The 228,140-nt window shown below is 68.5% G+C and carries 214 protein-coding genes, 10 tRNA genes and 1 pseudogene; 140 read left to right on the top strand and 85 right to left on the bottom strand.

Annotation, left to right across the window (positions count from 1 at the left end):
* A partial coding sequence (locus EV648_RS00005; protein ID WP_132283774.1) for an IS1634 family transposase occupies positions 1 to 1,529 on the bottom strand: 1,529 nt, incomplete at its 3' end.
* Positions 1,530 to 1,669: 140 nt separating this feature from the next.
* Positions 1,670 to 3,292, bottom strand: a complete 1,623-nt coding sequence (locus EV648_RS00010) for a carboxylesterase/lipase family protein (protein WP_370452684.1) — start codon at positions 3,290 to 3,292, stop codon at positions 1,670 to 1,672.
* Between EV648_RS00010 and EV648_RS00015 the strand changes: the two genes are divergently transcribed.
* Positions 3,219 to 4,727, top strand: coding sequence for a GMC family oxidoreductase (locus EV648_RS00015; RefSeq protein ID WP_132283778.1), 1,509 nt, complete (start codon positions 3,219 to 3,221; stop codon positions 4,725 to 4,727). The genes EV648_RS00010 and EV648_RS00015 overlap by 74 nt on opposite strands.
* 113 nt (positions 4,728 to 4,840) lie before the next feature.
* Here the strand turns inward: EV648_RS00015 and EV648_RS00020 are convergent, their stop codons facing one another.
* The 4 genes from EV648_RS00020 to EV648_RS00035 form a co-directional block, all read right to left on the bottom strand.
* Positions 4,841 to 5,206: a carboxylesterase family protein gene (locus EV648_RS00020; protein WP_132283780.1), complete on the bottom strand. Its 366-nt coding sequence runs from the start codon at positions 5,204 to 5,206 to the stop codon at positions 4,841 to 4,843.
* 141 nt (positions 5,207 to 5,347) lie between these two features.
* Entirely contained in the window at positions 5,348 to 6,106 is a 759-nt protein-coding gene (locus tag EV648_RS00025) for an IclR family transcriptional regulator (protein WP_132283782.1), read from the bottom strand.
* A gap of 24 nt (positions 6,107 to 6,130) precedes the next feature.
* Complete coding sequence (locus tag EV648_RS00030; RefSeq protein WP_132283784.1) at positions 6,131 to 6,355, bottom strand: hypothetical protein; 225 nt, start codon at positions 6,353 to 6,355, stop codon at positions 6,131 to 6,133.
* Positions 6,356 to 7,252, bottom strand: a complete 897-nt coding sequence (locus tag EV648_RS00035; RefSeq protein WP_132283786.1) for a GNAT family N-acetyltransferase — start codon at positions 7,250 to 7,252, stop codon at positions 6,356 to 6,358.
* Positions 7,253 to 7,374: 122 nt separating this feature from the next.
* On the opposite strand from EV648_RS00035, the gene EV648_RS44990 reads away from it, so the two are divergent.
* From EV648_RS44990 to EV648_RS00090, 12 genes are all read left to right on the top strand, one after another.
* Positions 7,375 to 7,551 (top strand): GNAT family N-acetyltransferase, encoded by a 177-nt coding sequence (locus tag EV648_RS44990; protein ID WP_370452685.1) that lies wholly within the window; start codon positions 7,375 to 7,377, stop codon positions 7,549 to 7,551.
* Positions 7,552 to 7,611: 60 nt separating this feature from the next.
* The gene (hutH, locus tag EV648_RS00040; RefSeq protein ID WP_132284972.1) at positions 7,612 to 9,156 is read left to right on the top strand and encodes a histidine ammonia-lyase; all 1,545 of its coding nucleotides are present in this window, start codon (positions 7,612 to 7,614) and stop codon (positions 9,154 to 9,156) included.
* A 43-nt stretch (positions 9,157 to 9,199) separates the two neighbouring features.
* The gene (gene hutU / locus EV648_RS00045; RefSeq protein WP_132283788.1) at positions 9,200 to 10,855 is read left to right on the top strand and encodes a urocanate hydratase; all 1,656 of its coding nucleotides are present in this window, start codon (positions 9,200 to 9,202) and stop codon (positions 10,853 to 10,855) included.
* A 138-nt stretch (positions 10,856 to 10,993) separates the two neighbouring features.
* Positions 10,994 to 11,995, top strand: a complete 1,002-nt coding sequence (locus EV648_RS00050; protein WP_132283790.1) for an ABC transporter ATP-binding protein — start codon at positions 10,994 to 10,996, stop codon at positions 11,993 to 11,995.
* Positions 11,992 to 12,645, top strand: coding sequence for an ABC transporter permease (locus tag EV648_RS00055; protein ID WP_132197495.1), 654 nt, complete (start codon positions 11,992 to 11,994; stop codon positions 12,643 to 12,645). The genes EV648_RS00050 and EV648_RS00055 overlap by 4 nt, the downstream gene beginning before the upstream one ends.
* 1 nt (position 12,646) lies before the next feature.
* Positions 12,647 to 13,297: an ABC transporter permease gene (locus EV648_RS00060; RefSeq protein ID WP_132283792.1), complete on the top strand. Its 651-nt coding sequence runs from the start codon at positions 12,647 to 12,649 to the stop codon at positions 13,295 to 13,297.
* Positions 13,298 to 13,370: 73 nt separating this feature from the next.
* Positions 13,371 to 14,303 carry an ABC transporter substrate-binding protein gene (locus tag EV648_RS00065; RefSeq protein WP_132283794.1) on the top strand — a complete coding sequence of 311 codons (933 nt, stop codon included), beginning with the start codon at positions 13,371 to 13,373 and terminating at the stop codon, positions 14,301 to 14,303.
* Positions 14,304 to 14,305: 2 nt separating this feature from the next.
* Positions 14,306 to 15,565, top strand: a complete 1,260-nt coding sequence (locus tag EV648_RS00070) for an allantoate amidohydrolase (RefSeq protein WP_241994777.1) — start codon at positions 14,306 to 14,308, stop codon at positions 15,563 to 15,565.
* Positions 15,562 to 16,884, top strand: coding sequence for a formimidoylglutamate deiminase (locus EV648_RS00075; protein ID WP_132283796.1), 1,323 nt, complete (start codon positions 15,562 to 15,564; stop codon positions 16,882 to 16,884). Before EV648_RS00070 ends, EV648_RS00075 begins: the two co-directional genes overlap by 4 nt.
* Positions 16,881 to 18,044 (top strand): imidazolonepropionase, encoded by a 1,164-nt coding sequence (gene hutI, locus EV648_RS00080; protein WP_132283798.1) that lies wholly within the window; start codon positions 16,881 to 16,883, stop codon positions 18,042 to 18,044. Before EV648_RS00075 ends, hutI begins: the two co-directional genes overlap by 4 nt.
* Positions 18,045 to 18,363: 319 nt before the next feature.
* Positions 18,364 to 19,416: a sialidase family protein gene (locus EV648_RS00085; protein WP_132283800.1), complete on the top strand. Its 1,053-nt coding sequence runs from the start codon at positions 18,364 to 18,366 to the stop codon at positions 19,414 to 19,416.
* A gap of 4 nt (positions 19,417 to 19,420) precedes the next feature.
* The gene (locus tag EV648_RS00090; protein WP_241994778.1) at positions 19,421 to 19,987 is read left to right on the top strand and encodes a phosphoribosyltransferase family protein; all 567 of its coding nucleotides are present in this window, start codon (positions 19,421 to 19,423) and stop codon (positions 19,985 to 19,987) included.
* A gap of 152 nt (positions 19,988 to 20,139) precedes the next feature.
* Here the strand turns inward: EV648_RS00090 and EV648_RS00095 are convergent, their stop codons facing one another.
* Entirely contained in the window at positions 20,140 to 20,610 is a 471-nt protein-coding gene (locus tag EV648_RS00095) for a GNAT family N-acetyltransferase (protein ID WP_132283801.1), read from the bottom strand.
* A 243-nt stretch (positions 20,611 to 20,853) separates the two neighbouring features.
* Here EV648_RS00095 and dnaK point away from each other — a divergent pair, with 243 nt between their 5' ends.
* From dnaK to clpB, 7 genes are all read left to right on the top strand, one after another.
* Complete coding sequence (gene dnaK / locus EV648_RS00100; protein WP_132284978.1) at positions 20,854 to 22,728, top strand: molecular chaperone DnaK; 1,875 nt, start codon at positions 20,854 to 20,856, stop codon at positions 22,726 to 22,728.
* Positions 22,725 to 23,411, top strand: coding sequence for a nucleotide exchange factor GrpE (gene grpE / locus EV648_RS00105; protein ID WP_132283803.1), 687 nt, complete (start codon positions 22,725 to 22,727; stop codon positions 23,409 to 23,411). The genes dnaK and grpE overlap by 4 nt, the downstream gene beginning before the upstream one ends.
* Before the next feature lie 29 nt (positions 23,412 to 23,440).
* Positions 23,441 to 24,613 carry a molecular chaperone DnaJ gene (gene dnaJ, locus EV648_RS00110; protein ID WP_132283805.1) on the top strand — a complete coding sequence of 391 codons (1,173 nt, stop codon included), beginning with the start codon at positions 23,441 to 23,443 and terminating at the stop codon, positions 24,611 to 24,613.
* Positions 24,613 to 25,071: a heat shock protein transcriptional repressor HspR gene (locus tag EV648_RS00115; RefSeq protein WP_132283807.1), complete on the top strand. Its 459-nt coding sequence runs from the start codon at positions 24,613 to 24,615 to the stop codon at positions 25,069 to 25,071. The genes dnaJ and EV648_RS00115 overlap by 1 nt, the downstream gene beginning before the upstream one ends.
* 505 nt (positions 25,072 to 25,576) lie before the next feature.
* Positions 25,577 to 25,717: a hypothetical protein gene (locus tag EV648_RS42330; RefSeq protein ID WP_158293854.1), complete on the top strand. Its 141-nt coding sequence runs from the start codon at positions 25,577 to 25,579 to the stop codon at positions 25,715 to 25,717.
* Positions 25,718 to 25,768: 51 nt separating this feature from the next.
* A complete protein-coding gene (locus EV648_RS00120; protein ID WP_132283809.1) occupies positions 25,769 to 26,305 on the top strand; it encodes a GNAT family N-acetyltransferase in 537 nt (178 codons plus the stop codon).
* Positions 26,306 to 26,539: 234 nt separating this feature from the next.
* Complete coding sequence (gene clpB, locus EV648_RS00125) at positions 26,540 to 29,122, top strand: ATP-dependent chaperone ClpB (protein ID WP_132283811.1); 2,583 nt, start codon at positions 26,540 to 26,542, stop codon at positions 29,120 to 29,122.
* 129 nt (positions 29,123 to 29,251) lie between these two features.
* Here the strand turns inward: clpB and EV648_RS00130 are convergent, their stop codons facing one another.
* Positions 29,252 to 29,710, bottom strand: coding sequence for a GNAT family N-acetyltransferase (locus EV648_RS00130; protein WP_132283813.1), 459 nt, complete (start codon positions 29,708 to 29,710; stop codon positions 29,252 to 29,254).
* Positions 29,711 to 30,346: 636 nt separating this feature from the next.
* On the opposite strand from EV648_RS00130, the gene EV648_RS00135 reads away from it, so the two are divergent.
* Both EV648_RS00135 and EV648_RS00140 read left to right on the top strand, forming a co-directional pair.
* Positions 30,347 to 30,619: a hypothetical protein gene (locus EV648_RS00135; RefSeq protein ID WP_132283815.1), complete on the top strand. Its 273-nt coding sequence runs from the start codon at positions 30,347 to 30,349 to the stop codon at positions 30,617 to 30,619.
* Positions 30,619 to 30,972: an ArsC/Spx/MgsR family protein gene (locus EV648_RS00140; protein WP_132283817.1), complete on the top strand. Its 354-nt coding sequence runs from the start codon at positions 30,619 to 30,621 to the stop codon at positions 30,970 to 30,972. Before EV648_RS00135 ends, EV648_RS00140 begins: the two co-directional genes overlap by 1 nt.
* On the opposite strand, the gene EV648_RS00145 is transcribed toward EV648_RS00140, so the two are convergent.
* Positions 30,969 to 31,583, bottom strand: a complete 615-nt coding sequence (locus tag EV648_RS00145) for a TetR/AcrR family transcriptional regulator (RefSeq protein ID WP_132283819.1) — start codon at positions 31,581 to 31,583, stop codon at positions 30,969 to 30,971. The two genes, EV648_RS00140 and EV648_RS00145, sit on opposite strands and share 4 nt — an antisense overlap.
* A 127-nt stretch (positions 31,584 to 31,710) precedes the next feature.
* On the opposite strand from EV648_RS00145, the gene EV648_RS00150 reads away from it, so the two are divergent.
* Positions 31,711 to 32,631, top strand: coding sequence for a TIGR03620 family F420-dependent LLM class oxidoreductase (locus tag EV648_RS00150; protein WP_132283821.1), 921 nt, complete (start codon positions 31,711 to 31,713; stop codon positions 32,629 to 32,631).
* A 93-nt stretch (positions 32,632 to 32,724) separates the two neighbouring features.
* Positions 32,725 to 33,486: an SDR family NAD(P)-dependent oxidoreductase gene (locus tag EV648_RS00155; RefSeq protein ID WP_132283823.1), complete on the top strand. Its 762-nt coding sequence runs from the start codon at positions 32,725 to 32,727 to the stop codon at positions 33,484 to 33,486.
* Between the two features lie 49 nt (positions 33,487 to 33,535).
* Here EV648_RS00155 and EV648_RS00160 read toward each other — a convergent pair whose 3' ends face one another.
* On the bottom strand, positions 33,536 to 34,687 hold the full coding sequence (locus EV648_RS00160) for a pyridoxal phosphate-dependent aminotransferase (protein WP_132191994.1): 1,152 nt from the start codon (positions 34,685 to 34,687) through the stop codon (positions 33,536 to 33,538).
* A 220-nt stretch (positions 34,688 to 34,907) separates the two neighbouring features.
* Between EV648_RS00160 and EV648_RS00165 the strand changes: the two genes are divergently transcribed.
* Positions 34,908 to 36,215, top strand: coding sequence for an NTP transferase domain-containing protein (locus EV648_RS00165; RefSeq protein ID WP_158293855.1), 1,308 nt, complete (start codon positions 34,908 to 34,910; stop codon positions 36,213 to 36,215).
* An 84-nt stretch (positions 36,216 to 36,299) separates the two neighbouring features.
* Here the strand turns inward: EV648_RS00165 and EV648_RS00170 are convergent, their stop codons facing one another.
* Positions 36,300 to 36,752, bottom strand: coding sequence for a MarR family winged helix-turn-helix transcriptional regulator (locus EV648_RS00170; protein WP_241994779.1), 453 nt, complete (start codon positions 36,750 to 36,752; stop codon positions 36,300 to 36,302).
* Between the two features lie 103 nt (positions 36,753 to 36,855).
* Between EV648_RS00170 and EV648_RS00175 the strand changes: the two genes are divergently transcribed.
* On the top strand, positions 36,856 to 38,514 hold the full coding sequence (locus EV648_RS00175) for an MFS transporter (protein ID WP_199234373.1): 1,659 nt from the start codon (positions 36,856 to 36,858) through the stop codon (positions 38,512 to 38,514).
* Here EV648_RS00175 and EV648_RS00180 read toward each other — a convergent pair.
* Complete coding sequence (locus EV648_RS00180; RefSeq protein ID WP_132283827.1) at positions 38,457 to 40,451, bottom strand: glycosyl hydrolase family 28-related protein; 1,995 nt, start codon at positions 40,449 to 40,451, stop codon at positions 38,457 to 38,459. The genes EV648_RS00175 and EV648_RS00180 overlap by 58 nt on opposite strands.
* A gap of 135 nt (positions 40,452 to 40,586) precedes the next feature.
* Complete coding sequence (locus EV648_RS00185) at positions 40,587 to 41,291, bottom strand: FadR/GntR family transcriptional regulator (RefSeq protein ID WP_132283829.1); 705 nt, start codon at positions 41,289 to 41,291, stop codon at positions 40,587 to 40,589.
* A gap of 246 nt (positions 41,292 to 41,537) precedes the next feature.
* Here EV648_RS00185 and EV648_RS00190 point away from each other — a divergent pair, with 246 nt between their 5' ends.
* From EV648_RS00190 to EV648_RS00200, 3 genes are read left to right on the top strand one after another with little or no spacing between them, the layout of a single operon-like run.
* Positions 41,538 to 42,839, top strand: a complete 1,302-nt coding sequence (locus EV648_RS00190; RefSeq protein WP_199234374.1) for a sugar ABC transporter substrate-binding protein — start codon at positions 41,538 to 41,540, stop codon at positions 42,837 to 42,839.
* A 3-nt stretch (positions 42,840 to 42,842) separates the two neighbouring features.
* Positions 42,843 to 43,811: a carbohydrate ABC transporter permease gene (locus EV648_RS00195; protein WP_132283831.1), complete on the top strand. Its 969-nt coding sequence runs from the start codon at positions 42,843 to 42,845 to the stop codon at positions 43,809 to 43,811.
* Positions 43,808 to 44,644, top strand: a complete 837-nt coding sequence (locus EV648_RS00200; RefSeq protein ID WP_132283833.1) for a carbohydrate ABC transporter permease — start codon at positions 43,808 to 43,810, stop codon at positions 44,642 to 44,644. Before EV648_RS00195 ends, EV648_RS00200 begins: the two co-directional genes overlap by 4 nt.
* On the opposite strand, the gene EV648_RS00205 is transcribed toward EV648_RS00200, so the two are convergent.
* Complete coding sequence (locus EV648_RS00205) at positions 44,602 to 45,282, bottom strand: pyrimidine 5'-nucleotidase (RefSeq protein WP_132283835.1); 681 nt, start codon at positions 45,280 to 45,282, stop codon at positions 44,602 to 44,604. The genes EV648_RS00200 and EV648_RS00205 overlap by 43 nt on opposite strands.
* Positions 45,283 to 45,333: 51 nt before the next feature.
* Here EV648_RS00205 and EV648_RS00210 point away from each other — a divergent pair, with 51 nt between their 5' ends.
* Complete coding sequence (locus tag EV648_RS00210) at positions 45,334 to 46,101, top strand: SDR family oxidoreductase (protein ID WP_132283837.1); 768 nt, start codon at positions 45,334 to 45,336, stop codon at positions 46,099 to 46,101.
* 180 nt (positions 46,102 to 46,281) lie between these two features.
* Here the strand turns inward: EV648_RS00210 and EV648_RS00220 are convergent, their stop codons facing one another.
* Positions 46,282 to 46,875, bottom strand: coding sequence for a dienelactone hydrolase family protein (locus EV648_RS00220; protein ID WP_132283839.1), 594 nt, complete (start codon positions 46,873 to 46,875; stop codon positions 46,282 to 46,284).
* Positions 46,876 to 47,045: 170 nt separating this feature from the next.
* Between EV648_RS00220 and EV648_RS00225 the strand changes: the two genes are divergently transcribed.
* Positions 47,046 to 47,786 (top strand): hypothetical protein, encoded by a 741-nt coding sequence (locus EV648_RS00225; protein WP_132283842.1) that lies wholly within the window; start codon positions 47,046 to 47,048, stop codon positions 47,784 to 47,786.
* 141 nt (positions 47,787 to 47,927) lie between these two features.
* Here the strand turns inward: EV648_RS00225 and EV648_RS00230 are convergent, their stop codons facing one another.
* On the bottom strand, positions 47,928 to 48,794 hold the full coding sequence (locus EV648_RS00230) for an SDR family oxidoreductase (RefSeq protein ID WP_132283844.1): 867 nt from the start codon (positions 48,792 to 48,794) through the stop codon (positions 47,928 to 47,930).
* Between the two features lie 131 nt (positions 48,795 to 48,925).
* On the opposite strand from EV648_RS00230, the gene EV648_RS00235 reads away from it, so the two are divergent.
* Positions 48,926 to 49,297: a helix-turn-helix domain-containing protein gene (locus EV648_RS00235; RefSeq protein ID WP_132283846.1), complete on the top strand. Its 372-nt coding sequence runs from the start codon at positions 48,926 to 48,928 to the stop codon at positions 49,295 to 49,297.
* Between the two features lie 53 nt (positions 49,298 to 49,350).
* Here EV648_RS00235 and EV648_RS00240 read toward each other — a convergent pair whose 3' ends face one another.
* Positions 49,351 to 50,262 carry a LysR family transcriptional regulator gene (locus tag EV648_RS00240; RefSeq protein WP_132283848.1) on the bottom strand — a complete coding sequence of 304 codons (912 nt, stop codon included), beginning with the start codon at positions 50,260 to 50,262 and terminating at the stop codon, positions 49,351 to 49,353.
* A gap of 251 nt (positions 50,263 to 50,513) precedes the next feature.
* On the opposite strand from EV648_RS00240, the gene EV648_RS00245 reads away from it, so the two are divergent.
* Complete coding sequence (locus tag EV648_RS00245; protein ID WP_158293856.1) at positions 50,514 to 51,395, top strand: LysR family transcriptional regulator; 882 nt, start codon at positions 50,514 to 50,516, stop codon at positions 51,393 to 51,395.
* Between the two features lie 3 nt (positions 51,396 to 51,398).
* Here the strand turns inward: EV648_RS00245 and EV648_RS00250 are convergent, their stop codons facing one another.
* The 3 genes from EV648_RS00250 to EV648_RS00260 are packed head-to-tail and all read right to left on the bottom strand — an operon-like array spanning position 51,399 to position 53,874.
* Positions 51,399 to 52,223: an aldo/keto reductase gene (locus EV648_RS00250; RefSeq protein ID WP_132283852.1), complete on the bottom strand. Its 825-nt coding sequence runs from the start codon at positions 52,221 to 52,223 to the stop codon at positions 51,399 to 51,401.
* Positions 52,224 to 52,282: 59 nt separating this feature from the next.
* Positions 52,283 to 53,371 carry a winged helix DNA-binding domain-containing protein gene (locus EV648_RS00255; RefSeq protein ID WP_132283854.1) on the bottom strand — a complete coding sequence of 363 codons (1,089 nt, stop codon included), beginning with the start codon at positions 53,369 to 53,371 and terminating at the stop codon, positions 52,283 to 52,285.
* A gap of 5 nt (positions 53,372 to 53,376) precedes the next feature.
* Positions 53,377 to 53,874, bottom strand: coding sequence for an RDD family protein (locus EV648_RS00260; protein WP_132283856.1), 498 nt, complete (start codon positions 53,872 to 53,874; stop codon positions 53,377 to 53,379).
* Between the two features lie 587 nt (positions 53,875 to 54,461).
* Here EV648_RS00260 and EV648_RS00265 point away from each other — a divergent pair.
* The 12 genes from EV648_RS00265 to EV648_RS00320 all read left to right on the top strand — a co-directional run bounded on the left by EV648_RS00265 (position 54,462) and on the right by EV648_RS00320 (position 68,130).
* On the top strand, positions 54,462 to 55,427 hold the full coding sequence (locus tag EV648_RS00265) for an ABC transporter ATP-binding protein (protein ID WP_241994780.1): 966 nt from the start codon (positions 54,462 to 54,464) through the stop codon (positions 55,425 to 55,427).
* On the top strand, positions 55,424 to 56,257 hold the full coding sequence (locus tag EV648_RS00270; RefSeq protein ID WP_132283858.1) for an ABC transporter permease subunit: 834 nt from the start codon (positions 55,424 to 55,426) through the stop codon (positions 56,255 to 56,257). Before EV648_RS00265 ends, EV648_RS00270 begins: the two co-directional genes overlap by 4 nt.
* A 45-nt stretch (positions 56,258 to 56,302) precedes the next feature.
* Positions 56,303 to 58,363, top strand: coding sequence for a hypothetical protein (locus tag EV648_RS00275; protein WP_132283860.1), 2,061 nt, complete (start codon positions 56,303 to 56,305; stop codon positions 58,361 to 58,363).
* A complete protein-coding gene (locus EV648_RS44995; protein ID WP_132283862.1) occupies positions 58,363 to 58,548 on the top strand; it encodes a thiazolylpeptide-type bacteriocin in 186 nt (61 codons plus the stop codon). The genes EV648_RS00275 and EV648_RS44995 overlap by 1 nt, the downstream gene beginning before the upstream one ends.
* A 164-nt stretch (positions 58,549 to 58,712) precedes the next feature.
* Entirely contained in the window at positions 58,713 to 58,841 is a 129-nt protein-coding gene (locus tag EV648_RS45000; protein WP_370452686.1) for a hypothetical protein, read from the top strand.
* A 79-nt stretch (positions 58,842 to 58,920) separates the two neighbouring features.
* The gene (locus tag EV648_RS00290; protein ID WP_132283866.1) at positions 58,921 to 59,106 is read left to right on the top strand and encodes a hypothetical protein; all 186 of its coding nucleotides are present in this window, start codon (positions 58,921 to 58,923) and stop codon (positions 59,104 to 59,106) included.
* A 147-nt stretch (positions 59,107 to 59,253) separates the two neighbouring features.
* On the top strand, positions 59,254 to 61,182 hold the full coding sequence (locus tag EV648_RS00295) for a TOMM precursor leader peptide-binding protein (protein ID WP_158293857.1): 1,929 nt from the start codon (positions 59,254 to 59,256) through the stop codon (positions 61,180 to 61,182).
* A 46-nt stretch (positions 61,183 to 61,228) separates the two neighbouring features.
* Entirely contained in the window at positions 61,229 to 62,857 is a 1,629-nt protein-coding gene (locus EV648_RS00300) for a SagB family peptide dehydrogenase (RefSeq protein ID WP_132283870.1), read from the top strand.
* Entirely contained in the window at positions 62,854 to 65,619 is a 2,766-nt protein-coding gene (locus EV648_RS00305) for a lantibiotic dehydratase (protein WP_132283872.1), read from the top strand. Before EV648_RS00300 ends, EV648_RS00305 begins: the two co-directional genes overlap by 4 nt.
* Positions 65,616 to 66,641, top strand: a complete 1,026-nt coding sequence (locus EV648_RS00310; RefSeq protein ID WP_132283874.1) for a thiopeptide-type bacteriocin biosynthesis protein — start codon at positions 65,616 to 65,618, stop codon at positions 66,639 to 66,641. Before EV648_RS00305 ends, EV648_RS00310 begins: the two co-directional genes overlap by 4 nt.
* Positions 66,638 to 67,873, top strand: coding sequence for a M50 family metallopeptidase (locus EV648_RS00315; RefSeq protein ID WP_132283876.1), 1,236 nt, complete (start codon positions 66,638 to 66,640; stop codon positions 67,871 to 67,873). Before EV648_RS00310 ends, EV648_RS00315 begins: the two co-directional genes overlap by 4 nt.
* Positions 67,873 to 68,130 (top strand): hypothetical protein, encoded by a 258-nt coding sequence (locus tag EV648_RS00320; RefSeq protein ID WP_132283878.1) that lies wholly within the window; start codon positions 67,873 to 67,875, stop codon positions 68,128 to 68,130. The genes EV648_RS00315 and EV648_RS00320 overlap by 1 nt, the downstream gene beginning before the upstream one ends.
* Before the next feature lie 12 nt (positions 68,131 to 68,142).
* Here the strand turns inward: EV648_RS00320 and EV648_RS00325 are convergent, their stop codons facing one another.
* The 3 genes from EV648_RS00325 to tdh form a co-directional block, all read right to left on the bottom strand.
* On the bottom strand, positions 68,143 to 68,622 hold the full coding sequence (locus tag EV648_RS00325; protein WP_132283880.1) for a hypothetical protein: 480 nt from the start codon (positions 68,620 to 68,622) through the stop codon (positions 68,143 to 68,145).
* Positions 68,623 to 68,792: 170 nt separating this feature from the next.
* A complete protein-coding gene (locus tag EV648_RS00330; protein ID WP_241994855.1) occupies positions 68,793 to 69,989 on the bottom strand; it encodes a glycine C-acetyltransferase in 1,197 nt (398 codons plus the stop codon).
* Between the two features lie 11 nt (positions 69,990 to 70,000).
* A complete protein-coding gene (gene tdh / locus EV648_RS00335; protein ID WP_132283884.1) occupies positions 70,001 to 71,062 on the bottom strand; it encodes an L-threonine 3-dehydrogenase in 1,062 nt (353 codons plus the stop codon).
* 269 nt (positions 71,063 to 71,331) lie between these two features.
* Between tdh and pyrE the strand changes: the two genes are divergently transcribed.
* Both pyrE and EV648_RS00345 read left to right on the top strand, forming a co-directional pair.
* Positions 71,332 to 71,880, top strand: coding sequence for an orotate phosphoribosyltransferase (gene pyrE, locus EV648_RS00340; RefSeq protein WP_132283886.1), 549 nt, complete (start codon positions 71,332 to 71,334; stop codon positions 71,878 to 71,880).
* Positions 71,877 to 72,572, top strand: a complete 696-nt coding sequence (locus EV648_RS00345) for a hypothetical protein (protein ID WP_132283888.1) — start codon at positions 71,877 to 71,879, stop codon at positions 72,570 to 72,572. The genes pyrE and EV648_RS00345 overlap by 4 nt, the downstream gene beginning before the upstream one ends.
* A gap of 56 nt (positions 72,573 to 72,628) precedes the next feature.
* On the opposite strand, the gene EV648_RS00350 is transcribed toward EV648_RS00345, so the two are convergent.
* Together EV648_RS00350 and EV648_RS00355 are read right to left on the bottom strand one after the other, a co-directional pair.
* Positions 72,629 to 73,453, bottom strand: a complete 825-nt coding sequence (locus tag EV648_RS00350) for an IclR family transcriptional regulator C-terminal domain-containing protein (RefSeq protein WP_132283890.1) — start codon at positions 73,451 to 73,453, stop codon at positions 72,629 to 72,631.
* Positions 73,454 to 73,516: 63 nt separating this feature from the next.
* Entirely contained in the window at positions 73,517 to 75,034 is a 1,518-nt protein-coding gene (locus tag EV648_RS00355) for an amidohydrolase family protein (RefSeq protein WP_199234375.1), read from the bottom strand.
* A gap of 201 nt (positions 75,035 to 75,235) precedes the next feature.
* Here EV648_RS00355 and EV648_RS00360 point away from each other — a divergent pair, with 201 nt between their 5' ends.
* The 8 genes from EV648_RS00360 to EV648_RS00395 all read left to right on the top strand — a co-directional run bounded on the left by EV648_RS00360 (position 75,236) and on the right by EV648_RS00395 (position 84,189).
* Positions 75,236 to 76,456, top strand: a complete 1,221-nt coding sequence (locus EV648_RS00360; protein ID WP_241994782.1) for a CaiB/BaiF CoA-transferase family protein — start codon at positions 75,236 to 75,238, stop codon at positions 76,454 to 76,456.
* Positions 76,453 to 77,274, top strand: a complete 822-nt coding sequence (locus EV648_RS00365; protein ID WP_132283894.1) for a citryl-CoA lyase — start codon at positions 76,453 to 76,455, stop codon at positions 77,272 to 77,274. The genes EV648_RS00360 and EV648_RS00365 overlap by 4 nt, the downstream gene beginning before the upstream one ends.
* A gap of 26 nt (positions 77,275 to 77,300) precedes the next feature.
* On the top strand, positions 77,301 to 78,164 hold the full coding sequence (locus EV648_RS00370) for an extradiol ring-cleavage dioxygenase (protein WP_132283896.1): 864 nt from the start codon (positions 77,301 to 77,303) through the stop codon (positions 78,162 to 78,164).
* On the top strand, positions 78,161 to 78,520 hold the full coding sequence (locus EV648_RS00375) for a hypothetical protein (protein ID WP_132283898.1): 360 nt from the start codon (positions 78,161 to 78,163) through the stop codon (positions 78,518 to 78,520). Before EV648_RS00370 ends, EV648_RS00375 begins: the two co-directional genes overlap by 4 nt.
* An 11-nt stretch (positions 78,521 to 78,531) precedes the next feature.
* Positions 78,532 to 79,503 carry a zinc-binding alcohol dehydrogenase family protein gene (locus EV648_RS00380; protein ID WP_132283900.1) on the top strand — a complete coding sequence of 324 codons (972 nt, stop codon included), beginning with the start codon at positions 78,532 to 78,534 and terminating at the stop codon, positions 79,501 to 79,503.
* 55 nt (positions 79,504 to 79,558) lie between these two features.
* Positions 79,559 to 80,377 carry a LemA family protein gene (locus tag EV648_RS00385; protein ID WP_132191963.1) on the top strand — a complete coding sequence of 273 codons (819 nt, stop codon included), beginning with the start codon at positions 79,559 to 79,561 and terminating at the stop codon, positions 80,375 to 80,377.
* Between the two features lie 267 nt (positions 80,378 to 80,644).
* Positions 80,645 to 83,629, top strand: a complete 2,985-nt coding sequence (locus EV648_RS00390) for a BTAD domain-containing putative transcriptional regulator (RefSeq protein WP_132283902.1) — start codon at positions 80,645 to 80,647, stop codon at positions 83,627 to 83,629.
* A 155-nt stretch (positions 83,630 to 83,784) separates the two neighbouring features.
* Positions 83,785 to 84,189, top strand: coding sequence for a hypothetical protein (locus EV648_RS00395; protein WP_132283904.1), 405 nt, complete (start codon positions 83,785 to 83,787; stop codon positions 84,187 to 84,189).
* Here EV648_RS00395 and EV648_RS00400 read toward each other — a convergent pair.
* Complete coding sequence (locus EV648_RS00400) at positions 84,160 to 84,831, bottom strand: DedA family protein (protein ID WP_241994783.1); 672 nt, start codon at positions 84,829 to 84,831, stop codon at positions 84,160 to 84,162. The two genes, EV648_RS00395 and EV648_RS00400, sit on opposite strands and share 30 nt — an antisense overlap.
* A 24-nt stretch (positions 84,832 to 84,855) precedes the next feature.
* On the opposite strand from EV648_RS00400, the gene EV648_RS00405 reads away from it, so the two are divergent.
* Positions 84,856 to 85,524 (top strand): RNA methyltransferase, encoded by a 669-nt coding sequence (locus tag EV648_RS00405; RefSeq protein WP_132283906.1) that lies wholly within the window; start codon positions 84,856 to 84,858, stop codon positions 85,522 to 85,524.
* Positions 85,525 to 85,749: 225 nt separating this feature from the next.
* Here the strand turns inward: EV648_RS00405 and EV648_RS00410 are convergent, their stop codons facing one another.
* Genes EV648_RS00410 through EV648_RS00435 form a run of 6 tightly spaced genes read right to left on the bottom strand, consistent with a single transcriptional unit; the run spans position 85,750 to position 92,270 of the window.
* Complete coding sequence (locus EV648_RS00410; protein ID WP_132283908.1) at positions 85,750 to 87,489, bottom strand: FAD-dependent monooxygenase; 1,740 nt, start codon at positions 87,487 to 87,489, stop codon at positions 85,750 to 85,752.
* Positions 87,489 to 88,361: an intradiol ring-cleavage dioxygenase gene (locus EV648_RS00415; protein WP_241994784.1), complete on the bottom strand. Its 873-nt coding sequence runs from the start codon at positions 88,359 to 88,361 to the stop codon at positions 87,489 to 87,491. The genes EV648_RS00410 and EV648_RS00415 overlap by 1 nt, the downstream gene beginning before the upstream one ends.
* A gap of 11 nt (positions 88,362 to 88,372) precedes the next feature.
* Positions 88,373 to 89,587: a thiolase family protein gene (locus EV648_RS00420; protein WP_132283912.1), complete on the bottom strand. Its 1,215-nt coding sequence runs from the start codon at positions 89,585 to 89,587 to the stop codon at positions 88,373 to 88,375.
* Positions 89,584 to 90,681: a maleylacetate reductase gene (locus EV648_RS00425; RefSeq protein WP_132283914.1), complete on the bottom strand. Its 1,098-nt coding sequence runs from the start codon at positions 90,679 to 90,681 to the stop codon at positions 89,584 to 89,586. The genes EV648_RS00420 and EV648_RS00425 overlap by 4 nt, the downstream gene beginning before the upstream one ends.
* Entirely contained in the window at positions 90,674 to 91,426 is a 753-nt protein-coding gene (locus EV648_RS00430) for a CoA-transferase subunit beta (protein ID WP_132283916.1), read from the bottom strand. Before EV648_RS00430 ends, EV648_RS00425 begins: the two co-directional genes overlap by 8 nt.
* Entirely contained in the window at positions 91,419 to 92,270 is an 852-nt protein-coding gene (locus tag EV648_RS00435; protein WP_132283918.1) for a CoA transferase subunit A, read from the bottom strand. The genes EV648_RS00430 and EV648_RS00435 overlap by 8 nt, the downstream gene beginning before the upstream one ends.
* A gap of 60 nt (positions 92,271 to 92,330) precedes the next feature.
* Here EV648_RS00435 and EV648_RS00440 point away from each other — a divergent pair, with 60 nt between their 5' ends.
* Both EV648_RS00440 and EV648_RS00445 read left to right on the top strand, forming a co-directional pair.
* Positions 92,331 to 93,113, top strand: a complete 783-nt coding sequence (locus EV648_RS00440) for an IclR family transcriptional regulator C-terminal domain-containing protein (RefSeq protein ID WP_132283920.1) — start codon at positions 92,331 to 92,333, stop codon at positions 93,111 to 93,113.
* 203 nt (positions 93,114 to 93,316) lie between these two features.
* Entirely contained in the window at positions 93,317 to 93,958 is a 642-nt protein-coding gene (locus tag EV648_RS00445) for a hypothetical protein (protein ID WP_132283922.1), read from the top strand.
* A gap of 87 nt (positions 93,959 to 94,045) precedes the next feature.
* Here EV648_RS00445 and EV648_RS00450 read toward each other — a convergent pair whose 3' ends face one another.
* On the bottom strand, positions 94,046 to 95,098 hold the full coding sequence (locus EV648_RS00450; RefSeq protein ID WP_241994785.1) for an SIS domain-containing protein: 1,053 nt from the start codon (positions 95,096 to 95,098) through the stop codon (positions 94,046 to 94,048).
* 114 nt (positions 95,099 to 95,212) lie between these two features.
* Between EV648_RS00450 and EV648_RS00455 the strand changes: the two genes are divergently transcribed.
* Positions 95,213 to 95,932: a GntR family transcriptional regulator gene (locus tag EV648_RS00455; RefSeq protein WP_132215972.1), complete on the top strand. Its 720-nt coding sequence runs from the start codon at positions 95,213 to 95,215 to the stop codon at positions 95,930 to 95,932.
* Between the two features lie 230 nt (positions 95,933 to 96,162).
* Positions 96,163 to 97,188: a class II fructose-bisphosphate aldolase gene (gene fbaA, locus EV648_RS00460; protein ID WP_132283924.1), complete on the top strand. Its 1,026-nt coding sequence runs from the start codon at positions 96,163 to 96,165 to the stop codon at positions 97,186 to 97,188.
* 99 nt (positions 97,189 to 97,287) lie between these two features.
* On the opposite strand, the gene EV648_RS00465 is transcribed toward fbaA, so the two are convergent.
* Positions 97,288 to 98,235: a helix-turn-helix domain-containing protein gene (locus EV648_RS00465; protein WP_132283926.1), complete on the bottom strand. Its 948-nt coding sequence runs from the start codon at positions 98,233 to 98,235 to the stop codon at positions 97,288 to 97,290.
* A 19-nt stretch (positions 98,236 to 98,254) separates the two neighbouring features.
* On the opposite strand from EV648_RS00465, the gene EV648_RS00470 reads away from it, so the two are divergent.
* Positions 98,255 to 99,364 (top strand): trans-acting enoyl reductase family protein, encoded by a 1,110-nt coding sequence (locus EV648_RS00470; protein ID WP_241994786.1) that lies wholly within the window; start codon positions 98,255 to 98,257, stop codon positions 99,362 to 99,364.
* 23 nt (positions 99,365 to 99,387) lie between these two features.
* Here EV648_RS00470 and EV648_RS00475 read toward each other — a convergent pair whose 3' ends face one another.
* Together EV648_RS00475 and EV648_RS00480 are read right to left on the bottom strand one after the other, a co-directional pair.
* The gene (locus tag EV648_RS00475) at positions 99,388 to 100,410 is read right to left on the bottom strand and encodes a type IV toxin-antitoxin system AbiEi family antitoxin domain-containing protein (RefSeq protein WP_241994787.1); all 1,023 of its coding nucleotides are present in this window, start codon (positions 100,408 to 100,410) and stop codon (positions 99,388 to 99,390) included.
* Positions 100,411 to 100,489: 79 nt separating this feature from the next.
* A complete protein-coding gene (locus tag EV648_RS00480; RefSeq protein ID WP_132191947.1) occupies positions 100,490 to 100,939 on the bottom strand; it encodes an HNH endonuclease in 450 nt (149 codons plus the stop codon).
* A 145-nt stretch (positions 100,940 to 101,084) separates the two neighbouring features.
* On the opposite strand from EV648_RS00480, the gene EV648_RS00485 reads away from it, so the two are divergent.
* From EV648_RS00485 to EV648_RS00510, 6 genes are all read left to right on the top strand, one after another.
* Positions 101,085 to 101,492: a DUF3151 domain-containing protein gene (locus tag EV648_RS00485; protein WP_132191946.1), complete on the top strand. Its 408-nt coding sequence runs from the start codon at positions 101,085 to 101,087 to the stop codon at positions 101,490 to 101,492.
* Positions 101,493 to 101,535: 43 nt separating this feature from the next.
* Positions 101,536 to 102,279: a 2-phosphosulfolactate phosphatase gene (locus tag EV648_RS00490; RefSeq protein ID WP_132283928.1), complete on the top strand. Its 744-nt coding sequence runs from the start codon at positions 101,536 to 101,538 to the stop codon at positions 102,277 to 102,279.
* Positions 102,280 to 102,451: 172 nt separating this feature from the next.
* On the top strand, positions 102,452 to 103,798 hold the full coding sequence (locus EV648_RS00495; protein ID WP_132283930.1) for an MFS transporter: 1,347 nt from the start codon (positions 102,452 to 102,454) through the stop codon (positions 103,796 to 103,798).
* A 567-nt stretch (positions 103,799 to 104,365) separates the two neighbouring features.
* Positions 104,366 to 104,800: a MarR family winged helix-turn-helix transcriptional regulator gene (locus EV648_RS00500; RefSeq protein WP_132283932.1), complete on the top strand. Its 435-nt coding sequence runs from the start codon at positions 104,366 to 104,368 to the stop codon at positions 104,798 to 104,800.
* Between the two features lie 152 nt (positions 104,801 to 104,952).
* A complete protein-coding gene (locus EV648_RS00505) occupies positions 104,953 to 105,591 on the top strand; it encodes a DUF433 domain-containing protein (RefSeq protein ID WP_199234376.1) in 639 nt (212 codons plus the stop codon).
* Positions 105,569 to 105,964 carry a hypothetical protein gene (locus tag EV648_RS00510; protein ID WP_132283934.1) on the top strand — a complete coding sequence of 132 codons (396 nt, stop codon included), beginning with the start codon at positions 105,569 to 105,571 and terminating at the stop codon, positions 105,962 to 105,964. Before EV648_RS00505 ends, EV648_RS00510 begins: the two co-directional genes overlap by 23 nt.
* Positions 105,965 to 105,989: 25 nt before the next feature.
* Here EV648_RS00510 and EV648_RS00515 read toward each other — a convergent pair whose 3' ends face one another.
* A complete protein-coding gene (locus EV648_RS00515; protein ID WP_132283936.1) occupies positions 105,990 to 106,811 on the bottom strand; it encodes a helix-turn-helix domain-containing protein in 822 nt (273 codons plus the stop codon).
* Between the two features lie 86 nt (positions 106,812 to 106,897).
* On the opposite strand from EV648_RS00515, the gene EV648_RS00520 reads away from it, so the two are divergent.
* Entirely contained in the window at positions 106,898 to 107,383 is a 486-nt protein-coding gene (locus EV648_RS00520; protein ID WP_132283938.1) for a VOC family protein, read from the top strand.
* Positions 107,384 to 107,794: 411 nt separating this feature from the next.
* Complete coding sequence (locus tag EV648_RS00525) at positions 107,795 to 109,087, top strand: adenylosuccinate synthase (protein WP_132283940.1); 1,293 nt, start codon at positions 107,795 to 107,797, stop codon at positions 109,085 to 109,087.
* Between the two features lie 49 nt (positions 109,088 to 109,136).
* Here EV648_RS00525 and EV648_RS00530 read toward each other — a convergent pair whose 3' ends face one another.
* The gene (locus EV648_RS00530) at positions 109,137 to 111,218 is read right to left on the bottom strand and encodes a serine/threonine-protein kinase (RefSeq protein WP_199234377.1); all 2,082 of its coding nucleotides are present in this window, start codon (positions 111,216 to 111,218) and stop codon (positions 109,137 to 109,139) included.
* Between the two features lie 136 nt (positions 111,219 to 111,354).
* Between EV648_RS00530 and EV648_RS00535 the strand changes: the two genes are divergently transcribed.
* Complete coding sequence (locus tag EV648_RS00535; RefSeq protein ID WP_132283942.1) at positions 111,355 to 111,687, top strand: DUF1330 domain-containing protein; 333 nt, start codon at positions 111,355 to 111,357, stop codon at positions 111,685 to 111,687.
* A 54-nt stretch (positions 111,688 to 111,741) separates the two neighbouring features.
* On the opposite strand, the gene EV648_RS00540 is transcribed toward EV648_RS00535, so the two are convergent.
* Positions 111,742 to 112,218 carry a hypothetical protein gene (locus EV648_RS00540; RefSeq protein WP_132283944.1) on the bottom strand — a complete coding sequence of 159 codons (477 nt, stop codon included), beginning with the start codon at positions 112,216 to 112,218 and terminating at the stop codon, positions 111,742 to 111,744.
* Positions 112,219 to 112,408: 190 nt separating this feature from the next.
* Positions 112,409 to 113,506: an SAM-dependent methyltransferase gene (locus EV648_RS00545; protein WP_132283946.1), complete on the bottom strand. Its 1,098-nt coding sequence runs from the start codon at positions 113,504 to 113,506 to the stop codon at positions 112,409 to 112,411.
* A gap of 134 nt (positions 113,507 to 113,640) precedes the next feature.
* Here EV648_RS00545 and EV648_RS00550 point away from each other — a divergent pair, with 134 nt between their 5' ends.
* A complete protein-coding gene (locus tag EV648_RS00550) occupies positions 113,641 to 114,228 on the top strand; it encodes a DUF4232 domain-containing protein (protein ID WP_132283948.1) in 588 nt (195 codons plus the stop codon).
* Positions 114,229 to 114,231: 3 nt separating this feature from the next.
* Here the strand turns inward: EV648_RS00550 and EV648_RS00555 are convergent, their stop codons facing one another.
* A complete protein-coding gene (locus tag EV648_RS00555) occupies positions 114,232 to 114,933 on the bottom strand; it encodes an SDR family oxidoreductase (RefSeq protein WP_132283950.1) in 702 nt (233 codons plus the stop codon).
* A gap of 104 nt (positions 114,934 to 115,037) precedes the next feature.
* Between EV648_RS00555 and EV648_RS00560 the strand changes: the two genes are divergently transcribed.
* Together EV648_RS00560 and EV648_RS00565 are read left to right on the top strand one after the other, a co-directional pair.
* Positions 115,038 to 115,628 carry a TetR/AcrR family transcriptional regulator gene (locus EV648_RS00560; RefSeq protein ID WP_132283952.1) on the top strand — a complete coding sequence of 197 codons (591 nt, stop codon included), beginning with the start codon at positions 115,038 to 115,040 and terminating at the stop codon, positions 115,626 to 115,628.
* Between the two features lie 696 nt (positions 115,629 to 116,324).
* On the top strand, positions 116,325 to 117,551 hold the full coding sequence (locus tag EV648_RS00565; RefSeq protein WP_132283954.1) for an alginate lyase family protein: 1,227 nt from the start codon (positions 116,325 to 116,327) through the stop codon (positions 117,549 to 117,551).
* 178 nt (positions 117,552 to 117,729) lie between these two features.
* Here the strand turns inward: EV648_RS00565 and EV648_RS00570 are convergent, their stop codons facing one another.
* Positions 117,730 to 118,566 (bottom strand): siderophore-interacting protein, encoded by an 837-nt coding sequence (locus EV648_RS00570; RefSeq protein ID WP_132283956.1) that lies wholly within the window; start codon positions 118,564 to 118,566, stop codon positions 117,730 to 117,732.
* Positions 118,567 to 118,694: 128 nt separating this feature from the next.
* Here EV648_RS00570 and EV648_RS00575 point away from each other — a divergent pair, with 128 nt between their 5' ends.
* The 4 genes from EV648_RS00575 to EV648_RS00590 all read left to right on the top strand — a co-directional run bounded on the left by EV648_RS00575 (position 118,695) and on the right by EV648_RS00590 (position 122,357).
* Positions 118,695 to 119,780, top strand: a complete 1,086-nt coding sequence (locus tag EV648_RS00575) for an iron ABC transporter permease (RefSeq protein ID WP_132283958.1) — start codon at positions 118,695 to 118,697, stop codon at positions 119,778 to 119,780.
* The gene (locus tag EV648_RS00580; protein WP_132283960.1) at positions 119,780 to 120,826 is read left to right on the top strand and encodes an iron chelate uptake ABC transporter family permease subunit; all 1,047 of its coding nucleotides are present in this window, start codon (positions 119,780 to 119,782) and stop codon (positions 120,824 to 120,826) included. The genes EV648_RS00575 and EV648_RS00580 overlap by 1 nt, the downstream gene beginning before the upstream one ends.
* Position 120,827: 1 nt before the next feature.
* Positions 120,828 to 121,736, top strand: a complete 909-nt coding sequence (locus EV648_RS00585; protein ID WP_132283962.1) for an ABC transporter ATP-binding protein — start codon at positions 120,828 to 120,830, stop codon at positions 121,734 to 121,736.
* Between the two features lie 99 nt (positions 121,737 to 121,835).
* Entirely contained in the window at positions 121,836 to 122,357 is a 522-nt protein-coding gene (locus EV648_RS00590) for a putative immunity protein (RefSeq protein WP_241994788.1), read from the top strand.
* On the opposite strand, the gene EV648_RS00595 is transcribed toward EV648_RS00590, so the two are convergent.
* The 6 genes from EV648_RS00595 to EV648_RS00620 all read right to left on the bottom strand — a co-directional run bounded on the left by EV648_RS00595 (position 122,354) and on the right by EV648_RS00620 (position 128,614).
* The gene (locus tag EV648_RS00595; RefSeq protein ID WP_132283966.1) at positions 122,354 to 122,971 is read right to left on the bottom strand and encodes a hypothetical protein; all 618 of its coding nucleotides are present in this window, start codon (positions 122,969 to 122,971) and stop codon (positions 122,354 to 122,356) included. The two genes, EV648_RS00590 and EV648_RS00595, sit on opposite strands and share 4 nt — an antisense overlap.
* Positions 122,972 to 123,097: 126 nt before the next feature.
* Positions 123,098 to 123,469, bottom strand: coding sequence for an FKBP-type peptidyl-prolyl cis-trans isomerase (locus EV648_RS00600; protein WP_132283968.1), 372 nt, complete (start codon positions 123,467 to 123,469; stop codon positions 123,098 to 123,100).
* Between the two features lie 46 nt (positions 123,470 to 123,515).
* Positions 123,516 to 124,382 carry an alpha/beta fold hydrolase gene (locus tag EV648_RS00605; RefSeq protein WP_132283970.1) on the bottom strand — a complete coding sequence of 289 codons (867 nt, stop codon included), beginning with the start codon at positions 124,380 to 124,382 and terminating at the stop codon, positions 123,516 to 123,518.
* A 139-nt stretch (positions 124,383 to 124,521) separates the two neighbouring features.
* Positions 124,522 to 125,574: an EcsC family protein gene (locus EV648_RS00610; protein ID WP_132283972.1), complete on the bottom strand. Its 1,053-nt coding sequence runs from the start codon at positions 125,572 to 125,574 to the stop codon at positions 124,522 to 124,524.
* A 182-nt stretch (positions 125,575 to 125,756) separates the two neighbouring features.
* Positions 125,757 to 126,131 (bottom strand): hypothetical protein, encoded by a 375-nt coding sequence (locus tag EV648_RS00615; protein ID WP_132283974.1) that lies wholly within the window; start codon positions 126,129 to 126,131, stop codon positions 125,757 to 125,759.
* Positions 126,128 to 128,614: an AAA family ATPase gene (locus EV648_RS00620; RefSeq protein WP_132283976.1), complete on the bottom strand. Its 2,487-nt coding sequence runs from the start codon at positions 128,612 to 128,614 to the stop codon at positions 126,128 to 126,130. The genes EV648_RS00615 and EV648_RS00620 overlap by 4 nt, the downstream gene beginning before the upstream one ends.
* A gap of 199 nt (positions 128,615 to 128,813) precedes the next feature.
* Between EV648_RS00620 and EV648_RS00625 the strand changes: the two genes are divergently transcribed.
* From EV648_RS00625 to EV648_RS00640, 4 genes are read left to right on the top strand one after another with little or no spacing between them, the layout of a single operon-like run.
* Positions 128,814 to 130,862, top strand: coding sequence for a hypothetical protein (locus tag EV648_RS00625; protein ID WP_132283978.1), 2,049 nt, complete (start codon positions 128,814 to 128,816; stop codon positions 130,860 to 130,862).
* A gap of 17 nt (positions 130,863 to 130,879) precedes the next feature.
* On the top strand, positions 130,880 to 132,478 hold the full coding sequence (locus tag EV648_RS00630; protein WP_199234378.1) for a class I SAM-dependent DNA methyltransferase: 1,599 nt from the start codon (positions 130,880 to 130,882) through the stop codon (positions 132,476 to 132,478).
* Positions 132,471 to 133,667: a restriction endonuclease subunit S gene (locus EV648_RS00635; RefSeq protein ID WP_158293858.1), complete on the top strand. Its 1,197-nt coding sequence runs from the start codon at positions 132,471 to 132,473 to the stop codon at positions 133,665 to 133,667. The genes EV648_RS00630 and EV648_RS00635 overlap by 8 nt, the downstream gene beginning before the upstream one ends.
* An 8-nt stretch (positions 133,668 to 133,675) precedes the next feature.
* A complete protein-coding gene (locus EV648_RS00640) occupies positions 133,676 to 136,849 on the top strand; it encodes a type I restriction endonuclease subunit R (protein WP_199234379.1) in 3,174 nt (1,057 codons plus the stop codon).
* Between the two features lie 877 nt (positions 136,850 to 137,726).
* On the opposite strand, the gene EV648_RS00645 is transcribed toward EV648_RS00640, so the two are convergent.
* The 3 genes from EV648_RS00645 to EV648_RS00655 are packed head-to-tail and all read right to left on the bottom strand — an operon-like array spanning position 137,727 to position 140,970.
* Entirely contained in the window at positions 137,727 to 139,136 is a 1,410-nt protein-coding gene (locus EV648_RS00645) for an ABC transporter substrate-binding protein (RefSeq protein ID WP_132283984.1), read from the bottom strand.
* Positions 139,137 to 139,165: 29 nt separating this feature from the next.
* On the bottom strand, positions 139,166 to 140,014 hold the full coding sequence (locus EV648_RS00650) for a carbohydrate ABC transporter permease (protein WP_132191925.1): 849 nt from the start codon (positions 140,012 to 140,014) through the stop codon (positions 139,166 to 139,168).
* The gene (locus EV648_RS00655; RefSeq protein WP_241994789.1) at positions 140,011 to 140,970 is read right to left on the bottom strand and encodes a carbohydrate ABC transporter permease; all 960 of its coding nucleotides are present in this window, start codon (positions 140,968 to 140,970) and stop codon (positions 140,011 to 140,013) included. The genes EV648_RS00650 and EV648_RS00655 overlap by 4 nt, the downstream gene beginning before the upstream one ends.
* A 121-nt stretch (positions 140,971 to 141,091) precedes the next feature.
* Here EV648_RS00655 and purD point away from each other — a divergent pair, with 121 nt between their 5' ends.
* From purD to EV648_RS00685, 6 genes are all read left to right on the top strand, one after another.
* Complete coding sequence (gene purD, locus EV648_RS00660) at positions 141,092 to 142,375, top strand: phosphoribosylamine--glycine ligase (RefSeq protein WP_132283986.1); 1,284 nt, start codon at positions 141,092 to 141,094, stop codon at positions 142,373 to 142,375.
* Positions 142,376 to 142,768: 393 nt separating this feature from the next.
* Positions 142,769 to 143,272 carry a SigE family RNA polymerase sigma factor gene (locus EV648_RS00665; RefSeq protein ID WP_132283988.1) on the top strand — a complete coding sequence of 168 codons (504 nt, stop codon included), beginning with the start codon at positions 142,769 to 142,771 and terminating at the stop codon, positions 143,270 to 143,272.
* Positions 143,265 to 143,870 carry a hypothetical protein gene (locus tag EV648_RS00670; RefSeq protein WP_132283990.1) on the top strand — a complete coding sequence of 202 codons (606 nt, stop codon included), beginning with the start codon at positions 143,265 to 143,267 and terminating at the stop codon, positions 143,868 to 143,870. The genes EV648_RS00665 and EV648_RS00670 overlap by 8 nt, the downstream gene beginning before the upstream one ends.
* A 181-nt stretch (positions 143,871 to 144,051) precedes the next feature.
* Positions 144,052 to 145,497, top strand: coding sequence for an adenylosuccinate lyase (purB, locus tag EV648_RS00675; protein ID WP_132283992.1), 1,446 nt, complete (start codon positions 144,052 to 144,054; stop codon positions 145,495 to 145,497).
* A 3-nt stretch (positions 145,498 to 145,500) separates the two neighbouring features.
* On the top strand, positions 145,501 to 145,857 hold the full coding sequence (locus EV648_RS00680) for a hypothetical protein (RefSeq protein ID WP_132283994.1): 357 nt from the start codon (positions 145,501 to 145,503) through the stop codon (positions 145,855 to 145,857).
* A 1-nt stretch (position 145,858) separates the two neighbouring features.
* Positions 145,859 to 146,263, top strand: coding sequence for a hypothetical protein (locus EV648_RS00685; protein ID WP_132283996.1), 405 nt, complete (start codon positions 145,859 to 145,861; stop codon positions 146,261 to 146,263).
* On the opposite strand, the gene EV648_RS00690 is transcribed toward EV648_RS00685, so the two are convergent.
* A complete protein-coding gene (locus EV648_RS00690) occupies positions 146,247 to 147,731 on the bottom strand; it encodes a SulP family inorganic anion transporter (protein WP_132285004.1) in 1,485 nt (494 codons plus the stop codon). The two genes, EV648_RS00685 and EV648_RS00690, sit on opposite strands and share 17 nt — an antisense overlap.
* A gap of 274 nt (positions 147,732 to 148,005) precedes the next feature.
* On the opposite strand from EV648_RS00690, the gene EV648_RS00695 reads away from it, so the two are divergent.
* The 3 genes from EV648_RS00695 (at position 148,006) to EV648_RS00705 (ending at position 152,689) form a co-directional block, all read left to right on the top strand.
* Positions 148,006 to 149,238 carry a bifunctional glycosyltransferase family 2/GtrA family protein gene (locus EV648_RS00695; protein ID WP_132283998.1) on the top strand — a complete coding sequence of 411 codons (1,233 nt, stop codon included), beginning with the start codon at positions 148,006 to 148,008 and terminating at the stop codon, positions 149,236 to 149,238.
* A complete protein-coding gene (locus tag EV648_RS00700) occupies positions 149,238 to 151,319 on the top strand; it encodes a glycosyltransferase family 39 protein (protein WP_132284000.1) in 2,082 nt (693 codons plus the stop codon). Before EV648_RS00695 ends, EV648_RS00700 begins: the two co-directional genes overlap by 1 nt.
* 950 nt (positions 151,320 to 152,269) lie before the next feature.
* Entirely contained in the window at positions 152,270 to 152,689 is a 420-nt protein-coding gene (locus EV648_RS00705) for a hypothetical protein (RefSeq protein ID WP_132284002.1), read from the top strand.
* 346 nt (positions 152,690 to 153,035) lie between these two features.
* Here the strand turns inward: EV648_RS00705 and EV648_RS43715 are convergent, their stop codons facing one another.
* From EV648_RS43715 to EV648_RS00720, 3 genes are all read right to left on the bottom strand, one after another.
* Positions 153,036 to 154,826, bottom strand: coding sequence for an HNH endonuclease signature motif containing protein (locus EV648_RS43715; RefSeq protein WP_241994791.1), 1,791 nt, complete (start codon positions 154,824 to 154,826; stop codon positions 153,036 to 153,038).
* Between the two features lie 191 nt (positions 154,827 to 155,017).
* Positions 155,018 to 155,389 carry a hypothetical protein gene (locus EV648_RS00715; RefSeq protein ID WP_132284004.1) on the bottom strand — a complete coding sequence of 124 codons (372 nt, stop codon included), beginning with the start codon at positions 155,387 to 155,389 and terminating at the stop codon, positions 155,018 to 155,020.
* 296 nt (positions 155,390 to 155,685) lie between these two features.
* Entirely contained in the window at positions 155,686 to 156,306 is a 621-nt protein-coding gene (locus EV648_RS00720; RefSeq protein WP_132284006.1) for a TetR/AcrR family transcriptional regulator, read from the bottom strand.
* Between the two features lie 48 nt (positions 156,307 to 156,354).
* Between EV648_RS00720 and EV648_RS00725 the strand changes: the two genes are divergently transcribed.
* Positions 156,355 to 157,500 carry an FAD-dependent monooxygenase gene (locus EV648_RS00725; protein ID WP_132284008.1) on the top strand — a complete coding sequence of 382 codons (1,146 nt, stop codon included), beginning with the start codon at positions 156,355 to 156,357 and terminating at the stop codon, positions 157,498 to 157,500.
* The gene (locus EV648_RS00730) at positions 157,497 to 158,372 is read left to right on the top strand and encodes a phosphoribosylaminoimidazolesuccinocarboxamide synthase (RefSeq protein WP_132284010.1); all 876 of its coding nucleotides are present in this window, start codon (positions 157,497 to 157,499) and stop codon (positions 158,370 to 158,372) included. Before EV648_RS00725 ends, EV648_RS00730 begins: the two co-directional genes overlap by 4 nt.
* 26 nt (positions 158,373 to 158,398) lie before the next feature.
* Here EV648_RS00730 and EV648_RS00735 read toward each other — a convergent pair whose 3' ends face one another.
* Together EV648_RS00735 and EV648_RS00740 are read right to left on the bottom strand one after the other, a co-directional pair.
* Positions 158,399 to 158,887, bottom strand: coding sequence for a hypothetical protein (locus tag EV648_RS00735; protein ID WP_132284012.1), 489 nt, complete (start codon positions 158,885 to 158,887; stop codon positions 158,399 to 158,401).
* Positions 158,888 to 159,060: 173 nt separating this feature from the next.
* Complete coding sequence (locus EV648_RS00740; protein ID WP_132284014.1) at positions 159,061 to 159,612, bottom strand: PadR family transcriptional regulator; 552 nt, start codon at positions 159,610 to 159,612, stop codon at positions 159,061 to 159,063.
* A gap of 111 nt (positions 159,613 to 159,723) precedes the next feature.
* Between EV648_RS00740 and purS the strand changes: the two genes are divergently transcribed.
* The 9 genes from purS to EV648_RS00785 all read left to right on the top strand — a co-directional run bounded on the left by purS (position 159,724) and on the right by EV648_RS00785 (position 167,965).
* Positions 159,724 to 159,975: a phosphoribosylformylglycinamidine synthase subunit PurS gene (purS, locus tag EV648_RS00745; protein ID WP_132191907.1), complete on the top strand. Its 252-nt coding sequence runs from the start codon at positions 159,724 to 159,726 to the stop codon at positions 159,973 to 159,975.
* Positions 159,972 to 160,643: a phosphoribosylformylglycinamidine synthase subunit PurQ gene (gene purQ, locus EV648_RS00750; protein ID WP_132284015.1), complete on the top strand. Its 672-nt coding sequence runs from the start codon at positions 159,972 to 159,974 to the stop codon at positions 160,641 to 160,643. Before purS ends, purQ begins: the two co-directional genes overlap by 4 nt.
* A gap of 14 nt (positions 160,644 to 160,657) precedes the next feature.
* Positions 160,658 to 162,727, top strand: coding sequence for a hypothetical protein (locus EV648_RS00755; protein WP_241994792.1), 2,070 nt, complete (start codon positions 160,658 to 160,660; stop codon positions 162,725 to 162,727).
* Position 162,728: 1 nt separating this feature from the next.
* A complete protein-coding gene (purL, locus tag EV648_RS00760) occupies positions 162,729 to 164,990 on the top strand; it encodes a phosphoribosylformylglycinamidine synthase subunit PurL (protein ID WP_132284018.1) in 2,262 nt (753 codons plus the stop codon).
* A 1-nt stretch (position 164,991) separates the two neighbouring features.
* Positions 164,992 to 165,687: a tyrosine-protein phosphatase gene (locus EV648_RS00765; RefSeq protein ID WP_132284020.1), complete on the top strand. Its 696-nt coding sequence runs from the start codon at positions 164,992 to 164,994 to the stop codon at positions 165,685 to 165,687.
* A gap of 68 nt (positions 165,688 to 165,755) precedes the next feature.
* Entirely contained in the window at positions 165,756 to 166,265 is a 510-nt protein-coding gene (locus EV648_RS00770) for a DUF1707 domain-containing protein (protein WP_132284022.1), read from the top strand.
* A gap of 119 nt (positions 166,266 to 166,384) precedes the next feature.
* Entirely contained in the window at positions 166,385 to 166,717 is a 333-nt protein-coding gene (locus EV648_RS00775) for a YnfA family protein (protein WP_132284024.1), read from the top strand.
* A 14-nt stretch (positions 166,718 to 166,731) separates the two neighbouring features.
* On the top strand, positions 166,732 to 167,301 hold the full coding sequence (locus EV648_RS00780) for a GNAT family N-acetyltransferase (RefSeq protein ID WP_241994793.1): 570 nt from the start codon (positions 166,732 to 166,734) through the stop codon (positions 167,299 to 167,301).
* Positions 167,302 to 167,314: 13 nt separating this feature from the next.
* Positions 167,315 to 167,965, top strand: a complete 651-nt coding sequence (locus EV648_RS00785) for a hypothetical protein (protein ID WP_132284026.1) — start codon at positions 167,315 to 167,317, stop codon at positions 167,963 to 167,965.
* Between the two features lie 3 nt (positions 167,966 to 167,968).
* Here the strand turns inward: EV648_RS00785 and ptsP are convergent, their stop codons facing one another.
* The 5 genes and pseudogenes from ptsP to EV648_RS00805 form a co-directional block, all read right to left on the bottom strand.
* Positions 167,969 to 169,933 (bottom strand): phosphoenolpyruvate--protein phosphotransferase, encoded by a 1,965-nt coding sequence (gene ptsP / locus EV648_RS00790; RefSeq protein WP_370452691.1) that lies wholly within the window; start codon positions 169,931 to 169,933, stop codon positions 167,969 to 167,971.
* A 45-nt stretch (positions 169,934 to 169,978) separates the two neighbouring features.
* A pseudogene (dhaM, locus tag EV648_RS45005) lies at positions 169,979 to 170,389 on the bottom strand (dihydroxyacetone kinase phosphoryl donor subunit DhaM); the annotation flags it as partial.
* Positions 170,390 to 170,437: 48 nt separating this feature from the next.
* Positions 170,438 to 171,070 carry a dihydroxyacetone kinase subunit DhaL gene (gene dhaL / locus EV648_RS00795; RefSeq protein ID WP_132285010.1) on the bottom strand — a complete coding sequence of 211 codons (633 nt, stop codon included), beginning with the start codon at positions 171,068 to 171,070 and terminating at the stop codon, positions 170,438 to 170,440.
* Positions 171,071 to 171,072: 2 nt separating this feature from the next.
* The gene (gene dhaK, locus EV648_RS00800; protein WP_132284030.1) at positions 171,073 to 172,077 is read right to left on the bottom strand and encodes a dihydroxyacetone kinase subunit DhaK; all 1,005 of its coding nucleotides are present in this window, start codon (positions 172,075 to 172,077) and stop codon (positions 171,073 to 171,075) included.
* 104 nt (positions 172,078 to 172,181) lie between these two features.
* Positions 172,182 to 172,742, bottom strand: a complete 561-nt coding sequence (locus tag EV648_RS00805) for an RNA polymerase sigma factor (RefSeq protein WP_132284032.1) — start codon at positions 172,740 to 172,742, stop codon at positions 172,182 to 172,184.
* Positions 172,743 to 172,804: 62 nt separating this feature from the next.
* Between EV648_RS00805 and EV648_RS00810 the strand changes: the two genes are divergently transcribed.
* Entirely contained in the window at positions 172,805 to 174,451 is a 1,647-nt protein-coding gene (locus tag EV648_RS00810) for a serine/threonine-protein kinase (protein ID WP_241994794.1), read from the top strand.
* Positions 174,452 to 174,722: 271 nt separating this feature from the next.
* On the opposite strand, the gene EV648_RS00815 is transcribed toward EV648_RS00810, so the two are convergent.
* The 3 genes from EV648_RS00815 to EV648_RS00825 all read right to left on the bottom strand — a co-directional run bounded on the left by EV648_RS00815 (position 174,723) and on the right by EV648_RS00825 (position 176,813).
* On the bottom strand, positions 174,723 to 175,430 hold the full coding sequence (locus EV648_RS00815) for a hypothetical protein (RefSeq protein ID WP_132284034.1): 708 nt from the start codon (positions 175,428 to 175,430) through the stop codon (positions 174,723 to 174,725).
* A 79-nt stretch (positions 175,431 to 175,509) separates the two neighbouring features.
* A complete protein-coding gene (locus EV648_RS00820; RefSeq protein ID WP_132284036.1) occupies positions 175,510 to 176,205 on the bottom strand; it encodes a hypothetical protein in 696 nt (231 codons plus the stop codon).
* Complete coding sequence (locus EV648_RS00825) at positions 176,202 to 176,813, bottom strand: transcriptional regulator (protein ID WP_132284038.1); 612 nt, start codon at positions 176,811 to 176,813, stop codon at positions 176,202 to 176,204. Before EV648_RS00825 ends, EV648_RS00820 begins: the two co-directional genes overlap by 4 nt.
* A 214-nt stretch (positions 176,814 to 177,027) precedes the next feature.
* Here EV648_RS00825 and EV648_RS00830 point away from each other — a divergent pair, with 214 nt between their 5' ends.
* The 8 genes from EV648_RS00830 to EV648_RS00865 all read left to right on the top strand — a co-directional run bounded on the left by EV648_RS00830 (position 177,028) and on the right by EV648_RS00865 (position 187,572).
* Positions 177,028 to 178,323, top strand: a complete 1,296-nt coding sequence (locus tag EV648_RS00830; RefSeq protein ID WP_132284040.1) for an ABC transporter substrate-binding protein — start codon at positions 177,028 to 177,030, stop codon at positions 178,321 to 178,323.
* Positions 178,320 to 179,258 carry a carbohydrate ABC transporter permease gene (locus EV648_RS00835; protein ID WP_132284042.1) on the top strand — a complete coding sequence of 313 codons (939 nt, stop codon included), beginning with the start codon at positions 178,320 to 178,322 and terminating at the stop codon, positions 179,256 to 179,258. Before EV648_RS00830 ends, EV648_RS00835 begins: the two co-directional genes overlap by 4 nt.
* Complete coding sequence (locus tag EV648_RS00840) at positions 179,255 to 180,082, top strand: carbohydrate ABC transporter permease (protein ID WP_132284044.1); 828 nt, start codon at positions 179,255 to 179,257, stop codon at positions 180,080 to 180,082. The genes EV648_RS00835 and EV648_RS00840 overlap by 4 nt, the downstream gene beginning before the upstream one ends.
* Before the next feature lie 4 nt (positions 180,083 to 180,086).
* On the top strand, positions 180,087 to 183,995 hold the full coding sequence (locus EV648_RS00845; RefSeq protein ID WP_132284045.1) for a hypothetical protein: 3,909 nt from the start codon (positions 180,087 to 180,089) through the stop codon (positions 183,993 to 183,995).
* 16 nt (positions 183,996 to 184,011) lie between these two features.
* A complete protein-coding gene (locus EV648_RS00850) occupies positions 184,012 to 185,625 on the top strand; it encodes an alkaline phosphatase (RefSeq protein ID WP_132284047.1) in 1,614 nt (537 codons plus the stop codon).
* Positions 185,622 to 186,485 (top strand): discoidin domain-containing protein, encoded by an 864-nt coding sequence (locus tag EV648_RS00855; protein WP_132284049.1) that lies wholly within the window; start codon positions 185,622 to 185,624, stop codon positions 186,483 to 186,485. The genes EV648_RS00850 and EV648_RS00855 overlap by 4 nt, the downstream gene beginning before the upstream one ends.
* 54 nt (positions 186,486 to 186,539) lie before the next feature.
* A complete protein-coding gene (locus EV648_RS00860) occupies positions 186,540 to 187,085 on the top strand; it encodes a GNAT family N-acetyltransferase (RefSeq protein WP_132284051.1) in 546 nt (181 codons plus the stop codon).
* A 250-nt stretch (positions 187,086 to 187,335) separates the two neighbouring features.
* The gene (locus EV648_RS00865) at positions 187,336 to 187,572 is read left to right on the top strand and encodes a hypothetical protein (RefSeq protein WP_132284053.1); all 237 of its coding nucleotides are present in this window, start codon (positions 187,336 to 187,338) and stop codon (positions 187,570 to 187,572) included.
* Positions 187,573 to 187,581: 9 nt separating this feature from the next.
* Here EV648_RS00865 and EV648_RS00870 read toward each other — a convergent pair whose 3' ends face one another.
* From EV648_RS00870 to EV648_RS00885, 4 genes are all read right to left on the bottom strand, one after another.
* A complete protein-coding gene (locus tag EV648_RS00870; RefSeq protein WP_132284055.1) occupies positions 187,582 to 187,902 on the bottom strand; it encodes an NIPSNAP family protein in 321 nt (106 codons plus the stop codon).
* A gap of 35 nt (positions 187,903 to 187,937) precedes the next feature.
* Entirely contained in the window at positions 187,938 to 188,615 is a 678-nt protein-coding gene (locus EV648_RS00875; RefSeq protein ID WP_132284057.1) for a hypothetical protein, read from the bottom strand.
* A gap of 64 nt (positions 188,616 to 188,679) precedes the next feature.
* The gene (locus EV648_RS00880) at positions 188,680 to 189,384 is read right to left on the bottom strand and encodes a phosphatase PAP2 family protein (protein ID WP_132284059.1); all 705 of its coding nucleotides are present in this window, start codon (positions 189,382 to 189,384) and stop codon (positions 188,680 to 188,682) included.
* Positions 189,321 to 189,956 carry a phosphatase PAP2 family protein gene (locus EV648_RS00885; RefSeq protein ID WP_158293860.1) on the bottom strand — a complete coding sequence of 212 codons (636 nt, stop codon included), beginning with the start codon at positions 189,954 to 189,956 and terminating at the stop codon, positions 189,321 to 189,323. Before EV648_RS00885 ends, EV648_RS00880 begins: the two co-directional genes overlap by 64 nt.
* A 197-nt stretch (positions 189,957 to 190,153) precedes the next feature.
* On the opposite strand from EV648_RS00885, the gene EV648_RS43720 reads away from it, so the two are divergent.
* The 19 genes from EV648_RS43720 (at position 190,154) to EV648_RS43730 (ending at position 208,091) form a co-directional block, all read left to right on the top strand.
* Positions 190,154 to 190,768, top strand: coding sequence for an excalibur calcium-binding domain-containing protein (locus EV648_RS43720; protein ID WP_132284063.1), 615 nt, complete (start codon positions 190,154 to 190,156; stop codon positions 190,766 to 190,768).
* Positions 190,769 to 190,942: 174 nt separating this feature from the next.
* Positions 190,943 to 191,176, top strand: a complete 234-nt coding sequence (locus EV648_RS00895; protein ID WP_132284065.1) for a hypothetical protein — start codon at positions 190,943 to 190,945, stop codon at positions 191,174 to 191,176.
* Positions 191,177 to 191,348: 172 nt separating this feature from the next.
* Positions 191,349 to 192,773, top strand: coding sequence for an FGGY-family carbohydrate kinase (locus tag EV648_RS00900; RefSeq protein WP_241994795.1), 1,425 nt, complete (start codon positions 191,349 to 191,351; stop codon positions 192,771 to 192,773).
* Positions 192,770 to 193,387: a histidine phosphatase family protein gene (locus EV648_RS00905; RefSeq protein ID WP_132284067.1), complete on the top strand. Its 618-nt coding sequence runs from the start codon at positions 192,770 to 192,772 to the stop codon at positions 193,385 to 193,387. Before EV648_RS00900 ends, EV648_RS00905 begins: the two co-directional genes overlap by 4 nt.
* A complete protein-coding gene (locus EV648_RS00910) occupies positions 193,384 to 194,223 on the top strand; it encodes a DeoR/GlpR family DNA-binding transcription regulator (protein WP_132284069.1) in 840 nt (279 codons plus the stop codon). The genes EV648_RS00905 and EV648_RS00910 overlap by 4 nt, the downstream gene beginning before the upstream one ends.
* Positions 194,224 to 194,245: 22 nt before the next feature.
* Positions 194,246 to 195,718 (top strand): FGGY-family carbohydrate kinase, encoded by a 1,473-nt coding sequence (locus EV648_RS00915; RefSeq protein WP_132284071.1) that lies wholly within the window; start codon positions 194,246 to 194,248, stop codon positions 195,716 to 195,718.
* Positions 195,715 to 196,737, top strand: coding sequence for a 2-hydroxyacid dehydrogenase (locus tag EV648_RS00920; RefSeq protein ID WP_132284073.1), 1,023 nt, complete (start codon positions 195,715 to 195,717; stop codon positions 196,735 to 196,737). The genes EV648_RS00915 and EV648_RS00920 overlap by 4 nt, the downstream gene beginning before the upstream one ends.
* A 19-nt stretch (positions 196,738 to 196,756) precedes the next feature.
* Entirely contained in the window at positions 196,757 to 197,452 is a 696-nt protein-coding gene (locus EV648_RS00925) for an MgtC/SapB family protein (protein ID WP_132284075.1), read from the top strand.
* A gap of 23 nt (positions 197,453 to 197,475) precedes the next feature.
* A complete protein-coding gene (locus EV648_RS00930; RefSeq protein ID WP_132284077.1) occupies positions 197,476 to 197,904 on the top strand; it encodes a MarR family winged helix-turn-helix transcriptional regulator in 429 nt (142 codons plus the stop codon).
* Positions 197,901 to 199,310 carry an MFS transporter gene (locus tag EV648_RS00935; protein WP_132284079.1) on the top strand — a complete coding sequence of 470 codons (1,410 nt, stop codon included), beginning with the start codon at positions 197,901 to 197,903 and terminating at the stop codon, positions 199,308 to 199,310. The genes EV648_RS00930 and EV648_RS00935 overlap by 4 nt, the downstream gene beginning before the upstream one ends.
* Before the next feature lie 74 nt (positions 199,311 to 199,384).
* On the top strand, positions 199,385 to 200,203 hold the full coding sequence (locus EV648_RS00940) for an inositol monophosphatase family protein (RefSeq protein WP_199234380.1): 819 nt from the start codon (positions 199,385 to 199,387) through the stop codon (positions 200,201 to 200,203).
* The gene (locus EV648_RS00945) at positions 200,200 to 201,150 is read left to right on the top strand and encodes a carbohydrate ABC transporter permease (protein ID WP_241994796.1); all 951 of its coding nucleotides are present in this window, start codon (positions 200,200 to 200,202) and stop codon (positions 201,148 to 201,150) included. Before EV648_RS00940 ends, EV648_RS00945 begins: the two co-directional genes overlap by 4 nt.
* Entirely contained in the window at positions 201,147 to 201,962 is an 816-nt protein-coding gene (locus tag EV648_RS00950; protein ID WP_132284081.1) for a carbohydrate ABC transporter permease, read from the top strand. Before EV648_RS00945 ends, EV648_RS00950 begins: the two co-directional genes overlap by 4 nt.
* On the top strand, positions 201,959 to 203,281 hold the full coding sequence (locus tag EV648_RS00955) for an ABC transporter substrate-binding protein (RefSeq protein WP_132284083.1): 1,323 nt from the start codon (positions 201,959 to 201,961) through the stop codon (positions 203,279 to 203,281). The genes EV648_RS00950 and EV648_RS00955 overlap by 4 nt, the downstream gene beginning before the upstream one ends.
* Complete coding sequence (locus EV648_RS00960; RefSeq protein ID WP_132284085.1) at positions 203,278 to 203,952, top strand: glycerophosphodiester phosphodiesterase family protein; 675 nt, start codon at positions 203,278 to 203,280, stop codon at positions 203,950 to 203,952. The genes EV648_RS00955 and EV648_RS00960 overlap by 4 nt, the downstream gene beginning before the upstream one ends.
* Positions 203,953 to 204,074: 122 nt before the next feature.
* A complete protein-coding gene (locus tag EV648_RS00965) occupies positions 204,075 to 205,271 on the top strand; it encodes a Gfo/Idh/MocA family protein (protein ID WP_132284087.1) in 1,197 nt (398 codons plus the stop codon).
* A 147-nt stretch (positions 205,272 to 205,418) separates the two neighbouring features.
* The gene (locus EV648_RS00970) at positions 205,419 to 207,071 is read left to right on the top strand and encodes a phosphodiester glycosidase family protein (RefSeq protein ID WP_132284089.1); all 1,653 of its coding nucleotides are present in this window, start codon (positions 205,419 to 205,421) and stop codon (positions 207,069 to 207,071) included.
* Between the two features lie 161 nt (positions 207,072 to 207,232).
* Positions 207,233 to 207,568 carry a type IV toxin-antitoxin system AbiEi family antitoxin domain-containing protein gene (locus EV648_RS43725; RefSeq protein ID WP_241994797.1) on the top strand — a complete coding sequence of 112 codons (336 nt, stop codon included), beginning with the start codon at positions 207,233 to 207,235 and terminating at the stop codon, positions 207,566 to 207,568.
* The gene (locus EV648_RS43730) at positions 207,537 to 208,091 is read left to right on the top strand and encodes an endonuclease domain-containing protein (RefSeq protein ID WP_241994798.1); all 555 of its coding nucleotides are present in this window, start codon (positions 207,537 to 207,539) and stop codon (positions 208,089 to 208,091) included. Before EV648_RS43725 ends, EV648_RS43730 begins: the two co-directional genes overlap by 32 nt.
* Positions 208,092 to 208,222: 131 nt before the next feature.
* On the opposite strand, the gene EV648_RS00980 is transcribed toward EV648_RS43730, so the two are convergent.
* Positions 208,223 to 208,903, bottom strand: a complete 681-nt coding sequence (locus tag EV648_RS00980) for a GntR family transcriptional regulator (protein WP_132284091.1) — start codon at positions 208,901 to 208,903, stop codon at positions 208,223 to 208,225.
* Positions 208,904 to 209,027: 124 nt separating this feature from the next.
* On the opposite strand from EV648_RS00980, the gene EV648_RS00985 reads away from it, so the two are divergent.
* From EV648_RS00985 to EV648_RS01020, 8 genes are read left to right on the top strand one after another with little or no spacing between them, the layout of a single operon-like run.
* The gene (locus EV648_RS00985) at positions 209,028 to 211,763 is read left to right on the top strand and encodes a UxaA family hydrolase (RefSeq protein ID WP_241994799.1); all 2,736 of its coding nucleotides are present in this window, start codon (positions 209,028 to 209,030) and stop codon (positions 211,761 to 211,763) included.
* 45 nt (positions 211,764 to 211,808) lie between these two features.
* Positions 211,809 to 212,699 carry a fumarylacetoacetate hydrolase family protein gene (locus EV648_RS00990; RefSeq protein ID WP_132284094.1) on the top strand — a complete coding sequence of 297 codons (891 nt, stop codon included), beginning with the start codon at positions 211,809 to 211,811 and terminating at the stop codon, positions 212,697 to 212,699.
* On the top strand, positions 212,696 to 214,150 hold the full coding sequence (locus EV648_RS00995) for an aldehyde dehydrogenase (NADP(+)) (protein WP_132284096.1): 1,455 nt from the start codon (positions 212,696 to 212,698) through the stop codon (positions 214,148 to 214,150). Before EV648_RS00990 ends, EV648_RS00995 begins: the two co-directional genes overlap by 4 nt.
* The gene (locus EV648_RS01000; RefSeq protein WP_241994800.1) at positions 214,147 to 216,021 is read left to right on the top strand and encodes an IlvD/Edd family dehydratase; all 1,875 of its coding nucleotides are present in this window, start codon (positions 214,147 to 214,149) and stop codon (positions 216,019 to 216,021) included. The genes EV648_RS00995 and EV648_RS01000 overlap by 4 nt, the downstream gene beginning before the upstream one ends.
* Positions 216,021 to 217,364, top strand: a complete 1,344-nt coding sequence (locus tag EV648_RS01005; protein WP_132284098.1) for a lactate racemase domain-containing protein — start codon at positions 216,021 to 216,023, stop codon at positions 217,362 to 217,364. Before EV648_RS01000 ends, EV648_RS01005 begins: the two co-directional genes overlap by 1 nt.
* On the top strand, positions 217,361 to 218,236 hold the full coding sequence (locus tag EV648_RS01010; RefSeq protein ID WP_132284100.1) for a hypothetical protein: 876 nt from the start codon (positions 217,361 to 217,363) through the stop codon (positions 218,234 to 218,236). The genes EV648_RS01005 and EV648_RS01010 overlap by 4 nt, the downstream gene beginning before the upstream one ends.
* A complete protein-coding gene (locus EV648_RS01015) occupies positions 218,233 to 219,621 on the top strand; it encodes an FAD-binding oxidoreductase (RefSeq protein WP_132284102.1) in 1,389 nt (462 codons plus the stop codon). Before EV648_RS01010 ends, EV648_RS01015 begins: the two co-directional genes overlap by 4 nt.
* 3 nt (positions 219,622 to 219,624) lie before the next feature.
* Positions 219,625 to 221,019, top strand: a complete 1,395-nt coding sequence (locus EV648_RS01020; RefSeq protein WP_132284104.1) for an alpha-L-fucosidase — start codon at positions 219,625 to 219,627, stop codon at positions 221,017 to 221,019.
* A 380-nt stretch (positions 221,020 to 221,399) separates the two neighbouring features.
* On the opposite strand, the gene EV648_RS01030 is transcribed toward EV648_RS01020, so the two are convergent.
* The 12 genes from EV648_RS01030 to EV648_RS42355 all read right to left on the bottom strand — a co-directional run bounded on the left by EV648_RS01030 (position 221,400) and on the right by EV648_RS42355 (position 225,090).
* Positions 221,400 to 221,470 (bottom strand) — tRNA-Cys (locus tag EV648_RS01030).
* A gap of 5 nt (positions 221,471 to 221,475) precedes the next feature.
* A tRNA-Tyr gene (locus EV648_RS42340) sits at positions 221,476 to 221,558 on the bottom strand.
* 13 nt (positions 221,559 to 221,571) lie between these two features.
* Positions 221,572 to 221,643: transfer RNA gene (locus tag EV648_RS01035), tRNA-Glu, on the bottom strand.
* A 4-nt stretch (positions 221,644 to 221,647) separates the two neighbouring features.
* Positions 221,648 to 221,737: transfer RNA gene (locus EV648_RS01040), tRNA-Ser, on the bottom strand.
* A 258-nt stretch (positions 221,738 to 221,995) separates the two neighbouring features.
* Positions 221,996 to 223,189 carry an RtcB family protein gene (locus tag EV648_RS01045; RefSeq protein ID WP_132284106.1) on the bottom strand — a complete coding sequence of 398 codons (1,194 nt, stop codon included), beginning with the start codon at positions 223,187 to 223,189 and terminating at the stop codon, positions 221,996 to 221,998.
* 392 nt (positions 223,190 to 223,581) lie between these two features.
* On the bottom strand, positions 223,582 to 224,028 hold the full coding sequence (locus EV648_RS01050) for an HNH endonuclease (protein ID WP_132191862.1): 447 nt from the start codon (positions 224,026 to 224,028) through the stop codon (positions 223,582 to 223,584).
* A gap of 105 nt (positions 224,029 to 224,133) precedes the next feature.
* Positions 224,134 to 224,207, bottom strand: a tRNA-Leu gene (locus EV648_RS01055).
* 101 nt (positions 224,208 to 224,308) lie between these two features.
* Positions 224,309 to 224,382, bottom strand: a tRNA-His gene (locus EV648_RS42345).
* 2 nt (positions 224,383 to 224,384) lie between these two features.
* Positions 224,385 to 224,458 (bottom strand) — tRNA-Arg (locus EV648_RS01060).
* Positions 224,459 to 224,633: 175 nt separating this feature from the next.
* A tRNA-Pro gene (locus EV648_RS01065) sits at positions 224,634 to 224,709 on the bottom strand.
* Between the two features lie 92 nt (positions 224,710 to 224,801).
* Positions 224,802 to 224,870: transfer RNA gene (locus EV648_RS42350), tRNA-Trp, on the bottom strand.
* A gap of 76 nt (positions 224,871 to 224,946) precedes the next feature.
* Entirely contained in the window at positions 224,947 to 225,090 is a 144-nt protein-coding gene (locus EV648_RS42355) for a hypothetical protein (protein ID WP_158293861.1), read from the bottom strand.
* Between the two features lie 168 nt (positions 225,091 to 225,258).
* Between EV648_RS42355 and EV648_RS01070 the strand changes: the two genes are divergently transcribed.
* Both EV648_RS01070 and EV648_RS01075 read left to right on the top strand, forming a co-directional pair.
* A complete protein-coding gene (locus tag EV648_RS01070) occupies positions 225,259 to 225,606 on the top strand; it encodes an SDR family oxidoreductase (protein WP_132284108.1) in 348 nt (115 codons plus the stop codon).
* 395 nt (positions 225,607 to 226,001) lie between these two features.
* Positions 226,002 to 226,077 (top strand) — tRNA-Thr (locus EV648_RS01075).
* Positions 226,078 to 226,199: 122 nt separating this feature from the next.
* On the opposite strand, the gene EV648_RS01080 is transcribed toward EV648_RS01075, so the two are convergent.
* Positions 226,200 to 226,535, bottom strand: a complete 336-nt coding sequence (locus EV648_RS01080) for a hypothetical protein (RefSeq protein ID WP_132284110.1) — start codon at positions 226,533 to 226,535, stop codon at positions 226,200 to 226,202.
* Between the two features lie 101 nt (positions 226,536 to 226,636).
* Here EV648_RS01080 and EV648_RS01085 point away from each other — a divergent pair, with 101 nt between their 5' ends.
* Positions 226,637 to 227,692 carry a hypothetical protein gene (locus tag EV648_RS01085; RefSeq protein ID WP_132284112.1) on the top strand — a complete coding sequence of 352 codons (1,056 nt, stop codon included), beginning with the start codon at positions 226,637 to 226,639 and terminating at the stop codon, positions 227,690 to 227,692.
* Positions 227,693 to 227,721: 29 nt separating this feature from the next.
* Here the strand turns inward: EV648_RS01085 and EV648_RS42360 are convergent, their stop codons facing one another.
* Positions 227,722 to 227,865, bottom strand: a complete 144-nt coding sequence (locus EV648_RS42360; RefSeq protein WP_158293862.1) for a hypothetical protein — start codon at positions 227,863 to 227,865, stop codon at positions 227,722 to 227,724.
* A gap of 72 nt (positions 227,866 to 227,937) precedes the next feature.
* Positions 227,938 to 228,105 carry a hypothetical protein gene (locus EV648_RS42365; protein WP_158293863.1) on the bottom strand — a complete coding sequence of 56 codons (168 nt, stop codon included), beginning with the start codon at positions 228,103 to 228,105 and terminating at the stop codon, positions 227,938 to 227,940.
* Positions 228,106 to 228,140: the final 35 nt, after the last annotated feature.

The following is a 228,140-nucleotide window of genomic DNA, read 5'->3' on the forward strand; positions in this document are numbered from 1 at the left end:
GGCTTGAGGGTGCGCAGGAACCGTCGCAGCGATAGGCCGGTTCGGTTCTGCACGGTGCGGGACACTGCCAGCGCGGTGAACACGATGGTCAGGTGCGCCTCGATCGCGTCGCGGGTGCGGGCGAACATCGGCCGGGCGCGGAGGTCGGTCTTGGACATCCGGAAAGACTGCTCGACGTGCCACAGGTCGTGGTAGCTGGCGATGACCTCGGGCGCGGGCATGATGCTGGCTTCGATGTTGGTGACGTAGCCCTTCAATCCGACCAGCCGGCGCGCCCGCGCGAGTGATGCCTGGTCGAGTTCTTGGGCGCCGTTGCGGGTCTTGACGAACCGAGGTGTCCTCGCGGTCTTCTCGCCCGCGACGACGGCACGGGCCTTGTTCTCCTGCAGGGTCAGGGTCATGTTGTCGCGCACCGCCCGTTTCGTGGAGTACGCCCACACCGCTCGCCATGATCGAGGATGGGGCTGGCGATCCCAGACCGGCTCGGCCTTGACCTTGGGGTCACTCGCGTTGCTCGTCACCCCGCGCTGGTCCTTCGGGGTGATGGTGTCGATCACCTGCCCGTCGACGAAGGCGTCACCGTGCCAACGGAAGTGGGACTCCAGGTCCTTGGGTGCCTTCGTGACCCGGGAGCCGACGATGAACCGCAGGCCCGCCTCGTCGAGCTCCTTGAGGTTGCCCGCTGACAACATCCCGGCGTCGGCCACGACGACCATGTCGGTCAGGCCGTGGCGTTCCTGGAAGGCCTTGATGATCGGGACGATCGTGAGCGTCTCTGCCTTGTTGCCCTCGAAGCAGCCGATCTCGAGTGGAAACCCGTGGCGGTCGACCAGCAGCCCAACAACCACTTGCGGGTCGACTCGGCGTTCTTTGGAGTAGCCGACCTTGCGCAGGTCGTCTTCCTTGTCTGCCTCGAAGTAGAGCGTGGTGACGTCGTAGAGCACCAACGACACATCGCCGTTGGCCAGGGCGTGGTTGAAGCAAGCGGTCGCGACCTGGTCGCGGTAGGCGCCTGCGCGGCAGCGCCGCAGGGTCCGTTTGCGAGTCGACAGGCTCGCCGATACACGGCCCATCTCGGCCAGGACACGGTCGATGTCGAGCAGACTGGTCGGCTCCACGATCCGCGCGATCACCAGATCGCGGAAGACCTCATCAGCCACGACGTCGAAGCCAAGGCTGGCATACACCCCAGCCAGAGCGTCGTACAACAGCCCGCAGGAGGTCCTGAGCACACGCGAACGCGGCACCACCTGCCGCGACGCCGGCCCACTCGCAGCGCTCGCGAACAGTCCCGCCGCCGGCGGCGGGACCATCACAGCCTTCAAGCGCGCCGGCGCGATCCCGAGATCCAGCATCCCCTGACGATCATCAGCCAGCAGCCGGTGAGCCTCTTCCAGGAGCAGGCCCAACTCGACCTCATCACGGGCCGAGCCGACGTGCCGCACGATCCGACGCCGACCACCGACCGACTCCGCGATCTGAACCGCCGTGGCCCCCGAGGCCGTACGAACCCGCCGAACCCAGGCCATCCGGCGATCCTACCGACCCGAATTAGTGCCTTGACGGCACACTAACCAAGCCCATCGCCGCAGGTCAGCGCGATCTGGTCCCCCAAAGACCTGTCCAGGTGACCCAAGTCAGGCCACACAACGCCGGCGCGAGGACCTCGTCAGCGCCAGAATCCGATCTGGTGGTCGGTGATGAAGTCGGTCCGGGTGATCCCGGCCGGGTTCAGCGACTGCACCTGACGATCCAGCGGCATCGCCCGCGGCCAGTACTTCGCGCCGCGCACGTTCGGGTCACCGCTCCGGGCGAAGGAACTCCACCGCGCGATCACCTCGTCCGCGAGTTTCTGCTGCTCCGCCTTGAGCGGCTCCAGGATCGCCAGGTCGAAGAAGTACGCCAGATCGCTCATGTGGTGTGAGCCGAAGGGCCAGGCCGGCTCACGCAGCCCGGCGTACCAAGGAGCCTTGCCGGCGAACTCGAAGGTGTAGGTCGGCATCCGCGAGGAGAGCAGGCGGTTCGACTTCGCGGCGGGGAGTGCCCATTGGGAGTCGGTCAGCACTGTGGACAACGCCAACCCGGCCGGGTGGATGTCCGAGTAGTGCTCGAGCACCTTGTCCGCATCAGCACCGAACGCTTTCCGGACTTCGGCCTCATACTCGGCGTCAGTGATCGGGACGCCTGTTGCCGCTTCCTGGGCACCGTAGCGCCCGTGCTCCTCGTCATGGTTGATGCCGTGCAACACCGGTACCCGGTTCACCTTGCCGCGCGCCAACGCCACCGCGGGGTGGAGCGGTAGAACCGGACCGCCCAGCACCGGACCGAACTCAGCCGACCCGGAGGCTGCCAGCAGGCGATCAGCCGGCACGGCCCGGAGGCACGCGGCAGTCGTGCACCCGAGGGACCCGGCTAGCTCCCGGGTGTACTGCTCAGCGACAGCTCGGGGTCGAGGCGCCGCGTAGTTGGTAGCGGAGTACTCCTGCGCGCACGGTCCGCTCTGGATGATTGCCCGCTGGAAGAGTCCGGTCGCGGTCGGTGAGGCCAGGTGGTCGCAGACACTGTAGGCGCCGGCCGATTCACCCATGATCGTGACGTTGCGCGGGTTGCCGCCGAAGGCTGCCGCATTCCGCTGGACCCAACGCATCGCCGCCTGCTGATCCTCCAGACCGAAGTTCCCGGAGCCGCTGCCGAGCAGAGGACTGGCCAGGAACCCGAAGGCGCCCAGCCGGTACTGCACCTGAACAACCACCACGTCGCCCTGCGCGGAGAACCGCTCAGGTTTGTAGATGCTCGTGGCGCCGTTCGTGAAGCTGCCACCGTGGATCCACAGCACCACATGCCGGTTCTTCCCCGGCCTGTTGGGCGTGGTCACATCCAGATAGAGACAGTCTTCGCTGGTGCTCGCCACCCCGATCGGATGGTCCACCTGCGCACAGGTGTCGGCGTACGACCTGACTCTTATCAAGTTAGTGCGCACGGCTTGGTCAGGGGATCTGTGGGAGGGCGTCGCGTAGGTCGGTCTCCGGGTTGCGTTGCGTCCCAGGCTCGGGTCCTCGCTGACGTAGACGTGCCGTCCGGCGGCGATGTCCGTGAAGGAGCGCGACGACGTGCGGATGCTGAGGCTGTTCGGGCGTACCGACGTTGCCGCAGACAACAAGGAAGTCCGGGCTCGTGGCTGCCGGAGGATCGTGCGATCGTGAGGTGAGGGAGGTCGGATGAGCGTCGATGTGATCGTGGTGGGCGGTGGCACAGCAGGGTGCGTGCTGGCGGCCCGGCTGAGCGAGGACACGGGATGCTCGGTGTTGCTGATCGAGTCCGGCCCGGACTATCCGAACCTGGACGACCTTCCGGCCGATGTTGCCGACGCCTCCGAGCCGACGGTGGATCACGACTGGGGCTACTACGCCGAGGCTGACCTTCTGGATCGGCGCGTCCCGCTGCCGCGAGCGCGGCTGATCGGTGGCTGTTCAGCCACCAACGGCTGCTTCGCGATGCGCGGTGCACCGGCCGTCTACGACCGCTGGCAGGCTCTGGGCAATCCTGGGTGGAGCTTCGCTGAGGTGTTGCCGTTCTTCCAGCGGTTGGAATCCGACCTGGATTTCACCGACCAGTGGCATGGGATCGACGGTCCGATCCCGATCCGCCGCCATCCGGTCGACGAGCTCAACCCGATCCAGCGAGCGTTCATCGATGCGGCCGTTCAGGCCGGGCACAGTTACGTCGCGGACCACAACCGACCAGGCGCACTCGGCGTCGGACCGATGCCACGCAACGTCCGAGACGGCCTCCGGATGAGCACCGCCGTCACTTACCTCGCCGCCGCCCGGCACCGGCCGAACCTCACCATCTGCTCCGACACGACGATCGGACGGGTAGAGATCGCACACGGCCGCGTGGTCGGGGTTCGTTCCACAACGGGCGAACTGCTCGAAGCGGACCGGGTCGTGCTGGCCGCTGGCGCCTACGGCAGTCCGGCGATCCTCGCTCGTTCGGGCGTTGGCTCCGCAGCACGCTTGTCCCGTCTTGACATCGACGTGGTGGCGGATCTGCCGGCCGTCGGCGAGCATCTGGTCGACCATCCGATCGTTGCCGTCGACCTACCCACGAGACAGGCTGCTGGACCGCGGTTCCAGGCGATCGCCACCCTCTCCTCGACGTCGACCGGAACGCCGGATCTGCACCTGTTCGCAGCCGGACCGTTCCCCGTCGAACGTGAGGTCAGCGAGTCCGGCGCGATCTTCGGCATCGTCGCCGGGCTCATGGCGCCGCAATCGGAGGGATCGGTACGGCTCCGATCCACCGACCCCAACGATCCGCCGCTCATCGACGTCGCACACCTTCGCCACCCCGACGACCTCGCTCGTATGGTCGACGCCACCGTCGAGGCCCGCCGGATCGCCCGCAGCGAGCCGCTCGCCACGCTCATCACCGGCGCCGAGATCGCACCAGGGCCGGCCGTCGCGGACGACGACCGCACCGCGATCGCCGACTCCATCCGCACCCGCGTCGCCTCCTACCATCACCCGGTCGGCACCTGCCGGATGGGCACCGAGCCCGACCGAGACGCGGTCGTGGACGCCCAAGGCCGGGTCTACGGCGTGGACCGGCTCTGGGTTGCCGATGCCTCGGTGATGCCGACGATCCCAGCCGCCGGCACCAACCTGCCGACCATCATGGTGGCCGAGCGCATAGCCGCCTGGCTGAGCAAGCCCGACTCGATTTGATCAGGTACGAGGCCGCACCCTCGAGCGCTTAGTGCGCACAGCCAACCGCCCCAACCGGCAAACCTGCAGGTCACGGCCCTACGCCCACGCGGGCGCCGTCTCCGTGATAAGAGTCAGGGCCGGTTCTTCCCCGGCCTCTTGGGCGTGGTCACATCCAGATAAGGACAGTCTTCGCTGGTGCTGGCCACCCCGATCGGATGGTCCACCTGCGCACAGGTGTCGGCGTACGAGGTCGCTTCGCGGATGCCGGACCACTTGGCGGCCGGGCGCGGTGACCGCCAGCGCCACTCACCGGTCGGCGGCGCGGCGTACGGGATGCCGCGGAACGTCCGGGTGTCCTCGCCGACGAGGCCGCGCACGGCACCTCGATCGGTCTGTACGACGCTGTCGGCCGTCGCGGAGGTGGTGGTGTAGCAGGCAAGAGCAGCGGTGGTCCCGACCGCGAGCACTGTTGCGAGGACCTTGGTACGAACTGACATCGAACGAGCCTTTCCCCAGGAAGTGGCGAGTGAGCCTCAATCCTGGAAGTCCGAACCCACTCGGACACTGGCGTCACCTCCACGCAGGAGGTAGGCCCAGCACCACCTAGTGCACCTACCTAATGCAGCTAGTGCACGGCGCTAACCGCGGAGGCGGCGGGTCAGGGCTTCGGCTGCCTGGCGGGTGCGGCGGGCCAGGAAGGAGCGTTCGTTCGGGGGGATGGCGTCGGTGCGGAAGGTGACGCTGATGGCGGCGACCGGGTGGCCGGCGTGGTCGACGGCGGCGCTGGCCACCGAGGAGAAGCCGGGGGTGATGTACGAGTCCTCGACGGCGTATCCCTGGCGCTTCTCGTCCGCGAGGATCCGTCGCAGTTGGGTGAGCGTCTGCGGCCCTTGATCGGTACGGCGGACGAAGCTCTCGGCGTCCGGGAAGAGAGCTCGGACCTGAGCCGGCGGGAGCTCGGCGAGCAGGGCGCGGCCGGAAGCCGTAAGGGTCGCGGGCAGGCGGACTCCGACATCCGTGACCAGGGTGACCGGTCGGGGCGGCTGTTCCTTCAGCAGATAGACGAGCTCGCGGCCGTGCAGGACGCCGAGGTGCGCGGTCTGGCCGATCTCAGCGACCAGTTGCACTAGCAGTGGCCTGGCCAGTCGTTCGAGCGGGTCATGGCGCAGGTACGCCGATCCGATCTCGAAGGCGGCGACGCCGAGCCCGTACCTCTTCTCCTCCGGCAGGTGCACCACGAACCCCTCGCTGATCATTGCCTTCAGCAAGTGGTACGTCGACGAGCGTGGCAGGCCGACCGCGGAGGCGATGCGCTCCATCGGTACCGGTCCGGGCTGGGTGGCCAGGAAGGTCAATACCCGTAGGGTTCGGGTCGAGGCGGGAACGTTGCCGCTCACAACAGTGAGACTAGCTGCCCTGTCTCAGGTTCCGGACGATTGACTGGCCGAATCCTTCCCCGACCCGCCGCTCCGGCCGGTCCTGCCGCGGCTGCGGCGGAGCCAGACCCGGGCGCCTTCGCCGGCAAGGGCGATCCCGAACAGCGTCAGCGCGACCGCCCAGTCGAAGTCGTCGTCGCCGGACAGCAGCAGGCCGACCCCGGCCGCGAGGATCGCGAAGACTGTCAGCGAAATGACCAGCCGAGTCACTCAGATCACCTTCTCCGCGGTCCAGGCGGCGGCGGTCGGCTGGTACCCGAGCCACCGGTTCACGGCCAGCATCGGCGCGTTGCCCGCGTCGTTCCCGGTGAAGGCCGTGGTGAACCCCGCGTCGCGGCTCCTCGCCAGCGCGGCCGACTTCACCACCTTCGCCAGTCCCCGGCCGCGGTACGACGGGATCGTGCCGGTGAGGTTCGACCAGATCACCCGGCGGTCGGGGTCGGCAGTGGTGGTCACGAAGGACACCACCTGCTCCCCGTCCACTACGGCGATGCTCAGGTCGCGCCGCAGGTCGGGGTGATTCCAGTCCGTCGCCACCCAGTCCTCGTACTCCGGCGCGTTCGACAAGCCGCTGGGATCGCCGTCGGCCACGGCGGCGGTGGCACTCCACAGACTCCGCGGGTCCACCTCGGTGTAGTCGACCAGGCGGAGCCCCTCCGGTACCGGCACGGGTTCCGGTACGCCGGCCAGGTCGGCCGCGGCCTGGCTCATCCGTCGGCCGATGGTGAATCCGTGACGGGTCGCGAAGGCCTTGGAAGCGTCGTCGTCCCGGACCACGATCAGGAGTTTCCGCGCGCCCGCCTCCTCGGCAGTCCGGAAGACCGCATCGGCAACCGCGCTGCCGATGCCGCGACCGCGCTGAGCGGGCGGCACCTGGACAGTGATCCGGACCCGGGGTGCCTCGTCGTCGGGCGACGGCAGGTAGACGTTGCCGTAGCCGACCACCTCCTCGCCGTCGACCGCGATCAGCACGACCCGGCTGGTGCTGGTCCGTAGCTCTGCCTCGATGCCCTTGGCCGTCTTCACCAGTTGTGGCATCGCGGCTGCCCAGACCGCGGCGATACCAGCCGCATCGGCCGGCGTCGCCGACCGGATCTCGATCCCCATCCCCTGACTCTATGTGGCGCCGGGGTCGATCCGAAGGGACCAGAAAAGGACGCGAACTGTAACGCTCTTCGGCGCTACCGTCGCCGCTATGGCGATCACGGTGAGGGCGCTGGGCACGCCTGGTGGCTGTCGATCTCGCGGGTGACTACGCGGGGCTGGTGAGGATCTGGAATGGTCCGCGTCCGCTGCCTCGGCTGGGGTTGATCGGCGTGCTGCCGGCCCACCGCCGCCGGGGTCTGGCGCGGGCTCTCGTGCAACCGCTCCCACCTGCGGGTTCGGCCAGGGTGTCTCGGATCTGAGACGAAAAGCGGGCGGCGGTGCTATCGGTTGTCGGTCCTGGGGGGTGCAATGGGCGGGTGATCGACAAAGCAGAGGTTGTGGTCGGGGTCGGGGCGTTGACCGCCGACGAGGTCGTCGCGGTGGCCCGGTACGGCGCCGCGGTGCGGATCGACGAGCAGGCGCTCGAAGAGATCGCGAAGTCCCGGGCGGCCGTCGAGGCGCTGGCGCACGCGGAGACGCCGCACTACGGGGTGTCCACCGGGTTCGGCGCGCTGGCGACGCGGCACATCGCGCCGGAGCTCCGGGCGCAGCTGCAGCGCAGCCTGGTCAGGTCGCACGCGGCCGGCTCCGGACCCGAGGTGGAGACGGAGGTCGTCAGGGCGCTCGCCCTGCTGCGGCTGTCCACCCTGGCGACCGGGCGGACCGGGGTGAAGGTCGAGACGGCCCAGGCGTACGCCGGGTTGCTGAACGCGCGGCTGACCCCGATCGTCCACGAGTACGGCAGCCTCGGTTGCTCGGGTGACCTGGCGCCGCTGTCTCACGTCGCGCTCGCGGTGATGGGTGAGGGCAAGGTCCGCGATGCCGAGGGTAACCTTCTCGATGCGGCCGACGCGCTCGCCCGGCACGGCCTGCAGCCGGTGGTCCTGGCCGAGAAGGAAGGCCTCGCGCTGATCAACGGCACCGACGGCATGCTCGGCATGCTGGTGCTCGCACTCGCCGACCTGGACCGGCTGCTGAAGACCGCCGACATCGCCGCCGCGATGAGCGTCGAGGGTCAGCTCGGCACGGATCGCGTGTTCGCCGACGAGTTGCAGGCGCTCCGCCCGCACCCTGGTCAGGGAGCTGCGGCCGCCAACCTGCGCGCAGTACTGGCTGACAGCGGGATCGTGGCGAGTCACCGCGGTCCCGACTGCAACCGGGTCCAGGATGCCTATTCCTTGCGGTGTTCGCCGCAGGTGCACGGTGCCGCGAGGGATACGTGCACGCATGCCGCGACTGTCGCGGATCGGGAACTGGCGGCGGCGATCGACAACCCGGTCGTGCTGCCGGACGGACGGGTCGAGTCGAACGGCAACTTCCACGGCGCACCCGTCGGCTATGTGCTGGACTTCCTCGCCATCGCCGTGGCGGACGTGGCCAGCATCAGCGAGCGGCGTACGGACCGGTTCCTCGACGTGGCGCGCAACCACGGGCTGAACGCTTTCCTGGCTGACGATCCGGGCGTCGACAGCGGGCACATGATCGCGCAGTACACGCAGGCCGCGATCGTCTCCGAGCTCAAGAGGCTCGCGGTGCCGGCCAGCGTCGACTCGATCCCGAGCAGCGCGATGCAAGAGGATCACGTGTCGATGGGCTGGTCCGCGGCGCGCAAGCTGCGCAAGAGCATCGACGGCCTGCAAAGGGTTCTGGCCGTGGAGATCCTGACCGCCGCGCGGGCGCTGGACCTGCGGGCGCCACTCGAGCCGTCGCCGGCCACCGCCGCAGTACGAACCAAGCTTCGTGAGCACGTCGAGGGGCCGGGCACCGACCGGCACCTGGCGCCAGAGATCGAGCACTCCGTCCAGCTTGTTGCTGACGGCACCTACCTGTCCGCTGTCGAGGCCGTCACCGGGCCTCTGTCCTGAACTCGTCACCTGAATAACGCTGTCCTGAAAGGCTGGATCACACATGTCCGGACCACGTCCCGTTCGCGCTCCCCGCGGTACCACCCTCACCGCCCGGGGCTGGCAGCAGGAGGCCGCGCTGCGGATGCTGCAGAACAACCTCGACCCGGAGGTGGCCGAGCACCCTGACGAGCTCGTCGTGTACGGCGGGTCGGGCAAGGCGGCTCGCGACTGGAACTCGTTCGACGCGATGGTCAGAACGCTGACCACGTTGAAGGACGACGAGACGATGCTGGTGCAGTCCGGCAAGCCGGTCGGCGTGATGCAGACGCACGAGTGGGCGCCGCGGGTGCTGATCGCGAACTCGAACCTGGTCGGCGACTGGGCCACCTGGGAGGAGTTCCGCAAGCTCGAGGCGATGGGCCTGACCATGTACGGCCAGATGACGGCTGGCTCGTGGATCTACATCGGCACCCAGGGCATCCTGCAGGGCACTTACGAGACATTCGCGGCGGTCGCGGCGAAGAAGTTCGGCGGCACGCTGGCCGGCACCATCACGCTGACCGCGGGACTCGGCGGCATGGGTGGCGCGCAGCCGCTCGCAGTCACCATGAACGACGGGGTCGCGATCTGCATCGACGTCGACTCCTCACGGATCGACCGGCGGATCGAGCACCGGTACCTCGACGTCCGCGCCGCTTCGCTGGACGAGGCGCTGCGGCTGGCCGAGGAGGCCAAGAAGGCCCGTCGGCCGCTGTCGATCGGTGTCCTGGGCAACGCCGCGGTGATCGTGCCCGAGCTGCTGGAGCTGGGCGCGCCGATCGACATCGTCACCGACCAGACCTCGGCGCACGACCCGCTGATGTACCTGCCGGTCGGGATCGAGTTCGACGACTGGACCACCGCGCGGGAGAAGGACCCGGCCGGCTTCACCGAACGCGCACAGGCCTCGATGGCCCGGCACGTCGCCGCGATGGTGGGGTTCCAGGATGCGGGTGCCGAGGTCTTCGACTACGGCAACTCGATCCGCGACGAGGCCCGAAAGGCCGGGTTCGGCCGCGCTTTCGAGTTCCCGGGCTTCGTCCCGGCGTACATCAGGCCCTTGTTCTGTGAGGGGAAGGGCCCGTTCCGGTGGGCCGCGCTGTCGGGCAACCCGGCCGACATCGCGAAGACCGACCAGGCGATCCTCGACCTGTTCCCGGACAACGAGCACCTGACCCGGTGGATCAAGATGGCCGGCGAGCGGGTCGCCTTCCAGGGCCTGCCGGCCCGGATCTGCTGGCTGGGCCAGGGGGAACGGGACAAGGCGGGCGTCCGGTTCAACGACATGGTCGCCTCCGGTGAACTCGAGGCGCCGATCGTGATCGGGCGGGACCACCTCGACACCGGCAGCGTCGCCTCGCCGTACCGGGAGACCGAGGGCATGTTGGACGGTTCGGACGCGATCGCGGACTGGCCGTTGCTGAACGCGATGGTGAACGTGTCCAGCGGTGCTTCCTGGGTGTCGATCCACCACGGGGGCGGCGTCGGGATGGGCCGGTCGATCCACGCCGGCCAGGTATCGGTTGCCGACGGCACCGAGCTGGCCCGGCAGAAGCTGGAACGGGTACTGAGCAACGACCCGGCGATGGGTGTGATTCGTCACGTGGACGCCGGGTACGAACGGGCAGAAGAAGTAGCGGTCGAACGAGGTATCAGGATCCCGATGCGGGAGTCCTGATCGCAGAGTGCAACCGAGGCATTCCCTAGCGCTAAGGTGCACTTTCCCGAGGAATGAGAAAGCTGCTCACGACGTGGCAGCAGGCCCTCGTTCCCCTAGGATCGTTCGGGCGATCTCCGACGAGCGCGAAGGGGCGCCATGATCGAGTTCGAAGACGTCACCAAGCAGTATCCGGACGGCACCCTGGCCGTCGACAAGCTGTCGCTGCGGATCCCGAGCAACGAGATCACCGTGTTCGTCGGGCCCTCGGGCTGCGGCAAGACGACGTCGCTGCGGATGATCAACCGCACGATCGAACGCAGCAGCGGCCGGATCTCGATCGATGGCGAGGACATCAACTCCGGTGATCCGGTCACGCTGCGGCGCGGCATCGGGTACGTGATCCAGCACGCCGGACTGTTCCCGCACAGGACCGTGGTGGACAACGTCGCGACGGTGCCGAAGCTGCTGGGCTGGGACAGGAAGAAGACCCGCTCGGTCGCGATGGAACTGCTGGAGCGGGTCGGCCTCGACCTCAAGCTGGCCCAGCGGTACCCGGCCCAGTTGTCTGGTGGCCAGCAGCAACGAGTCGGTGTGGCCCGGGCGCTCGCGGCCGATCCGAAGATCATGTTGATGGACGAGCCGTTCAGCGCGGTCGACCCGATCGTCCGGCACCAGTTGCAGGAGGAGCTGCTCCGGCTGCAACGCGACATCGGCAAGACCATCGTCTTCGTCACCCACGACATCGACGAGGCGATCAAGCTCGGCGACAACGTCGCGGTCCTCCGGGTCGGCGGCAAGCTGGCCCAGTTCGCGCCGCCCGCGGAGCTGCTCGCCAACCCGGCGGACGACTTCGTCGAGAGCTTCGTCGGGCAGGACCGCGGTTACCGTGCACTGACGTTCCTGCACACCGACAAGCTGCACCTGAACCCGTTGCCGGAGGATCTGGTCCTGGACGACGACGGGAAGCCCGCGGGCTGGCTCAAGGGTGGTGGCGACCTGCTGCCGATCGGTGCGACGTTCACGCGGAGCGACTCGGTCCGCGCGGCGCTCGACGCCGTACTGACCTCGCCGACCGGTCACGGTGTCTGCGTGGACGAGAACGGCAAGGCCCTCGGAGTCGTCGACCACGCGATCCTGGCCGAGGCGCTGCGCTCATGACCTGGGTCGGCGACAACCTCGGGCTGATCTGGGACCAGCTGAGCGAGCACATCTACCTGGCGATCCTGCCGGTGGTGTTCGGCCTGCTGATCGCGTTGCCGCTCGGGTATGTGGCGACGCGGTTCTCCTGGTTGGCGAACCCGCTGATCGCGCTCGGCGGCGTGCTCTACTCGCTGCCCTCGATCGCGCTGTTCATCGTGCTCCCGGTGGTGCTGGGGACCCAGGTGCTCGACCCGGTCAACATCGTCGTGGCGCTGACGATCTACACCGTCGCACTCCTGATCCGCAACGTCATCGACGGGCTGCGCTCGGTGCCGCCGGACGTCCGGCAGGCCGCGATCGCGGTCGGCTTCGGGCCGGCCCGCCGGCTGCTGACGATCGACCTGCCGATCGCGGTGCCGGTGATCTTCGCCGGTCTGCGGGTCGCCACGGTCGCCAACATCTCGATGGTGAGCGTCGGCGCGGTGATCGGGATCGGCGGTCTGGGCGAACTGTTCACCCAGGGCTTCCAGAAGGACTTCCTCACCCCGGTCGTGGTCGGCGTCGTGCTGTCCCTGCTGCTGGCGCTGCTGGCCGACCTGCTGATCGTCGGTCTGCAACGGGTACTCACTCCCTGGGCCCGCGTGGTCTCTCCGGTGAAGGCGGCCTGACATGTGGCAATACCTGACCGACTCGTTCAACTGGTCCGGACCGGAAGGGATCACGGCCAGGATCCTCCAGCACATCTGGTACACGGTCGCCGCGCTCGGCCTCGCCACCGCGATCGCGCTACCGGTCGGCCTGTGGATCGGGCACACCCGCCGGGGGGCGTTCCTGGCGATCAACACGGGCAACGCCGCCCGCGCGCTGCCGAGCCTGGGACTGCTGATGCTCGCGGTGCTCATCACCGACCAGATCGGCTTCCTGCCGGTGCTGATCGCCCTGGTCGCTCTCGGTATCCCTCCGATCCTGACTTCGACCTACGCCGGGTTGTCCGGTGTCGATCCGGCCACGATCGACGCGGCCCGGGGGATGGGGATGACCGGACGGGAGATCCTGACCAAGGTGGAGATCCCGATCGCGCTGCCGCTGATCATCTCCGGTCTGCGCGGCGCGACCCTGCAGATCGTGTCGACCGCGACCATCGCCGCGCTCGTCTCGCTGGGCGGCCTCGGCCGCTACGTGGTGGACGGGCTGAAGCTGCGCGACTTCCCGCAGATGTTCACCGGCGCCCTGCTGGTGGCCCTGCTGGCCATCGCGCTGGACCTGCTTTTCGCCCTGGTGGGCCGGCTCACCGTGTCCAAAGGACTGCGGGTCGACTGATGGCCGGAACCCATCGCTCGACCTGGAACACCACCGGCACTCGCCGGTGCCAATCGAAATCCTGGAGGCTCCCGTGTTGAGATCCACACTCATCCGTACTGCGATCGCCGGGGTCGCGGTACTCGGCCTGGCTGCCTGTGGGGGTGGAGGCGATCCACTGTCCGGTGACGACAACGCTGGTGGTTCCCCCGCACCCGCCGAGGTGAAGAGCATCACCATCGGTTCCGCGGACTTCTCCGAGAGCCAGTTGCTGGCCGAGATCTTCGGCCAGGCACTCGCCGCCAAGGGCGTCGAGGTCAAGCAGCAGCAGAACATCGGTAACCGCGAGACCTACATGGCCGCGATCAAGGACGGCTCGGTGCACCTGCTGCCGGAGTACACCGGCGCCGCGCTGGCGTACTTCGACAAGACCGCGACCGAGACCGAGGACAACGCGGCGTACGAGGCGCTGAAGAAGGCGCTGCCGTCCGGGCTCGAGGTACTGGACAAGTCGCCGGCTGCCGACGAGGACACCATCGTGGTGACCAAGGCGACCGCGGACAAGTACAGCCTGAAGTCGCTGGCCGACCTCAAGCCGGTGGCGAAGGACATGGTCGCGGGCGGCAGTTCCGAGTTCAAGGTGCGCGACGCCGGCCTGAAGGGGCTGAAGGAGAAGTACGGCGTCGAGTTCAAGGAGTACAAGACGCTGGACGCCGGTGGTCCGCTGAGCCAGAAGGCGCTGCTGGACAACCAGATCCAGGTGTCGAACTTCTTCACCACCCAGGCGCTGATCAAGGACAACAACCTGGTCCAGCTCGAGGACCCGGAGAACATCCTGCCGCCGAACAACATCGTTCCGCTGATCCGGACCGATCACAAGGCGGCCAACATCACCGACACGCTGAACGCCGTCTCGGCCAAGCTGACCACCGACGATCTGACCGAGCTGGTCAAGCGCATCGACGTCGGCAAGGAGGCGGCCAAGGCGGTCGCCACCGACTGGCTGACCAAGAACTCGCTGACCTGACCTTGAGCGAGTCCTTCGAACAGATGTGGGCGGCGCTGGCCGCCATCGGCAAGGACCCCTCGACCGGGGGGTACCACCGAGGCGGCTGGACGCCGACCGAGCGGGAGGCGACGCACTGGTTCATCGACCAGTGCGCCTCCCGCGGGTTGGCGGTCGAGTCCGACGGCCTCGGCAACCTCGTCGCCTGGTGGGACCCGGCCGCTTCTGGGCAGTCGTCGGCCGCGGTGCTGTCGGTGCCCGGTGCAGTGGAATCGACCGGCGTCCCGTCGGTCCCGGGAGTCGTGACCGGGAGCCATCTGGACTCGGTGATCGACGGCGGTGCCTTCGACGGCCCGCTGGGTGTGGTGTCCGCGCTGGCGGCCGTGGATCGGCTGCGGGCCGAGGGGTTCTCCCCTTCGGTGCCGATCGGTGTCGGTGCTTTCGTCGAAGAGGAGGGCTCGCGGTTCGGGATGCCCTGTCTCGGATCGCGGGTCGCTGTCGGAGTGTTGCAGGCTGAGAAGGCGCTGGCGCTGAAGGATCGTGCCGGTGTCTCGCTGGCTGACGCCCTGAGCTCGGTCGGTACTGATCCGGCCGGCGTCGGGCCGTCGCCGTTGCTGGACCGGATGGGGACGTTCGTGGAGCTCCACGTGGAACAAGGTCGCGCGCTGACCGCACCGGTCGGGGTGGCCAGTTCGATCTGGCCGCACGGGCGCTTCCGGTTCACCTTCAGTGGCGAGGCGAACCACGCCGGCACCACGTTGATGGAGGATCGGCACGACCCGATGCTCACCTATGCGATGACCGCGCTGGCCGCGAACAAGCAGGCCCGCCTGGCCGGCGCACGAGCCACCTTCGGCCGCCTGTCGGTCGAGCCGAACGGGATCAACGCCGTACCGTCGCAGGTGACCGCGTGGCTTGATGCCCGGGCCGCTACCGACGAGGTGCTGCGGTCGTTGCTTGCGGCAATCACTCGGCAAGCGACGGAGCGGGCCGAGCGGGACGGGACCAGCGTGGACGTGGTGGCCGAGTCCGTCTCGCCGATCGTGGATTTCCAGCCGGGCCTGCGGGACAGGCTGGCCGGAGTACTGGATGACGCGCCGGTGCTGCCGACCGGGGCGGGGCACGATGCCGGGGTGTTCTCGGATGCGGGGATCCCCACGGCGATGTTGTTCGTGCGGAACCCGACCGGGGTCTCGCACTCGCCGGCGGAGTACGCGGAGATGGACGACTGTCTCGTCGGCGTGGATGCGCTGGCCGCTGTGTTGAAAGATCTCGCGCGGTGACTGCCTACTGGTGTCCGCAGGCATTGCTGCCCTCGGGGATCGCGTCCGGCGTTCTCGTCGAGGTCGTGGACGGCCGGTTCACCTCTGTCGTCGCGGACGCCCCGGCTGGTGATGCCGTCCGCTTGACCGGGCTCGTGTTGCCGGGCCTGGCGAACTGCCACAGCCACGCGTTCCACCGGGCCCTCCGCGGTCGCACGCAGACCGAGCGCGGCACCTTCTGGACCTGGCGAGAGCAGATGTACGCCGTCGCCTCGGTGCTCACCCCGGACAGCTACTACCAACTCGCCCGCGGCGTGTACGGCGAGATGCTGCTGAGCGGGATCACCGCGGTGGGCGAGTTCCACTACCTTCACCATGCTCCTGGCGGCCGTCGGTACGATGACCCGAACGCGATGGGTGAGGCGTTGATCGCTGCCGCCCGGGATGTCGGCCTGCGGCTCACGCTGCTCGACACCTGTTACGTGGCCGGTGGCATCGACCAGCCGCTGAACGAGGTACAGCAGCGGTTCAGTGACGGAGAGGCGGCTCAATGGGCCGCCCGGGTGCTCGATCTGCGCGGAGCCGACGACGTGGTGATCGGCGCGGCCGCCCACTCGATCCGCGGGGTGCCGCAGGAACAGCTCGGCACGGTGGCGTCCGCGCTGCCGAACGCCCCGCTGCACGTCCACTTGTCGGAGCAGGTCGCGGAGAACGCGGCGAGCCTCGAGGCCTACGGGCGGACCCCGGCGCAGGTGCTGGACGAGGCGGGATTCCTGGGGCCGCGGACGAGTGCGGTGCACGCGACGCACCTGACGCCGGTGGATGTCGGCCTGCTTGGGAGCTCTGCGACGTACTCCTGCTTCTGTCCCACGACGGAACGGGATCTCGCGGACGGGATCGGGCCGTCGGTGGCGTTGCGGGACGCGGGATCGACGCTGACGCTGGGGTCCGACAGTCACGCCGTGATCGACCTGTTCGAGGAGATGCGCGCGGTCGAGCTCAACGAGCGGCTCGCCTCTCAGGAGCGCGGGCACTGGACCGCATCGGAGCTCCTCGCGGCGGCGACGGTCGCTGGACACCGTTCGCTGGGCTTCGAGGACGCGGGCCGGATCGAGGTCGGTGCCCGTGCCGATCTGGTCGGGGTGGCCGTGGACAGCGTGCGGACAGCCGGCACCGGAGCGTCGGTGGAGACCGCCGTTTTCGCTGCCTCTGCTGCCGATGTCGTCGATGTGGTCGTCTCGGGGCGACACCTGGTTGCCTCTGGCAATCATGTGAAGCTGGACGTGGCGGCGGACCTGGCGGCCTCGATCGCCGCTGTGACCGAGGGGAACGCCGGATGACGTCGCTGCTGCTGACCGGGATCGGGTCGCTGGTGACGAACGATCCTTCCCGTGGTGGTCTGCTGGGCGAGGTCCACGACGCCGCCGTGGTGATCGAGGGGTCGCGGTTCGCGTGGGTGGGCTCGCGGCGAGATGCGCCGCCGGCCGACAGTTCACTCGATCTGGGTGGCTCCGCTGTGATCCCGGGGTTCGTGGATTCGCACTCGCACCTGGTGTTCGCCGGTGACCGGGCCGAGGAGTTCGCCGCGCGAATGACCGGGGAGCCTTACAGCGCAGGGGGAATCCGTACCACGGTCGCGGCGACCCGCTCTGCCACCGACGACCAGTTGAGCGCGAACGTGGCTCGCCTCGTCACGGAGATGCGGCGGCAGGGGACCACCACCGTCGAGATCAAGTCGGGCTACGGACTGACCGCGACCGACGAGTCCCGGGCGCTGGCGATCGCGCGGAATTTCACCGACGAGACCACCTATCTCGGGGCGCACGTCGTACCGGCTGAGTTCGCGGACGACCCAGGGGGCTATGTCTCGCTGGTGACCGGGGCGATGCTGGAGGCGGCGGCTCCGCATGCCAAGTGGATCGACGTGTTCGTGGAGCGCGGGGCCTTCGACGGCGACCAGGCCCGGGCGATCCTCGACGCCGGTGCTGCCAAGGGACTCGGCTTGCGGGTGCACGCAAACCAGCTCGGCGAGGGCCCGGGAGTACAGCTGGCTTGTGAGCTTGGTGCCGCTGCAGCCGATCACTGCACCCACCTGACCGATGCGGACGTGGACGCGCTGGCTTCGAGTGGCGTCGTCGCCGGGCTGCTTCCGGCGGTGGAGTTCTCGACCCGCTCGCCGTACCCGGACGCCCGCAAACTCCTCGACGCCGGTGTCACCGTCGCCCTGGCCACCGACTGCAACCCGGGCTCCTGCTACTCCTCGTCGATGCCGCTGTGCATCGCCCTGGCGGTCCGCGAGATGCAGATGTCCCCGGCCGAGGCCCTCTGGTCCGCCACCGCCGGCGGCGCCGCCTCCCTCCGCCGCAACGACATCGGCCACATCACCCCCGGCGCCCAGGCCGACCTCGCCGTCCTCAACGCCCCCTCCTACCTCCACCTCGCCTACCGCCCCGGCGTCCCGTTGGTGGCGCAAACCCTCAGTGCCGGGCGTCTGCTGTAGGCGCGCGGACCCCAAGCCCTTCGCCACCCGTCGGATCCGCCCGGCCAGCAGCGCGTTTCTGACACTGCGCGCAGACACCGCGACCCGCAGATCCCCGAAGCTCGCGCTGCCGCCCAATCGCGCGAGGACCTCGGCCACGTCTGCCACGACCTCATGATGCCGAAATCCCGCGCACGGCGTTGTCCGCTATCCACAGCCCAGGACCGCCACCACTCACCAAGCGCTGGCACTTCGCCGTCCTGACGCTCACCTAGGCCTGAGGAGAGGGCGTGGACGCCGGTTGGTGAGTGGTGGCGGTCCGGTCTACTAGCGTGGCCGCATGAGTCGAGTCGTGGTTGCGCGGGCTGCGGAGGGGGAGTTGGCGTACTTCCCCAGTGCGGTGCTGCTGGCGGACGGGCGGGTGCTTGTTGTCTGGCGGGAGGGAGAGGGGCACGTTCGGAGTGGCGGGCGGCTGGTAATGGCCGAGAGCTCGGACAGCGGGGAGAGCTGGTCGGAGCCTCGGGTGGTGGTGGATGGGCGCTGGGACGACCGGGATCCGATGGTGGTGCAGTTGCGGGGTGGGGACGTGCTGCTGAGCTGGTTCCAGATCGACTGGGGTGTGCGGCCGTACGAGTGCCCGGGGGTGCTCGTCGCGCGGTCGGAGGACGGCGGTACTACGTGGGGTGACCCGGTGCCGGTCGAGTCGCGGATGGTCGTGGAGACCGACGAGGAGTGGCACGGGTTCCGGGCGGGGCATGTCGTCGCGCACGGGCAGATCCTCGAGCTGCCGGACGGAGACCTGCTCGCGCCGGTGTACGGGGTCTTCCCGGGGGACGCGTGTCACTCGGCGAGCGTGGTGCGGTCGACCGACGGTGGTCGCACTTGGCCCGCGACCGGGGAGGTCGTGCTCGGGCGGAAGCCGGACCGCGAGTACCTCGAACCGGTGCTGACGTTGCTCCCCGGCGGTCAGGTGGTGGCGTTGCTCCGGACCGACGAAGAAGCGGAGCTGGTCCGCTCCGACGACAACGGGTTCACCTGGACCGACCCCGAGCCGTCCGGCCTGCACGCGTCCTCGTCGGACACGCTGACCTTGTCCGACGGCGCAGTACTGGTTGCCTATGGCGACGTGTCCGGGGAGTTCAACCCGGGCCGGCCGACGGTGGCGACGGTGGTCGCGGATCCCCTCGGGCGGTGGGACCAGGACCCGCGGCACGTCGTACTGGATGCGGGTCAGGACACCCTCGACCAGGCGAATCCGGCGGTGGTGGAGCTGCCGGGGGATCGCCTGCTGATCATCAGCTACGACATCTTCACCCGGGAGATCGTCGGCGAGGTGCTGCCCCGCGAGCAGATAAATCCCGTGCGCGGAACGACGGTTGGACGTCACCCTTAGTGGTATGTCCGGGGTGGCGGTGCAGCGGGTCGACGGGGACTTCCGTCGGCGGCTGAGCGCTGCCTTCAGGTGGCGGATGGACCGGGGCCAGTGGCGCGGTCTGGCCGACCTCACCGGCTGGTGGCGGGACGCGGACCTGCTCGGCGAACTCGGTCCGGCGCTGGCAGCCCTGTACGACGAGAAGCCGACCGTGGTGCTCGGGCCGGTATCGCGCGGCGCCCTCTTGGGGGCGCTGACGGCTGCCTCGCTGGGAGTCGGGTTCGTGGAGGTCCGCAAGGATCAGGGGCCGTCGACCGACAGCGATCGCTGGGTGAGGCGGATCACGGCGCCGGACTACCAGGACCGGCACATCGTCTTCGGATTCCGCCGCGGGCTGGTCAACGCGGGGGACCGGGTGCTGATGGTGGACGACTGGGCTGACACCGGCGCGACGGCCCGGGCGGTCCGGGAGTTGGTGGACGACTGCGGCGCCCGGTGGATCGGCGCCGCCTGCATCGTCGACGGCCTCACCGACCCCCGCTTCCGCCACGAACTCCCCGTCCGAGCCCTCCTCGACGTCCGCGCGCTGTAGGAACCCGAGCCGCCGAGCGGCTCAGGGGAGCCGCCGACAGCCCGCAGTACGCCGGACAGCGACGCCGGCCGCGGTAGAAGTGCAGTCGGGCCGGCGTCCCGCAGTACAGGTGCGGCCGGTACGGCGTGCTGCGGTGCGGGTGCGGAGCGTGGCTAGTCGGCCAGTTCCTTGGAGAGCATGGCGCTGGTGGTGCCGTTGGGGCGGCGGAGCTTGCCGACCTCGACGAAGCCGCGGCCGGCGTGGAAGGCCAGGGAGGCGTCGTCGGGCGGGTCCGACTGGACCCGGCAGACCAGCCGGTCGAAGGGCTTGGCTGCGCGTTCCACCGCCCGGTAGACCGAGGTGGCGACACCCTGGCGGCGGTACGGCTCGGCGACCACGATCCGGTCCAGGTGCAGGAACCGGTTGTTATAGGTCGAGACGAACCACTGGAAGTCGAGGCTGTCATGGGCGGAGCCGGGCGCGAAGGTGAGGACGAAGGCAGCGACGTCGCCCTCGATCTCCACCACTGCGGCGTGGGCGGCGATCAGGCGGAGCCAGTCCAGCCGGTCGGGACCCAGCGGATCCGTCTGCTCGACGGCAGCGGCGTTCAGGGCGAGCACGGCCGGTTCGTCGGCTGACGTCATGGGGCGGAGTTTCACGAGCACACCTTCCCACGTGGGACACCTTCCGCGGCAGGGGTCTGGCCAGGGCTTGACCGGACCCTGCCCGGAAAATCCGGCCCCGGGGTTGGGAATGACCCGGGGGTGGGGCAATGTTGAGCCAGGTGTACTCAAGTCTGAGGTTCCGGTGTCGGGACCGATTTGAATCCGGACCCCCGGAACGGCAACATTGAGTCTGCATCACTCAACTTCGTGGAGGTAACGCACATGGCCCGCGCGGTCGGTATCGATCTCGGTACGACGAACTCCGTCATCGCCGTACTGGAAGGTGGCGAGCCCACCGTCATCCCCAACGCCGAGGGAGCGCGTACGACGCCCTCGGTCGTCGCTTTCGCCAAGAACGGCGAGGTCCTGGTCGGAGAGGTGGCCAAGCGCCAGGCCACCACGAACGTCGACCGGACGATCCGGTCCATCAAGCGCCACATGGGCGAAGACTGGACCACCACGATCGACGGCAAGAAGTTCACCGCTCAGCAGATCAGCGCGTTCGTGCTGCAGAAGCTGAAGCGGGATGCCGAGGCGTACCTCGGGGAGCAGGTCACCGACGCGGTCATCACCGTGCCGGCCTACTTCTCCGACGCGCAGCGCCAGGCGACCAAGGAGGCCGGCGAGATCGCCGGTCTGAACGTGCACCGGATCGTCAACGAGCCCACCGCGGCCGCGCTGGCGTACGGGCTGGACAAGGGCACCGAGCAGACCATCCTGGTCTTCGACCTCGGTGGCGGCACCTTCGACGTGTCGCTGCTGGAGATCGGCGACGGCGTCTTCGAGGTGAAGGCCACCAGCGGTGACAACCACCTCGGTGGTGACGACTGGGACCAGCGGATCGTCAACTGGCTGGTAACCCAGTTCAAGAACAAGAACGGCACCGACCTGTCCGGCGACAAGATGGCCATGCAGCGTCTGCAGGAGGCCGCGGAGAAGGCCAAGATCGAGCTCTCCAGCGCCGCCGAGACGAGCATCCACCTGCCGTACCTGAGCCTGACCGACTCCGGTCCGCTGCACCTGGAGGAGAAGCTCTCCCGGGCCGAGTTCCAGAAGCTCACCAACGACCTGCTCGAGCGCGCCCGCGCGCCGTTCAAGGCCGTCATCAAGGACGCCGGCATCGACGTGTCGAAGATCGACCACGTCATCCTCGTCGGTGGTTCCACCCGGATGCCCGCCGTGGCCGAGCTGGTCAAGGAGCTGACCGGTGGCAAGGACCCGAACAAGGGTGTCAACCCGGACGAGGTCGTCGCCGTCGGAGCCTCCCTGCAGGCCGGTGTGCTGAAGGGTGAGGTCAAGGACGTCCTGCTGCTCGACGTGACCCCGCTGAGCCTGGGCATCGAGACCAAGGGTGGCGTCTTCACCAAGATCATCGAGCGCAACACCACGATCCCGACCAAGGGTTCGGAGATCTTCACCACGGCCGAGGACAACCAGCCGTCGGTGATGATCCAGGTCTACCAGGGTGAGCGCGAGATGGCCCGCGACAACAAGTCGCTCGGCAACTTCGAGCTGACCGGCCTGCCGCCGGCGCCGCGCAACGTGCCGCAGATCGAGGTCACCTTCGACATCGACGCGAACGGCATCGTGCACGTGAACGCCAAGGACCTGGCCACCGGCAAGGAGCAGCGGATGACGGTCACGGGTGGCTCAGCGCTGCCGAAGACCGACATCGACCAGATGGTCCGCGACGCCGAGCAGTACGCCGAGGAGGACCGCATCCGTCGCGAGGCGGTCGAGTCCCGCAACCAGGCGGAGGGTCTGGTCTACCAGACCGAGAAGTTCCTGCAGGAGAACGAGGACAAGGTCCCCGACGACGTCAAGACCGAGGTCAAGGACGGCGTCGCGGAGCTGAAGAAGGCCCTCGAGGGTGAGGACGCCGACGTGATCAAGACCGCGTCGGAGAAGCTCGCCCAGTCCAGCCAGAAGATGGGCGCCGCGATGTACGCGAACGCCCAGGCGGCCGGAACCTCCGACGAGAGCGCCTCTTCCTCCTCCGACGAGAGCGGCTCGGGTAACTCCGAGGACGACGTGGTCGACGCCGAGATCGTGGACGAGGACCGCCCGCAGGACAGCAAGGCTGAGGACACCAAGTGACCGATCGCCCCAACGACCCCGGCAGCGAGTTCGGGGACGGCGAGCCTGTCGTCCGCGACAAGCGCCGGATCGATCCGGAGACCGGCAACCTGCGGGAGCCTTCCCAGGCTCCCGCCGGTGGGGTCCAGCCGGGCAAGCCCGGTACGCCGGGCGCCCAGCCGCCGCGTGACCCTTCCGACCTGATCGGGCCCTCGGCCCAGGAGGCCCTGTTGACCGAGGCGCTCGCCGAGCGTACGGCGGACCTGCAGCGGTTGCAGGCGGAGTACGTGAACTACAAGCGCCGGGTGGACCGGGACCGGGAGGCGAACCGCGAGGTCGTCATCGGTTCCGTGCTGACCGAGTTGCTGCAGACGCTGGACGACATCGGCCGGGCCCGCGAGGCGGGTGAGCTCGAGGGCGCCTTCAAGGCGGTCGCCGAGTCGGTCGAGCGCGTCACCGAGAAGCTCGGACTGGTGAAGTACGGCGAGGTGGGCGACCACTTCGACCCGCGGATCCACGAGGCGCTGCTGCACAACTACTCCGACGAGGTGGACGGCCCGACCGCCACCCTGGTGATGCAGCCGGGCTACCGCCTCGGCGAGCGGATCCTGCGGGCGGCGCGGGTCGCCGTGTCCGAGCCGACCGAGCAGCTCCCGGCCGAGACGACCGGAGAAGCTGACCAGGCTGACAAGCCAACGGAGTAAGGGATTCCCCCCGAGGAGGTGAGGCGTCGATGAGTACGAAAGACTGGTTGGAGAAGGACTTCTACAAGGTTCTCGGCGTCTCCAAGACGGCTGAGGCCGATGAGATCAAGAAGGCCTATCGCAAGCTGGCGCGCAAGTACCACCCGGACTCCAACGCCGGGGACGCGTCCGCCGAGGCCAAGTTCAAGGAGGTCTCCGAGGCGTACGACGTCGTCGGGGACGCCAAGAAGCGCAAGGAGTACGACGAAGCCCGCCGGCTGTTCGGCAGTGGTGGCTTCCGGATGCCGGGCGGTGGCGCCCAGGGCGGTGGACAGGGGTTCGGCTTCGATGTCGGCGACCTGTTCAACCGGTCGGGCTCGACCGGCGGCGGTGGACTCGGCGACATCCTGGGCGGCATGTTCGGCGGTGGTGGCCGCACCACGACCACCACCTCGACGGCCCGTCCGCGGCGCGGCGCCGACATCGAGACCGAGGCGACGATCGAGTTCGCCGAGGCCGTGAACGGTGTCACCGTCGGACTCCGGATGACCAGTGACGAGCCCTGCAAGACCTGCCGCGGGACCGGCGCGAAGTACGGCACGGTGCCGAAGGTCTGCCTCAAGTGCGAAGGCACGGGCATGCAGACCTCGGTCCAGGGTGGCGTCTTCGCGATGACCGAGCCCTGCACCGAGTGCAAGGGGCGCGGCCTGGTCGTGGACCAGCCCTGCGAGACCTGCCACGGCTCCGGCCGCGGCCAGTCGAGCAAGACCATGCAGGTCCGCATCCCCGCGGGCGTGCAGGACGGTCAGCGGATCCGCCTGAAGGGCAAGGGTGCGGCCGGTGAACGAGGTGGCCCCGCGGGCGATCTCTACGTCACCGTGCATGTGAAGTCGCACCGGATCTTCGGCCGGCAGGGCGAGCACCTGACGCTGGCGGTTCCGGTGAGCTTCACCGAGGCCGCGCTCGGCGCCGAGATCAAGGTGCCGACCCTGGACGGTCTGCCCGTCACGGTCCGGATCCCCGCCGGTACTGCGAACGGCAGCAAGCTGCGCGTTCGTGGCAAGGGATCGGTGCGCCGCGACGGTACCAAGGGCGACCTGCTGCTCACCATCGAGGTGCAGGTGCCGCACGAGTTGAGCGACGAGCAGCGGACCAAGCTGCAGGAGTTCTCCTCGGCCTCGGCCCAGCCCGACTTGCGCGCCGGGTTGTTCGGGAGTTCCTGATGGGCCTCCCGTTCAGCCAGGTGCCGACCTGGGACGACCGCACCCCGATCTACGTGATCTCGGTGGCGGCCCAGTTGGCCGGTATGCATCCGCAGACCCTGCGGCAGTACGACCGGCTCGGCCTGGTCACGCCCAGCCGGGCGAGTGGCCGCGGCCGACGGTACTCGGCGTACGACGTGGCGAAGCTGAGGTACGTCCAGCACCTGTCGCAGGAGGAGGGCGTCAACCTTGCGGGCATCCGGCACATCCTTGAGCTCCAGTCGGAGGTCGAGGACCTGCGCAAGCGGGTGAACCAGTTGCTCGCCGAGGTGCAGCGTGGGGTCGGTGTGTCCCGGCAGCACACCCAGCGGTCCCGGGTGTTCTCGGCCGGGCCGGCGGGTGATGTGATCGCGATGGGCCGGCAGCAGACCACCACCCGGTGGATCCGCACCCAGCCCCTCGAGCTCGGACCGCGCTGACCTTCCCCGGAAGGTGAGCCCGGAATGCTGACCTTCCCCGGAAGGTGAGCCCGGAATGCTGACCTTCCCCGGAAGGTGAGCGCGGTACGCCGGTCTTCCCCGGAAGGCCGGCGTACCGAAAGCCTCCGGAAGCTTCCATCCCCCCGAAGCTTCCGGTTCCCCCCGGAAGTTCCCACCCCCATGGGGACTCCGGGCCCCGGAGGCGCCTGTTCCCAGGCGCTGACCGGGCTCCTGGTGGTGCCTTCCCCCGAGGTGCCGCCAGGCCCCGGAGGGACCTGGATGCCAGGTCCCTCCGGGGTTCCGGAGGCATGTCACCCACGTGTCTCCGGCCGAGCCCCCGGACCCCATCCCCTCGGGTCCGGGGGCTCCCTGCTGTCCGCCCTTCGCCCAGAAACGCTTTGTGACACAGGCAGTGCGGGGCGCATCATCGGTCGGGTGCAAACACCTGCACTCGTGCTCTCAGGCCCACCCGGGGTCGGCAAGACATCCGTCGGTCGCGGGTGTCGTGGAGAACCTGGACGAGCGGCGGCAACTGGAGGAGGCCACCGGCGGACCCGTCGTGATCTGCCGGCTCGATGCCCCGGACACCGAACTCGCACAACGCATTCACGCCGCCGACGTCCTAGTGCGCTGGGCCTTCGCCTAGTTGGCATCCGGACGGGGTTGCCGCTTGGGTGCCGCCGCCTACCCTGGCGATGTGACGCTCTATCTGCAGACCGACCGGCTGTTGATCCGGGACTGGGAAGAAGAGGACGCCAAGGCCGCATTGGAGATCTACGGATCGGCCGACGTCGCGCAGTGGTTGTCGCCCGCCATCGACCAGGTCACCGACGCGGCGACGATGCGCGTCATCCTGCGGGCCTGGATCGAGGCCCAGCCGAACCTCGTCGTCCCGGCCGGCCGCTGGGCCGTGGTCCGCCAGGAGGACAACGAGGTGGTCGGCGGCCTGCTCATCCGGCTGCTCCCCCCGTACGAGGAGGACCTGGAGATCGGCTGGCAACTCAAGCCCTCCGCCTGGGGCAACGGCTACGCCACCGAGGCCAGCCGAGGCCTGATGAAGTGGGCGTTCAAGGAGGGCTCGATCGACGAACTCTTCGCCGTCGCCCGCCCGCACAACAAGCGCGCGATCGCGACCGCCACCCGCCTGGGCATGAACTGGGTAGGCGAAACCGACAAGTACTACGACCTGAACCTGCAGGTCTACCGCCTCCGAGCCGCAGACCTCAAACCCTGACGTCACCGCAACGCTTGGCCCCGGCAACAGCAACCAGCACGCCTTCGTCCGCCCAGGCAGCCTCCTGGGCGCGCTTGGACACGTTGGGTGACGGTTGAGTGCGGACTGTAGCTGTCGGTCCCGGGTGATCCCTGAGTTATCCCCAGGTTTTCTGAGAGTTGAGTGGAATGGACTCAACTCTGGATAAGTTGTCTCTAGTAGGACTTGTCATGAACTGGAAAGGCTGGAGACCAGATGGATGTTCAGCGGTTGACGACGCTGGCCCGGGAAACCCTGTCGGTCGCGATCCGTCAGACCTCCGCGGCGGGCAACCCGACCGTGGAACCGATTCACCTGTTGTCGGCGCTGCTCGCGCAGCCCGAGGGGACCACTGTCGGTCTGCTCGAGGCGGCCGGCGCGGACGTCGACGCAGTACGCCGCCGTACTGCGGAGCAGTTGAGCAGGCTGCCGAAGACGAGTGGTGGCAGTGTGCAGGCGCCGAGCCTGTCGCCGAAGACCAGCGATGTGCTGAATCAGGCCGAGCAGCGGGCCCTCGGGCTCGGGGACGAGTTCGTCTCCACCGAGCACCTGCTGATCTCGCTCGCCACGGTCGAGGGCAACGCCAAGAGCGCGCTGGACGTGACGCCGGAGGCGCTGCTGCAGGCGTTCGACGCGATGCGCGGCAACCGGCGGATCACCTCGCCGGAGGCTGAGGGGACCACCAAGACGCTGGAGAAGTACGGCGTCGACCTGACTGAGCGCGCCCGCGACGGCAAGCTCGACCCGGTGATCGGCCGTGACTCGGAGATCCGCCGCGTGGTCCAGGTGCTGTCGCGCCGGACGAAGAACAACCCGGTCCTGATCGGTGAGCCCGGCGTCGGCAAGACCGCCGTCGTCGAGGGACTCGCGCAGCGGATCGTGGCCGGCGACGTACCGGAGTCCCTGCGGGGCCGCCGGCTGATCAGCCTTGACCTGGGCGCGATGGTCGCCGGTGCGAAGTACCGCGGTGAGTTCGAGGAGCGGCTGAAGGCCGTGCTGACCGAGATCAAGGAATCCGACGGCCAGGTCATCACCTTCATCGACGAGCTGCACACCGTCGTCGGCGCGGGTGCGTCCGGCGAGGGCGCGATGGACGCCGGCAACATGCTGAAGCCGATGCTGGCCCGCGGTGAGCTGCGGATGATCGGTGCCACCACCCTCGACGAGTACCGGACCCGGATCGAGAAGGACCCGGCGCTGGAGCGACGCTTCCAGCAGGTCTTCGTCGGTGAGCCGAGTGTCGAGGACTCGATCGCGATCCTGCGCGGCCTGAAGGAGCGCTACGAGGCGCACCACAAGGTCGCCATTTCCGACAGTGCGCTGGTCGCTGCTGCCACCTTGTCCAACCGCTACATCAGCGGCCGCCAGCTGCCCGACAAGGCGATCGACCTGGTCGACGAGTCTGCTTCCCGGCTGCGGATGGAGATCGACTCCTCCCCGGTGGAGATCGACTCGCTGCGGCGGACGGTCGACCGGCTGAAGATGGAGGAGCTCGCGCTGTCGCGCGAGGAGGACGCCTCCAGTCAGGAGCGGCTGGAGCGGCTGCGCGCCGATCTCGCCGACCGCGAGGAGGAGTTGCGCGCGCTCGAAGCCCGCTGGGAGAAGGAGAAGTCCGGCCTGAACCGGATCGGTGAGGTCAAGGAGCGGATCGACGAGCTCCGTGGCCAGGCCGAGCGGGCCCAGCGCGAAGGCGACTTCGAGACCGCCTCAAAGATCCTGTACGGCGACATCCCCGAGCTGACCAAGGAGCTGGAAGAGGCTTCCGCCGAGCCCGAGGTCATCGACGGCCCGGACGCGATGGTCAACGAGGAGGTCGGGCCCACCGAGATCGCCGAGGTGATCGCGATGTGGACCGGTATCCCGACCGGCCGGCTGCTCGAGGGCGAGACCGGCAAGCTGCTCCGGATGGAGGACGAGCTGGGCAGGCGGCTGATCGGCCAGCGCGAGGCGGTCAAGGCCGTCAGCGACGCCGTACGCCGGGCGCGCGCGGGCATCTCCGACCCGGACCGGCCGACCGGGAGCTTCCTGTTCCTCGGCCCGACCGGTGTCGGCAAGACCGAGCTGGCCAAGGCGCTCGCGGACTTCCTGTTCGACGACGAGCGGGCGATGGTCCGGATCGACATGTCGGAGTACGGCGAGAAGCACAGCGTCTCGCGACTCGTCGGCGCACCCCCCGGCTACGTCGGCTACGAGGAAGGTGGCCAGCTGACCGAAGCGGTCCGCCGCCGCCCGTACTCCGTGATCCTGCTGGACGAGGTCGAGAAGGCGCACCCCGAGGTCTTCGACATCCTCCTGCAGGTGCTCGACGACGGCCGGCTGACCGACGGCCAGGGGCGTACGGTCGACTTCCGCAACGTCATCCTGGTGCTCACCAGCAACCTGGGTTCGGCGTACCTGGCGGACATGTCGATCGACGACTCCGCCAAGCGCGACCAGGTGATGAACGTGGTTCGCCAGGCCTTCAAGCCGGAGTTCATCAACCGGCTCGACGAGATCGTCCTGTTCGACGCCCTGGGCAGCGAGGAGCTGACCAAGATCGTCGGCCTCCAGATCGGTGCGCTGCAGCGCCGGCTGGCTGACCGCCGCATCACCCTGGATGTCGGCGAGGACGCGATGGAGTGGCTGGCGATGACCGGCTACGACCCGGTGTACGGCGCCCGCCCGCTCCGCCGCCTGGTCCAGTCCGCCATCGGAGACGAACTAGCCCGAGGCCTCCTTTCGGGCGAGATCCGCGATGGTGACACCGTCCACGTCCGCATCAACGAGGCCAAGGACGCCCTCGACGTAACCGCCGCCTGACTTCACCCCAACGGCCGGCCCCGGATCCACCGATCCGGAGCCGGCCGTTGTGCTGCCCGGACCCTTGAGGTCGTACCGGAGAAGGCTGCGAGGACTCTCAGGGCTCTTCCCGACGGGCTGCCCGGCATGTCAGAGGTTCTTCCGGAAGAAGTGGTTGGAGTGGCCGGGTGGGTAGTCGTGCTTGACGGCGTACTCCTCGTAGCCGGCCCGGAGGTAGAAGCCCGGAGCCTGGAAATCGAAGGTCGTGACTTCCGCCCACCGGCACCCTCGCTGCCGACCCTCATCCTCGACTGCCCGCAACAACTCCAGCCCGATCCTGCGCCCCCGAACCTGCTGATCAACCCACATCGTGTCGATGGTCAGCCAGTGCCACAGCCGCTCCACCCGCGCTGCACAACCACCGATCAACGCCCCGTCCGTCGCCAGCGCGAACACCTGAACAGGCTCGGACCGCAGATTCGCCGGCTCGAACCGCCTGCGCACGATTTCTGAGCGGCTCTTGTTGTACTCGACCAGCCGCTCAGTCATCTCCTCCTCGAGCCCGCCGTCCACCCTGGCCTGCAACTCCCACCCACCAGCCCCATCCACCCCGCCAGCCTGATCCCGCCCCCACCCCCAGACAACCCGATTACCAATCACCCCGCCACCCGCACGACCCCGCGCGCCACCGACCGGGTCGGTGGTGCTGGGGTGGGTTTGCCGTCTTGGGAGCGGCAAGGGGTGGGGGGTTGGGGGGATCTGCGAGGATCGGGGGTGGGGTTAGGTGGAAGGACTCTTCGGGCGATGAACGAGCAGTACGGCGGCGGTCAGGGTGACGAGCCCCCGCGGGACGACCGCCCAGGTCCGTACCGAGGCGTCTTCGGCTCGCCCGGCCAATCACCCGGCTCACCACCCCCGCCACCCCACGGTCCCTCCGGCCAGAACCCCGCGGCGCCCGGCGGGAAGCCCGGTCAGGACCCGACGCGGTACGGCGGGGACGCTGGGCAGGACCCCACGGCGCCGGGCGGGCAGCCCGGGCAGGACCCCGCGCGGTACAGCGGGCAGGGGGCTTCGCCGTATGGGGAGGAAGGACGGGGGTACTCGCAGCAAGGGAATCCGTGGGGGTATCGGGCGGGGACTGAGGCTGTGCCCAAGCAGGTGACTGTGGCGGCTGCGATTTCCTTGGGGCTTGGGGCGCTCTGTGTGCTCGGGGGGTTGTTCTCGCTGACTTCGGCGGCGGCTCCGATGGCTGAGATGTTGATGGGGTCGAAGGATGCCACGGGCTGGTTGGTCGTGGTGTTCCTGCTGTGCGGGGTGGCCTACATCCTCCCGGCGGTGTTCCTGCGCAAGCGGCGGAACTGGGCCCGGAATCTGCTGATGGTCGTCGCCACCTTCGGCATCGCGGGCGGGGTGACCGCCCTCCCCGGCAGCATCCTCGGCCTCGCGATCCACGTCACCCTCCTGGCGCTGATGCTCCAGGGACCCACCAAAACCTGGTTCCTAGGAGTCCGCCGCTGATGGAGATCTGGATCAATCCGGCCTGCTCGAAGTGTCGAGCCGCCACCGCCGCCCTGGATGACTCCGGTACTCCGTACACGGTCCGCCGCTACCTCGAGGACCCGCCGACCGCCGACGAGCTCACCGACGTACTGGCCCGCCTGAACCTCGAACCCTGGCACATCGCCAGGATGAACGAGAAGCCGGCCGTTGCCCTCCGCGACCTCCCTCGCGACGAGGCTCATCGCGCGGACTGGATCGCCGCCCTGGTCGCCGATCCCATCCTCATCCAGCGCCCGATCATCACGTCCGACGACGGCACCACCGCCATCGCCCGAGACCCCGAAACCGTCTCCCGCTTCCTCCGCCCCTAGGCGCGCGAAGCCGGCTGGCTGGTCATGGCTTTGAGGGCCTGTTCGGCGATGGCGGCGGACTGCAGCAGGGCCTCGCGCGGCACGCCGGCTGCCGCGTGGACGGCGTGACCTTCGGACACCACCATGAGGAAGCGGGCCAGGGCGTCCGGGTCGGCATCCGCTGGTAGGTCGTTCTGCTCGATCGCCAGGCGGAACCGGTCGGCGAAGACCTTCTCCCCAGCGAGGCGGCTGGCCGCCAGGAACTGTGCGACGTCCTGGTTCTCGGTACTGCAGGACAGGCCGCCCTGGATCGACAGACACCCGTTCGGCTTGTCGTCGAGGGTCACGGCAGCCACGTTGTCGCGCAGGAACCGCTGGACGACGAGGAGCGCGGTGGGTTCCTCGAGGGCTGCCCGCGCGTACGCCATGTCGTGCTCGGCGTAGTGCGCGATCACCCGGCGGAAGAGATCTGCCTTGCCGCCGTACACGGAGTACAGGCTTGGTTTGTTGACGCCCATCGCAGTCGTCAGGTCGGTGATCGAGGTGCCCTCGTAGCCCTGCCGCCAGAACACCTCGACGGCACGCTCGAGTGCCTCCTCCTCGTCGAACGTGCGCGGTCGTCCTCCCGGCATCTGCCACCTCCTGGCTCATTGCCGAGAATAGCAGTTCTTAACCGCTCGGTTCAAAAATTTGCATGAGCCCTCAACCACTGCTAGCTTGAGTTTCTAACCGAACGGTATGAAACTGAGGAGACGGATCATGAGCGGCAGTGCTGAGCAGGCCCTGGGGCGGGTCGGCGTCTGGAGCATGGAACTGCGCAACGCCGGGCGGCCGGGCGTCGCCGAGGCGGCGGCCGAACTGGCTGACCGGGGCATCACCGCCCTCTGGATCCCTGGGCTCGACGGCCGCGGAGTCTTCGACGACACCGACGAGCTGCTGACTGCATCGCCCAAGACGTACGTCGTGCTCGGTGTCCTCGGTATCTGGCGACAGGAAGCCTCGGTCTTGTCGGCCCGGGTCCAGGAGCTGGACCTCCGTCACGGGCCGCGGACAATCGTCGGCCTCGGGGTGAGTGACCGCAACGCGGCCGCGGCGGTGGGTCGGACGTACGCCAGTCCGGTCGATGCGGTCAGCGAGTACCTCGATGAGCTGGCTCAGGAGCAGAGCCCGATCGCTCGGGAGCGTCTGCTGCTCGGGGCTCTCGGTCCTCGGATGGCGCAGCTCGCAGCAGAACGCACTGCGGGGATCCATCCGTTCCTGGTGAACCCGGACTACACCGCGCGGATGCGCGACCGGCTGGGCAGCGACGCGATCATCGCGCCTCATCAGGCGGTCGTGTTCAGCGCGGATGCCGAGCAGGCTCGCGCGGTCGCGCGCGACCAGCTCGGGATGTTCGTCGGGTTCGATGCCTACCGCAACAATCTTCGGCGGCTCGGCTTCACCGACAGCGATCTCGTTCCCGGCGGCAGCGACCGGCTGATCGACGCGCTGGTCGCCTGGGGAGACGACGGGGCGATCGGCCGACGACTCCGCGAGCACTTGGACGCAGGCGCCGACCACGTCGCCGTACAGGTACTTCCCACCGCACCGGCCGACAACGGCCTGCCCTCACCGGGAGGCGACGGCCTTCCCCTGGCGGGCTGGCGGCGACTGGCGGATCTCGCCACCGGCCTCGCCTGACCTCTCCACCGGACCTCACCCCCACCTCACCTGACACCCATTTCACCTGAGCTTCCGGCCGATCCCGGCCGGCACCACCGAAAGGATCCCCTCATGGGACAGCTGGACAACAAGGTCGCACTCGTCACCGGTGCCACCAGCGGTATCGGCCTGGCGGCCGCACGGCGGCTCGCGGTGGAAGGCGCACACGTCTTCATCACCGGTCGCCGCAAGCCCGAACTCGATGCCGCGGTGGCCGACATCGCGGCCGTCGCCGGTGACCGGGTCACCGGCGTGGCGGGTGACGTCGCGAACCTGGATGACCTCGACGCGCTCTACAGCTCCATCGCGCAATACGGCCGCGGCCTCGACATCGTCTACGCGAACGCGGGAGGCGGTGGCTTCGTGCCGCTGGAGGCGATCACTCCCGACGACTTCGACCGCACCTTCGGCATCAACGTCCGCGGCACGCTCTTCACCGTGCAGAAGGCGCTTCCGCTGCTGAACGAGGGCGCGGCGATCGTCCTGGCCGGCTCCACCGCCGCCACCGATGGCACCCCGGCCTTCAGTGTGTACTCCGCAACGAAGGCCGCCATCCGGTCCTTCGGCCGGACCTGGGCAGCCGAGTTGGCGCCGCGCGGGATCCGGGTGAACACCGTCATTCCCGGCTCCACCAACACGCCGGGGCTCGCCGGACTCGTACCGGACCCCGAGCAGGTCGGGGCGGTCCTGGGAGCGATGGCCGCCGGGGTGCCGCTCGGGCGTCTCGGGGAGCCCGACGAGATCGCCAACGCCGTCCTGTTCCTCGCCTCCGACCAGAGCAGTTTCATGACCGGCGGCGAGATCTTCGTCGACGGCGGCAGCAGCCAGATCTGAGCGCAGGGTGCCGGTGGAGCGCGCAGCCCATCGGCACCCCCGCCGGACCTCAGAGCTTGGTGAGGCGGGTGAGGGCTTCCTCGAGGATGTGGGGTTGTTTGCAGAAGGCCCAGCGGACCAGGGGGCGGCCGGCGTCCACGTTGTCGTAGAAGACCTGGTGGGGGATTGCCACCACGCCGGTCTTCTCGGGCAGCATGCGGCAGAACTCGACGCCGTCGGTGTAGCCGAGGGGGCGGACGTCGGTGGTGACGAAGTAGGTGCCCTGGGGGCGGTGGACGCCGAAGCCGAGGGATTCCAGGCCGTCGCAGAGCAGGTCGCGCTTGGCCTGCATCGTACCGCGCAGCTCGTCGAAGTACTCGTTGCCTAAGGCAAGGGCTCCGGCAACGGCTGGTTGGAAGGGTGCGCCCGAGACGTAGGTGAGGAACTGCTTGGACGTGTTGACCGCGGTCACCACCTCGGGAGTCCCGGTGACCCAGCCGATCTTCCAGCCGGTGACGGAGAAGGTCTTGCCCGCACTGCCGATGGAGATCGTGCGCTCGGCCATCCCGTCGTACGACGTGAGCGGGCGGTGCTCGAGTCCGTCGTAGATGAGGTGCTCGTAGACCTCGTCGGTGATGACGACCAGGTCGTGCTCGATCGCGACGGCGGCGACCCCGCGGAGTTCCTCGTCGGTGAGCACCGTGCCGGTCGGGTTGTGCGGTGAGTTGATCAGCAGCACCTTCGTCCGCGGAGTGACCGCGGCCCGGAGTTCGTCGAGGTCGAGGCGGAAGTCGGGCGCGCGCAGGGTGACCGGCACGCGGTGGCCACCCGCCATCGCGATGCACGCCGCGTACGAGTCGTAGTACGGCTCGAGGGCGATCACCTCGTCACCCGGTTCGACGTACGCGAGCAGGGCGGCGGCGATCGCCTCGGTGGCGCCGGTGGTGACCAGGACCTGCGTGTCCGGGTCGTACTCGAGGCCGTAGAACCGCTTCTGGTGGTCGACGATCGCCTGCCGGAGGGCGGGGATGCCGCGACCCGGCGGGTACTGGTTCGCGCCGGACCGGATGGCCGAGATCGCGTCCTCGAGCAGGGAGTCCGGGCCGTCGGTGTCGGGGAACCCCTGGCCGAGGTTCACCGAGCCCGTGCGGACCGCGAGCGCGGACATCTCCGCGAAGATGGTGGTGCCGAGACCTTGCAGCCGCTGAGCGTGTTCGCGCATGGCTCCGACCCTAACCCCGCCACCCAGGTGCCCGCAGGAGTCCGTCCGCGCCGCGGGACAACGGCCGGGGACGGGTCATGATGCTCCGACAACCCACCAAACTCTGGTGCCAGACCCCCGCCGCTGACCGTCCGAAGCAGTCGTTTCGTCCTGGCGGACGCAGTCTGGCACTTTCGATACCGGCCGTTCCATGCATCATGAGATGCGAGGGAGGCCGCCCATGACCGAAGAGAGTGGGACGGTGCCGGCGGTGCGCGTGGCGCTGCTACTTGCCGCCGGACGAGGACTTCGGATGCGGTCCACCCGCCCGAAGGCATTGCGCCGGGTCGGCGGCATCAGCCTGCTGGAGCGCTGCAGCAAGGTGTTGCGCCAGGCCGGGGTCGAGCGAATCGTCGTCGTGGTCGGTTACCGCGCAGAAGATGTCATCGCCGCGATCCAGGCTCGGAAGCTGCCGGTGGAGGTGGTGACGAACGCGGACTGGCAGCACGGCACTGCCTCCTCGGTGCTGGCCGGCCTCAGCGCGGTCGGCGACCGACGCTGTCTGGTGGTGATGGGTGACCACGTGTTCGAGGCGGAGGATGTCCGGCGGCTGGTCCGGACGACCGGTGGCAACGTAGCGGCCGTGGACCGCGACGTCGATCGACAGTTCGGTGGCCTGAGCGGGGCCCGCCCGAACAGGATCCTGCTGCGAGACGACGGGTGCGTCGCCTCCCTGGGGCCCGACCTGGACGAGTACGACGCGGTGGACGCGGGCCTGACCGTCGTCGAGGTGAGCGACGTGCTGTCGGTGGCGGGCCGTGCGTCGGAGTCCTGGTTGGAGCTCCGGCAGGAACTGCTGGCGCAGGGCCACCCCGTTCAGTCCCGTGACGTGAACGGGTTGTGGGCCGATGTGGACACGCCGGAAACGGTGCGGGCCCTGGAACGGTTCATGTGGCGCCGCTACGGACCCAAGCCGACCGACGGTGTCATCGCCCGGGTGGTGAATCGCCGCATCTCCGGACCGCTCACCCGCCTGCTGTTGCACACCGGGCTCACGCCTGACGCCGCGACCGCACTGGCATTCGCCACCACCCTGCTGGCGGCCGGGCTGGTGGCGACCGGCAACACCTGGCTGATGGTTGCCGGCGGCGTTGGCGTCGTCCTCGGCTCGGCACTGGATGGTGTCGACGGCGAGATCGCTCGTGTCAGCGGTACGGCGTCCCGGCGCGGCGCGACCCTGGACACGCTCCTGGACCGGTATGCCGACCTGTCGGTAGTCCTGGCCCTCGTCCTCGCCACTGGCGCGACACGAACCGCTTGGGCCTGGGGATTCGCCGCGGCGACAGGTTGCCTGCTGGTGTCTTACGTCCACGCGGTCGGCCGCGACACCGACGTACGACTCTTGTTCCGCCGTGAGTTCCGGCTACTCATCTTCGCGGTCGCGGCTGTCGTCGGGCTGCCACTGTGGGGGCTGATCGCTGTGGCCGTCGCAGCCAACCTCGACGTGGTCCGAGGTATCGACCTGCTGCTGCGAGCCATGCGCGAATGACCTGCTCTGATCAGCGGCGGCGCGGGGCGTCAGGGGTGGGTTCGGAGGGCGGGTTCGCTCCGCTGGGGGCGGGGCCGACGCAGGTCAGGCGGGGTCTTCGGCTGGGGTTGCGCTGTTGACCATGCGTTGCAGCCAGGCGCGGGCGGTGGCGCGGTCGGCAGGGGTGAAGCTGGCTTCCAGGTCGCGTTCGACCGCGCGGACGGCGGGGGTGGCGTCGGCGAGGCGCTGCTGGCCGGCGTCGGTCAGGTAGAGCTGCTGGGACCGGCGGTCGGCCGGGTTGGCGCGGCGTTCGAGCAGGCCTGCGCGTTCCATCCCGGTGATCAGCTCGTTCGCCGACTGCCGGGCGGTGCCGACCTTTCTCGCCAGTTCGGCGATCGTGCAGCCCGGCTTCTCGGCGAGCAGCAGCAGCGTGCCGTACTGCTGGACGGAGAGTCCGTGCACGACCAGGGCGGCGGCGGCGGCCGAGCGCATGCTCAGCCAGGCGTGCCGCATCAAGAAGGTGACGCAGCCGCCGTCCATCTCATCGACGTGATCCATGGACCCCATTCTGCCCAGCGCGGCCGAAAAGAGAGATTGACAGGTTCCTGACGATCATGTCACGCTCGACACGTCAGGTACCTGTCAATCATAGGAGTGGGTCGTGCCACCTGTCGACCATCAGCGGCAACGCCGCATCCTTTCGATCCTCGTCGTGTCGGCGATCCTGATCTGGATCGACGCCACCGTCCTGGGCATCGCCCTCGAACGGCTCGCCGACCCTGTCACCGGGCTCGGCGCCACGCCCGGACAGCTGCAGTGGGCGGTGGGCGTCTACTCGCTGTTCTTCGCAACGGCGCTCTTCGCCGCAGGCGCGCTCGGCGACCGGTACGGCCACCGCACCGTGCTGATGACGGGCATGACCGTCTTCGGAGCGTCCTCGGCCTGGGCCGCCTGGGCGGACGGCCCGGTCTCGCTCATCCTCGCCCGCGCGCTGATGGGCATCGGCGGCGCCATGATCATGCCGACCTCGATGGCCATCATCGGCTGGACCTTCCCGCCGGAGCGCCGCGCCGGAGCGATCGCCGCCTGGTCGGCGTCGGCCGGGATCGGTGTCGCCACCGGCCCGGTTCTCGGCGGCGTACTGATCGACCACTTCTGGTGGGGTTCGGTCTTCCTCATCAACCTGCCGTTGGTGGCGGCCGGCCTGATCGGCACCGCGCTGGTGGTACCCAATCCCCGCAGTCCGCAGCGCCGCCGGCTGGACCCACTCGGTCTCGGCCTGTCGACGCTCGGCCTTCTCGGTGTCGCGTACGGGCTGATCGAAGGCGGTCAGCGCGGTGGCTGGGGCCGCTGGCAGGTCTGGGGCAGCATCGCCGTCGGCGTACTGCTGATCGCCGGATTCCTCTTCTCCGAATGGAGGGACCACCAGCCGAGCTTCGATCCCAGGCTGTTCCGCAACCGCCGCTTCGCCGCCGGCAACTTCGCGCTCGCCGCGCTGTTCCTCACCGTGACCGGGCAGAGCTTCTACATCACGTTCTACCTCCAGGGCGCCCGCGGCATGACTGCCCTGCACGCCGGATTGCTCTCCCTCCCCGGCGCGGTCGGCGTCGTTGTCGGCGCACCGCTCGGCGCCCGACTTGCCCGTCGCTTCGGTGTCGCTGTTGTAGCCGGTATTGCGCTCACCGCGTTCGCGCTCTGCCACGCTCTCAACATCACCTTCGCCGTCGACACGTCGCTGATCTGGTTCTGCGTAGTCGGCGGGATCGCGGGCACCGCAATCGGCGCGGCAGTCGCACCAACCACAGCGGCTGTCATCAGTGCCCTCCCAATGGACCGCATCGGCGCCGGATCCGCCGTGAACAACGCGATCCGGCAGGTCGGCAGCGTGCTCGGTGTGGCTCTACTGGGCACGATCCTGTCCAACGTCTACCAGCACAAGATCGCCTCATCACTCGACGACCTGCCCGCCGCAGTACGCGAAACAGCAGCCGGATCCGCCGAGGCAACCCGCCGTACCGCGGCCGCCATCGGCCGGCCCGATCTTGTCCAGTCGGCGAACGACGCGTTCATCCAGTCCATGCACATCGCCGCAACGGTCGCAGCAGCCTGCGCCCTCCTCGGTGCCGTCGCCCTGGCTTGGGCCTTCCGCACCAATCGCTCTGACTCCGCAGCACCCGCCACCGCAGCACCCGCCACCGCGGCACCCGCCGCTGCCGCGTCGGTCACTGGCGCGCCCGCACAGCTATTGCCGGGCTCTGGCCGTCAGTTCCACGGCCCCGGTGGCGCCGGCGGGACAACCGGTGGGCGGTCTTCGCAATGACCTGGCGCGCCTGCGTCTGCGGTCCAGCCGCCGTCGTTGCTGTCACCGACCAGCCGTACGTCGAACTCGGACGTGCCGGTGAAGTGGAACGTGCCGCAGTTGTTGACGAAGGGCGCGCCGATGTTCCGGGCGTCCACGTTCTCGAAGCTGGCCCAGCCGCCGACCCGGGCGTTCACCACGTTGGTCCCGGTGCCGTCGACCTTGACGTCGCGCACCACGACGTTCGTCACCGCATAGTCGTCCTTCACCGGCCAGTCGACCACGAACAGGAACGCGTTGTACGTCGAGTCGAGGAACGAGCTGTCGGTGATCTCGATCCGGCCGGCCATGTTCGACTGCAGCGCGTAGAGCCAGATCGCGCCGAGCCCGAGGTCCCAGTTGAGGTCCCGGGGGCCGCCGCGGACGGTGGTGTTCCGGGCGAAGGTCAGCTTGCCCTCGAACGGCGTCGAGTTGAACCGCGACCCCGCGTGCAGGGTGCTGCCCTCGCGGATCGGGTCGGCGACCAGGTTGTCGGTGACGGCGTTGTCGCGGCCGCCGTAGATCGCGATGTTGTTCGCGAGTACCGGCGTCTGGACGGTGTTGTGGTCGTAGACGTTGTGGTGGTTGACCAACCCGGCCGGATTCGCCTCCGACCACATCGCGAGTCCGTCGTCACCGCTGTTGCGGACGAAGTTGTTGGTGGCCCGGACGTTCGAGACGCCGAGGTGCAGGTTCATCCCGTCCGCGATCGCGTCGGTGATGACGTTGTTCCGGATCAGCAGCCCGTCCATCGGGCCGTCCAGCCAGATGCCCACCTTGGTGTGGTGAAGGTAGAGGTTCTGGATGGTGGAGCCGCCGCCGATCGCGCCGCCGATGCCGTTCACCTGGTCGGTGTCGATCCGCTCCCGGACGTCGCTCTCGATCGCGAAGTCGGACAGGTGCACCTTCGTGCTGCCGCCGTCGGCCGCGTACTTGCCGTAGAAGCCGGGCGCGCTGTGCACCGACTGGTCCGGAGCGGGCTGGGCGAGCGGCAGGACCTTGCCCTTGATGATGGTCCACCAGTTGCCGGCGCCGTGGACGGTGACCTTGTCGACCACGATGTGCCGGTTGACCTGGTAGGTGCCCGGCGGGATGAAGACGCTCCAGCCGAGCTTCTTCGCGGCCGCGATGGTGCGCTCGATCGCCGGCGCCGCGTCGTACCGACCGGTCGGGTCCGCGCCGAAATGCCTGACGGACAAGGACTTCGCGGGCTGCTTCAGCGGCTGGGCGACCAGCTCGAAGTCGGCGACGTCGAGCACGTACCACGCGACCGGGATGTTCTCCGGGACTTGGAACCGGACCTTGTCGCCCGCCTTGTACGTCTTGCCGAGCAGCACCCGCTGCTCGTCGTAGAAGTGGTTCGGCCGGAACGGCTTCGCCACCGGGTCCGGCTCGGGCTTCCACCAGCCCGGGTTCGGGTCGACGTCAGGGTTGTTGGAGAAGGGATACATGCCGTAGAGCCAGGCGTACTCCGAGGTCAGGGTCATCGTCTGGTTGCGCTTGCCGTCGACCTTGACGTCGAGCGGCGCACGCTGCCCGCCACCCGTAGCAGTGTCGGGAATGCTGTAGCGCAGAGTCAGCGCATTGGCAGGCCGCGACAACGTGAACTCGACGTACTGCCCAGCAGCAGTCAGCCGTACTGCGGTACGCCCCGAGGCCTCGGCGGGCAACGTGTAGGCCTCGCGGCTGGGCCCGATCTTCTCGCCGGTGGTAAAGGCGCTCTCCGCCTCCTGCTCGACGAAGGGGACGGCGGCGCCGCGGCCCTGGACGAGCGCGGGGTCGAGCCCGGCGCGGGTGATCACCGGTGCGGTGGTCGGAGGATGGGCAGCCGCGGACAGACCGGGGGACGCGCCGAGCGCGACGAGTACCGAGCCGGTCAGGGCCACCTGACGGATACGGGAAAGACGAGAACGGGACATTGGGCGACATCCCCCCAGCTCTGAGCTGCCGCACCCCGTCCTCGGGGCGCGACCGGCGTCACCGCCTGGAGCCGGACGATACGCAGACTGACGATCTGCTGCAAGATCTCGACAAACGAAAGTAATTTCCCGAGATCAGTCCTCTTCCAGTGCTACCTGGGGTTGGGGGCGGAGGGCTCGGAGCCAGAGTTCGGTCTGGGCGATGTGGGCCGAGGCCGCGGTGGCCGCGGCGGCGGGGTCGCGGTGGGAGATGGCCGAGAGGATCGCCCGGTGGCCGCGGTCGCTGGTCTGCTTGATGGCGTTGAAGTCCGCGCCCGGTTGGAAGATCCGGTAGTGGCCGCCGCGGCCGCGGATCACGCCGGTCAGCGCGGTGACGGTCGGGTTACCGCCGGCCGTGCAGATCGCGCCGTGGAACTCGGCGTCGAGCGCCTGGATCTCGGCCGCGTCGGTGGTTGCCTCGAGCCGGTCGAGGATGTCGCTCAACCGCTTCTCCAGCAGGGGATCCTGCCGTGCGGCGGCCGCCGCGGTCGCGTGCGCCTCCAGTACCCGGCGGACCTCGAGAAGCTGCAGGACGCCCTCGAGCGGGATGAGCTCGACCGACAGCGAGAACCGGCTGATGATCTCGGCCGGGTCCAGCGCGGACACGTAGGTGCCGGAGCCGTGCCGCGACTCGATCACCCCGAGCGCGGCCAGCGATCGCGCGGCCTCGCGCAGGGAACTGCGGGACACCCCGAGGTGGTCGCACAGTTCCGGCTCCGGCGGGAACTTCTCGCCCGGCCCCAGCTCGCCCGACGCGATCATCTGCCGCAGTCCGGCCAGCGCCTTGTCCGTCGCTGCCATCAGCACCTCCCCATCGCAGGCCCCCATCGCCACCCTCGCGGCCAACTCGCCGCCACTACCCACAGCGTAAGCCCTCAGAGGATAAGTCCTCAGACCACTTGCGGTCATGCCCACTGTGGGCCCTTGTCGTCGCAGCGCGATTCTGGCAGGGTGCTCGGATCGGTTGCCCGAGTCATCTGATGTCAGAGCAAACTCCCGCAGCCGACCGACCACCACACTGGCCCACATCCCCTGAGGAGAAGCGCCATGCGCTACCGACAGATGTTCGCACCCCTGGCGGCTGCGGCCCTGGTCCTGACAGCGACGGCCTGCGGTCCGGGCCCGGCCGAGAAGGCGAACGATCAGGTCACCCTGCAGATGGTCGAGAGTCTGACCAATCCGACCAGGACCACGTTGCTGAAGAAGCTGATCGCCGACTTCGAGGCGAAGAATTCCGGGGTCAAGGTCCAGCTGATCTCTCCGCCGACCAACCAGGCGGACCAGAAGATCCAGCAGATGCTCCAGTCCGGCAAGGGGGTGGACGTGCTGGAGGTCCGCGACACCACGGTCGGCCCGTTCTCGACCAACAAGTGGATCTACGACATGGCCCCCGACCTCAAGGGCTGGGAGGGCCTCGACGCCCTCACCCCGAACGCCCTGAAGGTCACCCAGCAGGGCGGCAAGTCGTACATGGTGCCCTACGGCTTCTACGGACTCTCGCTGTTCTACCGCAAGGACCTGGTCCAGCAGGCCGGGTTCACCGGTCCGCCGAAGAGCTGGGCCGAGATGGTCGAGCAGGCCAAGAAGATCAACGACCCGTCGAAGAACCGGTACGGCTACTCGTTCCGTGGCGGTCTCGGCGGTGGCGGCAACGCGATCACGGTGATCTCCGGCTACGTGATCGACGACATCAACAAGGACAACGCGTTCAAGCTGACCAGCGGCAAGACCATCTTCTCCTCGCCGAAGGCCGTCGACGCGCTGAACCTGTACGTCGACCTCTTCAAGACCGCGTCGCCGCCTTCGTCGGTCAGCTGGGGATATCCCGAGATGGTGCAGGGATTCACCTCCGGCACCACCGGTTTCCTGCTGCAGGACCCCGAGGTGATCGCCACCGTCAAGGAGTCGAAGACGATCAAGGAGGACCAGTGGGGTACGGCGCCGCTCCCGGTCGGGCCGACCGGCAAGGCGGCGCAACCGCTCGCCAACGCCGGCTGGGGTGTCGCCGAGGGCAGCACCCACAAGAAGGAGGCGGTGGACCTGGTGAAGTTCCTGACCTCGGGTGACTCGGCGATGACGTTCTCCAAGGAGAACAGCCTGGTCCCGATCCTGAAGAGCGCCGCGGACGACCCGTACTTCAAGGACGGCCCGTGGGCGTCGTACGTGGCGATGAACTCCTCGCCGGACACCTATGTCGTGGTGACGCAGCCGCGCGGGGTGCCGTGGTCGACGGAGTGGGGCAACAAGGCCGACGCGGATGTACAGAAGCTGATCACCGGCAAGGCGCAGCCCGCGGAGATCCTGAAGAGCTGGGACGACTACTGGACCAAGAAGTGGGCCGGTAACTGATCCATGGCTGTCACCACAACGGACCGGCCGGCGGTCAGACCGCCGGCCCCCGGGCGCACGTCCGGCCGGCGGCAGTTCACCGGCCGGACCGCGCTGATCCTGTTCGCCTTCATGCTGCCCGCGATCTTCTTCGTCGGGCTGTTCACCTACTACCCGTTGCTGAACGGCATCTCGATGGCCTTCCGCAACTACAACCTGAACGACCTGTCCGACACCTCCTGGGTCGGGCTGGCGAACTTCCGCACGCTGCTCGGCGACGAGATGTTCCGCGGCACCGTGAAGAACTCGCTGGTCTGGGTGGTCGGCTCGCTGGTGCCGCAGTTCCTGATCGGGTTCACGCTGGCGTTGTGGCTGCGGCGGAGGTTCCGCTTCCGCGGTACGTACCAGGCGCTGGTGTTCTTCCCGTGGGCGGTGTCGGGCTTCCTGATCGGCATCCTGTTCCGCTGGATGTTCAACGGCGAGTTCGGCGTGGTGAACGACCTGCTGATGAAGACGCACCTGATCAGTACTCCGGTGCCGTGGCTGGCCGACGCCCGCTACGCGATGGTCGCCGTCATCATCGCGAACGTCTGGTACGGCGTGACGTTCTTCGCCATCATGATCCTGGCCGCGCTGCAGTCGGTGCCCGAGGAGCTCTACGAGGCCTCGGCGATCGACGGCGCGGGCAAGGTCCGCACCCTGTTCAGCATCACCATCCCGTCGATCCGGACCACGCTGGCGCTGACCGTGCTGCTCCGGGTGATCTGGATCTTCAACTCACCCGAACTGATCTTCGGGATGACCGGTGGTGGTCCGGCGAACGAGACGCACATCGTCACGTCGTACATGATCCAGGTGACGCAGGAGGGCGACTACGGCCGCGCCTCCGCGATGGGGCTGATGGTGGTCTTCGTGCTGATGCTGTTCGCGATCTTCTACCTGCTCGCGATCCGTCCCAAACAGCGTTTGACTGTTAAGAAGGCGATGCGATGATCCGCGACTACAGCACCGCCGGCCGGATCGCCCGGTTCACCGGACTCGGCATCTGCTTGATCTTCACCCTGTTCCCGCTCTACTGGATCCTGGTGACGTCCTTCAAGGACCCGGGCACGATCTTCGCCTATCCGCTGAAGTACTGGCCGTCGCAGTGGTCGCTGGCCAACTACCAGGGCCTGTTCGAGCAGTCGAACTTCGCGGTCTTCCTGGTCAACAGCGTGATCGTGTCCACTGTCGCGGCCGCGCTGGCGACGGTGATCTCGCTGCTGGCGGCGTATGTGCTCGCCCGGTTCGAGTTCATGTCCAAGGGCGCGGTGATGGGGGCGTTCCTGGTCACCCAGATGATCCCGGGCTTCATCGCGCTCGGCTCGCTCTACATCCTGATGACGAGGCTCTATCTGGTCGACAATCGCTGGGGCCTGGTTCTGGTGTACGTGGCGGTCTCTATCCCGCTCTGCACGGTGATGCTGCGCGGGTTCTTCGAGAACGTGCCGGCCTCGCTCGAGGAGGCGGCGATGGTGGACGGCTGTTCGCGACTGTCCGCCTTGTTCCGGGTGCTGGTGCCGGTGATGACGCCGGGCATCGCGGCGTCGTACATCTTCAACTTCGTGAACTGCTGGAACGAGTTGTTCCTGTCCGTCACGTTGCTGAACAGCGACAGTAACAAGACCGTCCCGGCCGCGCTGAACGGCTTCATCAGCAGCTACAACATCGACTGGGGTTCGATGTCGGCCGCGGCGGCGCTGTCGATCATCCCGACGATGGTGCTGTTCGCCTTCGCCAGCCGCTACATCGTCGAAGGCCTGACCGCCGGCGCCGTCAAGGAGTGAAGGAACGGCGCTAGCTCCCAAACCCGCCACCGCCGCGGTGCGACGACCTCGTATGGCGCGGTGCCGGGTGCGGGCTCGCCGCCCACCCAGACGGTCGCCATGCCCAGCTGCTCCGGCACGTCCAGGTTGACGGCCAGGTCGTCGAAGAAGGCGGCCCGGCTCGGGTCGATCGAGAACTGCTCGACGAATCGCCGATAGCTCTCGGGGTACGGCTTCGGGATCAGCTGCCCGGCCAGGATGTCGAAGACCCCGTCGAAGTGATCGCTCAGGCCGAGCCGGGCCAGCGCCTGCTCGGCGTGGTAGGCGGACCCGTTGGTGAAGACGAACTTCCGGCCGGGCAGGGCCGCGATCGCCTCGGCCAGGACCGCGTCGGCGCGCAGTACGGAGTAGTCGATGTGGTGCTCGAACTCCAGGATGTCGGCGGCCGCCAGGCCCTCGGTGGTCATCAGCCCGCGCAGGGTGGTGCCGTGGGCGGCGATCAGTTCGGCCTGGATCCGGCGGGCGCCGGCGTCGTCGGTGCCGAAGTGCCGGCTCAGGATCCCACGGATCAGCGCCTTCATCTGGTTCGCCAGGCCGTTGCTCGACGGATACAGGGTGTCGTCGAGATCCAGCACCCAGGTGTCGATGTCGGCCAGCATCCGTCCAGAGTAGTGACAGACTGGGCAGGTCATCGACGGAGGGACGAGGTTGTGGCGACTGCGCTCATCACGGGACCGACGGCCGGGATCGGGCGGGCTTTCGCGGACAAGCTGGCCCGCGAAGGGTTCGACCTGGTGCTGGTGGCCCGCGACGAGGCACGGCTGAAGGAGGTCGCGACCGAGATCAGCCGCCGGTACGGCGTCGCCTGCGAGGTGCTGGCCGCCGACCTGACGGAGCCCGAGCAGCTCGCCCTGGTCGAGGAGCGGTTCGCCACCGGGCCGATCGAGGTGCTGGTGAACAACGCCGGCTTCGGCCAGAAGAAGCCGTTCTGGGCGAACCCGATCGAGGTCGAGGAGAAGCAGTTCGACCTGCTCGTCCGGGTGGTGCTGCGGCTCACCCATGCCGCGGTGCTGCCGATGATCGAGCGTGGATCCGGCGCCGTGCTCAACGTGTCGTCGGTGGCCGGCTTCGTCCAGCGCGGGAGCTACAGCGCGCACAAGTCCTGGGTGACGAACTTCTCCGCCGGACTGGCGATCGAGCTGCACTCGAAGGGCGTCGCCGTGATGGCCGTCTGCCCGGGATTCGTGCGCACCGAGTTCCACGAGCGGATGGGGATGGACAAGACGATCATCCCGTCGTTCATGTGGCTGAACGCGGACGAACTGGTCGAGAGTGCCTGGGCGGACCTGATGCACGGCAAGGCGATCTCGATCCCGACCTGGCGCTACAAACTGGTCGTCGCGGGCGCCCGCTACATCCCGCGCACCCTGATCGCCCGCCTCTCCACCGTGGGCCTGGACGGCCGCCGCCGCGCCTGACGGGCGCGTCCTCAGCTGGAACCTGTGGTGGCGGTTCGGCCCGTGGGACCCGACGGTTGCCATCGGCAACGCAGTACTGAGTCGCGGGCCGATCGACGATCGCGAGGTGCGGACGCTGCCGGGGGAGGACGGGCGTCCTGGCGGACCTCCACTCGTCGGCGTGATCTCCTACTGACGGAGTTAGCCCTTCCCGTACGTGGCGATGAACTTGAGGACTCGTGGCCAGAGGTCGGCTGCCTCGTCCGGTTGGTACTCCGCGGGCAGGCTCTGGTCGGTGAAGAGGTGACCGGTACCGGGGTACTCGTAGTGCTCGAGGTCGCCCCCGGCGGCGGTGACCGCCTTCTCGCCAGCCATTACCCACTCCTCGACGCGGAACGGATCGTCGGCCGCGTAGTGCACCTGCGCGGGCACCCCGCGGGGCCAGTTCACGTCGCGGCCGAACTCCGCGAGGTCGATCACGCCTGACACCAGCACGGCACCCGCGACCCCGGGTTGCCGGCAGGTGACGAACTGCGCCATCCCGCCGCCGTTGGAGAACCCGGCCGCGATGAACCCCTCGGGGAGATCCTTGACCGCGGCCAGCGCGCGCCCCATCAGGGTGGGATACCCCGCCTCGACGGCGAAGGCCGCCGCCTCGTCGTAGTCGTCGAACACACGTCCGTCGTACTGGTCGACGATGCGGACGCGGTGCCCGTGGGAGCGGAGCAGGTCGGCGGCGGCGTGGATGCCCGGCCGGACGCCGAGGACTGAGTGGAACAGCGCGATGGTGGCCATGCGGATGACGCTAGTGCACGCCGCCGACGGTTCCGTGGGCTCGCGTTCCCAACCAATCCCCGACCGGCGACGTCCAACGAGCACCAGGGGAACTTCAGGTAAGAAAGTTGGGGGACATGTCCGTAGGGGGATGGAACACACGGGTGGTAGTTGCCACCGGGGTGGCCATGATGGGGCTGCTTTTGGTGGCCTGTGGCAACAAAGAGCCGGCCGCGGGGGAGGTGCCGGCCGCCAGCGTGCCGACGGCGACAGCGAGCACGACTCCGAGTACGAGTCCGACGGCTGGTCCGACGGCAGCGCCGGTCGACAATCCGTCGGAGCCCGGTGCGACTGCTGAGCCGTCGAAGAAGCCGACCGTGGCGCCGAAACCCACGCCGGTGAAGCCGTTCCGGCTCAGCAGCTCGATGCTGCTCACCGGGAAGGAGATGGCCAAGGGGGATCCGAGCCGGCGCTGGCGGTCGAACTCGCAGGCTCCACTGGCGCCGATCTGCGGCCTCGCGTCGACCCGTGGTGACAAGGTCCAGGGCGTCTTGAGCCGCCACTTCACCGACGAGTTGGAAGCCGACGGCGGGCAGTGGATCACCCGGTACTCCGACGAGCGGGCGGCGCGTGCGGCGTACAACCAGATCGTCGCGACGATCAAGTCCTGCAAGGCGTTCTCGCCCGGGCAGACGCACGCGCGGAAGATGACGGAGAACCGGACGCTCGCGCTGGGTGACCGGACGCGGATCCTGCGCTGGTACGACTACGCGCTGCCGTCGGACCCGGGGAGTGAGAACGGCGGATTCCCGTACGCCGTGACGCAGCAGGGGAACGTCGTCAGCGTCCTGGCCTTCAGCGAGATGGGTACGGGCATCGAGCCGGCCAACTTCGAACGCATCGCCCGCTCCGCCGCCGCCCGCCTCGGCTGAGCACAGGAACAACCAGCCGGGCCCGGCTGGCGGGGATGGGCAGGTCGGGCTCGAGGGGGGAACGTCTGGGGGAGGGAGGTCTGCGCTGCGGGGGGATCGGCAGCGCAGACCTCCCTGGTACGTGCCCAGACCTCCCCTGGTTCAGCGGAGCGTGGCGGTGATGGTGTCGGCGAGCGGGGTGGTCGGGCGGCCGATCAGGCGGGAGAGGTCGCCGGGGGTTCCGGCCAGGGCGCCGTGGCTGATGGCTTCGTCCACCTCGGCGAGGATCTCGGCGAACTGCTGCGGGATCCCGACGCTCGTCAGCATCGCCGCGTTCTCGTCGCGCCCGAGGAACTGGTGCTCCACCGTCTTCCCGCTCTGCCGCGACACCTCTGCCGCGAACTCGGGGTACGTCCAGGCGGTGTCGCCACTGAGCTCGTATGCCTTGTTCAGCTGGCCTTCCGTGCTCAGCACGACCGCGGCGGCGGCCGCGTAGTCCGCCCGAGCGGCGCTGGCGAGTCGTGCGTCCGGGCTCACCCCGTTCGCGACCACGCCGCGCTCGACGATGCCCTGCAGATCGCCCGCGACGCCCGGCGCCTCGTTGTACCAGTCGTTGCGCAGGAACGTGTACGGCAGGCCTGCGTCGAGGATCAACTGCTCGGTCTCGCGGTGGTCCTGCGCCAGCGCGAAGTCGGCGTTCGGCGCGTCGAAGATGCTGGTGTACGCCACCTGAGCGACACCCGCGGCCTTGGCTGCGTCGATCACGACGGCGTGCTGGGGTACCCGGCGGCCCACGTCGCTGGCGGAGACCAGCAGCACGCGGTCCTCGGGCTTGAACGCGCCGTCGAACGTGTCCGGCTGGTCGTAGTCCGCGACCAGCAGCCGGACGCCCTGCTCGACCAGGCCCGTGGCCTTCTCCTGGTTCCGGGCGACGGCGGTGATCCCGTCCGCCGGGACACCCGCCGCCAGCAGTTCCGCGATGACCAGACGGCCGAGTTCCCCGGTCGCGCCGGTGATGACGATGCTCATGAACTTCTTCCTGTCAGAGTTGGTGCCTACTCCACTAACCGTAGGATGGGTACAAACTGCAGGGAAGTACCCACTTTGAAGTAAGGTACGCAGCTGCGGGTAAGTGGGTTGCCGACCGAAGGAGGTCTCCGATGAGCGAGTTGCTGGCTCCCGACGTCAATCGCACCGACTGCCCGTCGCGGGCGATCCTGGAGCACGTCACCAGCCGGTGGGCAGTGCTCGTCCTGGCCGCGCTGCTGGAGCGGTCGTACCGGTTCAGCGAGCTGCGCCGGCATGTCGGAGGGGTGAGCGAGAAGATGCTCGCCCAGACCCTGCAGGCACTGGAACGCGACGGCTTCGTCCATCGCGACGCAAAGCCGGTGATCCCCCCACGCGTCGACTACTCCCTGACCTCCACCGGCCGCGATGTCGCCGAACAGGTCCACGCCCTCGCCCGCTGGGTCGAGTCCCAGGTCCCCACAGTCCAGTCAGCCCAGTCCCGGTACGACGCCGCCCGCCCCTGACCACAGCCGACTCTCACCCTTCGGTGGATCGGGTTCCTTGCTCTCGGCGGTTGCTAGAAAGTCAGCGGTAGGTCGGCCGCGGTTTCGGCGAGGGTTTTCAGGGTGGCGGCGATCAGGGGGTTGTCGGCCTGACCCCGGCGGGTGGCGGCGAAGACGCGGCGTACCGGGGGTGGGTCGGTGAGGGGGCGGATGACGGCGGGGCTCGGGGTGGGGACGGCCAGGCGGGGGATGAGGGAGACGCCGGCGTTGGCGGCGACGAGGGCCGCGACCGAGTGGAAGTCGTCGGAGGTGTGCACGATGCGCGGCTGGAACCCAGCCTGCTCACACGCCAGCAGTACTACGTCGCGCAGCGGGTTCCCGATCGACGTCATCACCCAGTCGTCGGCCGACAGCGCGGTCAGGTCGACGGACTGAGCATCGGCCGCGGGGTGGGTCGAGGGGATCACGGCCACGAAAGGCTCGGCGTACAAGGGGATCCGGGTCAGGCGCTCGTCGTCGGCGCGTGGGGTGCCCCGGTGTTCGACGGCGATGGCCAGCTCGACCTCGCCGTCGAGGAGCTGGGTGATGCCCTGATGGCCTTCGACATCCCGTACTACGAGGCGCAGGCCCGGCGTACTCGCTCGGAGACTGACCAGGGAAGGTGCCACCAGCAGGCTGATGGCGGTCGAGAAGGCGGCGACGCGGATCTCTCCGGTGGCGCCCTCGGCGTGCCGGCGCATGGCTTCCTCGGCGCGCTCGACCTCGGTCAGGATCGTGTCCGCGTGCTCGAGGAGCAGCCGCCCGGCCGAGGTGATCGCGACCCGGCGGCCGCGGCGCTCGAGGAGTTCCTGACCGACCTCGGACTCCAGTGCCGCCAACTGCTGGGAGACGGCCGACGGGGTCAGGTGCAGCACCTCGGCGGCCGCCGTCACGGTGCCGTGATCAGCAAGTGCTCGCAGCACCCGCAATCTTCGGACTTCGATCACGGGGCTCAGCTTCGCACAACGGCTGCCCCCGGCGGTCGGCGAACCAGCGGGAGCGACGAGGCGGAACGTAGGGCTGGACGGGCGCCCCGGCCATCCCGGACCGGGACTCTCGGGCGACCTTGTCGATGACGGTGATCGGGAAGAGGTACATCGTCGGTTCCTTTCGTCCCTTCGAACCTAAGGACCGGCGGATTGATACGTCCAATGAAACTTATGGGCAGAGTTGATACGCACGATGCATGATGTACGCCATGGAACTGCGCCTGCTCCGATCCTTCGTCGTGGTCGCGGACGAGCTGAACGTGGGCCGGGCGGCGACCAGGCTGCATCTGACCCAGCCGTCGCTGAGCCGGCAGATCGCGGCGCTCGAGCATGACCTCGGCGTCGAACTCTTCGCCCGGGTGAAGAAGCGCTTCGTACTGACGGCGGCCGGGGAGAGCTTCCTCGTCGACGCACGGCAGTTGCTGGAGCGGGCGGACGAGGCAGTTCGCGATGCGCAGCGGGTGCATCGGGGTGAACTGGGGACGTTGCGACTGCGGTTCGTGCAGTCGGCGACGTTCGAAGTCTTGCCGCGTCTGCTCGGTGCGTTCCGCGCAGCCAATCCGGACGTGGTGCTCGACCTGGAGACGATGACCACAATCCGCCAGACCGAAGCGCTGCGCGAGGGCCGGATCGACGTCGGCCTCTTCCGCCTGGGAGTGGCCCGAGGGCTGGAGACGCGGGTGATCTCGCGGGATCCGCTGGTGGCGGCTCTGCCGACCGTGCATCGGCTCGCTCGACGGAAGCGGATCAGCTTGGCCGATCTGGCCGAGGATCCGTTCGTGCTCTACACGCGGGCAACCGGGCCGACCGTCTTCGACACGATCGTCGGCCATTGCAGAGCGGCCGGGTTCGAGCCTGAGGTGACGCAGGAGGCCGCGGACGTGCAGACGATCGTGTCACTCGTCGCGGCCGGCCTGGGCGTCTCGCTGCTCGTCGCGCCGACGCCGCGGATCGACCCGGAGGCCGTGGTGTACCGCGAGTTGTCCGATGACCTGCCGCCGTGGGAGCTGTCCGTGGCGTGGTCGCCGGAGAACCGTTCGCCTGTGCTGGCAAGGTTTCTGGACCTCGTCCGAGGCCCAGAAACCCGCTGAGGATCAGCCGAAGGTGTCGGGGTCGCCGCCGGTGCGGACGCCGGTCTCGAGGTCGGCGATCGCGGCCATGTCGTCGTTGTCCAGGGTGAAGTCGAAGACGGCGATGTTCTCGGCGATCCGGCTCGGCGTCTTGGACTTCGGGATCACCACGTTGCCGAGCTGCAGGTGCCAGCGGATGACCACCTGGGCCTGCGACTTGCCGTGCTTGTCCGCGAGCGCCTTCAGCGTCGGGTCGCCGAGCAGCTCACCCGACGCGAGCGGGCTCCACGACTCGGTGACGATGTCGTTCTCGGCGTTGAACGCGCGCAGCTCGTCCTGCGGCAGGGCCGGGTGCAGCTCGATCTGGTTCACCGCCGGGCGCAGGTCGGTCTCGTCGAACAACCGCTGCAGGGCAGGGATGTGGAAGTTGGAGACGCCGATCGCGCGCACCCGCTTGTCGGCGTACAGCTGCTCGAACGCCTTCCAGGTCTCGACGTACTTGTCCTTCTTCAGCGCCTGCCAGTGGATCAGGTACAGATCGACGGAGTCGAGGCCGAGCCGCCCGAGGCTGGCGTCGAACGCCCGCAGAGTGGAGTCGTAGCCCTGGTCGCTGTTCCAGACCTTGGTGGTGATGAAGAGCTCGTCGCGGGGGAGGCCGGAGTCGGCGATGGCCCGGCCGACGCCTTCCTCGTTGCCGTAGATGGCGGCCGTGTCGATGTGCCGGTAGCCGGACTCGAAGGCCGCCTTGACGACGTCGGTGACGATCTCGTCCTCGACCTGCCAGACCCCCAGGCCCAGCTGCGGGATCTCGACGCCGTTGTCCAGAGTGATCGTGGGGACTGTGCTCATCTGCCTATTCCACTGGGCCGCGGCCCTCAAGCCCAGTCATCCGACGTGTGACAACAACCTCATCCACCAGCCGTAACCACCTCGTGGTTCTTCGCATCCGGCTCCAGGAAGCGCAGCAACGCGGTGCCTTCACGCTCCAGCTCGGCCGCCGTCCGCTTCAGCGTCCGGCCGAACGGGGTCAGCGTGAGTGTCGCCACACCGCGCTTCTTCTCGGCCGTCCACAGGCCCGCGACCAGCCCGTCGACCAGGTACGTCGACTTGATCCGCAGGTTCTTCGTGAACACGGCAGGACGGTGTTCGTCGGCGATGATCCGCTCGCGTTTCGCATGCGCCAGCAGCAGATTGTCGAACTCAGGCAGGAACCGCACCGGCACGGGCGTGTCCGGATCCGGCCGCGGCCCACTCTGTACGTCGTACAGAGTTTTGCCGTTCTCGTCGGCGAACTCCTCGAGCTCGACCTGGTCGAACAACGCTTTCGCCTTCGGCAGCCCTGACCAGGTCTGGAAGTCCGCGGGCGTGGCCGGCCCGAACGCCTCCAGATAGCGGACCACCAACTCCCCCGGTACTGCGCTCCGCCGGAGCTTCGCCCCGAGCCATTCCTCGGCCGGGGTGAACTTGGCGTTCGCGGACCAGCCCCACCGGGTGTCCACCGGGAACATCACCAGCGGCACGAGCATCCGCGTGCAGAACCCCAGCGCCCGGTCGTTCGCCGCCGGGAACTGCTTCTGCAGGGCGTCCCGCACCTCGGTGAACGTCAGCGGCTCCTTCGCCAGGATCTTTCTGGCGGCGGCCACGACCTTCTCCGGCTCGAGTCCTTCGGCCCGGTCGCCCAGCAGCTTCAGCCCCGACTCGAGCACCGGGCTCAGCGTGGTCCGGAAGCGCAGGTAGTCCTCGGCCGTGACCAGGTGGAGCGTGCCGCGGTACAGCGTCGCCCGGACCACCTCGCGATCCTGCACGGCCGCGGTGAGTTGCTCGTCGTCGAATCCTTGCAACCGAGACCACAGCCCGACGTACGGGTGTTTCGGCTCCTGGCCCTGCATCCCGGCCAGTCGTGCTACCGCGTCGGTCGGGCTGAGGTCGGAGCGCTCCATGAGCAGTTGCCGGGCCAGCGTCGCCCGGTTCACGGCCTTCGCGTTGAGAACGGTCATGGCCATCAGTCCTGGGTGACGCGGGTGCCGGCGACGCGGTCGGGGTAGGTCCGACCGCCGCCTCTGGCGATCGACCAGGCTTGCCACCCGAGGGCGGCGTAGGCGCCGGTAGCCAGCACAGCGCCGCGGGAGGTGTTGTCCGCGCGGAACTCCCAGACGGCCTGATGTCCGAGCTCCCAGGGCAGTGCTGTCTTCAGCAGAGTCCGGGTAAGGGCCTGCGGGAAGGTGGGCCGCTCTGCTGTCTTGTCGTCACTCAGAGTGAGTCCGAGGGCGCGTTTCCCGGGTGATCCGCCGGTCGCTTCGGCGGCTGCCAGCAGGCCGCTGAGGGGAATCGTCAGGCCTGCCGCGACCAGTAGACGGACCTTCGCCGGCGAGGGTGCGGGTCCGATCGCCGCGGGGTTTCGTCGTCGCCGGGCGACCGCGAGACCGGCCAGCAGGGCCAGTGGTGCGGCCAGCGCCGCGTAATCGATTGCCGTGGCAAGGCCGCGTCGCGCAGTCAGCATGCGCCGAGATTACGCCACCGGCAGCGTTCCGCCCGGCGAAAAGGTTGCCTTTCGGATGAACTCCGGCAGGCCCGAACGTACTGCGCCTGCTCTCCGGGCGACCGGTGTGGATTTCCCGCCACGCCCGGCCGGGTGGACAAAATGCGAGGGCTGTGCCGACGGCCGCCACTAATCGTTTGAAATGACTGTTTCACCGTGCATTCATGTGGTGTTCCAAAAGTTGCGCGGAGGGCATTTGAATTACAAATTGTGACGACCGTTGGTTACGGCACCGACCGGGCTCGGAGTGATCCTGGCGTGCCTCAGGATGGAATGCGGTACGCGGGTCGGGTGGCGGTTTCGCCTTGCTGAGTTGAAGATCCGGTGCCGCAGATGTTGCCGTCAGGTGACCGGAAGAGTGAAGAAAGTTCACCGAAACAAGCCCTCGCCGCGACGCTTTTGTTCTGTTAGCCTCAGGGCCCTGGCTTTGGGGAGCCGAATTCACCGACGTTTGTCGGGCCTACAAGCTGGCCTGGTGGCGGCTGCCGTGCGCGCATTCGATCGGTCGAGTTCTCCTGTTCTCGCGACAATCCCGAAAGGCAGGAATCGTGGACACCCAGACAGCCCAGCCGGCACCGGACGCCGCCGTCACCGCCACCGGGTTCGCAGTGCAGGTCGATGCCGTGCGCAAGTCCTTCGGTGCGGTCGCGGCGCTGCGTGGTGTCAGCCTCGAGGTCCGGCCCGGTCAGGTCTACGGGGTGCTCGGGCCGAACGGCGCCGGGAAGACGACGCTGCTGCGCATCCTGCTGGGGCTGGTCCGGCCGGACGACGGTTCGGTGAGGGTGCTCGGCCGGGCTCCCGGATCTCCGCAGGCGCTGCGCCGGATCGGTGCTCTGATCGAGACTCCCGCGTTCGTCCCGCATCTGTCCGGCCGGACGAATCTCCAGGTGCTGGCCAGGGCCCGCGGGCTGCGGGACGCCGAGGTGGACCGGGTGCTCGAGGTCGTCGAACTGCAGCATCGCGGCGGTGATCGTTTCAGCGGCTACTCGCTCGGGATGGGCCAGCGGCTCGGCGTCGCGGCCGCGCTGCTCGGCGACCCGGCGTTGCTGATCCTGGACGAGCCGACCAACGGACTCGACCCGGAAGGCGTCGCCACCATGCGCACGCTGATCCGCGACCTCGGCAGGTCCGGTACGACGGTGCTGCTGTCGTCGCACCTGCTCGGCGAGGTCCAGCAGATCTGCGACCGGGTGGTGGTGATCGACCGCGGCCTGGTCATCGCCGACGACACCGTCTCCGCCATCCGCGACCGCCCCGGCACCACGGCCCTGGACATCTGGGCAACCCCGTTGGAAACAGCCGGACAAGTCCTCGCCGATCTGACCGTTGAGTTGGTCGGCGAGGGGGAGGACCGGCATTGGCATCTGGAGACTGCGCCGGATGACGTTCCCGGGCTGGTTCGCGCGTTGGTCGCGGCCGGGGTCGATGTGCACGAGATCCGCCGGGAGCGGCAGACGCTCGAAGGGGTCTTCTTCGCGCTGACCGCCCACCAGGACGAGCAGGAGGAGTCGTGATCAACGCCGTCGCCGCCGAGGCGCTGCTGATGCGCAAGCGGCTCGCCCCTGTGATCGTCGGCGCCACCTGGGTGCTGATGGTGGTGGGCTTCGCCTTCGCCGTGCCCTACATCGTCTACAGCGTGCTCGACCCCGCGGATGCGAGCCGCGCGGAGCTGCTCCGGATCTTGTTGCCGGCGGCATTCGCCTCCACCTCGCTGAGCAGCTACCCGCTGTTCGGCGGCGCGATCATGCTGATCCTCGGAGTGCTGGTCACCGGCTCGGAGTACCGCTGGCGGACCTGGACCGCGCGGCTCAGCCAGGGACCGGACCGGGTTCAGGTCCTGCTCGCCAAGCTCGTCATCGGCGCCATGGTGACGACCGTCATTGCGGTGGTCGCGGCGGTGGCCGCGGCCCTGGCGTCGGCTGTGATCGCAGCTGTCGAAGGCCGCCCCGCCGACTGGCCCTCCGTGTCGTCACTGCTCGGCTCGCTCGGTGCCGCGGTACTGATCTCGGCCGCCTGGATGAGCGTCGGCGCGGCCCTCGGCGTCATCTTCCGTGGCACCACCGTCGCTCTCACGGTCGGCCTGCTGTGGACGCTCGGCCTGGAGAACGCACTGTCCGGTCTGGCCGGCGTGATCCCGGCGATCGAGCCGGTCCGCAATATCCTGCTCGGCTCCGCCAGCGGCTCGCTGGTGGGAAGTCTCGGCGCACCGACCCAGGGCGACGGCGGTACCCCCGGCGTCGTCGACTACCTGAGCGCACCGGCCGCCTGCCTGGTGCTGGTCGCCTACCTCGTCGTCACCACCACCGCAGCCGCGGTCCTGATGCACCGGCGCGACATCACCTGATCCCGAACCCACCGACCCGCTTTCCTTCCGCCCGAGGAGCGAACCGTGACCAACCCGCCCGTTGAACTCGTCCGGCCCCGCATGCGCCAGGACGTGGCCTTCCTCGAAACGCTCGACGGTGTGTACGTGCGTGGTTCCGATGGCGCGTTCGTCATCCGCGGTGCCGGCGCCTACCGCTACCTGTCGGCGTTGCTGCCGCATCTCGATGGCAGCACGTTGCTGACCGACATCGTCGAGGGCCTGCCGGACGCGCAAGCAGGTGCGGTCCGCTCCCTGCTCGGCACCCTCGCCTCGCGTGGTGTCGTCCTGGACGGCCCAGGAGCCCTGCTGGACAAGGAACTGCGAGACAAGTTCCCCAGCCAGGTCGCGCTCCTGGAGCACCACGGCGACGACGGCACCGGCTTCTCCCACGTGGCTGCTGCACGAGTCCTCATCACCGGCACCGATCAACAAGCCCTGACCACCCTCGCCACCGCCCTGACAGCCAACGGCGTCGGCACAGGTGGGTTTGTGCGGGTAGTTGTTGATGCTGAGTGGGATGCGGCTCAGGCGGCGGACGCTGATTTGGCTGTCCTGCTGGCGTTAGACGGGCCGTCGCCGCAGTTGTTCGAGGTGGCTGAAGAGGCCCGCCGGGCTGGGGTGGACTTTCTGCCGTTGGTTCGGGTGGGGGATCGGTTGATGGCCGGGCCGTGGCAGGGGGCCGTGTCGATCCAGTCCGCTCTGCTGCGGATGAGTGACAACGGGATGGCCGGGGTTGCCGAGCTCTGGCAGGCAGGGGTGGCTGGGGCCGCTGCCGCACCGGCTGGGCCTGTGTTGCCCAGGGTTGCAGCGACGATGCTGATCAACCTGGCCGGGTTCGAGATCTTCAAGCAGTTGTCCGGCAGTATCCCCTCGGATCTCGACCGGACAGTGATCCTGCTCGACCCGGATCGCCTGACCGTCCGCACCGAACACGTCCTGCCCCACCCGGCCGTCGAACCCACCGCGCCGGCCGCAGCCCTCCCAGCCGCCAAAACCGCCGCTCCGGAAGAGCCTGTGGTGCCGGCGGATGACGGTGGGGTGGAGTGGGCCTACCGGCGTTTCGATCCGGTGGTGGCGGACGCGGTCGGGTTGTTCCGGCACTTCGACGATGACGCGGTGCCGCAGATCCCGGTCAAGACAGCAGTACTGCGGGCGCCCGCCGCGGCCACCGAGCCGATCGTGACGTTCGGAGTGGAAACCGTTCTCGAAGCCAGGCTGGCCTCGCTGGAAGACGCTGCCATCCGCTACACCCTCAATCTCCACAGGCGTTCCTCCCTGCTGTCCGCCCCGGCGCCGGGCGCGGAGGACGTCGTATCGGAGCAGGTCGAGACGTGGCTTGGTGCCGGGCCCTCGCGTCCAGCACCGGTCGCGGCGTACGAGGTGACGAGCTGGACTTCGTTGGCGATCGACCGTGCCGCGGTCCTCGCAGGTCCGCTGGACTGGAACGCTGCTGAGTTCGAGCCGGACCTGGGTGGTCTCGCCGCGGCGCCGACTCCGCCCGCCGCGATCTCGCGAGCTCTCGTCGCCGCGGTCGGCTCGACCGCCATCGCGGAGGTCGCCAGCGGTGAGCTCCCGGTTGTCCGAGTGCCGCAGGAACTGATCGCCCAGGCGCTGGATCCACAGCAGTACCGCCGCCTGATGATCCTGTTCAACGAACTCGTCGCCGCCGGTGACAAGGTCGACTTCCAGCTCGCCCGCGGCGCCGTACCGGTCGCAGTAGTTGCCATTAGCAACGGAGTGGAGCGGCAACTGATCGCCCGGGCCGCGACCAGCTGGGTGGCGGCGGCCGAGGCAGCCCTCCTGACAGCCGTAGGCGAACGCCAGCTGGCCGGTACGCCGTACGCGCGGGTCGACCACAAGCTGCGGGTGGATGCGGATCTCGGCGGCGCTCTCGTCGCCGGACCTGCTCCCGAGGCAGCCGAGCTGACCGACACCGTCGCCGACGACGCGATCCTGGCGAAGCTCGCCGCGACCGGCCGCCGGGCCGCGACGGTCGACCTCAGCCCGCCAGACCTGACCGGCGTCACCTCGGTGGCCCGGGTCCTGCTCTTCCGCACCGCCGCCCCTGACGCGAAGGAGTCCTGATGACCGACCTGACCACCGAGCTGCTGTCGCTGGAGACCGCCACCTTCGAGGTGGACGAGATCGCCGACGTCGGGCAGGACGCTGCCGACTGGTGCAGCTCGAGCACCAGCACGTCGAGCTGCTCCTCCTGCAGCACGTCCAGCTGCTGCGGGTGTTCCAGTTGCAGCTGCAGCAGTACCAGCTGAGCACGGTACTGCCTCCCCAGGTTCCGCCGCCGGACCGGCGGCGGCCCCAACCCGCCCAGGAAGGAGGTGACCACCATGGCGCTCCGCGAAGAGCTGCTCGTGCTCGAGACGGCCACGTTCGAGATCGAGGACATCGTCGATCTCGGCCAGGATGCGGCCGGCTGGTGCAGCTCGAGCTGCTCCTGCTCGAGCTGCTCGTCCTGCAGCACGTCCAGCTGCTGCTCGACCAGCACCAGCACCGGGTGCGGCGGCGGCTGACAGCCGTCCGTCACTCCGGGTGCGGCGACGGCTGATGCCGTCGTCCGGACCGAAGTACTGCTACCGCCCAGTCGCGGCTGAACGGCCGCGCAGAAACAGGAAGGAAGTCCGACCATGAGCACTCAGACGCTCGGCCTCGAACTGCTCGACCTCGAGGCCGCCACCTTCGAGGTGGACGAGATCACCGATCCGTCCCTGGACCTCGCAGCCACCAGCTCGTCCTGCAGCTGTTCCAGCTGCTGCTCCTGCAGCACCTCCAGCTGCTGCTCGACGAGCACCAGCACGTCCAGCTGCGGCTGATCGACGCGCTAGTGAGCTGAGTGCTGCGGACCAAGGGCCCTGGTCCGCAGCATGTCCCGGCCGTTCACCGCCCCGAGCGACCGTCTGTACTCCGCCCGCCGACCCTGCTGTCGGTGCCCGTCCAGGAACGAGAAGGAGCTGCATCCAGTGACGACGTTGGAGGAACACCACGCACCCTCGGTGGCGCCGGATGCCGCGGCACTGGTGGCTACGGTCGGCGGCTCCATTGCCGACCTGCTGCCACCCCGCCCCGCGATCGCCCTGGACGTCGCCGTACTCGGCCTGCCCGGCCAGGAAGAGCGGATCACCATCGGCGCTCCGAGGCCCGGCGAGTCCGCCCCTGTCAGCATCCGCCTCTACGCAGGCACCCTCGTGGTCGCCGCCACTCCCGGTGGTGCCGGACCGTGCCCGACCTGCCTGGACCGTCGCTGGGTCGTGTGCCGCCCGACCATCGAGCGCCGCATCCTCGATCACCCGCACGGTGTCCTCACCACCCCGCACAGCGTCCCCGGCCCGCACGCAATGAGCGTCGCCGCCGCAGTGACCCGCGCCGCGGCCGAAGCGCTAGGCGGCCCGGCGTACCCGGTCTGGGAGATCGACATCCGTACTGCGAAGGTCGAGCGGTACGGGTTGATCCGCGACTCCTCCTGCGAGGCCTGCGCCCAACCGCAACCGGACACCGCGGACGATGCACGGATCCGTCTGGTGTCCACACCAGCGTCCAGTCCCGGCAGCGGCAGGTCCCGTAAGCCGGAAGACCTCGCTCTGCCGATGGACGCGCTCGCCAACCCAGTGTGCGGCATGCTCGGCGGCCCGGCGATCCGCGCCTACCACGCGACCGCCACGGCCCCGGCCAGCGGCCACTTCGAGGTGCGGAGCAAGTACGGCCTGCACGAGATGTGGTGGAGCGGCCACGCCGAGAGCTACCAGCGCAGCGAGCTCCTCGGTGCGCTGGAAGGACTGGAACGCGACGCCGGCCAGCGACCTCGCCGCGTGGACGTGGCCCTGCGTGCGACCGCGACGGAGCTCACCGTCCCGTTCGTGGAGATGGAGCAGTGCGGCCTCTACACACCCGACTTCTACCAACAGCACCAGGACAAGTACGTGCCCTGGTCGGAGAACCCGAGTGTGCCGTGGGTGTGGGGCTGGTCCGTCCGCGACCACCGCCCGCTGCTCGTCCCCGAGCAGATCGTGTACTACCTCGACCACCGCGAGGACCACCGCAACACAGTGCAGGAGTGCTCGAACGGCTGCGCCTCCGGCAGTTCCGTCACCGAGGCCGTCCTGCACGGTCAGCTCGAGCTGATCGAGCGGGACGCCTTCCTGATCAGCTGGTACGGCGGCCTCACCCCGACCGAGATCGACCTCGACACCGTCGACCACCCGCTGGTCCGGCAGATGCGCGCCCACGTCGACCTGCTCGGCTACGACCTGCGGTGCTTCGACATCCGCGTGGATCTCCCGGTCCCCGCCGTTGGTGCTGTCGCCGTACGGCGGGATGGCGGGCTGGGCACGCTCTGCTTCGCCGGCGGGGCCTCCTTGGACCCGGCGGACGCAGTACGGGCTGCTGTGTGTGAGGTGGCGTCGTACGTCACCGGCTTCGAGGAGCGGGTGAGCGAGACGCTGGGGCAGGTACAGGGGATGGTCACGGACTACCGCAACGTCACCGAGCTGGCGCACCATGCGCTGTTGTTCGGCATGCCCGAGATGGCTCAGCACGCCGAGCACTGGTTGCGCCAGTCCGAGGTCACGCCGCTGGACCAGGCGTTCGCCAACTGGACCACCGGCCGGGAGCCGGTGACCGATCTGCGCGAGCCGGTCGAGGAGATCGTCGCGCTGTTCGCGGCCCGGGGCATGGACACGGTCGTGGTGGACCAGACGACGCCGGAGCAACTGGCGATGGGCCTGCACACGGTGGCGACGATCGTGCCCGGGCTGATCCCGATCGACTTCGGCTGGCAGCGGCAGCGGGTGCGGACGATGCCGCGGACGCTGTGGGCGCCGTACCAGGGCGGCCTGACCGCGCAGCCCCTCACACCCGAGCAGTTGCACCGCGTCCCGCATCCGTTCCCCTAGCCCCGCGTCCGCCCCAGTCCGTGTCTTCCGTAGGAGTTGAGTGCAGGTGACCAGCCAGATCGATGTCGCCGCCGGGCCCGGCAGCCCCGCGGTCGCGATGGACTACGCGCGCCGGATGTTCGAGCGGCAGCGGGTGCCGTTGCCGCCGATGGGGTTCACGGTGGACTGGGAAGACCAGCCGTCCCGGCACAAGCTCTACCTGGACACACCGAAGGTGCCGCTGCCTGTTCCATTCGCAGGCCTCCCGTCGATCGGCGTGGAGGCGGCCGCGGCTCGCGCCATCGCTCCTGCCGGCGAGGAGATGCCCGCGCTCGACGTACTGGCCTCGGTGCTCGGCTGCTACGGGCTGATAGATCGCCGCACCCAGCTCAACTGGAACGAGGACAGCACCAACAAGCTAAGGGCCGCCCAGCCGGTGTGGTCGCGGCCGACTGCCTCCGGCGGCGGGATGTACCCGGCAGAGAGCTACCTGGTCGCAGGGCGGTCAGCGCCGGTCCGTACTGGGGTCTACCACTACGACACGGCTCACCACAGTCTCGACCGGCTCTCGGCGGCCAACCGCTGCAGTGAGCTGGCGGCGGCTACCGGCGTCAACGCCGGCCTCTACCTGGTCGCGACCCTGAGCTTCTGGAAGAACGCCTTCAAATACAACTCCTTCAGCTATCACGTGGTGACTCAGGACGTCGGCGCCCTGCTCGCCTCCTGGCGACTCGTGCTGGCGGCGGCAGGCCTCGCGGTCGAGCCGGTCCTGTGGTTCGACGAAGCACCAGTCAGTACTGCGCTGGCCGTGGATGGGCAGACCGAAGCGCCTTTCGTGGTCATCCCACTCGGGCCCACAACGCCAACCAGCGAAGGAGAGCGTCTGGGCACGCCGAATCCCTTGCGGGTGTGGGAGAAGTCCGATCGCGTCCGGGACTTCGAGCTGGTCGAACGCGTCCACGCGGCCGCCCTCGTGGGCAACACACCGAGGCCGGGCACCACAGCCCCCGTTGGCCCGGCACCACTGAACCAGGCCGATGTGATCCCCCTGCCGGCGCCGGAGCCGTCCAGCACTGACCTCACCACTAGCTTGCGCACAAGGCGTTCGAGCTTCGGCCTCTTCTCCGTCCGGCCCGCACTGTCGGCGTCGGACCTCAGCTCGGTACTGGCGACCACAGCCCGGATCGGTCGAGCCGGGACGGACCTGGCGCCCGCACCTCGCGACACTCCGTGGACCAGGCTGTGGGTCCTCCCCAACGCCGTCGAAGGCCTGGCCGAGCGTGCGTACGCCTACGACCCGGCTGAGCACCAGCTGATCGGTGCGGGGTCCTTCGACTTCGGCGAGGTCCAGCGGCACTACGCGCTGACCAACTACAACATCAGCGAGGTCGCTGCCGTCCTGGTGATCACGGGACGCCTGGAGGCGTTGGTGAACGCGTACGGCGCTCGCGGCTACCGGATGCTGAGCATCGAGGTCGGCCAGCTAGCGCAGACCACCTACCTGTCGGCCACCGCTCGCGGGCTGGGAGTCGGCGCCGTGCTGGGCATCGACAACCTCGCCGTCGACGAGTTCCTCGGCCTCGAGGAGACCGACGAGCGCAGCATGCTCTTCATCCTGCTCGGCCACGAGCGCGCCGGTCGCGCCGGGTACGACCACGGCCTGCACCACCGGTCAGCCGAAGGAGACCCCCGATGACAGACCTGCTCTCCACCCCCTTCAGCACAACGGCTGGTACTGCGTCGGGCTGGCGGCTGGGCGCCGGCTTCCTGCTGCGGGTCGCAGGCCAACCAGCAGAAGCAGTAGCCGCCCTCCGTACTCCGGCTGCCGTCGCCTGGACCGAACAGGTACTGGCGGCCGAAGGCACCCGAGACGCCATCGGTGACGAGCTCCGCGAGGCCCTGGAGTCCGCTCTGGCCGCTCGTGGCTCCGAGGATCCGGAGCGAGTGGCGCTCATCAACCTCCGCCGGGACGCCTTCAACGGCAGACGTCCGCGGCCGAGCACGCTGACCCGGACGGAGCCGCTGATGCCGACCGAGACCCGAGCCTTGGCGAACCAGTGGATCGCGGCGATCGACAGAGTCCGGGACCTCCTCGACCAGGGCCTCGCAGTACTCGGTGACGACCTGGCAGCGGCTCGGTCGCGAGCAAGGGAACTCCTTGCCGACGACAACCTCCGGAGCGCGGTCCTGCTCCAGTCGGAGGTGCTAGAGAAGAACATGGACCGGTACCTCGACCCGGCCCGCAAGCTCGACAAGCACGGCCGTCAGGTCGAGCGGACCCTGCTGGAACTGCTCTATCGGGCCGCGCTCAAGACCAGCCCGTTCAGCACGCTCACCTCGGTCGGTCTCGGCAGGTTCAGCGACACCGCGACCCGCCCTCGCCCTGAACCGGTCTCGCTCCAGCAGCACTCCACGACCCGGCTGAACATCGCCGTGCTTGCCCGCCTGTCCGCGGTGATCCTGGCCGATCCCGCCCTCCGTTCCGGCCTGCGGGTGACGTTGGCGCCCGGCGCGAGCTCAGACGGCGAGACGATGCGCTACGTCCGGCGCCGTACCGCGGCCGGCACCGACCCGGACGCGGTAGTCGCCATCGACAACGTTCACGAGAACTTGTTCTTCCTGCCCAGCGGCCCGGCTCTCGACGACGTGGTCGCGCTGACCCGGGGGGCCCGGCCGACGCTCGAGGAACTCAGCCGGCAGCTCGCCGACGCGGCCCCTGAGCGGACCATCGCGGAGGCGGACCAGCTGGTCGGTCATCTTCTCCGGTTGGGATTCCTGCTCGCTCCGGACCTCCAGATCGACCTGCGCTCGGCCCACCCGACCGAGATCTTCGTAGCCGCGCTCAGCACCCAGGACCACCCGATCCTGCAGCAGTTGGCCCGTTCCCTCCAGGCAGCCGTCGTCCTGGTCGACGCGTACCCCGGTACGCCTGCGCGCGGGCGCGCGCCCGTACTGCGGGAGCTGCGTGAGCAGGTGCGCGCGAGCTTCGAGGTGCTCGGCGCGTCCGACCAACTGGTGCCGCGCACGGTGATCTACGAGGACACCACGATCACCGGCGAAGGGATGGAGGTGGACCGCGGCCTGTGGGAGCGGACCGTGCTCCCCGACCTCGCGGACCTCGCCGACATCCTGCCCGCGTTCGACCTGAACGTGTCGAGACGCCTTACCGCCAAGGGCTTCTTCCGCGCTCGCTACGGCGCCGGCGGCCGGTGTGAGGACGTGGTGAGGTTCTGTCACGAGTTCCAGCGCGACTTCTTCGAGCCGTACACCCGCCGGGCGATGCGCCGGCGCCAGTTCGACGACGACAACGCGTTCGTGCCGCAAGAGAACTGGTTCAAGCTCGACGACATCGTGGCGGTGGACCGGGCCCGCGAGGCCGCGTCGCTGCACCTGCGTGACCTGCGCGCGGCGGACCCCGGCCTGGTCGAGGAGATCCGCCTCGGCCCGGAGTTCGTGGCCGCCGTACGGCGGGAGTTACCGGGTGCTGCTCAGTTCGCACAGCCCTGGTCGTTCTTCGTCCAGTTGGCCGCAGGCGGCGAGGCTCCAGGTCGGCTGATCCTCAACCAGGCCTACGCGGGCCTCACGCTGATGTTCTCGCGGTTCGCCCACAGCATCGAGGGCGCCGGCGAGCTGATCACGCGGATCCTGGCCGACTACTCGCCTGACGGAGCCGTGCTGGCCGAGCTCCGGGGCGGTTACGAGACCACCAATCTCAATATCCACCCGGCAGTCACGCAGTACGAGATCGTCTGTCCGGGTGATGCGAGCACTCGGCCGGCGGACGAGCAGATCTCGCTCGAGGATCTCGTCCTGGTGCATGACGAAGAGGCCGATCGGGTGCGGCTGATGTCGACGCGGCTCGGCAAAGAGGTGGTCCCGGTCTACCTGGGTTTCCTGATGCCGATGGCCTTGCCCGAGATCCAGCAGATCCTGCTGTGCTTCTCGCCGAGCGGCATGGCGCAGATCGACCTGTGGGCCGGTACCGGTGATCCCGTGCCGGTGGACGGCATCACGTCGTATCCGCGGCTGGCGCTGGGAGACCTGGTCTTGCAGCGGCGGATGTGGAAGCTGAACACCGCCGTCTTCCCGTTCCGCGACCCACAGCACTCCGATGCCGAGCACCTGCTCAGGCTGCAGCGCTGGCGGGTGGAGCACGGGCTGCCGCGGCGGCTGTTCGCGCAGATCGACAATGCGGCGGCGAAGTCCGCGGTCGACGGCGGCGCGGCGCCCGCCGCACCGGACGGCGAACGCAAGGCCGGGCGCAAACCCCTGCCGGTGGACTTCGACAGCTGGATGTCCCTGCAACTGCTCGAACAACTCGCGCTCGGTGCCTCGGCCCGGATCGTGCTGACCGAGGCGAACCCAGATGTGGACGAGTTGTGGCTGACCGACGAGCACGGCCGTCCGCACGTCAGCGAACTGCTGCTGGAGCTCTACGACACCGGGAGGGACTCATGACCGACGACTGGGTGGCTCTGCACGTCTTCTATGCCAGCGACGCCAATCCGATCCTGGTCGAGGCGGTCCGGCCGCTGGTCGAGGAACTGCGCCGCGACGAGCTGATCGACCGCTGGTTCTTCATCAAGTACTGGATGGAGGGACCGCACCTGCGGGTCCGCTTCCACCCGGCCCGGCCCGAACTGCGCGACGAGGTCGCCAGCCGCGCGACGGCCGCGCTCGAGGCCTTCCTGGCCCGGCGACCCGCCCTTTACGACACCGACATCGACGGGCTCGGCGACATCTACAAGAAGATGTACATCGCGGAGTACGGCGAACAGCGCTTCGTCGAGGAGTACGGCGTGGACGGGGTGATGCCGTTCCGCCCGAACAACAGCGTCGCCCTGATGCCGTACGAGCAGGAGTTCGACCGGTACGGCGGTCCGGTCGGGATGGACCTTGCCGAGTGGCACTTCCAGCACTCCAGCGACCTGGTCGCGAAGCTGCTGGCCACCTCGAACACGCACGTGCGACCCGTCCTGCTCGGTCTGGCCACCCAGCTGTCGCTGATGACGGCGTACACGTTCCTCGGCTCGGACGAGGCGGTCCGGCGGTTCTTCCAGCGGTACCGGTCGTTCTGGGAGACGTCGTACCAGGAGCCGTCGGACGACTACCACGACTCGTTCGACAAGAGCTTCGAGCTGACCCGGGCGTCGCTGACCGAGCGGATCGACCGGATCCGCTCGATCAGCGAAGGCGAGCAGGCGCAGGCGTTGTCCGGGATCGAGCGGACGTGGCTGACGCACTGCCGTGAACTGCGGGATCGGGTCGAGGCCGAGTCAGGGCGGCTGCTGTTCCCGAGCCGGACCGGCGGGAGCGGCAAGGAGCCGATCGCCGATCCCGAAGGCCGCGCCGCCATCCTGCTGAGCTCGTACATCCACATGACGAACAACCGTTTCGGGGTCGCGATCCTCGACGAGATCTACCTGTCCTACCTGATCGAAAGGGCCCTCGAACCAGCGACCGCACCGGCCTCGGTATGACCACCGTCAGCGACTGGCTGACCGAGGCCAGGCCCGCGCTGCGCGAGTCCGTGCACGTCGGCCCGGGGCTGTTGAAGGGCACCTCCGTGGTGCACATCGTCGGCGACCGCGAGACCCACGCCTTCCTGCGGGTCGGCCCGCGCGAGGCGTTCCTGATGGCGCAGCTCGACGGCACCCGGACGCTCGCGGACATCGGCGTCGCGTATGCCGAGCAGTTCGGCAAACGCCTCGGTGAGGCGCACTGGACCCAACTTCTCGGCCTGCTGCACTCGCACGCACTGATCGAGCCCGCTGCGCCCGAGCAACTCGAAGCGGTGCGTGAGAAGACGGAACTGGCCCGTCGGGCAGCCGGGCGATCCCCTCTGCTCTGGCGACGGCCCGTGCCCGGCGCCGCCGACCTCGTAGTACCGCTGGCTCGGCGGATCGGGTGGCTCCTGCACCCGCTGGCCGCAGTACCGCTTGCTCTGGCCGGTACTGCGGTCGCGGTGTTCGTGCTGCTGAGGTGGTCGATGCTGTGGACGGCGGTCTCGGAGTCGCCGTCGCGGTCGACCGCGGCCGTGGTCGGTCTGCTGGTCGGCTGGGTGGTGATCGCCGGGCACGAGTTCTTCCACGGCATCGCCTGTGTCCGGTACGGCGGCCGGCCCACGGAGATCGGGGTGATGTGGCGGTTCCCGATGATCGCGCCGTACTGCAAGGTCGACGACGTCGTCACCTTCCCGCGGCCCGGCCAGCGGGTGGTCACCTCGTTCGCCGGGGTCTACGTCAACCTGGTCGCGCTGATCCCGTTCGCCGCGCTCTGGTGGTGGGGTCCGCAGTCGGGGTGGTGGCACGGTCTGGCTGCGGCGCTCTTGCTGTTCGGCGTCGTCGCGGCGCTGGCGAATCTGATTCCCGTGCTCAAGCTCGACGGCTACCACATGCTCGAGCACGCGACGTCGACCTCGAACCTGCAGGGGGAGTCGTTCCGCTTCGCCGGCGCCTTCCTTCGGCACGGACCGTCCGGCATCGCTGCCTATTCGCGACGGGCGCGGCGGATCTATGCCGGCTATGCCCTGCTGGCGACGGCCATCCTCGGTCCGGCGCTGGTGCTGCTCATCCGCAGTTGGTACCTCACGCTGGCTGATCTGTGGAGCCCGCTCACCGCGATCGCAGTACTGGTCGGCGAGGCCGTGGTGGTCGGCGGCCTGTTGCGCTGGGCAGTTGTGTGGCGACGAAGAGCGACCGAGGAGGCCTGATGGACCTGTTGCAGACGATCCTCGGCATCCTCTTCGTGCTCGGGCTGAGCTGCGGCGGCTGGATCGTCTGGGCGGTTGCCCAGAGCCGGCAGCGCAAGCACGAACTGGCGATGGCCCGTGAACGCGAGCAGACCGAACGGACCCGCTTGCAGATCGAGGCCGATGAACGGATCCAGGAACGCGCCGACCGCATCTACCTGGACACCGTTCACCGGCACACCGACCCGGACTACCAGCCCGGTCTCGACAAGCAGTAACCTCCGCGCCACTCAAGGCATCGGTGTGGTCCTTGTTGCGCCGGCGTCAACACCCGCTTCCTGCGGGGTCTGCCAGGTCTCTTCGTCCAGACCCTTGAGCCTCTCGCGCACGTCGGACCAGCCGGCGGTGAGCGCGTAGAGCACCACGGTGTCCAGCGCGATCATCAGCAGCGACCAGACCGGGTACGCACCCAGCCAGGCGATCTGAATGATGGCGTGCACGATGACGATCACGATCGCGGTGATCCGGGCCCAGGTCTGCGCGGCGAGCAGACCGAGACCGGCAGCGATCATGATCAGGCCGGAGATCAGGAGCACCCAGCCCCAGCCAGTCAGATCGACCAGGATGAGGTTGTCCGGCGTCACCACCAGGTGTTCGTCGTCGAACAGGGCGATGAAGCCCTGGAAGACGTTGATTCCCCCGATCACCAGGAGCATCGTGCCGGCGAACACAACGAAGCCGGTCCAGGCGCCGCTCTTTTTCGCAGCCATCTGCGGTATCTCCTCTCGCTGCGGTGGCCGCTACCGGGCTCGGCAGCGGCTCGCACTTGGAGGCTGCGCTTGTTTCGCCCGGTCGGCATCACCCTCCGTGGATGAAGGATCCCTGGCCGAGGTCACCCCGCTTGGATGAAGGACCACAGGGCCAGCCGCGGCGGGACGGCTCAGCTCGTGCCGGCGTCGGAGCTGAGCGCTGCCCGCGCCTCGATGAAGGCGGCGACGGCGCGTTCCACGTCCTCGGTGGAGTGGGCCGCGGAGAGCTGGGTCCGGATCCGGGCCTTGCCGTGCGGGACGACCGGGTAGGAGAAGCCGATCACGTAGACGCCCAGCTCGAGCAGCTTGTCGGCCAGCCGGCCGGCCTCGGCGGCGTCGCCGATCATCACCGGCGAGATCGGGTGGTCGCCCGGCAGCACGTCGAAGCCCGCCTCGGTCATCTTCGAACGGAAGAGCGCGGTGTTGGCGGCGAGCTTGTCGCGCAGATCGCTCGTGCCACCGATCAGCTGCAGCGCCTTCAGCGAGGCCGCCGTCACCGACGGGGCCAGGGAGTTGGAGAACAGGTACGGGCGGGAGCGCTGGCGGAGCAGTTCGACGATCTCGCGCCGGCCGGAGACGTAACCACCGGACGCGCCGCCGAGGGCCTTGCCCAGGGTCCCCGTCAGCACGTCGACCCGGTCCTTGACGCCGAACAGCGAAGGGGTTCCGCCGCCGTCGGGACCGACGAACCCGACCGCGTGGGAGTCGTCGACCATCACCAGCGCGTCGTACCGCTCGGCCAGGTCGCAGATCTCGTCCAGCGGCGCGACGTACCCGTCCATCGAGAAGACGCCGTCGGTGGCGATCAGGCGGTACCGCGCGTCCGCGGCGTCCTTGAGCTGGGCCTCCAGGTCGGCCATGTCGCGGTTCTTGTAGCGGTACCGCTTCGCCTTGGACAGCCGGATGCCGTCGATGATGCTGGCGTGGTTCAGCTCGTCGGAGATCACCGCGTCCTCGGCGCCGAGCAGGGTCTCGAACAACCCGCCGTTCGCGTCGAAGCAGGAGCTGTAGAGGATGGTGTCCTCGGCGCCCAGGAAGGTGCTCAGGGCATCTTCGAGCTCCTTGTGGATGGCTTGCGTGCCGCAGATGAAGCGGACCGAGGCCATCCCGAAGCCCCACTCGTCCAGGGCGCTCTTCGCCGCGGCGATCACCTCGGGGTGGTCGGCGAGGCCGAGGTAGTTGTTGGCGCAGAAGTTCAGCACCGTGCCGCCCGACTTGCCGTTGGCAACGGAGATGGCGGAGTTCTGCGGCGAGGTGATCACCCGCTCGGACTTGTACAGCCCCGCGTCGCGGATCTCGCCGATCGTGGTGGTCAGGTCATCGCGCATCCGGCCGAACATCAGTGCACTCCCTCGGGGTTCGTTGCGTAGGTCGGGTTGGTCCAGTCCAGGATCACCTTGCCGCAGTGGCCCTGCCTCGCCACGTCGAAGGCCTGCTCGAAGTCGGCGTACCCGAACCGGTGGGTGATCACCGGGCCGAGGTCGAGACCGCGTTCCAGCATCACCGACATCGAGTACCAGGTCTCGAACATCTCCCGGCCGTAGATGCCCTTGATCGTCAGCATGTTGAGCACCACCGTGCTCCAGTCGATCGCGATCTCGTCGGCGGGCAGGCCGAGCATCGCGATCTTGCCGCCGTGGTTCATGTTCGCGAGCATGTCGCGCAGCGCGGCCGGCTGGCCCGACATCTCCATCCCGACGTCGAACCCCTCGCGCATGCCGAGGTCGCGCTGGGCGTCGGCGATCGACTGCTCGCCGACGTTGACCGCGTGCGTGACGCCGATCTTGCGGGCCAGTTCGAGCCGGTAGTCGGACAGATCGGTGATCACCACGTTGCGCGCCCCCGCGTGCAGGGCGACCGCCGCGGCCATGACGCCGATCGGCCCGGCGCCGGTGATCAGCACGTCCTCGCCGACGACCGGGAACGACAGCGCCGTGTGCACGGCGTTCCCGAACGGGTCGAAGATCGCGGCCACGTCCAGGTCGACCGGGTCCTTGTGCACCCAGACGTTCATCGACGGCAGCGCGACGTACTCCGCGAACGCGCCCGGCACGTGCACGCCCAGCCCGCGGGTCTTGATGCACAGGTGGCGGCGCCCGGCCCGGCAGTTGCGGCAGCGGCCGCAGACCAGGTGACCCTCGCCGCTGACGATGTCACCGACCGCGACGTCCCGGACGCCGGCGCCGATCTCGACCACCTCGCCGGCGAACTCGTGCCCGGTGACGATGGGGACCGGCACGTTCTTCCGCGCCCAGGAGTCCCAGTTCTGGATGTGCAGGTCGGTGCCGCACAATCCGGTCCGCAGGACCTTGATCAGAACCTCGTCGGCCTCGATCGCGGGCACCGGGACGTCCTGCAGCCACAGTCCGGGCCTGCTCTCGGCCTTGACCAGCGCCTTCATGGTGTTGCCTCCTCAGCCGTTGCCCCCACATCGTGGTCCCGGGCAACCACCGGCGTCCATCGACACGTCGTACACAGGCTTTGCAGATCATCTGCATACTCGTCCGCATGGCACGGGCGTAGTACGGGGGCTGGGCCGTCGCGCTGCTGGCCCGGATCGGGCCGCCCCCGACCGCTCGGTCGCCTTCGGCCGCCTGGTCAAAGAGGACGAGAAGAGCTGAAACCGTCCCCCGGCCGGGCTGACCGCGAGGTCCCTTAGGGTGGGTGGCCATGAGTGCTGATCGCGGGGCGTTGCTGGAACAGGTCAAAAACAAGGCGATCGTGCACGGGCGGGTGACGCTGGCCTCGGGCAAGGAGGCCGACTACTACGTGGATCTGCGCCGGATCACGCTCGACGCCGAGGCGGCGCCGCTGATCGGGCCGGCCATGCTGGAGCTCACCGCGGACCTCGAGTTCGACGCGGTCGGCGGGTTGACGCTCGGCGCGGACCCGGTGGCGATGTCGATGTTGCACGCGGCCGCCGCGCAGGGGCGCAAGCTCGACGCGTTCGTGGTCCGCAAGGCCGAGAAGACGCACGGGCTGCAGCGCCGGATCGAGGGTCCGGACGTGAAGGGCCGCCGGGTGCTCGCGGTCGAGGACACCTCCACCACCGGTGGCTCGGTGCTCACCGCCGTCGAGGCGTTGCGCGAGGCGGGTGCCGAGGTGGTCGCCGTCGCGGTGATCGTGGACCGGTCCACCGGAGCGAAGGAGAAAGTCGAGTCGGAAGGCCTGGAGTACCGCTCGGTGTTCGGCCTCGAGGAGCTCGGTCTCGGCTCGTGACCACCGCGGTCATCGTCGTCGTCGCCCTGCTGATCGGCGCCGGGGTCGGCTACGCGAACTACGTGCTGGCGAAGAAGCGCCGCGAGGCGTTCGCCGCCTTCGCCGCGCAGCAGGGCTTCAACTACCTGCCGGAGAACAACGCGCTGGCCGGGAACTGGGCCGGGTCGCCGTTCCAGACCGGTGATCACTGGCGGGTGCGGAACGTGCTGAGCGGCGCCTTCCAGGGCCGCCAGATCGTTGCCTTCGACTACAGCTACCAGACCCACAGCAGCAACGGGAAGGGCGGCCGCCGGACCACGACGCACAAGTTCGGCGTGGTGGTGATGCAGCTGCCGGGCCCGTTGCCGCAGCTCGAGGTCACCCAGGAGGGGATCTTCGGCGGGGCGGTCGCGAACGCCCTCGGGTTCGGCGATCTCCGGTTCGAGAGCGAGCAGTTCAACCGGGCCTTCCGGGTGACCGCGGACGATGCGCGGTTCGGGCACTCGGTGATCCACCCGCAGATGATGGAGCTGCTGCTCGCCCGCGGCGAGATCGGCTGGCGGATCGAGGGCAACTCCCTGATCGGCTGGGACTCCGGTCCGCACGCACCGGTCGAGGTGATGAACCGCCTCCAGCTCCTGCAGTTGGTGGTCGACAACGTCCCGCCGTACGTCTGGCGCGACTACGCCGGCGTCGACCCCCGCCAGCACTGACCCCTTTCGCCGCCAGACCACAGCGGCCCGGTCCGCAGTACTGCGGACCGGCAGGCTCAGGCGGAGGACTCGTCCTTGCGCTGACCAAGCTCCACGTGGGGCCGCGACTGCCACATCGCCCACTCGGCGCTGACATCGCCCGCCGTACGCAGCAGCAAGGGCAGGTACTCCTTGAGGAGCTGCTCGGTCGACGTCTCCGCGGCATGCACCGTGACGTTCATCGCCGCCCGGACCGCACCGGTCCCGTCCCGCACCGGAGCCGCCACCGAGCGGACCCCAGGCGCGAGCTCCTCGTCGGCCAGCGCCCAGCCGCGGGCCCGGATCTCGGTGAGCTCGTCGCGGAGTTGCTCCGCGGACCGCCCGATGTAAGGCGGGAGCCCGGCACGACTCGGCTGGGCGAGCGTCGCCGCCAGGTCGTCCGCGCTGAGTCCGGCGAGCAGCACCTTGCCCTGCGACGTCTGCGCGGCCGGGAACCTGGTGCCGATGTCCACCCGCAGCGCGATGATCTTCGGGACGGACACCCGGGCGACGTAGACGATGTCCGACCCGTCGAGCTGCGCCATCGACGACGACTCACCGGTCCGGGCCACGAGCGACTCCAGGTGCGGCCTGGCGATGTCCCAGAGGCCCAGCGCACCGACGTACGCCATGCCGAGCGTCAGCACCTTCGGCGTCAGCTGGAAGGCGCCGCCGGTCGACCGGACGAAGCCGAGCTCTTCCAGCGTCAACAGCAGCCGGCGCGCGGTCGGCCGTGCCAGCCCGGCCGCGGTCGCCACCTCGGTGAGGGACATGCTGCGGTGATCGGCGTCGAAGCAGGCGAGCACGTCCAGTCCACGAGCCAGCGATTCGACGAAATCGGGACCCGAACCTCGTCCTGCCATCAGTGTCCGCCTCCGCTGCTCCGACCACCCATCGCCGCTGAGCCTACGACCCCGACCGGCCGGTCATGCCTCCGAGCCGGGGTCGCCGAACATGCTGCCCCTCGCCTCCCGCGTCGACTCGGACTTGTACTCCGTGTACTGGTACGGGTTGTCCAGGACTTCCTCGTCGTGCGGGAGATCGGGGTTCATCCCGCCGGCCCACGCCTCATCGCCCATCGCCGACCGCAGGTAGTCCACCGTCGCCTCGACGGAACTGCGTACCGCGGGCAGGTCGACGCCGACCAGCCGGTGCTCGTGCTTCACCACCCGGCCGTCGACGATCACGGTGTGGACGTCGCCACGCTGCGCCTGGAACGCGACATGACCGTAGGGGTTGAGCAGCGGGAAGGACACCGGGGAGTCGTCGTTCTTGATCAGCACGACATCGGCCTTCTTGCCCGGCTGGAGGCTGCCGAGGTCGTCCCGGCCGAGTGCCCGGGCGCCGCCGCGGGTCGCCCAGTCGACCACGTGCTCGGCGCGCAGGTGGGTGTGGGTGACGGTGTCGCCCTTCACGTGCGCCTCGAGGTGCTCGCGGGAGCGGTCGGCGCCGAGCGTGGTGCGCATGGCCGAGAAGAGGTCACCGCTCCACCACACGCTGGTGTCCATCGACAGCGAGACCGGGATCCCGTACCGGCGGACCTGCCAGGTCGGCGGGTACCCCTGGCCCGCGCTCTGCTCGGACTCCGTCGACACCGACACCGAGCCGCCACTCGCGGCGATCCGCTGGTAAGAGTCACTGGTCAGCGTCGCGGAGTGCACGTAGATGTTCTTCGGCGTCATGAAGCCGTTCTCATGCATCAGCCGGATACCGTCGTCGTTGGTGGCACCCCAGACTCCGGCATGCGTGGTCACCGCGAGGTCGAGCTCGCGCGCCACCTCGAAGGCGCCGCGCTCCGGGAAGGACGGGTCGCCGGTCACGTCGAAGGCCAGTTGCAGGCCGAGCAGGTCGCTCGCCGAGGACTGACGGCGTTCCAGGAACGACCGGACGCTCGCGTCGGCGGTCCACTCCCAGGGCCCGGCCTGAATGTTGCCGTAGGCAAGGACGAACCGCCCGGGCACGGCCTGCAGCGCGTCCACAGCCGCTTCGGCGTGATCCACGCTCTGCAGCCCGTGGGACCAGTCCACCGTGGTGGTCACGCCCGCTTCGAGCGACTCCCAGGCCGACGTCACGTTGCCGGCGTAGATGTCCTCGGGCCGGAAGATCTTGCCGTGCTCGAGGTAGTACCAGACGAAGTACTGGGTCAGGGTCCAGTCGGCGCCGTACGCGCGCATCGCGGTCTGCCACATGTGCCGGTGGGTGTCGATCATGCCCGGCATCACGATGCCCCCGCGGGCGTCGATCTCCTGCGTGCCCTCGGGGACGTCCAGTGACGCGCCGACGGCGGCGATCCGGTCGTCGACGACCAGGACGTCCGCGTCGGTCAGCACGGTGTGGCTGTCGTCCATGGTCAGGACGGTGCCGCCTCGCAGAACCACCGGCCGGCCGGTGGCCGGCACCTCGGCATCGGACATGGTCTCCTCCAGGCTGTCAGGCTCGGACATGCGTCCGTATGCCGGTCATGATCGCCATACGGCCACTATCGAAGCGCCGTCCAGGCGTGTCAATACCCCGTCACCACCAGTACTCCGAAGCCTGCGCTCGGTGCCCGTCGGGCGCTTGACAGCCGGAGTGGGGCGACCGGAGACTGATTCGGCGGACGATTGTCCGTTTTCGCTTTGCTGACGATGGGAGATGTGCGCTCCGTGCCTGCAACGCCCACTCCGAACGGCTCGGCCGGCGACGCTGGTCGCGGCCCGCTCTCCGGGCTGCTGGTCGCGGACTTCTCCCGGATCCTGGCCGGCCCGTACGCGACCATGCTGCTCGCCGACCTCGGCGCCGAGGTGGTCAAGGTCGAGGCTCCCGGCGGCGACGACACGCGGTCCTGGCAGCCGCCGGTGCGGGACGGGATCTCGACCTACTACCTCGCGGTCAACCGCAACAAGCGGTCGATCGCGCTCGACCTCAAGGACCCGGACGACCTGGCCGCGGCGCAGGAACTGGCACGGCGCGCCGACATCCTGGTGGAGAACTTCAAACCCGGCGGCCTGGCCCGGTTCGGGCTGGACTACGAGTCGGTCGCGGCCGCGAATCCGCGGTTGATCTACGCGTCGATCAGTGGGTTCGGCAGCGGACCGAAAGGCGCGGCGCTGCCGGGGTACGACCTGATCGTCCAGGCCATCTCCGGGCTGATGAGCCTGACCGGAGACCCGGACGGCGAACCGTTCCGGGCCGGGATCTCGGTCTTCGACGTGATGGCCGGGATGCACGCGACGATCGGCGTCCTGTCCGCGCTGAACGCCCGCCACGAGACCGGCCGGGGCCAGCACGTCGAGGTCAACCTGATGTCATCAGCGCTCTCGGGCCTGGTCAACCAGTCGAGCGCGTACGTCGCGGGCGGGGTCGTCCCGATGCGGATGGGCAACAGCCACCCGAGCCTGTTCCCGTACGAGCCGTTGCCGTGCTCCGACGGCGAGCTGATCATCACCGCCGGGAACAACGGCCAGTTCCGCAAGCTGGTCGAGGTTCTCGGGGTGCCGGAGCTTGCGGACGATCCGCGGTTCGACCGCAACGAACAGCGAACGGCCAACCGGGACGAACTGCGCCCGCTCCTGGTCGAGCGGCTGCGGACCCGGACCAAGCTCGAGTGGTTCCGCGACATCATCGACGCCGGAGTTCCCTGCGGGCCGATCAACACGGTCGACGGAGGGGTGGCGTTCGCCGAGGAGATCGGCCTGGACCCGGTCGTGACGGTCGGATCCGGCGCGAGCGCGATGCCGTCGGTGCGCAACCCGATCACCTTCTCCGAGACAGCCCCGGAGTACCGGCTGCCGCCGCCGTCCCTCGACGAACACGGCGCCGAGCTCCGCAAGTGGCTGGCCACACCACCCGAGAACCGCACCGGGGACGAGGAGCGTTCGGCATGACGGATGACGGGCTGTCCTTCCCGACCTCGCTGGGCACCTCGACCGCGGACGAGATCCGGCTGCTCGGGCAGGACCTGACGGCCGACCTGATGGGCAAGGTCGGCTTCGGTGAGCTGGCCTTCTGGCTGGTCGCACTCCGCCGCCCGACGCCATCGGAGACGCGGGTCTTCGAGGCTGTACTGGTTGCCCTGGCCGACCACGGCTTCACCCCGACAGCGATCGCCGCCCGGCTGACGTATCTGTCCGCGCCCGACTCGCTTCAGGGCGCACTTGCTGCTGGTCTGCTCGGCGGTGGTTCCCGGTTCCTCGGCGTCACTGAGGACTGCGGGATCTTCCTGCACGAGGCTCTGCAGCGACTCGATGGTCAGCTGCCGCAGGACGATGCCGGCTGGGACGAGCTCGCGCTGACGGTGGTCAAGGAGACCCGGGAGGCGAAGAAGTTCATCCCCGGGCTTGGACATCCGGTCCACAAGGTGCAGGATCCGCGGACGCCGGTGCTGATCGGGATCGCCGAGGAGGAAGGCTTGCGCGGGCCGCACCTGCGGTTGTTCGAGGCCATCGGGCGGGTGCACGAGCAGGTCCTCGGGCGCCGGTTGCCGCTCAACGGCGCCGGTGTCTGTGGTGCCGCGCTGGCTGACCTCGGGCTACCCGTCGAACTGCTGCGCGGGTTCGCCTTGCTGGCCAGGGCCGCCGGGCTGCTCGGCCAGCTCGCCGAGGAGCGCCGCCGCCCGATCGGCATGGACGCCTACCTGACCGTGGACCGCAACGCCGTGTACGTCGACCCGACCCCCGACTCCACCGCCGACCCGACTTCCTGACCCATCCGGACGCAGAGGAGCACCACATGGCCACCGTCGTCGCGGTCATCGCCTCGACGCACCACCCGTTCTACTACCGCGCGAGCACCGCCACCGGCGCCGACCGCCCGCCCTTCGCCGACGAGTGGGTCGCCAAGATCGAGGCGTTCCGCGAGACGCTGACCAAGGCCCGGCCCGACATCCTGGTGATGGTGGGCAGCGACCACTTCCACCAGCTGTGGCTGGACAACATGCCGCAGTTCCTGGTCGGCAAGGCGCCGTTCTTCGACGCGAACTGGCACAACGAGGAGCGCGAGTTCGGCCTGCCGCGGATGACGCTGCCGGGGGAGGAGAAGCTGGCCGCGCACATCCTGCGCAACGGCCTGGACGCCGACTTCGACCTTGCCTTCAGCAACGAACTGCGGATCGACCACAGCATCACCTGCCCGATCATCACGCTGCGCCCGGAGGCGGACCTGCCGATCGTGCCGATCTACACCAACATCTTCGCGCCGCCGCTGCCGCGGCCGAAGCGGTTCGTCGAGCTCGGCCGGACGATCCGGAAGCTGGTCGAGTCGTGGCCGGAGGACAAGCGGGTCGCGATCATCGGCACCGGTCACCTGTCGCTCGAGCTGGGCGGTCCCCGGCAGTTCGGCGAGCACGGCCCCGACCCGGCGTTCGACCGCAAGGCCGTCGAGTGGATCGCCAGTGGCGACGTCGAGGGCTGCCTGGCCGAGGTGACCCTGGACAGCCTGCACCTGCCGGGCAACGCAACCCACGGGTTCATGGACTTCATGCTGATGATGGGCGTGGCCGGCGACGGCGCGAAGGCGGACCACGTCGACTCCCTCGACCTCTTCCACACGATGGAGGCCTACTTCACCTGGTACCCGAACGGAGTACCGGCATGAGCAAGTACCTGCTGGACAAGTTCCTCTACACCGTCGACCGCGATCCCGATCTGGTCGAGCGGTACCGCGCGGACGCAGCCGGCACGGTCACCTGGTGGGAGGAGGAGTTCGCCAACAAGCTCCTCAACTGCACGACCGCCGAGAAGTCGACCTGGCTCGCCCTCACCGACGAGGAGCGCCGAGCGCTGCGCGACCACGACCATGTGGCGCTGTTCCAACTCGGCGCCCACCCGTTCCTCACCCTCACGCTGTTCATCGCGATGTTCGAGCGAGACCACGGCCCGCTGGAATACCAGAAGGCCTACGGCAAGGCCATGGAGCACCTGCGGCTGCCGTATCCGGACATCGCCACCTGAGAGGAGATTCCGTGCGAGCCGCCGTCCTGGGCGTCCATGGCGAACCCCCGTCACACGCCGAACACCCCGACCCCGTCCCCACCGAGGGGCAGAGCATCGTCCGGGTCACCGCCGCGCCCGTCGTACCGCTGGACCTGCTCTGCGCCTCCGGTACGTCGTACTTCGGTGCGCCTCCGGTCCCGTACGTGCCCGGGGTGCAGGGCGTCGGTGTGGTGGAGCACTCGGCCGTCCTGGATCCCGGGACCAGGGTGTTCTTCGCGACGTCGGCCGGGATGGCCGCGGGTGACGGCAGTTTCGCCGAGCTGTGCGCGGTCCCTGACGTCGACCTGATCGCGCTGGAAGCACCGGTCGATGACACCGCGGTCGCCGCCATCGGGCTGTCGGGGGTCGCCGCCTGGATGACGCTGACCTGGCGAGCCCAGCTCCAACCCGGGGAACGAGTGCTCGTGCTTGGTGGCGGAGGTGCGGTCGGCCAGGCCGCGATCGGTGTGGCACGGGTCCTCGAGGCGGGCCAGATCACCGCGGTGTGCCGGTCCGAGGACGCCCGGCAGCGCGCTCTGGCGGCGGGTGCTCACGAAGTGGTTGCCATGACCCCCGATGTGGATGAGTTCACGTCCCGCCTCGCCGACGCGACCGGTGGTGCCGTGGATGTCGTGATCGACCCGGTCTTCGGCGTGGCAGCCACCGCGGCCGCGCGGATGCTGGCGAGCGGAGGGCGCCTGGTGAATCTCGGCGGCGCCTCCGGTGACGAGGCAACCTTCTCCTCATCGGTACTGCGTAGTCGCTCTGCGAGCATCCTCGGCTACACAAACAACTCCCTGACGCCCGACCAGCGCCGGGACGCCCTCACCGCAGTACTGCGGCACGCGGCCGCCGGCCGGATCACGGTCGCGCACGAGACCGTCTCGCTCCCTGACGTGGCGGCAGCCTGGCAACGCCAAGCCGCGGGCCAGACCTCGGGCCGCCTCGTACTCACCATCTAGGCCCCGCAGCACCGTAGAGTCACTTCCGAGCCTCATCGACACTCGGGAGCAGGGAATGACCGTAGTCATCATCGTGATCGTGGCGATCGTCGTGATTCTGGCCATCGCGCTGATGGTCTCGTACAACCGCTTCGTCAAGCAGCGGAACCTGATCCAGGAGTCATGGCGGCAGATCGACGTCGAGCTGCACCGGCGCTACGACCTGATCCCGAACCTGGTCGAGACTGTCCGGGCCTTCGCGGCGCACGAGCGGCACGTGTTCGAGGAGGTCGCCCGGCTGCGCACCCAGGCGGTGAACGTGCAGGGTGCCTCGCCGGAGCAGCGCGCGGCCGCCGAGGGCGAACTGTCCGGCGCGCTGCGACAGATGATGATCTCGGTCGAGGCCTACCCGCAGATCCAGTCGAACCAGAACTTCCTCAACCTGCAGCGGGAGCTGACCGACACCGAGGACCGGATCGCCGCCGGCCGCCGCTTCTACAACGCGAACGTGGGCGACTACAACACCCGGATCGAGGCGTTCCCGTCGAACCTGATCGCCGGGAGCTTCAAGTTCGAGAAGGCCGGCTACTTCGAGGTGAAGGACGAGGCCGTGCGATCCGTTCCGCAGGTCTCCTTCGGCACGATCGGCTCGGTGCCGGGCGAGCAGACGCCGCCGCAGATGCAGCCGGGCGCGCAGTCCTCGGGCCAGATCCAGCCGCAGATGCCGGGCAACGACCAGGGCGGCTACCAGCAGCAGGCGGGCGGTTACCCGCAGGGTCAGCAGCTCCCGCCCTCGGGCCAGTCCCCGTACCAGGGACAGCCACCGGTGGGCGGCCCCCCTGCGGGAGCCCCTGGACCGCAAGACGGACAGCCGCCCTTCACCGGTGGCCAGTAAAGGGAGGGTGCACCCTGGGTCGCTGAACTCCCCCCGGCCAGTGCCCCCACGGCCGAAGCTCAGCAACCAGGTCCCGAATTCAGGCCCGGGCGCGACGATGGTCATTCGTCACTCCCGGGCCTGCCCTCCCCCCGGTACCGTGTCCCACCCTGCCCGGCCCGGATACATCCGGCGTACATCGCGACATACATCGAGGTACCTGAACCTTCCCGGCAGGCCCGGCGGGATGCCACCATGGGGCGGGTCGATAGTTGAGAGGGCAGCAATGTGGACAGTCTGAGGTACGAGATCCTCGGACCTCTGCGCCTCGCTCACGTCCACGGACAGCCGCTGCGGGCGAGCAAACCGCGTCAACTGCTGGCCACTCTGCTGCTGCACCCGAACCGGTTCGTCTCCACCGAACTGATCGCCGACGCCCTCTGGGAGGGCAATCCGCCGCGCTCGGCGACGGCGAACATCCGCACCTACGTCCGGGCCCTGCGGGGCGTCCTGCAGGAGGCCGGGCTGCCCGCGCCGATCGACACCTCCGCGGCCGGATACAGCATCGAGGTCGGCGTCGACGAGCTCGACTCGAGCATGTTCGAGGCCCTGATCGCCGAGGGCGGCCACCTGCGCGACGCCGGTGACAAGCGCCAGGCGATGCTGGTGCTGTCCAAGGCGTACGGCCTGTGGCGCGGCCACCCGCTGGACGACCTCACCATCCCCTCGGCCTGGGAAGGCTCGATCGCGCGGCTCGACGCCCAGTACCGCGGGCTGGTCGACACCCTGCTGGACCTCCGCCTGGAGCACGGCGACGCCAGCGGCGCCGCAGTACTGCTGAGCAGCCGCCTCACCGAGGACCCGTACGACGAGCAGCTGTGGCGGCGGCTCGTCGACGCCCTGCTGGCAGCGGGCCGAACCGGCGAGGCGCGGGCGGCCTACGCCAAGGCCGTTCAGACCCTCGCGGACGAGCTGGACGTCAAGCCCGGCGAGGAGCTCCAAGCCGCCGGCGCCCGCGCCGAGAACGGCCGCTCCGCCAACTGGCCCGACCCCGGCATCCCCGCCGCGGCCCGTACTCCGGAACGCGAGCAGCCGGCGGAACCCACCGGACCGATGGCGGCGCCGGTGCTCACCGAGCCGCAGCGGCCGCCGAGCCAGCTGCCGTTGGACCTCGCCGACTTCAGCGGGCGCCGGCACAATCTCGAGCAGTTGCGGGATCTGGTCTGCGGACGTGACCCGGTCCGTCCTCCGATCGCCGTCATCTCGGGAGCGCCGGGGACCGGCAAGACCTCGCTGGCGGTCCGGCTCGGTCACTTGGTCCGGGAGTACTTCCCCGACGGCCAGATCTACCTGGACATGCGCGGCGCCACCGAGCCCAGGGATCCGGGCGGCGCGCTGACCGACCTGCTGCTCAGCCTGAACGTGCCCGACTTCGCGATCCCGGCGGATCCCGACCGGCGCTCGGCGGCACTCCGCTCCGAGCTGGCCAGCCGGCGCGTCCTGATCGTCCTGGACGACGTCGCCGCTGCCAGCCAGGTGGCGCCGCTGATGCCCGGTACCGGAGCTTCGGCGGTCGTCATCACCAGTCGCAACCGGTTGATGGACCTGGCCGGGGCCGACAGCATGCCGCTCGACACCTTCGACGACGGTGAGGCGGCCGAGTTGCTGCGCCGCGTCGCGGGCACCGGTCGCGTCGACAGTGCCTCGTCCGCCGCGGCCGAGATCCTCTCGGCCTGCGGAAACCTGCCGCTCGCGATCAGGATCGTCGCCAGCCGCCTGGCCCAGCGGCCGGATCTGAGCCCGACCGAGCTGGCCCGGCGCCTGCGCGACGAGACGCACCGGCTGGACGAGCTGAGCATCGGCGAGCTCGCGGTCCGGACCAGCGCCGACCTCAGCTACGGCTCCCTGAGCGCCGAGGAAGCCCAGCTCTACCGTCTGATCGGCCACTTCGCCGTCGGCGAGTTCTCCGCCCGGGTGCTGGAGACCGTCGCGTCACCGGCCACCGTACGCCGCAGCCTGGATCGCCTGATCGAGGTCAACCTCGTGCAGATCAGCTCGGTGGATGCCTCCGGCAAGGCCCGGTACCGGGTGCACGACCTGCTCCGGCTGCACGCGATCGGTGCGGGTGACGAGGAGCAGAAGGCGCAGGCGGTCAAGGACCTGCGGACCGTGCTCGACTCGCTGCTGCACAAGCTCCGCCGGGCCAGTGCGGCGCTGCCGTTCGTCTACTTCGGCGTGCTGGAGCACTCCGGTCCGCTGGACCTCCCGGACCCGGCGCCGTTCAACGACACCGACGCGATCGCCTGGTTCGACAGCGAGCGGAGCACCTTCGTGCCCGCGATCCGGGCCGCCGCGCAGAACGGCCTGCACGAGTACGCCTGGCGGATCGCCGCCGCCTGGGGTCCGTACCTGGACATGCGCGCGTACTTCGACGACTGGAACGAGTCGCACCAGCCGGGCCTTGTCAGCGCGATCGCCTGCGGGGATCGGCACGGCGAGGCGATCATGCACCGCAATCTCGGCCAGCTCGCGCTCTACCAGGACGACTGGGAGCCCGCCTGGCAGCACCTGTCTGCCGCAGCCGAGATCTTCGCCGAGGTCGGAGACCGGTTGGGCACCGGTATCACCGCGATCGGACTCGGCACCTGGCTGCGCGAACGGGATCGCCCGGACGAGGCACTCACGCAGTACGAGCTGGCTGTCGACGCGTTCGTCGAGGTCGGGGACAAGAACGGCGAGGCGGTGGCCCGGAGCGCGAACGCCTCCATCTGGCTGCGGCGCAACGACACCGTCACGGCCGGGCGCTTCCTGGCTGAAGCCTTCCTGCTCGGCGTCCGCCTCGGCGACCCGCACCGGCAGGCGAAGGTACGCCGCCGGATCGCCGCGCTGCGGTTGCAGCAGGGCCGTCATGACCAGGCCGTTCGTCAGTTGCGCGCGGCGCTGGCGATCTTCAAGGGGATCGGCGACGACCACTGCGGCGCCTACACCCGCGCCGAGCTGGGCCATGCGCTGATCCCGCTCGGCGAGGAAGCGGCCGCCCGCCGGATGCTGATGGACGCGATGGAGATCGGTCACCGGCTCGGCGACCGCAGCGTCGAGGGCCAGGCCGCCCACCATCTCGGTCAGCTGTACGCGTCCACCGGGAACGTCGAGTTCGCCAAGCGCTATCTCAACCGCGCGGCCCGCGTCTGGCAGCTGGCCGGCAACGACGCGAAGACCGCCGAGGCGCGCGCCGAACTGGCCGCTCTGGGCACCGACCGCGCGGTCGGCTGACGCCGCAATCCCTGCTGTCACAGGGGATTCCCGCGACTGCGGGTGAAATTCTGTGGCGCACAGTAGCGGATGTTCCCAATGTACGGCGGCTGTATGCGGCCGGGTGACTATTTCCTATGCCACGGCAGGGGCCGGAGGATGGGGGATGTGCGGCCATGGGGGAGATCGTTGTGGAACGCCGGTCGGTGGAGCGGGTCTCGAACCCGCGAGACGCCGAAGCCGCGCTGACCTGGCAACTGGAGCGGGTCGGCTCGACGGCGTGGCAGGACTGGACGCTGAAGTTCCAGCGGATGGCGTTCGGCTATGCCCACGACAGCGGCTGGCACGACTCGGCCGACGCGTTGAAGTGGCTCGACCATCACGCCCTGCTGCATGAGGGGGCGGTGCCACGGGGGGCACTGGTCTGGTACCAGGCGGCGGACCGGATCCGGGTGGCGTGTTCGCTCGGGTCCGGTCAGGTGGTCGGCCCGCTGCCCACCGGTGAGGTGGGCGTCGTCCTGCTGACCGACCTCAGCACCGACTTCGTCTGGTCAGACCCGCACTTCCCCTTCGCCGACTGAGGAACCGTTGCGCTCGCGGCGCCGGGCCAGCACGTACTCGACGATCATCGGGATGACCGAGATCAGCACGAGCAGGATCAGCGCCGACTCGAGGTGCTCGTGGATGAACTTCACCCGGCCGAGCGCGTGGCCGAGCAGGGTGACCCCGGTGCCCCACAGGACCGCCCCGACGCCGGTCCACAGGAAGAACTTCTTCGGGTCCATCCGGCCGGCGCCGGCGGTGACGGTGATGAAGGTCCGCACGATCGGCACGAACCGGGCCAGCACCAGCGCCCGAGGGCCGTACTTCACGAAGAACGCGTTGGTCTGCTCGATGTACTTCGGCTTCAGGAACTTCGCGTCCGGATTCTTGAACAACGTGGTCCCGAGCGCCCGGCCGATGTAGTAGCCGGAGACGTTGCCGGCGAAGGCCGCGACGGTCAGCACCACGCAGGCCACCCAGAGCGGGACGCCGATCGTGCCGAGCGCGATGAAGAGGCCGACGGCGAACAGCAGCGAGTCACCGGGCAGGATCGGGAACAGCAGCCCGCACTCGATGAAGACGACCGCGGCGGTACCCCACAGGGCCCAGTCTCCCAGCCAGTTCAGCAGGAATTCCGGGTCCATCCAGTTCGGCATCAGCATCGCGATAAGAGGAAGCACGCGCACAGGGTAGCGTCCCGACCTGTGGAGGAAGCGAATCGTGAGAAGCCCGCGGACCTGATCGGCGCCGACCTGGTCGGCCCGGCGGAGGTCGGTGTCGGCCCCTGGCAGGGCCCGCTACCCGACGATCCACGCCTGGATCCGGACCTGCTCGCGACCGGGGACCGCCGCAACGTGGTCGATCAGTACCGGTACTGGCGGCTCGACGCGATCGTCGCGGACCTGGACTCCCGGCGGCACCCGTTCCACGTCGCGATCGAGAACTGGCAGCACGACCTGAACATCGGCTCGGTGGTCCGGACGGCAAACGCATTCCTCGCTCAGGAGGTGCACATCGTCGGCAACCGGAAGTGGAACCGACGGGGCGCGATGGTGACGGACCGCTACCAGCACGTCCGGCACCACCCGCGCCTGGAGGATCTCGCGACGTACGCCGCCGAGAACGGTCTTCCGGTGATCGGCATCGACAACCTGCCCGGCGCGGTTCCCTTGGAGACGTACGACCTGCCCGAGGAGTGCGTGCTGCTCTTCGGTCAGGAAGGCCCGGGCCTCACCGACGACGCGCACGCGATCTGCACCGACGTGCTGTCGATCGCCCAGTTCGGTTCCACCCGCTCCATCAACGCGAGCGCCGCAGCCGCCATCGCCATGCACGCCTGGATCCGCCACCACACCTTCGGCCAGAAGCCCTGAATCGGGCCGTAACCGCCAGCCACGTCGCCGCGTTGCTGGACTGACGACACGAAACGAGCAGTCACGGCTGGCCCTGCTGACCCTCCTCGATGCCGAGACCGCCGAGGTGTTCCGAGTTGCTCCGCCAGGTCTGCCAGCCGCTCCTCGCGGCACCGCCCGCGAGCTGATCAGGAACTCGCCGCTGTCCGAGGTGGAGTCCAGGGCCCACCTCCGGACAGCGGTGCGTCATGAACCAGCGCGGAGTCCGAGGATCGACTCGAACGCGTCGGTCAGCGCCGCGGTCGGATCCTCGGCGAGCGACGTCGCGCGGTACGCGACGTGCCCGTCCGGCCGTACTACTAGGCAGCCGGTATCGGTGATCTCGCGGAGCCGGGCCCAGTCGCCGTAGAGGTCTTCCAGCTCGCGGCCGGGGCCGACGACGTACGACTCGATGTCGACGCCGGTGTGCTCGGTGACGGTGGCGGCGGCCTTCACCCAGGCGTCGCCGCCGATGCCGGTGAGCAGGGTGAACCGGCCCTTGCCGACGACGTCCAGCGTGCTCACCGTCTCGGTGCCCCGGGTGAGCCAGCAGTGCGGGATTCGCGCTCCGGGCCACGTGGTCGGGTGGTAGTAGAGCTCCGGATCCCTGTCAAAGGCGGGCTCCGGCGTCCCGTCCGGAACCACGGCAGCCGACCGGTAGCGGTGGCCGAGCTCGACCCCGTGCGCGTTGAACTCGTAGTCCTTGAGCTCGATCGCCTTGCGCAGTTCCTCGCGTTGCGCCGCGCCCTCAGGGGTGTCGTCCTTGCGCGAGTCGATGGTGCGTCCGGCCGGCGCGTCCGGCGTCATCCCGAGCGCGTGGAAGATCTGCCCGAACTGGGTGCGGCTCTTGTTCGCCCGCTCCACGATCTGCCGCGCGATCGGGGTCCGCTCCTCGTCGTAGGTGTCGAGCAGCTTCGGCGACGCCTGCCCGCGCAGTACCAGGGCAAGCTTCCAGGCGAGGTTGTACGCGTCCTGGATCGAGGTGTTCGAGCCGAGGCCGTTGCTCGGCGGGTGCCGGTGGATCGCGTCGCCCATGCAGAACACCCGGCCGACGGACGCCTTCTCGGCGTACATGTGGTTGACGCTCCAGACCGAGGTGCCCTTGAGCTTGACGTCGATGGTGTCGTCGCCGACCAGGTTGTGCACGATCTCGGTCGCCATCGCCTCGTCGACCACCGGCGCGGGCTGGTTGATGTCGTAGCCCCAGACGATCAGCCACTCGTTCCACGGCCGGACCATCCGGACCAGGCCGGCGCCGATGCCGCCGATCTGCGCGCCCGGCTGGAGCACCCAGTACAGAACGCTCGGCCGGTGCGCGACGTACTTGGACAGGTCGGCCTCGAAGACGATGTTCATCGAGCCCTCGATGTCCATCGAGCCGGCCATCGGCAGCCCGATGTCCTGCGCCACCTTGCTGCGGCCGCCGTCCGCGCCGATCAGGTACTTCGCCCGGATCTGGTAGGTCTCGCCGGACAGCCGGTCCCGGACCGTTGCGGTCACCCCGTCCTCGTCCTGCTCGAGCGACACGTACTCCGTGTCGAAGCGCAGGCGTGCGCCCCGGCTGGCCGCCGTACTGACGAGGATCGGTTCGAAGAGGGTCTGCGGCAGGTCGCAGGGCAGCGTCGGGCTGGCTTCGGTGTAGTCGGCCAGGCGCTGCGGATGCGTTCCCCAGGTCCGGATCCGGCCGATCTCCTCGCCGGCCAGGCTGGTGCAGAACGCGGTCTGGCCCATCAGCCCGTGCGAGGTGCCCTTGTCGATTATCTGGTCCTCGATGCCCATGTCCCGCATCAGTTCGATCGTCCGCTGGTTGGTGATATGGGCGCGCGGGGTGTTCGCGGTCCAGCCGTAGCGAGTCAGTACGACGTTGTCGATGCCGTAGCTGGACAGGAACAGCGAGGCGGCGCCACCGGCCGGGCCGGTGCCGACGATCAGCACATCCGTGGTCATCACAGGCTTTTCGTCTCCTCGGTGGTGGCGAGCACCAAGTCGTACTGGACGGTGGAGTAGGACTGGTCGAGCTGGCGGCCGTCGGGTGCGGTGCCGGCCGGGTGCTCGATGAAGTCGGCGATCAGGGAGTCCTTCACGCCGAACACGGCGTCGTCCTGCAGGTGTTCGTCACCGGCCGCGAAGACGTGGGTGATCAGGCGGGAGAAACCCGGGGCGGTCACCATGAAGTGGATGTGGGCCGGGCGCATCGGGCCACGGCCGCCGGCTCGCAGGAGTTCGCCGACCGGGCCGTCGTCCGGGATCGGATAGGCCACCGGGCGCACGGCCCAGAACGAGTAGTTGCCGTTGGCATCGGTTGTCAGGTGGCCGCGGTTCTGCGGGCCGTCGAGGTCCTTCTGGACGTCGTAGAAGCCGTCCTCGTCGGCCTGCCAGGTCTCCACCAGCGCACCGGGGATCGGATTGCCCTGCAGGTCCAGGACCCGCCCCGCCACCAGACAGGGCTGTCCCGGGGCACCGTTGGACAGGTCCTCCCCGAGCTTGATCTCCGGCGAACCCTCGATGAAGAACGGCCCGAACACCGTCGACGCGGTGGCTCCGGACGGTTTCCTGTTGCCCAGTCCGACCGTCAGCATGGACAGGCCGAGAACGTCGGAGAGCAGCACGAACTCCTGCCGGGTGCCGGTGGACTTGTGTCCGGTCCGGGTCAGGAAGTCGATCCCGGTGAACCACTCCTGTTCGGTCAGGTCGACCTCCCGGGCGAACGCGTGCAGATGTCGCACCAGCGCGCTCAGCACCGTCCTGGTCCGCTCGTCCGGACTGCCGTCGAAACTGACCACCACCGCGTCGGTCAGTTCGTCGCCTTCGAGATCCATCCTGTCGCTCCTCATGCCTCGATCACCATCGCCAATCCCTGGCCGACCCCGATGCAGAGGGTCGCCAGGCCGTAGCCGCCGCCGCGCCGGTGCAACTCGTGCGCGAGCGTGGTCAGAATCCTGGTTCCGGAGCTGCCCAGCGGATGCCCGAGCGCGATCGCCCCGCCGTTCACGTTCACCTTCGTGCGATCCAGCTCGGGCCATTCCCCCAAGCAGGCAAGGCTTTGCGCCGCGTACGCCTCGTTGAGCTCGACCAGTGTCAGGTCGTCCCAGCCGATCCCGGCCTTGGCCAATGCCTTGCGGGATGCCTCGACCGGACCGATCCCGAAGTACTGCGGATCGACGCCGTGCACCGCCCGGCTGACGATCCGCGCCAGCGGCGCGATGCCGAGCCGTTGCGCGGTGTCCTCATCAGCCATCAGTACTGCGGACGCGCCGTCGTTGAGGGTCGAGGAGTTGCCCGCGGTGACCGAGCCCTGGTCCCGGAAGGCGGGCCTGAGTCCGGCCATCACCTCGAGCGTGCCGCCGTCGCGGATGGACTCATCCCGGCTGAGCGGGCGCGGCGCGTTGCGACCTTGCGGCAGGATCGGGGCCAGGTGCTCCCAGGGCACCACCTCGGCGTCGAACCGGCCGGCTGCCCAGGCCTTGCCCGCCTTCTCGTGGCTCTCCAGCGCGAAGAGGTCCTGCGCTTCGCGGTCCACGTGGTAGCGCTCGGCCAGTTGCTCGGTGGCTTCGCCGAGTGAGACCGTCCACTCCTTCGGCATCCGGGGGTTGACCAGGCGCCAGCCTAGCGAGGTGGACTCGGCCGTCACGTTGCCGTGCGGGAAGGTCTTGTCGGGTTTCGGGAGCACCCAGGGCGCGCGGCTCATCGACTCGACGCCGCCTGCCACCAGCAGGGACGCGTCGCCTGTCTCGATCGCGCGAGCCGCCTGGATCGCGGCTTCGAGGCCGGACCCGCAGAGGCGGTTGACCGTAGTACCGGGGACGCTGGTGGGGTAGCCGGCCAGCAGGGCGGCCATCCTGGCGACGTCACGGTTCTCCTCGCCGGCGCCGTTCGCGTTGCCGAGGAAGACGTCCTCGATCAGCGCGGGGTCGAGGCCGGGGTGCCGGACCAGCAGTTCGCGGAGGGTGACAGCGGCCAGGTCGTCGGGCCGGCCGCCGGACAACGCCCCACCCAGCTTGCCGACCGGCGTCCGGACAGCATCCAGCAGGTAGGCAGATCTCATTGAGTTGCTCCTTCGGGTCGTTCCGCCGCTGGCGGCGTGGGACGCTCGCCGGCCCAGGCGCGAAGCAGGATCTCGGTCACGGTGTCCCCGTCCAGCGGCACCGGATTGGCCGGGGCTTTCGCGGCGAACCTCCGGGCGGCTTCGCGGGCTTGCTCCTCGGTCAGCCCGAGTTCCCGCAAGCTCGTCGGTACCCCCGCCCGGGCGAACAGATCGAACAGCCCGCTGGCCAGGTCGTCCGTCTCCAGCGCTGCCTCGAGGCGGGCCTTCGCCCGTGGTACTGCGCCGGCATTCAGCCTGGTGACTTGTGGAAGTACTGCGGCGTGGGTCTCGGCGTGCGGCAGGTTGTAGGTGCCGCCGAGCAGGTGGCACAGCTTGTGGTGCAGGCCGGTTCCCGCAGTCGCCAGTGCTGAGCCGGCCAGTGAGGCTCCGTAGAGAAGGTTGCTCCTGGCCTCCAGATCGGTGCGCTCGGCAAGAGCACTCAGCAGCCCTTCGCGGAGGGCGCGGACGCCTTCGACCGCGGTGACTTCGGTGATCGGGTCGGCCTTGGGAGTCCAGGTGGCCTCGACGCAGTGAGCCATCGCGTTCGCGACGCTCGCTGCGGTGATTTTGAGAGGGAGCCCGCGGCTGAGCAGCGGGTCGTAGACCACTGTCTTGGGGAGCACGATCAGATCCGTACCGGTGGTCTTCTCGCTTTCGGCGGTCTCACCCCAGACGGGAGTCATCTCCGAGCCGGCGTAGGTGGTGGGCACGGCGATGATCGGCAGGCCGGAGGTGAGGGCGATCGCCTTGGCCAGGCCGATCGCCGAGCCGCCACCGATCGCGACCAGGCCGGTGGCGCCGACCTCGATCGCCTTCGCCCGCGCCTGGTCGGCCCGTTCCTTGGGCACGTGCTGACGGACCTCGTCGATGCGTCCGGCGAACCTGTGGCCGAGCCCGACCTCGAGCAGATCGGCCGCGTCGCGCGCGGACTTTGTTGCTATCAGCAGCACATTGGCGATGCCCAGTTGGTCCGCCTCATCGGGCACTTGGTCGAGCGTGCCGGCGCCGAGCACGATCCGGCCAGGCAGCGCGGTGTGGGTGAACGTCTCAGGCATCGACGGCCTCCCGGTTCCTGAGTTTCTGCAGCGCGGTCAGTTCCTCATCGCTCGGTGGCGGCACGTCTTCGATGTCGTCGGCAACCTTGAGCGGCCAGCCGGTCGCCTTGACCGCCTGCTGGACGGTGACGCCCTGGTGCAGGCGGGTCAGGGTCAGCTCGTTGGTCTCAGGATCCGGCTCGAGCACGCCGTGGTCGGTGATCACCAGCGTCGGGCCGGCGCCCCGAGCCATCCGCTCCCGGCCGGTCGGCCCGTAGCCGACGGACGAAACGAAGTCGACGCGCTCCACGAACGTCCGGGGCGACTGCTTGACGATCACGATCACCCGGCCCGCGGCGGCGGCGATCTCTGGTGCTCCGCCCGCGCCGGGCAGCCGTACCTTCGGGTTGTCGTGGTCGCCGATCACGGTGGTGTTGATGTTGCCGTAGCGGTCGATCTGCGCGGCGCCGAGGAACCCGACGTCGATCCGGCCGGCGCCGACCCAGAAGTTGAACATCTCCGGCACGGACACCACCGCGGTCGCCGTCGCGGCGAGGTCGTCGTCGCCGATCGACAGCGGCAGCTTCTTCGGCCGTGCGTCGATGGCACCCGACTCGTAGACGAGCCGGCAGCCGGGCGCGTGCGTCCTGCGCGCGAGGTTCGCGGCGAGGTTGGGCGGACCGACGCCGACCAGGCAGACGTCGCCGTCATGGAGTTCGCGCGCGGCCGCCACGTTCATCATGTCCGCGCTGGTCCACTCAGACATGGGTGCTCTCCTTCGGCTCAACCGGCCCGCCGACGCTGTCCGGCGCCAGGCCGTTCTCCTCTGCCCACGCGAGGAAGCGCTCACGGTCGCGGGAGATGGCGTCCCATTGCTGGTAGAAGTCGTTGTCGCGAACCGAGTAACCGGCTGCGTACGACGGCCAGGCTCCGTTCGGTACGACGCTCACCGCGGCCAGCACCCAGTTCGGCAGGATCACCGCGCCGGTGCGCTCGGGGAACTCGTCGACCACCTCCTCGACGGTCACGATCGCGCGCTCCGCGGCCAGCACAGCCTCGCGCTGCACCCCGGTGATTCCCCAGAGCATCACGTTGCCGTCGCGGTCCGCGAGTTGCGCGTGGATGATCGTCACGTCGGGATTCACCGCCTTCACCGCCGCCAGTTCCTCGCCGGTGAACGGGCAGGTGACCCGGCTGATGATGTCCCGCTGCTCCTCCAGGTCCGTGCCGTGGTAGCCCCGCAGTACCGCGAACGGCAGGCGAGCGGCCCCGGCCGAGTAGGCGTTCGCGAGCCCGGCGTGGCTGTGCTCGTGGACGGTGAGCCGGTGCGGCCAGTGGTTCTCCACCGCGTCGCGGAGGCGGTGGAGCGAGCCGACGCCCGGGTTCCCGCCGTACGAGAAGACGAGTTCGTCGGCGCAGCCCAGCCCGATCAGCTGGTCGTAGACGAGGTCCGGCGTCATCCGGACGAGGGTCAGGTGGCGGCGGCCCTGCCGGGCGATCTCGTGGGCCGCGGCGAACGGGATCAGGTGGGTGAAGCCCTCGAGCGCCACCGTGTCCCCATCGTGCACGTGCGCGGCGATCGCGTCGGCCAGGGGAACTGGACTTGTCATCGGCTCTCCGCTAGGATTTCGCTCAGCGAAAGATTATTCTTTCAACGAAAAGGCTAGCCGATGCCAGGTGACGCGTCTACAGGGACGTTCCTGCAAGGACTGGAGCGCGGGCTCGCGGTGATCCGGGCGTTCTCCGCGGACACGCCGTCGCTGACGCTGAGCGAGGTGGCCCGCGACGTCGGGATCACCCCGGCGACCGCGCGGCGGATCCTGCTCACGCTCGAGCAACTCGGGTATGTGCGCAGCGACGGGCGCCGGTTCTCCCTCACGCCCCGGGTGCTCGCGCTCGGCTGGGCCTACCTGTCGTCCCTGGAGCTGGGGGACATCGCCGGGCCGTTCATGGAGGAGCTGAGCGCAAAGACCCGCGAGTCGTGCTCGATCGCGACGCTGGACCTGCCGGACATCGTGTACGTCGCGCGCGTGCCGACCAGCCGGATCATGACCGTTGCCCTGGGCGTCGGAGCCCGCCTCCCGGCGTACGTCACGTCGATGGGTCGGGTGCTGCTGGCCGGACTACCTGAGGACGAACTGTCGGCGTACCTCTCGTCGTTCGAGGCGGCGGCGCTGACGGAGTACACGGTGACCTCGGTGGACGACCTGCGAGACGTGATCGCCAAGGCCGATGCCGACGGATATGCCCTGGTGGACCAGGAGTTGGAACTGGGGTTGCGGTCGATCGCAGTACCGATCAGGGACTCGCGCGGCCGGGCTGTCGCCGCCCTGAACGTTTCTGCGCACGCATCCCGCTCCACCCCGGATTCGTTGCGCGAGGACGTGCTGGAGCCGCTGCGCGAATGCGCCGACCAGATCGGTACCGCGCTCCGCCGGCGCGGCCGGATCTGAAGGCGATCGTTGCCTAGGGCATGTTGGTGAACCCTGTGCGTGCTGCGCGGCACTCGGCACGGCACAGGGTTCACCAACACGCCCTGGGAAACGTTTGATTCATCAGGTGATACGGCCAGTTCCGTTTATATGGGCGGGTAAAGAGGTAAGGCCTAGGAAGTGAGGGCTCGCGACCGGCGGGTCCCGCGGGAAAGAGGACCCCCATGCCCGGGACCTGGTGGGCCGCCGCGATCGTGCTCCTCGTGGTGGTGGCGATCATCGTCATCGTCGTGGCCCGGCGCGGTCTGCGCGACGCGAGCACAACCTTCGACACGATCGTCTCGGACGTCCAGGACCGCCGCACGTCCCGCCCGGCCGCGGGATCAGGTCGACGGTCAGGCGCAGGATCAGGTGCCAGGACAGGCGTGGGATCAGGCGAGCGGTTCGGTGCAGAGCTGAGACCTGCTGTCGGTCTGGCCTATCCGGCGCCGGCCGACTTCGACGCGGCCGATCTGACCACGGCCGACCTGATCTGGCTGTGCGATCTGCTCACCGCCCATCCCGAACTGGCAGCGGTCGCGGCCGCGGTCCACAACGGGCGGATCGAGGTGGTGGCCGACGACGGACCGGACGCTGTGCGGAATTGGAGCACTGCCCTTGCCCCGATCTGCTCCGTCGTGGCGCTGCACATGCCTTCACCGCACACCGGCGACGAAGAGGTCCTGAAAGCAGGACGCTGCACCGTGCACCTCCGGCAGCACGAGTTGGCCGATCAGGATCAGAGCACCTTCCTGCTGCAGACCCTGACTGACCAGCGTCTCCGCCGCCGCCCCGACTACCGCCGCCGCGGCACCGCCAGCTCCTGAACCCGGAACCCCACCACTCCAGTACTACGAGCGGCGGGGCTTCTGGTTGTTGCGAGCGCTGGTGCTTCTGGTGGTGAGGGGCCGGGGTCAGTCGGTTTGGGTGACCTTGCGGAGGCCCCGGGGGGCGTCGGGGTCGAGGCCGAGCTTGCGGGCGAGGGCCTCGATCGCGCGCTGGGCCGGGATGATCAGCGCCAGCGGGGCCAGGGTCTCGGGGAGGTCCGGACCGGCCAGGTTCACGTCGCAGCGGGAGGCGAAGGTCGCGTCGCCGCCGATGCCGAGGATCTTGCTGCCCTTCTCCCGGACGATCGAGGCCAGCTCGGTCATCCCCGGCAAAGCGGGTCCGTCCCCGGCCGCGACCAGGATGGTGACCAGGTCCGCGTCGACCACGGCGATCGGCCCGTGCTTCAGGTCGGCGTACGAGAGTCCGCGGACCGGCTGCAGGCAGGTCTCCTCCAGCTTGAGGGCGACCTCGAGCGTCGTACCGAAGGTGAGGCCGCGGCCGCTGGACAGGACATCGTGCGCGCCGGCAAGCAGGTCCGCGGCGGCGTCGACCGAGCCCTCGAGCATCTGGGCAGCGGCCTCCGGGACTCGGGCGATGTCGGCGTCGAGGGTGCCTGGCTTCTGCGCGAGCGCGTCGACCGCGACGGTGATCGCGGCGAGCTGGGTCGTGTAGGTCTTGGTCGCTGGGACCGCCAGTTCCTTACCGGCCTGGGTGATCAGCGCGACGTCGGCGGTCGAGGCGAGCGGGCTGTTGCCGTCGTTGGTGATGCCGACGACCGCGGCGCCGTTGCGCTTCGCCCACTCGGCGGTGTCGACGATCTCCTGGGTCGCGCCGGACTGGCTGATCGCGACGACCAGCGAGTTGGACAGGTCCAGGTTCGCGCCGTAGAGGGTGGCCACCGAGGGCGCGGCGAGCGAGGCCTGGCGGCCGGCGTGAATCTCGGTCAGATACCGGCCGTAGACGCCGGCGTTGTCGGAGGAGCCCCGGGCCACGAAGATCACGTGCCGGCGGCCCGCCGCCAGCCGGGTGATCTCGTGCCGCAGCGGCAGCACGTGCTCGAAGGTCGCGGCCAGCGCCGCGGGCTGCTCGGCGATCTCGCGTGCCATCTGGGTGGCGGGGGCGGGGACGGGCGTTGACACCACGACGATCACTGGTCCTATCTGGTCTTAACAGGTATGCTGCGCACGATAGCAGTGAGCGGCGCACCGGGGCACCCCTCGAAGCTCCGCCCAGGTCAGGAGGACCGAGTTTCGATGGTTGCGACGAAGCGGGCCCAGGTCCGATCGGTGCTGGAACGGCTGATCGACGTCGAGCTGCACCCGGGTGACCCGATCCCGTCCGAGCGTGCCCTGGTGGACAAGCTGAACGTGTCCCGGGTGACCGTCCGGCAGGCGATCAGCGACCTGGTCGAGTCCGGCGCGCTGGAACGCGTGCACGGCAAGGGGACCTTCGTCACCGGTCCCCAGGTCGATTCCCAGCTGCACCTCACCTCCTTCTCCCGCGAGATGCGGGCCCGCGGTCTCGAGCCGGGCACCGTGGTGCTCTCGGCGACCGAGATCGAGGCGTCCGACGAGACCGCCAAGGGTCTGCGGGTCCCGAAGGGCACCAAGGTGATCCGGGTCGAGCGGCTGCGCACCGCCGACGCGTCCCCGATGGCCTACGAGGTCGGCTACTACCCGTCCGCGCTCTTCCCCGGCCTGCTCGGCCGCGAGCTCGGCACCCTGTACGACGTCTTCGCGAGCGAGTACGACGTCGTCGTCACCTCCGGTGAGCAGACCGTCCGGGCGGACAACGCCGACGGTCACGTCGCCCGGGTGCTCGGCGTGGCCCGGCGGGCACCCCTGCTGGTCCTCGAGCGCACCACCTTCGCCGGCCGCAAGGTCGTCGAGCTGTCCTGGTCGGCGTACCGGGCCGACCGCTACCGGTTGCACATGGCCCTGACACCCCGGGGCCCGCGATCAGGTTCGGCTTGAAGCAGCCGACCCGACTCAGCCGCCTGAACCCGGCCGCCCAGCGGGCGCCGGAGCCAGGTGGCAGGAAACAAACTGGACCGGTCCTGTTCATCAACTGGTCTGTTCAGCTGCCGTTCGCTCCCCGGCCACCTGGCCGGCCCGGCAGCAGGGCCGCCGCATACGACGAGGTACGCGACGGTGATACTGGAGCTCAACCCACATGAACTTTGCTGTGAGGAGTACCGCGAGACATGCCTATTGCCACCCCTGAGGTCTACGCCGAGATGCTGGACAAGGCGAAGCAGAACCAGTTCGCCTACCCGGCCATCAATGTCAGCTCCTCGCAGACGCTGATCGCCGCGCTGCGCGGCTTCACCGAGGCCGGCTCGGACGGCATCGTCCAGGTCTCCACCGGCGGTGCGGAGTACCTGTCCGGCTCGACCGTGAAGGACATGGTCACCGGATCGGTCGCGCTGGCGGCGTACGCGCACGAGGTCGCGAAGAACTACAACGTGAACATCGCGCTGCACACCGACCACTGCCCGAAGGACAAGCTGGACGGCTTCGTCCGGCCGCTGCTGGAGGTCTCCGCGGAGCGCGTCGCACGCGGCGAGAACCCGCTGTTCCAGTCGCACATGTGGGACGGTTCCGCGGTGCCGCTGGAGGAGAACCTCGAGATCGCCAAGGACCTGCTCGCCAAGGCCGCGGCCGCCAGGATCGTGCTGGAGATCGAGGTGGGCGTCGTCGGCGGTGAGGAGGACGGCGTCGCGAACGAGATCAACGAGAAGCTGTACACCACCGTCGAGGACGGCCTGGCCACGGTCGAGGCGCTCGGCACCGGCGAGCACGGCCGCTACCTGACCGCGCTCACGTTCGGCAACGTGCACGGCGTCTACAAGCCCGGCTCGGTCAAGCTGCGCCCGGAGATCCTGAAGGAGATCCAGGAGCAGGTCGGCGCCAAGGTCGGCAAGGAGCGCCCGTTCGACCTGGTCTTCCACGGCGGCTCCGGCTCGACGCTCGAGGAGATCCGCGCCGCGGTCGACTACGGCGTGGTCAAGATGAACATCGACACCGACACCCAGTACGCGTTCACCCGCCCGGCCGCCGGTCACATGTTCAGCAACTACGACGGTGTCCTCAAGGTCGACGGCGATGTCGGCAGCAAGAAGGCCTACGACCCCCGCGCCTGGGGCAAGGCCGCCGAGCAAGGCATGGCCCAGCGCGTGGTCGAGGCCTGCGAGCACCTCCGCTCCCAGGGCACCTCCCTCCTCGCCTGACCCGCAAACACCCCCGAAGAACCCGTCGCACTCCGCGGCGGGTTCTTCTCTTTCCAAGGCTCTGGAGTTTTGGAAGCCCTGGAGCGCCGAGCTCTGAAGTCAGCTGCTCTGGGTGGTACGGAAGGAGCGGCGGTAGGTGTCGGGTGGGACTCCGGCGATGCGTTTGAACTGGCGGCGCAGCGTGGTGGCGGTGCCCATGCCGGTGGCGACGGCGACTGCCTCGACGCTCTCGTCGGTGGCCTCCAGCAGTTCCTGGGCGCGGCGCACGCGCTGGGTGAGGAGCCACTTGAGTGGGGTCTGCCCGGTCACGGCGCGGAACTGCCGCCCGAGATTGCGCGGGCTCGTGTTCGCACGCCGGGCCAGGTCTGTCACCGTCAACGGCTGGTCCAGCCGCTCCTGCGCCCAGGCGAGCAGGCCGGACAGCATGTGGTCGCCCGAAACCTGCATCGGCGTCGCCACGAACTGCGCCTGACCGCCCGGCCGATGCGGCGGCATCACGAGGCGACGGGCGACCGTGTTGGCGATGCCCGCGCCGTGGTCGAGATGGATCAGGTGGATGCAGAGATCGACGGCGGCGGCCTTCCCGGCGGCGGTGAGCACGCTGCCGTTGTCGGTGTACAGCACGTCCGGATCGACCACAGCCTGTGGATGACGGGCACTCAGTTCCGCGGTATGAGCCCAGTGAGTGGTGGCTCGACGACCATCGAGCAGTCCCGCAGCACCGAGCGCGAACGCTCCGGTGCAGAGCGAGGCAACCCGCGCCCCCGCCTCGTGGGCAGCACGAACGGCTTCGACCAGTTCCGGTGGCGGCGGCTCGTCGACGTCCGCGCAGGCGGGCACGATCACGGTGTCGGCGCTGATCAGACGTTCCAGCCCATGGTCGGGCTCGACCATGAACGGCCCGATCCGCACCGGCCCCGGCCCGCAGAGCAGGACGTCGTACCAGTCGTCCGTGACTTCCTGCGGGGGCGTTCGGAAGATCTCGTAGGCCACTGCCAGCTCGAAGTGCAGCAGCTGACCGGCAGTCGCGAGCGCGACGGTATGCATGTCCGAAAGTGTACGCATGATGTCGTTCCGGACTATCACGGTCAAGTCCGTCGGACCGCGAGAGTTGACCTTCCAGAACAACGAGATCAGGGGAATCATGGGCACAGCGGACGCAGTAGTCGTCTACGGAGCGACGGGGCACACCGGGCGCTTCATCGTCGCCGAACTGCTCGAGCGAGGCTTCACGCCGATCCTTTCCGGGCGTGACGCAGCTCAGTTGGAGGTGCTGGCCAAGGAGTTGGGCGAGCTGGTGGTGCGGGCAGCCACGGTGGATGACCCGGCATCCTTGGACCGGGCACTCGCCGGTGCGGCGGCTGTCATCAACTGTGCCGGGCCGTTCGCACTGACCGCAGGCCCCGTGGTCGAGGCAGCCCTGCGCGCAAGGATCCCGTACATCGACGTCGCGGCGGAGATCGAGGCGAACGTCGCGATGTTCGCCGACTATGCGGAGCCAGCTCGAAGGGCGAGCGTTCCGGTGCTTCCGGCGATGGCCTTCTACGGCGGCCTTGGCGACCTGTTGGTGACCGCGACCATGGGGGAGTGGACCGCTGCCGACGTGGCACACGTCGCGTACGGGTTGAGCAGTTGGCATCCCACGCCGGGCACTCGGACGGCGGGTGAGGTGTCGCATCAGCGTCGCGCGGGCCGTCGGGTGCGGTTCAAGGACGGCGCCCTGCAGTACCACGATGACAAGCCGAAGGAGCAGGACTGGGACTTCCCGGAGCCACTGGGTCGGCGAGCGGTGATCGCAGAGTTCACCATGGCCGATGTCGTCACCGTTCCCAGCCACCTGGCCGTGCCCGAAGTCCGCACGTACATGGCCGTCGAGGGCGCGAGGGACCTCGCCAGCGAGGACACACCGGCGCCCGAGGCCGTCGACGCTCTGGGCCGTTCGGACCAGACGTTCGTGGTCGACGTCGTCGTCAGCGCAGGTGGCGTCGAGCGGCGAGCCACCGCCCGCGGCCAGGACATCTACGCGGTCACCGCACCACTGGCAGTGGAGGCCGTCCGCCGAATCCTGACCGGCCAGACACGGACAACAGGTGTCGCCTCGGCCGGCGCCATGTTCGACGCACCCGACTTCCTCCGCTCGCTGACTCCACATCTCTCGGTCGACCTTTCAGACTGACCCGCACACGACAGGCGGCGGGGTTAGGCGGGTGAAGGCTTGGAGGCATTGGTGGGCAGCCGGGACAACGGAAAGAACCGGACGCCGGTACGGCGAGTTGCCCGGGTGAAGGCCGCACGGACCTGCGAGCTGACGACGGCGGGCTGATCCAAGTCGGGCCAGGCGATCCAGCAGTACTCGAGTGGCTCGGGTGCGGCTGGTTCGCCAGGGTCGGGTGCGAAGGCCCGGGCGGCGGCGTCTTCCAGAGAGTCGTCAGGGCGCGGGCTCCAGAAGGGGATGCGCGGCTCGAACTCGACCACCGTGCGTTCGTCCGGGAACCAGAGAGACGAGCCTGAGAGGTCTGTGCCGAAATCCTCCGTGGGCTCGGGCATCGGTGGTGGATCAGGTGAAGGCGCCGGGAGGTCGGCATCGTGCAGGATCAACCGCAGGCGGGATTCGGCGACCGAGGCGGACCCCTTGCCCGCCAAGGACGCGACCAGTCGCGCCCGCTCGACGCCTCGCTCCACCTGGTTCGCCGCACGCTTCAGCGAGGCCGGCGTCGCCAGGCCCGCGTAGATCGCCGCCTCGGCCAGGGCTACCGCTGGGGCGAGAGCTGAAGTGGTCGACAGCTCGGCGATGGCGCGGGCGGCCGAGACCAGGCGCAGACCGTTCCAACTGCGGACGCCTGGGCCGACCGGGTCACGGACGTGGCGGTGCACACCGTCGAAGTGCCAGCCGCAGCGGCCTGTTCGGGCGGTGACATGGACGCGGGTCAGGTCGAAGCCCCAGAGCGGCAGCGCGTGGAGGGCGGCGGCCGACTGGTGGCTGGCGATCAGCCCCGGCTCGCCGGACCGCAGTACCTGGTAGAGGTGGCGGAGGTGCACCATCTCGTCGTCGACGAGGGTGAGGGTCCGGTGCGGGGCATAGGTGCCCGGCCGGATCCGGCGCCAGCCGCCGGTGTCCAGCAGGGAGTCGATGTCCGGGTCGGGGTAACCACACGCGCGGGCGTCCGCACGTGTGAACACCCCGCCGCGGATGTGGGTCATCACGCTGAGTTGTGGGTTCACACCCAAGAAGATGCAGCGATCAGGCCCTCAACCCGGAACGGACCTCAAACCTGTGGAAAGAGGGCAAGAAAAAAGCCCGTCATGTCTGTATGACGAGCTCGGCGCGGGTGGGTACCCAGGGTTGCCAGAGGAGGGGCATGTTGGCCTCGGCAGGCGTGCGATTGCCCTTCCGCTCATTGCACGAGGCATGCGCGGCGACCGCGTTCAGCCATTCTGTCCGGCCACCTCTGGATCTGGGCTGGACGTGGTCCATCGTGTCGGCGTTGTCCAGCCCGCAGTAGGCACAGCGGAACTTGTCGCGCCTGAGCACACCGTGCTTGCTGTACTTCATCCGGCCCGCGGCGTAGCGCCAGTGAGTCACCACGTAGCGGACCAGCCGCAGTACGCGGGGCACCGGAAAAGGGCCGATGGTCCGTTCGCCGTGCGCCTCTTCGACCACTGCGACCTCGCGGACCAGCATCCGGATGGCGTGCTGGATCGACACGGTGTGCAGCGGCTCGTATGACGCGTTGAGGACGATCACGCTCATCCGGTGCCTCCTTCCGGCCGTAGCTGGGAACCACGGCGGTCTCGACGCAGGGTCTCAAGCATCCGTGGCCGTCCGGTGAACGGTCAACGGATTTCGCCAGACGGTCACGTGCCGGTTCGGCTGCGTGATCGGCGAAGATGTGCCTATGGAATTGAACAATCTGCTGTCAGGTCCACCCGAGACACTACTCCCCGTCGATCCCGCGGCCGCGGAACTCGCCGCCGGGGCCTCCGCGGTCGACACGGCGGCCAAGTATCCGACCTCGTCGCTGGCCTGGTCCGAGCTGGCCGAGGCGGCCCTCGCGGAGGGTCGCACCATCGAGGCCTACGCCTACGCCCGGACCGGATACCACCGCGGTCTGGACCTGCTCCGCCGCAACGGCTGGAAGGGTCACGGACCGGTTCCGTGGGAGCACGAGCCGAACCGCGGCTTCCTGCGCTGCCTGGCCGTCCTGGGCAAGGCGGCGGCCATCATCGACGAGAAGGACGAGGCCGAGCGCTGCGCCACCTTCCTGCGCGACTCGTCCCCGACCGCCGCGGACGTCCTCAGCTGAAACCCGTTTGGTGAGGGCTGGGCCGGCGGGCGATGATCCGTCGGTGACCAGCCCTTACGCGCAGGACGGATACCGCGTCGCCTTCGACTGGAGCCCGGCAGGTGCGGCGAAGGTGCGCGGTGACCTGGTCGCGGTGGTGGACGTGCTGTCGTTCACCACGGCGGTGACGGTGGCCGTCGACGCGGGGATCGAAGTGCTGCCCTATCGGTGGCGCGACGAGTCCGCCAAGGCCTTCGCCGAGCAGCACCAAGCCGCGCTGGCAGTCGGACGCGGTCAGGCGGGCGACGACGGGATCAGCCTCTCGCCTGTCACGATCAGACGGGCCAGGGTACGGCGCCTGGTGCTGCCGTCGCCCAACGGCTCCACGATCTCCCAGCAACTCAGCGACAGCGGATCCACTGTCCTAGCGGTCTCGCTTCGCAACGCAGCGGCTGCTGCGGCGCTGGTCGCCACCAAGCTGGCAGAGGACCCGTCGCTGACCGTAGTGGCCATCGCTGCCGGAGAGAGGTGGAAGGACGGCTCACTGCGTCCGGCGGTGGAAGACCTGTGGGGTGCGGGTGCGTTCTTGGCTGCACTAGCCGATAGTGGCGCCGGACCGCTGTCCCCGGAGGCCCGAGCCGCCGCAGCGGCGTACAGGGATGTCGCGGGGGAATTGCCGACGCTGTTGCACGACTGCGCGGGTGGGCGCGAGTTGACGCAGTACGGATTCCCGGAGGACGTGGCGATCGCCGCGGAGGTGAACAGCAGTCGCGTGGTACCGATTCTGCAGGGCGGTGTGTTCAAGTAGGTAGACTGACTCAGTCACCCGAACCCGAGGTACTGCCCGGTGACATAGCCGGCAGGCGGCGTGCGTCCCCGCTTCCTGCCGAAAATGGACGGTTGTAGGCGGCAAGACGGACCGGCGAAGCAGGGCGCCCGCGGTCAGATCACCGCCCCACCGGGCAGCGGAAGGTACTACCGTGCCGGCTCTCACCGGACGGATCCGCACGCCCAAGCAGCAGAGCGGCTATCGCACCGCCCTGCGCACTCCCGGAGCGTGGAAGTTCTATCTGGCCGCTGCGCCCGCTCGCATCGGCATCGCGATGACCGGTCTCGGCATCGTCTGGCTGATCCACGGAGCCACAGGCTCGTACGCCGCTGCCGGCACCGTGACGGGTGGCTTCGCCGTCGCCGAGGCCATCGGTGGTCCGCAGGTCGCCCGGCTGATCGACCGCTTCGGCCAGACCCGCATGCTGCCGCTCACGTTGCTCCTCCACACCGCCGCAGTGGCTCTCCTGATCGGCCTGGCCGTCTCCTCGGCGCCCTTGTGGATGCTGGTTGGAGCTGGGGTCCTTGCGGGTGGTTCGCTGCCGCAGATCGGAGCACAGACCGCGGCTCGTTGGTCGCACGCGCTTCGCGGCAGCCCGGTGCTGTCATCGGCCTTCGCGCTGGAATCCCTGGGGACAGGACTGGCATTCCTGGTCGGCCCGGCCTTGATCGGAACCGTCAGCTCACTCGTCTCACCAGTCGTCGGCTCCGGGCTGGCAACCACCTTTGTCGTAGCCGGTGGCCTGTCCCTCTCGCTACAACGCCGTACTGCGCCTCTGCCCGGCGCACGGGTCTCCCGGAAGAAGCGGGTGCGCCTGATGCGTCCGGGGTTCCTCGCCCTGGTTGGTACGAGCATCGGCGTCGGGCTGTTCTTCGGCGCCATGCAGGTCTCGGTGACCGCTTTCGCTGTAGGCCGGGGGACAGGCGAACTGGCTGGCCCGCTCTACAGCGTGACGAGTCTGGTCAGCCTGCTGGTCGGATTCGCCTATGGTGCAAGGCGTTGGCGGCTGCCGGCTCCCACCCAATTGGTGCTTGCTCTGGGCTCGCTGTTCGTACTTACCCTGCCGCTGTTGACCGTGGACCAACCACTCGCGCTCGGCATCGCCCTGGCGCTCCCCGGTGCCGCGCTGGCGCCGTACATGGTGTTGTCGTCTGTGCTGACCGAGTCGCGGGTCGCTCCCGCAGTACTGACGCAGGCCTTCACCTGGCTCAACTCGGGCAGCGCCGCCGGGATCGCCGCGGGTGCGGCGATCACCGGCCGCGTAGTCGATGCCCACACCCCGCACTGGGGCTTCGGGTTGGCCGTGCTCGCCACACTCGTGGCGACCGCGATGGGTGTCGTCGTCCGGAGCTCAGGACCTGCGCACCGGCCTCCGCATGAGAACCCAACCGAGCAGGGCGAAGAGCACCATCCACACCGTGATAACCAAACGACCGACCACGAACGGGCCGAGGATGCCGGGCGTGAGCGGCACGAATACGTAGCTGCCGAGCACTAGCGGCAGATACCGCTGCCAGCCGGACCAGACCTTGGCCCGCAGTACGGCGATCCCCGCGATGATGAGGAAGACGCCGATCGCGATCGACGTCACGCCGTACCAGAGGTCGAGGGTGTCGGTGCGAGGACTCGGGTAGAGCGAATCCCTGGCGCTGATCGCGGCCAGTTCGACCGCGGCCAGCCCGAGCATCGCGACCATGCTGCCTCCGACGCCGATCCGGCCGAGCCCCGAACGGCCGGCGGCGCCGGAGGTCAACAACCCCGCCAGCAGGATGGCCAGGCAGACATGCTGGACGAAGAACACCGTCTGGGCGATGGTGAAGCCCGTTGCGGTGAAGGGATAGCTGTACCGGCCGTCGTCGACCGCGGCCGGATAGGCGATCAGGAAGAGCCCGGACGCGGCGCCCACCAGCCCGGCCCAGAATCCGATGGCGCCCAAACGTCGGCTGGTGACCGCATCCGCCGGGCGAAGTCTTGCTGCGCTGTCAGTACTCACGGTGTGTCCCCCCACATCCGCTGCGAAAAATACTAAGGTAGACCTGATATTCAGGTTTACCTTAAGGAATTCATGTCGTCAACGGATCAGCCCCAGGCCGCGAACACGATCGCGATGCTGGGCCAGGCGTACAGCCTGCTCGGCTTCAAGATCGTGGACGGCGTCGTGGGCGCGGGCTACCCGCAGAAGCCGTCGCACTCGGCCGTCTTCGCCCAGATCAAGCGCGAGGGCTCCCGGCTGACGGACCTGGCCAAGGGCGCCAACATGACCCCGCAGTCGATGAGCGAGCTGGTCGCGGAGCTCGTCGAGCTCGGCTACGTCGAACGCAAGCCCGACCCCACCGACGGCCGCGCCAAGCTGATCGTCCTCACCGACCGCGGCAACGCCTGCATCGACGCCGCCCAAACCACCATCCACGGCCTGGAAGACCACCTCACCGCCATCCTCGGCCCGGAAGGCCACGCCCAGCTCCGAACTCTCCTCACCACGCTATTGGCCGAGGGCTGAGCTCGGAGGGCAGGTGGTGTTGACCTCAGAACCCCGAGCTGCCAATCGTCACACAACGTAGTTTGTCGGTGCCTGGTGCGACACTTCGTCAGGTAGGAAGACGCGACCAAGTCCACCGGTAGGCTCGCGACCGTGCCGAAGGAGGGGAACAGATGACCGACATCTACGCGACGCCGCTCCTGACCGCACGGGAGGCCGCGCGCTACTTGAAGATGCCCGAGTCAACTCTGGACAGTTGGCTGGCAGATGCCTCCCGTGAGCCACTGGTGCACGCGGTGCATCCGGAGCGACGTGGATGGCCGCGAGTTCCCTTCGTCGGAATCATCGAAGCCTACGTACTACGGACTCTCCGCGAGCTCGGCTTCTCGATGCAGGATGTACGACGTGCTGCAGACCTGGCTCGTTCAGAGTTCGATGACCCTTACGCGCTGGCGTCCGAACGGGTCGCGACGGACGGGGTCGGCTTGTTCGTTCGGATAGCGGATGAGTCCGTCATCCATGCTCGTGACCACCAGATCGCTTTCCCTGAGGTCATCTCGGAATACCTGACCTATATCAGCTGGGACGCTTCAGGGAGCCCGGCGCGACTTCGACTGCCACAGTATCCGTCGGAGGCCGAGGTCATCATCGACCCACGGTTCGGATGGGGAGCGCCTGTCCTCGCCAAGAGCAAGGTTCCGGTCGAAGCCTTGGTCTCGCTCTGGCGGACAGGCGAGCCGATAAGCGCTGTTGCCGAAGAGTACGACCTGCCTGCGGACGTCGTGGAAAATGTCCTCCGTCAGGCAGCCTGAGTACTTCTTCGATCGCAGTCTCGGCAAGGCCTCAGCGACTCGGCTACGTGCGCGAGGCTGGACCATTCATCTCATCGCAGACTTCTACACCAACGATGCCGCAGACATCGCTGATGAGGAGTGGATTGCCGAGGGATGCTCGCGTGGTTGGCTGCTGCTCACCAAGGACAAGAAGATTCGCTATCGCGCCAAGGAACTCAGCGCGCTGGATTGCGGGCATCTGTTCTGCCTGGCGGCGGGCAATCTGGGTCTTGACGACATGGCGCAGCGTTTTGTCGCGGCGGAGCAGGCAATGGTCAGCGCCAGCCGGAGGTACTCCGTTGGGTTCTGGCATGTCCACGCCGAAGGCCGCATCACCAAGATGTGGCCCTGACCGAGCGCTGCTGCCTGGAGCGTGATCAGCGGTAGGTGATTTGGTGTTCGGCCTGGTTTCGGGTGGCGTATTCGGCGGGGGTGAGGCCGATCTGGTCCTTGAACTCGCGGGAGAAGTGAGCCTGGTCGAAGTAGCCGAGGGCGAGGGCCAGGTCGGCCAGTTCGGCGGCCTCGCCGCGGGCCAGCAGGTCGGCTCCGTCGTGCAGGCGGTAGCGGCGCAGTACCCACTTCGGGCCGACGCCGACGTAGCGGCGGAAGAGTCGTTGCAGGGTGCGGATCGGCAGGTCGAACCGCTCGGTGACCTGGTCCACCCGGGTGATCGAGCGGTCCTCGGCCATCGCCGCGATGATGGCCCGGACCAGCTCGTACTGCGCGTCCGCCGCCACCAGGTGGTCCTTCAGGAACGCCTCGAACACCGCCCGGCGGCGGACGTCGTCCTCTTCGGCGAAGACCAGGTCGGCCAGCCGGTCGGCGTCGTCGAACACGTCGCGCAGCGGCAGCACCTGGTCGCGGAAGGAGCCGACGTCGAGCCCGGTCACCGCGCCGAACCCGCCGGCCCAGAACTTCACCCCGAAGGCCCGGCCCCGGCCGGTCAGCTCCCGTTCGAACTTGGTCGTGCAGACGCCGTTCACGAAGGCGCCTCCCGGTTGCTCGAACGTCACGTTGACGCTCGGGTAGGGCAGCACCTCGGCGACGTACGGCTCCTGCAGGTCCCACTCGACGATCCAGTACCACTCCACGAACCGGCCGATCTCGGGTCCGGCGGTCAGCCGGCTCAGGGTGCGGTGCCGGGCCTGCTCGCGCGGATGCAGGATGCCGCGGTCACTGTCGAACGGCTGGCTGGGCACGATCCAAACCTACGACAGCCCACCGACAGAAGCGGCCTGTCGCGTTCTTACAAGACCCGGGAGTCCGCCCCGGCGAAACTACCGGTATGACGAACACGGTGAACCCCATCCCGCCCGGCTACCACTCGCTCACGCCGTACCTCGCGGTCTCCGACGGCCCGAAGGCGATCGAGTTCTACCGGCAGGTGTTCGGGGCCGAGGTGATCAGCAGGCAGGACATGCCCGACGGCCGGCTCGGCCAGGCGGAGCTGAAGTTCGGTGACTCGATGCTGCAGCTCAGCAACGAGATGCCGCAGATCGGGCTGAAGGCGCCGAACGGCGAGTGGGTGCACTCGTCGCTGGTGCACTACGTGCCGGACGTGGACGCGACGTTCGCCCGGGCGATCGAGGCCGGGGCGCGACAGGTGGAGCCGGTCCAGACGTTCATGACCGGCGACCGGTACGGCACGGTGATCGATCCGTTCGGGCATCGCTGGGCGATCCTGACGAAGGTGGAGGACGTCTCGCCGGAGGAGGCGGACCGCCGGGTGAAGGAATGGCTGGCGTCGAACCCCGAGGGCCTGGACGCCTGATCGAGGCTGCAGGCGACGAGCCGGGCGCGCTGATCATGCGCGCTTGTGAAACGGCGAGAGCCCTTGCGGGTAAGGAGTTCGGGGCGATCGGTCAGCCCGGGACAACGAGGAAGCGGCCCGCCGGAACCGTCCCCTGCGGCAGTTTCGGCGGGCCGCTGACTAAGAGTGTGCACGCGATCACGGAAAATGGCAACCCGTCGTCGATGATTGCCGCACTCGGTGTCACGTGTTGCGCACGCGGACGGTCTTTGGCGTGGTAATGCGCAGTTCCGCTAGGCTTTGGTCGCAAGAGCCTGGACGCGGTGCCGAGATGAAGTTTCGGTGAACGTGTCCGGGCTTCACCGTTTCCAGCGTCCGGCTGCGCGCAGGCTTTGGAGCCGTCGGAGCCGACGCGTGAAGAGGAGGGCTGAGATGCCCGCAATCGTGCTCGTCGGCGCCCAGTGGGGCGATGAGGGCAAAGGCAAAGCGACCGATCTGCTCGGGAACACCGGGGCCGAGATCGACTACGTGGTGAAGTTCAACGGCGGCAACAACGCCGGCCACACGGTCGTGATCGGCGACGAGAAGTACGCGCTGCACCTGCTGCCGAGCGGAATCCTGACCCCGGGCGTGACTCCGGTGATCGGCAACGGGGTGGTGGTCGACCTCAACGTGCTGTTCGAGGAGCTCGACGCGCTGCAGGCCCGTGGCGTCGACACGTCCCGGCTGGTGGTGAGCGCCAGCGCCCACCTGATCCCGCCGTACAACCGGACGCTGGACAAGGTGGCCGAGCGGTTCCTCGGCAGCCGCAAGATCGGTACCACCGGGCGCGGCATCGGCCCGACGTACGCGGACAAGATGAACCGGATCGGCATCCGGGTCCAGGATCTGTACGACGAGAAGATCCTGGAGCAGAAGGTCACCGGCGCGCTGGAGCAGAAGAACCAGCTGCTGGTGAAGGTCTACAACCGCCGCGCGGTCGAGATCGCCGAGGTGATGGACGAGCTGCTCGGGTACGCCGATCGCCTCAAGCCGATGGTCGCCGACACTCCGCTGCTGCTGGGCAGGGCCCTCGACGCGGGTAAGACCGTGCTGATGGAGGCCGGCCAGGCGACGCTGCTGGACGTCGACCACGGCACCTATCCCTTCGTCACGTCCTCCAACGCGATCTCGGCGGGCGCCTGCACCGGGTCCGGCATCCCGCCGACCCGGATCGACCGGGTGATGGCCGTGATCAAGGCGTACACCACCCGCGTCGGCGAGGGCCCGTTCCCGACCGAGCTGCTGGACGCCGACGGTGAGTGGCTGCGGCAGCAGGGCTTCGAGTTCGGTACGACGACCGGCCGCCCGCGCCGCTGCGGCTGGTACGACGCGGTGATCGCCCGGTACGCCGCCCGGGTGAACGGTGTCACCGACTTCGTGCTGACCAAGCTGGACACCCTGACCGGGCGCGAGAGGATCCCGGTCTGCGTCGCGTACGAGGTGAACGGGGTGCGGCACGACGAGATGCCGATGACGCAGACCGACTTCCACCACGCGACTCCGCTCTACGAGGAGTACGAGGGCTGGGACGAGGACATCACCGGCGCCCGGAGCTTCGAGGACCTGCCGAAGAACGCGCAGACCTACGTGAAGGCGGTCGAGGCGATGAGCGGCGCGCCGATCTCCGCCGTCGGCGTCGGTCCCGAGCGTTCGCAGATCGTCATTCTCGACAACCGCATCTGAGGCCGAGCGGAACCACCCGGGCCACCACGGCCCGGGTGGTTCTGGCGTTCTAGCGGCCGAGGAAGGGAAGGTCCCGGATCACTGGGTACTCGCGGATGTCGCCGAAACCCGGGCGGTTGGGCAGGTCCGGCGCGTGGATCGGAGCGCGGGCCCAGTCGGAGCCGCCGCCGGTGGCGGCGCTGGTGAAGGCCGCGGTCGCGGCGGCCACCAGGAGGGCGGCGACGATCAGGCTCAGCCAGGCCGGCCCGATGAGGTTGCGGAGGGTGATCTTGGAGCCGCGCCGTAGCGACGTGCCGCCCGGTCCTACCCAGGCGCAGAGCAGCCCGGCGATGCCTCCGGTCGCGAAGCCCACGGCGGACAACGGCTGCCAGTCCAGCCCGTGGGTGTTCGCCGCGCCGGCCGTGAACATCCCGCCGACCACGAAGCCTACGATGACCGGCAGGATCAGGCAGAACAGCGTGATCAGCGTCGCCGCGATCAGGTGGACCGGGCTTGCGGCGGCAGCCACCAGCCCGTCCGATTTGCCGCGTCCGCCACGGACCTGCCGTCGCCGCATCAACGCGGTACTGCCGCGATCGACAGTCCGGGCCAGCACGATCAACAGGGCAGTGACCAGGAACCCGAAGCCAGGGACGAGCGCCATCAGCCCAGCCAGGGCCAGCATCAGCGCCACCAGCAGCACCGAGCGAGCCGCCTGCTGGTCAGGCCGCACAACTGCGTCCGCACCCTGCGGCCGCTTCGCCACCGTGCCGTGCTGCGGCGGCTGGTTGTTGTACGGGCCTTGCGGCTGCGGCCGGTACTGCGGCTGCGGCTCCGGCCGATAGGGCTGCTGGTAGTTCTGCGGATAAGAAGCTTGGTACGGCGCTACGCCCGCGCCCGGGTAGTTCGTCGGCTGCAGGGGCGGCGCCGCGTACCCGGCGAAGTTCGGCGCGGTCCCAGGTCCGGCAAACGTAGGACCAGCGGCAGGAGCACCTTGGTAGGGCAAGGGCAGAGCCGCCGGCGCAGCAGAGGTGGGATTCGGGCTGTAGGTCGCCGGGTGACTCGGCACGACGGCGCTCTTCGCCTTCTGCTGAGCTGCCACGTCGCGCAGCTTGTCCCGCAGCGGCGTGAACGCGGACAGCGGTGGGATCACCGGCGGCACCAACTGTGCCAACTCCGCCGGGTCGAGCCGGTTCGCCGCGGCTGCGGCCGAGTCTTCCGGCATCACCCGGGTCATCACCGAGGTCGGCGGGTTGATGACCACCGTCTCCGGCGACTTGGCGACCTCCTCGGTGGAGGTGTGCGGGTTCGGGATCAGGGCCTCCCGGCCCTCGGCGTACCGGTTGAGGCCGGCCATGATCTCGACCTGGGTCGGGCGGTCGCGGCGATCGGGTGAGAGTGCGGCGGCGAGCAGTGGCTTCAGGCGGGGGTCGAGGCCTTCCAAGTCGGCCTCGCCGCTGCGCACCCGGTGCAGCACGATCTCGAAGGGCCCCTTGCCGAACGGACGCCGCCCGGTGGAGGCGTAGGCGACAGTGGCCGCCCAGCCCCACCAGTCGGCGGACTCGGACACCATCTCGCCCTCGATGAGCTCCGGCGCGAGGTAGCCCGGCGTACCGATCACCAGGCCGGTCTGGGTCAGCCGGAGGTCGTCGGCGGCCTGGGCGATGCCGAAGTCGATCATCACCGGCTTGCCGTTGAACATCATCACGTTGCCCGGCTTGAGGTCCCGGTGGATCACACCGGCCTGGTGGATCGCCTGCAGGGATTCGGCGAGGCATCCGGCCAGCGGCAACCAGCGCTGCGGGGTCAGCGGCCCGCGCTCATCCACCTGCTCGTCCAGCGGCCGGCCAGGGACGAATCGCGTCACCAGGTACGGCCGGTCGCCCTCCAGGTCGTGGTCGAGGAGGGCCGCGACGCCGGGGTGGTTCACCTTCTGCAGCGTGGTCGCCTCGCGCTGCAGGCGGGCGCGCGCGGTGGGATCATGGGCCACGTGCGGCCGCAGTACCTTCAGGGCGACCTCTTTGTGCTGTGGGCCCTCAGCCAGGTAGACGACGCCCATGCCGCCCTGCCCGAGCCGCCTGATCAAGCGGTACGGCCCCACCCGTTCGTCCGCCTCGACTGGCGTCACAGGTTGTCCCCCTGTTGCTGACATGCCATCTACGGTACGTCGGCAGCAGTGCACCGGCGGGCTCCGTGACCGAACGCGTCCGCATGACCTCGGAGGTAATCGCTGGGCCGCACGATCACCGGCAGCCTTGTCGCAACGACACAGCACAAGGAGCCGACACATGACCCACTACGCGATCGCCAATCTCCGCAACGTCCGGGTGGGCGCCGAGATCGTGGAGTACCTGCAGCGGATCGACGCCACGCTGGAGCCGTTCGACGGGCACTTCATCGTGCACGGCGGCGTCCCGGAGTACGTGGAGGGTGTCTGGAAGGGCTCGCTCATCGTGATCGAGTTCCCGAGCTACGAGCACGCTCGAGGCTGGTACGACTCGCCGGAGTACCGGAAGATCCTGCCGCTGCGCACGGACAACGCCGACGGCGTCACGATGCTCCTGGAAGGCGTCGACCGCTCCCACCAGGCAACCGACGTCCTCACCGAGATCCTCACCTGACACAACTGGGCGCGGCCGGTGCCTCGGGGCGGTGGGCGCCGGCCGCGCCCCGGCTCAGGTGATCGCCATGGTGAAGGCCAGCAGCCCGGTGCCGGTGGCGTTGGTGATCCAGGGGCCGGCGCCGTTGTGGCCCTGGTAGGTCAGGCTGGTCGCACCTGTTGCGGGGTCGGAGAGGGTGAGCAGTAGCTTTCCGCCTGCCTGGTAGGTCACCGATGAGACCGTGACGGCGGCACCGTCGACCCGGAAGTCCGCGGCGGCGCCCGCGTCGACCGTCAGCGGATCAGTCGAGCGGAGTTGCACGCTGAGCTCCGACCCGCTTGCGGTGACCCTGGCCGGGTTCGATGGCGCCACGCCAGCAGACGGCCCGCCGTACAGGTCTCTGGCGAGTACTGCGAACGTGTGGTCGCCCATGTCGCGATAGCCGCCCAGGTACGCGTAGTGGCAGCCGTCGTGGCCGGACAGGCCGTTGGTGGAGAGCAGGGTGACACCGAGGGAGTCGCCTAGCTGCCGCTGGGCCTCGCGGAGGTTCATGGCCGTCGTGTTGCCGCGATTGCGCGGCGGGACTCCGGGTGACAAGGGTGCGCGGACGGGCGCGGATCGAGGCATGGCGGACCTCCGGAGGGCGGGATGTCTCCACCATGGGTAGCGAACCGATCACCCATCGTGCGAGCTTTCTGCGCCCAGCGGTCCGATCCCTGCGCCCAGTGGTGCGCCTGCCCTGTCAGCGGCGGCGGAGGAGCAGACCGCGGCTGCCCGGTTTGCGAAGGTAGACGCGGCCTCCGACGACCGGCTCGAACCGCGGCAGGACCAGGTCGAGTTCCTCCTCGACCGACCAGCCCGGCGGCCACGTCCGCTCGGCGAGCTCGGCCGGATCCATCGACACGAACACCCGATCCGTGGGGAACCGGTCGAGCAGGCCGAGGTCCAGGCCGTAGTACAGCAACTCGATCAGCAGGTACGCCGAACCCGTCAGGCGTCGGGTGGTCGTCAGCTCCTCGAAGCTGTGCGGGTGGACCCGGATGTCGCCGTGGCCTTCGACGGCTTCGCGAAGGCGGGAAAGGAAGGTGGGGTTCGGCTCGGTCGCGTCCACGGAGTACCCGTCCTGCAGCAGGCGGCTGGTCAAAGCGCCCTCGTAAGCGCCTACCTCGATCACCCGGCCCGCCGCGGGATCGAGGTGACTCCGCACCCACGCCGCGGTCGCGTCCAGCCGTTCGTTCTCGTACTGCGAGGTGATGGACTCCCAGGGCTCCTCGGCATCGCTCGCGGTCAGCGCGAACAACCGGGCGCGTTCCTCCGGGTCGGACACGAAGAACCGCTCAACCGAGGAGACCCGCCGGGAGTTGTCGTTCTCGAGCAACTCCGGGCGGTGGGTGTTGACGAAGTTGAGCTTGGCGTCGATCAACGCCTGATCGAGTCGTTCGTCGAGATCGGTGATCCACTCGAACGAGCGGGTATCGCCGACAGCGTGCTTCACCGGCGCCCGGACCAGCCCGGCCAGGTCGAATCCCCAGCGGCCGCGGCGTTCCCGCGGATCGGCGGGCGAGTGTGTCCAGACGGTCGCCGCGACATCACCGGTCTCCAGCGCGATCGCATCCGCCGCTGCTCCTGACGACCACGGCTTGTCACCCACGCCGGTCGTCCCCAGGAGTTCGGCCAATGGAGCCAGGCGGCCGGCGAGCGGGACGGCGGCGGGGAGCTTCAGGTAGGCGCCGCGGTCGGCGATGACCAGGTGCACCTCACGGCCCTGGCGTGGATCGAGGACTGACAGGAAATCGGTTACGACATCTTCCGGACGGAGCACTGCGACGACATCGATCACCCGTTCAATCTTATGCAAACTCTCTACGAAAAGCTGTCCGACGCGTGTCGGGAACCCGCACGGCAGGGGTCCGGGCGGTGACACGCCCTGCCTCGCGGGACGGCTGCACCCGGGTGTCACCTAGGTTCAAGAGGGTGACGAGGTGGGGATGGCTGGGCGTGCTCGCGGTCCTGGTAGTGGCCGCAAGCGGGTGCGGGACCGAGGTGGCGGCCAGCCCGCAGGCGCGGCCGACAGCGCCCGGACCCTCGTGGGCCACGCCGGTTCCCGTCCGTACTCCGACGCCGACACCGCCGCCGCAGAAGTGCCCGCCGTCGGGGGCGATGATCACCGTCGGCGAGGTCGAGGCCGCGCTCGGGCATCGCGCGGTGGTGCTGAAGTTGACGAACTGCCGCGCCCGGACCCTGACGCTCGACGGGTACCCCGAGGTCGCCGTACTGGACGCCAGGCGCAACAAGCTGAAGAAGGTCGCCGTCGCACACGGTTCGTCTTACATGGCAACGGATCCAGGACCCGCCAGGATCCGGCTCGGCAAAGGCGAGTCGGCCCTGGCGGCGGTGTCCTGGAGCAACACCGTGGAGGTGTACGGCGGCGCGGTCGCCGGCACCTACCTGTCCGTTGCCCAGGGCAAGGGAGATGCCCCGGTCGTCTGGCCGGTGGTCACCGACATCGGGACCACCGGCAAGGTCGAACTGACCGCCTGGTTGCTGAAGTTCGCGAACTGACGGTCAGCGCTTGAGTTGCGGGTAGAAGTTGTTCAGGTCATCGGGCAGACCGGCCTTGACCTGCCGGGCGGTCTCGTCGGCGAGTACCTCGAACACGCCGGTCTCGATCCCGTCCAGGGCCGCCTTCGCGATGTCGGCGGGGTTCTCCTTCGGCGCGGTGACGGCCGTGGTCATGTCGGTCTCGACGTAGCCCATGTGGAGTCCGGTGACGCCGATGCCGCGATCGATCAGTTCCAGCCGGATCCCGTTGGTCTGCGACCAGAACGCGGCCTTGGTGGCGGAGTACGCGCCGTGGGCGGAGAGCCAGGACAGCGCCGAGTGGGCGTTGAGGATGTGGCCGCCGCCGTTGGACTCGATCACCGGGACGAAGCGCCGGGTCAGGTTCAGCGGACCGAAGAAGTTCACCTCGAAGACGGTCCGGATGTCCGCCAGGTCGGCGTCGAGGTAGGTGTCCGGCGAACTGCCGCCGGCGTTGTTGATCAGCACGGTCACGTCGGGCGCCGCGGCGACCAGGGCGTCGATCGACGCCTCGTCGGTGACCTCCAGGGGAAGGTTCACCACCCGGTCGTCCGTGCTCGGCTGCGGGGCGCGGGCGGTCGCGTAGACCTTCTTCACGCCGCGGGTGAGCAGGTCGTCGACGATCGCCTTGCCGATGCCGCGGTTGCCGCCGGTGACGAGCACGGTCGCGCCTTCGAGTGTGGTCATGAATGAACTCCAGAGAGATGGGAGATGCGGGAGGAAACCGTTCTGTTTCCAGAGCGTAAACCGATCTGTTTCCTTCTGCAAGTCGAGCCGGTACGCTCGATCCCATGACGACCCAGGCGACACCCCGCGAGCGGCTGCTGGACGCGGCGGGCGAACTCTTCTACCGCGACGGCGTGCACATCGGCGTGGACGCGCTCTGCAAGGCGGCAGGGGTCTCGAAGAAGTCGATGTACCAGCTGTTCCGGTCCAAGGACGAGCTGATCGCCGAGAGCCTGGCCAGCCACGGCCCGTCGTACCAGCGAGTGCTGGAGCCCGGGCCGGAGGACGGGAACACGCCGCGAGAGCGGATCCTGGCTGTCTTCGAGCGGCAGGACGCGGCGCTGACCGACGGCGACTTCCGCGGCTGCCCGTTCGTGAGCACCGCGGTCGAGCTGAAGAACCCCGAGCACCCGGGCAGCGTGGTCGCGCGGCATTTCAAGCAGCGGCTGACGGACTTCTTCGAGTCCGAGCTGGTGGCTGCCGGCGCCGAGGACCCGCAGCTGCTGGCCGTGCAGCTGACGATGGTGTTCGACGGCGCGAGCGCCCGGGCCGTTGTACGGGCCCAGTCGCTCGGTGGCGTCGGTGTCACGTTGGCGGCGTCCGTGCTGGACGCCGCCGGGATCAAGGCGCCCGCGCTAGCCGGCCAGACCCGCTAGCACGACGCCAAGAAACGCCGGCGCGGCAATCCATCGCCTGGCCTCTGCCGGATGCTGCGACACCTGGCGGACCTCGGACGTCCCGCCGGGACCTCGGACATGCCGCCGGGACCTCGGACATGAAATGGCCTGTCTGCGGTACCGCCAAGCTGTCCTAGGTCCCCACAACCATCCCAACCCTGCCGCCGACCCCACCGCAGCCGCCGGCGATCGGCAAGCTGTCAGTCGCCGAGCGCGACCGCCAGATACCAACTGCGTGGTCCCCGACGTCACCACGGTCTACAGCGATCACCTCCCCGCCGGAGATGCGACTTTGTGCACCACGTGAGTGTTCTACCGTCCGGGATCTGCTCAAGCGGTGCACAAGGTGCCGGTTTTGGGGAGCGCAGGCGGGGACCGGTAGGGGAGTGCCGGCTGGCGGCGATGGTTACTGTGGGTAATGCCGGGGCGGCCATGACGGCGGTTCCCAGGGTCAGGAAATGGCGTCGTTTCATGGGACAGAGGCTCACTTTGTTCCGTTGTGGATGGGACAAATCGGCAATCTGTTCCAGATCGCCCTGGTTTTTTCACAACGTGAATCTTCTGCGGCTTGGGATATTGACGCCTTCACCCTCCGTCGTCAAACTTTCGAAAAGACACTGCGGTAGTGGGGGGATCGCAGCGTCAACCGCCCCCGCGAAACCAAGGAATCCGCCCATGCGAAAGAAAGCACTCTTCCCGGCGCTCGTTGCCGCGTGCGCTGCTCTGGTCGCCGGAACCCTGAGCAGTCCGGCCGTCGCCGCACCGAAGGCCGAGGCTGGCACCGGCGTACAGGCGCCCTCGGCGCTGCAGGCCCCGGCCACGTTCACCCACCCCGGCGTCGGCGTCAGCCGGCAGCAGCTGGATTTCGTCCGCGCCAAAGTGCAGGCCGGCGCGCAGCCGTGGACGAACGCCTTCAACCAGGCCAAGAACAGCACCTACGGATCGCTCAGCCGGACCCCGAAGCCGCGTGCTGTGGTCGAGTGCGGCCCGTACTCCAATCCCGACATCGGCTGCCGCGACGAGCGCGGCGACGCCATCGCGGCGTACACGGACGCACTGATCTGGTACATCACGCGCGACGATCGCTATGCGCAGAAGGCGATCCAGTTGATGGACGCCTGGTCCGCGACGATCCAGGACCACACCAACAGCAACGCGCCGCTGCAGACCGCGTGGTCCGCGTCGTCCTGGCCGAAGGCCGCCGAGATCATCAAGCACGTCTACGGCAACTGGCCGAACCAGGCCCGCTTCGGCACCATGCTGCGCAACGTCTACCTGCCGGAGATCATCAACGGCTCGAACTCCAACGGCAACTGGGAGTTGAGCATGACCGAGGCCATCCAGGGCATCGGCGTGTTCCTCGAGGACCGGACGGTCTACGACAAGGCGATCGCGCTGTACCGCGTCCGCGTGCCCGCCTTCGTCTACCTGGAGTCCGACGGCGCGCTGCCGAAGACCAAGCCGAGCCAGAACCTCAACACCCGCGACAAGATCATCGCGTACTGGCAGGGTCAGGGCACGTTCGTCACGGGCCTGACCCAGGAGACCTGCCGCGACTTCGTGCACACCGGCTACGGGATCTCCGCGATCTCCCACGTGCTGGAGACGTCCCGGATCCAGGGCATCGACCTGTACCCCGAGTTCGGTGAGCGCCTCCGCCAGGCCCTGGGCTTCCAGTCCCGCTGGGAGCGCAACCTGGAGCCCGTCCCGTCCTGGCTCTGCAAGGGCAGCGTCAACCGCGGCCTGGGTCCGATCACCGAGGTCGGCTACAACGCCCTCCACACCCGCCTCGGCATCGCCATGTCCAACACCCAGGCCCTGACCGAGTCCCGCCGACCGGCAGGCACCAACGACCTCTTCGTCGCCTGGGAAACCCTCACCCACGCGGAGAACCCGAGCTGACCCTCGGCCGAGACCTGCGGCCGAAGAGCCCTGCCCGGCTCTTCGGCCGCATCCCCGTTGTCGAAGCTGTACTGCTAGTTGACCCCGGGAATTCGGTTGAGCCTCGGCTCGGTCGTGCGGTTCGGTGGGGCCGTGCCGCTCTCGGACAGGTTGGCCGCCCTCGCGGCGGCGCGACACACTAGATCTGGGGCTCGCCGCGTTTCCAGTAGCCCTGGAAGGAGATGGCGGGCTTGGGGAGGCCGACGGTGTTGACCAGGTGGCGGCGGACCTGCTGGATCATGCCGGACTCGCCGGCCACCCAGGCGTAGTCGACGTCGAAGGGCAGGGCCGCCGATTTGAGGGCCTCTAGCAACGAACCAGGACCGTCGGCGGGGCCGCCGGCGTGCGCGATCCAGGTGATGTCCGCGCGTCCGGCCGTCGGCAGTGGGCGGATGTCGGCGACGTCCGGCACCTCGACGAAGACCGTCGCCTGTACTGCGGGCGGCAGCTGCTCCAGGATCCCCACGAGGGCGGGCAAGGCGGTCTCGTCGGCGACCAGGATCCGGCTGACACTGGTTGCCGGGGGCACGTAGTCCACCCCGGACTGCAATAGGCCCTTCGTGCTGGTGGTGTCCACCGCGAACGGCAGGATCAGCCCGATCTCGTCACCGGGAGCCGCCTCGCTGACCCACGCCGAGGCCGGCCCATTCACCCCGTGGAGGACGAACTCGATGTCGAGCTCGGCCACCTCGGGCCGGAGCGCGCGCACTGTGTACGTCCGCATGATGAAGCGTTCCTCGACCGGCATCGCGCACCACTCGGCGTACCACTCGGGGCCGGTCGGCAGCCGCAGTTCGCCGCCGTCGGGCGGGGAGAGCAGGACCTTGATCCGCTGGTCCGGGCCGGCGGTCACCGCCTCCGCGATCCGGGGCGCCACGAAGGTCACCCGGCGCAGGTGCGGGCTGAGGTCGTCGATCGCGCCCACGGTGGCGAGCACCGAGTCGAACGCGATCGGCCGCTCGAGCACTGTCGTCATGCCGTCTCTCCGTCAGGGGTATTCTGCAAAAGTCGTGACATAGCCGGGGTTCAGGTGCGACCGGTGGGCGAGCGGGTTATCGTGAAGCATCAGAGGTTAGCCTTACCTAAGAGGATCTCAAAAGTCCAATGCCACCGCTGCCCTCCCAGCGGACCGCCGCCGCGCCGCGACCCGAAGCCGTTGTCGCCGATGCTCCCCGACGTCGTCCGCGTACCCGTCGCGCAACCCTGATCCTCGGGTTGCTCGGCTGCGTCGCCCTGCTGCTCGTGGTGTCCCTGCTCAGCATCGCGGTCGGCTCGAAGCAGATCCCGTTGTCGACCGTGATCGATGCCCTCCGCCACTACGACCCGGCGAACACGGACGACGTGATCATCCACTCGCTGCGCATCCCCCGGACGGTGATCGGCCTGCTCGTCGGCGCCGCCCTCGGCCTGGCCGGCGCGCTGATGCAGGGCGTCACCCGCAACCCGCTGGCCGATCCCGGCATCCTCGGAGTCAACGCCGGCGCCGCGCTCCTCGTCGTCGTGGGCATCTACTGGTTCAGCCTCACCAGCCTGACGTCGTACGTCTGGCTCGCCTTCGCCGGCGCCGCGGCCGCCTCGGTGGTGGTCTACATGCTCGGGTCGCTGGGCCGCGAGGGCGCGACACCGGTCAAGCTGGCGTTGGCCGGCGCGGCGATGACGGCGATGCTCGGCTCACTCACCACGGGCCTCCTGATCGGCGACGTGAACACGTTCGACCAGTTCCGGTTCTGGGCGGTCGGGTCGCTGGCCGGGCGTGGCTCGGACATCGCCAGTCAGGTGGCGCCGTTCATCCTGATCGGCATCGTGCTCGCCCTCGTCTCGGGTCGCGTACTGAACGCCATGTCCCTCGGCGACGACGTCGCGCGCTCCCTGGGCCAGCGGGTCGGCCTGGCCCGCCTCTTCACCGCGGTGACCGTCGTACTGCTCTGTGGTGCGGCGACCGCGGCCGCCGGACCGATCGGCTCTGTCGGTCTCACGATCCCGCACGTGGCCCGGCTGATCACAGGCCCCGACTACCGCTGGATCCTGCCGTACTCGATGGTGATGGCGCCCATCCTCCTGCTCGGCTCCGACGTGATCGGCCGGGTCGTCGCCCAGCCCGGGGAGCTGCAGGTCGGCATCGTCACCGCCGTGATCGGCGCCCCGTTCTTCATCGCCCTGGTACGCCGACGCAAGCTGGCGGACCTTTGATGGGAGCTGCGACGGCCGAGCGCGGCCAGGTCATCGCGCGAGCCCGGGCCGGCCGGCAGGCGAGGTCGCTCGCAGTCATCGCCGTGCTCGCGGTACTCCTGTTCGTCACCTTCTGCGTCTCGCTCTCGCTCGGCGACTTCAAGATCCCCGTGATCGATGTGGTGAAGACCTTGTTCGGCGCGGGCGACAAGGCGACGGAGTTCATCGTGAACCGGCTCCGGCTGCCGCGCGCGCTGACCGGGATCCTGGTCGGTGTCGCGCTCGGCATGTCCGGCGCGATCTTCCAGAGTGTGGCCCGCAACCCGCTGGCGAGCCCGGACATCATCGGCGTGACCTACGGCGCCAGCGCGTTCGCGGTGTTCGCCATCATCACCCTCGGCCTCACCGGTACGGCGGTGTCGGCACTGGCGATCGCCGGGGCCCTGCTGACCGCCTTCATCATGTACCTGCTCGCGTGGCGCCGGGGCGTCTCCAGCTACCGGTTGATCCTGGTCGGCATCGGGATCGGGGCGATCGCCACCAGCCTGACGTCCTACCTGCTGACCAAGGCGCGGGTGGAGGTCGCCCAGCAGGCGCTGATCTGGTTGACCGGCAGCCTGAACGGGCGGGACTGGGCGAACGTGCGCTCCCTGGCGATCACGCTCGTCGTGCTCACCCCGGCGATGATCCTGCTGGTGAACCGGCTGAGGATCCTCCAGCTCGGCGACGAAACGGCGTACGGGCTGGGCCTGAGGGTCGAGTGGGCGCGGCTGGGGCTGATCGTGGTCGCGGTGCTGCTGGCGGCGATCGCGACGGCGGCGGCCGGGCCGATCGCGTTCGTCGCGTTCGTGGCGCCGCCGATCGCGCGCTGGCTGACCCGCTCGCCAGGGCCGGCGCTGATCGCCTCCGCGCTGATCGGAGCACTCGTGATCGCGCTGTCGGACCTGATCGCGCAGCACGCGCTGGGGGACACCCAGCTGCCGGTCGGCGTGGTCACCGGCGTCGTCGGCGCGCCGTACCTGATGTTCTTGCTGGCCCGGACGAACCGGGTGGGAAGCGGTGGCTGAAATGGAGACCAGGGTGGACCACAGTCTGTCGGCCGAGAACCTTGCCGTCGGCTACGACCAGCGCGAGATCATCCACGACCTGTCGGTGCGGATCCCGACCGGGAAGATCACCGTCATCGTCGGCGCCAACGCGTGCGGCAAGTCCACGCTGCTGAAGACGCTCGCCCGGTTGCTGAAGCCGACCAAAGGCACAGTGCTGCTGGACGGCAGGAGCATCCAGTCGATCCCGACCCGCGAGGTGGCTCTGAAGCTCGGTCTGTTGCCTCAGTCACCTACTGCTCCTGAGGGGATCACGGTCGCGGATCTGGTCGGACGCGGCCGGTATCCGCGGCAAGGGTGGATCCGGCAGTGGACCAAGGGCGACGACGAGGCGATCGCCGACGCGATGACGTCCACCGACGTGCTGGAGATCGCGGACCGGCCGATCGACGAGCTGTCCGGCGGCCAGCGCCAACGGGTCTGGATCGCGATGGCCCTCGCGCAGGAGACCGACATCCTGCTGCTCGACGAACCGACCACCTTCCTCGACCTGACGCACCAGTTCGAAGTACTCGATCTGCTGGTCGACCTGAATAAGCGCGACGAGCGGACCATCGTGCTCGTCCTGCACGACCTCAACCAGGCCTGCCGCTTCGGCGACCACCTGATCGCGATGAAGGACGGCGCCATCGTCTGCGAGGGCAACCCCAGCGAGGTCATCACCGAACAGGTCGTCCAGGACGTCTTCGGCCTGGCCGTGAAGGTCGTCCCCGACCCGGTCGCCGGCACCCCCATGGTCGTCCCCATCGGCCGCCACACCACCCGCACAGACCAGGTCATCCCCGACAACCCCGCGGCGGAGAATCCCGCGGCGCGCGCCCTGGCCGCCAGCGCAGCAGCCAACGGAACCTGCCGGCCCACCGACCGCTGACGCTCTCGCCGGAGTACTGCTTTGAGGCTTTCACCCCACCTCGAGTAGCGGGACTGGTGAAAGTCTCAATGACGAGGTTCAACGATACGATTGAGGCTCGTGAGCGTGGATCTGACTGACGGCGATCGCCGCCTGCTGGGCCTTTGGGCTGCGGATTGTGCCGAGCGGGTGTTGCCGCTGTTCGAGGTGAGGGCTCCCGGTGACAGTCGGCCGCGCGAGGCGATCGAGGAGCTGCGGGTCTTCGCGCTCGGGGGGAAGCGGACAGCCCGGCTGCGCACTGTTGCTTGGGCGGCTCTCGCGGCCGCACGCGAGGTCGGCGATCCGGTGGCCATTGCTGCCGCTCGCGCCGCAGGTTACGCGGCGGGGATCGCCTACATCCACGCCTTGGCGACGCCGCACCAGGTGAACCATGTCCTCGGCCCGGTGATCTCCCAGGCGCAGGCCCGCGAGCTCGCGGCGAGCGACGACCCGAGCGTCGGTGACGAGGAGATCCGATGGGCGATCGGGCACGCGTCGCCGGCGGTTCGCGAGGTCGTACGAAGGCTGCCGGTCGGCAACCACCCTGGTCACACTCGGCGGAGCGTGCTCCTTCACCAGCTCGAGACAGGCCTTCGCGGCTAGTTCGCAGTACGCCTTGCCTGGAAGACGATCAGGCCGGACAGGAGTGCGCCGAGGGTGCCTAGGGTGAGGTCGCCGAGGGTGTCGGTGTAGGCGGTTTGGAGTTCGGAGGAGTGGCGGACGAAGGCGACGTATTCGCCGAGTTCCCAGACCACCGCGGCGGTGGCACCGAAGCCCAGGGCAACGAAGGCGGTCAGGCCGCGGGACAGGCCGCGCGGTACGAAGGCGAGCAGGACACCGGCGGTGAGCAGGGCCCACAGGATGCAGTGCATAGCGTCGTCCCACCAGTCGATCGTGTCGAACAGGTTGAGGCGGTTGCCGAGCAGATCGATCAGCCAGGGCAGCGTCATCAGCAGGTCGGCGTGCCACGGGAAAGTCTTGTGCAGCTTGCTCTTCGCGCGGCCGTAGGCGAACCACCACAGCGGAAGCACCATCGCGCCGAGCGGGTAAACGATCAGCCGGGCGGTCGAGGCCTTGCCTTTGATGCCACTGAGGTCCGGCCAGATGAGGGCTGTGAGCAACAACAGGAGGAGTGCGACCTTGGCGGCGACCGCGGCGTACTTCGTCCAGCCGGCCTCGCGCGTCGCCGGAACACTCGTGGCAACCATCGTCGTCATGCCTCCCGAGTCAACCCGCTGGGGCGGCAGCGCGCGTGAGTACAACTACGTGAAAGGCCCCCTGATCCGTCAGTGTGCCGGATCAGGGGGCCCGTGTCCCGCAAGGAACACCGAGTGGTTGGAGGGTCAGCTGACGCTGATCAGGTCGACCACGAAGATCAGGGTCTCGCCGGGCTTGATCGCGCCGCCCGCGCCACGGTCGCCGTACGCCAGCTGCGGCGGGATGACGAGCCTGCGCCGGCCGCCCACCTTCATGCCCTGGACGCCGGTGTCCCAGCCCTGGATGACCTGACCGACGCCGAGCTGGAAGGCCAGCGGCGCGCCGCGGTTGTAGGAGGCGTCGAACTCCTCGCCGGTGGAGTGGGCCACGCCTACGTAGTGCACGTTCACCCGGGAGCCGGCCTTGGCCTCGGCGCCGTCGCCCTCGGTGATGTCGGTGATCTCCAGATCCGCCGGCGGCGGGCCGTCCGGAGGATCGATCTCAGGCTTCTCAGTCATGCCACCAGCTAACCAGATGGAGTGGACTGGACCGGCTCCCGGGGCGTCACCGGCCGGCCAGCACCTCACGCAGCTTTGTGGCGAACTCGGCCGGTTTGCCGGGCTGGCCGTACTCGTCGCCGAGGAACCCGCCGTGATTGCCCGGGAACACCTCAGGCGTCAGCCCGAGCCGCTCGGCGACCGCCTTCCCGCCGCGTCCGGCGAGCTGGTTGCCAGACTCCTCGCCGACCCCCACGATGATCTTGTCGCTCACCTTGGCGAGCGCGTCGAAGTCCGGCTGGTACGACGTACAGCCGCGGATGTTCTGCCCGATCAGCGCGTCGTCGCGGGAGCCGTCGTCCTGGGTCGGCAGTCCGAACATCGCCGGGTCGGGTGCCGGCTGGTTCCCGTAGTCCGCGGGGATCTCGCCGTCGTAGCTGACGATGGCGATGAACTTCGCCATCCCCGCGCCCATCCCGTCGCGCTGGTAGGTCTGGTAGATGTCCTCGCAGGCGGCCAGGGCTGCCTCGCGGTCCGGGACGATTCCGGCCAGCGGCGGTTCGTGCGCGACCAGCGTCTTCACCAGGTCGGGGCGCTGCGCCATCAGGGCGAGCGCGTTCACAGCGCCGCCGCTGCTGGCGAACAGCTCGACCGGTCCGGCGTCGAGGGCCTCGATCAAGGCCGCCAGGTCCCCGGCGTGGTCGTTCGGCGACAGCTCACCGGTGCCGTCGGTCCGCGTACTGCGCTCGACGCCGCGCGGGTCGTATGTCACGACCGTACGGTCGGCGAAGTGCGACGCCAGCGTCGGGAAGCCGCTCGCGCCCATCGGCGAACCGATCACCAGCAACACCGGCTGGTCGGCGAGATCACCCCGGACGTCGTAGGTCAGGACGGCCCCAGGGACGTCGAGTGTGTGAGTGACGGGATCGGGCATGGCAGCTCCTCTGGTCGTGCGCGTCACCCGCGAGCCTAGACGCGCAAGGAGTCCACCGACAGCCGAACGACCTGGCCGGTCCGCACCCGCCCGCCGCTAGGATCGGCTGCCGTGCGGAAGAGTTGACCATCCACCGCCATCAGCTCCGCTCGCCATCACCCCTGTCGGTCGGGCGGCCGTCCTCCTTGGCGATTTCTTCGTGTAGGAGCTCGGCAACGTCGACCACGTCGGTCTCGTTCATCGGCGGTGTCGCAAGCGGTTCGTGCGCGAGGCCATAGTGGTCACGTAGGAACCGTTCGCGATAGATGTGGTTTGCGTCATGAGTGACGCTGGACAAGAGGTGGGCGTTCATCCCCGCGCCGATCAAGGTGCCAAAGACGGGCACCGCCTGGCCGAGCTTCCGCTGGGTGATCCGGTACCCCAGTCTGGTGAATACCTTCTCGACAACTCTGGTCACGGCGTTCTGGCGGAGCTGATCCCACGTGGCCCGACGTGCGAGTGCTTGCACGAGCTTGTTCAGTTCAATGTACGCAGTTGCCTTGCCGGCCTCGGTCGCGGTACCGACGCTGAGCACTCCCAGGGCGAACAGCCGTTCGTCCGGATGGTCCACGTCGTAGCCGTAGTAGGCGGCAATGTGCGCCACGGCGCGGTTAGCGGCGACAAGCACGACCGCTGCGTCAGCCGCCATCACTCCAACTACCGTTCCGATACCAGGCGCACCACCTACACCGGCCCCGAATACTGAGCCTCCGGCCGCAACGATCTCGCCCCCCGACACGGCGAACCCTGCCGCGGCACCTTCCACAGTTGCCGCAGCGGTGTAGGCAAGTCCAAGGTTGGGTCTGACCTTGTCCATCTCACACAGCTCTAGCTTCCCGATGTCGTCGATGTCCGCGACCTGGTGACCGCGCTTCCGATATGCCTCGACGATCGCTTCCTGGCCAACGGTGGCCATCGCGGCTCGAGAACCGACGTCGAGGAGTCCACCGAGGGCCTTCACGAAGATGGCCTCGAACTCCGCGGCTCCAGGAATCGACTCGAATCGTCCCCTTGCACTCTGACCAGCTTCCGACATACGCCGCCGAAGCCCTTCAGGAAGCAGGCGCCTTGCCTGACTCTCTAGCCGACGCCGGCGCCACTCCTCAATCTCAGTCCAAGCGCGGCGGTCATACGGTGTCATTTCTGTTGCCATCGGCTCCCCCTCTACGTCTGAAAGATGTCTTCCCGTATCCGATTCCAAAGCCAGACGGTCCCACGCACTCGCCGCCCAAGCCAGCAGAGACGGCTGATGCCGGGCGGCACGCTGATGCAGGAGGCAAGTGACAAACGGGTCCACCGCATCTCCGTCCCCTGGAACGCCGCCGCGGCCCCCGCTCAATGGGCATCGCGCGCCAAGATCCGGGCTCTCTTGGCGGCCATCTCCGCGACCACGGCGTGGAGATGTCGCAGTTCGGACACCGTCGGCGCAAGCTCATATGCGTGGTGGTGGCAGGCCCGACTCAACGCGATCCATGCGTACTCCGCGGTGGCGGCCAACCCGCTCCGATCAAGGGCGTGCAGGACCGCGAGACGAGACCGCATCCTGACCGGGTGCCTCATCGGCATGACCAGGTCCTCGCAGAACGCATCGACCTCAGCCTCGAGCGCCTGCCTGATCAGAAAGGCCGCGACCCGGATCAACCGCGGCGATGTCGCCGGCAGACCGTCGAGAATCGCCTTCGCCTGCTGGAGAAGCCTTTCGGTGGTCATCGCCGCTCGTCCAGCAGATCGTCGACGGTCTTGCGCAGATCATCCAGAGCAGCTTCCGGACTGGCACTGAGGCTGTTGTGCGCGTCAGGTCCGCAGAGTTTCAGGACCCGCTGGCGATACCTCCGGGACTTCCAGTTGCTCAGGTCCGCTGCCCTGGCGCCGTGCACTGCGAGCGCAACGCGAAGGCTCGTGGTGGATGCGCCCATCCACGCCTTCTCGACATCGCCACGGGCCTTCCCCGCAGTCAACTCCCTGCGGAAGTACACCTCATGTGCAGCCGCCTCTACCGCGAACCGTGCGTAAGCAGGGATCGCCTTCCTCAGCACCTCGGTCGGGAGGTTCTCGTCCCGAAGCAGCTCCTGGGCGTCCTCGACGTAACGCCGGGCGGGCGATTGACACTCGACGACCTCGACCTTGGAGCCTGTGCCACGCTCGACCTGGACGATCCGCGCGGTCGGCGCGGTACGGCGTACGGACTCGGCGAGTCGGTCATCGTGGGAGAACACGATCACCTGCCGGTCCTTCGCGTACTCGAGCAGCACCTCCGTCAGACCGTCCACCTTCGCCGGATCCATCGCTTGAACCGGATCGTCAAGTACCACAAACCGCAACGGGCTGGCCGCCATCGTTGCTCGCGGCAAGAACAGAGCCAACGCGATCGCATTGAGCTCTCCCTGACTCATGACTGGCAGGGCGTCCGTCGGCACGCCGTCGACCTTGGCCGTGAGCTTCACCCTGCCCCTGGTCCGTTGGCCGGACAGCGTGATCTTGTCGAGGTCAATGCTGCTCTCCTGACGGAGACTCGCCCAGATCCGCCGTGCCTCATCGGCCAGCGGTTCCAGCCGCTGGTTGCGCAGCCCCTCGGCGTTGTCTTTGAGCCAGGTCCACGCCGCCTTCGCGTCATGCAGATCCGTGTCGACGGCGTCCGCCGCACGCTTGAGCTCCACCCAGACGGCGGTCTGCTGAGCCAGGCGCCGCCAGCTGTCATCACGCTCGCTCAGTCGGGCCGCGGCCTCGTCGCGGAGCAGCGTCAGGGCGCTGACGAGCGTGGTGATGTTCGAGGTGAGGTGCCGCGCCAGCTCAACGTCCGACGTGGGGGCTTCGCGCCAGTTCTTCAGTACTGCTTCGGCCTCGGCGAGATTGGTCAGTTCCAGCCCACTGCCGAGCGTCGGCAGGTTCGGTACGCCGATTTGGGCTCGCGCCGCGTCACGGCGTACTCCGAGCTCGTGCCGGACCGCGCGGACTGCGGCGAGTTCGGCCCTTTCGGCAGCTAGCTCCGTCGTGACCCGCTCACGCCAGCCGTCGTCGAGTACTGCGCTGTCGCACACCGGGCAGTTCTGCTCACCGTGCTCCGCGTGAAAGTCCAGCGCCATCTCGAGAAGACGACTCCGACTCTCAGTCTGCGTGTGGGCCGCACCGCCGGCATCGGCGAGTTTCTGTACGGCGGCCACGAGTTCCTGGGCGATGCTCTCGGTCGCCTCTTTCTCCGGGATGGCGAGCTGGCTCAGGGTGCGAAGCTGCGACCCAACCTCGTCAGGAGTCGCAACGCCGGTCGCGATCCCGCCGACCAAATCAACGTCTGGCTGGTGCTTCCTGAGCTGGGAGAGGACTGCTTGGGCGCGGTTGTCCGTGGCCGACTCAAGCAGGAGCTTCAGTGCCTTCTTGGCTGTGGCAGCCTCGTCAGCGGGGCCTTTCAACCGCTTCACAACCTGGCCGAGCCGGCTGACGCCGTCGGCGATCTGGTCCAGGCCAAGGATGCTCTCGAGCGACCGATACAAGTCGGTAGGCGTCCCGTCCAGTCGTTGGCCGAGCTCCTCGTACGAGAGGATCGGGCGGTAGAGCTCGAGCGCTCGTCCCCAACCCAACGCGTCGACTCCCGGGGTCCGGGGCTTGCCGTGCCGCTGCGTCCAGCTCTTGCTGTCGCCGAGTTCGGCGTCCGCCGCCCACTCGACGCCGATCTCGGTGCGGCCGACCCCCTCCTCCGCGAGTTCGACCCGAACCTGCGCGCTCTGGATCTGGTGCAGGTTGCGCCACGAGTCCTTCCAGGACGGCGCCCGCCCCTTCCAGCGATAGCTCTCGCCGGTCAGCGCGTACTCCAGCGCCTCCGCGAAGCTCGACTTGCCCGAGCCGTTGCGCCCGGCGACAACAGTCAGCCCCGGTCCCGGATGCAGGTTCAACTGCGCTTTGTCACCAATCCCCCTGAACCCCGACACGGTGATGGCCTTCAGGAACGCGCCGACAGCCTCGACCTCCGTCCGCACAGTCTCAGCCGGCGTCAGACCGAACGGCGACTCGGAGTGCTCGCCACCGTCGAGCTCTGTCGCAATGGCATCGTCGCCCTCCAGCGAGGCGAGCACCAGCAACTTCTCGCGTTCAGACAGCACGGAGTCGTCGGTTACCAGGTTGAGAACTGTCTCCACGACGGAGAGGTCGTGCCTCGATGCCGCCGGTATTGCGGCCGCCTTGTCACTACTCTGTGTCATCTCTCCAACTTCCCTGCGGGCGGCCAACCGTGAAGTGCAGCCACCACAACGTGATGGCGATCACGATCTCGGAGGGCTGACCGCTGGGCAAGGTCCGACACTGGTAACCGGGGTTACCAGCGCGAGCTGTAGGTCGACGGCACTTCTTCATCTAGTCTCTGGAGCGTTCGAGGAGCCATCGAGGCGGGGAGGTGGAGTGATGTCTGAGCAGGTCGTTCAGGCGGGGGAGGGATGCGCCTGGCTGAGCATGCCGGACATCGCCGCTCTCGCAGGGGTGCGGCGCCCGGTGGTCTCGAACTGGCGGCGCCGCCACCCGAGTTTCCCCGCCCCCATCGGCAATCGCGGATCCGGCCCGCTCTTCGACGGACGTGAGGTCTGCGATTGGCTGATTTCCACAGGCCGGGCGGAGCGTGAGCAGCTTGAGCCGGAGTTGCACCTGCACACGCTCTCGCGCCTGGAACGGGCCATGCCAGGGCGCAGCCTGGTGGCGACGTGCACCGCGTTGATCTGTCTGCGCTTCATGGACGACGAGCCGCTCGCGAACAGCGGCAGCATTTCCGAGGTACTAGCGCGTGCCGAGGCCATCGACTCGTCTGACGACATGCTCCTGTCTGAGGTACGCGCGATTCCCGGCGACTTCCTGTGGCTCTGCAAGTACATCGACGAGCTCATCGAAGCGGCATGGGGCTGCGCGCCCGCTTTCGAGCGTCTGCTCGCCGCCCGCGAGCGAGTCGGTGCCGCGGAACTGTCTGAGCGTGCCCTGGACAACGAGTTGTCCCGCCTTGTCGCCGGCCTGTCCAACGCCGGCGAATTTGCTGCGCTCAACCCAACGATGGTCGTCGGCGATCCGAATGCAGGGCCGGGTGATCTGCTGACGGCCGTCGCCCAGCTTGTCGGCGAGGAGTCAGCGCCCTCGTTCGTGGCAGCAGAGCCTGACGAGTATCTTGCTCGGCTGATTCGGCGGAGACTGACAGTCCATGACATACAGCTGTTTGACCTAGATGTCCGCGTTGGGACAGCTCTTCCTGTCGAGGAGGAGAGCATCCCGGACGTCATCGTCACCCAGGTCGCGTACCGGCCCGGCGAGTCGCGGAATGCGGCCGACGTGCTTCAGCAGATCGACGACCTGAGTTACCAGCTGCGGAGCAGCCGCTCGGCTGTGGTGCTCGGTCCGGCTGAGGTGCTCGCCGGGGCGATGCAGGCACACAGCCCGGATGACACGTCGAGGGAGCGACTCCTGAGGTCGGGCATGGTCGAGGCGATCATCCGGCTGCCCGGTGGCCTCGTCCCGTTCCGACCCGGCTACGAAACGGCGCTGTGGGTGCTCACTCCGGCGTACGGGTCAAAGTTGAGCCAGCATGTGCTCGTTGCCGACGTGTCAATGCAGCAACTGACCGCCGAGATCGTCGACCAGTTGATCCTGGACGTGGCTACCTGGCGACGCGAGGGATTTCGTCCCGAGCTGCATCGGCGCGGTCTGTGCGTTCAGACTCCAGTTGCGGCGCTGGTCAGTACGGGGCGACCGATCACATCGCCGATTCGCCCCGACATCGAGCAGCTCGGTCAGGTTGCCGACGAGACTGTCGCCAAGATCGCTGTTGTCGAGAAGCGTCTCCAGGTGCTGGCCACGCCGGCCACCGAATCGCAGCCGGTGGTGACCAACGCGAGGAGGGTTGCCACAAGTCGACCGAGTACGACGACCGTGCGCGCACTGATCAGGTCCGGGCAGGTTCGCCTCCTCCGTGGATCGCGTATTGCCTCCGAGCACCTGATTGCCGACGGCCAGCATCACGTGTACGGCGTCTCGGACGGGTCGACCGTGGACAGGCTGATACTTGCGAGCCACTACCCGTCGGCGCAATTGACGGAGCCTGGCGACGTGATCGTCACGACTCGGCCTGACCTGAGCATGCATCTCGACCGTCGCGGATTGTCGGTCATCGCCTACCCGGCCCGCGGCCTGAGAGTCGTCGAGAAGACCGGCGGGCTGACACCGCAGGTCTTTGCGGCGCTGCTGGAAGCCGGACATGGCGGACGCCGTGCGACTGGGGCGGTTCGCTCAGGCTGGAAGCTGGAGGACTGGCAGCTGCAAATCCCCGACCGCGAGAGCTTGGCGCGGTTGGATGAGGTGCTCAGCGCCGTCGACCAGCGACGGAGCTGCGCCAAGAACGAGCTCGACGCGCTGGACGAGCTCACCCGACTTACCACCGTCGGCCTGACGGATGGCGCCATCACCCTACGAGCTTGATCAAACAAGGAGAAGAAGTGCCACCACGCAAGAAGAAGCCGACCGGCCCGCCGACGATGGCCGAGCTGCATGACACGCTTTGGAAGGCCGCCGACAAGCTGCGCGGCTCGATGGACGCGTCGCAATACAAGGACTTCGTGCTCGGCCTCGTCTTCCTCAAGTACATCTCCGATTCGTTCGATGAGCGCCGTGAACAGATTCGCGAGGAGGTCCTCAAGGACGGCGTCCCGGAGAGCCAGGTCGAACAGTTCCTGGACGACCCGGACGAGTACGAGGGACGCGGGGTGTTCTGGGTGCCGGCGACAGCTCGGTGGGAAGCCATCGCCCGCGACGCCAAGCAGGGCAACGTCGGCGTTCAGCTCGACGCGGCGATGGACGTCGTGATGAAGTCCAACGAGGCGCTGAACGGTGTTCTGCCGAAGATCTTCAACCGCGACAATGTCGACCAGAACCGGCTGGCGGAGCTTGTCGATCTCATCGGCGATGCCCGGTTCACTGGGCATGCCGATCGCTCGGCTCGGGACGTGCTCGGCGAGGTATACGAGTACTTCCTGGAGCGATTCGCCCGCGCAGAGGGCAAGCGGGGTGGCGAATTCTACACGCCCGCGAGTGTCGTCAAGGTATTGGTGAACGTGCTCGAGCCGTACGCAGGCCGCGTGTACGACCCGTGCTGCGGATCCGGCGGCATGTTCGTTCAAGCCGAGAAGTTCATCGACGAGCACCGCGGTAGGCGCGATGACATCTCGGTCTACGGCCAAGAGTCGAACGAGCGCACCTGGCGGCTCGCCCAGATGAACCTCGCCGTTCATGGCATCCGTGGCAACCTGAGCTCACGTTGGGGAGATACCTTCCGCGAGGACCGTCACCCGGACGTCAAGGCGGATTTCATCCTTGCGAACCCGCCCTTCAACATGTCGGACTGGGCGCGCAAGGCAGACGACCCCCGCTGGCGCTTCGGCACGCCTCCGCAAGGCAACGCGAACTTCGCGTGGCTCCAGCACATCATCTCCAAGCTCGCCGAGCGTGGCACGGCTGGTGTCGTGCTGGCTAACGGCTCGATGTCGTCCAAGCAATCCGGTGAGGGTGATATCCGGGCGGCGCTCGTTGAAGCAGACCTGGTGTCCTGCATGGTGTCGCTGCCGCCCCAACTATTCCGTACGACGCAGATCCCGGCCTGCCTCTGGTTCTTTGCGAAGGACAAATCGCCTCAGGGCGCGAAGAGGCTGGCGGATCGTCGCGGCGAGGTGCTCTTCATCGACGCTCGGACCATGGGCACGATGATCGACCGCACCGAGCGCGTCCTCACGGAGCTGGACATCGCGAAAATCGCCAAAACCTACCACGCCTGGCGCGGAACCAAGTCCGCCCGCGACGCCAACTTGAGCTACGCCGACGACCCCGGATTCTGCTACTCGGCGATGCAGGACGTGATTCGCGCTCATCACCATACTTTGACGCCTGGCCGCTATGTGGGGCAAGCCGCCATCGATGAAGATGATGACGAGTCGATCGCTGACAAGATCGAACGCATGACAAAACAACTCCTCATTCAGTTTGATGAGTCCGCTCGAATCGAGAAAGTCGTGCGGGAGCAGTTGGAGCGCCTCAATGCCTGAACTGACCACATCGGTAACGCTTGGCGGCCTAATGGATCGGGGCTATGTCGCAGTTGGTGACGGTCACCGTGCAAAGTTGGAAGAACTGGGTGGAACCGGTCCGTATTTTCTTCGCGCTGGCAACCTTGGTGACTCTGGCTTCGACTGGTTGGGACTCGAACGTTTCCGTGCCATCGGAGATGAACGCCTCCGGCGGAAAATCGGCCAGCCAGGCGATACTGTAATCACAACCAAAGGCAATAGTACCGGACGGGTCGGTATCGTTCCGAAGGATGCGCCGTCCTTTGTTTATTCTCCTCATCTCAGCTATTGGCGAAGTCTCGATCACGGTCAAATCGATCCGCGGTATCTATATTACTGGTCGCGGTCGCCCGAGTTTCGTGCACAGTTACGAGCAATGGCGCACGGCACTGATATGGCTCCTTACCTCAGTTTGGCGGACCAGGCGCGGCTGACGATCACGCTACCGAGCATCGACCGTCAGCAGGCGATCGCGGAAGTTCTGGGGGCGCTGGATGACAAGATTATTGTCGATTCCGACATACGTTCATCCTCCAGTACCCTCATAAGTGCGCTGTATGACGAGGCTGCTATGGCCGACGGGCTCACCGAGATGAAGTTGGGTGAGGTGCTAGACGTCACATTCGGAGCCGCATTTTCCTCTAGCCACTTCAACGAACGACGTCTTGGGCTGCCACTCATTCGTATCAGGGACCTAAAGACTGAAACCCCGCAGATCTGGACTACCCAAAGACTCCCACGCGATCGGGTCGTTCAATCTGGTGACACCGTCGCCGGGATGGATGGTGAGTTCAGGCCGATGATTTGGGCCGGCGATTCGGGCCTTCTCAATCAGCGTGTGTTCTACGCGACATCGCGGATCGGGGGCGGGGCGGCGCTTGCACGAGAGATCCTGCGCGGGCCGCTTGCGGAAATCGAGGGTTACAAGACCGGGACGACTGTAGCTCATCTGAACAAAGGCGATCTTGATGCAGTTGCGGTGAAGGTTCCTAGTCGGATTGCATTAGGGCGGTTCGAATCATTAACCGACCCACTTGTATGGCGAATGGTCGGCGCTGCACGAGAGTCAACCGCACTTGCGCTGCTGAGGGACACGTTGTTGCCATATTTGATGGCCGGGAAGTTGCGGGTCAAGGATGCGGAAAGGGTTGTGGGGAACGCGACATGATCAGGGATATGAGCGAGGGGGAGTGGGAGGACTTTGCATTCGACGTTCTGGGTGAGTTGGCTTGGGAGTTGTTCGATGGCGCGAAAGTTGCTCCTAGCTCGGGGGAGCGGGAGTCGTGGGCGGATCTAATTCTGCACGGGAAGTTGCATGCGGCAATCGCCCGGCTGAACCCTGAGTTGCCACCGCCAGCCGTCGATGAGGCGGTGTCGCTCGTAGTCACGCCGCAGTCGCGGGACGCCAAGGCGGAGAACTACCACGTCCATCGGTACCTCACGGAGGGCATCCGCAAGGTTGTCTACACGGACGAGTTCGGCACCGAGCAGAACCCGACCGTTCGAGTCATCAGCTCGAACGCGGACGACAACGAGTACACCGCGGTCCGTCAGGTCACCGTTATCGAAGGCGATCACAAGCGCCGACTCGACATCGTTCTGTATGTAAACGGCCTGCCGCTTGCGATCATTGAACTCAAGAAGGCCGGCGATGCTCACGCAGACATCAGAGGCGCGCACGCCCAGCTGATGACCTACGTGCAGGAGCTCCCACTGGCGTTCCGCTACACGATGACCTGCGTCGTGTCCGACGGCATCACCGCGAAGTACGGGACGCCCTTCACGCCGTACGAGCACTTTGTCCCGTGGAATATTGATGAAGACGGCAATCCAGTGCCCGTTGCGACGAGCGACGAGGACCTTGCGCTGTCTGTCCTCCTGTTCGGCCTGTTTGAACACCGCCGCCTGGTGCAGTTGCTCAACGGGTATGTCGCATTCGCGGACACCGGCTCCGAACTCGTGAAGCGCATCGCCAGACCGCACCAATGGCACGCCGTCGACAAGGCAGTAGGCAAGACGATCGAGGCCGTTCGCAGTCATGGCCTGGCCGGCGTCGTCTGGCACACCCAGGGCTCCGGCAAGTCCATGGAGATGGAGCTCTACGCAAACCAGGTGCTACGCCACCGTTCGCTCGGCAATCCAACGGTGGTCGTCATCACCGACCGCACCGACCTGGACGACCAGCTGTTCACGACCTTCGTCACCAGCAAGCTACTGCCGGAGACTCCGGTTCAGGTAGCCAGCCGCGATGAACTGCGGGAGACGCTGTCCAACCGGACCACCGGCGGCATCATCTTCACCACCCTGCAGAAGTTCGGACTGTCCAAGGAAGAGAAGGAGTCCGGTCTCCATCATCCGCTGCTATCTGAGCGGAACAACATCATCGTCATCGTGGACGAGGCACACCGCAGCCACTACGACAGCCTTGACGGATACGCGCGGCATCTTAAGCAGGCGCTGCCGAAGGCAACCATGATCGCGTTCACCGGTACGCCGGTCCAGACCGCTGAGCGCAACACCCGCAACGTGTTCGGTGAGTACATCGACATATACGACCTAAGCCGTGCTGTTGAGGACGGCGCTACGGTGCGGGTCTACTACGAGAGCCGGCTCATCAAGGTCGACCTTCCCGATGACGTCGATCCGGAACTCATCGACGAGCGCGCCGACGAGGTGACCGTTGGTCTCGATGATGCCGAACGCCAGCGGATTCAGCAGGCCGTCGCAGCTATGAACGCTCTGTACGGCGCGCCTGACCGGCTGCGTGTCCTTGCGGATGACGTCGTCCAGCACTGGGAGAACCGCCGCAGCCAGATGGAGAAGTTCATCGAGGTGCCAGGCAAGGGCATGATCGTCTGTGCTACCCGCGAGATCTGCGCCAACCTCTATGCAGAAATCATTGAGCGCCGTCCTGACTGGCACGATGACGACCTCGACAAGGGCAAAATCAAGGTCGTCTACACCGGTACGCCGAAGGACTCTGACCCGATCCGCAAGCACGTGCGCAGGCCGTCGCAGAACAAGGCGATCCAGCAGCGTATGAAGAAGGCTGACGATGAGCTGGAGCTCGTCATCGTGCAGTCGATGTGGTTGACGGGCTTCGACTCGCCACCGCTGCACACACTGTATCTCGACCGCCCGATGAAGGGGGCGGCGCTGATGCAAACCCTCGCGCGCGTGAATCGCACCTACAAGAACAAGCAGGACGCGCTTCTCGTCGGATACGCCCCGCTCACCGAGAACTTGTACGCTGCGCTGGCCGAGTACAGCGTCACGGATAAGCACTCGAAGCCGACGGGCCGGGACATTGATGAGGCGCTCGCCCAGGTGCGAGATCTGGTCGACACGGTCGGGAACGTGATCCTGGCCGGAGTCGATTGGCGCGGCCTTCTCAAATCCAAGGGGCCGCGGCCTTTCCTGAACGCGGTGCTCAAAACGGTCGACTACGTTCGGAACCCCCAGACACCCGGCAACCAGGTAGATGAGGGCGAGGACACGCTCGCCGACAGGTTCCGTCAGGCGTCGTCGAAGCTGGCCCGGTTCTTCGCGCTCTGCTCCAGTAGCGGCGAGCTGAACGACTATCGGGACGACATCTCCTTCTTTGAGGCCGTCCGGTCGTACATGGCGAAGTTCGACGCGGCTGAGCGGGAGGCTAGCGGCAAGCCAGTTCCGGCCGATGTCGCCCTGTACCTCCGGCAGCTCACCGCGAGCGCCATCGAGGCAGGTGGCGTGACCGATCTCTACGAGGCCGCCGGCATCCCGCGTCCGGATCTGAGCCACCTTGACGAGGCCTTCATCAAGAAGATGCAGGAGAGCCGGACGCCGCATCTGGCGATCGAGGCACTTCGCCGGCTCATCGAGCAGGAGATGCGCAAGGTCACGCGGCACAACGTCGTACGGCAACAGAGCTTCTCCGATCGGCTGCTGGAACTGATGACGAAATACGCGAACCAGAACCTGTCCGCGGCGGAGGTGATCGCCGAGCTTGTGGCGATGGCGAGGGATGTGTCCACCGATGCGAATCGGGGAACGACCTTCGCGCCCGCGCTCACACAGGACGAGTTGGCGTTCTATGACGCCGTAGCGCAGAACGAGTCCGCGGTGAGCGAGATGGGAACAGGAGTACTCGCCGACATTGCCCGGGACCTAGTCAGGTCGCTGCGCCGTGACGTCACCACAGACTGGATGTCGCGTGACGACGTTCGAGCCAAGCTCCGCACGACCATCAAAAGGCTCCTGGCGCGGCATGGATATCCGCCCGACGCCCAGCCGGCCGCGATCCAGCTTGTCATCCGCCAGATGGAGACCTTCGCGGAGGACTGGTCTCCCAACGGTGGCCAGGTGCGCTGATGGCAGACGTCTGGCCGCCCGGCGGCAGGACGCTTCAAAGATCTCGCCCTCGCCATGTAGCGAGAAGCAGACCGATGCTTTGCTCACTCAGCGAGCATCCCTCACGGCTATTGAAGGAGAGACCTTGACTACAGACGACCAGGTCAGACCGACTGCCGTTTTCGCGGTCCGGCCAGACGCGAACGAAGATCACATTGCGCAGGCGACCTGGCATGCCGAGCTGGCCGCCCGCAGGGCAGCCGTCGCTGCAGGCGCTAGCGAGGACGAGCTGTCGCGGTCTTTCGAAGGCTGGGGCGTGGTCGTCATCTCTACGGCCAGTGGTGAGCGATTCGAGGCATGGGTTGTTACCGACTCGAAGGTGTCGTCCCTTTTCGGTACGGAAGTTGACCCGAGCGGATACAGGCGCCCAGCTCGGTGACACCGAGTTCAGTTCGGGAAGCTCGCCCAGCACGCCGCTGATGTGATTTCGTGGGTCTGTGACCGGAATCGAGTGTCAGCGGTCGTGCCAAACAAGAGGTGAGGTGTCGAGGGCGGCTTCGGCGAAGCGGCGGTCCAAGGGGTTGGATTCGGGCCCGAGAGGATTCGGTCCAGCCATGTACGTGCCGGCAGTCGGCTTCGCGGTATTCGACAGCCTGCATGAGGCATTCGAGGCGATCGGCGTCTTGGCGCAACGGGCCGCGATGATCTCGGCTATCTCCTACTCCAGGACGACCTCGCAGAGCTCCTGGCTGCGGGTTGGTCGGGGCGATCCGCTCATTACTCGGGATACCCAGCAACCGAGAATTGCCGGTTGGGCGGCCGCAGTACTCGTGTTACGTCCGAAGAAGTGCGGAGGCGTCTCCGCACTTCTTCGGTCGTAAGAGTCAGGAAGAGAACCTTACTTCTTGACTGTTTTGTTGTATTGGTCGATTTGGGGCTTGATGGAGTCGGCTGCTGCCTTCATGGCTTGGGTGGGGTCGGTGCCTAGGACTGCCTTCTCCAGGCCGTCTTCGGAGGCCTTGCGGGACTGGGGCATGACGCCGAGGATGCAGCCGGAGGAGGCGTTGGAGGGCTTGGTGTTGTGGAGTTGGGTGATGGCGGTGGTGAACTGCGGGTACTGCGCCACCCAGGCCTTGTCCTCGGGGAGGTCGAGGGCCTTGGAGTTGATCGGGAAGTAGCCGGTGCCGGTGTGCCAGGCAGCCTGCTGCGCCGGGGAGGACGCGAACTTCACGAACTCCCAGGAGGCGCGCTTCTCGGCGTCGGAGTGACCTGGGCCGTCGACCCACAGGGAGGCGCCGCCGATGATCGGGCCGCCGGTGTCCGAGGCGGTGATCTTCGGGAACGGCGCGGTCAGTACGGTGAACTTGCCCTTCGCCGCGTCCAGGTAGCCGCGCAGCGCGCCGGTCGACTCCAGGTGCATCGCGGAGGTGCCGGACTTGAACACCGCCTGCGCGTCATCGGTCTTCTTGCCGGTGTTCGGCATGTAGCCGAGCTTGACCATCTGCTGGTACCAGGTGGCCACCTTGACGCCCTGCTCGTCCGCGAAGTTCACCTGGGTGGCGAGGTCCTTGCGGCCGTTCTCGTTGTCGCAGTACGTCGTACCGGACTGGGCGATCAGCTGCTCCATGAACCAGCCGTAGATCGCGGCGTTGAAGCCGTACTGGACCGTCTTGCCACCCTGCTTGATGGTGAGCTTCTTCGCGGCTTCCATGATCTCGTCGAGGTTCGTCGGCGGCTTCGCAGGGTCCAGCCCGGCCTTCACGAACGCTTCCTTGTTGATGTACAGCAAGGGCATCGACGTGTTGAACGGCATCGAGTTGAGCTTGCCGTCGATCGAGTAGTAGTTCGCGATGTTCGGCTCGATCGAGTCCAGCGTGTAGCCGTCCTTGTCGGCGAAGCTCTGCACCGGCACGGTCTGCTTGGAGTCGATCATGAACCGCGAACCGATGTCGTAGATCTGGACCACCGAGGGCGTGTTGCCCTGCTGCACGGAGGTCTTGTACTTCGTGATCGTCTCGTCGTAGTCGCCCTGGTAGACGGCGGTGACCTCGATCTTGCCCGTGTGCTCGGCGTTGAACGCCTTCACCAGCTTGTCGACGGCCTCGCCGTTCGCGCCTTTCATTCCGTGCCAGAAGGTCACCTTGGTGACGCCGGTGGCCTTGTCCAGCGCGTCCGCGCCGGGAGCGTCCTGGCCGCCGCTCGCGGTGTCGCCGCTGGAGTCGCCGCCACCGCAGCCGGCGGCGACCAGCGCCACCACTGCCAGCAGGGTTGCCGCGGTCGCCGTACGCCGTTGTCGGACAGATCGCATCGCTGTGCCTCTTTTCATCGAACGCTCACTTACCGGATCGCGCCCGCGGTCAGGCCGCGGACGATGAAGCGCTGGCCGAAGATCACGATGGCCAGGGTGGGAAGGATGGACAGGGTGACGCCGGCCAGGATCAGGCCCGGGTCGGCCGCTTCGACGTCGTTCAGCTGGCTGATGCCGATCTGCAGCGTCCGCCGGTTGGCGTTGTCGCCGATCAGCAGCGGCCAGAAGAACTGGTTCCAAGCGGCCAGGAAGACGTACAGGCCGACCGCCATCAGGGCCGGCTTGTTCAGCGGCAGCAGGATCCGCCGGATGAAGCGCCAGTGGCCGCACCCGTCGATCACGGCCGCGTCCCGCAGTTCGGTCGGGAACTGCAGGAACGACTGCCGCAGCAGGAAGACTCCGAACGCGTTCGCCAGGAACGGCAGCACCAGCGCGATCATCGTGCCCGCGTACGACGTGGTCAGCCGCTGGCCGCCGAGCTCCCAGCCGGTGATGGTCAGGTAGTTCGGCAGCACGATCGACTCCCACGGCACCATCAGCGTGGCCAGGAACAACCCGAACAGGAGGGTCCGGCCCCACATCTTCATGAAGACGAACGCGTACGCCGCGAGCACGCTGGTGATCAGCTGGCTGAGCGTGATCACCGAGGTCTGCAGGATCGAGTTCAGGTACTGCCGGCCGATCGCGGTGGTGGAGGTGGCCCCCTCGTAGTTGCCGGTGAACACGCCGTGCGGGAACAGGTCCGGGGGATACGCGGAGATCTGCCCCGGCGACATGATCGAGCCCGCGATCACGTAGTACACCGGGAAGATCACCGCGAGCGCGGCGACCACCAGTACGGCGTACGTGACGAGTCGTCCGACGGTCAGCTTCCTCACTTGTAGTGCACCCGCCTCTCGAGTACGCCGAACTGGATCGCCGTACAGGCGAGCAGGATGACGAGCAGCACGATCGCCTGCGCCGAGGCGGCGCCGAAGTCGCTGGCGTTGTTGGCGAAGGCGGTGTGGTAGATCGAGTACACGAGCGTCTTGGTGGACTGCTCGGGTCCGCCTTCGGGGGTGAGGATCTTGATCTGGCCGAAGCCCTGCAGCGACTGGATGGTCGAGATCACGATCAGGAAGAACAGCTGCGGACCGAGCATCGGCACGGTGATGAACCGGGCCGCCCGCCAGCCGCCGGCGCCGTCCAGGGTGGCTGCCTCGTTGATCTCGGTCGGGATCGCCCCGATCCCGGCCGACAGCACCAGCACGTTGTAGCCGATGCTCATCCAAACGGTGGTGATCGAGACGCTGATCAGCGCCCATTCAGGGTCGGTCAGCCAGCCGATCCGGTCCACCCCGAACCGGCCGAGCAGCCCGTTGGCCAGGCCGATCGCCGGGTTGTAGATGGTCGCGAAGATGACCGACGCGCTGGCCACCGAGAAGGCGAACGGCAGCGCGAAGGCGGTCCGGAAGATCCGGATCCCCCTGATGTGCTGCTCCAGCAGCAGCACGATCGCCAGCCCGCCGAGCACGCCCGGGATCACGGTCAGCAGCACGAACGCGAAGGTGACCCAGAGGATGTGCCGGAACTCCGCGCTGCCGAGCATGTCGCGGTAGTGCTGCAGCCCGACGAACGCGTCCGGGCGGCCGAACAGGTCGGAGCCGTGCAGGGACAGCGAGACGGACTTGCCGAGCGGCCAGACGATGAAGAGGGCGAAGATCACCACGCAGGGCAACAGCATCAGCCAGGAAGCCACTGAGCCGGCGGTCGGCCGCCTGCCAGGGCGGCGGACCGGTGCGGAAGTGGCGGCCGGCCGGCTGCCGGGGCGGGCCGGTGCGGAAGTTGTAGTCAAGCGAATACCTCCAGTCAAGGCGCAGTCTTACACCGCGCAGGGCTCACGCAGCCCGGTCCATGCGTCCGGTGACCGCTCGCGCCTGCGCACCCGCGGACGAGATGCCCTAGGCTCATGCGTCGTGAAGGTTCTAGTCATCGGCTCTGGCGGCCGCGAACATGCACTGGTCTGGGCACTGAGCCAGGACCCTGATGTCGAGCAGGTCGTCGCGGCCCCGGGCAACCCTGGCATCGCGGCGTTGCAACCGGCGTACGACGGACAAACGGTCGTTTGCCGACCGGTGGACATCTCGGACCAGGACGCGGTGGTCGCCCTGGCGACCGAGGTCGGCTGCGATCTGGTGGTCGTCGGGCCGGAGGCGCCGCTGGTCGCCGGGCTCGCCGATCCGCTCCGCGCGGCGGGGATCGCGGTCTTCGGCCCGTCCGGGGAGGCAGCCCAGATCGAGGGGTCGAAGGCGTTCGCCAAGGACGTGATGGCCGCCGCGAGCGTGCCGACCGGCCGCGCCTACGTCTGTACCACGCCCGAGCAGGCCGCCGAGGCGATCGACGCCTTCGGCCCGCCGTACGTGGTGAAGGACGACGCACTCGCCGCGGGCAAGGGGGTGGTGGTCACCTCGGATCGCGAGGAGGCGCTCGCCCACGCGGCCGGCTGCGAGCAGGTGCTGATCGAGGAGTTCCTGGACGGCCCGGAGGTGTCGCTGTTCGCGATCACCGACGGCGTCACGGTGCTGCCGATGCAGCCCGCGCAGGACTTCAAGCGGCTCGCGGACAACGACGAGGGCCCGAACACCGGCGGGATGGGCGCCTACACACCGTTGCCCTGGGCACCGGAGAAGCTGGTCGAGCAGATCACCGAGAAGGTGCTCCAGCCGACCGTCGACGAGATGCGCCGCCGCGGTACGCCGTTCAGCGGGCTGCTCTACGCCGGCCTGGCGCTGACGTCGCGCGGCCTCCGGGTGATCGAGTTCAACTGCCGCTTCGGCGACCCCGAGACGCAGGCCCTGCTTCCGCTGCTGAAGACGCCGCTTGGCGGACTCCTCTATGCCGCGGCGACGGGCAGACTGGAGGATCAGGTACCGCTCAACTGGAGCATGGGCGCTTCCGTCGCCGTGGTGGTCGCCGCCAAGAAGTATCCGGTCAACCCCCGCAGCGGTGACGTGATCACCGGCATCGAGCAGGCCGAGGCGGGTGGCGTCCGCGTCTTCCACGCGGGTACGGCGGTCGAGGACGGCGAGCTGGTCACCGCCGGCGGCCGGGTCCTCGCGGTCACCGCGACCGGCAAGAACCTGGACGAGGCTCGCCAGCGCGCATATGCCGGCGTCGGCCAGATCCTCATCAAGGGCTCCCAGCACCGCACCGACATCGCCCTGAAGGCATCCCGCGGCGAGATCGAGCTCGCCCAGTAGGAGTCCACTGAGAACGCCGCGACCCACACGGTTGCGGCGTTCTGTCATTCCCCAGGCTCGATGCAACCTTCGGCGGGGTTCGGGTGTGTAGGTGTCATGGGGACGATCCTGGGGGCGGCCGAAGAGGTACCGACCGAGCCAACCGTGGTACCGGAGCAGAGGTACCGATGGTTGTGGAGATGACGACCTCGCGGCAGGTGGCGGGTTCACACGCCGCCCTGCGTCCAGGGCACTTGATCACCGTCACCGTCCCGCCGGGACCTGGTCATCCCGCCTCCAACGGCCCCCGGGTCGTACGACCTCTGCACCCACAAAGCCCCAACGACATCCTGCGCTCGCCTGGTCGTCGCCGAATGAGGGAACCTGGCGGCGCGGTCGGGGGTGTGGAAGAACATGAGGCTGACGGAGACCGAAGAAGCCGCGCTGCGTGAGTTCTACACGGCGCAGCAGCCGCGGCTCGTCGGCGTCATCACGCTGCTCACCGGCTCACGGGCTGAGGCCGAGGACATCGTCCAGGAGGCGTTCGTCCGGCTGGTGCCGCGCTGGCAGAAGATCTCGCGGTACGAGTCACCAGAGGCCTGGGTCCGCCTGGTCGCGGTCCGGCTCGCCGCGAACCGGCACCGGAATGCGGCCCGCTTCGCCGTACTCCTGCGCCGGGTGCCGCCGACCGCAGTACGGGATCCGGCAGACGGCGACGGCATCGACCTCGAGCGGGCTCTCGCCGAACTCCCGATGCCGGCCCGGCAGGTCGCCGTGCTGTTCCACGTGTGCGATCTGAGCGTCGCACAGATCGCCGAGGCCCTCGGCGTCGCGGAAGGCACGGTCAAATCCAGGCTGTCGAGAGCCCGCCAGGCGCTCTCCCAGTCGCTGACCCTGAGGAGTACCGACCATGGCTGACCTCGCCCAGGATCTCCGCACCCTCGCCGACCATCACGCTGAGCAGGCGACCGGCGACTTCCCCGCAGTGCTGGCCGGGGCTGGCGCTCGCCGTCGCCAGCGATTTCGGTGGTCCGCCGCGGTCAGCGTGGCGCTGGCGGTCGCCGCCGTCGCTGCGCTGTCGCCGTGGAGTGCGACAGACGGCACGCAGGATCCCGTCATCAACACGCCGACCCTGGATCCTAGATGGGCCGGGACGATGACGATCACCCCTGCGACAGCCCACCCCGGCCAGGAGATCTCGCTGACCTTCCCACCCAAGTCTTTCCGGGGGCTGGCGTTCACGATCTCCGATGCCACCGACCGCTCCAAGGTCCTCTACTACCTCAGCTCCGACCGCTATGCGGGCCCCACGAACAACGGCGTCCCCGTCCCACCCCGCCCCGGCTGGTGGAAGGCCGGCGACCCCGGCGGCGGCTGGCGCGCCATCGGTGTCAACGGCCCAGGCCCCGACCACCTGATCGTCCCGACCACGATCACCGACGGCACCTACCTGCTCTGCATCATGGAAGACCGAGCAGTCGCCGACGCCTGCGCCCTGCTGACGGTGAAGCGCTGAGGTCGGTGTACGGAGTGACAGGTAGTACTGGGATGGTCGCCGAGGTTCGAGGCGTACTCCAAGCCCGGCGGTGGTCTACCCGGCGAGTACTTCCTGTCCTCCGGTACACCGGCGGGTCGGCGTCACCGAGGATCCGCCAGGGTCGACCCGCCGTACCGGGCGACTCGTGGTACCAGGGAGAATGGGGGACGTGTCGACTCCCAGGAAGCCTCGGATCCCTAACGTTCTTGCTGCTCGTTATGCCAGCTTGTCGATGGCTGAGTTGTGGTCGCCGGAGCACAAGATCGTGCTCGAGCGGCGGTTGTGGCTAGCGGTGCTGAGCGCTCAGAAGGACTTCGGGGTCGCCGTGCCGGACGGGGTGATCGAGGACTACAGCCGGGTGGCGGACCAGGTCGACCTGGAGTCGATCGCTGCCCGTGAGCGGGTCACGCGGCACGACGTGAAGGCACGGATCGAGGAGTTCAACGCCCTCGCCGGGCACGAGCACGTGCACAAGGGCATGACGAGCCGCGACCTGACCGAGAACGTCGAACAGTTGCAGATCCGCGCGAGCCTGGAGCTCGTCCGCGATCGCGCGGTGGCGACCGTCGTACAGCTGGGGCAGAAGGCGGCGGATCACGCGGCACTGGTGATGACCGGGCGCTCGCACAACGTCGCCGCGCAGGCGACCACGCTGGGCAAGCGGTTCGCGTCGGCAGCCGACGAGCTGCTGGTGGCGATCGCGCGGCTCGAGGAGCTGATCGACCGGTACCCGCTGCGCGGTATCAAGGGCCCGGTCGGTACTTCGCAGGACATGCTCGACCTGTTCGGCGGGGACGAGAAGCTGCTCGCCGGGCTGGAGTCGGAGGTGGCTCAGCACCTCGGGTTCCGCCGGACGCTGACCAGCGTCGGCCAGGTCTACCCGCGGTCCCTCGACTACGAGGTGGTCACCGCGCTGGTGCAGCTGGCGGCCGGGCCGTCCAGTCTGGCGACCACGATCCGGCTGATGGCCGGGCACGAGCTGGTCACCGAGGGTTTCAAGGAGGGCCAGGTCGGCTCGTCCGCGATGCCGCACAAGATGAACACCCGGTCCTGCGAGCGGGTGAACGGCCTGGCCGTGATCCTGCGCGGGTACGCCTCGATGACCGGCGAGCTGGCCGGCAACCAGTGGAACGAGGGTGACGTCTTCTGTTCCGTCGTACGGCGGGTCGCGCTGCCGGACGCGTTCTTCGCGCTGGACGGGCTGTTCGAGACGTTCCTGACGGTGCTCGACGAGTTCGGCGTCTACCCGGCCGTGGTGGCGCGTGAGCTGGAGCGGTACCTGCCGTTCCTCACCACCACCAAGGTGCTGATGGCCGCGGTGAAGAACGGCGTCGGCCGGGAGACCGCGCACGAGGTGATCAAGGAGCACGCGGTCGGGACGGCGCTGGACCTGCGCAAGGGGCTGCCGGGCAACGACCTGTTCCGGCGGCTCGGCGAGGACGGCCGGCTCGGCCTGACGGAGGAGCAGATCGTCGGGATCGTCGGCGAGCCGCTGTCGTTCACCGGCGCGGCGCTCGCCCAGGTGAACAGCGTGGTCGCCTCGATCGACCTGCTCGCGAAGCGCTACCCCGAAGCCGCCGCCTACACGCCGGGTGACATCCTCTAGCTCGTGTTCGATCCGCTCACCTGGGCCCTGGTCGCCCTGTCGCTGGCCGCGATGGTCTTCGCTGTGGTGCTGGCTGCCCTCGATCGCCGGATCAACTGGTGGTTGCTCGGTCTGCTCGGTGTCGTCGAGGCTGCGCTGCTGGCCCAGTTGGTGGTCGGGATCGTCCAGCTCATCGGCACTGACCGGGACGTGTCGGGGCCCTTCTTCGTCGGGTATCTGATCGGCGCGCTGATCGTCCTGCCGGTTGGCGCCCTGTGGGCCCTGGCGGAGAGCAGTCGCTGGGGAGCGGGCGCGCTGGCGGTCGCCTGTCTGGTGATCCCGGTGCTGGAACTCCGGCTGCACGACATCTGGGTCGCCTGAGATGGCGGATGCGGAGGCGACCAGGCACGGGCCCGGCCGGATCCTGATCGCGGTGTACGGGATCTTCGCGTTGGCGGCGACCTCGCGGGCCGCGGTACAGATCGCGACCCAGTTCTCCGAGGCGCCGATCGCTTACATCCTGTCGGCCGTTGCCGCGGTCATTTACTGCGCGGCCACCTTCGCGTTGGCGAAGGCTACGGTCGTCTCCCGCAAGGTCGCGTACGTCGCGATCGTGGTCGAGCTCGTCGGCGTTCTCACGATCGGCGTGTTCAGCTACCTGGCGCCCGAGGACTTCCCGGACCAGACCGTCTGGTCCCACTTCGGCCAGGGGTATTTCTTCATCCCGGTCGTCCTCCCGGTCCTCGGCCTCCTCTGGCTCCGGCGTACCGCTAGTGGGACGCGTTGAGCTGACCCGCCAGCCGGTCGCGGCGCTCGGCGCTGGCCGGGTTGAGGCCGATGATCTCGACGGTCTTGCCGTAGCGCTGGTACTTCGTCGTGATGGCGTCCAGGGTGGCGACCGTCGAGGCGTCCCAGATGTGCGAGTCGGTGAGGTCGATCAGCACCGTCGCCGGGTCGTGCAAGTAGTCGAACTGGTAGACCAGGTCATTGCTTGAGGCAAAGAAGAGCTCGCCGGTCACCTTGTAGACCTTGGTGTTCTCGTCAGGCTGGGCGATCTCGGCCACCTGGGTGAAGTGGGCCACCCGCCGGGCGAACAGCACCATCGCGACCAGCACGCCGACGACGACGCCGATGGCGAGGTTGTGGGTCGCGACGACCACGATCACGGTCGCCACCATCACCGTGGTCTCGCTGCGCGGCATCCGGCGTAAGGTCCGCGGGCGGATGCTGTGCCAGTCGAAGGTGCCGACCGAGACCATCACCATCACCGCGACCAGGGCGGCCATCGGGATGTCGCCGACGATGTCGCCGAGCCCGACCACGAGGATGAGCAGGAACGCCCCGGCGAGGAAGGTGGACAGCCGGCTGCGGCCGCCGGACGCCTTCACGTTGATCATCGTCTGGCCGATCATCGCGCAGCCGCCCATCCCGCCGAACAACCCGGTGATGACGTTGGCGGCGCCCTGTCCCCAGGCCTCCCGGGTCTTCGACGATGGGGTGTCGGTGACGTCGTCGACGAGCTTGGCCGTCATCAACGACTCCAGCAGGCCGACGAGCGCCATCCCCAGGGCGTACGGCGCGATGATGCGCAGGGTTTCGAGGTTCAGCGGGACGTTCGGCCAGAACAGCGACGGCAGGCTGTCCGGCAGCTTGCCCTCGTCGCTGACGGTCGGAACCCCGACCGACGCAACCGTCACGAGTACCGAGAGCACCACGATCGCGACCAGCGGTGCGGGCACCGCCTTGGTCAGTCTGGGCAGTCCCACCAGGATGACGATGCCCGCGGCCACCAGCGGATAGACCGCCCACGGTACGTCGATCAGGTGCGGCAGCTGAGCGAGGAAGATCAGGATCGCCAGCGAGTTGACGAAGCCGACCATCACCGAACGCGGAATGAACCGCATCAGCCTGGCCACCCCGAGGACGCCCAGGACGATCTGGATCACCCCGGCCAGCAGCACCGTGGCGATCAGGTAGTCGAACCCGTGGTCGCGCATCACCGGCGCGATCACCAGCGCCACCGCGCCGGTCGCCGCCGAGATCATCGCCGGCCGGCCGCCGAGGAACGCGATCGACACCGCCATCGTGCAGGAGGCGAACAGGCCGACCCGCGGATCGACGCCCGCGATGATCGAGAAGCTGATCGCCTCGGGGATCAGCGCCAGCGCGACCACCAGCCCCGCCAGTACTTCGACGCGCAGCCGCTGCGGCGACCGGAGTACGGCGCGCAGCGAGGTGATGTCGGACGCGGGCATGGCTGACCCGGGCGTCAGCGAGGGCATCGGGTACTCCAGGCAGGTCTGGGCGGCGGCCTTCCGGCCGGGCGGTGTACGGCGCCTCGTCGCGCCAGGGGACGGCGTCTCAGCGGCGCCGGGGGCAGAGCGGGTGCCTCCTGGCACCGGGTGGGATCGGCTCGAATTCTATCCGAGCAGGCGGTTGCGGCCGCGGGCGGACCGCTGCGGTGGACTCCCAGGGAACTGCCAGCCGAGCGCAGGGGCTGGCTAAGGTTCGCCGGACAACATCGGTGACATGCAGATACCAGGTCGCCATCGGGTCGAGATCGTCGTACCCGTTCTGAATGAGGAGTACGACCTCGGCCCGAACGTCCGGCGGCTCCGGGAATTCCTGGACACCGCGTTCCCGTTCCCGGCCGAGGTCTGCATCGCCGACAGCGGCAGCACCGACGCCACCTGGGAGATCGGCTGCCAGTTGGCGGCCGAATTGCCCGGGGTCCGGATCGTCCGGCTAGAGCAGCGGGGCCGTGGCCGCGCGCTGAAGCGGGCCTGGTCCGAGAGCACGGCCGACGTGCTCGCCTACATGGACGTTGACTTGTCGACAAATCTGAACGCGCTGCTGCCGCTGGTCGCGCCGTTGCTGGCCGGCCACAGCGACGTTGCCATCGGCACCCGTCTGGTCCCTGCCTCCCGGGTGGTCCGGCGGCCGCTGCGGGAGTTCATCTCGCGCGGCTACAACCTCTTGCTGCGGGCGACTCTGGGCCAGCGGTTCTCCGACGCGCAGTGCGGGTTCAAGGCCATCCGTGCCGATGTGGCGGCGGAGCTGTTGCCGCTCGTGCAGGACACCGAGTGGTTCTTCGACACCGAACTGCTGGTGCTGGCCGAGCGCGCGGGGCTGCGGATCCACGAGGTCCCGGTCGATTGGGTGGACGACCTGGACTCGCGGGTCGCCATCGTCAAGACGGCGGTCGAAGACCTCCGCGGAATCGCCAGGCTGAGCAGAGATCTCGGCCGCGGCCGCATCGCGCTCGAGCCGGTGCGGCAAGCCTTCGGACGTCCCGCGATCGCCGATCCGCGGACCGCCCTGGCTACTCGCGTACTGCGCTTCGCCGGTATCGGCGTGCTGAGCACCGTCGCCTATGCCCTGCTGTACCTCGGGCTGCGCCACGCGATGCCGGCCCAGGTCGCCAACGTTCTCGCGCTGCTCATCACCGCCGTCGGGAACACCGCGCTGAACCGCCGGATCACCTTCGGCGTCCGCGGCGTGGAGAACCGCGGCCGCCACCAGTTGCGCGGCCTGGTCACCTTCGCCATCGGGTGGAGCCTGACCGCCTCGTCGCTGTGGTTGCTGCACACGGCGGTCGCAGTACCGGCTCCGGGCGTCGAGATCGCGGTACTCACGGTCGCCAACCTGGCCGCCACGGTGGTCCGGTTCTGCCTCTTCCAGACCTGGATCTTCGACGACGACGCGCCCACCCTTCCCACCTTCGAACCCCCGGCGGTTCTCGACACCACCCGGAGCAACTGATGAGCACGATCACCGAACCCCATACCGTCCCCCCGGCATCCCAGGATGCCGGCGGCCGGGCGGGACCCCGCGCTTTCGTCACGGGGTACTCGATCAGCCGCGAGAAGATGCTGTACGGCGGACTGTTGTTGCTGACAGCAATCGCCTATCTGTGGGGGCTGTCCAAGAACGGCTATGCCAACGAGTACTACGCGGCCGCCGTACAGGCTGGTTCCACCAGCTGGAAGGCCTGGTTCTTAGGGGCTTTCGACTCGTCGAGCTTCATCACGGTGGACAAGACGCCCGCCTCGCTATGGGTGATGGGGTTGTCCGGGCGGATCTTCGGGTTCGGTGTGTGGAGCATGCTGATCCCGCAGGCGTTGATGGGCGTCGCGAGTGTCGCCTTCCTGTACGTGTCCGTGCGGCGGTGGTTCTCAGCGAACGCGGCTCTCCTCGCGGGGGCGATCCTGGCGCTGACGCCGGTCGCCGTACTGATGTTCCGCTTCAACAACCCGGACGCGCTGTTGATCCTGCTCCTTGTGGCGGGTGCTTGGGCCGTCACGCGGGCGATCGACTCGGAGCGGCATGCTGCGCGGTGGATGGCGCTGGCGGGCGTGCTGGTGGGCTTCGGGTTCCTGACGAAGATGCTCCAGGCGTTCCTGGTGCTGCCCGCGTTCGGCTTGGCGTATCTGATCGCAGGTAAGCCTGCGCTCGGGAAGCGGCTGCTGCACAGTCTGGGGGCGTTGGCCGCTCTGGTGGTCAGTGCCGGCTGGTGGATCGCGATCGTGGAGTTGATGCCGGCATCGGCTCGGCCGTACATCGGCGGATCGACGACGAACAGCATTCTCGAGCTGACCCTTGGCTACAACGGACTCGGGCGGCTGACGGGCAACGAGACCGGTTCTGTCGGCGGTGGCGTCGGAAACCCCGGTTGGGGTGGCGCAACGGGACTGCAGCGGCTGTTCGGCGGGGAGTTCGCCAGCCAGATCGCTTGGCTGTTGCCGACGGCGTTGTTGGCGACGATCGTGCTGGTGGTCGCAGCGGGCCGTGCGGGACGTACTGACAAGACTCGGGCGTTCGCGGTTCTGTGGGGTGGGTGGCTGGTCGTCACCGGGCTGGTCTTCAGCTACATGCAGGGGATCATCCACAGCTACTACATGATCGCGCTCGCTCCGGCGATCGGTGCCCTGATCGGGGCCGCCGCGATGGTGCTGTGGCGTCGGCGGGCGGAGTGGTTGCCGCGCGCAGCTCTTGCCGGCGGCGCCTTGCTGACGGCCGGGTGGAGCTTCTCCTTGCTGCAGGCAACACCTACCTGGTTGCCGTGGTTGCGCTGGACGATCCTGATCGCCGGGGTCGCGGCTGCTGGGTTGGTACTGATCCTGCCGGAGCTCGAGCTGCGTCGTACGACGGTCCGGCGGGCCGGGTTGTTCGCCGCCACCTTGCTGGCGTTGACGGCGCTCGCGGGACCTGCGGCGTACTCGATCCAGACCATCAGCACGGCCCACGCCGGCGCCCTCCCGTCGGCCGGACCGGCGAGCGCAGGCGGCCGGATGGGCGGAGGCGGCGGCCCGATGGGCGCACCTCCCGGCCAGGGCGGCACCGGTACGACGAACGGCCAGGGTGGAACCGGTACTACGAACGGGCAAGGCGCGCCGGGCACCACGAACGGCCAGGGTGGAACCACCGGTCAGGGCGGGACCGGGACGACCGGGCGCGGACAGGCTGGCGCCGGCGGCTTCCTCGGCGGTGGTGGTATCAGCGGGGTGTCCAGTGAGCTGGTGACGCTGCTGCAGCAGGGCGCCAAGGGGTACACCTGGGCCGCCGCGGCAGTCACAGCGAACGGGGCGGCGCCGGTGCAGATCGCTGCCGAGGTCCCGGTGATGGCGATCGGCGGCTTCAACGGAACCGACGCGGCGCCGACCCTGGCTCAGTTCCAGGAACTGGTTGCCCAGGGCAAGATCCACTACCTCATCGGCTCCGGTGGTGGCGGCTTCGGCGGCGGTCGCGGCGGCACCTCGAGCGAGATCAGCACCTGGGTGGCCGAGAACTTCCAGGCCCAGACCGTCGGCTCCACCACCATCTACGACCTCACCACCAACTGACAATCCGGAGTTAGCGATGACACAGAACCCCACTGGCACCCCGTCCCACCCGAACGTCCCAGACTGGGTCACCAACCCGCAGCCGTCAGCAGGAACCCCGACGCCTGCTACCGGCCCCGGGCAGCCGGGACACGGACGGGGAGAGCAGCAGTGGCAAGCAGCCCGCCACGGAGCCCAAACACCAGGCAACCCGAGTGTCGGCTCGGCCGCGAGCCACCCTGGAACCGGAGTGCCGTCTGCGGCGGACACCGGAGTGCCGGCCGCGGCGGGTGCCACAGGCACCGGAGTACCGGGTGATGCGTCGGCCGCGGCGCCGAAGAGTCGGTGGCGGTCTGGGGATGGGAAGCCGACTGGAGTTGTCCTTGCGGGGGCCGGGTCGCTGCTGGCTGTGCTGGCGTTCCTCGGCGGGACGGCGGTTGGGCATGCGTGGGGGAGCTCGGGGAGTGGGACTGGGCAGACGCAGTTCAACGGGCCTGGCGGCGGGTTCCGGCAGCTTCCGCAGGGCACCCAGCCTGGTCAGGGCACCCAGCAGGCGCCCGGCACGCAGCAGGGCCAGGGAACGGCCCCGGGCACGCAGGGGCAAGGGACAGCTCCCGGCGACGGGACGCAGGGAACTGTGCCCGGGCAAGGGACAGCTCCCGGCGACGGGACGCAGGGGACTGTGCCCGGGCAGGGGACGGCGCCCGGCGACGGGACGCAGGAGTCGGGCGCAGTACCTCCGGGACAGCAGGTGCCTGGGCAGAGCACGCAGTCCGACGGTCAGACAAAGACCACCTGACAGGTGGTCCGACGGGCAGGCCAAGGACCACCTGACAGGCTTGAATGGCAGGGACTGTCATCTGGTGCGTAGCACCATTTAGGCGAGGCGGGAGCGTGTTGCTCACGGAGGGCGAGAGGAGCGACACGCTTCATGCGTTCGTTTGAGTGAATGGTGGGGTAAGGATCGGGACGTGGAATGGTCGAACGTCACCTGGTTCCTGACCGCGCTGGGCGCGGTCGTCGTGCTGTTGACGCGCGTCCGGCTCGGAGGTGAGAGCGCGAGTGAGACGCGGTCGAGCGGCGTGGCGAGCTTTTCCGGTGCCCTGGTACGGGTGCATACCACCGTCGGTGTGCTCACCTTGCTGGCCTGGATCGCCGCCCTCGTGATCGCGCGCCGCGAGATCGCTCTCGTGGCGCTGGTCGGTTGGTGGCTGCTGGCAATCGTCGGACTGTTGCTGCTGGCCCGTTGGCTCCCGAGCGCGAGCAAACACGCCAAGGACAAGGCGACCGACGCCTGGGGCTCCGGTGCCGGGCTCTCCCTGCTCGGCCACGTGGGCATGGTCGTCGGCGTCGCCTACTTCACCTTCATCACCGTCACGGACCGCCTTTGAGTCAACCGCCCGAAGCAAGACGGTCGTGAGTCAGGAGGTGCGGAACAGACCCAGCCGGAGCGCGCGGAAGGTGGTGCTCGGCTGGCTGAGCGAGCCGGGATGGGCGAGCCGGGATGGGCGAGCCGGGCAGCGTTGACGACTACGCGCAGCTGTTCGAAGTACGAGTGCGCGGGCTGGTCGGGGGCTGGCCGGAGCGCAGGTACTCCGACGGATCGGCGGTGCGGGTCACTCACTCGGGAAGGTCCGCAATGCTGGCCGTCGGGGCGAGTGGGCGCACGACGCCTCGCCCGGCGTGGCGTGATCTTCGGTTGCCCTGTCCGGACGAGGTGCGCTGCGTCGTGGGACCTCAGCCCGGTCGGGCGCACGGCGGTCCTGTCCTTGGCTCGGTGGACCGCACGACGGAAGGGCGCCAGTCCCGGTCGGTGGTAGCCGGTGGCGGGTTGTCGGCGTGGTGCAGCGCCCGGTGGCCTGGGGGCGGGTCGCCGGGTGGACGGGTGTGTTTGCCGGAGGCCGGGTCGGGTGGGTCGGTGTCTGCCCAGGGGTCGAACTGTGCGACCGCGGTGTTCGCGGTGGTGGTGGGTGCCGGGTCGTGGGCGTGGTTCCGGACAGGGCCGGGCGACGCCGCAGCTCCGCCGTAGCTGCTGGCGGGGGTGCGGTACCGGGTTCGGGTGGGGCTGGGCTCGGCCCAGGCGGGGCGGGCGACGGTGACGGTGCCGTGGTGGAGGGTGATGGTCCAGTGGCCGTGGTGGGTGTCGATGTGGTGGCGGCGGCAGAGCAGGACCAGGTTGGTCAGGGCGGTCGGGCCGTTGTCGATCCAGGAGATCAGGTGGTGGGCGTCGCAGAAGATCGGCGGCGCCTTGCACACCACGCAGCCCTTGTCGCGGGCGTTCAGGGCGCGGCGCATGGCGCGGTTGACGAAGCGTTGGGCCATGCCGACGTCGAGGGGTTCGGAGTTCGCGCCGAGCACGATCGGGATGATCTGCGCCTCGCACGCCAGCCGCCGGATCGCGCCCGCGGACAGTCCCTCGCCGTGCACCAGCGTCCCGACCGCGTGGGCTCCGGCGTCGGTGAGGTCTTTGAGGTCGATGGTGATCGTGATGTGTGCTTTCGGGCCGTGCCCGGCCTCCGCCGCGGCGCCACTCGCGGCGGCACGAGTCTGGGTGGCGCTACCGGCCGCCGCTGGCGTGCCGTTGCCGCTGGGCGATCCGGCGGTCTCGGCATCGTCCAGGGTTGCTCCGACCGGGTCGGCCGGGTCGGCCGGGTTGGGTGGGCCGGCTGCGGTGGTGATGGCGTTGGAGGCGACGTTGAGCACGTCGGTGAGGGCGTCGGCGCGGCGCTTGTCGGGGCCGCGCGGGTCCAGCTCACCGGTGACGGTCTTGCGGGGTTTCGCACCATCGAGGATGAGGGCCTGGAACAGTTCGGCGTTCTCGTTGGCCAGGTAGCCACTGAACTTCACGCCCCGGTCCGCGGGCCTCACCCGCAACTCTTCCCGGGCATAGGCCTTGTCCTCTTCGGGAGCCGGCCCGTCGGCGTCCAGGAGGTCGCGGACCCGTCGGGCCGCCTTGCGCAGCTCCGACGGGGCAAAATGCCGACCTAGGCCGACGAGTTGCTGTTCGGCCACGGCCAGGTCCTCGACCGCGACGGTCTTGGGAACGTTCTCGAGTTCGGACACGATCGCCGCGGCCTGCGCCGGAGACAACACCACCCCCACACCCGGACCGGCTTCGGCGTCGGCCTCCTCGCCCGGGTCACTGTCCGGCTCTTCCGGATTGGCGTCTGCGTCGCTTCCGTCGGCGCCATCGGAGTCGGAGTCGGAGTCGGAGTCTGTGGCGGTGTCGTGTACGGGGTCGGGATTGACCGGTGGGAGGGCACTGGCGACGGCGGGGTACTTGCGCAGCGCCTTGGCCAAGGCCAGGTCACGCTTGATCACGCCCGGGTCCAGGCGGTGCCGGAACGCGAGCAGCCTCGCGGTATCACCCGCGCCGAGAGTGGCGGCGTGACCGGACGCGTCGTAGCCGGCCAGGACCTGCAGGCGGTAGGTCTGCAGCCGGGAGATCTCGGCGTGGAGCGCGTCGAGAGTGGACAGCTGTTCGCTGTCACTCATCGACCACACCGGCCGCTCGCCCAGGATCTCCATACCCCAGACCCTAGATGGCGGCTCGGACAGTTTCTGGTCCGGAAGGCCCTTATCTGTAAGGGATTCCGAAGATTGACCGGAACTGAACGGAGGCTACGGATCCGGACGAGTTGTCCACAACCCGACGCCACCTGTGGACCCGCGAGAAGGATCCTCGGCGTGTGCGGTCGCCGGGCGGAGCGCCGTACTCGTTAGGGGACGCGGCCGAAGGCTAGGAAGTGGAGGCAGGCGGACATCTTCAGGGCGTCGGTCTCCAGCAGTCGGGCCAAGAGGATCGCGGGCGGGAGTAGGCGGGAAACTTCTGCGAGGGTGGCGTTGTCGAGGGTGGGGGCTGCTGGACCTTCGACGCCCACTACTGCGATGTCGGCGAGGCCTGCGTTCTCGAATTCCGAGCGCAGTTCCTCCGCATGGTGGAAGTGCGCGTTCGTGAATCCCTCGGGGTCGTCGTAGTTCCGGCCCGTCGCCAGGGCGTCCGTGAACAGGTGGAGGTTGTCCTCGGCGAGCCGGCCGTTGTTGCCGTACTCGAGCAGCCCGGCGTACCGGCTGATGCCTGCGGCAACCACCACCCCACCGGGTCGCGGCTCATCCGTTGCTCGGATTCGTCCCGCTCGATCACGATCACCTCGTCGACGAGATCGCTGAGCACGCGCGCGCCGCGACCAGCCCGGCCATGCTCGCCCCGAGTACCACGGCCCTGCGCAGGATCACTTGGGTGTCGACCGGCGGTTCCGAGGTACTGATCCGGGCGAAGCGTTGGGCAGCAGACAGCGGCATGTTCAGACCCCGGGCGGAAACGACCGACGGCTTCGACTGTAAGTGAGGAGACCTCACTTCGCAGGGCCGTGCGTGGCGGCCTTGATCAGTGGTGGTTGAGGCCGGTGAGCAGGGCTTTGAGGCTTCGGCGGACCGAGGCTTCGAAGGTTTCGGGGGTGAGGGTGGTGCCGGCGCCGGCCACCCGGTCGTACATGAGGCCGTCCATCATCGCGGCGGCCGGCCAGGCGGCTGCTTCCGCGTCGGCGATCCCGAGTGCGGCGAGCATGCCGGCGAGCCCTTCGCGCAACTGCCGGCCGCCCTGGATGATCGCCTCGCGCAACTCCGGCTGACGGCTCGCCTCGAGCGACAACTCGTAGCGCGCGACCAGGTCGTCCGGCCGATCCCGCACCAGCCCGACGACCATCCCCACCAGCAGATCCACGGGATCCGCGTCGGTCCCTGATCGACCCGAGTCGTCCGGACCCGTGCCGGCTGCTCCAGGAGGGGGCTGGGCGGTCAGGTCGCGGGTGAGCATGCGGTTCACGCAGGCGGTCAGGAGGGCCGAGCGGGTGCGGAGGTAGTACGAGGTCGAGCCCGGTGGGAGGCCGGCCTCCGCGTCGACGGCTCGGTGGGTGAGGCCGCGGAGACCGCGAGTGGCCACGAGGTGGATGGCTGCATCGGCGATGGCTGCCTGGCGGTCCTCGCCGAGCGGCACCTTTTTCGTCACAGCGCACACTCTACCCAATCGGCCTCTACAGATGTAGAGTCACTGGCCATGAGGACAGCGATCGTGGTGGGAGCGGGGATCGGTGGGGTGACGGCGGCCGTCGCGCTGGAGCAGTGCGGCTGGCAGGTCACGGTGCTGGAGCGGGCGCCGGAGTTGGGCGAGGTCGGCGCGGGGATCTCGGTGTGGCCGTCGGCCGTCGCCGTGCTGGAAGACCTGGGCGTGCAGGGCGTCGAGAAGGCCGCAGCGACCGGTTCCGCGGCGGGGATGCGGCAGTCGAGCGGACGCTGGCTCGTCGAGGCCGCCGACATCGGAGTGGAGATCCCGGTGATGATCCACCGGGCCCAGTTGCACGACCTGATCACCGCCCGCTTCGGCACCGGCATCACCGTCCGCACCGGCATCACCGTCACCGGCCTCGCCCAGGACGACTCGGGCGTCACGGTCACCGGAACCGGCCTTGACCCGGGTGCCGCGGGCGAGGAGTGCCGTGCCGACCTGGTGATTGCGGCCGACGGGATCCGCAGCATCACCCGCCGTACGCTCCACCCGTCGCACGAGGGACCGCGGTACTCCGGCTACACGGCGTACCGGGGGATCGCAGAGGCGGACATCAGCGATGGCGGTGGCGAGACGTGGGGACGTGGGCAGCGGTTCGGGTTCGCCCGGCTCATCGACGGGCGGATCTACTGGTACGCCACGGCCAACCGCGAAGCCGGCCGAGCGGTCGGTCCGGGCGGGATCCACGACGACGTCACCAAGCTCTTCGGTGACTGGCACGAACCGATCCCGGCCCTGCTCGCCGGGACACCGCCGGAAACCGTTCTGCAGAACGACATCTACGACCTGCCACTGCCGCTGGTCCCGTTCGTCCAGGGCTGCGTGGTCCTGCTCGGCGACGCCGCGCACGCGATGACGCCGAACCTCGGCCGCGGCGCGTGCTCCGCGATCGAGGACGCCGGCGCGCTCGCCAGACAACTCAGGGCGACGGAGGATCTGCCGGCCGCGCTGACGCAGTACGACGCCGAGCGGCGCCCCGCGACGGCCAAGCTCGTCAAGCGGTCCAGGAGCATCGGCACGATCGGTCAGCTCGACAACAGGGTGCTCTGCACGCTCCGCGACGGGCTCTTCGGCGTCGGCGGCAAGGTGGCCGGGTTGCTGGCCAAGCGGCGGCGGGTGGAACAATCCCGGGTGTGATCATCCCTCCGCAGGCTGTCGAGATCCCCGGCGCGAAGCACATCCACTCCGGCAAGGTCCGGGATCTGTACGAGCTGGAGTCGGGCGACCTGCTGATGGTCGCGAGCGACCGGATGAGCGCCTTCGACTGGATCCTGGACACACCGATCCCGGACAAGGGCAAGGTGCTGACCGCGATGAGCCTGTGGTGGTTCGAGCAGCTGGACGTGCCGAACCACATCCTGTCGACCGACGTACCGGCCGAGGTCGCCGGGCGCGCGGTGGTCTGCGAGCGGCTCGACATGTTCCCGGTCGAGTGCGTCGCCCGCGGGTATCTGAGCGGCTCGGGGCTGCTGGACTACAACGCGACCGGCGAGGTCTGCGGGATCCCGCTGCAGGATGGCCTGGTCGAGGGCTCGCGCCTGGACGAGCCGATCTTCACCCCCGCGACGAAGGCCGACCTCGGCGAGCACGACGAGAACGTCTCGTACGACGCTGTGGTCGCCACCGTCGGAGTGGAGACCGCCGAGGCGCTGCGCGGTCTCACCCTCGACATCTACCGCGAGGCGCACGCCCGGGCCGAGCAGCGCGGGATCATCCTGGCCGACACGAAGTTCGAGTTCGGCGCGCGCCCGGACGGCACGATCGTGCTCGCGGACGAGGTGCTGACGCCGGACTCCAGCCGTTTCTGGCCGGCCGACCAGTGGCAGCCGGGCAAGCAGCAGCCGTCGTACGACAAGCAGATCGTGCGCGACTGGCTCCAGTTCGACTCCGGCTGGGACCGCAAGTCCGGCGAGGCCCCGCCGCCCCTGTCGGACGAGGTGATCGCCCGCACCCGCTCGGCATACATCAACGCCTACGAACAACTGACCGGCCAGAAGTACACCGGCTGACCCACCTGAGCTCAGGTGAGCCGTCTTCAGAAGAGGCCGACGCCGAGGGCGAGGGTGATGAAGCGGGCCAGGCGGCCGGCCAGGACGGACAGGGTGAAGGTGACGACGCCCATGCGGCTGGCGCCGGCGATGAGGGCTACGCCGTAGAGCGGGGGGATGCCGACCGAGGAGCTGAGCAGGGTGACCGGGATGCCCCAGCGGCGGTCGCTCAGGGCGTCGAGGAGGCGTTTGCTGAGATCGCGGTTCCACTGCACGAACCGGCCCCAGCGGGTGTCCAGGTTGACCGACTTGGGTTCCTTCCCCTTCTTCGCCGCGTAGCCCGGGCGGTACCGCACAGCCAGGAACATCGCGACCTTCCCGATGGTCTGGCCGACCGACACCCCGACCGCGGCGACCACCGGATCGAGCGCGCCGGAGACGCCCACGCCGAGGACGTACGCCTCCGCGTTCAGCACTGGGATGACGGCAGACCCGATCCCGAAGCCCACCGCCAGCGCGAACTGCCACAACCACATGCCTTGAGGCTATGTGCAGACCGCTTCCGGCTCAGTGATGGCAGCCCCACCTCAGGGAGAAACCCGGGGCCCCTCAACCCCGGGTTCCAGCTCCCTTGACAGTCCCTCGGTTCCTGTGACGCCGTCAAGCGCGGCTACGGAGTCGGACGGAATGCGGCGTCAGGCTTGCAGTACTACCCCCGACCGTGTCCGGCGCAACCGCGTCCGCTCGGCCTCTCCTTCTGGTGGGTGATCCGGTGCAGCGCGCTGTCCAGCCAGCGCAGGTCGGCGTCCAGATGCATGGCCAGGTAGTCCCGCACCAGCCGGGACGACGAGTCGTCGTCCGGTGGCGCGGCCTTCAGTTCGCGGATCCGGCGAAGGTGGCTCGACCGCTGCCTGGCCAGGAACGCGCTCGCGTCCTCGCCGGTGCGGATCGTCGCGACCACCTTGCGGACCAGTTCGTCGACTGCGCTGAGGGCGGGCTGGATCGGCTCGGCGAGCCAGTTGGCCAGGTGCTCGCGGCCCTTCGCGGTGAGCGCGTAGACGGTCCGCTCGGGACCGCCCTCCGAGCCCCGGTCGACCACCTCGACGAGTTCGTCGCGCTCGAGCCGGGCGAGCGTCGTATAGACCTGCCCGAACGCGAGCGGCCGGCTGTCGGGGAACCAGGCGTCATGGCCGCGCTTCACGTCGTACCCGTGAGCCGGCCCGTCGTGGAGCAGTCCCAGAACGAGTTCAGCTGTTGCCATAGGGTGACTATACACACGATGTATGTACTGAGTGAATAATCTGCGATGCGGAGTCTGAGCGCGCGATCGGTAGGATTCAGGCGTCATCCCCGGTCCGAACCAGGAGTTGTAGTGGCTCGCGTTGTCGTCGACGTCATGCTCAAGCCCGAGATCCTCGACCCGCAGGGCAAGGCGGTGCACGGCGCGTTCGGCCGGCTCGGCTTCGACGGCGTGGCCGATGTCCGGCAGGGAAAGCGCTTCGAGATCACCCTGGACGGTGAGGCGACCGAGGAACAGGTCGCCGAGATCCGCAAGGCGGCGGACACGCTGCTGGCCAACCCGGTGATCGAGGACTACACCTTGCACGTCGAGGGTGACCAGTGAAGATCGGGGTCGTCACCTTCCCGGGCTCGCTCGACGATGTGGACGCCCGCCGGGCGGCGACCGTCGCGGGCGCCGAGGCAGTCGCGCTTTGGCACGGCGACGCGGACCTGCACGGGGTCGACGCGGTGGTCCTGCCGGGCGGCTTCTCGTACGGCGACTACCTGCGCGCCGGGGCGATCTCCCGCTTCGCGCCGGTGATGGAGACCATCATCAAGAAGGCCGGTGAAGGCCTGCCGGTGCTCGGCATCTGCAACGGCTTCCAGGTGCTCTGCGAGTCGCACCTGCTGCCGGGCGCGCTGATCAAGAACCACCACCGCAAGTTCATCTGCAAGGACCAGCCGCTGCGGATCGAGAACAACCGCACCGCCTGGACCAGCGACTACGACGCGAACCACGAGATCACCATCGTGCTGAAGAACCAGGACGGCTCGTACGTCGCGGACGAGGCGACGCTGGACCGGCTCGAGGGTGAGGGCCTGGTGGTCGCGCGATACCTGGGCCAGAACCCGAACGGTTCCTACCGGGATATTGCGGGGATCAGCAACGAGCGGGGCAACGTGGTCGGCCTGATGCCGCACCCGGAGCACTGCGTCGAGACCCTGACGGGCCCGAGCACGGACGGCCTCGGCTTCTTCACCTCGGTGCTGAAGGCCGTCGTCGCCTCCTGATGAAGTCTCGGAGGGTGCGGCGGCTCCTGCTCCGCACCCTGTTCGTCGCCGCAACCGTCTTCGTCGGTACCGCGAGCGCGGCCTCGGCTGCGCCCGGTCCCCAGCCGCAGGGTTCGCAGGATCTGCTGGCCAAGGTTGTCGTGATCGGTGTGCCCGGGTTGCGGTGGAGTGATGTTGAGGCTTCGCCGGAGTTGACTGCGTTGGTGAACCAGTCGCATGTCGGGTCGATCACTGTGAAGACGGCCGGGCCGCACACCTGTCCGATCGACGGCTGGCTGACCATCAACGCCGGAACTCGCGCCTGGGGCAGTGTGCCCGACCAGGGCTGCGGTGAACTCCCCGGTGTCGTCGACGGCAAGATTCAGGGCTGGCAGACGTACGTCGACCGCCAGGCCGAGCATCACACCGGCGCCCCGCTCGGGCGGCTCGCGGAGAGCCGTGACCGGATCTGCGGCTTCGGCCCGGGTGCAGCGGTCGCGCTGGCCCGTACAGACGGCACGGTCGCCAACTGGACCCAATCTCTCGACCCTGCGCTGCTCGCGAGCAACGCCTGCGGCGACGCGATCATCGACGCCGGCCCGATGCCACTGCGCGAAGGCCGCGAGGAAGCCAGCAAGAAGGTCGCCGACCTGGTCGCGCAGGCGCGCGCGGCCGACGGTTGGGTCCTGCTTGTCGGCGTCGCCGAGGAGACTGCCAACGCGCACCAGGAACCGCTCGTCGCGATGCAGTTGCCGCCGGACAACGGCCCGCGCTGGCTGACCAGCGACTCCACCCGCAGGCCCGGCCTGATCCAGCTCACCGACGTGACCGCGACGATCCTGCGCGGCGAAGCGATGGAGATCGACCCGGCCGGCGCCGAGCAGCCCGGCCCGCTGGACGGGAACGAGATCCACTTCACCGGCCCTGTGCACACCGATGCCGCCGCGGTGATCGAGAACCGGCTGGAGACCAACGAACGGTTCGAACATCCCCACCCGGTGCTCGGCTGGCTCGCGATCACCTTGCTGGTGGTGCAACTCGCCGCGCTCGGCTGGTTCCTGATCACCCGCAGCCGGCGGGCCCGCAGTACGAGCGTGTTCACGTTGCTGACCCAGGGCGGGTTCTTCATCACGGTGTTCCTGACCACGGTGACGCAGTGGTGGCGCTGGCCGTCACCCGGCCTCTCCCTGTACTTCGTGTCGCTCGCGATCAGCGCGGGATTCGCCGGGCTGGCCTGGGCCGTCCTCAAGGAGTACGCGTACCTCGGGATCCTCGGAGCGGCGTACGTGATCCTGCTGGTCGACGGCGTGCTGGGGACGCCCCTGCAGTTCGGCAGCATGTTCACGGACGGGCCGGTGATCGGCGGGCGGTTCTACGGCTTCGGGAACTCCACCTTCGCCGTACTGGCGGTCGCCGCGCTCGTCATAGCCGGGTGGGCAGCGCAGAAGGTGCTGGACCGCAGCAGAGCCCAGGCGGCGCTCGTAGTACTGGCTGTCGGCGGTCTGGCGATCATCGTCGACGGCAAGCCCGGCTGGGGGACGGACTTCGGCGGCATCATCGCGCTCACCCCGGCCGTGCTGCTGATGGCCTGGCTGACCTGGCGCGGCGGGATCACCTGGAAGGCGTTGCTGGGTATCGGCGCCGCGGGAGTGCTCGCCGTGTCCGCCGTCGCCTTCCTGGACTACCTGCGGCCGGCGGACCAGCGGAGCCACTTCGGCACCTTCGTGGCCCGGCTGCTCGACGGTGACGTGAACGACGTGCTGATCCGGAAGCTGCAGATGTCCCTGGGCTTCTTCGATTCCGTCGCCGGCTGGGCGATGCTCATCGGGGTACTGCTGGCGATGGCCGCGACCGTCTGGCCGGACAAGGTGCCCTCCGAGTCGTACCGCCGCTTCTACGCGAGCAAGCCGATGGTCCGGCCGACCCTGCTGGCCCTCTCCACCTGCGGCCTGATCGGCATGCTCCTCAACGACGCAGGCGTCGTCCTCCCCGCGATCATGGCCGGCTTCGCCCTCCCCCTGCTCGTAGCGCATCTCCTGTCGGTCAACGCCGACCAGCAGCCCGCTACCGTTTCCTCTGAGTCCCACCTAGTTCAGGAGTCATAAAGTGTCGACCGACACCGTCAGCAACGCGACCAGCAGCCCGGACGTCGAGCAGCCGTGGGCGGAGCTCGGGTTGAAGCCGGACGAGTACCAGCGGATCCGCGACATCCTGGACCGGCGGCCGACCAGCTGCGAGCTGGCGATGTACTCGGTGATGTGGAGCGAGCACTGCTCGTACAAGTCGTCCAAGGTGCACCTCAAGCGCTTCGGCGAGATCCCGCAGGAGACCCCGGCCGGCAAGATGCTGGCCGGCATCGGCGAGAACGCCGGCGTGATCGACATCGGTGAGGGCTACGCCGTCACCTTCAAGGTCGAGTCGCACAACCACCCGTCGTACGTCGAGCCGTACCAGGGCGCGGCCACCGGGGTCGGCGGCATCGTCCGCGACATCCTGGCGATGGGTGCCCGCCCGGTCGCGGTGATGGACCCGCTGCGGTTCGGCCCGCTGGACGCCCCGGACACCAAGCGGGTGCTGCCGGGGATCGTGTCCGGCGTCGGCGGCTACGGCAACAGCCTGGGCCTGCCGAACATCGGCGGCGAGGTCGTCTTCGACCCGACGTACCTGGGCAACCCGCTGGTGAACGCGCTCTGCGTCGGCGTGATGCGGCACGAGGACCTGCACCTCGCGAACGCCACCGGCATCGGCAACCAGATCATCCTGTACGGCGCGAAGACCGGTGGTGACGGCATCGGCGGCGTCTCGGTGCTCGCCAGCGAGACCTTCGCCGAGGGTGGCCCGACCAAGCGGCCCGCGGTCCAGGTCGGCGACCCGTTCATGGAGAAGCTGCTGATCGAGTGCACCCTGGAGCTGTTCGCCGCCCGGATCGTCGAGGGCATCCAGGACCTCGGTGGCGCCGGACTGTCCTGCGCGACCTCCGAGCTGGCCAGCGCGGGTGACGGCGGCATGTTCGTCTCGCTCGACAAGGTGCCGCTGCGGGACGCTTCGCTTGCTCCGGAAGAGATTCTGATGAGCGAGTCGCAGGAGCGGATGATGGCCGTCGTCACGCCCGGCAATGTCGAGCAGTTCCTGAAGATCTGTGAGAAGTGGGACGTCCAGGCCGACGTGATCGGCGAGGTCACCGACACCGGCCGGCTGCAGATCGACTGGCACGGCGAGCGGGTGGTCGACGTACCGCCGCGCACCGTCGCGCACGAGGGCCCGGTCTACGAGCGCCCGTACGCGCGGCCGGACTGGCAGGACGAGCTGCAGGCCGACGGTGCCGAGAAGTTGCCCCGGGCAAACACTCCGGAGCAGCTGCGGGACACCCTGCTGAAGCTGATCGCGTCGCCGAACCTGTGCGACAAGTCCTGGGTCACGGACCAGTACGACCGGTACGTGCTCGGCAACTCGGTGCTCGCGCAGCCCGAGGACAGCGGGATGATCCGGGTCGACGAGACCAGCGGCCTCGGCGTCGCGGTCTCCACCGACTGCAACGGCCGCTTCGCGAAGCTCGACCCGTACATCGGCGCCAAGCTCGCGCTGGCCGAGTCCTACCGCAACGTCGCCACCACCGGCGCCCGCCCGGCCGCGGTGACGGACTGCCTGAACTTCGGCTCGCCGGAGGACCCGGGCGTGATGTGGCAGTTCTCCGAGGCCATCCGCGGTCTGGTGGACGGCTGTATCGAGCTGGGGATCCCGGTCACCGGTGGCAACGTGTCGTTCTACAACCAGACCGGCGAGACCCCGATCCTGCCGACTCCCGTGGTCGGCGTACTGGGTGTGATCGACGACGTGACCCGGCGGACCCCGATCGGTTTCACCGCCGAGATGGAGGGCCACCAGCTCTACCTGCTCGGGGAGACCGAAGAGGAGCTGTCCGGCTCGGAGTGGGCGCACGTGATCCACGGTCACCTCGGCGGACGCCCGCCCGCGGTGGACCTGGCGGCCGAGGCCCACCTCGCGGACATCCTGATCAACGCGTCCCGCGACGGCCTGATCGACGCGGCGCACGACGTCAGCGACGGCGGAGTTGCCCAGGTGCTCGTCGAGTCCGCCCTGCGCGGTGGCACCGGCGCCCGGGTGTGGGCCCCTGACGGCCTGGACCCGTTCCTCTTCCTGTTCGCGGAGTCGGCCGGCCGCGCGGTGGTCGCCGTACCGCGGACCGAGGAGGTCCGGTTCACCGACATGTGCACCGCGCGCCGTTTCCCGCACACCAAGATCGGCGTCGTCACGGGCGAGTCCCTCGACGTCCAGGACCAGTTCGAGATCCCGCTGGCGGAGCTCCGCAGCAACTGGACCGCGACCCTTCCCAACGCCCTCGGCTGACGTGAGCCGCGAGCTGGACTGGGACGGCGCGGTCAACGCGCGGGACCTCGGCGGACTGCCGGCTGGATCGGGAACGATCCAGCCGGGCCGGATCTATCGCTCGGCCCGGCCGGACCTGCTGACCGAGACCGGCTGGCAGCAGTTGGCGGACGCCGGTGTCGGCACGGTCATCGACCTGCGCAACGACTACGAGCGGCTCGAGGTGCGGGTGCTCGACGTCGTGCACCACCATCCCGTCGAGGACCAGCAGGACGAGGAGTTCATGGCGGTGTGGGGCGAGCGGCTCGACACCCCCGAGTACTACGGCGAAGCGCTGCGCCGCTGGCCGGGACTGATCACCTCGGTGTTCGCGCGGATCGCGGATGCCCCGCCGGGCGGCGTACTCGTGCACTGCAAGGCCGGCAAGGACCGGACCGGGATGATCATCGCGATGCTGCTGTCCCTGGTGAGGACCCCGGTCGCGGATATCCTCGACGACTACGAGCTCGGCCTGCGCACGATGAACGCGTACTACGAGGTGGCTCCCGAGGCGGACGAGCAGCCGCTCAGCCCTGAGGCGCTCGAGGCGCATTGTGCGCACGCCTGCCTCGCGATGGTCGCGTTTCTCGGCTCCGTCGACATCGCCGCCTACCTCACGTCGAGCGGGCTGACCTTCGAGCAGCTCGACCGGTTGCGGGACCGTCTCGTCGCACCCTGACTCCCGCACCGGTTGGGTGTTGCCCCTGCGGCTGGCACACTCGGGAAGGACGGAGTGGGGTGTGAGCGATGACCGATCGGTACAAGGGTCGGCCGAGAGCTGATCTGGCGAACCTGGCCGGGATGGCCGCGGCTGCGAGCCAGGAGGCGCGGGTCGTCGCAGCGCGTCGCCGGATGCTGACGGTCCGGCTCACCGACGAGGAACGCCGGATCAGCATCGACGAACTCTCCGAGCAGTTCGCGATCGGCCGCCTCGACGAGGCTGAGCTGCACCGCCGCGTCGACCTGGTCAACGAAGCCGTCACGCATGCCGATCTCCAGCCCGCCTTCGAAGGTCTGCCGCTGCCGTCGCTCTACACCCCGAAGCCGCGTCAGCCCGGCCGCTGGCGCTGGGCCGCCTTCGCGGGTGCCGTCTGGCTGGCGCTCCCGTTCTTCCTGACCGGGCTGGTCTTCCTGGTCTTCGGCCGCGAGATCGCCGCCGCCATCTTCGGCCTGCCGTCCCTGGCCTGGGTCTTCTTCACCTACCGCTGGGCCTCCCGTCCTCGCCGCCAGAACCCCCAGAACCCACCCCGCCGCTGACCCACCCAACTCCCGCCGACCGTTGAGTCGACGGGCCTTCATTTCACCCTGCTACTGGTCCACTCCGGGTTGCGATCAGCTCCAGGTTCCCCATCAGCTCGGTGACATAGCCTCCGGGTATGACGGTGTTGCGGTCGGTCGCGTTGTTCGGAGTGGCTGCGGTGGCGGAGATCGGTGGGGCGTGGCTGGTGTGGCAGGGGGTGCGGGAGCACCGCGGGGTGTTGTGGATGCTCGGCGGGATCGTTGCTCTCGGCGCCTACGGGTTCGTCGCCACGCTGCAGCCGGACCCGAACTTCGGGCGCATCCTCGCGGCGTACGGCGGGGTCTTCGTGGCGAGTTCGCTCGCCTGGGGCGTGGTGGCCGACGGGTTCAGGCCGGACCGCTGGGACCTCGCCGGGGCGCTGGTCTGTCTCGTCGGCGTGGGCCTGATCATGTACGCGCCCCGCGGCTGAAATAGCCTGACACCGTGCCGACCCCACCGCACCACCCCGGTCAGGGGAATCCCCCGCAGCGCCTCGCCGTGCCTACCGACGCACCGGCGATCGCCGAACTGATGCGGGCCTCCGTGCTCGACCTGTTCCCGGCGTACTACGACGCGCCGCAGACGGCGAGTGCCTCGGTGCACATTGCGGCGCTCGACCTGGCCTTGATCCAGGACGGCACGTACTACGTGCACGAGGCCGGCGGGGAGATCGTGGCCTGCGGCGGGTGGAGCCGACGGAACAAGCTCTTCAACGGCACGGATGCCGGCGCCGACGAGAGGCTGCTCGACCCGGCGACGGAGCCGGCCCGGATCCGCGCGATGTTCGTCCGCGCCGACTGGACCCGGCGCGGCCTCGGCCGGGCGATCCTGACCTCCTGCGTGGACGCCGCCCGGGTCGAGGGCTTCACCCGCCTCGCGCTGATGGCGACGCTGCCCGGAGTACCGCTGTACAAGGCGTTCGGCTTCACTGAGGTCGAGCACGCCCAACTGACCCTGCCCGACGGCGTGGTACTCGGCGCCGTGGCGATGGAACGCGACGTCGACAGCTTCTGAATCGGAGAGACGAATGACCGCAGGCACCACCGTTCTGGCCCCCGACGGCACCGAGGTCGTGCTCGGCGAGATCGGCACCCGAGTACTGCTGGAGAACTCCCGCGTCCGGGTCTGGGAGGTCGCCCTCGAAGGCGGCGAGGCGCAGGGCTGGCACCTGCACCACAACCCGTACGTCGTGCTGTGCCTGGCGACGTCTCCCTGCCACATGGACTGGCTCGACCAAAGCCCCGCCCGCCAGCTGAGCGAGACGATCGGCGGCTCGGTCTACCGCCCGGTCTCCCCGATCCACATGCTCACCAACGACGGCGACGCCCCATACCTCAACCGCCTGATCGAGCTTCTCGACCTCGGCGAAGAGGCTTCGGGCGCGCCGTACGAAGTTGCCGAAGGCATCGAACAGGGCAGCGCCTTCGAAGGCGTCGGCGAAGTCCCCACGAAGGTCGTCATAGACGACCCCGACGTCCGCGTCCAGCACGTCACGCCCGACGCCGGCGAGTCCTACACCTGGCGGACCGGCGCCTACCCAGCCCTGGTGGTAGACCTCGACCGCACCACCCCCACGGTCACCTACCTCCAGCCAGGCGAGACCTATACGCTGCCCGCGAAGCCCGAACGCACCAACGGCTTCAACCTCGTAGAGCTCCGCTACTACGCCGCTGGCTGAGCGTCAGAGCTCGGCTTGTAGGAGTGCCCGGACGTCAGCGGCGCTGGGGAGCGACAGGGCCTTGGCGGCGACGGCAGCGGCGGCGGTCAGGTCGGTCTGGCGGAGGCGGGCCTTGACGAGTGGGACCTGAGGGCCGACCGCGCTCAGTTCGTGAACGCCCAGGGCGGCCAGGAGCGCGGCGGCATCGGGGTCGCTGGCGAGGTCCCCGCAGACGGCGACCTCGACGCCGGCGGGCACTCCACGGACCACGCGGTCGATCAACTGCAGGACCGCTGGGTCGAGGGCGTCGGCCAGCGCCGCGACGTTGGTGTTGCCGCGGTCCGAAGCAGTTGTGTACTGCGTGAGGTCGTTCGTCCCGATGCTGACGAAATCCAGGCCGTCGGCGAGGCTGGCGATCCGCAAGGCTGCCGCCGGGACCTCGACCATGATGCCGACCTTGACGCCCCACGAGTGGGTGCCGATCGCGCCGAGTTGCTCGAGCGCCCAGGCGACCTCCTCGGCCGTCGTGACCATCGGGAACATCACCTGCACCTGCGTCTCCGTCGCCACCTGGCAGATCGCCTTCAGCTGGTCGCGCAGCAGCTCGGGTCGGCGCCGGAACACCCGGATCCCGCGCTCGCCGAGGAACGGGTTCGCCTCGCGCTCCTGCGGCAGGAACGGCAGCGGTTTGTCCCCACCGATGTCCCAGGTCCTGATGGTGATTGGCTTCCCGCCGAGCGCCCCCGCAACCGCGCGGAACACCTGGGCCTGCTCCTCAACGGTCGGTGGTTGCCGCCAGTTGCCGAAGAGCACCTCGGTCCGCACCAACCCGGACCCGTCGGCCCCGCGCGCATCCACCGCGTCCTGGACCGACCCGACGTTCGCCAGTACCGCGATCGTCTGGCCGTCCACCGTCACCGCGGGCTGATCCGCGTCGGCCAGAGCCGCTGCCCGTTCCGCGGTCCGCGTCCCGATCGCAGCACGGAAGGCTGCTTCGTCCGGCTGGACCACGAACGACCCGTCGCGCGCGTCGAAGCCGACCAGTACGCCGTCCGCCACCGCCACGTCGCCGATCCCCGTGACCAGCGGAATCCCGCGCGACCGCGCCACGATGACGCCGTGCCCGGTCGTCCCCGCGGCCCGCACGGCGATGCCCGCGACCCGCCCCGCATCCACCCCGGCCGCGGTCGCCGCATCAAGCTCCGGTACTACGAGAATCCCGCCTTCGGGATACCCCGCCACGTCCAGTGGGTCCACAGCCGGTACTGCGGTGCCGCGGGTGAGGGCTCGCAGTACTCGGTCTCGGACGCTGCGGACGTCCTGCGCGCGTTCTCGCTGGTAGGCGTCGTCGAGCCCTTCGAAGGTGGTCGCGAGCTCGTCGAACGCGTTGTGCCAGGCGTCGGGCGCGCTCGATCCGTCGGTGATCGCCTGGGAGATCAGCTTCAGCTGGGTGGGGTCGTCGAGCAGCGAGAGTTGTGCCTCGAAGATCGCAGCCTCGGCCGCTCCGACTCGCTGGGCAGTGTCGTCGCGCAGCCGGGCCAACCCGGCACTGGCCGCCGCCCGCGCCTCGTCCGAACGCTTCTGCTCATCTGCCGAGCGCACGTAGCTGCTCAGGTCGACCGAGGCATCCACAACCACCGCCGGTCCGATCGCCACATCCAGCCCAGACCCACCCGCACTCGGGGGCGTTGTCTGGCTCTCGGTCTCAGCAACTGGCTGGGCTGGTGCATCGTCGAAGGCCCGGTCTGCCAGTGCGCTGATCGCCTGGAGTGCCGCATCAGCGTCCGGACCGGAGGCGCCGACCCGGAGCCGATGACCCTGCTGGACGTTGAGTGTGGCCACCATGCTCAAACTGCCCGCGTCGACCGGACCGCGTCCGGTGTCGAGATCGGTCAACGTCACGGCCGCGTCGAACCCGTTGACCAGGGCAACCAGCTTCGCGGCCGGTCGCGCGTGTAATCCATGCTCGTTGCTGACCGCGATCTCCATGGCGGCGCTCTCGGCGGCAACCGGCGCCGATTCGACCACGGCTGGGCTGTCTCCGAGGTGATCCTGTTTACCGGCCAGGCCGCGCGATGCCTCGGTGATCACCGCGTCCAGCGATGCGCCGGTCGACGCGGTCACGACAGCCGCGACAAGACCTTCAACCAACGGCGCGCTGGAGAGTTTCACCCGCTCGGCGATCTCGGGATCGACGAATTCCAGGGCCAGCTCGGCGCTGAGGATCGCGCTGCCGAGGTCGAGCAGCACGAGCACGCCGTCCGGGCTGTCAGCTGTCCCGATCGCCTCCGCGACGGCTGCCGCGTCGGTGCCGAAGGTCGTCTCGTCCAGCCCGGCGGCGACCGCGATGACCGGACGGTCGCCCTCGGCAACCATCTCCGAAGCCAGCCCGACCGCAGCCTCCGCCAGCGCGCGGCTGTGCGACACCACCACGATCCCGATCACGGGACCACCACGATCCCGATCACGGGACCACCACCAACCGAGCTGAGCTCATGCCAGTGTGCGTGCTGCCGACTCCAGCAGGAGGGTGGTGCTCGTCGCGCCCGGGTCCTGGTGGCCGGCGCTCCGCTCACCGAGGTAGCTCGCCCGGCCCTTGCGAGCCACCAGCGGTATCGTCGCGTCCCGCCCCTTGGCAGCCGCCTCGGCCGCGGCCGCGAGCGCCCCACCCAGGTCGGAACCACCCGCCACCGCCCCGTCGTACGCCTCGAGCGCGGGCGCCCAGGCGTCGTACATGGTCTTGTCGCCGAGCTCGGGTTTGCCGCGCGTGAGGATGCCGCCGATGCCGGCCTTCAACGCCGCCCCGACCGAGGCCGGCGTGATCTCCGCGCCCGCCAGCGCGGTCCCGAAGCGCAGGAAGAAGGTGCCGTACAGCGGCCCGCTCGCGCCGCCGACCTTGCTGACCAGCGTCATCCCGGCCTTCTTCAGCAGTTCGTCGACGCTCTCGAACGTGGTCTCGTCGAGCACCGCGACGATCGCCGTGAAACCACGGTCCATGTTGGTGCCGTGGTCGGCGTCGCCGATCGCCGAGTCGAGCTCGGTCAGGTACGCGGCGTTCTCGTGCAGCGTGACCGCCAGGTCCCGCAGCCAGTTCGCGAAGTCTTCGACGGTCTTCTGCTCACCCATGCTCACGCTCGCCAGCGTAGGCCGGGGGTGTTCACCGGCGCGTCCCAGAGACGTACCAGTTCGTCGTCCACCTTCAGCAGCGTGACCGAGCAGCCGGCCATCTCCAGCGAGGTGATGTAGTTGCCGACCAGCGAGCGGGCCACCGTGATCCCGGCCCGGTCGAGCAGTTGCCGGACCTCGTTGTACATCAGGTACAGCTCGATCAGCGGCGTGCCGCCCATCCCGTTCATGAAGGCGATCACCGTGTCGCCCTGCTGGTACGGCAGATCGCCGACCACCGGGTCGACCAGCAGCGCGGCGATGTCCTTGGCCGGTGCCAGCGGCAACCGTTGCCGGCCGGGCTCGCCGTGGATGCCGATGCCGACCTCCATCTCGTTCTCGGCCAGCTCGAACGTCGGCTTGCCCGCGGCGGGCACGGTGCAGGAGGTGAGCGCCATGCCCATGCTGCGGCCGTTGTCGTTGATCCGCTTGGCGAGGTCGGCGATCTCCTGCAGCGGGCGGCCCTCCTCGGCGGCGGCGCCGACGAGCTTCTCCAGCAGCACGGTCACGCCGACCCCCCGGCGGCCCGCGGTGTAGAGGCTGTCCTGGACGGCCACGTCGTCGTCGGTGACGACCGACAGCACCTCGGTACCGGCCTCGGCGGCGGCCAGTTCGGCGGCCATCTCGAAGTTCATCACGTCGCCGGTGTAGTTCTTCACGATGTGCAGCACGCCGGCGCCGGCGTCGACCTCCTTGGTCGCGGCCATCATCTGGTCCGGCACCGGTGAGGTGAACACCTCGCCCGCGCAGGCGGCGTCGAGCATGCCGAGCCCGACGAACCCGCCGTGCATCGGCTCGTGGCCGGACCCGCCACCGGAGATCAGACCGACCTTGCCGGCCTTGGGTGCGTCCTTGCGGTAGACGATCCGGTTCTCGTGATCGACCCGGATGTGGTCCGGGTGCGCCGCCTCCATCCCACGCAGCGCTTCACTCACAACATCGGCAGGGTCGTTGATGAGCTTCTTCATGAAGCCCATCTGAGCACACCGAACGCCGCTGCGGGAGCCCCCCAGGCGTTCCGGTCAGCCCACCGGGCGCTCGGCGACCTCGGCCGGCCGCGACAGCCGGAGGGTCAGTCCTTCGGGCGGAGGAGGGGCCGCACGACCTCGCGGGCGTCGTGGATGCGGGACTTGATGGTGCCGAGCGGGGCTCCCACCAGGGCGGCGATCTCCTCGTAGGACAGGCCGTACACATCCCGCAGTACCAGCGGGGTGACCATCTGGGGGCGGTCGCGTTCGAGGATCTCCAGGGCTTCCAGCAGGTCCAGGCGGGTGCCGGCGATGACGCTGGTGGTCCGCGGGTCCGGCCGGTCCATCTGGTCGGGGTTGTGCGCCGCCTGGGCGGTCCGCTTGAGCTTGCGGTACGTCGAGCGGGCCGAGTTCGCCGCGACCGAGTGCACCCAGGTCGAGAAGCTGCTCCGGCCGGAGTACGTGTGGATCTTGGTGGCGATGTTCAGCAGCGCTTCCTGGGCCGCGTCCTCGGCGTCCGCGGAGTACGGCAGGACACTGCGGCAGATCCGCAGCACGCGGGGGTGGACCAGCCTGAGCAGGTCGTCCATCGCGTTCTTGTCACCCCCGGCGGCGCGCTCGGCAAGTTCTCCGAGATCGTCGGTCGGGCTGCTGCTCTCGCTCATCTGCGCCTTCGTTGTCATCGGTCCGCCGGGCGTGGGACTCCGAGTGATCCATAATGCCTTGTATGGGGGTCCCAACCAGACTAGGCCGGTACGTCGTGCGCCGACGCCTGGGCTCTGGTGGTTTCGCGACGGTGTGGCTGGCTCACGACGAGCAGCTGGACGCCGAGGTGGCCATCAAGGTCCTGGCCGACAACTGGGCCCACGACGACTCGGTGCGCCGCCGATTCCTCGAGGAGGGCCGGTTCCTGCGCCGGGTCGAGTCCGAGCATGTCGTCCAGGTGCACGACGTGGGCGAGCTCGAGGACGGGCGGCCGTTCCTGGTGCTCACGTACGCCGACCGCGGCACGCTGGCGGACCGGCTGAAGAAGGAGCCGCTGGCCCTCGAATCAGCCGTCGGGGTGATCGTCCAGGTGGGCCGGGGACTCCAGGCGCTGCACCGGCGGGGACTCCTGCACCGAGACGTGAAACCGGCCAACGTGCTCTTCCGGAGTACCGACGAGGGCGAGCGGGCGGTCCTGTCCGACCTGGGCCTGGGCAAGTCCCTCGACGAGGTGTCGAGGATCACCCTGCCCGGCGGCACCCCGTCGTACGTGGCGCCCGAGCAGGCGATGGGGGAGCGGCTGGACCAGCGAGCCGACCAGTACTCCCTGGGAGCGGTCGCGTACGCCGCCCTGACGGGTCGTTCCCCGCACCAGGTGGACGGCCTGGGGGCGGCCGGCCGGGTCAAGGCGGCCCCGCCGCCGAGCTCCCTCGGCTTCGACGTCCCGGACCGGGTCGACGCCGCGATCGTCCGTGCCCTGGACCCGAACCGCGACAACCGCTGGCCCGACATCGAGGCCTTCAGCCGCGAACTCGTCGGCGCCCTGGACGAAACCACCCAGAACTTCCTCCCGGCCGGCGCAGTCGCCGGTACTGCGGCCCCGGTGGCCGCGGTGGCCACCGCCAAGGCCGAACCAGTCAAGCTCAAACCGGAGCTCGTCATCCCCGAGGCGGAGCCGGAGGTCGGCGAGAAGACGGCGCTGAGCGACTCCAACGCCCCGACCGTGGTGAAGACGCCGGCGGACAGCTCCACCGCGGCTCCCGCCAGTCCGGCTGTGCCCGAATCAGTTCCTGCTTCAGCCGGAACGGCTGACTCCACCTCCGGTCCGGGCAAGCCCAGGCGGAGGCGGCGGGGTCGGTGGGTCGTTGCCGCGGTGCTCGCGCTTGTCATCGGCGGTGGAGCGGGATACGCCGTCGAGCGGTACCTGCTGCCGGTCCAGGACGTCACGGCCAGTGGGAACGGGTTCTCGGTGGAGGTGCCGAGCGACTGGGCCGGTGTCGTCGCCAAGTCGAACTGGCGCCCACCCGGCAATGCTGACGACCGCCCTGCGCTGCGCGTCAGCGAGAACGACAACTGGGCCTTGCCGGACCAGCTCACCCCGGGCGTCTTCGCCGGTCTGATCGATCGCGACGGCGACCCGCGCAAGCGGTTCCCGGATCCCAAGGAGTACAACTGCGGTCTGCCGGGGGAGATCCTGGACTCCACCATCGCTGGGAAGCCCGGTCTGGAGCAGATTTCGGCGCAGTGTGGACCGAGCGCTACCATCCTGCTACAGAGAGTCGTCGATACGGGGAGCGACTTGATGTTCGTGCAGGTCCAGGGCCCCGATCGGGACAAGGTCATCGAGGTGGCCGACTCGATCGTGTACAGAGGTGAAGGAACTCCGTGATGATGGTCGTCGAGCGGCTCAGGCCGTCGCCCGCGCTGCTCCAGGCGAACCGCCGCCGCTTCTACCGCATCCGCTCAACGATCTTCCGCATCATCTGGCCCCGCTGACCCGATAGTCAGCCAGGTGAGCGCCAGAGCGATCAGCCAGAGTCCCGCACCGAACCACACCAGCGCGTGCAGCCCGTGGACGAACTCGTGCGCGCGTGCCGGACTCCCCGCGACGCCCCCGTAGACAGCGACACCGAGGGCGCCGACGGCTTGCCGGGCTCGGGTCAGATGTCTTCGTCGGTGCGGGTTGCTGTTTCGGTGGCTCGGTCCAGGACGGCCAGGAGGGCGTCTTCGTCCTGGGGGAGGCCGGTCGAGCCCATCTCGAAGATGCAGTTGCCGGTCTCGTCGGCTATCCAGCGGACGATCACGTAGCGGACGCTCGAGTCCGGCACGTAGGTGTAGACCAGGGTCGCGTTGTTCGTGTCCGGGTCGACCTGCTCGTCCAGCACCTTCACCATCTGGTTGGCGGGGATCGCCTTCAGCTCACCGATCCGGATCGCCATCGACTCGGCGGGCGGTCGCTGGACGGTGAAACCCGCCTCGATCCGGATCCAGCGCTTCTTGGTCGGATCGGTGTACCGGCCGAGCTTCGGCGGATCCGGCTGGGTGAAGTCCCAGAGCGCAGGCACCTGGACCCGCACTCTCGACTTCACCGCCATCCGCGCGGTGAACGTGCGGGTCTTGTAGGTGAGCTCGTCCGCCTCCAGTGCCGGGGAATCGTCCGGCACGATCTTCTTGGCGGGTGGCGTCGGGGACTGAGAGGGCGGAGCGCTGGGCAGGTTCAGCCCGGAGAGCGGGCTGGCCTGCCCGTTGGTCGCCGCAGTCCCCGTGGTCGTCCACAGGCCCACCCCATACCCACCCGCTGCACCGAGCACCGTGATCGCGAGCAACCCGGACCCGAGCAGAGCAGTACCGACCTTCCGCCCGGCCACGGCCACCCCTCCTCCCGGTCCACCCCAGCACCCGTCTTTTAGACACCGTAGGTCACCTGAAGGTTCGGGCGTCTTCCGGTCAGCCGGTCTCGTGGACCGAGCGGGTCGCCTCCTGCAGGACCGAGGAAAGGCCGGCGGCGTCCTGGGGGAGACCGGTGATGCTCATCTCGACGGTCGCGAGGTCGTCACCGTGGGCGGCGGCCACCCAGCTGACGATCACGTACCGCCGGGTCTTGTTCGGGATGTAGGTGTAGATCAGCGTGGAGACCGCTCGAAGCTCGCCGTCGGCCTCGATCTGGTCGTCGGTCTGGGACACGATCCGCAGGTCGTTCTCCGGCGCCTGGCTCTTCTCCAGGTCCACGATCAGCTTCTGCCGCGATTCCTTCGGGCTCAGACCGGGCGGGGAGATCGCCTCGACGCGGACCCCTCGCTCCTTCAGCGGATCGAGGAACTTGACCTCGGCAGGGCTCTTCGGGTTGGTGGTCAGCTGCCAGCCGCGGGGTACCTGGATCGCCAGTTCCACCGTGCGATCGGAGGCCTGGACCTGGAAGGTGTGCTGGCGGAAGGTCAGCTCCGCCGTGGTGAGGGCCGGAACATCACTCGGGACAGGAGTTTTGACCGGCAGCGGTGCAGCGGGGTAGATGCCCCCCAGTGGTGCGGCGGCGCCGGCGGTGAGGGTGGTGCCGGGCTCGCTGAGGACACCCGTCTCGTAGCCGGCGGCGCCTCCGACGACTCCCAGCAGTACGACGCCGCTCACCAGGACTGCGGTCTTCACCCGTGCACCAGATCCCAGAAGGCCAGTTCGAACCGCACCACCCGGTCGAAGGCTCGGGTCATCGCAGGTGTCAGCTCCTCGCGGTCCACCAGTTCGCCGAGCTGGTCGACGTACGCGGAGAACTCCGGCGAGGACCAGTTCGCGATGAAGTCGGCGTACTGCGTGTCCGGGCCGGTGCTGTCGCGGACGGAGGCCCACGCGTCGTAGTACGCCTTCTCGACGGCGTACAGGACGGTGATGCCGACCGGCCAGCCCTCCTGGACCGAGGCGAGCAGGTATGAGGAGTAGCCCAGGTTCAGCAGTGAGGGCTCGGCGGTGAGGTCGAGTCCGCGCTCGGCGGCCTCAGTCTTGAACAGCTCGAGTTCTGGCACCAGCGCGGCCAGTCCGCCGGCCAGCACCTTGCGGGCGTCGTCGTCGGGAGCGACCTCGGACAGCGCCTCGAGGAAGCTCCGGAAGGACAGCACGAAGTAGTGGTCCTCGGTCAGCCAGCGATCGAAGGTGGCCTTGGGCAACGAACCGGCGGAGGTGCGGGCAACGAACGGGTGGGCCAGGATGCGCTGCCAGGCGCGGGCCTGCCCGGTGAGCAGGGCAGAGGTTGTCTCGGGCACGTCGCCATCTTCTCAGGCCGGTCGGAGGGCCGCCTGCCCGATTCCGGCGAGCGCCGGACTGAATCCTTTCAAAAGGTGACCTCCGAACCCTTGACATGCCATCTGAGCTCTTCGTAGCGTGCCGCAGTGAGGAAGATAACACCTCTTCACGTTTTGTTCCCATTCAATGGTGATATTTCCGGGGTTCTGTGCTGCCCCGAGCTCAGGAGGAACCGTGGCATCCGAGATCATCCGTCCGCAGGTCAGCCGGAGGCGACTGCTGCAGTTGATGGGCGGCGTCGCGGTCGCCGGCACCCTCGCGGGGTGTGGTGGCGGCAACTCCGCCGGCGGCAGTGGCGGCGGTCCCCTGAAGGTGATCGGCGCGGGCAGCCAGGAGGCGGGGCTGCGCAAGGCGCTCGACGAGTACAAGAAGCAGAACAGCTCGTTCGACTTCAACCTGTCCTTCTCGCCGGCGGACCAGTTGCAGACGGCGCTCCGGGCCCAGCTCGCGGCGGGCAACGCGCCGGACATGCACGCGGTCTACCCGGGCAACGGCAGCGCGATGTCGATGGTCCAGCTGAGCAAGGCGAACCTGCTGACCGACCTGAGCGACCAGGCCTGGACCCAGAAGATCCCGACCGGCTTCAAGGGCGCCTACCAGCAGGACGGCAAGACCTTCATCTTCTCGCCCGGGACGAGCGTGCTCGGCGCGATCTACAACAAGAAGGCGTTCGCCAAGGCCGGCGTCGAGGTGCCGACCACCTGGAGCGAACTGCTGACGGTCTGCGAGACGCTGAAGAAGAAGGGCATCGTGCCGCTCGCTCTCGGCGCGCAGACACCCTGGGTCACCCAGCTGATCAACTACGCGCTGGTGCCGGGCACCGTCTACGCCAAGCAGCCCGACTTCGACGACAAGATGGCCGCCGGCTCCGCAACGTTCGCGGGCTCCGGCTGGGCCGACGCGATGAACAAGTACCTCGAACTGCAGAAGCGCGGCTTCTTCAACGACAACCCGAACGGTACGACGTACGAGCAGGCCACCTCGATGGTCGGCACCGGCAAGGCCGCGATGGCGGTCCAGGTCTCCGCGGTCCTGCAGGCCTACCGCGACGCGGCGCCGTCGCCCGACGACCTCGGCATGTTCCCGCTGCCGGCCACCGACACCGTGGCCGACAACTGGATCCCCGGCGGCATCGTGGTCGGCCTGGCGGTCAGCGCGAAGAGCAAGAAGGCCGACGAGGCGCGCAAGTTCATCGAGTTCTGCGGACAGCCGGACATGATCAACACCTGGGCCGAGGCCGTCGCCTGCGTTCCCCTGTACTCCGAGGGCGAGGCGAAGGTGGACCCGGTGCTGAAGCCGTTTCTGCATTACCTGTCGGGCAACAAGGCGGTGCCGTTCATGGACCAGCGCTGGCCCAACGCCGAGGTGCAGCCGACCCACTTCGCCGTCGTCCAGGAGTTGCTCGGCGGCAAGACCACCGTCGACGGCGCGCTGAAGAAGATGGACGAGGCCTACCGGAAGACCGCATGACGGCGGTGATGGCGCCGCCGGTCAAGCCCGCGCCGCCACCGGTGAAGCGGGTACGCCGCGGAGGTGGCATCGCGCCACCCTGGTTGTTCGCGGCGCCGGCTCTGCTGGTCTACGCGCTGGTGATGCTCTACCCGAGCATCGTCGGCGCGGGGTCGGCCTTCACCGACTGGTCGGGGGTCGGCGAGCAACGGTCGTTCGTCGGGTTCGACAACTTCCAGGAACTCGTGCACGACGACCAGGCGCTCGGCGCGCTCCGCAACACCCTGCTGCTGACGCTGGCGATCGTGGTGGTCCAGAACGGGCTCGGCCTGCTGCTCGCGCTCGGCGTGCACACGACGATCAAGAGCCGGATGGTGCTGCGGGTGATCTTCTTCGCCCCGGTCGTGGTCAGCCCGGTGATGGTGTCCTTCCTCTGGAAGTACGTCTACAACCCGGCACCGGACGCGGGCCTGAACGCGGCGCTGAACGCGGTCGGGCTCGGGGCGCTGCGGCAGGACTGGCTGGGCGACCCGTCGCTGGCGATCTGGTCGGTCGCCTTCACGGTGATCTGGCAGTGCGCCGGCTACTCGATGGTGATCTTCCTGGCCGGCCTGGAAGGCGTGCCGAAGGAGTTGCACGAGTCGGCGATGGTCGACGGGGCCGGCACGGTCGCGCGGTTCCGGCACATCACCTGGCCGCTGCTGGCGCCCGCGGTGACGATCAACGTGATGCTGTCGACGGTCGGCGGTCTGACGCTGTTCACCCAGATCATCGCGATGACCAACGGCGGACCGGGGTACGCGACCGACACGTTGTCGACCGTGCTCTACAAGCAGGCGTTCGTGTTCGGGAAGTTCGGCTACAGCACGGCGGTAGCCCTGGTGCTGGCGATCTTCGTCGCCGCCGTCTCCTTCCTCCAGATCGGCTACCTCCGCTCCCGGGAGACGACCGCATGAGGACCGCGTACCGACCCCGCACCTTCGTCCTCGAGCTCGTCATGGTGGCGACCGCGGTCGCCTTCCTGTTCCCGGTCTACGCCCTGGTGACGTTGGCCTTCAAGGATCCCGAGCAGATCGCCAACGCGCCGCTGTCGCCGCCCGATCCGCCGTCGGTGGACAGCTTCGGTACCGCGTGGCAGTCGGCCTCGCTCGGGTCCGCCCTGCTGAACAGCACGCTGATCACCGTGTCGAGCGTGGTCGTGCTGATCGTGCTCGGCTCGCTCGCGGCGTACTTCCTGGCCCGGCAGGCCGGCCGGTTGAGCTACAGCCTCTACATCCTGTTCCTGGTCGGCATCATCCTCCCGTTCCAGCTGGGCATGATCCCGCTCTACCAACTGGTGAACGATCTCGGCCTGCTCGGCACCTACCAGGGGATGATCCTCTTCTACACCGGGATCCAGCTGCCGTTCACGGTGTTCCTCTACACCGGCTTCATCCGGTCGCTGCCCGCCGACTACACGAATGCGGCGCTGATCGACGGGGCCTCGCACCTGCAGGCGTTCGTGCACGTGATCTTCCCGCTGCTGCGGCCGATCACCGGCACGGTGCTGATCCTGAACGCGGTGCACATCTGGAACGACTTCTTCACCCCGCTGCTCTACCTGGGCGGGTCGGGCCGGGAGACGGTCCCGGTCCGGGTGTTCGCGTTCGTCAACGAGTACACGTCGGACTACGGGCTCGTGGCGGCCGGCCTGGTGCTCGCCGCGCTGCCGATCCTGGTCGTCTTCCTGCTGCTCCAGCGCTACGTCATCCGCGGCTTCTCCAGCGGACTGAAGGGATAACCGCGTGCCGTCGCTCGCCGAGATCTTCGCCGATCCTCCGAGGTCCTTCTCCCCCGTACCGATCTGGTGGTGGAGCGGCGAACCGCTCGACCCGGCGCGGTTGCGCTGGCAGCTCGAGCGGTTCGTCGAGGGCGGCGTCTACCAACTCGTCGTCCTCAACCTCGCGCCCGCCGGATCGGACCACGGCTGCGATGCCGACGATCCGCCGTTCCTGTCCGAAGCCTGGTGGGATCTGTTCCTGGGCGTCTGCTCGGATGCGGAGGAGCTGGGCGTCTCACTGTGGTTCTACGACCAGCTCGGCTTCTCCGGAGCGGACCTGCAGGCCCGGTTGGTCGCCCGCACGCCCTCGTACGCCGGACGTCGGCTCCAGCGCGCGACCACCACCGGCACGGGTCGCCTGGTCGTCAGTTGCCCTGCGGGTGGTCGGCCGATCGCAGCGGTGCTGGAACCATCGGACGGGGCCCTGGGTCAGCCGGTGAGCGTCACGGGCGACGGCGTCGAGTGCGAGGCCTCGTTGGAATCCACGCTCTCCTTGTTCTACGAGACGGACCACGGCTTCGACTACCTCGGCCGAGAAGCCTGTACTGCGTTGCTCGACCAGGTGCACGGGGAGTTCGCCCGCCGGCTGGGCGACCGGCTTGGCAAGGTGGTGGTCGGGTCATTCCAGGACGAGCTGCCCTCGGTCCCGACGTGGTCCGCCACCTTCGCCGACGAGTTCGTCAACCACTACAGCTACGACCTGCGGGATCGCCTGCCTGCCTTGTGGGGTTCGCCGCTGCCGGATGCGGATCAGGTCAGACGCGACTACCACGCACTCCGGGCAACCCTGGCAGAGGAGGCGTTCTTTAAGCCGCTCCACGAGTGGCACGAGCAGTACGGGCTCATGGTCGGTTGCGATCAGCAGGACCCGGCCCGAGCGGGGCGCCCGGTCGAAGGTGTCCAGCTGTACGCCGACTACGCGCGGACGCATCGCTGGTTCAGCGCGCCGGGTTCCGATCACCACGGGGACGCCCGGATCCACTCGTCACTTGCGCACCTCTACGACCGCCCACGCACCTGGATCGAGGCGTTCCACTCGACCGGGTGGGGCGGCACGCTCGAGGAGACCTTCGACTGGTTGCTGCCCTGGCTGCGAACCGGCGCCACGCTCTACAACCCGCACGCGGTCTACTACACGACCCGGGCCGGCTGGTGGGAGTGGGCGCCGCCGTCGACGGACTGGCGCCAGCCGTACTGGCGGCACCACAAGCACTTCGCCGACACCCTCGCCGGGTTGTGCGCCGCCCTGTCGATGGGCCGGCACCTGTGCGACATCGCCGTACTGTTTCCCACCGCGACAGCGCAGGCCGATCTGACGATGGATGGTCCCGGACCGGACGCCGTACGGGCTCAGGAGGTGTATCGGGAGCTGATCGGGGATGCGACCTGGTTCGCGCCGGTGCGGGGTGTGCTGGACGGGGCGCGGCTCGATGCCGATGTGATCGACGACGATTCGCTCGCCGGTGCGGAGGTTCGAGTCGGGTCGGAGGCGCGGCTGTTCGTCGCCGATGAGCAGTACGCCGCTGTTGTGTTGCCTGCGGCAACGGTGCTGGAAGGGGCGGTGGCCGAGCGGCTGGATGAGTTCGTTGCCGCGGGTGGGTTGGTGGTTGCCGTCGGCGCGCTGCCGGCGCGTGGTGTCGCCGGTGGTGACAAGGCGATCGCGTTGTTGCGCGAGCGGTTCGCCCGAGGCGAGGCGGTCTTGGTAGCAACTGCGGCGGAGGTCCCCCCTGTGCTGGCGCGGTTGCCGCGGAGGGTCGAGGCCGAGGTGCCGACGCTCGCGCGTGAGGTGGACGGTGAGCTGGTCGTCTTCGTCACCGCGACCGAGTGGAGCGCGACGCGGGTCGGTGATGGCCGAGCCGTCGAGCGCGGCATCAGTCACGACTGGGCGACCGTCGGCTACGACTTCGACCCCGAGCGGTACCTGCGCGAGGTGAGCGTCCGGGTTCGGGACGTTCCGGGCGCTCCGATGCTGGTGTCTCCGTTCGGTGGAGAGCCGAGAACCCTTGCCTACCAGGTGGATGGGGATGTCAGTGAGGTTGTCGTTCCCTTCGACCAGGGACCTGCGGCGCTCGTGGTGTTTGCCGCGGGCAATCCGGCTGACGCGCCGGTCATCGCTGAGGAGTGGCGGGATGAGGCGCTCGAGGGCGACTGGGAGGCAACTCTGCTGCCGACCTTGGACAACACCTGGGGTGACTTCGCCTGGCCGGCTCGCGCGCCGGCTGCCGACGAAGTCGTGGTGGAGCGCTGGGGGATCCTGCATCGCGTCGAGGGTGACGAACAGTGGCGATCGGCCCACGCGACCTTCGGCCCGCATGGGCTGATCGACGGAGCGCCGATCGAGTATTCCGAGAGCCGCGGAATCCACAAGGACCCGATCCACAAGCATGCCCTCGGTCCTAAGGGCCATGTGCCGGAGGAGTTCCTGGACTTCGGGGTGGTCACGGCCGGGCGAACGGTCTCCTTCCAGGCTGCGTTTGCCTTGGATGAGCCACTCGACACCACCGTGGTGGTCGGGGCTCCTGCGGCCAAGGTAGTTCTGCTCGACGGTGTGCCTGTGCCGATCGAGGACGCCGGTGGTCACTTCGCTGCGGCGGCCGCCCGTCTCTCCGCCGGGCGGCACACGGTGGAACTCCGCCTGACTCCGGAGGTGGAGTCGTCACTGCGCGCGAACGTGGCCTTCGTCCGGGACACCTCGGCCTACCGACGCCCCGAGTGGATCGCCCTGGCCGAGCCACCACCTGCCGGTACGGCGATCCGGTTCACCACGTCCGTAGTACCGGCTGATGAGTCGGAGGTGACGGTGACCGCGAGTGGGTCGGCGCGGGTGTTGGTCAACGGGGTCGAGGTGGGCCGTCAGGGAGGGTTCCTGCCGTACGAGCGGCCGACGCCACGGGTTCGGCGCTACGACCTGGCGGAGGCGCTTCGGGCGGGGGAGAACCAGGTGGCGATCGAGGTCACGCAGCCGTCGCCGATCCTGGTCGACGGGCTGGTTGTGTCGGACCACGACTGGGTGGGCGAGGTCGCCGGGGTGCAGGCGAAGGTGGTCCGCAGGCGGCAACAGCATCGCGCGCTCGCCGACCTCTACCTGAACCGCCGGCCTCACCCGTTGCCCAAGGCATCTTGGCTGGACGGCTCCAGTGCCGGGGATGACGGCCTGGCCGGCCCGGCGTCAGGTGAAGTCGGCTCGGGGTCGGGTGTAGCCGGCGCGGCGGTAGGTGTGGTCGAGCCGGTCACTTTCGCAGTACTGCGGACTGAGCCGCAGCGCGTCGAGTACCTACGGTTCGACCTGCCGCCGGGCACCGTTCGCCTCGAGTTCGATCTGGTCGGGCACGCTGTCGTCGCCGTGGATGAGACCGAGATAGCTGCGGGTTCCGGGCATCTGGTCGCGGAGGTTCCGGCCGGCGCTCGGGTCGGGCAGCTGACCTTGCTGACCACGCCGGGCTTCGAGGCGGGCGCGGCGCTCACCGGACCGATCCGGGCAATCGTCGGCTCAGGGCGGATCGGCCTGGGTGACTGGGAGGACCACGGCCTGTCGGAGTACAGCGGGGGAGTCCGCTACCGCCGGCGGCTCACGATCCCTGCGGGCGAACGGATCGAGCTCGACCTGGGCCGAGTACGCGGTACTGCGGAGGTGCTGGTGGACGGGCGGAGCGCGGGGGTCCGGTTCTGCGCGCCGTACATCTTCGACCTCACCGGCTCGGTCGGCTCGGTCGGCTCGGCCGGTGAGGTGACCGTCGACGTCGAGGTCTTCGGCACGGCCGCGCCCTACCTGGACGCGGTGAGCCCGACCCATTTCGTGTTCGGGGGACAGCGGACGTCGGGCCTGTTCGGCCCGGTCCGGCTGCGGTCCCTGGCGAGGCAGCAGAAGCCCTAGTGAGGAGCCTGATCAAGTGACCGAAGATCTCAGACCCGCGGTGAGGATGGCCCGGCGCCGATTCCTCACCCTCACCGGCGCCGCGACCGCGGTGGCGTTCGGAACCAACCTGCCGGGCAGCGCGCTCGGTACCGGCGGGACCGGCGGTCTCACCGGCAACCCGTTCACGCTCGGAGTCGCCTCGGGTGATCCCCTGCCCGACGGTGTGGTGATCTGGACCCGCCTGGCGCCCAAGCCGTTCGAGCCGCTCGGCGGTGCTCCCTACAAGGAGGTCCGCGTCGACTGGCAGGTGGCGACCGACGAGCGCTTCCACCAGGTGATCCGCTCAGGCAGGGCCACCGCTCGGCCGGAGTACGCGCACAGCGTGCACATAGATGTACGGGGGCTGCAGCCCGGCCGCCACTACTGGTACCGCTTCCGCTGTGACGGCTACCTGAGCCAGACGGCCCGCACCCGTACTGCGCCCGCGCCCGGTACTCGCGGCGGTCAACTGACGCTCGGCGTGAGCTCCTGCCAGTCATGGCCCGACGGGTACTACACCGCACAGCGCCACCTGGCCTCCGAGGACGTAGACGCGGTGGTCTTCCTCGGCGACTACATCTACGAGTACGGCATCGCTGCCGCCGGTGGACTGCGCAACGTGGCCGACCCGGTCCCCAGCCAGTTCCGCACCGAGGCGGACACGCTCGACCGGTACCGGCTGCAATACGCGCTCTACAAGTCCGACCCGGACCTCCAGGCGGCTCACCTCAACGCGCCCTGGATCACCACCTGGGACGATCACGAGGTCCAGGACAACTACGCCGGCACGGTCTCCAAGAGCAACGCCCCCGTCGAAGACTTCCTGGTACGCCGAGCGAACGCGTACCGCGCGTACTGGGAGCACCTGCCGCTGCGGAGTCCTGCACCGCAAGGGCCGAACTACCAGCTCTACAGGCGATTCGGCTTCGGGCGATTGGCCGAGCTGAGTGTGCTCGACACCCGTCAGTACAGGTCCGACCAGGCGGCCGGCGACGGCTGGAAGGCCGATTCGGAAGCCCGGCGCGACCCGGCGCGCGTACTGGCCGGGCAGCAGCAGACACAGTGGTACCTGAACGGCCTGAACCGCTCGCGGGCCACCTGGAACGTGCTCGCCAACCAGGTGATCATGAGCCGGATGGACCTCGACCCGACCGCGGCCGACCTCTACAACATGGACGCGTGGGACGGCTACGGCGCCGAGCAGAAGGTGATGCTCGACGGCGTCGCCGCGAACCGCCATCGCAACCCGGTGGTGCTGACCGGTGACGTGCACGCCGGGTACGCGATGGAGATGAAGCGCGACTTCGCCGATCCGTCCTCGCAGACTTACGGCGTGGAGCTCGTGCCGACCTCGTTCAGCAGCGGCGGCAACGGCGTCGACGTGTCGGCGAACGGCCAGAAGTTCCTGGACGGCAACCCGCACCTGAAGCTGGTCAACGAGAAGCGCGGCTACTCCGTACTCCGGTTCGACGAGCGGGAGCTCCGGGTCGACTTCCGCGCGGTGCCGTACATCGACAAGCCGGGTGCGCCGATCTCCACGATCCACTCGTTCGTGGTCGAGGCGGGCAACCCGGGTCTGAACTCCGTTGCAGGGAAGGCGGTCCGATGAGAATCCGTGGCTGGAAGCCGTTGGTGCTGCTCGGTGCTGTCCTGACCGGAGTAGTTGCCGCAGGCATCACTGGGCCGGCTGTCGCCGACCGCCCCGCTCAAGGCGGCCTGACGCTCGCGGCCGACGTGGCGGAGGTCTCCGCCGTACCGGTGCCGTGTGCCAAGCAGGGCTTCGAACTCCGCTTCGGCAACACCGGCAAGACCGCGGTGTACGCAGATGCGTTCCTCGAGGCGGGTGCTCCGCTGACCCTGTCGCGCAAGCTGGTCTCGAGCTACCTGCCGCCTGGTTACACGCTGAAGGTACCGATCGACGTCGGCGCGCCCCGCGGTACAGCGCCTGGTACTTACACGATCGAGGTCAAGGCCGGCGACCAGAAGCTCAGCCTGCCGGTGCGCGTCGGGGAGCCACCGACCGACAACAGCGGCAACCTCGCGCGCTTCGTGCCGGTGACGGCATCCAGCGAGCACCTGCCGGTCTACCCGGCCTGTGGCGCGGTGGACGGCGACCGGGACTCGGAGCACTGGGCGAAGACCACCGGCTGGAACGACGCCACCAAGGGCAACTTCCCGGACTGGCTGCAGGTCACCTTCGACAAGCCGGAGACCGTCGGCCGGGTCGACCTGTACACACTGAACTCGAAGCAGTACCCCGCCGCAGGGTACGGCCTGAAGGACTGGGACGTGCTGGCCCAGGTCAACGGCGCCTGGCAGACGGTCGCCTCGGTCCGCGGCAACACAGCCCCGCTGAACAGTTCCACCTTCATCCCAGTCACCGCCACCGCAGTACGGCTCCTCGCGTTGGCTTCCAACGAAGGCCCAACCTACTCACGGATCGTCGAGTTGGAGGTCTACGCGGGGTGAGACCGGACGAATAATCGCGCGCGGCGTGCGGGGTGGCGCGACTACAGTTCCAGCGTGTTTGCGATCGAGCTGGATGAAGCTGCCGAGTTGCGCTTGCTGGAGCCGTGGCAGGCCGAGGAGTTCCTCGCCCACATGGATAGGGCCCGTGAGGTGGTGGACCCGTGGATCCCGTGGGCGAGACGGAGCACGGACCTGGACTCGGCTCGCGCCACCCTGCAACGCTACGCGGACCTCGCCGCCCGCGACGCCGGCCGCCTGTACGGCATCTGGCTCGACGGCACTCTGGTCGGGGGCACCATGTTCGTCTCCTTCGACGCCACCGCGGGCAACTGCGAGATCGGCTGCTGGCTGGAGCCGGCCGGTCAAGGGCGCGGCCTGATCACCAAGGCCGCCACCCACCTGATCGACTGGGCGGTCCGCGTCCGGGGCCTTCACCGCATCGAGTGGATCACCCGCCCCGACAACACCGCCAGCAGCAACGTCGCCCGCCGCCTCGGCATGCAACTGGACGGCACCCTCCGCGCCGACTACCTCCACCAGGGCGTCCGCCACGATTCCCAGGTCTGGTCCCTCCTAGCCCCGGAATGGCTCGCCCGCTAGCCACCGCCACGTAGTACCGCCCTCGTATGGCGCTTGGCGTCACCGCGTCGGCAAGACACGCGGAGCCCACGAACTACCGACCGATAGTCGGAGAACTGGCCAAGGACCTCCCCAGCACCTCGGACTGAGGAAGAACCTCATGACTCGTTGTACAACGTTGCAAGCGGACCGTAAACCGTTCCCACCAGGATCGAGAAGGTCGGTCAGCCGGCGTGGAACCGCCGGGCGGACGAGGTACGTCGTACCCGGCATGAAACTCAAGGTTCGCGTGGTGCACTACCGCTGCCACGGCGTGGACTGCTGGTACGCCGACATCGACGATGCAGACGACCGCCAGCCGGACGACCCCTACTGGTACGTCGACGGCTGCCGCACGCAGGCGGAAGCCCTCACCGCCGCTTGCGCCCAGCTCGCCACCCTCGACCAGTCCGTCGCCGCCGGCGCACACCCCGCCCGCGTCAGCGGGACCACGTCATACGCCGCCTAGCGCCTCGCACTAGTCCGGCAGGTCACTCGGCAGCATCGGTCGCATGAAGGTGCGGTCATACCGCAGCACGCACCCGCTCTCCTCGCGGATCTGGTCGGCCTCGATGAACTCGGGATCAACCCCGAACCCTCGCCGGTACTGCTCATAGGCGGCCAGGCTCTCGAAACTGAACAACGCCAACGCACGATCACTCGCCCCCTCCGACGGCAGGAAATAGCCGTGATGCGTCCCACCGTGCCGCTCCACCAGTTCCATCCAGCGTCGGCCGAACCGCTCGAACGCTTCGAGCTTCGCCGGATCGATGACGTAGTCCACCACGCAAGTAATCACCTCTCCACCTTGTCATCCCAGGTGGCAGCGACAGGTCAACCGGTCAGCAGCCGGTCCGGCTGGAATCTGTTGCGCAGGGCAAGCAATGACTCGACCAGCGCACCGACCCACGGGCTCACCAACTCGTCGTCGAGCAAGCGGGTGTCGCCGGAAAGCTCGAACTCGCGGGCGCTGTCGGACACCAGGTTCAGCAGCTCGGTGTTGCTCCGCAACGTCAATCTCTGCAGGGCGATCCGATGAGCGGCCACGCCGGTCATGCCGAGCAACATCCGTTCGCCCATCATCACCTCCAGCCATGCTTCGGCCAGCGGCGCCGACAACCTGCTCAACCACGGCTGTACTGCGGATGCCACCCGTTCGCGGTACGACGCCACCCAGGGCGAGCACTCACCGACCAAGGGGTTGACGGTGAACCTCGCCGCGGTGGTCCCGTCGACCACGATCGCGCGCAGCGTTGCGACGTTGTCCCGCACGGTCGCGAATCTCGGCGAACCGCCGAACAGGTCGAGGTCGTACTCCACCATGCAGCCCTTGCGCCGCAGCAGCTGTACCGCGACCACCAGCTCGCGCAGCCGTGCGGCATCACCGGAGATCCCCGACAGCTCCAAGCGAACAAGGGAAACTCCGTCGCCGCGCGATCCGTCGTACGCCCCCGACAGCACGTCGTGAGGCGTCCAGGAAGCGCCCGCCACCATGCTCTGATCAGTATCCATGGTCCCCCCACGACGCCGATCGAATAGTTCAAGGTCCGCCCGCGCCGGGTCTATGTCAAGGGGGTCACCCGGTGTGCCCGGCCGACCTCGCGCTGGCAGCGCGGGTTCCTTGTCGCCGGCGGGTGCAGTGGCGGTACCAGCCGTACGCGAGCAGGGCACAGATGGCGCCGTTGATCACGCCCGCGCCGACGTCCGTGACGTGATGCATCCCGCGGTAGAGCCGCGAGAACGCGACGAGCAATGGCATTGCGAGGCAGAGGATCACCGTCGTCCACCGCAGCCATGCGCGTTCGATGCCCAGCGCGAGCAGCGCGAACGCGAAGTACAAACCGGTCGACGCACCTACGTGCCCACTGGGGTAGCTCGCTGTCGGTGGTGAGGCGTCGAGCTTCTCCACCTGCGGGCGATCGCGGTCCACGACCTTTGCCGCGATCAGGAAGATCAGTCCCTGCATGGCGATCGCGATCGGGGCGACCAACGCGAGGCGCAGGTCCCGGGTCCGCCACAGCAGCAGGGACGAGACGACGATGCAGACGGCGATCACGCCCGCGGTATTGCCGATCTGCGACCACACCGCGGTGATTGTGTTCCAGGTCCCGGTCCGGTCGGCGGCAAGATCCTTGTTGACCGCCTCTTCGGAGTGGGAGACCGCGTCGAGTGGTCCTTTCAGTGCGAGCCCGAGGCCGATGATGAGTCCGCCGAGAGCTACGCCGGGTGCGACGGTCCTGGTGAGGAGGTCGCTGCCGTCTTGCCGATGAATCCGATCCATGAAGCGAACATAATGCCCAGACCGAGTACGTGCCCGGCGAGAATGTCGGACGGGAAGTGCGCACCGATGAACAGCCGGTCCAGACCGACGATCACAGGCACCACGATCGCGAGCGCGATGGCGACGCGGCGTTGGGTGGCCGAGAGCAGCGGCCAGAGCAGGAAGACCATGACACCGGCCGCCAGGGTGATGTTCAGGGCGTGGCCGGACGGGAAGGAATAGCCCGCTGCATGCGGCACCGACTCGTCGTCGACGACCGGCCGCGCGCGCTGGGCGATGAGCTTGGAGGCGCCCCCGATTCCCCAGCCGACCATCATCGTGACGAAGGCCCACAGCGCCCGCCCCCTGAGGTTCTTCGACCTCCAGGCCCAGACCACGACCACGGTCGCGACGAGGTACACGAAGATCGGCTGGCTGACGAGCTGGATCACGGTCAGGGCCGGCACCAATCCATGACGAACGCTGAACCCGGTGGCAGCCCGGATGGCCGCTTCATCGGCCCTGATCAACGGATCGAACTGCTGCCGCACCGCAAACCCCAGCAGCACCACAGGCAGCGCGAACACCATCATCGCCAAGACACCCCGGAGCAACCGCCAACTCCGCGCCCGGACGACCGTCGTAGCGCCTACCCGCCGCATCGCCATAACCAACCTGTACCCATTCCCCCGCCAACCGGACGTGCGCCCCGGAAACCAGGCCGCAAAGGTTTGGAACCTGCTGTAACGCAGAGTCATCATCTGCGATGTAGTCCCCGAGGGGGATTCACATGCATCACTTCAACTCGCCACCAAACTGGCCCGCACCACCATCATCCGACTGGCAGCCACCACCCGGCTGGCGCCCAGACCCGACCTGGCCACCGGCGCCACCCGGCTGGCGCTTCTGGCTGAACGAACGAGGCGGCCGCAGCATCGGCCCGAGTGGTCTGTACGGCTCGGTCGGCCGCGGTCGTCTGGCAGCGGCGGGCATCGGTGCCGGTCTCGTTCTCCTGGTCGTGTTGGGAGCGATCGGCGGCGGCAACACCGGACAAGCGGCGCAGGCGGGTCGGCCTGTTCCGGGCCCGACGGTCACCGCGACCGCGACGGCGACGGTGACGGTTCGTGAGACCGTGCCGGGGCCGACGGCAACGGTTACTCAGCCGCCGTTGCCTGCACGGACGGTGACGGTGAAAGCGCCTACGGCAACGGCGCAGGCCACGAGGCCTGTCCCGCTGGTGCAGCCGACCAAGAGTGTCCAGCCGCGAAAGACGACAGCGGCGCCTTCGGTGTACTACGCGAACTGTTCCGCAGCGCGGGCCGCCGGTGTGACGCCTCTACACAGAGGGGATCCGGGCTACGCCTCGCATCTGGATCGCGATAACGACGGAGTCGCGTGCGAATAGGCGACAGAAATTGCCTCTGTGTAATTAGTTGCTCACTGTCCGGTGAGCTGGTCAACGCGCCGAAGGGGCCCATATTCTTTACCAAGATTTAGGCGTGACGTTCGAGGTTGCCGGTCGTTGAGCTGTCAGACAGTTACTGATCATCGGGTCCTGGGGGATCCGGAAGGGCCGCCCGTGCATCGATTCAATCCACCGCCCAGCTGGCCTGAGCCGCCGACCGCCACCTGGCGTCCGCCGCTCGGGTGGGAACCTGACCCCGAGTGGCCCGACGCACCGGCGGGCTGGGGATTCTGGATCAACCGTCATGGCCGCAAGGCCAGTGGTCCGATCGGGGCGTACGGCGCCGTCGACTCGGGCCGACTCGAGCTGGCCACCGCCGATCCTTCGTTCCTCCTGATGCACAGCTGACGGAGACTTCATAGACTGCTACACAGCGTGCAACGGGCCCGGCCTCGACGGCCGGGCCCGTTGCTATTTCCACCGGATCAGACTGTTTCAGTCGGCGAGACAGGCGCTTCTTATCGCGATCTGATGTTATGTTATCAATGTAGCTAACATCCGCGTGAGGGGAGAGCGGTCAGTGCGCGAACCGGCCTGGATCGGCGTGGACCTGGGAACGCAGAGCGTCCGGTCCGTCCTCGTCGACGCGACCGGGACAGTTCTCGCCCGCGCCGCCCGCCCGCTCACCAGTCGCCGCGACGGCAGCCGGCACGAGCAGGATCCGCGCGAGTGGTTCGACACCGCCGACGCCATCCTTGCCGAGGTCAGTACCCCGGAAGTCCAGGGCATCACCATCTGCTCCACCTCCGGCACCGTCCTGCTCACCGACACCGACGGCAAACCCACCACCGCCGCCCTCATGTACGACGACGCGCGCGCGGCCGGGTACCTCGAGCGCATCGTGGCGGCGGATCCCGCTCGCTGGGCCGGAGCTATGCAGCCGACCTGGGCCCTCCCCAAGATCCTCTGGCTCCTCGCACACCAGGACACCGAGGGGACCAACACCCACCTGAGCGGCGGCGGCCACCGGGTCGCCCACAGCGCCGACGTGGTCGCCGCCCACCTGGCCGGTCACCCCGTCGCGACGGACACCAGCCATGCGCTCAAGACCGGCTACGACCTGATCGCCGACCGCTGGCCCCTCGAAGCCTTCGACGCCCTCAACCTCGAGCCCGGCCTCTTCCCCCAGGTAGTTCTCCCAGGCACTGAGCTCGGCCAGGTCTCCAAGGCAAAAGCCCAGGTCACCGGGGTCCCCGAAGGCACTCCCATCTATGCAGGCATGACCGACGGCTGCGCGGCCCAGATCGCGGCCGGCGCCCTCGCCCCGGGCGCGTGGAACTCCGTCCTCGGCACCACCCTCGTCCTCAAGGGCGTCAGCAAGGTACTCCTCGAAGACCCGACCGGCGCCGTCTACAGCCACCGCCACCCGGACGGCGGGTGGCTCCCCGGTGGCGCGTCCAACACCGGGGCTGGTGCACTGACAGCGATGCTCCCAGGTGCCGACCTGGACGCCTTCGACCAGCAGGCCCGCGAGCTCGGCCCGATCAACGCCGCGATCTACCCGATCACCGGCAGAGGCGAGCGATTCCCCTTCGTCGCCCCGAAGGCCGAGCGCTTCCAGCTCGGCGACTTGCCCGATGACCTGCACTCGTACGCCGCAGTACTGCAGGGCGTCGCGTTCATCGAGAAGCTCGCGTTCGAGCATCTGGAAAGCCTCGGCGCGGAGCCGGTCCGATCCGTCTCGCTCACCGGTGGCGCCGTCCGCAGCGGCTACTGGAACCAGCTCCGCGCCGACGTCCTCGGCGTACCGGTGGAGCTGCCCGCCTCGCCCGACCCGGCGTACGGGATGGCGGTGCTCGCGGCGTCGGCCGGTACGTCGGTGACGCGGACCGCCGAGCGTATGGTCCGGATCGACCGGGTACTCGAACCACGACCGCAGGACCGGCTGACCACCATGTACGGCGAGTTCGTGGCCGAGCTGGATCGGCGGGGGTACCGGGGATGAGGACGACCGTCGTACTGGCGCGGCACGGGCGGACCGAGTGGCACCACGGCAACAGGTACACCGGTTCCACGGATCTGCCGATCGACGAGGTCGGTCACCGGCAGGCGGAGCAACTGAAGGAGTGGGCGGCGGACTTCGCGCCGGACGCGCTCTGGTCGTCGCCGATGCTGCGCGCCCGGCAGACCGTCCAGCCGATAGTGGACGCGCTGGAGCTCAAACCGACGTTGGACGATCGCCTGCGCGAGGTCGACTTCGGATCGGCCGAAGGGCGCATGCTGAGCGAATTGCCGCCCGCCGTGGCCAAGGCGTTCGAGCTGGATCCGGTCGGCTGGCACTTCCCGGGCGGTGAGGATCCGGCCGAGGCGGCGGATCGGGTGCAGGACGCGTTCCACCAGATCGGACGCGAGCATCAGGGCAAGAAGGTGCTCGTGGTCGCGCACAACACGCTGATCCGGCTGCTGGTCTGCCGGGTACTGGGACTGGAGCTGAAGGAGTACCGCAGACTTCTACCGGCCCTCGGTCCCGCGGCGTTGGTGCGTTTGCGCTGGGAGGACGGCACAGTGGGTCTCGAGGCCTACAACACCCCAGCTGTCCGAATGGAGACCCTGGTATGAGTTCAGACACCGTCGACGGCGACACCCGGCCGGCACCCGCTGATCCTGGTCGCCCCGACACGGCCGAGCTCAGCCGGCCGGCCCGCCGCCAGGCCGAGATCGCCGCGTACGTCGTCGAGCACGGATCGGTCTCCGCGAACGACCTGGTCGAGGCGTTCGGGGTCAGCGTGATGACGGTCCACCGTGACCTGGACGAGCTCGAGCGGCAGGGTGTGGTCCGCAAGTACCGCGGCGGCGTGACAGCCCAGCCGACCAGCGTGTTCGAGAGCAACGTCGCGTACCGGCTGAACACCGCGCAGGCGGAGAAGTCGGCGCTGGCCCGGCACGCCCGCGCGATGATCGAGCCCGGCATGTCCGTGATGCTCGACGACTCGACCAGCGCGCTCGCCCTGGTCGATCTGCTCGAGGACATCACTCCGTTGACCGTGGCAACCAACTTCCTGCCGGCGATCAGCAAGCTGACCGGGCTGCGCGACGTCACCCTGCTCGCGCTCGGCGGCATCTACTCCGCCACCCACGACTCGTTCGGCGGCATGCCTTGCGCGGAAGCGGTCGAGGCGCTGCACACCGACTTCCTCTTCTGCAGCGTCTCGGCGGTCTCGCCGACGCACGCGTTCCACCAGGAGGAGGAGATCGTGCTGGTCAAGCGGGCCATGCTGCGGTCCGCGCGGACGAAGGTGCTGCTCGTCGACCACGGCAAGCTGCAGCGGACCGCGCTGCACCGGCTCGCGCCGCTGACCGATTTCGACGTCGTGGTGGTGGACGAGAAGACCCCGGCCGACCTGGTTCAGGCCTTGCGTGACAACGGCGCGACCGTGGAGGTCGCACCGCTCTAATGCTCTAGGAGGGGAGTACCGCGTGGACGTGGGAGTGGACGTCGGCACCACCGTCACGAAGGCCGTGGCCTTCGACGAGGCGGGCCACCAACTGGCCGAGACCTCCCGCCCGACCCGGCTGGTCCGGCCGGGACCCGGCCGGTTCGAGCACGACACCGACGAGATCGTTGCCTCGGTCAACGAGGTGGTCGCTGAGCTGGCGGCGGACGTCGGCACCGAGCCGGGCGTGCTCGCGATCACCGCGCAGGGTGACGGGCTCTGGCTGCTCGACTCCGACGGCAGCCCGGTCCGCCCGGCGATCTCCTGGCTCGACGCGCGCAGCGGCGCGATCCTCGAGCGGTGGACCTCCGAAGGTGTTGCCGAGCAGGTCTTCCGGCGATCGGGTAACCGGATGTTCCCCGGCGCGTCCGGCCCGCTGCTGGCCGCAGTACTGGCTGAGGAACCTGAGGTTCTCGCGCGCGCCGGCACAGCGGCGTACTGCAAGGACGTTGTGATGCAGCGCCTCACCGGGGTCCGGGCGACGGATGTCTCGGACGGCTCGGCACCCTTCCTCGACCCCCGCACGAACGAGTACGACGCTGACGCCTTGAGTGCCTGTGGTCTGTCCGACTGGCAACACCTGCTGGCTCCTGTCGAGCCGGGTGGTCCCGTCGGCGAGCTGCGCGACTCGGCCACCGGGCTGGCTCTGGGGACACGCGTTTCGGCCGGCCCCTACGATCTGCCGGCCGCCGCGATGGGCGCCGGAGTCAGCGAAGTCGGCGACGCCCTGCTGACCGTCGGTACTACGCTCGCCTGCCAGGTGGTCACGCGAGAGCTGCCGGTGGACGACGAGCCCGCGGGGTTGTTCCTCGGCACGTGGACGCCTGGTGTGTGGTTGCGCGCGATGCCGGCGATGGTCGGCACGGCTGCGCTCGACCGGGTGCTGTCCTTGGTGGGGCTGGGAACCGACGCGCTCCCGGCTCTGCTCGCCGAGAGTCCGGCGGGTGCTCATGGCGTCACCGTGCTGCCATATCTGTCGGAGGCCGGCGAGCGGGCGCCGTTCGTCGACACCGGCGCGCGCGGCACGATCGACGGGATCTCGTTGTCGACCACTCAGGCCGACGTGGTCCGCGCAACCTGCGAAGGTATCGCCTATGCCGCGCGGCACTGCCTCGACGCGGCCGGCTGGACCGGCCGGGTGACCGTGTGCGGCGGCGGTGCGAAGAGTCGCGAGTGGACCCAGATCCTCGCCGATGTGCTGAACAGTCCACTGCACACGACCGACGCGTCCCAGGTCGCCGCGCGAGGGGCGGTGATCGGAGCCCGGCTCGCGGCCGACCCGTCCAGCGCCGGAAGCGAGTGGATCGCCGTCAGCCGTCAGGTCGACCCCGATCCGGGCCGTGCCGCCTTCCATGACGAGGGATACGCCCACTACTTGCGCCGCGTCGAAGCCGCGCGTCCCCGCTGGGCCGACCCAGCGCCAACCGCCCTTGCGCAAACCTCTGGAGCTCGATGAGAACCGTCAGTACCCTGCTCGCCGGCGACCACTTCGTCCGCAACGATCTGCTCGCCGCCTCCCTGTCGAAGCTGGAAGGCGTCACCTTCGACTTCCGGGAGGTGACCTTGCCGTGGCCGCTGACGCCGTACGGGCGGGTCGCCGAGGTGGATGAGGCGAGCGACGCCGAGGACCAGTTGATCGCGGCGTTGCCCGGAGTAGAGGTTGCGGTCACCCAGATGGGGCCGTTCACGGAGAGGGTGCTCGAGGCGGCGCCGGACCTGCGATTCCTGGTCTGTTGCCGTGGCGGTCCGGTCAACGTGAACGTGCCTGCGGCAACCAAGCGCGGCGTCATCGTCTCCTCGACACCGGGCCGCAATGCCGTCGCGGCCGCCGAGCACGCGGTCGCTCTGATGCTGGGTGCCCTGCGCAAGCTTCCGCAGTTGCAGCGCACGCTGGAACAGGAGCAGTGGCGCAGTGACCTCTACGCGTACGACGAATGTGGCTCCGAACTGGACGGCGCGACCGTCGGCCTGATCGGGTACGGCGCGATCGGCCGCCGGGTGGCTCGAGTGATGCTTGCCTTCGGTGCGAAGGTGCTCGTGGTGGACCCGGCGATCGACCCGTCCTCAGCGCCGGGCGGGACCGAGGTGGTCGAGCTGGACGAGTTGCTCAGGCGGTCCGACGTGGTCAGCCTGCACGCGCGGCTGACCGAGCAGACCCGCGGCCTGATCGGGGTGAAGCAGCTCGCGCTGATGCCGCGGGGCGGAGTACTGGTGAACACTGCGCGCGGCGGCCTGCTCGACTACGAGGCGACCGTTGACGCGCTGGAGTCGGGACAGTTGGGGGCGGCGGCGTTCGACGTGTTCCCGGCCGAGCCGGTGCCGGCTGGTTCACGGTTGCTGACCGCGCCGAATGTCGTGATGACTCCGCACCTGGCCGGTGCGACCCGGCAGACCGCGCAGCGGGCCGGTTCGATCGCCGCCGAGGCGGTCGCGGCGTACCTGGCGGGTCGGGATCCGATCGGACTAGTTTCCTGATCATGCGGAACTCACAGCCATGAAACTGACGACCTCCAGCACCGGGACCGAGCTCCTGCTGCTGCTGATCGCGTTCGTGCTGTCGATGATCATCGGCATCGAGCGGCAGCTGCGGCAGAAGAGCGCCGGGGTACGTACTCACACGTTGGTCGGCACCGGGGCCGCGCTCTTCACCCTCGTCTCGGCGTTCGGCTTCTCGAACGTCGTCGGCAACGACGTCAACCTGGACCCGTCCCGGATCGCGGCCCAGGTCGTCTCGGGCGTCGGATTCCTGGGCGCCGGCGTGATCTTCATGCGCCGCGACCTGGTGCGCGGGCTGACCACCGCGGCGACGATCTGGATGACCGCCGCGATCGGGATGGCCTGCGGTGCGGGCATGCCGGTGCTGGCCGTGGCGGCGACCCTGCTGCACCTGATCGCGGTCGGACCGTTCGCCCGGCTGACGAAACACCTGCCCTCACCTGACCGTCGCAGGCTCGTCACCGTCCGGTACATCGACGGGGCCGGGGTGTTGCGGGCGATCCTGGCGACGGCGACCTCGATGGGGTTCGAGGCGTCGGTGCTCGGCACGACGGTGGACCGCGAGGGCGGAAGGCAGCAGGTCAGAGCCTCGATGCGGTTCACCGGACGGCCGCCGCTGGAGAACCTGGTGGTCGCGCTCGACGATCTGGAGGGCGTCACCGGGGTACGGCTGAGGGACGATGAGGATGATTGAAAGTCATCAGCTATGCTGATGGTATGGCGAGCAATGCGGGGGCACACGAAGTACGGCAGAGCGTCTTCCGGCTGGTCCGCCGGCTGCGGCAGGAGCGGCCCGACGCCGGGCTGAGCTATTCGCAACTCGTTGCGCTGGGCTGGTTGGAGCGCGACGGGTCGATGACGAACGCCGACCTGGCGGCGGCGGAGGGGGTGGCGCCGCAGACGATGATGCGTACGACGGCGGAACTGGTCGCCGGTGGATTGATCAGCCGTGCTGATAATCCCGAGGACCGCCGTCAGGTGCTGCTGACGATCACCGAAGCAGGCCGGGAGCTGATCCTGGAAGATCGCCGACGGCGTGACAGCTTCCTCGCCGAGGCGATGGAGACCACCCTGACCCCGACCGAACGTGAACTCCTCCGCCTCGCCGCCGGCCTCCTCGACCGCCTCGCCGAGTACCAGCAATGACAGCTGTCGCAGCCTCGGCAGACACAGCAGTGGTCGTCGAGCAGCCGGATCTGCCGCGGCGGTATGCGGGGGCCATCGGGCTCGGGACGTTGTTGCAGCCGCTGAACTCGTCGATGATCGCGGTCGCGCTGGTCCAGATCGGCCTCGACTTCCACGCCGGCACCGAGACCCAATGGCTGGTGTCGGGCCTCTATCTCGCCACCGCGATCGCGGCCCCGACCGCCGGCCGCCTAGCGGACCTGCTCGGCGCTCGGCGGGTGTTTCTCACCGGACTGGTCCTGGTCGCCCTCGTCTCCGCCGTCGCCCCGTTCGCGCCGACCCTCGGCTGGCTGATCGCCGCCCGCGTGCTGCTCGGCATCGGGACGGGCGCGCAGTTCCCGTCGGGCGTCGCGATGATCCGCGGAATGGCGGACCGGCGAAAGGCCTCCGCGGTCGGTGCCCTCGGACTCCTCTCGATCTTCGCCCAGACGTCGGCCGCGCTCGGCCCCAGCATCGGTGGGTTCCTGGTCGGCACGTTCGACTGGCAGGCGATCTTCATCTTCAATCTGCCGGTGGCCGCGATCGCCGGCATCAGCGTCCTGGTCCTCGTGCCGCGCGACCCGCCACGGCAGCGGGACAACAGCAGATCCATCTGGCGGGAGATCGACCTCGCCGGACTCGTACTCTTCAGCGCGGCGATGACCGCACTGATGCTGATCCTGCTCTCCCTGGCGGGCCAGCCGCTCTGGTGGCTGCTCGCTGTGGCGATTCCCGTCGGAGTGCTCTTCGTGGTGTGGGAACGACGAGTCGCGACTCCGTTCGTCGATGTCCGGCTGCTCGCCACCAGCGCGACGCTCTCGATGAGCTATCTGCGCACGATGCTCACCTACGTGGCGTTCTACGCGATCTTCTACGGCCTGCCGGGATGGCTCGAGCAGAGTCGCAAGCTCGACCCGTCAAAGGTCGGTCTGGTGGTGCTGCCGATCGCCGCCATCGGCGCGCTCACCGTCATCGGTGCGACCAGGCTCGCGCGGAGCCGCGGCCCGGGACCGCTGCTGCTGATCGGCTCTGCCGGTCTCCTGGTGGGTGGCTCGGCCCTCGCCTTCGGGGTGCACTCGGGGACGCCGATCGTCGTACTGGTCCTGATCAGCGCGGTCCTGGGCATCCCGAACGGCTTCAACGGCCTCGGCAACCAACTCGCGGTCTACAGCGCGGCGCCGGCCGAAGAGACAGGCGCGGCCGCCGGCCTCTTCAGGACCTCCCAGTACGTCGGTGCGAACCTGGCCGCCGCAGCCATCGCCCTCGTGTACTCCGGTCCCGCCACCGACGCGGGCCTCCAGAGACTCGGTTATCTCGTGGTCGGGATCGCCGCCCTGCTCCTGGTCGACGCCCTCCGTCAGTCCCGCTCTGGACCAGCCGCTGCGTGAAGCGATGTGATTTTGCTGAGAAAATCACATCGATTATCTATACGTCACCATTGATCGATGATAATTTCACCCGCGTGCCTACCACTCCGCCCCCTGAGACTGCCGCGCTGCGCGACCTGGCCGTGCACCTGGCCCACGCCGCCGGGGAGGAGTTGCTGGCCCGCCAGACAGGTCTATCGATCGACGCGGCTGGTGTCGAGACCAAATCTTCTGCCAGTGATCCTGTCAGTGCCGCGGACCGCGCCTCCGAGAAGCTCATCACGGATGGGCTCTCGGCGACGCGCCCGGGCGACGGTCTGCTCGGTGAAGAAGGCGCCGCCAAGACGTCGACGACGGGCCTCACCTGGGTGATCGACCCGCTCGACGGCACGGTGAACTACCTCTACGGCCGCCTCGACTGGTCCGTCAGCATCGCCGTCGAGGACGAGGCCGGCGCCGTGGCCGGCGTCGTCCACCAGCCCCGCACCGGCATGACCTGGTCCGCGATCCGGGACCACGGCGCACACCGCGACGGCAACCCCCTCGGCCCGCTGCGTGACGTGATCCCGGCGGCTGCCCTGGTGAGCACCGGCTTCTCCTACCTGGCGGACCAGCGTGCCGAGCAAGCGGAGTACGTCCGCCGCCTGCTCCCCGTAGTACGGGATCTGCGGCGGGGCGGGTCGGCGGCGCTGGATCTGTGCTCGGTGGCGGACGAAACCGCGGACGCGTACTACGAGCACCTGATCCAGCCCTGGGACATCGCGGCCGGCGCGTTGATCGCGCGGGAGGCCGGGGCAACGACCATCGGCGGACCCGGTACGGCGCTGCCGCGCGGCGTGCTGGCGGCTCCACCGGAACTGGCGACGGCGCTCGTCGAACTGCTCGCCCCACTGAAACCGAGGAGGCTGGAGTGACCGCCCTCGATCTGCCGGTCCGGACCCATCCGGACGAACGACCGCAAGTTGCCGCCAGCAACCAGAAACGCAGCCGACGGCGGCGCGAGTACGGGCTGTTCGCGTTGCTGGTGGCCCCCAACCTGTTGGTGATCGCGGTCTTCGCGTACTGGCCGATCATCTACAACGCGTTCCTCAGCCTGACCGACTGGAACATGATCGCGGCCCGGCCGACCTTCGTCGGCCTGAGCAACTACACCCGGACGCTGACCGATCCGGCCTTCCACAAGACGCTGGGTATCACCATCGCCTTCACCGGGCTGATCGTCGCGGGCAGCCTGGTGATCGGGCTCGCGCTCGCGCTGCTGTTCAACCTGCCGCTGAAGGGCCGCAGTGTGGTCCGGACCATCTCGTTCGCGCCGCACATCCTGTCCGGTGCGGCGGTCGCGACGATCTGGCTGTTCATCTTCGATCCCGGCTACGGACTGATGCGCGCGCTGATCGAGCCGTTCGGCGCCGAACCACCGGACTGGATGAACAACTCCGACTGGGCGCTGCCGGGGCTCGTCATCGTCTACCTGTGGAAGAACGTCGGGTTCACCGCGCTGATCTACCTGGCCGGGCTGCAGGGACTGCCGAAGGAGCTCGACGAGGCGGCCGCGATCGACGGCGCGGGGAGCTGGACCAGGTTCCGCGCGATCAAGCTGCCGCTGCTCGCGCCGATCACGTTCTTCCTGCTGATCACCACGGTGATCGGCACCTTCCAGGCCTTCGACGTGATCGCCGTGATGACCGGAGGTGGCCCTGGTGATGCCACTACCACTCTGAGCTGGTCGATCTACAACGAGGGCTTCCAGGCGTTCAACGCCGGCCGTGCGGCGACGCTGTCGATCATCATGTTCGTCATCCTGCTGATCGTCACCACCGTCCAGGCCCGCGTGATGGAGAGGCGGGTGCACTACCGATGAAGGTCAGACCCCTGCAGTACATCGCTTTGCTGGGTGTCGCAGCCATCTTCCTGGGACCCCTGTACTGGCTGGTCAGTACCGCGCTCAAGCAGCCGGCCGAGATCTACCAGTGGCCCCCCGCCTGGTGGCCCGACAAGCTGACCTGGGAGAACTTCTCGCTGGCCTGGCAGGCGGCGCCGTTCGACCGGTTCTTCATCAACTCCACGATCATCACCGTGATCGGGACCGCCCTGAAGGTGGCCAACGCGGTACTGACGGCCTACGCCTTCGCGTACCTGCGGTTCCCGTTCAAGAAGATCCTCTTCCTGCTGGTCCTCGGCGCGATGATGGTGCCGGGTCACGTGACGCTGCTGCCGAACTACCTCACGGTGGCCTCGCTCGGCTGGATCAACACCTATGCGGGGTTGATCATCCCGGGCATCGGCTCGGCGTTCGCGACCTTCCTGATGCGCCAGCACTTCCTCACCCTGCCGTCGGAGGTGACCGATGCCGCGGCGGTCGACGGCGCGGGTCACCTGCGCACGCTGTGGCGGGTGGTGCTGCCGATGTCGCAGCCGATGCTGATCACCGTCGTGGTGATCACCGCGGTGGAGGAGTGGAACAACTTCGTCTGGCCGCTGATCGTGACGAACACCGCCGAGATGCGCACGCTGCCGGTCGGCCTGCTGATCCTCAAGGACGAGGAGGGCCTGGCCAACTGGGGAACCATCATGGCCGGCACGCTGCTCGTGCTCGCGCCGATGCTGCTGATCTTCCTGGTCGCCCAGCGCTACATCGTCGGCGGTATCACCCAGGGAGCGCTGAAGGGATGACCATGAGACGTCGGGCCTTTCTCGGTCTCGCCGCCGCCTCGTCGCTGGCGGGATGTGGCTACCGTTCGGTCGACGCGGACTACGCGCAGCCGGCGGGCGCAGTACCGAAGGAGTTCGCGAACCGTGTCCGGGTGGTGTTCTGGTCGTCGTACGGCGGGGCCAACGGCAAGGCGGTCGGCAAGCTGGTCGAGAAGTTCAACAAGTCGCAGCAGGACGTGTACGTCGAGGTGCAGTTCCAGGGCAGCTACGACGACGTCGCGCAGAAGGTCGCGGCCGGACTGATCGCCAGGCAGGCGCCGGACATCGCCGTACTGTCGGACGTCACCTGGGAGCGGTTCTACCTGAACGACGCGCTCGAACCGCTGAACGGGTACTTCACCGACGACTTCGGGCCGAAGATCTACGAGCCCAAGCTGTTCGGCGAGTACGTCGTGAAGGGCCAGAGCTGGTGCGTACCGTTCGCCCGCAGTACGCCGATCCTCTATTACAACCGCGACCTCTTCGCCAAGGCCGGGCTGCCGGATCGTGCGCCGAGGACCTGGAGCGAGCTGCGGTCATGGGGGCCGGAGCTGGCGCGGGTCCAGACCGGCGGTCGCTCGCTGCGGAGCCTGGCGTTCGCGAAGGTCGACGGCGACTGGCAGTTCCAGGGCAACGTCTGGCAGTTCGGCGGCGCGTACTCCAACGGCCTGGACGTCGCCATCGACCAGGACGGCGCGGTCGCGGCCGGCGAGTGGCAGCGCAAGCTGATCCACGAGGACGGCCACGGCTACATGGCGAGCAGCCCGATGACGGACTTCGCCGGTGGGCTGGTCGCGATGGCGCAGGACTCGACCGGTGGTCTGAAGAGCGCGATGAGCAAGGCCAAGTTCAAGGTCGGCGCGGGGTTCGTGCCGTCCGAGGTCGCGGCCGGGATCGCGACCGGTGGCGGCGGGATCGGCATGCTGCGCAACGCGACCACCGAGCGCAAGCAGGCGGCCGCGGTGTTCCTGGCCTTCCTCGCCCGGCCGGAGAACTCGGCCTGGTGGACGACGCAGTCCGGGTACCTTCCGGTGGTGCTGAAGGCGCGCGAAGACCCCGAGCTGAAGAAGCTGATCGCCGACGAGCCCAACTTCGGGGTGGCGATCGCGCAGCTGGCCAACGCCCGACAGCAGGACGCGATCCGGCTCTACGGCCGCAACTCCAACGTCGCGATCTACACCGGCCTGCAGCAGATCTACGCCGACAACGCGGCGCCGAAGAAGGTGTTCAGCTCGGTCGCCCGCCGGCTCGAGGCGATCGGTGACGAGGTTCGCCGCCAGTACGAGGAGAAGGTGCTTTGATCATCACCGGCCACCGGGGAGCACTCGGGTCCGAACCGGAGAACACCCTGCGCTCGTTCCGCCGCGCCGTCGCGGACGGGTGCGACGAGATCGAGCTCGACCTGCGGGTCACGTCAGACGACCACCTCGTGGTGATGCACGACGCCACGGTCGACCGGACGACGAACGGGACCGGCGCCGTCGAGGACCTGACCTTCGAAGAGCTCCGGTCCCTCGACGCCGGCCTCGGCGAGGTCGTGCCCACGTGGGCGGAAACGGTCGAGGCCGTCTCCGTGCGCTTCCAGGCAGAGGTCAAGGCTGCGCGGGCGGTCCCGCTCCTGGTCGAGTCCCTGCAGGCCGATCCCGCTCTGGCCGCCCGGACTCTCGTCACCTCGTCCCACGCGGACATCCTGCTAACTGTCCGCCAGGCGATGCCAACAGCCGAAACCGGCCTGATCTTCGGCCGCACTTCCGACGTGGCAGACGTCCTCGCCCTCACCAAGGCAGCCCAAGCCGGTACTGCGCTATGCGGCATCGCAGGCCTCACGGTCGAAGCCGTCGAGAAACTCCACAAGGAAGGCTTCGCCGTAACCGCCTGGCCAGTCCCCGACGCCGAAACCTACGCCCAAGCAGTAGCCCTAGCCGTAGACGGCATCACAACAGACCACCCCAACCACCTCCCCACCCGCTAACCCCCACCTCAGCCATCCAGCCCACCTCAGCCGGCGGCGTTCGCAGTACGGGTGGGGTGGGTCACATCTTGGTGTGCGGAATTGTTCTTACATGCTCGGGAAATGTGTGATTGCCTTGGTTCATGAGCATCAGCATCGGTGTGGTCGGAGCCGGCCAGTTCGCCCCCTCGTTCCTGCGGCTGTGGTCCGCGCATCCCGACGTCTCAGACGTCCGGCTGACCGACGTCCTGCCGGACCGGCTGGCCGAGCTGGCGGAGAAGCAGGGCGTGACCATCACGTACCAGTCGTTCGAGGAGATGCTCGCGTCCGACGTCGACGCGGTCGCGATCTTCACCCAGCGCTGGCTGCACGGCGAGATGGCGATCCAGGCGCTGGAGGCCGGCAAGCACGTCTACTCGACCGTGCCGATGGCGATCGAGGCGGACCAGATCGCCCGCATCGTCGAGCTGGTCAAGGAGACCGGCCTGACCTACATGATGGGCGAGACGAGCTTCTACTACCCCTCGTCGGTCTACTGCCGGCAAAAGCTCGCCGCCGGTGACTTCGGCCGGGTCTTCTACTCCGAGGGCGACTACGTCCACGACATGGACCTCGGCTTCTACGCCGCCTACCAGTACAGCGGCGGCGAAGACTGGAAGAAGACCGCCTCGTTCCCGCCTATGCTCTACCCGACGCATGCCGTCGGCAACGTTCTCTCGGTGACCGGCCAACATGCCACGCACGTGTCCTGCATCGGGGTGAAGGACGACCGCGGCGACGGCGTCTTCGACAAGGAGATCAGCCAGTTCGACAACGACTTCAGCAACGCGGCCGCGCTGTTCAAGCTCGCGGACGGCGGCGTGATGCGGACCAACGAGATGCGCCGGGTCGGCTACCCGTCGCACATCCGTGAGTCCCGGCTGCGCGTCTTCGGCACCCAGGGCAGCTTCGAGCAGCTCGCGACGACCACGCTCTGGCAGACCAAGGAAGGCGTCGAGGACGTCAGCCACCTGATGGAGACCGCGCCGAGCGGTTCGCTGGACGACGACGACCTGGCGAACGTCGACCCGGCCCTGCGCGACGCGTTCAGGTCGGGGCTCTCGCCCGTGCATGACCGCGACCGGCTCCCGGCCGAGTTCGCCGGCCTGCACAACGGCCACGAGGGCTCGCACCACTTCCTCGCCGACGACTTCGTCCGCGCGGTCGCCGACAAGACCCTGCCGCCGATCAACGCCTGGGTCTCCGCCCGATACACGCTGCCCGGCGTCTTCGCCCACCAGTCCGCGCTCCAGGGCGGCGTCCAGCTGGAGATTCCCGACCACGGCGACGCCCCCGCCTGAGCCTCACCTGCCAGTGCCGCACCCCCCTGTCCGGAGGGGGTGCGGCACTTTCGTTCCGGAAGGGGGGCCCGGCACTTTCGTCTGGTGGTTGTTGGTAATTCACGTGGAAGCCTTGCAGGTGGTCGGCACCTGACATAAGACAGAGCCATGACCATCCGCCACCCTGCCTCCCCCCGCTCAGCCCTGGCCGGTACTGCGCTCGCCGCCGCTCTCGTGGCCGGCTCAGTTGCCGCCAGTACTGCGGTCGCGCAGCCCCCCGCCGCTGAAACCTCCTCGGTCTCCAAGTCGCTGCCACTAGGCCCGGCCAATCTCGCCGAAACCCGCAACACCAGCACCCTGCAGCCGGGGGTGACGCTGACGACGATCGTCCGCGGACAAGCCGGGCCCGAGTCCTTCTGGACCGTCGAGGTCGCGATCCCGTCGAATTCGCCTGACCCCGACGCCCCCGCGGCCGCGCTGTCCGACCAGGCGACGGCCGACGCCACCGCCGCGCGCCTTCGCACCGCGGGCCTTGACCCGAGGGTGGAGAACGTCCCGACTCCCAAGCTCGCTGACGCGGGCGGGGGGTCGCTCGGCTACCGCGTCCGCCTCGGCTCCTTCGCCACCAAGGCCGAGGCCGATGCCCTCCGGACCAAGGTGATCGCCGCCGGTCTGGGCGGATCCAGCCTCTACACCGGCTGGGACGGCGAACCCGACGACGTCAGCGGTTCCACCGGGCCCTGGCACGTCCAGGTGCTGACGATCGACCCGAAGAAGTTCCGCGGCGGCCTCGACGCGACGTACGGGCCTGACATCGAAGCGCGCGAGACGACGAGCACGCTGGCGACCCTGACCGGCGCCACCGCGGCCGTCAACGCCGGGTTCTTCGTGCTCGACCCGAAGGCCGGCGCTCCTGGCGACCCCGCGGGCGTTGGGGTGTACGACGGGCGGTTGGTGAGCGAGCCGACCGCTGGACGGCCCGCGCTGGTGATCGGCGACAACGCCCGCGGTACTGCGGTCGAGCGGTTCCGCTGGCAAGGTGAGGTCCGTGGGGTGGGACGTCCGCTTCCGCTGGACGGACTCAACCGAGTGCCCGGCCTGATCCGCAACTGCGGCGGTACTGCGGACGACCTGCCGACCGCGCAGCCCCTGCATGACGTCACGTGCACCGACGCGGACGAGTTGATCGCCTTCGACGCGTCGTACGCGGCCGCGACCCCGAGCGGTCCGGGCGCCGAGGTCGTGGTCGACCGGCACGGCGTGGTCACAGCGATTCGTACGACGCGCGGCGGCGCGATCCCCGAGGGCGGCCGCACCGTTCAGGCGACGGGTGCCCAGGTGGCGCCGCTCCTGGCCGCGGCCAAGATCGGCGAGCGACTGGAGATCCGCGCGTCACTGGTCGACACGCGGGGACACGACGTACGCCTGTCACCGCGGACCACGATCGTCAATGGCGGACCTGAACTGGTCCGCGATGGCCGCCTGATGGCGACCCCGAAGGCAGACGGCATGGCCCCGGCCGACAACCCGAGCTTCTACTACGGCTGGGTCCACAAGCGGAACCCCCGCACCATCGCGGGAGTGGACGCCCAGGGCCGTACCGTCCTGATCACCGCCGACGGCCGCAACGTAGACAGCCTCGGCCTCGGAATCGGCGAAGCCGCCGCAGTAGCCAAGTCCTTCGGCCTCCGCGACGCCATCAACCTGGACGGCGGCGGCTCCACCACCATGGTCGCCAACAACAAGGTCCTGAACACCCCGTCCGACGCCGCCGGCGAACGCCCGGTCGGCGACGCCCTCGTCATCACCCCAGGCAAGTAGTTCAACCCCCGTACCGACCGACAGGAAGTGCCCTCGTACTCCGTCTCAGGCTGCCTGCACCCACCGTGAACCGCAGCCGCTGAAGGAAGTACTACCTGTCGGTCGGTACGCCTGTGGACAACTCCAGAGGCGACCGGCAGTTCTCCGGCAGGCTTGCGCGGATGGAATCCGTGCCCAACGTGGTGGCCTGTAATCGCGGCAACGCCACCTTCGCCGAGCTGGTCGAGGCGACCTCGCGCCGAGCGCTCGCGGCAGCGGTCAAGGCGGGGCAGGTGGAGCGCGTGGCCCGCGGGATCTACGTCCTTCCCGGCGATGACAATGATCGCCGGACAGCCTTGGCGTATGACGGAGTCGTCTCGCACCTGAGTGCGGCGGTCGCCTGGGATCTGCCGCTGCTTTCTCTTCCGCCGAAACCCGCACATCACAGTCCCGACCAAGCGCCGTCCGCGGCGGGGGCCGCCTGCTGTGCTGCACTGGGCGCCGATCGATCCCGCTGATCGTCCGAGTCGGCTGACCTCGCTGGTTCGGACAGTCGCCGACTGCGCGCGGATCCTGCCGTACGGCGAGGCGCTCGCGGTGGCCGACGCCGCCCTGGCGAGTGGAATGATGCGCCGCCACCAGTTGGCCGCGGCGACCGACGCGATGCGTGGACCTGGGCGGACGAATGCCCGTCGGGTCGCCGCAAGCGCGACCGGTGCCGTGGACAGCTTCCTCGAGTCGATGCTCCGGGCGTTGCTGATCACCGCCGGCATCGAGGGATTCGTTCCGCAGTACTTGGTGGAGGATGGGCGCTTCCGTGCTCAGGTAGACCTCGGCCACGGCGTGGCCCGGATCGCTCTGGAGGCCGACGGATACCAATTCCATGGATCGAGCAGTGACTTCGCGGCCGACTGCCGCCGGTACGACGAACTGGTGGCTGCGGGATGGCTCGTCCTGAGGTTCACCTACCAGCAGGTGATAGCCGACCCGGACTGGGTGGTCGCCACGGTCCGCCGAGCGTTGTCGCACCGGTTCGGCTGACGTCGGCGTACGGACCGACAGGTAGTACCTCCTTGTGTCCGGTGCGGTGCGCCGTGGCGAGGCGGGATGTCGGACGCGGCAGGAAGTACTACCTGTCGGTCGGTACGCCGGACCCCACGGGGCCGCAGTACCTAGTCGTAGATGTGGCGGAGTCTCACTGACATCGAGTTTTCTATGTGTTGGGTCATGGCAGCCTCGGCGGTGGTGGGGGTGCCGGACGTGATGGCTTCCACGATCTGGCGGTGTTCTACCAGGACTTCGGGGCCGATGTCTCGGTCGAAGTGGAGGCGGAAGATGTGGAGGTGGCAGTGGGTGCGTTGGAAGGCGAGGCGGACCTGTTCGCTGCCCGACAACCCCGCGATCAGCGAGTGGAAGCGGTTGTCGTGCGCGGTGAGTGACTTGTAGCCGGCGTAGTCCACCGAGGTCGGTTCCACCGCGGTCGAGAGTTCGGCGGACAGCCGTTCCCGGCCCTCGTCGTCGATCAGTTCCGCGGCACGCCGGGCTGCCCAGGGCTCAAGAAGCAGCCGGAACCGATAGAGATCTTCGAACTCCTCCAAAGACAGCAGCGGCGTCGCCCGGTACCCCTTGAGCGGTTCCTTGTCCGCCAGCCCCTCCGACTCCAGCCGCGCGAGGGCCTCGCGCACCGGCGTCGACGACACCTGGAACTCGCGCGCCAGCCCGTCGATCGAGATCCGTGCGCCCGGGCGGACGACGTGGTCCATCAGCATCGTCTTGATCGCCTCGTACACGTCGTCGGCGAGCATCTGCCGCCGCAGCAGGCGGCGGTCCCGCGGCTCCACTGTCTCAGTCATCGAGGCCCATCCTCCGGGGACTGGTCACGGCCTTGACCCCGGCCGCGTTGTTCGGCAGGGTGGCACTGTAATCATGCATCATGCACGATTTCAGGTCCGCCAGCTACCCGGAGGCGTAGAAACGATGCTCAGGTTCGACGAGATCGGCGTGCTACCCGAGCCGGGGGACAACGTCGCCATCTCCTCGCGCCGCCTCGAAGCCGGCACCGTGATCGACTTCGACGGTACTGCGGTGACGCTGCCGCACACCGTGCTCGAAGGCCACCGGTTCGTGGCTCGCCCCGTCGCCACCGGCGAGCCGCTGCTCTCCTGGCACACCCCGTTCGCCCGAGCCGTCCGCGATCTCGAGGTCGGCGACTACGTCTGTACTCCGACCAGCCTGGCCGCCGTGTCCGCCCGAGGGGTGCAGGGTCTTCCGCAGGAGCCGAGCGCCCGGAACGAGCCACTCGATCCCTACGAGCTCGACGAGTCCGCCCTGAACCTCGGCCAGCAGGTCACCTCGGTCGAGCAGCCCGGCACGTTCCTCGGATATCCCCGACAGCAAGGACCGGCCGGCACCCGCAATCACGTAGTACTGCTGGCGACGAGTTCGCTGAGCAGCGGGTTCGTGACGGAGTTGGCCCGCCGGTTCGATGGAGCCGAGGGGTTCGACGGCGTCGTGCCGGTCGGTCATACCGAAGGCGGCGAAAGCGGTACTCCGAACAACCTGCACGTCCTGCTGGCCACGCTGGCAGGCTTCGCCCTGAACCCGAACGTTGGAGCAGTACTGATCGTCGACACCGAGGACGAACTCGTCTCCGGCCAAGCGATCAAGGACTTCATGGCGGAGCACGGTTATCCGCCGATCCGCGTGCCGCACGCGTTCTTCACCCGACAGCGCGGCTTCGAGGCGGATCTCACCGCGGCCGGGCGACTGGTCGAGCCGTGGTTGCCGGTCGTCGCGGTCCAGCGTCGTGAGGAGGTGCCTCTGGCAGATCTGTGGATCGGCCTCCAGTGCGGTGGTTCCGACGCGTTCTCCGGCGTCAGCGCGAACCCGCTGTCCGGAGCCGTCGCGCGCGAGGTGATCCGCCACGGCGGCATCGCAGTACTGGCTGAGACCGACGAGTTGATCGGCGCCGAGGGCTACGTTCTCAAGAACGTCCGGGACCTGCCGACGGCAAGAAGATTCCTGAAGACCGTGCAGTCGTTCAAGGAACGCGTCGGCTGGCACGGGCACACCGCCGAGGGGAATCCGTCCGGTGGCAACGTCTACCGGGGTCTCTACAACATCGTGCTCAAGTCGGTCGGCGCCGCGCGCAAGCTCGACCGCGACGTCCGGCTGGACCATGTGATCGACTACGCCGAACCGATGCCGGGTCATGGGTTCGTCTTCATGGACAGCCCGGGCAACGACCTGGAGTCCGTCGCCGGCCAGGTCGCGAGCGGCTGCAACCTGATCTTCTTCACCACCGGCAACGGATCCATCACCAACTTCCCGTTCGTGCCGACGATCAAGTTCGTCACCACCTCGACCCGGTACGAGTTGCTGCACGCCGAGATGGACGTGGACGCCGGCCGCTACCTGACCGGTGCGCCGATGGACGACCTGACGAGTGAGACGTTCGATCTCACCGTACGAGTGGCGTCGGGTGAGCCGAGCGCGGGCGAACGCGCCGGCCACAGCCAGGTGTCGATCTGGCGCAACTGGCGGCAGAGCGGTCCGCGCGAAGGTATCTCCATCACCACCGACGGCCGCACCAGCCGCGTCCTCGCCGACCTCCCCGCCGAGGACCGCGACGCGCCCCTGCCCGGTCTGCCGCTGGAGGTCGAAACCCCAATCGCCATCGAAACCCCAAGAACCACAGGCTTTCCGGTCACCCTGCTGGCGGCGGACGGTCGGCGCGCTCCCGAGCAGGTCGGGCTGATCCTCCCGACGAGCCTCTGCTCCGGCCAGATCGCCCTCCGGCTCGCAGCCCAGGCCGAGGCCGACCGGTGGGCCGGCGACGCAGTGAGCCGGATGGTCGCGCTTCCGCATACCGAGGGCTGCGGTTCCAGCGGTGGCGCTTCCGAGGAAACCTTCGCGCGCACGATGCTCGGCTACCTGCTGCACCCGAACACCCGGATGGCGCTGTTGCTAGAGCACGGCTGCGAGAAGACGCACAACGACTATTTCCGCTCCCGCCTGGTCGAGGCCGGCGCAGATCCGTCCCGGTTCGGCTGGGCGAGCATCCAGGCCGATGGGGGTCTCGACGCAGTCACCGTCCGGGTGCGGGACTGGTTCGGCAGCTTCAACCTGCCGTCGCCGGAACCTGTCCAGGGGACGGTCGGTGAACTCACCGTGGCCCTCGAAGCCCGCGGCACGCTGACCCCCGAAACAGCCGAGACGATGGCGTTGATCGGCCGCGAGATCGTCGGCGCGGGTGGCTCGGTCGTGCTCTCCTCGCGCGGCGCCCTGCTCACCGACGAAGGCTTCCGGTACGCCGCCTTCGGCTCTCCCGCCGCGGTGGAGCCGACGATCGCGCACGGCCAGCGGTTCGCAGTACCGGGGTGGCACGTGATGCGGATGCCGGGCACCGACTGGATGGAGACGGCGACCGGGTTCGGCGCCGGTGGTGTCCAGCAGGTGCTCGCGCATGTTGGCGGTGGCACCTTGTCGGCCCAGCGGTTCGTCCCGGTGGTGGAGTTCAGCAACGACCCGGAGACGGTCGCGAAGTACGGGGACGATCTGGATGCCATTGCCTCGGGCAACCCGCAGGAGCAGGCGCAGGTGGGGCTGGAGGCGATAGCGGATGTCGCGAGTCGCCGCCACGTGCCGAAGGCGGTTGCGTCCGGCAACGTCGGCTTCCAGATCACCCGCGGTCTGCTCGGCACCTCCATGTGACCCCAACGACCCCTGCAGAGCATCAACGTGAAAGGTGGACACCCGATGCACTTGGTCCGGTACCAGCTCCCAGGACAACGGCCGCGGGCCGGCGTCCTCAGCGGTGACACAGTGGCGCCGGTCGCCGGGGTCGCCGGGATGGCGGAGCTCCTGCGCCTGACCGCGGACGAGCTGCGCACGGCGGTCGGCAAGACCGGCGACGAGGTGGCGGTGGCCGACGTGAAGCTGCTGCCGCCGCTCGACGGACTCGGCGAGGTCTGGTGCGCGGGCGTCACCTACGAGCGCTCTCGTGGCGCCCGGATGGAGGAGAGCACCGAGCAGTCCGTCTACGACCGCGTGTACTCCGCGCCGCGGCCCGAGCTGTTCCCCAAGTCACCAGCCTGGCGGCTCGTCACGGACGGCGAGGCGATCGGGATCCGCCACGACTCCGGGCACGACGTCCCGGAGCCCGAGCTGGCGGTGGTCGCGAACCGCCGCGGCGAGATCGTCGGGTTCACCATCTGCAACGACGTCAGCTCCCGCTCGATCGAGGGAGAGAACCCGCTCTACATCCCGCAGGCGAAGGTGTTCGCGGGCGGCTGCGCGCTGGCGACCGGGATCCGCCCGGCCTGGGAGATCGCGGACCCGAAGAACCTGACCATCGACCTGGTGATCCGCCGGGACGGCGCCGAGGTCTTCACCGGCACCACCTCGACCAAGCAGCTGGTCCGCGAGCTGCAGGACCTGGTGGACGTGCTGTTCGTGCCGAACGAGTTCCCCGACGGCGTCATCCTCGCGACCGGTACCGGCATCGTGCCCGAGCTGGACTTCGCGCTGCGGGCCGGTGACGTGGTCGAGATCTCGATCAGCGAGGTCGGCACGCTGACGAATACGGTGGCAGTCGGCCGGGAGCCGTTCGCCTACCTGGCCGCCCAGACCTTGGAGGAGACGCGATGATTCCGGACACCACCCCCGCCGAGCTCGAGCAGGCTCTCACCGACGCCACGGAGGCCGCCAAGCCGCTGGCCGCGTCGGAGCCCGCCGTCCGGGCGGGTTGGATCCGCGCCGTCGCCGACGCCCTCGACGCGGCCGCTGACGAGCTGGTACCGATCGCGATGCGCGAGTCGTCCCTGCCCGAGGCCCGGCTGCGGGGCGAGGTGGCTCGCAGCAGCGGCCAGCTCCGGATGTTCGCCGACGTGCTTGAACAGGGTTCGCTGCTCGAGGTCGTCATCGACACCTCCGACCCCAACGCCAAGCCGGTACCGCGACCGGACCTCCGCCGCGTCCTGGTTCCGCTCGGGCCGGTACTGGTGTTCGCCGCCAGCAACTTCCCGTTCGCGTTCAGCGTCTGCGGCGGTGACACCGCGTCGGCGCTGGCGGCCGGCTGCCCGGTGATCGTCAAGGCACACCCGGGTCACCCGGAGCTGTCGGTGAAGACGGCGGAGGTGATGATCGAGGCGCTGCGGGCAGCGGGCGCACCGGCGGGCACCCTCGGCCTGGTCCAGGGGTATGACGTCGGCGTCATCGCACTGAAGGATCCGCGCATCACCGCCGCCGGGTTCACCGGCTCGGTACCGGCGGGCAAGGCGCTCCACGAGATCGCCGTCACCCGCCCCGAGCCGATCCCCTTCTATGGCGAGCTCGGCAGCCTCAACCCGGTCTTCGTCACCCAGGCGGCGATCGATGCTCGCGGCGACGACATTGCCACCGGGTACGTCGGGTCGTTCACGCTGGGCGTCGGGCAGTTCTGCACGAAGCCCGGGTTGCTCTTCCTGCCCGCCGGCCACGGCCTCCAGGACACGCTGGCCCAGGCGGTCGGTGGAGTCGCCGAGGCGAAGATGCTCAACGACCGGATCGCCGACGGCTTCTCGTCCGGACTCGACCGGCTGCAGAAGGTCGAGGGCATCCGGGTGGTGGCCTCCGGCGGTGCGACCCTGCTGCAGACCACGGTCGGCGAACTCCTGGAGCGGCGCGACGAGATCCTCGAGGAGTGCTTCGGGCCGGTCTCCATCCTGGTGGAGTACGCCTCCGAGGACGAGTTGATCAGCGCCGTCGAGACCTTCGAAGGCAACCTGACCGCGACCCTGCACGCTGAGGAGGCTGCCGATGCCGACCTGGCGCGCAAGCTGCTTCCGCTGCTGACGGAGCGCGCCGGGCGAGTGTTGTGGAACGGCTGGCCGACGGGTGTGGCCGTGTCGTGGGCCCAGCACCACGGTGGCCCGTTCCCCTCGACAGTCGGATCGATCCACACCAGCGTCGGCGTGACCGCCGCACGCCGGTTCCAGCGGCCCGTGGCCTACCAGGACACCCCGGACACGGTGCTGCCCGCAGTACTGCAGGACGCCAATCCGGCTGGGATCAGCCGCCGGGTGAACGGCGAAGTGACGACCGCGGAGGTAACTCGATGACCGACCAGCCCCCCACGAACCGGCCCCCCACCAACGATCCCAACCAGACGATCGGCGCCGAGGCCGACGAGTTGACCCAGGACCCGGCGGGCGAGCCGACCCCGGAGAAGACCGGGCGGGCCGCTGGTGACGAGCCTGGCCGCCCCGATGGGCACATCGGCCGCCGGAGCTTCGACCACTGGTTCGGGGAGAAGGACCGGAACGGCTTCATCCACCGGTCCTGGATGCGCGCGCAGGGCTTCTCGGACGAGGTGTTCGACGGTCGTCCGGTGATCGGCATCTGCAACACCTGGTCCGAGCTGACGCCGTGCAACGCGCACCTGCGCAGGCTCGCGGAGTCGGTGAAGCGGGGTGTCTGGCAGGCCGGTGGATTCCCGCTGGAGTTCCCGGTGATGTCGCTCGGCGAGACGATGCTGCGGCCGACCGCGATGCTGTTCCGCAACCTGCTGAGCATGGACGTCGAGGAGTCGCTGCGCGGCAACCCGATCGACGGCGCGATCCTGCTGACCGGCTGCGACAAGACCACGCCGGGCTCGATCATGGGCGCGGCCTCGGTCGACCTGCCGACGCTCGTGGTGACCGGCGGTCCGATGCTGAACGGTAAGTTCCGCGGCTGCGACATCGGCTCCGGTACGGCGGTGTGGCGGTTCACCCAGGACGTCAACGCCGGGCGGATGACTCAGGAGGACTACGCCGCGGCCGAGTCCGGCATGTCCCGCAGCAACGGGCACTGCATGACCATGGGCACGGCGTCGACGATGGCCTGCATGGCCGAGGCGCTCGGGCTCCAGCTGACCGGTTCGGCGGCGATCCCCGCGGTGGACTCCCGGCGCTACGCGATCGCGCAGCAGGCCGGCCAGCGGATCGTGCAGATGGTCGAGGAGGACCTCAAGCCGAGCGACATCCTCACCCGGGACGCGTTCGCGAACGCAGTACGGGCGAACGCGGCGATCGGTGGTTCCACCAACGCGGTGATCCACCTGCTCGCGATCGCCGGCCGGGTGGGCGTGGACCTGACTCTGGACGACATGGACGAGTGGGCTCGCGGCGTACCGTGGCTGGTCGACCTGCAGCCGTCCGGCAAGTACCTGATGGAGGACTTCTACTACGCGGGCGGGCTGCCTGCGGTGATGCGGGAGATTCTTCCGCTGCTGAAGGCCGACGCGATCACCGTGACCGGCAAGAGCATCGGCGAGAACGTCGCCAACTCCGAGCGGACTGTCGACACGGACGTGATCCGGGCCGTGGGCAACCCCCTCGGCAGCGGCGCGGGAACCGCGGTACTGAAGGGGAATCTGGCTCCGGATGGTGCTGTGGTCAAGCAGTCCGCGGCGTCCGAGAGGTTGTTGCAGCATCGCGGTAAGGCGCTGGTGTTCAGCAGCATCGAGGAGTACGACAAGGCCGTCGACGACATGGATCTCGACGTCGACGAGGACACCGTTCTCGTGCTCCAGAACGCGGGGCCGCGCGGCTATCCGGGCATGCCCGAGGTCGGCAACATGACGATCCCGCGCAAGCTCGCCGAGCAGGGTGTGGACGACATGGTGCGCATCTCCGACGCGCGGATGAGCGGTACGGCGTACGGGACCGTGGTGCTGCATGTCGCGCCCGAGGCGGCTGTGGGTGGTCCGCTGGCACTGGTTCGCACCGGTGACTGGATCGAGCTCGATGTGCCGGCACGGACGCTGCACTTGGACGTGTCCGAGGAGGAGTTGGCCAAGCGACGTGCCGACTGGCAAGCGCCGTCGGCACCGACCGATCGCGGCTGGGCCCGGCTCTACGTCGACCACGTCACCCAGGCCAACCAGGGATGCGATCTCGACTTCCTGGTAGGACGCACCGGGTCGGCCGTCGGCCGGCAGAGCCACTGATGTCCGGCGGGCCGGCTGACCCGTCCGCCGGGACCGGGGCCTGGGGTCCTTTCGAGGCGATCCGCGGGTTGCGCCCTGACGGCGTCATCCCGCAGGTCACCACGATCCGCCGGCTGCTGCCGGACGTCCCCACCGAGCACGATCCGTACGCCGCCGCGCAGGCGGCCCTGGCTCCACTGGCTGGTTCGGTGGCTCCAGGCGCCCGGATCGCGGTGACGGCCGGGAGCCGCGGGATCCACGATCTGGTGGTGGTCGTGCGCGCGGCTGTCGACTGGCTCCGCTCGGTCGGCGCGGAGCCCTTCGTCGTACCGGCGATGGGGTCGCACGGTGGAGCGACCGCCGAGGGACAGCGGGAGATGCTGGCCGGCCTCGGAGTGACACCCGAGTCGGTGGGGTGCCCGATCGAGGCGACCATGGAGACGGTTGTCGTGGGCACCTTGCCGGACGGGACTCCCGTTCACCACGATGCTGTGGCGGCCAAGTCCGACGGAGTGCTGCTGGTCAATCGGGTGAAGCCGCACACCGACTTCCATGGGCCGGTGGAGAGCGGGCTGGCCAAGATCCTGGCGATCGGACTCGGCAATCGCCAGGGCGCCGCCGCGCTGCACGCGGGTGGGATTCCGTTGCTGGGCGCATCCATCGAGGCGGCTGCCCGGATGGTCGTCGAGACCGGCAAGGTCCTCGGTGGTCTGGCGATCCTGGAGAACGCGCACGAGCAGACCGCTGCCGTCGAACTGGTGGTTGCCGAGGGCATCGGCCGGGCGGCGGAGGCCGCGTTGCTGCAGCGGGCCGGGAGCCTGATGGCGCGGTTGCCGTTCGACTCCCTCGACGTCCTGGTCGTGGATGAGCTGGGCAAGGACAAGTCGGGCGCGGGGATGGATACGAACGTGCTCGGGCGGTGCTGGGTGCACGGGATCCCCGAGTTCGAGTCGCCTTCCATCGCGACGGTGACCGTGCATCGGTTGTCGGAGGCCTCGCACGGGAACGCGTCCGGCCTGGGCCTGGCAGATGTGATGCCGGCCCGTCTGCTCGAGCAGATCGACCTCCGGACGAGTTATGTGAACGCGCTGACCTCGGGAGCCGGAGGAGCACGAAGGTCCCGGCTGCCGATGGTGATGGAGGACGACGCGGCCGCAGTACTGGCTGCGGTGACCATGAGTGGGCGGCGGGACTGGTCAGCGTTGCGGTTGGCCCGGATTCGGGACACGCTGTCGCCGAACGAGCTGATGGTGACGCCGGCGCTACTGACCGAGGCGGCGGACCGATTCGATCTGGAGATCGCCGGGACCGCCCGGGATCTGACCGACGCGATGGGATCGCTGACGAGCTGGGGAGAACGATGAACCTGCGGGAAGCCCGTGCACTGCTCGCCGACCGGGGCCTGGCCACGCCGGCTGCGGACTTCGCCTCGACGCGGCGGTTCGGCGACGGAGCGCAGTACAAGGTGGAGATTCCGAGCTGCGAGGGACCCGCGGTGATGCGAACCGTGCTCGACGAGGCGTCGGCGCGCGGCGTCACCGTCCACCGGGTCTCGCAGGGCAGCGGCGTGATGATGCTGACCGACGGCGAGATCGACGAGATGCTCTCCCTCGGCGCCGACCACGATGTCGAGGTCTGCCTCTTCCTCGGGCCGCGCGGCGCCTGGGACATCGGCGGCCAGGCCAAGGTCTCGGCGGCCGTCGGTGGAGTTGCACGCGGCAACGAGATGGTTGCCGCCTCGCTGTGTGACGCGTACCGCGCGGTCGAGCTCGGTGTTCGCAGCCTGCTGGTCGGCGATCTTGGTGTGCTGGAACTGCTCGGTCTGCTGAAGAAGGAAGGCGAGCTGCCGGCCGACCTGGTGCTGAAGACGTCCGTGCTGATGCCGTTGCCCAACGCATCGACTGCGGCACTGTACGAGCGGCTCGGCGCGACCAGCCTGAATGTGTCGACCGACCTGCCGATCGGCGTGCTGGCCGAGATCCGGGCCGTGACGACGGTACCGATCGACATGTACATCGAGGTGCCGGACGACCAGGGTGGTCACGTCCGGTTCTACGACGTACCCGATGTGGTGCGCGTGGCGGCGCCGGTCTACCTGAAGATGGGTTTGCGGAATTCCCCGAACATCTACCCTGTCGGGGCACATCTCGCCGCGACGGCCGAGGCGCTCGGGCGGGAACGGGTTCGCCGGGCCGAGCTGATCCTCCGGCTGCTCGCCGAACAGGAGGAGGAATGACCTCCGACCCGCTGATCGCGCGGCTGCGTTCTTCCCTGGGAGAGAAGGCCGTCGTCACCGATCCCGACGTACTGGACAGCCATCGCAACGACCACGCGACCTTCTGTTCGGCGGGAGTACCGCGGTTGCTGGTGCGGCCTTCTTCCACCTCGGAGGTTCAGGAGGTCCTGCGGGCCGCGGGGGAGTACGGCGTACCGGTGGTCACGCAGGGCGCGCGGACCGGGTTGTCTGGAGCGGCGAATGCTCTCGACGGGTGTGTGCTGCTGTCAACGGCTCGGCTGAACAAGATCCTGGAGATCTCGGTCGAGGACCAGGTCGCTGTGGTGCAGCCGGGAGTGGTGAACTCCGAACTCTCGCGAGCCGTCCTTGACCAGGGGTTGTTCTACCCGCCGGACCCGTCGTCGTGGGAGATGTCCACGATCGGCGGCAACATCGCCACCAACGCGGGTGGGTTGTGCTGCGTGAAGTACGGCGTGACGGGCGACTTCATCCGCGGGCTTGAGGTGGTGCTCGCGTCCGGCGAGGTGGTGCGGACCGGGCGGCGGACGGTGAAGGGTGTCGCGGGGTACGACCTGACGCGGTTGATCGTCGGCTCGGAGGGGACGCTTGGTGTCGTCACGGAGGCGACTCTTGCGCTGCGTCCTGAGCCGGAGGCGGCGCTGACCGCGGCGGCCACGTTCATGTCGATCGAGGACGGGATCGCGGCTGCGGCTGCGGTGATGGGCTCGGGGCTGCGGCCTTCGTTGCTGGAGTTCCTGGACGGTCCGACGGCTCGGGCGATCCAGGACTACCGCGACATGGGGTTGCCGGCGGATGTCGGCTCGCTGCTGATCGCCCAGTCGGATCGCGGTCCGCGGGCCGCCGAGGATGTTGCGGCGATCGCTGCCATCTGCGAGTCGTTCGGCGCTGTGGAGGTCGCTGTCGCCTCTGACGCGGAGGAGTCGCGGATGTTGCTGGAGGCCCGGCGGCTGGTGAACCCGGCGCTGGAGCCACTCGGGGTGACGTTGGTGGACGACGTCGCGGTGCCGCGGAGCAAGCTCGTCGCGTTGCTCGACGGGATCGCCGCGATCGGCACGAAGTACGACGTACTGATCTGTTGCCCTGGGCATGTAGGTGACGGGAACATGCATCCCACGGTGGTGTTCGACCGCGACGATGCGGCGGCCGAGGCGCGGGCGCTGGAGGCCTTCGGTGCGGTGATGGAGCTCGGGCTCTCGCTGGGTGGCACCATCACCGGCGAGCACGGCATCGGCACGCTCAAGGCTCAGTGGCTGGAACAGGAGCTCGGCCCGGTCGGGCTCGGCCTGCAGCGCAAGATCAAAGAGGTCTTCGACCCGGGCGATCTGCTCAACCCGGGCAAGGTTCTGCGGCCGTTCCGGGCCTGAACGATGTGGATTGAGATCACGCCGGACGACGGTCCGTCCGAGGTGCGCCGGAAGGCGTCGACGGTCCGGCCGTCGCCGCGCCAGGTGAGTTGGCAGCGGCAGGAGCTGACCGCGTTCGTGCACTTCGGGCCTAACACCTTCACCGGTCTTGAGTGGGGTACCGGGCTTGACGATCCGGCGGTGTTCGACCCGTCGGGGCTCGACTGCGGTCAGTGGGCGAAGGCGTTGGCGGGTGCTGAGTTCAGGAGCGTGATCCTGACTGCCAAGCACCACGACGGGTTCTGTCTTTGGCCGAGTAGGTATTTGGAGCACACTGTCGCGGCGAGCCCGTTCCGCGGCGACGTCGTGGTTGAGCTGGCGACGGCGGCCGAGGCGCACGGTCTTGCGTTGGGGTTCTATCTGTCGCCTGCGGATCTACACCAGGAGAAGGCAGCCGGTGGGTACTACGGCAACGGCAGCCCGGTGGTCGAGTCCGTCATTCCTACGCTGGTGAAGGGTGACGATCGGGCGTCGCTGGTCGCGTCTGGGGAGCTGCCGGTCTTCAAGTATGTCGTTGACGACTACAACTTGTTCTATCTGAACCAGTTGTACGAACTGTTGACGCAGTACGGGCCGATCGCGGAAGTCTGGCTGGATGGCGCGAATCCGACGGGGACGGCTCAGGCTTATGACTACGGCGCCTGGTTTGACCTGATCCGCCGGCTGGCTCCCGAGGCGACGATCGCGGTCGGCGGGCCGGATGTCCGGTGGGTCGGTAACGAGAGTGGGTACGCCCGCGACAGCGAGTGGAGCGTGGTGCCTTTCACTGGTGTGCCGAGCGATCTCGGGCGGTCGATGGTCGCTGGCGCGGTGGCAGAGGAGGTGGCGGGGCTATCGCAGCTGCTGGAGGCGGACTACCTCAGGTGGTATCCGGCTGAGGTCGACGTCTCCATCCGGCCGGGGTGGTTCTATCACGCCGAAGAGGACGACGAGGTGAAGTCGGTTCCTGAGCTGCTGGACATCTACCGCAAGTCGGTCGGACGCAATGCTGTCCTGCTGCTGAACATCCCGCCGGACCGGCGCGGGTTGTTCGCCGAGATGGACGTGGCCCGCCTCACCGAGTTCGGTGCGGCGGTGCGGACGGCGTACGGAGTCGATCTGTCGGAGTCCTTGCCTGCAGCAATCAACGTGGTGGCCTTGAGTGAGGACATCACCCAGGGGCAGCAGGTCGAGTCGTTCGTCGTCGACGCGTCGATCGAAGGGGAGTGGGTGGAGATCGCCACCGGCACGACCATCGGTCACCGACGGCTGCTTCCCCTGGCCATGCCCATCGAGCCGACGGCCGTCCGCCTCCGGATTCTGTCGTCACGGGCAGAGGCTCCCGTCACGCTGTCTCTCCACCTCGACCCGACGCTGTAGCTCTGTCTCCGCGTGTCTTGTCTCCCTGCCTGGAGTCGAACCAGGGACCCAGCCTTCGGAGGGCCAGGCGTGCATCCGTCACCAGAGAGTTCGCAGTACGTCGAGCCGCTCGGTCGCGCGGCGGCTCGACGTACATCGAGGTGACTACTCCTCGACGGAGACCACACGGACCCAGTCGGAGCAGTCGCCTTCACACCAAACGTGATCGCCAGTGCGGGCGATCCGATCGCGCTGGACATGCCCACAGGCAAGCTGCACACGGCGCAAGGCGTGACCTTGCTGGACCGGAGCACCGGTCCTACCGCCAGGAATCTTCCTCCGCTTGTTTCTGAGATCGGCCATGGCCGGTCCTCCTTCCTTCCTGATTGTTGATTGATGCGAAGCGGAACTCGGACTCGAACCGAGGTAACCGGGGCTGCAACCCGGCGCCTAACCACTCAGCCACACCGCCTTGAGTGCAGGAGACAGGATTCGAACCTGCTCAGCGCGAAGCAACGGGGCTACAACCCGCCCCACCTCTCCCACGGTGGCGCTCCTGCTCGCTGACTTACGTACCCCGTGCCGGACTCGAACCGGCGACCTTCCGGATGAGAGCCGGACGTCCTCCCACTAGACCAACGGGGCGGGGCGGTGAGGGCGAGATTCGAACTCGCGAACCGGCCCGAAGCCGATCGACGGTTTAGCAAACCGCTGCCCTTGCCATCAGGCGGACCTCACCCGACCCGGCCGCCGTGCCCCCACGACGGCCGGGTTCTCCATGTCACCAGCGATTCCGGTGACCAGTCTTTCCGGGGACCCAACTCCCCGGCGGCCGCCGTCTCCCCTGAACACGGCGGCCGCAAATCACCAACTCCACGCACCTCAGCCCTCTGTGGACAACCAACCGTCCATCCACTTCGGCGCTTGTACGCTTAGTGAAGAAGGAAGAAGGCGCACAACAGGCAGCAACGCAGACACATCAACCGCCCGTTGCCCGTCATCCCTTGACGCAGATGACCTGCTTGAGGTGGGCGACCACCTCGACCAGGTCGGACTGGGCAGCGATGACGGACTCGATGTCCTTGTACGCAGCCGGCAGTTCGTCCAGCACACCGGCGTCCTTACGCGACTCCACTCCAGCCGTCTGGGCGATCAGGTCGTCGACCGTGTAGCGGCGCTTCGCCTCGTTGCGACTCATCCGCCGGCCTGCCCCGTGCGAGGCCGAGTAGAAGGACTGCTCCGAGCCAAGACCGCGGACGACATACGATCCGGTCCCCATGGAGCCCGGGATCAGACCGAGATCGCCCTTGCCCGCCCGGATCGCGCCCTTGCGGGTGACGAGCAGATCGAGGTCGTCGATCGTCTCCTCCGCCACGTAGTTGTGGTGGCACGAGATCGGCTGCTCGAAGGTGATCTCCTGGACGAACGACTCCCGGACCGCCTGTATCACCAGAGCGAGCATCACCGCGCGGTTCCGCGAGGCGTACTCCTGGGCCCAGGTGAGATCCCGCCGGTACGCCTCCATCTCCGGCGTCCCGGTCAGGAACACGGCGAGGTCGCGATCCGGAAGGTCGGCGTTGTGCGGCAGCGCTTTGGCGATCCGCGTGTGCCGTTCGGCCAGTTCCTTGCCGATGTTGCGCGAACCCGAGTGCAGCATCAGCCAGACCCGGTCCTCGTCGTCCAGGCAGACTTCGATGAAGTGGTTGCCGCCACCCAGCGAACCCATCTGCTGCTGGGCCTTCTTCTCTCGGTCCCGAACCCCGTCGTGCAGGCTCGAGAACGAACCCCAGAAGCGGTCCCAGCCCCGGTCGAGCCCGAGCTTGCGAACGCTGACCGGGTATGCGTGCGCCCGGAAACCGACCGGTACTGCGGCCTCGATGTGCGAGCGGATCCCCGACAGGTCGTCCGGGAGGTCGACCGCGGTCAGCGAGGTGAGCACGCCTTCCATGCCGCAGCCGATGTCGACCCCGACGGCCGCCGGCGAAACGGCCTGGTACATCGCGATCACCGAGCCGACCGTCGCGCCCTTGCCGAGGTGCACATCCGGCATCACCCGCACACCGTGGACCCACGGCAGCGCCGCGATGTTCCGCAGCTGCTGCAGCGCTTGCGCCCCGACCTCATGCTCCTGAGCCCACATCAGAGTGGAGCTCTTGGCCCCACTCAGCGGGACCGGGTACTGAATGTTCATCTCCCCACTCCTCTTGTCTGGTTGCGGTGAGCCTGGGATTTGAACCCAGACATCCTGTGAAGGATCGGCCGTTTTCGAGACGGCTGCCGGTAGGCCTACGCTCGGCTTAGCTCACCTGGCGTGCAGATCCCGGGTGTCGAACCCGGTGAAGCGACCTTGCAAGGGTCACCCGCGTGCCGACGCGATCCCCGTACGGCGCACCCACCTGAGCACGCCGCACCACCTCTCCGGCGCAGCACCCGAGTACGCGGTACGGCGCGCTCGAATAACTCTTTACGCTGTACAGAGCTGCCAGGGCAGGGCTCGAACCTGCGGGACCTCGGGTCAGAACCGAGGGTGGGACACCGACGCCCACCTGGCACCGCTCTGATGCGGCACCCGTGGGCGGCGCGTCAGAGTGCTAGCTCCGCACGGGAGGGGATCCACGGCTGCCACAACAGCGGCATTCCGGCTTCCTCGGGCGTGCGGCAGCCCTTCTTCTCGTTGCAGGACGCGTGTGCCGCGACAGCGTTCAGCCACTCGCCACGCCCGCCCCGGGACCGAGGTACGACGTGGTCCATCGTGGTGGCGCCCGCTTGACCGCAGTACGCGCAACGGAACTTGTCCCGCTTGAGAACGCCGGCTCGGGTGTACTGGAGTCGGCCGGACGCATACCGCCACTTCGTCACGACGTACCGGACCAGTCGCAGTACACGGGGGAGGGGGAACGGGCCGATGCTGGCGCCATCATGCGCCTCCTCGACCACGGCGACCTCCCGGACGAGCATCCGGATGGCGTGCTGGATCGACACGACGTGGAGCTGCTCATATGAGGCGTTGAGCACTATGACACCGCTCATGCTTGGTTCCTCCTCTCATCCAGTGTGCCCGACAGTTACTCGCGGGGTCAGGTATCTCGGTGCGGCTCCGGTACTGCGGGCCGCCGGATGCTGCTGCTCGTAGGGTGCGGCTCCAGGGACTCGAACCCTGAACCTTCTGGTCCTAAGCCAGACGCCTCTTCCAATTGGGCCAGAGCCGCTCAGCCCGTACTGCGGCCCGCCTGCGCGGCTCCGATACGCAGTTCGGGGCGGTCCGCCGGCCGGTCCCGCCGGCGCGCGGTTTCGCAGCACGAGTGCTGGGGGTGTCCGGCGGGGCTCGAACCCGCTTTCTCCGGGTCCACACCCCGGCGCATCGCCCGCTTCTGCTTCGGACACAGCACGCCCGGCAGGATTTGAACCTGCAACCTCCTGCTTCGTAGGCAGGTGCCCTCTCCAGTTGAGCCACGGGCGTTCACCGCACCCTGCGCCGGATGGACTGCAGATTTCCGGCGCAGGGCACGTCTGTCGACCGGCTCCCGGCGGGCTCTGGGCGAGCCGCCGGTACCGATCAGGTTCGTCCGGCCTGAGTTCGGCCGGCGCCGTTTGGGGCGCCCGCTCGGCCGGTAGCTGAGCATGCTGCGGGCGCCTGGTCGAGCTGGGGAGACTCGAACTCCCGATGACCTCAACCCAAATGAGGTGGCCTAGCCGCTGGCCTACAGCTCGCTCTCCCCGATGCCTTCGCCGGCATCGGGGAATTGCAATGGCATATCCAGTTGTCAATTGATCAATTCGCCGCTCGTAAGCGTCGACAAATGCATCGGTGGAGGGAATCGAACCCTCGCGGCGCGGGTTTGGAATCCGGCCTGCTTCCACAGCTCACCGACGATGACAGGCAAAAAGAAAGAGCCGCCTCGGTCGGGGTTTCCCGACTCAGGCGGCTCCTGATGATCCTTGTGGAGATCACACAGGCGGACCGCCGTGACTCGGGCTCGGGCTCGCGTCGGGGCGCTGGGTGTAGAGGTATTCGTGCAGGGATCGCAGACACACCGGCATGGCGACGCGCTCGATGCGCCACGCCCTGGTGAGGTTCTGCTTGCCGAACACGGTGGTCTCCTTGGTCTGTTGTCCTTGCGGGCATTAGTTTCACCCGCAACCGTTGCCTAAGTCAATGCATTTCTCGGACTTCTTATTCCCGGGGTATTTCTTCCGGGTCGGACCGCCGCTACGACGCCTCTGTCGCCGCGGTGGTTCCGGGATTGTCGGTGGAGTCTGTTGCGATGGAGCGATGACTGTTCTGGTTCTCGGCTCCACCGGCTCGACCGGCACCCCGAGGATATCGGCGACGAACGTCTGCTGGCCGCCGAAGCCCTGGTCCGCGACTCCGGTACTGCGTGGACCGTCGTCCGCGCGCACTGGTTCAACCAGAACTACGACGAGGGCTTCTTCCGCCCGGCGGTCCTGGCCGGCGAATTCGTCATACCGCTCGCAGACCAACGCCAGGCCTTCGTCGACGCCGAAGACATCGCCGCAGTCGCCGTCGAGGCCCTCCTAGGCCCCAACCACGCCGCCAAACCTACGGAGTCACCGGCCCCGACGCCCTCACCTTCGCCGAGGCCGTAGCGATCATCTCGGAGGCCACCGGCCGCCGGGTGAACTACAAAGGGTCACCCGACGACTACTAGATAGCCAACCCCGCCGCCACCGCCCCAGAAATCGCCTACTTCACCAACCAACTCAGGTTGGGTGACGCCACGCCCAACCGCCACCGTCCAAGCCCTAACCGGCCGGCCGCCCACCCACCCCCGTCCCCACCTACGCACCCGCCTCTGGCGCCTGGGACACGCCACCTGCAGCCTGACCGTCACCCCGCAGCCCCAGGCCCCTCGGCTGAGTACTGAGGGACGAGGGATGCCGTGCTGGGTGAGCGGCACCGAGGTCGATGGCTGAGGATGGAGTATCCGATTCGGAATCCTCCCTCCCTCCCGCTACACTCTTGCATCGGCCCTACGGCCACCGCCGCCTTAGCTCAGTCGGCAGAGCGTCTCACTCGTAATGAGAAGGTCGTCGGTTCGATTCCGACAGGCGGCTCCACCAGACCCCCAGGTCAGAGGCTGGTTCCCTCGGCCGGGGGTTTCTTCATTCCTAGTCGCGTGGCATGGTTCGTGGCAGGAACGTGCCTACGATGCGCGGCATGTTGCGTCCGGGAAGCTGGATCAGGCCAGCAGGTGTGAGTCCCGTCCCGGTAGGTACCGGAGCGCCGGGTAGTAGGCCCCCGGTTCGTCGTCGAGAGGTGGCGGGCTGAGCGGGGTGTCGAGAGCCTGTTTGGAGAGAGCAATCGTGCGGGCGGCAGCGTGACGGCCGATGACATCGATGAGGGGGTGCGCCGCCTCGGCGACCTGTCGGAGGGCTTGCCCCTCGATGCTCGCATGGTCCTCGACAAGGCGCTCGAGCTCCATCCGGGCGAGGATCAAGACGACGTTGCTGTCCTCGTCGCACACGTCCCTTAGGGCAGCGATCCGGCCCCGCCGACGGGTCCTTGCCACATCCATGCCGCCGGACCGCGCCTATTGCTTCACGACGCGCGGTGAGCCGACACTCGCACCATGATGCAGGAAACTCGGAATCATCGGCGCAGCCCGGCAACTTTCCCATGAGCACGGACGACGTGGCGATCGGGCTCATCTCGGCTCCGGGTACGGCCACCGAGATCGCGTCGACCCTCGCCGAAGACCTGCAAGGCGAGCTGAGTGTGCATCTACCCGCCGTTCAGTGGCGGGTGCCAACGGTGGTCGACGCACTCGTACATCCACCTGCCGACGACGCCGCCCTCGTCGCCGCGGCAAGGGACCGGCTCTTGAAGGAAGACTGGGATCTGGTCGTCTGTCTCACCGATCTGCCGCTGAAGGCTCACCGGCGACCAGTGGTGGCTCACGCGAGCCCACTTCACGGCGTCGCTGTCGTGTGCCTGCCGGCGCTTGGCGCCATCGGACTGCGTCGACGCACCCGTGACACAGTCGTCGGCCTCGTGCGCACCTTGCTCGGGGACACGGACGACCACGCCCTGTCGGGCCCTGTTGCCGGTCTCGGACGCCGCGCCCGCGAGCTCGGAAGGAGCCAGCAGCCGGAGGGAGACGGCAGCGTCATGTTCACCGCGAGGGTCCTCAGCGGGAACCTGCGACTGCTGTTCGGAATGATCCGGGCCAACCAGCCGTGGAAGCTTGCAATCGGACTGTCGAGAGCGCTGATCGCCGCTCTGGCAACGGGAGTGTTTGCCCTCGTCACCCCCGACATCTGGCAGCTGGGCGACGCGCTCGGCTGGATCAGACTCTCGGCGATCGGGGTGGGGTCTGTCGCAGCGATCACCGTCGCGCTTATCGCCGGAGCTGGTCTGTGGGAACACGCGCCACATTCGGTCGGTCGCAAGCAGGTGACCCTCTTCAACCTGGCCACCACGGCAACGGTAGTGCTGGGTGTGCTCTCCCTCTACGCCGCACTCCTCCTGCTCGCACTGCTGACCTCACAGGTTCTAGTGCCTTCACAGCTGCTCGAGGAGGGCATCGGGCATGCGGTTCGAGTTGGCGACTACATGAAGCTGGCGTGGCTCACCAGCTCCCTCGCAACGCTGGGCGGAGCCCTCGGGGCGGGCCTGGAGAACGACGACGCGGTTCGGGCCGCCGCTTACACCTACCGGCAGGATTGGGGGTAAGGGCCTGCGGGAGGGGTGAGCAGCACTTGTCAGTGTCGTCCGGCAGTAGCGAGGAAGTCGTGCACCTGGCGTACGGCGATCGCACCTTCACCAACGGCAGAGGCCACACGCTTCACCGAGCCGCTGCGCACGTCACCGGCCGCGAAGACGCCGGGACGGCCCGTCTCGAACATCCCCGCAGCGGCCTCTCTCGCCGAGCCGGTACGCACAAGCCCCTTGTCGTCCAGAGGATTCTGACCGCGAAGTCACCTGGTGTGCGGCATGGACACGATGACGAAGAGCGCCGTGGTCTCCAGAGGTCGCTCTTCGCCGTTTAACAGGTCGCAGACCACCACCGCGGCAAGCGTGCCCGAACCGACCAGCTCGCTCACCTCGCCGTTGCGCCAGATCTGCACCCGAGGTGTGCGCGACACCCTGTCGGCGAGATACCGGACATGTCCCGGTACAG

Origin of the sequence: Kribbella sp. VKM Ac-2568 (genome assembly GCF_004345365.1) — a bacterium.
GTDB classification, from domain to species: domain Bacteria; phylum Actinomycetota; class Actinomycetes; order Propionibacteriales; family Kribbellaceae; genus Kribbella; species Kribbella orskensis.

Coding starts and splice junctions, on each gene's coding strand:
- EV648_RS00015 (WP_132283778.1), top strand. CDS start 3,219: ATGAGCGTCGATGTGATCGTGGTGGGCGGTGGCACAGCAGGGTGCGTG.
- EV648_RS00020 (WP_132283780.1), bottom strand. CDS start 5,206: ATGTCAGTTCGTACCAAGGTCCTCGCAACAGTGCTCGCGGTCGGGACC.
- EV648_RS00035 (WP_132283786.1), bottom strand. CDS start 7,252: ATGGGGATCGAGATCCGGTCGGCGACGCCGGCCGATGCGGCTGGTATC.
- hutU (WP_132283788.1), top strand. CDS start 9,200: ATGTCCGGACCACGTCCCGTTCGCGCTCCCCGCGGTACCACCCTCACC.
- EV648_RS00050 (WP_132283790.1), top strand. CDS start 10,994: ATGATCGAGTTCGAAGACGTCACCAAGCAGTATCCGGACGGCACCCTG.
- EV648_RS00055 (WP_132197495.1), top strand. CDS start 11,992: ATGACCTGGGTCGGCGACAACCTCGGGCTGATCTGGGACCAGCTGAGC.
- EV648_RS00060 (WP_132283792.1), top strand. CDS start 12,647: ATGTGGCAATACCTGACCGACTCGTTCAACTGGTCCGGACCGGAAGGG.
- hutI (WP_132283798.1), top strand. CDS start 16,881: ATGACGTCGCTGCTGCTGACCGGGATCGGGTCGCTGGTGACGAACGAT.
- EV648_RS00085 (WP_132283800.1), top strand. CDS start 18,364: ATGAGTCGAGTCGTGGTTGCGCGGGCTGCGGAGGGGGAGTTGGCGTAC.
- EV648_RS00090 (WP_241994778.1), top strand. CDS start 19,421: ATGTCCGGGGTGGCGGTGCAGCGGGTCGACGGGGACTTCCGTCGGCGG.
- EV648_RS00095 (WP_132283801.1), bottom strand. CDS start 20,610: ATGACGTCAGCCGACGAACCGGCCGTGCTCGCCCTGAACGCCGCTGCC.
- dnaK (WP_132284978.1), top strand. CDS start 20,854: ATGGCCCGCGCGGTCGGTATCGATCTCGGTACGACGAACTCCGTCATC.
- dnaJ (WP_132283805.1), top strand. CDS start 23,441: ATGAGTACGAAAGACTGGTTGGAGAAGGACTTCTACAAGGTTCTCGGC.
- EV648_RS00115 (WP_132283807.1), top strand. CDS start 24,613: ATGGGCCTCCCGTTCAGCCAGGTGCCGACCTGGGACGACCGCACCCCG.
- clpB (WP_132283811.1), top strand. CDS start 26,540: ATGGATGTTCAGCGGTTGACGACGCTGGCCCGGGAAACCCTGTCGGTC.
- EV648_RS00135 (WP_132283815.1), top strand. CDS start 30,347: ATGGCTGAGATGTTGATGGGGTCGAAGGATGCCACGGGCTGGTTGGTC.
- EV648_RS00140 (WP_132283817.1), top strand. CDS start 30,619: ATGGAGATCTGGATCAATCCGGCCTGCTCGAAGTGTCGAGCCGCCACC.
- EV648_RS00145 (WP_132283819.1), bottom strand. CDS start 31,583: ATGCCGGGAGGACGACCGCGCACGTTCGACGAGGAGGAGGCACTCGAG.
- EV648_RS00150 (WP_132283821.1), top strand. CDS start 31,711: ATGAGCGGCAGTGCTGAGCAGGCCCTGGGGCGGGTCGGCGTCTGGAGC.
- EV648_RS00155 (WP_132283823.1), top strand. CDS start 32,725: ATGGGACAGCTGGACAACAAGGTCGCACTCGTCACCGGTGCCACCAGC.
- EV648_RS00160 (WP_132191994.1), bottom strand. CDS start 34,687: ATGCGCGAACACGCTCAGCGGCTGCAAGGTCTCGGCACCACCATCTTC.
- EV648_RS00165 (WP_158293855.1), top strand. CDS start 34,908: ATGACCGAAGAGAGTGGGACGGTGCCGGCGGTGCGCGTGGCGCTGCTA.
- EV648_RS00170 (WP_241994779.1), bottom strand. CDS start 36,752: ATGGATCACGTCGATGAGATGGACGGCGGCTGCGTCACCTTCTTGATG.
- EV648_RS00180 (WP_132283827.1), bottom strand. CDS start 40,451: ATGTCCCGTTCTCGTCTTTCCCGTATCCGTCAGGTGGCCCTGACCGGC.
- EV648_RS00185 (WP_132283829.1), bottom strand. CDS start 41,291: ATGGCAGCGACGGACAAGGCGCTGGCCGGACTGCGGCAGATGATCGCG.
- EV648_RS00190 (WP_199234374.1), top strand. CDS start 41,538: ATGCGCTACCGACAGATGTTCGCACCCCTGGCGGCTGCGGCCCTGGTC.
- EV648_RS00195 (WP_132283831.1), top strand. CDS start 42,843: ATGGCTGTCACCACAACGGACCGGCCGGCGGTCAGACCGCCGGCCCCC.
- EV648_RS00200 (WP_132283833.1), top strand. CDS start 43,808: ATGATCCGCGACTACAGCACCGCCGGCCGGATCGCCCGGTTCACCGGA.
- EV648_RS00205 (WP_132283835.1), bottom strand. CDS start 45,282: ATGCTGGCCGACATCGACACCTGGGTGCTGGATCTCGACGACACCCTG.
- EV648_RS00220 (WP_132283839.1), bottom strand. CDS start 46,875: ATGGCCACCATCGCGCTGTTCCACTCAGTCCTCGGCGTCCGGCCGGGC.
- EV648_RS00225 (WP_132283842.1), top strand. CDS start 47,046: ATGGGGCTGCTTTTGGTGGCCTGTGGCAACAAAGAGCCGGCCGCGGGG.
- EV648_RS00230 (WP_132283844.1), bottom strand. CDS start 48,794: ATGAGCATCGTCATCACCGGCGCGACCGGGGAACTCGGCCGTCTGGTC.
- EV648_RS00235 (WP_132283846.1), top strand. CDS start 48,926: ATGAGCGAGTTGCTGGCTCCCGACGTCAATCGCACCGACTGCCCGTCG.
- EV648_RS00245 (WP_158293856.1), top strand. CDS start 50,514: ATGGAACTGCGCCTGCTCCGATCCTTCGTCGTGGTCGCGGACGAGCTG.
- EV648_RS00250 (WP_132283852.1), bottom strand. CDS start 52,223: ATGAGCACAGTCCCCACGATCACTCTGGACAACGGCGTCGAGATCCCG.
- EV648_RS00255 (WP_132283854.1), bottom strand. CDS start 53,371: ATGACCGTTCTCAACGCGAAGGCCGTGAACCGGGCGACGCTGGCCCGG.
- EV648_RS00260 (WP_132283856.1), bottom strand. CDS start 53,874: ATGCTGACTGCGCGACGCGGCCTTGCCACGGCAATCGATTACGCGGCG.
- EV648_RS44995 (WP_132283862.1), top strand. CDS start 58,363: ATGACCGACCTGACCACCGAGCTGCTGTCGCTGGAGACCGCCACCTTC.
- EV648_RS00290 (WP_132283866.1), top strand. CDS start 58,921: ATGAGCACTCAGACGCTCGGCCTCGAACTGCTCGACCTCGAGGCCGCC.
- EV648_RS00305 (WP_132283872.1), top strand. CDS start 62,854: ATGACAGACCTGCTCTCCACCCCCTTCAGCACAACGGCTGGTACTGCG.
- EV648_RS00310 (WP_132283874.1), top strand. CDS start 65,616: ATGACCGACGACTGGGTGGCTCTGCACGTCTTCTATGCCAGCGACGCC.
- EV648_RS00315 (WP_132283876.1), top strand. CDS start 66,638: ATGACCACCGTCAGCGACTGGCTGACCGAGGCCAGGCCCGCGCTGCGC.
- EV648_RS00320 (WP_132283878.1), top strand. CDS start 67,873: ATGGACCTGTTGCAGACGATCCTCGGCATCCTCTTCGTGCTCGGGCTG.
- EV648_RS00325 (WP_132283880.1), bottom strand. CDS start 68,622: ATGGCTGCGAAAAAGAGCGGCGCCTGGACCGGCTTCGTTGTGTTCGCC.
- EV648_RS00330 (WP_241994855.1), bottom strand. CDS start 69,989: ATGCGCGATGACCTGACCACCACGATCGGCGAGATCCGCGACGCGGGG.
- tdh (WP_132283884.1), bottom strand. CDS start 71,062: ATGAAGGCGCTGGTCAAGGCCGAGAGCAGGCCCGGACTGTGGCTGCAG.
- pyrE (WP_132283886.1), top strand. CDS start 71,332: ATGAGTGCTGATCGCGGGGCGTTGCTGGAACAGGTCAAAAACAAGGCG.
- EV648_RS00350 (WP_132283890.1), bottom strand. CDS start 73,453: ATGGCAGGACGAGGTTCGGGTCCCGATTTCGTCGAATCGCTGGCTCGT.
- EV648_RS00355 (WP_199234375.1), bottom strand. CDS start 75,034: ATGTCCGAGCCTGACAGCCTGGAGGAGACCATGTCCGATGCCGAGGTG.
- EV648_RS00365 (WP_132283894.1), top strand. CDS start 76,453: ATGACGGATGACGGGCTGTCCTTCCCGACCTCGCTGGGCACCTCGACC.
- EV648_RS00370 (WP_132283896.1), top strand. CDS start 77,301: ATGGCCACCGTCGTCGCGGTCATCGCCTCGACGCACCACCCGTTCTAC.
- EV648_RS00375 (WP_132283898.1), top strand. CDS start 78,161: ATGAGCAAGTACCTGCTGGACAAGTTCCTCTACACCGTCGACCGCGAT.
- EV648_RS00385 (WP_132191963.1), top strand. CDS start 79,559: ATGACCGTAGTCATCATCGTGATCGTGGCGATCGTCGTGATTCTGGCC.
- EV648_RS00395 (WP_132283904.1), top strand. CDS start 83,785: ATGGGGGAGATCGTTGTGGAACGCCGGTCGGTGGAGCGGGTCTCGAAC.
- EV648_RS00410 (WP_132283908.1), bottom strand. CDS start 87,489: ATGACCACGGATGTGCTGATCGTCGGCACCGGCCCGGCCGGTGGCGCC.
- EV648_RS00415 (WP_241994784.1), bottom strand. CDS start 88,361: ATGGATCTCGAAGGCGACGAACTGACCGACGCGGTGGTGGTCAGTTTC.
- EV648_RS00420 (WP_132283912.1), bottom strand. CDS start 89,587: ATGAGATCTGCCTACCTGCTGGATGCTGTCCGGACGCCGGTCGGCAAG.
- EV648_RS00425 (WP_132283914.1), bottom strand. CDS start 90,681: ATGCCTGAGACGTTCACCCACACCGCGCTGCCTGGCCGGATCGTGCTC.
- EV648_RS00430 (WP_132283916.1), bottom strand. CDS start 91,426: ATGTCTGAGTGGACCAGCGCGGACATGATGAACGTGGCGGCCGCGCGC.
- EV648_RS00435 (WP_132283918.1), bottom strand. CDS start 92,270: ATGACAAGTCCAGTTCCCCTGGCCGACGCGATCGCCGCGCACGTGCAC.
- EV648_RS00440 (WP_132283920.1), top strand. CDS start 92,331: ATGCCAGGTGACGCGTCTACAGGGACGTTCCTGCAAGGACTGGAGCGC.
- EV648_RS00445 (WP_132283922.1), top strand. CDS start 93,317: ATGCCCGGGACCTGGTGGGCCGCCGCGATCGTGCTCCTCGTGGTGGTG.
- EV648_RS00455 (WP_132215972.1), top strand. CDS start 95,213: ATGGTTGCGACGAAGCGGGCCCAGGTCCGATCGGTGCTGGAACGGCTG.
- fbaA (WP_132283924.1), top strand. CDS start 96,163: ATGCCTATTGCCACCCCTGAGGTCTACGCCGAGATGCTGGACAAGGCG.
- EV648_RS00465 (WP_132283926.1), bottom strand. CDS start 98,235: ATGCATACCGTCGCGCTCGCGACTGCCGGTCAGCTGCTGCACTTCGAG.
- EV648_RS00470 (WP_241994786.1), top strand. CDS start 98,255: ATGTCGTTCCGGACTATCACGGTCAAGTCCGTCGGACCGCGAGAGTTG.
- EV648_RS00480 (WP_132191947.1), bottom strand. CDS start 100,939: ATGAGCGTGATCGTCCTCAACGCGTCATACGAGCCGCTGCACACCGTG.
- EV648_RS00485 (WP_132191946.1), top strand. CDS start 101,085: ATGGAATTGAACAATCTGCTGTCAGGTCCACCCGAGACACTACTCCCC.
- EV648_RS00500 (WP_132283932.1), top strand. CDS start 104,366: ATGTCGTCAACGGATCAGCCCCAGGCCGCGAACACGATCGCGATGCTG.
- EV648_RS00505 (WP_199234376.1), top strand. CDS start 104,953: ATGACCGACATCTACGCGACGCCGCTCCTGACCGCACGGGAGGCCGCG.
- EV648_RS00510 (WP_132283934.1), top strand. CDS start 105,569: ATGTCCTCCGTCAGGCAGCCTGAGTACTTCTTCGATCGCAGTCTCGGC.
- EV648_RS00520 (WP_132283938.1), top strand. CDS start 106,898: ATGACGAACACGGTGAACCCCATCCCGCCCGGCTACCACTCGCTCACG.
- EV648_RS00525 (WP_132283940.1), top strand. CDS start 107,795: ATGCCCGCAATCGTGCTCGTCGGCGCCCAGTGGGGCGATGAGGGCAAA.
- EV648_RS00530 (WP_199234377.1), bottom strand. CDS start 111,218: ATGTCAGCAACAGGGGGACAACCTGTGACGCCAGTCGAGGCGGACGAA.
- EV648_RS00535 (WP_132283942.1), top strand. CDS start 111,355: ATGACCCACTACGCGATCGCCAATCTCCGCAACGTCCGGGTGGGCGCC.
- EV648_RS00540 (WP_132283944.1), bottom strand. CDS start 112,218: ATGAACCTCCGCGAGGCCCAGCGGCAGCTAGGCGACTCCCTCGGTGTC.
- EV648_RS00555 (WP_132283950.1), bottom strand. CDS start 114,933: ATGACCACACTCGAAGGCGCGACCGTGCTCGTCACCGGCGGCAACCGC.
- EV648_RS00560 (WP_132283952.1), top strand. CDS start 115,038: ATGACGACCCAGGCGACACCCCGCGAGCGGCTGCTGGACGCGGCGGGC.
- EV648_RS00565 (WP_132283954.1), top strand. CDS start 116,325: ATGCGAAAGAAAGCACTCTTCCCGGCGCTCGTTGCCGCGTGCGCTGCT.
- EV648_RS00570 (WP_132283956.1), bottom strand. CDS start 118,566: ATGACGACAGTGCTCGAGCGGCCGATCGCGTTCGACTCGGTGCTCGCC.
- EV648_RS00575 (WP_132283958.1), top strand. CDS start 118,695: ATGCCACCGCTGCCCTCCCAGCGGACCGCCGCCGCGCCGCGACCCGAA.
- EV648_RS00580 (WP_132283960.1), top strand. CDS start 119,780: ATGGGAGCTGCGACGGCCGAGCGCGGCCAGGTCATCGCGCGAGCCCGG.
- EV648_RS00585 (WP_132283962.1), top strand. CDS start 120,828: ATGGAGACCAGGGTGGACCACAGTCTGTCGGCCGAGAACCTTGCCGTC.
- EV648_RS00595 (WP_132283966.1), bottom strand. CDS start 122,971: ATGACGACGATGGTTGCCACGAGTGTTCCGGCGACGCGCGAGGCCGGC.
- EV648_RS00600 (WP_132283968.1), bottom strand. CDS start 123,469: ATGACTGAGAAGCCTGAGATCGATCCTCCGGACGGCCCGCCGCCGGCG.
- EV648_RS00605 (WP_132283970.1), bottom strand. CDS start 124,382: ATGCCCGATCCCGTCACTCACACACTCGACGTCCCTGGGGCCGTCCTG.
- EV648_RS00610 (WP_132283972.1), bottom strand. CDS start 125,574: ATGGCAACAGAAATGACACCGTATGACCGCCGCGCTTGGACTGAGATT.
- EV648_RS00615 (WP_132283974.1), bottom strand. CDS start 126,131: ATGACCACCGAAAGGCTTCTCCAGCAGGCGAAGGCGATTCTCGACGGT.
- EV648_RS00620 (WP_132283976.1), bottom strand. CDS start 128,614: ATGACACAGAGTAGTGACAAGGCGGCCGCAATACCGGCGGCATCGAGG.
- EV648_RS00625 (WP_132283978.1), top strand. CDS start 128,814: ATGTCTGAGCAGGTCGTTCAGGCGGGGGAGGGATGCGCCTGGCTGAGC.
- EV648_RS00635 (WP_158293858.1), top strand. CDS start 132,471: ATGCCTGAACTGACCACATCGGTAACGCTTGGCGGCCTAATGGATCGG.
- EV648_RS00640 (WP_199234379.1), top strand. CDS start 133,676: ATGAGCGAGGGGGAGTGGGAGGACTTTGCATTCGACGTTCTGGGTGAG.
- EV648_RS00645 (WP_132283984.1), bottom strand. CDS start 139,136: ATGCGATCTGTCCGACAACGGCGTACGGCGACCGCGGCAACCCTGCTG.
- EV648_RS00665 (WP_132283988.1), top strand. CDS start 142,769: ATGAGGCTGACGGAGACCGAAGAAGCCGCGCTGCGTGAGTTCTACACG.
- EV648_RS00670 (WP_132283990.1), top strand. CDS start 143,265: ATGGCTGACCTCGCCCAGGATCTCCGCACCCTCGCCGACCATCACGCT.
- purB (WP_132283992.1), top strand. CDS start 144,052: ATGGGGGACGTGTCGACTCCCAGGAAGCCTCGGATCCCTAACGTTCTT.
- EV648_RS00685 (WP_132283996.1), top strand. CDS start 145,859: ATGGCGGATGCGGAGGCGACCAGGCACGGGCCCGGCCGGATCCTGATC.
- EV648_RS00690 (WP_132285004.1), bottom strand. CDS start 147,731: ATGCCCGCGTCCGACATCACCTCGCTGCGCGCCGTACTCCGGTCGCCG.
- EV648_RS00695 (WP_132283998.1), top strand. CDS start 148,006: ATGCAGATACCAGGTCGCCATCGGGTCGAGATCGTCGTACCCGTTCTG.
- EV648_RS00700 (WP_132284000.1), top strand. CDS start 149,238: ATGAGCACGATCACCGAACCCCATACCGTCCCCCCGGCATCCCAGGAT.
- EV648_RS43715 (WP_241994791.1), bottom strand. CDS start 154,826: ATGGAGATCCTGGGCGAGCGGCCGGTGTGGTCGATGAGTGACAGCGAA.
- EV648_RS00725 (WP_132284008.1), top strand. CDS start 156,355: ATGAGGACAGCGATCGTGGTGGGAGCGGGGATCGGTGGGGTGACGGCG.
- EV648_RS00735 (WP_132284012.1), bottom strand. CDS start 158,887: ATGTGGTTGTGGCAGTTCGCGCTGGCGGTGGGCTTCGGGATCGGGTCT.
- EV648_RS00740 (WP_132284014.1), bottom strand. CDS start 159,612: ATGGCAACAGCTGAACTCGTTCTGGGACTGCTCCACGACGGGCCGGCT.
- EV648_RS00770 (WP_132284022.1), top strand. CDS start 165,756: ATGACCGATCGGTACAAGGGTCGGCCGAGAGCTGATCTGGCGAACCTG.
- EV648_RS00775 (WP_132284024.1), top strand. CDS start 166,385: ATGACGGTGTTGCGGTCGGTCGCGTTGTTCGGAGTGGCTGCGGTGGCG.
- EV648_RS00785 (WP_132284026.1), top strand. CDS start 167,315: ATGACCGCAGGCACCACCGTTCTGGCCCCCGACGGCACCGAGGTCGTG.
- ptsP (WP_370452691.1), bottom strand. CDS start 169,933: ATGGAGATCGCGGTCAGCAACGAGCATGGATTACACGCGCGACCGGCC.
- dhaL (WP_132285010.1), bottom strand. CDS start 171,070: ATGGGTGAGCAGAAGACCGTCGAAGACTTCGCGAACTGGCTGCGGGAC.
- dhaK (WP_132284030.1), bottom strand. CDS start 172,077: ATGAAGAAGCTCATCAACGACCCTGCCGATGTTGTGAGTGAAGCGCTG.
- EV648_RS00805 (WP_132284032.1), bottom strand. CDS start 172,742: ATGAGCGAGAGCAGCAGCCCGACCGACGATCTCGGAGAACTTGCCGAG.
- EV648_RS00810 (WP_241994794.1), top strand. CDS start 172,805: ATGGGGGTCCCAACCAGACTAGGCCGGTACGTCGTGCGCCGACGCCTG.
- EV648_RS00835 (WP_132284042.1), top strand. CDS start 178,320: ATGACGGCGGTGATGGCGCCGCCGGTCAAGCCCGCGCCGCCACCGGTG.
- EV648_RS00840 (WP_132284044.1), top strand. CDS start 179,255: ATGAGGACCGCGTACCGACCCCGCACCTTCGTCCTCGAGCTCGTCATG.
- EV648_RS00855 (WP_132284049.1), top strand. CDS start 185,622: ATGAGAATCCGTGGCTGGAAGCCGTTGGTGCTGCTCGGTGCTGTCCTG.
- EV648_RS00865 (WP_132284053.1), top strand. CDS start 187,336: ATGAAACTCAAGGTTCGCGTGGTGCACTACCGCTGCCACGGCGTGGAC.
- EV648_RS00875 (WP_132284057.1), bottom strand. CDS start 188,615: ATGGATACTGATCAGAGCATGGTGGCGGGCGCTTCCTGGACGCCTCAC.
- EV648_RS00880 (WP_132284059.1), bottom strand. CDS start 189,384: ATGGATCGGATTCATCGGCAAGACGGCAGCGACCTCCTCACCAGGACC.
- EV648_RS00885 (WP_158293860.1), bottom strand. CDS start 189,956: ATGATGGTGTTCGCGCTGCCTGTGGTGCTGCTGGGGTTTGCGGTGCGG.
- EV648_RS43720 (WP_132284063.1), top strand. CDS start 190,154: ATGCATCACTTCAACTCGCCACCAAACTGGCCCGCACCACCATCATCC.
- EV648_RS00905 (WP_132284067.1), top strand. CDS start 192,770: ATGAGGACGACCGTCGTACTGGCGCGGCACGGGCGGACCGAGTGGCAC.
- EV648_RS00910 (WP_132284069.1), top strand. CDS start 193,384: ATGAGTTCAGACACCGTCGACGGCGACACCCGGCCGGCACCCGCTGAT.
- EV648_RS00920 (WP_132284073.1), top strand. CDS start 195,715: ATGAGAACCGTCAGTACCCTGCTCGCCGGCGACCACTTCGTCCGCAAC.
- EV648_RS00925 (WP_132284075.1), top strand. CDS start 196,757: ATGAAACTGACGACCTCCAGCACCGGGACCGAGCTCCTGCTGCTGCTG.
- EV648_RS00930 (WP_132284077.1), top strand. CDS start 197,476: ATGGCGAGCAATGCGGGGGCACACGAAGTACGGCAGAGCGTCTTCCGG.
- EV648_RS00935 (WP_132284079.1), top strand. CDS start 197,901: ATGACAGCTGTCGCAGCCTCGGCAGACACAGCAGTGGTCGTCGAGCAG.
- EV648_RS00950 (WP_132284081.1), top strand. CDS start 201,147: ATGAAGGTCAGACCCCTGCAGTACATCGCTTTGCTGGGTGTCGCAGCC.
- EV648_RS00955 (WP_132284083.1), top strand. CDS start 201,959: ATGACCATGAGACGTCGGGCCTTTCTCGGTCTCGCCGCCGCCTCGTCG.
- EV648_RS00965 (WP_132284087.1), top strand. CDS start 204,075: ATGAGCATCAGCATCGGTGTGGTCGGAGCCGGCCAGTTCGCCCCCTCG.
- EV648_RS00970 (WP_132284089.1), top strand. CDS start 205,419: ATGACCATCCGCCACCCTGCCTCCCCCCGCTCAGCCCTGGCCGGTACT.
- EV648_RS43725 (WP_241994797.1), top strand. CDS start 207,233: ATGGAATCCGTGCCCAACGTGGTGGCCTGTAATCGCGGCAACGCCACC.
- EV648_RS00980 (WP_132284091.1), bottom strand. CDS start 208,903: ATGACTGAGACAGTGGAGCCGCGGGACCGCCGCCTGCTGCGGCGGCAG.
- EV648_RS00985 (WP_241994799.1), top strand. CDS start 209,028: ATGCTCAGGTTCGACGAGATCGGCGTGCTACCCGAGCCGGGGGACAAC.
- EV648_RS00990 (WP_132284094.1), top strand. CDS start 211,809: ATGCACTTGGTCCGGTACCAGCTCCCAGGACAACGGCCGCGGGCCGGC.
- EV648_RS00995 (WP_132284096.1), top strand. CDS start 212,696: ATGATTCCGGACACCACCCCCGCCGAGCTCGAGCAGGCTCTCACCGAC.
- EV648_RS01000 (WP_241994800.1), top strand. CDS start 214,147: ATGACCGACCAGCCCCCCACGAACCGGCCCCCCACCAACGATCCCAAC.
- EV648_RS01005 (WP_132284098.1), top strand. CDS start 216,021: ATGTCCGGCGGGCCGGCTGACCCGTCCGCCGGGACCGGGGCCTGGGGT.
- EV648_RS01010 (WP_132284100.1), top strand. CDS start 217,361: ATGAACCTGCGGGAAGCCCGTGCACTGCTCGCCGACCGGGGCCTGGCC.
- EV648_RS01015 (WP_132284102.1), top strand. CDS start 218,233: ATGACCTCCGACCCGCTGATCGCGCGGCTGCGTTCTTCCCTGGGAGAG.
- EV648_RS01020 (WP_132284104.1), top strand. CDS start 219,625: ATGTGGATTGAGATCACGCCGGACGACGGTCCGTCCGAGGTGCGCCGG.
- EV648_RS01045 (WP_132284106.1), bottom strand. CDS start 223,189: ATGAACATTCAGTACCCGGTCCCGCTGAGTGGGGCCAAGAGCTCCACT.
- EV648_RS01050 (WP_132191862.1), bottom strand. CDS start 224,028: ATGAGCGGTGTCATAGTGCTCAACGCCTCATATGAGCAGCTCCACGTC.
- EV648_RS01080 (WP_132284110.1), bottom strand. CDS start 226,535: ATGGATGTGGCAAGGACCCGTCGGCGGGGCCGGATCGCTGCCCTAAGG.
- EV648_RS01085 (WP_132284112.1), top strand. CDS start 226,637: ATGAGCACGGACGACGTGGCGATCGGGCTCATCTCGGCTCCGGGTACG.
- EV648_RS42360 (WP_158293862.1), bottom strand. CDS start 227,865: ATGTTCGAGACGGGCCGTCCCGGCGTCTTCGCGGCCGGTGACGTGCGC.